The organism is Pseudomonas sp. GW821-FHT09E04, from assembly GCF_059416185.1.
The window spans coordinates 798,693-1,023,887 of sequence record NZ_JBWKOR010000001.1 but is presented as its reverse complement, the minus strand read 5'-3'; the positions used below and the strand labels follow the sequence as shown (position 1 = coordinate 1,023,887).

The following is a 225,195-nucleotide window of genomic DNA, read 5'->3' as shown; positions in this document are numbered from 1 at the left end:
ATCGTCATGGAGAAGTCCCATGTCACAAGTCGACCGTTACAAACCCTACAAGGGCGCCGCTGCAGGATGGGGCGCTGTGATCAGCCTCACCAAGAACTGGCTGGGCAGTGAAAACGCCCTGAAAAACATCCGCGCCATGCTCAAGACCAACCAGAACGGCGGCTTCGACTGCCCCGGTTGCGCCTGGGGTGAAGCACCTGGCGCGAGCATGCTGAAGTTCTGCGAGAACGGCGCCAAAGCGGTGAACTGGGAAGCCACCGGCCGCCTGGTCGATCCGGCGTTCTTCAACAAGTACACGGTGTCGACGCTGGCCGAGCAAAGCGATTACTGGCTTGAATACCAGGGCCGGATCACCCATCCGATGCGCTACGACGCTCGGGTCGATCGCTATGTCGAGACCACCTGGGACGAGGCGTTCGCGCTGATCGCCAAGCACCTCAAAGGCCTGAAATCGCCCCACGAGGCCGAGTTCTACACCTCGGGGCGTGCCAGCAACGAAGCGGCGTTTCTCTATCAGTTGTTCGTCCGCGCCTACGGCACCAACAACTTCCCGGACTGCTCGAACATGTGCCACGAAGCCAGTGCGGTGAGCATGGGCGAGACCCTGGGCGTCGGCAAAGGCACCGTAGTCTATGAAGACCTGCACCATGCCGACGCGATTTTCGTCATCGGCCAGAACCCCGGCACCAACCACCCGCGCATGCTCGAACCGTTGCGTGAAGCGGTGAAGCGTGGCGCTCAGGTGGTGTGCATCAACCCGCTCAAGGAGCGTGGGCTGGAGCGTTTCCAGAATCCGCAAAACCCGATCGAGATGCTCAGCAACGGCTGGGAAGCGACCAACACCGCGTACTTCCGTCCAGCCTTGGGCGGCGACATGGCAATGATTCGCGGCATGGTCAAGTTCCTGCTGCAATGGGAGCGTGAGGCCCAGGCCTCGGGCGGCGAACCGGTGTTCGATCACGCGTTCATTGCCGAGCACACGTCGGGCTTGGACAGCTATCTGGCCGAAGTCGATGCCACGAGCTGGGAGCACATCGTCGAGCAGTCCGGCGTGCCGCTGCATGACATCGAACTGGCCGCGCGCATGTATGCCCGCGCCAAGAGCGTGATCATGTGCTGGGCCATGGGCCTGACCCAACACGTGCACTCGGTGCCGACCCTGCAGGAAGTCATCAATCTGCAACTGCTGCGCGGCAACGTTGGCCGTCCGGGTGCCGGGCTGTCACCGGTGCGTGGCCACAGCAACGTGCAGGGCGACCGCACGATGGGCATCAACGAACTGGCGCCGAAAGAGCTGATGGATGCCCTGGAAAAGCGCTTCAACTTCAAGGTGCCGCGCATGCACGGCCACAACACGGTCATGGCGATTGGTGCCATGGAACGTGGCGAAGCCAAGGTGTTTATCGGTCTGGGCGGCAACTTCGCCCAGGCCACGCCGGACACCCCGCGCACCCACGAGGCGATGCGCAAACTCGACCTGACCGTGCACATCTCGACCAAGCTCAACCGCAGCCATCTGGTGACCGGGCGTGACGCGCTGATCCTGCCGTGCCTGGGCCGTACCGACATCGACGTGCAGGCCGAAGGTCCGCAAGGCGTGACCGTGGAAGACACCTTCAGCATGGTGCACTTGTCGTTCGGTCAGTTGAAGCCGAAGTCGGCGCATCTGAAATCCGAGCCGGCGATCATTGCCGGGATTGCCGCCGCGACCCTGGGCAAACACCCGATCGACTGGGAATGGGCGGTGGGCGACTACGGGCGCATCCGTAACCTGATCGCCGACGTGATTCCGGGCTTCGAGAATTTCAACGAGAAGCTGCTGATCCCGGGTGGTTTCCACCTCGGCAACGACGCCTCCGACCGTGTCTGGAACACCGAATCCGGTAAAGCCCAGTTCACCCCGTGCGTGCTGCCGGAGCATCTGATCAGCGAAGGTGTGCGTAACCTGCCGGTCAAACCGCATCTGATCCTGCAAACCATGCGTTCCCACGATCAGTACAACACCACGCTGTACGGCCTCGACGACCGTTATCGCGGGGTTTACGGCATGCGCGACGTGGTGTTCGCCAACGAGCAGGATATCCGCCGGCTCGGTTTCGAACCGGGGCAGAAGGTTGATCTTGTGGCGCTGTGGGGCGACGAGCGCGAGCGTCGGGTCAGCGGTTTCACTCTGATCGCCTACGACATTCCAGCGGGGCAAGCCGCTGCGTACTACCCGGAAACCAATCCGCTGGTGCCGCTGGAAAGCTACGGCGACCGCACCTACACGCCAACCTCCAAATTCGTGGCGATCCGCCTCGAAGCGGCCGAGGCGAGCAACCTGATCCCGTCGTCGGTGGCCTGACCGACCCACGCGATCCAACCCTTTTGCAATTTGACTGGCTGCAGGCGTTCACGCCTGGCGGTGGCCCGGCCGTGTGCTGCCGCTTTTCAGCCTTGATGAGGACATCATCATGTTCAACCTGGAGGCACTGGACCTGGCGCGAATTCAATTCGCGTTCACGGTTTCGTTCCACATCATTTTTCCGGCGATCACCATTGGTCTTGCGAGTTTCCTGGCGGTGCTCGAAGGCCTGTGGCTGAAAACCGGTAACGACACTTACCGCGATCTCTACCACTTCTGGTCGAAGATCTTCGCCGTCAACTTCGGCATGGGCGTGGTCTCGGGTCTGGTCATGGCGTACCAGTTCGGCACCAACTGGAGCGGGTTTTCCGACTTCGCCGGCAGCGTCACGGGGCCGTTGCTGACCTATGAAGTGCTGACCGCGTTCTTCCTCGAGGCCGGGTTCCTCGGGGTGATGCTGTTCGGCTGGAACCGCGTGGGCCGTGGCTTGCACTTCTTTGCCACGGTGATGGTCGCCATCGGCACGCTGATATCGACCTTCTGGATTCTCGCGTCCAACAGCTGGATGCAGACCCCGCAAGGCTTCGAAATCGTCGACGGTCGGGTAATGCCGCTGGACTGGCTGGCCATCGTGTTCAACCCGTCGTTCCCGTTCCGTCTGGCGCACATGGCGATTGCCGCGTTCGTGGCCACGGCGTTCTTTGTCGGCGCTTCGGCGGCCTGGCATTTGTTGCGCGGCAACGACACCAAACCAGTGCGCAAGATGTTTTCCATGGCGCTGTGGATGGCGCTGATCGTGGCGCCGATTCAAGCAGTGGTCGGTGACGCCCATGGCTTGAACACCCTGGAACATCAACCGGCGAAAATTGCCGCCATCGAAGGTCACTGGGAAGACGCTGACAACGGACCGACCCCGCTGGTGCTGTTCGGCATCCCGGACATGCAGGCGGAGAAGACCAAATACGCGATCGAGATTCCGTACCTCGGCAGCCTGATCCTCACGCACAGCCTCGACAAGCAGATCCCGGCGCTCAAGAGCTTCCCGAAAGAAGACCGGCCGAACTCGACCGTGATCTTCTGGAGCTTCCGTGTAATGGCTGGACTCGGCATGTTGATGATCCTCGTCGGTGTGCTGGGCCTGGCGTTGCGGCGCAATGGCAAGGTCTACCGTCATCGCGGCTTCCAGCGTCTGGTGCTGCTGATGGGGCCGAGCGGTCTGATCGCACTGCTGGCCGGCTGGATCACCACTGAAGTCGGGCGTCAGCCTTGGGTGGTGTATGGCCTGATGCGTACCCATGACGCCGCATCCCATCACTCGGTGGCGCAGATGAGCACCTCGCTGGCGCTGTTCGTGGTGATCTACTGCTCGGTGTTCACCGTGGGCATCGGCTACATGATGAAACTGGTGAGCAAGGGCCCGCAGCCGCACCACGAACACCCGCCTGAAGGCACCCAGATACAGACCCCGCGCCGGCCTCTCTCGGCGGTCACCGACAACCTCGAATCCGCGACCCGGATCCACTGATAAAGGAGCGTTGAGTCATGGGTATTCAAGGTATCGATCTCTCGTTGATCTGGGGCGTGATCATCGCCTTCGGGGTGATGATGTACGTGATCATGGACGGCTTCGATCTGGGCCTCGGGATCCTGTTTCCGCTGATCAGCGACGAGCAGGAACGCGACGTGATGATGAACACCGTCGCACCCGTTTGGGACGGCAACGAAACTTGGCTGGTGCTCGGCGGTGCGGCGCTGTACGGCGCGTTTCCGCTGGCTTACGGGGTGATTCTGGAGGCGCTGTATCTGCCGCTGATCTTCATGCTGGCGGGTTTGATTTTCCGCGGTGTGGCGTTCGAGTTTCGCTTCAAGGCGCCAGCGGAAAAACGCTATCTGTGGGACTGGGCGTTCATCGGCGGTTCGCTGCTGGCGACGTTCTCCCAGGGCGTGGTGATCGGCGCGTATGTGGCCGGGATTCCGGTGGTGGATCGGCAGTTTGCCGGTGGCGGTCTCGACTGGCTGGCACCGTTCCCGCTGGTCTGCGGCGTCGGTCTGGTGGTCGCTTACGCCTTGCTGGGTAGCACCTGGCTGCTGGTGAAGACCGAAGGCATGCTCGAGTCGCGGATGCGTCACTACAGCCGTCCGCTCGCCTGGCTGTTGCTGGCGATGGTGGTGGTGATCGGCGCGTGGACGCTGCAACTGCACCCGGAACTGGCCACTCGCTGGTTCAACCATGCGCACCTGACCGTGTTCGCGGGGCTGGTGGTGTTGGCAGCATTGTCGCTGTTCGGGCTGTTGCGTTCGCTGCGTCAGCGGCACACCCACTGGCCGTTCGTGTTCACCCTGGTGCTGATGTTCCTCGGTTACATCGGGCTGGCGCTGAGCATCTGGCCGAACATCATCCCGCCCTCGGTCAGCCTGTGGGCGGCGGCATCACCGGCCACCAGCCAGTTGTTCGCCCTGATCGGCGCACTGTTCATCCTGCCGGTGATCCTGATGTACACCTTCTGGAACTACTACGTGTTCCGCGGCAAAGTGAGGATTGGCGATGGCTACCATTGAAATGCGTGAAGTGAAAAGCCGCTGGTACAAACGACTGGGCTGGTTGCTGCTGATCTGGTCCGGCAGTGTGGTTTCGCTGGCGGTGGTGGCGAGTCTGCTGAAACTGGCGATGTATGCGGCGGGGATGAGAACTCACTGACCAAAAAAACCGGAGCCTGGCTCCGGTTTTTTATTGCCTGCATTTTGCATCCTCCCCTGATGGGGAGGGTGCCTTGAGGTTTATTCCCCGCCAAACATCGCCGTCCAGTAAATGCCGGCGCTGCTCTTCGGATCGACGACATAGGCCGCGCCCAGCTCACGGTATTGCGGGTTCATCAGGTTGGCGCAATGACCGGGGCTGGCGAGCCAGCCGGCGACGACTTTCTGCACGGTATCCTGCCCGGCGGCGATGTTCTCGCCGACCTGCTGACCGCTGTACCCGGCCAGTTCAGCGCGGTCGCCGGGGGTGCGGCCGTCGCGGTCCTTGTGGTCGAAATAATTGTTGTTGGCCATCTGACGGCTGTGATCCTGCGCCACACCGCCGAGCACGGCGTTCCACGCCAGCGGCGCGGCGGCGGAGAAGGCCTGGCCGCCGCACTGGCGTGGCTGGCTGCGGGCGGCGTTGAGTTGTGTCAGCAATTTCTGGCCTTCGGCTTGCCCATCGCCCAGGCGCGCCGACAGCAGCGGTCGGGCCAACGTGATGCGCCAGTCACGGTCGGCGCGGCTGACGCCGATATCGACGAACTGCGGATCCAGCACCACCTGGCAGAAACTCTCCTGAATCGCCTTCATCGCCGACGCCGCATCCCGAGGACCGTTGAGGGTGATCGCCTGCACATTGACCATCGGGTAGCTGGCGCTGGCCATTGCCTGCTGCAGATCGACGCCGCCGCTGGCCGGCAGAATCAGGCGCGGGTCGGCCGACAGCGGCGGCAACTCACTGGACGCCTGCGTGCCGCAACGCTGCGGCTGGCTGCGGTAGCTGTTGATCGACTCGACCAGTTGCGACTCGTCGGTGGCCATGGCCGAGGTGGCCAACGCCAGTCCCGTGGACAACACGGCGAGTCGCAGAACGGATGGCATGAAGCGCATGGAAATCTCCCTTGGGCTGAGTGCGCCCATGATGCGCGAAAGGCCCCGGGTTCGCGCAATGTCTTTTTCTTCACCGAGCGGTTTTTTCTGCGGAACGATGCCGCCGACTCTGCCGTCTACCCTCTGCGAGGGCCCCGGAATCCGGGCGTCTCAGCCACGTAACACTTTGCCCGCAAGGGGCGCTGCCGGAAGAATCGATCATGAAATTGCACGGGCTGATCTGTTGTCTTGTGTTGACCCTGCTGAGCGGCGCGGCAATGGCCACCGATCAGGCGCCCATCAAGGAAAAGGCCGAAGCGAAAGCCGAGGTACTGGAAGAGAAGGCTGCCGACAAACCCGATGCGCCTCCGGCGCCGAAGTCCGAAGCCATCACCCCCAAAGAGGTGCAAGCCGTCGACCCGGCCGGCACCGCGCCGCTCGACGACCCGATCACCTGCCTGGCGCGCAGCATCTATTGGGAAGCCAAGGGCAAGGACACGGCGGAAATGGAAGCCGTGGCCAACGTGGTGATGAATCGCCTCGGCCACGACGGTTTTCCGGGCACCGTGTGCGAGGTGGTCAAGCAGGGCTCGGAAACCAAGAGTTGCCAGTTTTCCTGGTGGTGCGATGGCAAGTCCGATCAGGTCAAGGAAGACGCCGAATACGCGCTGGCCAAGGAGATCGCCGGCAAGGCGCTGAACCGCCAGCTCACGGATCGCACCCATGGCGCGCTGTACTTTCATGACCACAACGTCGACCCGAGTTGGGCCAAGAAGTACACCAAGACCGCCGAGACCGGGAAATTCCTGTTTTACAAACCCAAGGACGGGGAGGCGCGCTAGGCGCAAACCTCTCGCACACAATTGCGCAACCAGCGATGCGCCGGATCGGCGTCCATGCGTGGATGCCAGAGCATGGACACGCTGATGTCCGGCATCCGTAATGGCAGGGCGAAGCTGTGCAGGCCTGTGCGCAGTTTGCTGGTGTGACGTTCCGGAACGGTGGCGATCAGGTCCGATTCACGGACTAGCGTCAGCGCGGCAGAAAACCCGCCGAACGAGGTAACGATGTCCCGCGTCAGGCCCAAAGCGAGCAACGCCTCGTCCACCGGGCCGCTGCTGCGACCACGGCGTGACACCAGAATGTGCTGGCCCGCAGCGAAACGTTTGGCGCTGACCTTGCCGCTGCTCAACGGATGCCCCTCACGTACCACACCGATCCACTGATCCCGGAACAGGATGCGACTGTGCAGCGTCGGGTCGGTGCTGTCGTCGACCACGCCGGTTTCCAGATCCACCCGGCCTTCGCGCAACAGCGTGCTGTCCTTGTCGGCTTTTTGCACAAAGCGCAGACGTACGCCGGGCGCATCTTCGGCGATGCGGGCGAGCAGGGCGGCGGCAAAGGTTTCGACAAACCCGTCGGTGTTGCGCAGGGTGAAGGTGCGCCGCAACTGGCCAGGATCGAGCACCTCTGCAGGGCGCAGAACCGCTTCGGCTTCCTGCACCAGATAACTGACCCGGTCGCGCAGCTCCAGCGCACGCGGGGTTGGCACCAGTCCGCGACCGGCGCGTACCAGCAGCGGATCCCCGGTGGTTTCCCGCAGACGGGCCAGCGCCCGGCTCATGGCTGACGGGCTCAGGCGCAGACGCTCGGCGGCGCGGGCCACGCTGCCTTCGCTCAGCAGCACGTCGAGGGTGATCAACAGGTTCAGGTCCGGCGCATTCATGACGTGGCGTTCCATGCAGGTATCAAGTGCAAAGCATGCGTCTTGCGCCTTGTATTGTCGAGGCTCAGGCTACGTCCCATGACCTTTGCCCTGTGAGCCCCCCATGCACCGAGAACCCCTGAGCCCTTCAGCCCGCTGGGCGCTGACCAGTCTGGCGCTGTCGATGCTGATGCCGTCGCTGGACACCAGCATTGCCAACGCCGGATTGCCCACGTTGGCGGCGGCGTTCGATGCGACGTTCCAACAAGTGCAGTGGATCGTGCTGGCCTATCTGCTGGCGGTCACCACGTTGATTGTCAGTGTCGGGCGGCTCGGTGACGGCTTCGGTCGTCGGCGCTTGCTGTTGATCGGCATCGGCATTTTTACCGCCGCTTCGCTGGCTTGCGCACTGGCGCCGAGCCTTGCCTGGCTGATCGGTGCGCGAGCGGTGCAAGGCTTGGGCGCGGCGATCATGTTCGCGTTGACGGTGGCGCTGGTAGCCGATGCGGTGCCCAAATCCCGGGCCGGCAGTGCGATGGGGTTGCTGGCCACGATGTCGGCCACCGGCACCACCCTCGGGCCGTCGCTCGGTGGGCTGTTGATGGCGCATGTCGGCTGGCAGTCGATCTTTGTGATCAACGTGCCATTGGGGTTGCTCAATGCATGGCTGGTGTATCGCTATCTGCCGAAGGATCGAACCGTACGCTCGCCTGTTGCGTTTGATTATTTCGGCACCGCCGTGCTGATGCTGACGCTGGCGGCCTATGCGCTGGCGATGACGGTTGAGGGATTCACCCAGACGTTGTTGCTGATCAGTCTGTTGGGATTGGGGCTGTTCATCCTGATCGAGAAGAAGAGTAGGGCGCCGCTGATTCATTTGTCGTTGTTCACCGATTCACGCATCAGCAGCAGTCTCGCCCTGACCTTGCTGGTGACCACGGTGATGATGACCACGCTGGTGGTCGGGCCGTTTTATCTGAGCCGAGGCTTGGGGCTCAGCAGCACTCAAGTCGGACTTGTGTTGTCGGTCGGGCCGTTGCTGGCGGCTTTCAGTGGCGTGCCGGCCGGGCGTCTGGTGGATCGTTTCGGGGCGCGGCGAATGGTGCCGGGCGCGTTGCTCGGACTGGCCTGCGGTTGCGGTTTGCTGGCGCTGTTGCCGGTGAGTCTGGGACTGCTTGCCTATGTGTTGCCGATAACGGTAGTTGCATTGAGTTATGCGCTGTTCCAGGCTGCCAACAACACCGGGTTGATGTCCGGCGTCGCTCAGGATCAGCGCGGGGTGGTCTCGGCCATGCTCGGGCTGTCGCGCAATCTGGGCTTGATCACCGGGGCGGCGGCGATGGGCGCGGTGTTTGCCCTGGCCACGGACGATCCGACTCAGGCGTCAGCGGCGGTTATCGCTGGCGGATTGCACATGACCTTCGGCGTTGCCACGGCGTTGATGCTCGCGGCGCTTGCGCTCGGAGCCCTCACACACCTGCGTCTCGCGTCTCCCGGGCTGGAAAAAACAGCTCAAAGCAGGTGACACCATCAGCGCTGCTGACGCTGTAGCGGCCCTGATGCAATTGCATGATGGTCGCGACGATCGACAGGCCCAGACCGTTGGATTGGGCCGAACGCTCGCGGGACGGGTCGGCGCGATAGAAACGTTCGAACAGCCGCGACAGATGTTCGGCAGGAATCGTCGCGCCCTGATTGCACACCCGCAGATAGCTGCCGTCCGCTTCGGTAATGGCCTCGACCTGCATCGTCGAATCCGCTGCGCCGTACTTGATCGCGTTGGCGCACAGATTGGCCAGGGCCCGACGCAGCAACATCGGTTCGGCCCAGATCACGCCGCTGCCTCGGGCCTCGATGCTGATGCCGACATCCGCCGCCAATCCTTCGAAGTAATCGGCGATGCGCTGCATCTCATCGTAGGCGTCCAGCTCCTGACGCTGGCTCAGGGCACTGGCCGGGTCGGTGCGGGCGAGAAACAGCATGTTGTCGAGCATCCGCGCCAGCCGTTCGAGTTCTTCGACGTTGGAGGCGAGCAGCTGTTGATAGGCGTCGACGCTGCGGTGCTGTTGCAGGGCGACCTGGGTTTCACCGAGCAAATTGTTGATCGGCGTGCGCAGTTCGTGGGCCATGTCGGTGGAGACCTGGCTCAGTTGCGCAACACCTCGGTCGAGCCGGTCCAGCATCGCATTGAAGGCTTCGATCATCGGCTGCAATTCCCGGGGCGTGCCGTGGCGGTCGAGGCGTTCGCCGAGGTTGGCGATGCCGATCCCGTGGGCATGCCGGGCAATCCGCCGCAACGGCAACAGGCCGCGATACACCAGCAGGCAGCCCACCAGCGCCAGGACAATTGCTGCCAATGACGCCAGGCCGTACACGCTGAGTCGGTAGTTGGCGAGCATCGCCGTGCGTTCGCTCATCACCTTGCCGATCAGCACTTGCAGATTGCCCTGGTCGCCGGAGTCGATACTGGCTGCCACCGCCGAGAACGGCACTCCGTTGATGCTCGGCAAATGCTGCACGTCGTTGAGGGCCATTACATGGTCGACCGGCACGGCGGGCACACTCGGCAGTGCCAGGTCGCTGGGGTTGACCACGAACAAGGGCGGTTGCCCCGGCGCGCCGATGGTCAACAGCGCTTCGCGGTTGCCCAGCATGTTCTGAAACAGCGCCGGTTTGTTCTTGATCAACTCCAGGGTGTTGCTGTCGTTGAGGATGGTGCGCAACTGATCGATGCGGCTGACCAACTGGATGTCGTCGCGGCGGGTCAGTTGTTCTTCCAGCTGGTTGTAAAGCGCCGCGCCCAGGCCTGCCAGCGCAGCAAAGGCGAGCACCGCGAACACCAGCGCCAGACGCAAGGTCAGGGAGTAAGTGCCGGTGACTTTCATGGCTGGGTGTCGAAGCGGTAGCCGATGCCGCGCACGCTGTGGATCAGCTTGAGCGGGAACGGGTCGTCTATCTTCGCCCGCAGGCGGCGTACGGCGACATCGACCACATTGGTGTCGCTGTCGAAGTTCATGTCCCACACCCGCGAGGCAATCAGCGAACGCGACAGCACCTGGCCGGTGTGGGTGGCGAACAGTTGCAGCAAGGCGAATTCCTTGTTGGTCAGGGTGATCCGGCTGCCGGCGCGGGTGACCCGGCGTTTGAGCACGTCGATCTGCAAGTCGGCCACCTGCAATTGCTCTTCTTCATGGATCGGCCCGCGCCGGGTCAACGTGCGCAGGCGCGCCACCAGTTCGGCGAAGGAAAACGGCTTGATCAGGTAGTCGTCGGCGCCCAGTTCCAGGCCTTTGACCCGATCCGCGATGTCGTCGCGGGCGGTGAGGAACAGCACCGGCGTGTCGGCTTCCTTGCGCAGCCGGCGCAGAACTTCCCAGCCATCCATTTTCGGCATCATCACATCCAGCACGATCACGTCGAAGTCGTGTTCCAGCGCCAGGTGCAGACCGTCGGCGCCGTCACGGGCCAGGCTTACGTTGTAACCCAGTTCCTGCAAGCCGTTGAGCAGGTAATTGCCAGCCTTGGGTTCGTCTTCGACGACAAGGATATTCATGGGCACTGCGCCTCACTGGTCAGTTGGTGCAACCGCTGCCTTGCACTTGATAGTCCAGCACATGTTCGCGGCCCTGGTGGTCGAGGTAGTTGAGTCGTGCGGGAATGACGCCGCAGGCTTGGGAAATATCGGTGCTGGAGAGGACTTTGTCGACATCCAGGTGCACGTAGAAGCCGTTGGTGTCGTGAATGACCGTGTTGTCCGGCATTTCGGCGGCGAGCACAGTGCCAGTGGCGAGGAGGGCGGTGAAGGCAAGGATCAGGGTTTTCATGATGAGTCACTCGTGTCGGTGAAGTGGATCGGCAGTGGTGCCGGAACAACTTCAGGCTACCGAGCGATCCGCTCGGCAAACCGACAACTCAATGACAAAGCTGTAATGAAACCCTGAAAACACAAATCCCCTGTGAGAACAGGGGATGTTTTTTACAGCGAATATTTTCAGCTGCCGTGGGTGCTGAGAATGCTGGCGATCTGTTGCGGCTGGCAGTTGAGGTACGGCGAGGACTTCAGCCAGTGCTGATCCGGGTACCAGGAAAACATGTACTGGCCGTCCTTCAGGCTGTCGATCACGCGTCTGGCAACCTGCGGGCGTACGGCCGGGCAACCCTGGCTGCGGCCGAGTCGGCCCGTACGTTTGCTCCAGAACAGATTCACGTAGTCGGCGGCATGGATCACAATGGCGCGGTCACGGGCCATGTCGTTGACGCCCGGTTCCAGACCGTCCATGCGCAACGAATAACCGTGGGTGCCTTCGTAACTTTCCTGGGTGCGGAACAGTCCAAGGCTGGACTGGAAACTGCCTTCGCGGTTGGAGAACCGGGTGGCGAAGTTATCACCGGACATCGATCCGTGGGCGACCAGGTCGCGCAGGATCAGTTTTTTCTTGGTCAGGTCGAAGATCCACAGGCGTCGCTCGGTGGACGGTTGCGAATAATCGATGATCGCCAGGTGACGGGACTGCTTCGCGCCGTTGTTGATTGCGCATTGCATGGCGTTCAAGGCACCTTTCAGCGCCTGGGGATTGAGTTCCGGAGCGGCGTGGGCGAGGCTGTTGTAGAGAACCGGCTGCGAGGTGCCGGCGGCAAAAACCTGACTGGTCACCAGCCCGATGGCAGTGGCAGTCAGCAGAAGTCGGCGCAAAAACGTCAACATTTAAAGTGAGTCCTCACTGGTTACATGTTTGGCACTTTGGCTCCTGACGTCCAGTCGTCCCCGGCAGGCCCGCGAATCGGACCTGACTGTATCACCGCACCTGATGTAAGGTTGACCGTCAATCAAGACGGCCATGGATTGGAGTAAAGCAGTTGTTCAAAAAGTACGCATGCTACTTGAGCATTTGTTTGCTCGCTGCGCCGTTTGTCGTTTGTGCCGATGAGCCTCTGCCGGCCCTCCCGACGCTGCCGGCAGAAATGCCTGTCGAGCCGCAAAGCCCGCTGCAGGCCGCGTTGATCAGCCTGCCTCAGGCCTGCCCGGCGATTGCCGCCCGTCTCGGCGGCCCGGCGCTCGAACAGTTGCAGGCGTTCTATCAGCAGCAGGACTGGCTGCCGGTGTGGGCGGCGGCCGGGCAATTGCCGCAATTGCACGCGCAATTGCAGCTGCTGGCCGACGATGGCCTCAATCCGAAACGCTATCCGGTCGCAGAAACAGTTCCGCAGGACGGCGATCTGTGCGCCGACATCGACATCAGTCGCAACTACCTGCAAGCCTTGCAGGACCTGCATTACGGTCGCCTGCTGCAATCGCACTTCGAGCCGCTGTGGCACGCCGACGAAACGCCGCGTGACCGTCAGGCCGAACTGCTCGCCATCGCCGTGCCGGGCATGCATGACATGGCGGCGGCCTTCGATCTGGCGCGGCCGAACCTGGCGCAATATCAGAACCTGCGTCACCTCTATGCCGCGCAACGCCTGCAAGCCTTGCCGCACTGGCAATCAGTGGGCAACGGACCGCTGCTGCGTCCGGACATGGAAGACAAACGCGTACCGGAACTGGCCAAGCGGCTGTACAGCGAAGGTTATCTGAGCAGTGTGGTCGGCACGCCGGACAACGCCTATCACGGTGTCTTGGTGGAAGCCGTGAAAAGCTTCCAGGCCAACCATTCGTTGCAGGCCGACGGTGTGGTCGGGCCGGGGACGATTGCCGAGATGAACATCAGCCCGCTGACGCGCCGCGAGCAGCTGCGGGTCAACCTTGAACGGTTCCGCTGGCTGGCCCAGGACATGGAGCCCGACGGTTTGCTGGTCAACGTCGCCGCTGCCGAACTGACCCTGTACCAGGGCGGCGAGCCGGTGTGGCAGACCCGCACCCAGGTCGGTCGCGCCGAGCGCCAGACGCCGTTGCTCAAATCCCGGGTTACGCGCCTGACGCTGAACCCGACCTGGACCGTGCCGCCGACCATCTGGAAAGAAGACAAACTGCCGGCAATCCGCAAGGATCAGACCTTCCTCAGCCGTCAGAACCTGCAAGTGCTCGACGCCAATGGCCAGCCACTGGCCGCCGCCGACATCGACTGGGACAACCCCGGCAACATCCTTCTGCGTCAGGATGCCGGGCCGCGCAATCCGCTGGGGCAGATGGTCATCCGCTTCCCCAACCCGTTCTCGGTGTACCTGCACGACACGCCGAGCAAGGCGCTGTTCGACAAGGGCCCACGGGCGTTCAGTTCCGGTTGTGTGCGGGTCGAGCATCCGATGAAACTGCGCGACTTCCTGCTCAGCCCGGCGGAAAGGGCCCGTACCGACACGTTGCTCGCCACCGGCGCTACCCATGAATTCCGCCTGAGCAACCCGGTGCCGATCCTGATGACTTACTGGACGGCACAGGTCGACGGGAAGGGCCGCGTGCTCTACGCGCCGGACATCTACAGCCGCGACAGCGCGTTGCTGGCGGGCCTTGACCGGGCGCATTGATCCTCAGCGGCTGGCGCGTTTCCAGAAAAAACGCGCCAGCCACGCATCCACACTCAATTTGCCGGCCCCGGCGAACACCAGCGGCACCAGCGCGGCCAGGTAAATCGCCGGCAGCTTGAAGTTGCCGAAGCCCTTGTTAGTGATCGCGTAACCCTGAGCCAGTTCGCTCAACGACGACCAGTCTGCCGGCCAGTGCACCGCGGCGGTGGCAACGACCGTCACGACGATCAGCGAAATGGCCGAGATCCGCGTGCCGAGTCCGATCAGAATCGCCAGCGCGCAGATCAGCTCGGCCCACATCGACAGCTCCCAGTTCAGCGTCGCCGGCAAGTGATCGAAGGGAAACGGGAAACGGTCCTGAATGTCTTCGAACCAGTTCTGGCCGTTGAATTTCTCCAGGCCCGATTCGAAAAACTCCCAGGCGATGAACAGGCGCAGGGTCAGCGGCGCCAGCCATTGGCCTGCGCGGTCGAGGTTCAGGTGCAGGCCTTTGACGGCCGTCGAGAGAGCAGTGGTCATGGGATGGCTCCGTTCAATCAAGGAAAAACGGGACACCGGCGTGCCCCGTGAAGAGGGTTATTCGCCGGCCCCGCACTTGCCTTCGCCGCATTTGCCTTCCGAGGTTTTTTCCGGGGTGTCGGCCTGGGCCTGGGTCTGGCTGTAGCCGTGATCCAGTTGCTTGACGCTGAACGCTTCAGATGCCGAAACGGCGTTGGACAGGGCCAGGCCACCGGCAAGCAGCAGGCCGAGCGTCAGGGAGGTTTTCGAGAGTTTGGTCATGGTGAATCTCCGATACGAAATGTGAGTTCAAAGGCTTGATCGGGGCTGCCGATCGACAGGTTCATTTGAACGTCGGGCTGTATCGGTGATGTGTCGCGAACGGGGGGATTTGTGCTCGTGGTGTGTCCGTCGCCGCGTCGTATACAGTGCGATACACAAACGCGGTGTGATTCGGCTGGCGGGCGCAGCGTCTAGCCACGGTGTCCCCGCAATCCCATGGGGCGAGACTTCGAGACCCGGCATGCAAGCGCTGTTGAACGAGATCCTTGACGCTGTCCGGCCCCTGATCGGGCAGGGCAAGGTGGCTGACTACATTCCCGCCCTCGGCACCGTGCCGCCCGATCAACTGGGCATCGCGGTGTACGGCAACGACGGCGAGATGTATTGCGCCGGCGATGCCGAGACACTGTTCTCGGTGCAGAGTATTTCCAAGGTGTTCAGCCTGGTGCAGGCCATCGAACACTCCGGCGAGGCGATCTGGGAGCGACTGGGCCACGAGCCGTCCGGCCAGCCGTTCAACTCGCTGGTGCAGCTGGAATTCGAACGCGGCCGTCCGCGCAATCCGTTCATCAACGCCGGGGCACTGGTGATCTGCGATATCAACCAGTCGCGTTTTGCCGCACCGGCCTTGTCGATGCGCGATTTCGTGCGTCGGTTGTCGGGCAATCCGCAGGTGATGGTCGACGGCAAAGTGGCCGAGTCTGAATACCAGCACCGCGCACGCAACGCGGCGATGGCCTACCTGATGCAATCCTTCGGCAACTTCCACAACGACGTCGAAGCGGTGCTGCGCAGCTACTTCAGCCACTGCGCGTTGCGCATGAGCTGCATCGACCTGGCCCGGGCGTTCTGCTTCCTGGCCAACGACGGCTATTGCAAGCACAGCGGCGAACAGATCCTCACCCGTCGCCAGACCCAGCAAGTCAACTCGATCATGGCCACCAGCGGCCTGTACGACGAGGCCGGCAACTTCGCCTACCGTGTCGGTTTGCCGGGCAAGAGCGGTGTCGGTGGCGGCATCGTTGCCGTAGTGCCGGGGCAATTCACGGTGTGCGTGTGGTCGCCTGAACTCAACGCAGCGGGCAACTCGCTGGCGGGCATGGCGGCGCTGGAAATGCTCAGTTCGCGGATTGGCTGGTCGGTGTTCTGAACCTGTGTTGCTTTGAGGGTGGGCAAGCTATACATTTTCCGGCCGCCCTCAATATGGTGAATCCGCTCCATGTCTCTCGCGCTCGAACGTCTCGTCGCTGGCACGCCCATCCCTTTCGCCGGTAACCGCGTCACCGTGATCAGCCCCGAACTGGCCGAGCGTTTCCGACCCGGCGACCACCTGTTGGTGGAGCAGGTGAGTGGCGAGTTGTTGCTGATTCCCGTGGTGGACCAGCAGGCGGCTTCGGTGGCGATCGAGCGTGCAGCGGCGGCGTTTACTGCGTTGTCTGCTGTGTCGGACGAAGCCATCAGCCGTTTCTTCGATCTGTTTGCCCAACGCCTGGAAAACCCGGACGCCTGGGCGCTGATCGAAACCGCCAACCTCGCTGACATCGAACGGGCCAAGGCGCGCGGTCGTTCGACCACCCGTTTGCTCGCCGACGAACGCATGCGCCGCGACATGATCGCCGGTCTGCGCGCCTGGCGTGATGCGCCGGCCACGCGCGGCAAGGTTATCAGCAGCGTCGAACACGACGGCTGGAAGGTCGAGCAAGTGGTGTCGCCGCTGGGTATCGTCGCGTTTGTGTTCGAAGGCCGGCCGAATGTTTTCGCTGACGCCGCTGGCGTACTGCGCACCGGCAACACCGCCGTGCTGCGCATTGGCAGCGATGCATTGGGCACCGCGCAAGCCATCGTCACTCACGCCTTGAACCCGGCGCTGGCCGATGCCGGGCTGCCGGCCGGCGCGGTATCGCTGGTCGAGAGCGTCAACCACGCCGCCGGTTGGGCGATGTTCGCCGACCGGCGTCTGTCGCTGGCGGTGGCCCGTGGTTCGGGCCGTGCGGTCAGCCAGTTGGGCAGCATCGCCCAGCAGGCCGGCACCGCCGTCAGCCTGCACGGCACCGGTGGCGCGTGGCTGATCGCCGATCGCGATGCCGACGCCAAGCGCTTTGCCGCTGTGGTGCGCAACTCGTTGGATCGCAAGGTCTGCAATACGTTGAATGTCTGCCTGATCCAGCGCGAGCGTGCCGCTGAACTGGTGCCGTTGTTTCTCGACGCGTTGCAGCAGGCCGGCACCGCGCGCGCTCAGGGCTGCAAATTGCACATCGTCGAAGGCAGTGAAAGCTACCTGCCGAGCGACTGGCAGAACGCGACGGTCGAGGTCTATCGCGCCGAGGGTTACCAGACCGAAGCCCTGGCCGAGCCATTGCCGGAAGCGCAACTGGGCCGCGAGTGGGAATGGGAAGAAACCCCGGAAACCAGCCTGATGATCGTCGACGATCTGGATCAGGCCATTGCGCTGTTCAACCGCTACAGCCCGCAGTTCACGGTGTCGCTGATCAGCGAGGACGCGGCGGTCCAGGAGCGTTTCTACAGCGCGGTCAATGCGCCGTTCGTGGGCAACGGGATTACCCGTTGGGTCGACGGCCAGTACGCGCTGAACAAGCCGGAACTGGGACTTTCGAACTGGGAGAGCGGACGGTTGTTCGCCCGCAGCGCAATTCTTTCCGGAGACGGTGTGTTCACCGTGCGCAGCCGCATGACCCAGGTCGATCTGGGCGTAAAACGCTGAAACCAAAACGCCGCGCCTGTCGCAATGACAGGCGCGGCGTTGTTGTTTCACTTGGCGGTGGCGGCGGATTCGATCAGGCTGGCCACGGTTTTCGGATTCGACACCATCACCACATGGGACGCGCCTTTGACCACCACGGTCTGTCTGGCGTGCGCCCGTTCGGCCATGAACGCCATCGCTTGCGGCGGGATGTTCTTGTCTTTGTCGCCATACACGAACCACGACGGAATCGTTTTCCAGGCTGGCTCGCTGGCGGCCTCGTTCAGCGCGACCTCGGTGATCGGGCGTTGGGTGGCGGCCATCAGTTTTGCGTCAGCGTTCGGAACATCGGCGGCGAACTGGTCGTGGAACTTGTCCTGCTGGATGTACAGATCCTTGCCGCCATCCTTCAGGGTAACGGGCGGCGCGAGAGTCGGGCCGAGGGTGCTTCCGGGGAATTTGCCGGCTAGTCCGGCCACGGTTTCACCGGCTTCGGGCGCCAGTGCCGCGACATACACCAGCGCCTTGACGTTGGCGTTGCCGTACGCGGCTTCACTGATCACCGGCCCGCCATAGGAGTGGCCGACCAGCACCACAGGCGACTTGATTCCGGCCAGCACGTCGGCGACTGATTGCGCATCGCCCTTGAGCGTACGCAGCGGGTTGGCCGCCGCGATCACCGGATAACCGTCCTTTTCCAGAATCTTCACCACACCGTTCCAGCTGCTGGAGTCGGCGAAGGCACCGTGCACCAGCACCACGGTGGGTTTCTCGGCGGCCATCGCCGAGGTGGCGCCGGCCATGGCGGCGGCGAGGGCCAGTCCTGCAAACAGCTTGTTCATCGAATGTTCCTTGTGTCGGGAGGAGGGATGCAGCGTCAGGGCTTATTCAAGGCGCACGCTGTATCGGTGATGTGTCCGCCTTCCGGTGCGGGTGCATGGAACTGTGTCTGGCAGGGCGCTGGCTACACGCTGATACAAAGCAAACGCCCCGGCAGGTGCGGGGCGTTCGGTTCAGGCGGCATCGACCGTTTGGCCATACACCGCGCACGTCGATGGTTGCTCAGCCAGCGAGACGAAGGTGCGGCGGTCGGCGCTCAAGGCATCGATGGAGCCGGTCTCGATGTCATAGACCCAGCCGTGCAGGTTCAGCAGGCCTTTCTCCTGGGCCAGACGCACGCTCGGGTGGGTCTGAATGTTCGCCAGTTGGGCGATCACGTTCTCGCGCACCATCGAACTCAGCTTGGCCGCGTCATTGGCGTGTGGCCGCGATTCGTTGACCACCTTCGCCGACTCGGCATGTTGCAGCCAGCCGCTGACAGCGGGCAGGTGATCCATGCATTTGCACTGGGCGATGGCGGTCATGGCGCCGCAATCGGAGTGGCCGCAGATCACGATGTCGGTCACGCCAAGCACGGCCACCGCGTATTCCACCGTCGCCGAAACCCCACCCGGGTGCGGGCTGTAGGACGGCACGATATTGCCGGCGTTGCGGATCACGAACAGTTCGCCGGGTTCTTGTTGGGTCAGCAGTTCCGGAATTACACGGCTGTCGGAGCAAGTGATGAACAAGGTGCCCGGGGTCTGGGTAGTCGCCAGGTATTTGAACAGTTCAGTGCGTTGCGGAAAGGCTTCGCTCTGGAACTTCAGGAATCCTTCGATCAGGTTTTTCATGGTGTGTCCTCTCAGTTGGAGCAGCCAGTGCCGAACTCGCTGTATTGAAGAATGTGTTTTGCGCCGTGACTGTCGAGGTAGGTCATCTCGACCGGCACTACGCCGCAGACGTCGGCGACCGGGGTGATGCTCACGACCTGCGCGATGTCCAGTTGCATGCCGTAGCGGTAGGCGACAGCTTCTTCACTGGCCTGGGCTTGAGCGCAAAGGCCGGCGAGCAGGGCCAGGGACAACAGAATTTTTTGCATGGGGCAGCCTCCAGACGGATGTGGTGACGACTTGGCAATTCAGGTTTGGGTGGGCCCGCACGCGGGGTGCGGGCTCGGGGTGGATCAGAACGGACGCAGCGGGAGGAACTTGCCGTCGAGGGTGACCACGGCGCGGGAACCGCCTTCAGGGTCTTCGACTTTCTTGATGTCGAGCTTGAAGTTGATTGCGCTGATGATGCCGTCGCCGAACTGTTCGTGAACCAGTGCCTTCAGGGTGGTGCCGTAGATCTGGATCATTTCGTGGAAGCGGTAGATGGTCGGGTCGGTCGGCACACCATCGAGGCTGCCGCGCAGCGGGATGATTTGCAGGGCGGCGACGTCTTCGGCGCTCAGCTCAAGCTTGTCGCCAACGACTTCCGCGGCGGCTTTTGGCAGCGGGTGTTGGCCGAGGAGGGCGGCGGTGACGTAGGCCAGGCTCAGGCCGGTGCCGTCGGCCAGGTCCTGCCACGACAGGTTTTTCTGTGCCTTGGCATCCAGAGCGCGAGTGGTCAGGGCGATGCGGCTGTCGTTGTAGGCTTGAGATTGCATGGTGTTTCTCCTTTCGGGGTTGGCTTGCTGTGTGGGGTTCATCTTCTGCCGATTGATCCATAGCGTCCAAGACCGATATACAATGCAAGGCATAAGCACTGCCTATAGATGGAGAGCCCCCATGCTGCTGCGACATTTGCGTTACCTGCTGGCCGTGGCCGATCACGGCGGTTTCACCCGGGCGGCCGAGGCGCTGCACGTGTCGCAGCCGACCCTGTCGCAGCAGATCCGCCAGTTGGAGGAAAGCCTCGGTGTGGATCTGTTCGACCGCACCTCGCGTTCGGTCAAACCCACTGACGCCGGCCAGGCCTACATCGAATGCGCACGACGGGTGCTGGTGGAGCTGGAGGCGGGCAAGCGCGCGTTGCATGACGTGAAGGATCTGTCCCGAGGCTCGCTGCGCCTGGCCATGACGCCGACCTTCATGGCGTATCTGGTGGGGCCGTTGGTGCGCGATTACGTGGCGCGGTATCCGGGGATTCACCTGGAGATTTTCGAGTTGTCGATGGATGACATCGAGGCCGGGCTGGCGGATGACTCGCTGGATATCGCGATTGCTTTCACACCGGTGCGCAACCCGGACATTGAATGCATTCCGGCGTTTGTCGAGACGCTGGGCGTGATGGTCGGGCGTGAACATCCGTTGTATGACAGTGCTGCAGTGCTGACGCCGGATGACATTGCGCAGCTGGATTTCGCTCTGTTGGCGCCGGACTTCATCACGCGGCTGTCGATTGACGAGTATTTCCGTCAGCACGGCATCACGCCCAAGGTGCAGATCGAAGTGAACTCGGTAAGTACATTGCTGGAAGTGATCCGGCATGCGCCGATTGCGACCATGCTGCCGGAGGCGATTGCGACGGAGGATCGGGCGTTGCGCCGGTTGCGGGTCGAGAGTGAGGCGCCGCAGCGGGGGGCGGCGTTGTTGCGGCGCAAGAACAATTATCACAGTGCGGCGGCGGTGGCGTTCATGGAGATGGTGTTGGAAAACCGTTCATGAACATTGCGGGTGATCAATAAAAAAGGGCCTGCTCCTTATCGGAAGCAGGCCCTTTTGTTTATTGAAGTTAGAACTCAGTAGAACCGATCAATCACCCGAACTTCGTTCTTGTTCTGCATCGAGTCCCACGCCTGTTTCAGCGTTTGCAGAACATTACCGATGAAGTCCTTGTCGGCCGCAGCTTTCTTGCCGACATAGCCGTGGCCGCGGCGGTACATCTTCAGGCGGGCCAGCAGATTCTGGTTGTTCCGGTCGAACTCGTCTTCACCAGCATGGGGCGACAGGCAGTCGATATGCACCTGACCCGACTTGCTGATCCACAGAATATGGCTGTCGTGGCTGTCTTTTTGCGCAGCGAACATACGAGCCAGTTCTTCGATAGTTGGTTGATTGTTCAGATTCATGATTTTGCCCCTTGACCAGTCTGGTGATCTTTCAAAGTTGATTCGCTAATACAGGTAGCCCATCGGTTAGTTGATCCCTGGCACCGAAACCAGGACGTCAGCGGTCGCCCGTGTGAAGTACGGGGTCATGCATCTGTTGCATGTAGTCGTGTTGAATAACTGCTACGCAATAGCGTCACAACGAGGAGAAGCAGCGAAAACCGGGAGGCTCCTTGACGACGTTTTCAGGGTCGACCACAAGCGTCTTGAGAATTTTCGCCAGCGCTTCTCGTCCTTGTACTGGACGTTCAGGCCAGGTCAGCTTCTTCAATCTGCCTTGTGGGCAGCGTGTATCCGGAAAAAACAGCTCGGCGGTCAGACGAGCTTGCTCAAGCGTGTTGCCAGTGCTCCCGATCGGGGAGACGTCTGCATCATGCAAAAGCCAAACGACGCCGTCAACGGTTTTGTAGTGATTATTTTTGGTCACTACATATTGTCGGACAAAGTCATTCTGGAATGAGAAAAGAGCCGTTCAGGCAGCGTGGGAGGGGCTGCGCAGGCAGTAGAACGTGCAGGGATAACCGTCTACGGTTTTCTGCTGGCGAGTGAAGTCGCCGCCGCTCACCTCGGGGATCACCCTGGCCCAGAACCGCTGCGCAGGCAGGTTGGCGTCGACATGGAAAATCTGCCATTGACCGGGCAAATGGCTCAAGAGGGCAGAGGCGACAAACTGCGCGACGCCTTGGCCACGCCAGCGCCGGCTGACGAAGAAATAGCCGATGTTGTAGTCGGCGCCCTCGATGAGGAGGTGGTCATCGACGGTCACGAACCCCGCCAGTTCGCCGTCGACGTGAATCAGGAACGGACGGGTTGCCGGTTGGCGCCAGTAATCGTCCTTCAACTGGATCGGGAAGAAACCATGCCCGCCCAGCTTCAGCGGCAGCCATTCGCTGAAGTCGTAGGTGTAGAACTGCATCAGGTTTTCGAGGGTGTCCAGTTCGTCGCGCCGGGCGACGCGCAGTTCGATGACAGACATGTCACTGGCTCCTGACAATCACTGCAGAAACAGTAGCGCGCAGAGGGCTATTTGGCTGCCGGTTTCGTCGTACGTTTGCTGGTGCCGGTGGTTTTGCGCCGAGTGGTCTTGCGCTTGTTCTTCCACGGTGCAGCGGCTTTGCCGGCAGGGGGCGGGCCGCTGATGGTCAGGCTCAGGCCGGCACAACGGCTCACTTGCTTGCTCATCCACGCGGCCTGTTTGGTGACGAACTCTTCCAGACTCATCTCGCCGCTCTGCACCATGTCCAGCGCCTGTTCCCAGATCGCCGTGGTGCCGGGGTCGGCAATCGCTCGCGGCACCGCGTCGATCAGGCTGAACGCGGCGGGCGTGGCGGCGAGGGCCTTGCCGTTCTTCACCAGATAACCGCGATCCAGCAGGCCCTGGATGATCGAGGCGCGGGTGGCTTCGGTGCCGATGCCGGTGGTGTCCTTGAGTTTCTGCTTGAGCAGCGGGTCTTCCACCAGTTTGGCGACGTTTTTCATCGCCTTGATCAGATCGCCTTCGGTGTAGGGCTTGGGTGGCTGCGTCCACAGGTCCTTGAGCTTCACATCCGCCACGGCGCACTCGGCGCCCTGTGTCAGCGTCGGCAGGGTTTGCGGGGCAGGGGCTTCACGGCCCTTGGCCGGGGCCAGTGCTTCCGGCAACGCGCGTTTCCAGCCCGGCTCGATGATCTGCTTGCCGACGGCACGCAAGGCTTCACCGGCGCAATCGAAGTCGGCCTGGGTGCGGTCGTATTCATGATTGGGCAGGAACTGCGCCAGATACCGCGCACGAATCAGCGTGTAGACCGCGCGGTGCTTGCCGGTCAGACGCTCCAGATTCTTAGCGGCGGCGGTGGGGATGATGCCGTGGTGGGCACTGACCTTGGCGTCGTTCCAGGCGCGGGAGCGGCGCTGTGGCTCCAGATGTTCGCGCAAGGCGTCGAGGCTCGGGTCGGCTTGGCGCAGCGCCGCGAGAATCCCCGGCGCCTCGCTGTGCTGGCTCACGGGCAGGTAGCCGCAATCGCTGCGCGGGTAGGTGATGACTTTGTAAGTTTCGTAGAGGGCCTGGGCGATGTCGAGGGTTTCCTGGGCGCCGAGGCCGAGCTTCTTCGAGCAGACTTCCTGCAAGGTGCCGAGATCGAAGGGCAGGGGCGCCACTTCGCGCATGCGCTCGGTGCGCAGCTTGACCACCCGGGCGCTGGCGGCGCTGCTGATTGCGGCGGCCGCTTGCTGGGCGAGAGCCTGATTGAGGCAGCGATCCTGATCGTCACAGGCATCGTTCGGCGCACGCCATTGCGCCGTGAACGCCGTGCCGTCCTGCAGCAGTTGCACATCGATGGCCCAATACGCGACAGGCACGAAATCGGCGATGCTACGGTCGCGATCCACCACCAGCCGCAGGGTCGGCGTCTGCACCCGGCCCACCGGCAACACGCCTTGATAGCCGGATTGCCGGCCAAGCAGGGTGAACAGGCGACTCATGTTCATCCCGATCAGCCAGTCTGCTCGTGAACGCCCCAATGCCGAGTGATAGAGGCTGAAGGTTTCTGCGCCCGGCTTCAGAGCCGCCAAAGCCTTGCGGATCGATGCTTCGTCCAGTGCCGACAGCCACAAGCGGCGGATCGGCCCGCGATAGCGGCAATGTTCCACCAGTTCCCGGGCGATCATCTCGCCTTCGCGGTCGGCGTCGGTGGCGATGATCAGTTCGCTGGCCTCGCCGAGCAGGCGTTTGACTGCCTTGTACTGGCCGGCAGTGCGCGGCTTGACGGTCATTTTCCATTTGTCCGGGATGATCGGCAGGTCCGCCAGCACCCAGCGCTTGTAGCGTGCGTCGTAGGCGTCCGGCGGGGCGGTTTCCAGCAAGTGGCCGATGCACCAGGTCACCGTGACGTCCGTTCCCAGCCAGCAGCCGTCGCCTCGGCGCCTGGCGCCCAGCACGGCCGCAATATCCTTGGCCTGGGAAGGTTTTTCACAGAGGTACAGCCGCATAACCACCGTCGTCGATCATTGCCCGAAGAGGCGCACAGAATGGCCTGACTCGGGCGAAGGGGCAACTTTTATCTGTATGGATATACAGATAAAAGGATTGCCGGTCATGACAGCTGTCGCCGGGGCAATCGGGGACGCTATCGAGAAATTGATTAGCGCCCCCCTTGGCGGCTGTGGCAGGTTCAATCTGCCTCAACAGGGCGAGTGACAGGACGATCTCGCCAGAAGATCGCCGTTTTTCTGTCTGACACTGACCATTTAGAAACAAGGACGTACACCATGTCTCAACCTTCCTCTCAGGCCACCAGCGCCTTCACCGCGGTCGACACTTTCAGCCACCTGTATGACCGTGGCACCGGGACCGTCAACGGCAAGCCGTCGTTCACCGCCGACCAGGCCGCCGACGAAATCCTGCGCAAGGGCATGTCGTGGCAAGACAAGAACGCTGACGGCAAGATTGATCTGACCTACACGTTCCTGACCGACAAACCGTCGAACTACAACCCGAAACTTGGCAACTTCAGCGAGTTCAGCGATCAGCAGAAAGACCAGGCCATCCTGTCGATGCAATCGTGGTCGGACGTGGCCAAAGTCACCTTCACCGAGGGCAAGGGTGGCGACGGTCACATGACCTTCGGCAACTACGACGTCAGCACCGGCGGCGCGGCGTTTGCCTACCTGCCGCAGGGCAGCAGCTACGACGGTCAGTCGTGGTATCTGATCAACGATAAGTACCAGGTCAACAAGACCCCGGACACCAACAACTACGGGCGTCAGACCCTGACCCACGAAATCGGCCACACCCTCGGCCTGTCGCACCCGGGCGCCTACAACGCCGGCAATGGCAACCCGACCTACGGCGACGCCAAGTACGCCGAAGACACCCGTGGCTACAGCCTGATGAGCTACTGGAGCGAAGCCAACACCGACCAGAACTTCAGCAAGGACGGCAGCGGCGCCTACGCCTCCGCACCGTTGCTGGACGACATCGTCGCCGTGCAGAAACTCTACGGTGCCAACCTGGAAACCCGTGCCGACGACACCGTGTACGGCTTCAACTCCAACGCCGACCGCGACTACTACAGCGCTACTTCGGACACCTCCAAAGTGGTGTTCTCGGTGTGGGACGGCGGCGGCAATGACACCCTGGACTTCTCCGGCTTCAGCCAGAACCAGAAGATCAACCTCAATGAAGGTTCGTTCTCCGACGTCGGCGGCCTGGTGGGCAACGTCTCCATCGCGTATGGCGTGACCGTTGAAAACGCGGTGGGCGGCTCGGGCAATGACCTGTTGATCGGCAACGCGGCGGCCAACGACCTGATTGGCGGTGCCGGCAACGACATCATCTACGGCGGTGGCGGTGGTGATTCGCTGTGGGGCGGTGAAGGCGCAGACACCTTCGTGTTCGGCGCTGCCAGCGATTCGACCATGACCGCGCCGGACTGGATCATGGATTTCACCAGTGGCCTGGACAAGATCGACTTGTCGGGCATCGCCGGTTTTGCCACGGGGGCGGCCACGCTGAACTTCGTCAGCGGCTTTACCGGGCACGCGGGTGACGCGATCCTCACTTACTTCGAACAGACCAACCAGACCAGCCTGATGATCGACCTGACGGGCCAGGGCTCGGTGGACTTCGCAGTGGGTGTGGTGGGGCAGGCCGTGGCGACCGATATCGTCGCCTGATCTGCAACCGGAAAACCGCAGCCTTCGCCGGCTGCGGTTTTTTTATGAGCGGAAAAAAACCGTTCGGCTGCGAACCCGACGAGATCCGGCCGCATGGGTTATACCTGAAGCGCTCTCTTCGCTGCTGTCAGGAGAAACCGATGAAAACCTCCGGTCCCAGTCCCGTCATCACCATCGCCGAGCAGCCAGGCTGCCTGCTGGTGAAGTTCCATGGCATACAAGTCGCCGCCTCCGCCCGAGCATTGGTGCTGCTCGAGGCCAATTATCCGCCGGTCTACTACATCCCCCGCGAAGACATCGACGAAAAATACTTCGCCCGCACCGACCACACGAGTTATTGCCCGTACAAGGGCGACGCCAATTATTTCAGTCTGCAAGTGCCCGGGCATGAGGGGGCGAACGCGGTGTGGACGTACGAACATCCGAAGATCTCGGTCAGCCAGATCAAGGATTACGTTGCGTTCTATCCCGATCAGGTGAAGTTTGAATTGCTGGAGGCGGAGGTCTGAAATTCAGTGCGGTGGCGAGGGTGTGAACCCCTCGCCACCCTGATCAAGGATCAGTTCTTGTCGAGGTCGATATTCTTCGTCTCACGCAGACAAATCATTCCCACCACCAGGCTCACCCCGGTAATCAGCACCGGGTACCACAGCCCGTAGAAAATATCCCCGGTGTACACCACCAGCGCAAACGACACGGTCGGCAGGAAACCGCCGAACCAGCCGTTGCCGATGTGGTACGGCAAGGACATCGAGGTGTAGCGGATGCGGGTCGGGAACAGTTCGACCATCAGTGCAGCGAGTGGGCCGTAGCACATGGCGGAGATGATGATCAGGGCGACGATCAGGGCCACGATCATCGGCTTGTTGATCTGCTGCAGGTCAGCCTGTTGCGGGTAGCCGGCGAGGGTGATCGCGCCGCGCAGGGCGGCCTCGTCGAAGCCATCGAGTTTGACGTCGCCGACGCTCACTTGCACCGCGCTGCCCGCCGGGGCGGCGATGCTGGAGTAGGGCAGGCCTTGCTTGACCAGGAAGGTCTTGACCTTGTCGCACGGGCTGTCGAATTTGGCTTTGCCCACCGGGTCGAACTGGAAGGTGCAGGTGGCCGGATCCGCCACAACAGTGATCGGCGCCTGTTGGCTGGCATGGTCGATGGCCGGGTTGGCGTAGTGGGCCAGGGATTTGAAGATCGGGAAGTACAGCGCCGTCGCCAGCAGCAGGCCGAGCATCAGCACCGGTTTGCGTCCGACCTTGTCCGACAGCCAGCCGAAAATGATGAAGAACGGCGCGCCGATCACCACGCTGATGATCAGCAGACTGTTGGCCACCGCCGGGTCCATTTTCAGGAACTGGGTGAGGAAGAACAGCACGTAGAACTGTGCGGCGTAGAAGGTCACCGCTTGCCCGGCGTTGATGCTGAACAGGGCGATCAGCACGACTTTGAGGTTTTCCCATTTACCGAAGGATTCGCGGATCGGCGCCTTGCTGGCCTTGCCTTCCTCTTTCATCTTCAGATAGGCCGGCGACTCGTGCAGGCTCAGGCGAATCCAGGTGGAAATCCCCAGCAGTACGATCGACAGCAGGAACGGAATACGCCAGCCCCAGACTTCGAACTGATCACCGGTGAAGTAGCGGCACCCGAGCACCACCAGCAGTGACAACAGCAAGCCGAGGGTCGCGGTGGATTGAATCCAGCTGGTGTGGAAACCGCGTTTGCCGATGGGCGCGTGTTCTGCCACGTAAGTCGCGGCGCCGCCGTACTCGCCGCCGAGGGCCAGGCCCTGAAGCATGCGCAGCCCCACGAGAATGATCGGCGCGGCGATACCGATGCTGGCGTAGGTCGGCAGCAGGCCCACGGCGAACGTCGCCACGCCCATCAGAATGATGGTCGCCAGGAACGTGTATTTGCGCCCGATCATGTCCCCCAACCGACCGAACACCAGCGCCCCGAACGGCCGCACGATGAAGCCTGCGGCAAACGCCATCAACGCGAAGATGAATGCCGTGGTGTCGTTGACCCCGGCAAAGAACTGCTTGCTGATCACCGCCGCCAGGGCGCCGTAGAGAAAGAAGTCATACCACTCGAACACCGTCCCCAGGGACGAGGCGAAGATGACCTTTCGGGTATCGGGGCTGGCGTCCGCGCTGCGCACGGCGTCCAGAGACTGAACGTGTTCTGACATATCGGTATCCCTCACAGTGATTGTTTTTGTTGTTCCACTGTCGGCGCCGACCTCGTGGGCTGGCGCCGCTATTCCTTTGGTCAAGAGAGTGCGGGCAATGCTTTTTCTTCGGCGGGAAAACTCCGGGCGGTTGGGTTGAGGATCAGCTGTGCCGCTTTTTCGGCAATCATCAGCGTAGGCGAACAGGTGTTGCCCGAGGTAATGCGCGGCATGATCGACGCATCGGCAATCCGCAGACCGGGCACACCGTGCACGCGCAATTGCGCATCGACCACCGCGTTCGCGTCATTGCCCATGCGACAGGTGCCGACCGGGTGGAAAATCGTCGTGCCGATTTTCGCCGCCGCTTCGTGCAGTTGTTCTTCGGTTTGCAGGTTGGCGCCAGGCAGGTATTCCACCGGGTTGAAGGCTTGCAGGGCCGGGGCGCTGACGATGCGCCGGGTCAGGCGAATCGCATCGGCGGCCACGCGCAGGTCTTCGGGATGGCTCAGGTAATTGGGCTGGATCAGCGGCGCTTCCTGAGGATCGGCGGAACGGATCTCGATCCGGCCACGGCTCTGTGGCCGTAAATCACACACCGACGCGGTGAACGCGGGGAAGCTGTGCAACGGCTCGCCAAAACGCTCCAGCGACAGCGGCTGCACGTGGTATTCGAGATTGGCCGAGGTCTGTTCCGGCCCTGAGCGGGCAAACGCGCCCAACTGACTCGGCGCCATCGACAACGGCCCGCTGCGGTCATACAGATAGCGCAGGCCCATGCCCATCTTGCCCCACACACTGCCGGCGATCTGGTTGAGGGTGCGGGCATTTTCCAGTTTGTAGATCAGCCGCAGTTGCAGGTGATCCTGCAGATTACCGCCGACGCCCGGCAGTTCATGCACCACGCCGATCCCGAGCTTTTCCAGCAGCGGACGAGGGCCGATTCCGGAGCGTTGCAGAATGCTCGGCGAGCCCACGGAGCCTGCGCACAACACGATCTCCTTGCGCGCCTTGAAGCGCTTTTCCTGACCTTGCCAACGTGCGCTGACCCTTGCGGCGCGACCGTCCTCGAACAGCACGCGATCCACCTCGACGTCGGTCAACACCGTGAGATTGGCCCGATCGCGAATCGGCTTCAGAAACGCCTTCGCCGCATTCCAGCGCACCCCGGCTTTCTGATTGACCTGAAAGTAGCCGCAACCCTCGTTGTCGCCCTGATTGAAGTCATCGATGCTGGCGATGCCGCTCTGTTCGGCAGCGCTGCGAAACGCATCGAGAATCGGCCATGACAGGCGCTGGCGTTCGACTCGCCATTCACCTTGGTCACCATGAAAGTCCGCCGCGCCGGCAAAGTGGTTTTCGCTCTGTTTGAACAGCGGCAGCACGTCATTCCAGGACCAGCCCGGATTGCCCTCGGCGGCCCAGCCGTCGTAGTCGTTGGCCTGGCCGCGCATGTAGATCATGCCGTTGATTGACGAGCAGCCGCCCAGCACTTTGCCACGCGGATAACTCAGTGCGCGGCCGTTGAGGCCCGGTTGTTCTTCGGTCTTGAAGCACCAGTCGGTGCGCGGGTTGCCGATGCAGAACAGGTAACCCACGGGGATGTGAATCCACGGATAGTTGTCGCGCCCGCCTGCCTCCAGCAACAGCACCCGCTGCTGTGGGTCCGCCGACAGCCGATTGGCCAGCAAACACCCGGCCGGCCCGGCGCCGACCACGATGTAATCGAATTCATCGAGGGAAGTCTGCATTCCCTGACCTCGCTTATTGTTTTTGTTGTCAGTCATCCTAGTTGTTAGCTTTCGTCAAAAGAATGTTAGTTTTTGCGCAGCCGCTGTGCGTTTTCAAACAGCGCTTTCTGACGATAGCCGACAAGGACAAGCCATGTTCGACTGGAACGACCTGCGGTTCTTTCTCGAGTTGCAACGCAGCGGCCGCTTGCTCACGGCCGCCCGCCGCTTGAACACCACGCACGCCACCGTCGCCCGGCATATCGAGGCCATCGAAAAAAGCCTCGGCACCGCGCTGTTCGTCCAGCACGCCCAAGGCTACGAAATGACTCCGGCGGGGGAGGCGCTGCTCAAACATGCCGAAGCCATGGAGAACGTCGCGCTGCTGGCGCAGGAGGAAATCACTCAGTCCACCGCACCGCTGGGCAAGATCCGCGTCGGTGTCACCGAAGGCTTGGGCATCATGTTTCTCGCCAGTCGCATGATCGGGTTGTTCGAGCGATATCCGGGGCTGGAAGTGGAATTGGTGGCGGTGCCGCGCTTCGTCAGCATCCTCAATCGTGAGGCGGAAATCAGCATTCACCTGGAGCGGCCGGCGGCAGACATGCTAGTCACTCGCAAACTCACCGATTACCGACTCGCGCTCTATGCCAGCCGTGACTATCTCGACAACGCGCCGCCGCTGCGCAGCCGCGAAGATCTCGGGCGGCACGCATGGATCGGCTATGTCGATGATCTGCTGTTCAGTCAGGAGCTGATGTTTCTCAACAGCTTCTGCCGCAATCCGTGCGTGGTGTTTCACAGCACCAGCGTCATCGCCCAGCAGCAGGCGGCGCGTTCGGGGCTGGGGATTGCGGTGCTGCCTTGCTACATGGCCGCGGCCGATCCGGATCTGGTGGCGCTGTTGCCGGATGAGAGCATCGAGCGCAGTTACTGGATCAGTACGCGGCGCGAGTTGCACAAGTCAGTGCGGTTGCGGGTGGTCTGGGATTATGTCGTGGGGTTGTGTGAGGCGGAGCAGGGGTTGTTGCTCAACCCCTGAGATCGAGAAACGATTCGTCAGAACGTGCCAATGCTTTTGGGTGTAGGGCTCCACACGGTGATCACCTGGTTATTGGCGCCGGTCTGCCACTGTTTCACGTCCGATGGATTCGTCTCACTGCGGATGATGCATTTCCATTCCACGGAGGTCTTTTCAGTTAAAAGGGTGAACTTGGTCTGACCGGTCCATGTCGGGTAGGCAGAGGGGGTCAGTTTCACTGCCTTGGTCACATCCCAATTGCCGATTTCCGGTAGGTTGCCGACGACGTAGGCGCTGTAGCCCGGCGTTGTCACACCGTTGTTGCACTGAAAGTCCACAGGAAGAAAATAGGTAAACGTAACGGCGCTTTGTGCGTGACTGATCAAACTCAGCATCGCCAACAAGAGAATACCCTGTGGCACATAATGACGAATCCGGAACATGTTGAACGCCTCGATTTACTGTCGTTGAGGCCAGCGTAAACCTGGCCAGACGGCAAGTAACCTGACAGAACTGACAGTCCTTTAGAGCACTTGGCGATAGTGTCACCAGGTTCTCGTCAATTCTTCTGCAATGCGCTGCCTTTGGGGCAAGATCACCCCGCCGTTCCATGCAACTTAAATCCCCCGCAAAAGGTCATTTCAATTGCGGAGGTTGAGTCATCTCGCAGAACCTCGACAACGAAGACGTTACCCGTGGCCAATCACCTCGATCGCCGCAATAACCTGTCCCTCGACAGCCTGAATTTCTTCCTCGCCGACGTGCGTGACGGGCTCGGTCCTTATCTCGCGATTTATCTGTTGGCGGTTCACCACTGGGAGCCAGCGAGCATTGGTCTGGTCATGACGATTGCCGGAATCGCTGCGCTCATCACCCAAACCCCGGCAGGTGCGCTGGTCGACAGCACACGCTTCAAACGAGCGCTGATCGCGATTGCCGCGCTGGTGGTGACCGGAAGCTGTCTGCTGCTGCCGTTCGTGACGTCATTCAGTCTGGTGGCGCTGACGCAAGCCATCAGTGCCGTTGCCGCTTCAATCTTCGCCCCCGCCATCTGCGCGATCACCCTCGGCATTACTGGACCTCGCGCCTTCACGCGAAGAACCGGGCGCAACGAAACCTTCAACCACGCCGGCAACGCCTGCGCCGCGCTGCTGGCCGGTTTGTCTGCGTACCTGTTCGGCCCGGTTGCCGTATTTTATTTGATGGCGGTCATGGCGCTGGCCAGCGTGATTGCCGTCTCGTTCGTATCGGCCGATGCCATTGATCACGATCTCGCCCGAGGTCTTTCACCCAGCGAAACGGGGCAGGGCAAGCAGCCTTCGGGGCTTTCCGTGTTGCTCACCAACAGACCGCTGCTGATGTTCGCGATTTGCTGTGCGCTGTTTCATCTGGCGAACGCGGCGATGTTGCCGCTGGTGAGTCAGAAACTGGCGCAAGCCAATCTGCAGATGGCCACGCCGCTCACCTCGGCCTGCATCGTGGCGGCGCAAATGGTGATGGTGCCGGTCGCGTTGCTGGTGGGCGCAAAGGCTGATCTGTGGGGGCGCAAGCCGTTGCTGTTGGCGGGGTTCCTGATCCTGCCCTTGCGTGGCGTGTTGTATGTGCTGTCCAACGATCCATGGTGGCTGGTGTCGGTGCAATTGCTCGATGGCATCGGCGCCGGGATTTTCGGCGCGCTGTTTCCGGTGGTGGTGAAAGACCTGACGCTGGGAACCGGGCATTTCAATGTCAGCCTGGGAGCGATTTCGACGGTGTTCGGTCTGGGCGCGGCGTTGAGCAATAGCCTGGCGGGAATTGTGGTTCAGGAGGCGGGGTACAGCGCTGCGTTTTTGACATTGGCGGCGGTGGCGATGGCGGCGCTGGTGCTGCTTTGGGTGGCGGTGCCGGAGACAGTGCAGCGGTCTGGTGTTGAATCAACCCGGCAGCCGAGTGCCGTCGTACCCTGATCTCTGATCCGGGTTCAATTTCTCAAAAAAGCGGCCGATGGAGTTCGCATACTTTCAACGGACAGACTCCATGAACAAGGCTGTTGCTTTATTGGCTCTGGTGACCCTCGTCGCAGGCTGTAAAACCACCCCGCCAACACCCCAGGAACAGAGCTTGACCGGCATGCGATGCCGGATATTCGCCACGACAAAAGACATCTCCAGAGACTGGGTCGAATACATCCGCGAGGCCAGCGACAACGGCAATCCGCAATGCCAGATTGCGCTTGGCGTACTGTATGAGTTTGGCCGTGGGCTGCCGCAAGACATGGGCAAGGCCAAAGCCCTTTATGAGTCCGTTGCTGCCGACGATGCCGCTGGTTACGAGCAGCTCGCGCGCATGGCGGAAGAGGGCAGCGGTCAAGTGGCAGACGCTAGTGAAGCGCGACGGTTGTATCAGCGAGTGCAACCTGGCAGTGCGTACAGTGATGCCCGGCTGGCGCGCTTGATGGAAGAGGGCAGAGGTGGCCCACAGGATCTGTCCGGTGCAATGACGCATTACCTGAATGCCAGCCGATACGTCGGCGACACCCCATGGGAAGGCGTTCAGCGAGTTCGTGCTCAAGGTCTGGCCATGACGGCCGAGCAGGTCGAGCGCTACAACACAATCTGGTATGAGAGTACCGGCAACAGCCTCTCCGGAACGGTGGGCGACATGGAGTTTGCCCTTAAGAAACAGATCAAACCTGGTTCCGCCAGTAAACCCGTCACGCTGGAAATCAAAGGCAAACCCGGCTCGCTGGTGCCCGAAATCATATTGGTCGAGAGTTCGGGAAACGCCGCTGTCGATCAAGCCGTGCTCGAGGCCTTTGGCAATTACCGCTTCCCCGCCGAGCCGATAATGAAGGCTAGACAAGAGTCCTGGTCATCAAAACTTTCCGTCAGGGCAGGTTTGAACTGAGACAAACGGGTGCACTTGCCGGGCCAGCGTTTGGCGTCCAATCTATCGCTCGACGACAAGGAGCGTTATCCGACACTCCGTCGTGATCTCAGGGAGCTTGCAGCATGAGCGAAGACGCAAAAGTGAAAGGCCCGGCATCCTACTTTCCTTCAATCGAAAAGAAGTACGGCCAGCCCATCGATCACTGGCTGAAGCTTCTCGCCAGTATCACCGACAAAAAACACATGGAACTGGTCACCTGGCTCAAAACCGAGCACGGCATGGGCCACGGGCATGCGAACGCGCTGGTCGCCCATCATCTGGCAAGCGGCAAAAAGTGAGGGCAGGGCAGCCATGAACTTGAACCACAGGCCGGTGAAGGCTGACGACGTCAAAACCATTTGCGGTTTTCCGCAAGGCGTTCAGGAGCTGTATTTCATGTTCCCGAAGGCGGAATTTCCGTTGACGGAAGCGCAGATGAACGCCGCGATCAGTCAGCGCTTCGACTCTACGGTTTTCGAGGTGGATGACGTGGTGGTCGGGTTCGCCAACTTCTATCGCGCCGAGCGCCAGGGTATTTGCTGCATCGGCAATGTGATCGTGGCACCGAGTGCCCGGGGCAAAGGCGTGGCCCGGTTTATCGTCGAGACCATGACTGAACTGGCCTTCGAGCGCTGGGAGGCCAAAGAGGTGCAGTTGTCCTGTTTCAACGAAAACACGGCGGGATTGCTGCTGTATCCGACGCTCGGGTTTGTGCCGTTTGATATCGAGGAACGCGCTTCGCCGGGAGGTGGGCGGACGGCGTTGATTCATATGAGGCGCAGCAGAAGTGCGGCTTGATCCACTATCGGTTTGACCGTCAGGGTTGTGCTAACTACGCTGCTTTTCATGGAAGTGTCATCTCGCACGACAAGGAGTGTCGGTTATGCGCGCAGCCGTTCGTTCGCCTTTTATCCTGAGTCTGTTTTTGCCCCTGGCATTCAGCGCCGTGGCTGCCCAGCCACCCCTGGATCCGCTGGAAACCCTGAACCGCATCAACCGCAACTACAACACCCTCAAGGATGCATGCCAGGAGCCCGACACCGGCGCCGCTCGCGGGCATTACTACTGCAGTGGCGTGACGTTGCGCATGGTCAACGACGGGCCGTTCAACCCTTGGGACTACAGCCCTTACGCGATCAAGATCGGTGCGACGTCCTACTCGTGGATTCGCAAGGATCTGAGCACGCGCATCCTCATTCACCCGGCCGGTTTCATCCTGCGCAATCCCACCGATGCAGCTGCGCTGCAACTGCCGGTCAAGGAGCAAGGCTTCACCTGCATCTACGCGTTCGATGGCGGCACCGGGCCCGAGCGCAAGTGGTATGGCTGTGGCTTCTTCGACAGCCGTGAACCGCCGCGCGCCGCACAGGGAACCATGAACAACAAGAACGCCGCGCTGGCTTATGGCACCTGCGCGGAGGCCGGGGTGAGCACTGCCGAGCAGTGGACCAACAAGTACACCGGGCTGATGAAAGGACCGATCCAGTACGGCCAGTGTTCCTGGAACGCGGAGAAACCCAGCGACTGGAATGCGATGATCCGTGTCCACGAATCGCGGGTGAACACCACCAACAAAGACCCCTTTGCCTTCAGCGCACAGGTCAACGAATTCATGTTGAAGAATGCCTCGGCCACCAACGATGGCAGCGAAAACATGAAGTACATCGACGCCTTCATCTACAACGTCAACAGCACCCAGAACTTCGCCACTCGCGGCGATCAGGCGCCACCCAAACCGGAAGACGGCCTGAACAGTGCGCGCAATTTCCAGAAGAAACTTCAGGCCCAGGGTTACAGCGTGCCGATCCTGCGGCTGGATTTCACCAAGCCGCCGGAGCAGCGCTTCAGTTATGTCGCGGCGGATCAGGCGATTGATCTGACGACCGCCGGCAACGGCCAGCCTGCACCGGTGACATCTCGCTATATTGCTTCAGCCAATTGGGTCGAGCGCCACGACCCCGGCACCGGCAAGAACGAATGGACGCTCAACGTCACGCCCACCGCTCAGGGCAAGGCGATTCAGGCCAGCGACCAGGAGGCGTTGTACAAGGAATTGTTCGCGCTGCGCGGGGCCGACAGTCAGTGGCGCGACAACGAAAAATCACCCGGCAGCATGCGTCAGCAACTCAGTTGTCTGGTGCAGAACTACCCGGGCAAGACCGAGTGGAATCTGGAACCGTTCCGCCCCGTCGTCACCCCTCAGGAAGCCGCCAAGGCCGGTTGCAACCCGCTGCCGGTCAAGGCACCGCAGTACATCGCTTCCGCCGACTGGGTCAAACGCTACGACCCGGGCACCCGTCAGGACGAATGGACCTTGAGTGTCGTGCCAACGGCGGCCGGACGCGCTTTGCCCAACGACCAAATCGATGCTCTGTACCAGCAGTTGTTCGCCCTCAAGGGCGCCGATGGCAACTGGCGCGACAACGAGAAATCCGCCGGCAGCATGCGCCTGCAATTGAACTGCGTACTGGTGAATTACCGCGCCAAGACACCGTGGAATCTTGAGCCGTTCCGGCCTGCGCTTTCGGACAGCGAGACCCGTGCGGCGGGGTGCAATCCGGTTACGCGCTAAGCCCCGCCGGGTACCGGACGTCATTGAACAGGGAAGACGAGAAGAACAATCAGGGAGAAACACGTCATGAAAGAACGCTGGAGCAGGATCGTCCCACTACTTGCGGTTCCGTTGTTTCTGCACGCGACGTCGGCCAATGCCGAGTCCTGCGAAGACACGCTGAAGCGCGTTGAAAGCTTGTACAACAACACCACCGCCAGTTGCGGCAAAGACCCGGCGTCAGACTGTTCGGGATTGCTGATTCGCGGCACTCACCGTGCCGATCCGGCAAAAGGGCAGAAGTGGGATGTCTGGAACCCAAGCCCCAAAGCGGTCGAGCTGGGCACGTTTGCCGCGTCCTACATGCGGGCCGATGGCATCAGCTACGAAGACCCCGGCATGAGCACCCAGAACGGCTACATCATCACCCCGGTCGACATGGTGCGTGACCCGGAAAATCCGGTGCACGTTTACTGCGCATTCCCCAACGATGCCTGGACCGATTTTCGCGACGACCGTGGCTGCGGTAACAACAAGAACACCAGTCAGACCGAGGCAGTCTGCCAGTCCATGGCCCCGCCGATCACCAACGTCAACGCCTGGGTCGCGCACTTCACCAAGTTCAACAACGACCGCAAGCAGGACCAGTTGCAATGCGGCTTCAACATGCGCAACCCGATGAGCAGCCAGGATCGGGTCAACGCGTTCCAGAACTTCATGGGTGCCAGACGCGTCATCAACACCCGTGAATTCCAGACCCAGACCGAGTTGCGCCTGGGCAATCCGAAGACTGATGAGTTGCCGATCCTGGCCTTTTTCTACAGCGATTCACGGGGTTTGAACGACGCCCTGGCCAACCAGCGCGACTATAAGGCCAAGACCGGCAAGGACCGCAACATCGTCAAGATCGACTTCCCAAAAACGCCGACCAGCAAGGCTACGTTCTCGTGCATCCAGACCGCGGCGCCACCGGCCCAACAGTTCTGCGACAAGTACATCGAATCCAGCACCTGGGCCCAACGCGACGACCCGAAACTCGGGCCGAAGACCTGGTCACTGCAAGTCGTGCCGACTGCTTGCGGGCGTGCGATCAAGGATGACCAGACCGACCGGATGTTTGCCGAGCTGTACAACAAACACAAAGACGACGAGCAATGGCGGATGTACAGCGTCAATGGCGGGTCATTGCGCCGCCAGCTGGTCTGTCATCTGGCCGCATCGTTCGATGGCAAGCCTGTGAGGAACAAGCCTGAGTGGAATCTTGAGCCAGCGCGGCCGTATGTGGATCAGGCGACGGCGGTGGCTCAGCGGTGTAATCCTTACTGAGGTTGTTGAGTGGTGGAGCCCTGTCTGCCGATGCCTTGGGTATCGGCAGGCAGGATTGTGAGCAGCTGTCCCTTGCTCATCAGATCAGAGGGCACTCAGCAGCGCTTCTCTTCAGGCATCACTATATTCGACTCGATCTTTTTCCCCATGCTGATGCGCGGTTCGGTCGAGTACCCCAGAGATTCGTAAAAGTTTTTGACGCCTTCATTTGTGCTGACGATTTGCAGGTTGATTTTCATGCAGCCACGCACGGTCAAGGCGACCTCGGCGTGGTGCACAAGTCTCGCGCCCAGGCCATTTCTACGATGTGCCGGGTGCACCGCAACCGAGTAGAGCCAGCCACGATGACCGTCGTATCCCGCGAGAACGGTACCGATAACGTCATGTCCTGCCAACGCTACAAAAAAGAGACCGTCCTCAACAGCCAGTTTCTTGTCGATAGCAAGGCCGGGAGTGTTATGCGCGGTTTCGTAACCGAAAACGGTTTCCCAGAGTTCCACGACACCGCGGCGATGGTGCTCATCTGAGTATTCGGCAATAGCATCCATGGTGTAGCCCTCGAAATGAAGGGACTGACGCTAGCGTCTTGGGGTAGGGAATGTCTACTTTCTCTTTTTGGCCGTCAGGGGACGCTCGCTGAGTATTCATCGTTGATGTCCCCGACTGATATTGATGCCAACACGAAGCTGATCAGTACCGGTCGACAGTTTTCGTCGACCACGGCTAAGATCGGCGTCCATTTTTTCAAGGACGATCACCCGCGATGTACCGTACGATCAACGTTCATGTCGATGAGGCCAGTTGGCCTGGTGCCGGCAAGATTCCAGATTTTCCGTCTGCGTTCACTGCCGGCGCCAGCAGTTTCAATCTGAACATCAACTCGATGTTATTGACGATCGGCTACCTGACAACACCGACTTCTGTCACTGGCGTTTCACTCGCAGAATTCTGGGCGTGGGTAAGGTATCTGGCAGCGATCACCCCCCATGATGCAGACCTGCGTTTGACAAGAAGCTATGCAGATCTTGATGCGCACCAGAAAACCATCCTGAGCGATGACTTCGGAATGGGAGTGCCGATGGTCTGGCTTATGAGGCATTTGCCATTGGCAGAGATTGTTGATGGTCGTTATTTTTTGCAGCGCTATGGTGCGAGTCATGGCGCACACCAACATCGCACCGCAAAGCGAGGGCCGAACAAGACACCTGATTTTGTGGCACGAGACCGCGATGGCAACTGGCACATCATGGAATGCAAGGGTACTCAATCGGGCGAGGCTTTCAGGGATCGTCAAATCAATTCGGGCATATCCCAGAAACTCTCGATCATATTCCCGCCCGGGCACACAGGCCAACGGTTGGTCTCAGGTCTCAGCATCGGAATTGAAGATGGCAATCCGAGTCACCTGATGATCATTGATCCAGTCCCAGACGATCCTGTAACAATTGCCGAAAGTGAAATGGAGTTTGCCAAGGATGCCGCAACCCGTGGCGTAATGGCCAAATTGCTTCGGTCGACAGGCTTCGAGGTTGCCGCAGAGGCGCTAGCGGCACCGTTCGGCAAACCACAGGCCATGCCTCCCTCGAAAGGAAAAGCGGATAAGAAACGCGTCGAGTACCTGATGGATCGAGACCGGCGCGCACGAGAAGAGCTGCTGGAAAGTACCTCAAGGCATCACCTTTTCGATGATCGCTATCGAGGTCGAGAGGTTGCTTTTCAATTGCCGAGACCCATCTATATTCAAGGCGCTGCGATTTCAAAAGTTACCGTAAGACAAGGTATCAATCTGGATGCACTCGATCTGCTCCGAGAGCAACCTACCATCGAGACATTGGTCGACCCATCCCGTAATCATTGGATCGATATGATGGGAACAAACATTATTGACGATGACGACAAAACCGCGACGCTGCAAATCGGGGACATTTTCCGCTCCGAGTTGATTCTTGAATGATGGCTTGATGGCTAGTCCCAATTCATTCCAGATTGTTCTGCTGCACGGTGCCGTAAAGATTCATCTTGCGATACGGCGTGGAGCGCAAAATACCAGCGGATTTTCCAGCGCCGGCGGTGCAACGGCTACAGCAGACAGGCGGAGAAAATAAATCAGGCCCCATTTTTAGGGGGAGCCGCTCTGATCGTCCATCACCCTTATGGACGATCAGAGCATCACGCGGGTCAGAGATTCGGGGTGTAAGAGAAACCTTGCGAAGCTTCGCTATCGGAGAACGGCGTAACCGGAGATTTCTTGTTGAACAGGCCATTGATGACCGAGCCAGGGAACATTTCGATGGAGTTGTTGAACAGCTCGACGTTCCGGTTGTAAATGGTGATGGCCGCGCCGACATTCTCTTGCTGTTCGGCAATTTCACGCATCATGTTGTTCGCCGCTTCCGATGCTTTCAGATCGGGGTAAGCCTCAAACGCGATGTGCAAGCCACCCATCAGCGCCTTCGTGGCGGTTTCAACGGTCGCGAGGGCATTGCCGTCCGCTCCGGCAGGAAGGCTTTTTACGGCGCTGCGAAGGCTGGCTATTTTTTCGAGGAGGCTGGCCTCAAAGACCATGAAGTCTGCGAGCACCTTTTGCAGTTGATCGAGAATCTTCGTCTTCTGGCGTTCGTAAACGAGGACGTCCGCCCAGGCACGTTGTACTCGATTGTGCCCCCCGATAATGCCGTTGTAGATGACGAAGCCCGTCACGATTATGACTGCAGCGATAATGGCGGAGAGGGCGAGTGGGATGTCCATGTCTTACTTCTCTTGGCGGTTTTTTGGGAGAGAGGAGGTAAAGTTGTCGTCGTGCAGCTCACTGAGTGCATGGCTCCATTGGAGCGCAGACATCAGGCGTGGCAGATCGACACCAGCAGAAATTTCTGCGTAAAACTCGTTGGGTGAAGACAGCGAAAATTGAGTACCGAACGCGAGCAGGTCGCTATCCGCGAAGCTCAGGCAGAGCTTTCCACTGTCGGCGAACTCCAGGTTCGGACGATGGAGAATGTTGAACAGCTTCAGCAAGTGGAGCACCGTCGAAGGCTTGATGAATTTCGCACAGAGCATCTCGCTGCCACCCGTCAAACGGAACGCTTTATTAAAATCCGGAGAAGCGGTGTCCATGCGGCACGGATAGTCGTTCTCTGACTGATCATCAGATCTGACCGATACCCCGGTGACCCATGGAAAGTCGATGACCAGACTGTACCTGTCGTAATGGTCATAAATCACTCGAGTCTCCGTTTTTGTTTTTCCCTGGTCGTCGGTAACAGTGGTTTTCTCCGTTCGTTTGTTGATGTAGTGCAGCCGGTGGTACTCGTAAGGGAGGTTGCGGAGCGTGCCGGTAAATACACCCTGCATCGAATCGATCAACTCGCGGCTGTAGTTGCCCCGCCAGTAATCACTAAACTGCGCATCCAGCTTTTTGAGGGTCAAGCTCGAGTCTTCTTGCAGGTGAGTCAATCCGTTGTGGAAGTAGGATGACCGTCGAGCAATTTTGCTACTGAGTGCAGGCAAGCGATCAGATTTGGATTTCATCCATAGCAGACTCCAAATGGCAGACACGATGCCAAGCAAGCCAGAGCCCATGCCGAACAAGACGGGATCAATTTGCAGCCGGTAAAAAAAAGAAGCGACGTTACGGGAATCCAGATACCCATAAAGGGCCACAGTGCTCGCAATCAATAACATGCCAGTGCCAAAAAACCACCATGCGCGTGTGTAATTGAACTTGAGCGGGCCATTGTACATGGCGAACTCACGGATCACCCCCAATAGGTCTTCCTTGGATCTAGCCCTGTCAAGGCTGGCTTCGCTGACGGCCAGCAACTTATTTAATCGCGCGTTCTGCGATGTGTTGGGCATGTAGACATCCATCAACGAGAGCAAGGTAGATGACTCACAGAAACATTGGGATGGCATGTTGGTCCCGCGTCCCCCGTAGGCACAGGACGGTGGTCAATGAAACCGGTAAAACACACGACCGCAATGCTTTCGTTCAAAGGCTTGAAGTCGGCGAGTGTAAGGTTTTCGGATTCAATGGGAAGAGCGGGTGATTCATGGATGCCTGGTGCGGGAGCAATGGCCCAGATTGAGGATTTGACTCTATTCATAATCTCTCAGTAATTTTGAAAAAAAAGTGGACAATATTGGTTCTGGCCGAAAGCGGTCAGTCATGAGCAACTGGTTACGGCCAGTCCCAGGGGGCAAGGGCGAACTTTCTCAATACTGCAACGCCACTCTTGCGCCCGCTGGGTCCCGAAGGGGCGTTCCCCCACCCTTTAGTAGAGGTTTATGAATTCAGACCCCACAGCCGACTCGTCCACAAAATATATTCTTTAGTTTCTTGTATCAAGCCCGCCCATTTGATTCGGGGTACTCCGTGTGATGTGGCCGTCGCTGTAATAAGTATCCTGCCCTCCGTTTATGTTTGAAGTGCTTTGAGATGTACGGCCATCGCTGTAGGTGGTGTTTTGCCCACCCATCTGGTTGGAGCTACTTTGTGACGTGCTGCCATCACTGTAACGAACAGATTGTCCGCCATTAATGTTCGGACTGCTTGTTGAAGTTCGGCCATCGCTATAGAAGGTATTCAGTCCTCCCAAGCTGTTGCTAGTGCTAATAGAGGTTGTACCATCATCATATGTGCAGTTGTAACCGCCGGTCGAGTTGGCGCTGCAAGTTTCAGCAATGGCTTGATATACCGGTGAGGCGAACAAGATCGAACCCAGCAGGACAACTTTCAGATTCATGGCGGTTCCTTGTGAGAGCTATCGAGATAGTAAGTAAAGTAAGTGGTTTTCACGCGGCTGTGTGGAGTTTGAATTTTTGGTATGCAAGAGGAAATGCAGTGGTTTGGTTCCTCGAACTCCTTGAATAAGACTAGAGAGAAAGGCTGTTTTGCACATCACATTGGAGCTAATGGAGGTGGCAAGCTGCCATTATCTATACAGACTTTACGACCCTAATTAAGTTTCCGTCACGTGAGCTTATTTTTTAGCCGACACAACGTGAGCGTTTCGCGAGGTTACGTTTTCGGCCAGGGTGAGGCGCGCTGGTTACGATGCTGTCCGATTTGGCTTGTAAACAACCACTCGCGAACGTCTGCTAATGGCCGATTGTCTTCACGCAGAGGCGGCCGATATTGACTGTGGGTTCAACCGGCAGACGTCTGATCACGTTATTCAACGGCGCTGCGCAGTGGTGTAATCCGTACTGAGGTTTTTCGCGGTGAGATTCGGTCTGCCGATGCCGTGGGTGTCGGCAGACCGGTTTGTTTTCCGTTGGTCAAACAGCGTATTGACATATCGAATAATCTCGATATTATCGCGGCATGGACCTGATCGAAGTATTCAAAGCACTCTCAAACCCGGTACGGCTTGAAATCCTGAAAGGCTTGAAGGACCCCGTAAAGAACTTCCCCCCGCAGGATGAGGGCGACGTTCACACGGTGGGCGTGTGTGTGAGCAGTATTCAAGAGGGCATCGGACTCTCGCAGTCAACGGTGTCCGGTTATCTTGCAACGCTGCAGCGCGTGGGCCTGGTTGAAGTCAGGCGCATCGGTCAGTGGACCTACTACAAGCGCAATGAAGCCAACATCAGCGCTTTGGCCGAGGTCATAGGGAAAGAGCTGTAAAAAAATTTACCGCATTATATCGAGATATCTCGATATCCCTTATTATCGATACGAGGACTTACCATGAAAGCGATGCTGCTTGAATCATTTGGCAACCCGGAATCGTTCACACTCTGCGACGTACCCAAGCCCGTGCCGGAAGCGGGGCAAGTGCTGGTCCGGGTACACGCCACCTCGATCAATCCGCTGGATTACCAGGTCCGACGCGGCGACTATCCCGACCTGGTACAACTGCCGGCCATCACCGGACATGACATCTCCGGCGTAGTCGAAGCGGTTGGCCCGGGCGTGACGGCTTTCGCACCGGGCGACGAAGTCTGGTACACGCCGCAAATCTTCGATGGCCCCGGCAGCTATGCCGAATACCACGTGGCGTCCGCCAGCATCATCGGCAAAAAGCCGCGCTCGCTGAGCCATCTCGAAGCGGCCAGTCTGAGCCTGGTGGGCGGGACGGCATGGGAAGCCCTGATCGTGCGGGCGGCGCTCAGAGTGGGGGAGAGCATTCTGATCCACGGCGGCGCAGGAGGCGTCGGACACGTCGCCATTCAGCTCGCCAAAGCGATGGGCGCCAAAGTGTTCACCACCGCGCGCGAAGCAAACGCCGAGTTCGTCCGCCGCATGGGCGCCGATGTGGTCATCGACTACGAAAAGGAAGACTACGTCGACGCCATCCTGCGAGAAACCAATGGCCTCGGAGTGGACGTGGTGTTCGACACCATCGGCGGCGACACCCTGTCGCGCAGCCCCGACGCCCTCGCACAACTTGGCCGCGTGGTCTCGATCGTCGACATCGCCCGGCCACAAAACCTGGTTCAGGCCTGGGGCAAGAACGCGAGCTATCACTTCGTTTTTACTCGCCAGAATCGCGGCAAGCTCGATGAATTGAGTGCCCTGGTGGAACGCGGTCAACTGCGGCCACATGTTGGCGCGGTGTATTCGCTTGCGGAGATTCCGCTGGCCCATGCTCGGTTGGAAAGTCCCAACAATGGTCTTCAGGGGAAAATTGCGATTGCGGTCGAGCCGGCGCTTCGGGCGGGTTCTGTGGGGGATGCGTCATGATTTATGAGATCGCTTTGTTGCCTGTTCACGCAGAACGTGTTGATGAGTTCCGGCGTGCATTTGGCCAGGTTGCGTCTTTGCTACGCCGGGCAAAGGGGTACGGCGGGCACATGCTTGCGCAGGGTATTGAAACGCCGGAGCGGTTCAACTTGATTGTGCGGTGGGAATCGCTTGAGGCTCATACGGATTTTGAGGCGGGGGAGGATCACAGGGTCTTTATGTTGGGGCTGGAGGGGTATTTTTCGGAGGAGCCGCAGGTTTATCACATTGAGGGGGCGGGTTTTAGTGCTGGTGAAGGTGATGGGGCGCTTTGGCCCGGAAACTGAAACATGCTTTTGTGATGAGGGCGCCGGACTGGGTGACAGTCCGGCTTTTGTCCGGAGTTAAACGCGGTGCGCATTGGTTGTTTAAACCAGTCCTACAGTCACACCCGGATGCCCACAGCGCCTTGCGCCGTCCCCTACACCTAAGACAGAATCCGCCGGCTTGTGCGTCTGGACCCCCGACCGTAACTTGATTCCCGTTACTGCCAATCAGTGATCGGGTCTGCAAGCCCGCCGGAAAACCAGTCGCACAGCCTGCCAAAAGGACGCTCGTTCGCGTCCGCTCAATGGCGGCTTTGTGCGGGAGACCCTCGGGTCTGCCGGGTGCCTGGTTTCCCGGTCTTGCAGACCCGCACATGGCTGCCACCCATCATCTGCAAGTGATGCTGGTAGCTCCTATTGAAGAATCAGGAGTTTCACCATGATCAAACCAACACCGAATCCCCCGGAAACCGATCCGGTTTCCCCCTATAAATTCCCCGACTCCCGAACCTTGAACGAGGCCGCCGAACGCGCGCTCGATCATTACCTCACTCCGCAGCAACGGGTCATGGGGAGTCACCACAAACACGATCCGATGTACCTGGCCAATCCGGCGTACGACATCGAATCACTGCTCGCCAACGCCAGCGAATCTCTCGGTTCGGCCAGCGAAATGCTCAACAACTTTGCGGCCACGCTGGAGCCCGCTCACCGTAAGACTGCGATAGGGATTGCGCAGATTGTGATGCTCGGGGAATTGGCGGTGAATCAGGCGTTGGATAACGTCGAACTGAAGACTTAAGGCTGTCCTTCAGTAAAAAGGGAGCAGATTCACTACCTGAATCTGCTCCCTTTTTTGTTTTGAGCTCAGCCGTTGGCGTTTGCTCTCTTTTCCGCCGTCACGATGCAAGCCTTGTAGAAATTGGAATGGAAATCGCTGATCGCTTTCTGCTGCAAATTCTCGCTTGAGTATTGAGGAATCTCGTACGCCTCGCGGATCAACGACTTGAACACCTCACCCACATACTCGTTCTGCTTACCTGTCGCTTCGGCCAGTTCCAACACCGAAGCCATGGGCACGCCTTGCTGTCTGGTTTTCATGACCTGTTTGGCCGAGTTTTCTATACGTTGGCACTCTTCTAGCTCTTCCTGCGGCACGGGAGAGGCAAGAGCGGAAAAGCTGATGGCGAAGGTTACTGCTGCTGCCAGACATTGTTTGTGCACGAGGTGTCGTCCCTGGTTTTGAGGCTGAACCTTAGCATTCGTGGCTCGGCGCCACCATTGTTGGCAAAGGGAGGGGGTAGTAGTCAAAAATCCGGTGCTTTACCGGGCTCTGAACGCTTGAAAATTCAAAAAAATTAAATCTGTCTCATTATTTCGTGGGGCTTGGGAAATAGGCTCATGCTATCAGGCTAAGAAAGTCGCAAGGACACAAGCTGAAATTGAGCCATTAGTGTCGACCCTCCGGGCAAAAACGAAGGGCGTTATGTTTATAAATGTCAGTGAAACGGCTAAGCGTTATATCGATAGGTTTGGTGTTCTACGTGGTAGTTGTAATCATTGGGACGTGCAAAGGAAATAGTCACCGTTTTTATTTCAGTGATGAATGGAATCTGTGCTCGAAAAAATCGGTTCTGGTCGCCTCCGCCTTTCCAAACTGCTTGTGTTTGTGGCTAAAAGCCATTATTAATTATGAGCTGCGCGTCAATTTTGCTGTGGGGCGCAAATGTAAGGGCTGTGTCAATACAACTTTAGTATCGTGTACTGTTAGGAGGGCGCATGTGGGAAGAACGAATTGAGAATATTGGTAACGATAACTTCGATAGAGACCAGTATGCTCGCGACAGGGCAAGGGTAATTCATTCTGCTTTTTTTCGTCGACTACAAGGTAAAACCCAAGTTCTTGGCCTTGGGGAGAGTGATTTTTATAGAACTCGGCTGACCCATTCCTTAGAAGTTGCGCAACTTGGTAGTGGGCTTGTGGAGTTTTTAAGTTACAAGCATAGAGATGAGGTAGGTAAGACAAAGTTTTTGCCTTCCAAGGAGTTGATAGAGACCATAGGTCTGGCGCATGATATTGGACATCCTCCATTCGGGCATGGAGGCGAAGTTGCATTGAATTATTCAATGAGGGAAAGTGGTGGTTTTGAGGGGAATGCTCAAACTCTCAGAGTATGTACGGAATTGGGTGAGTACTCGGATCAAGCTGGGTTGAATCTCACTAGGAGATCGTTACTAGGCGTCCTAAAGTATCCGGCAACTTACAGTGAAGTGGTGAATTTAAAGGCTTATAGTGCTGGGGGGCGAAAAAACATCGATGGCTATAAGCCTCCAAAATGTGTATTTGACTCTGGTGTCTCATCGCTTGATTGGATTTTAAAGGGCCTAGGTTTAAGTGAGCGGCAGTTGTTTTCGTCACTTGATAGTTTTGAAGGTAAGCATAGTAAAACAAAGTATAAGTCTCTCGACTGCAGTATTATGGAGATTGCTGATGATATTGCCTATGGAGTCCATGACTTAGAAGATGCAATAGCATTGGGGTTGGTAACGATAGGCTCGTGGGGTTTGGAAGTTGTAGAGCCGATAAAAAGTTCTTTGGGGAAGTATAGTTTAGAAAGTAAAATTGATGATTTAACGTTGGATCTGTTTTCAGGTGTTAATAGGCGTCGAAAAAAGGCCATCGGTGAATTGGTTAATCACTTCATAACGGCTTCAACTGTCTCCGGATCTGGGTTGTTCTCTGATTCGATATACGATTACTCAGCGGCAATTGATGCTGAGGCTAGAGCCAGTTTAGATCTCCTTCAAGGGTTTATACGTAAAAATGTAATATCAATTCCAGAGGTTCAAACGCTGGAATATAAGGGGCAGCAGATGATAATGGATTTGTTTGAAGCTATTGCTAATAATCCAGATCGCCTTTTGCCATTGAAATATAGGGAGCGTTTTAGAGAGTCTGGGTTCAACTTGCGAGTGGTTTGTGATTATCTGTCTGGTACCACTGATGATTATGCTACACGGCTTTATCATAAAATTTTTACTCCGTCCTCTGGTTCTATATTTGATCGCCTATGAAAAGTATTAGAGCTGTTACAGATAACCAGGTTTGTAGGTCTTTATTGCAGAAGGCTGTGCGGCGAGGGGCTGTATCAGTCGTAGAAAAAGTTGTGGTTCACCTTTTACAGAAAGGAGAAGCAACTTGGCTTAGAAACAGACTTGGGGTCATCGCTTGTGAAGAATCGTGGATGTATTTGGGTGAGCTCACGTTTACGACTAATGAAGAAGTGCTAATAAAACAATATATGGATTTGGCGAGCTGCTCGAAAAACAAAAACGCAGCAGGCTTGGGTAGCTTGGCTTATGAGTTATCAAAAGGAGTCGAGAGTGTAATTGTAGGAGATGACATAAATAGTAAGCATATTAAAATTGTGGCGGAAGCAATAAGGCGACCTGATGATTTTTGGTCCTGGGTGAAAAAAAATCAGATGGATAGTAAAGATTTAAAGTTTTTAGCTAATGCAGAAAGTGGTTTTAAAATGGCGGGGTGGCCATGGGATAAAGCTTTTACGCTGGCGAGTGCATATTTATCTATTATTGGAGATGTTCCGCAAATAGTGATGAATGAGTCGTCAAATTCTGCGTTCTTTCCTTATTGGGTTGCTATAGATAAACATACTTCTTTAGGCAAAAGATCGCTATTGAAATGCGCCGAAAAATTCAGCTTGGATAAAGGAGGGCTAGGATGGGTTCAGTTTTATTTAGAAAGTGCAAAGTGCGAAAATCTCCAATTTTCTTGGTGGTGGGAAAAAGAAAAAAAGTGGAGGTTCGAGAGTGAGGGGTTGGGAGAGGGGAGGGCTGAGGCTATCTGGTCTGATGCGTGCGTTTTTTTACATGAGCTATTATTTTCTAAAGGTTTAGCTATTGCTGAGGAGTTGGATGGTTCTTTTGATAGATACAACAAAATAATGAAAAATCAAGGCAGCCTAATTTAGCAAGGAGTGAGCTATGGCAATTACAGATGCGAATGAAGTAGAGAAGATTGTTAGGGTTTTGGAAGCGCGGGGCGCTAATTTGTTTCATGCTTGTCAGCTTAAGGATTTTAGATCTTATGTAAAGTTGGGAGGTGTTCCATCTCGCAATAAGCTGCTTAATAGTGGTCTCGATTTCACGGTTTTTGATACGGACGCGATTGATAAAGAGAACAAGGTTTGGGATAAGGTATTTGGTAATTTTTCGGATTTTGGTCGGCAATTTGCTAAGCCGGAAACAAGATCGCAACCTAATCCTTATGGACCAATTCAAATTGTAATGAAACCTAACATTTTGAGGTCGGTTACTGATTTGTCAATCACACTGAGATCTGCCGGTGCTCGTGATTTCGATAGAGATAATGAATGCTTAAAAGACTCCCAAGATTTTGAAAAGATATTTCAGTTTGCTGATGCAAATCAAACGCAAAATGTTAACCAAAGAAGGAATATAGCGTTTGAGCGTGAATTAAATATTAGGTTTGGTCGGAATAATTCTAAATCTCCAGAGTTTAATTGTGCGGTGGATAGTGAGATTCTCAGTTTTTCTGACGCGATTTACATACTCGTGGATGCCTGTGTGTATAGGGGGGAGGAACTTTCGGTTGAGGTTCAGCGACTGACGGGTAAAAGAGTAATAAAAAGAAGTTACCAATGTCCGGATAAAGAAAAGATAATTAAGGAGCTGTCTGAGTTGTCGGTTGTTAATGATTGTACGCGTGAGTCATTACTTGCGGGAAATTTTGCAAGTGAGCGTCTAAGGCAGTGGGTGGGTGAGTGTGATGGTTTTTACTATGATAGATTTATTTCTTATCTGACTAATGGTACAGTTCGCGCTTGATGGTAGAAATTAATTAGTGGGTTTGAGAAGAGGCTAAATGATATCCGTTGGGGCGGTATATATTTCAATAGATACGCCCCTTACGTGTTGGTTTGGTTTATGGGTTTTCATTGTTTTTTGTTTAGTCTTTGTGTTGTTGTGAAATTTCACGTAGGCCTGATTCCTGCAGGTTGTTGCGATCGTAACATTCCTTTTTTATGATGATATTTTCTCTTTTGTATTGATTTAATAAGGTTCTGTTATTTGTGAGCTGGAGTTTTTATATTCGGAATGGGTCATGCTCAAAGGTTGAGTTTCTATATTTTTTGTTTTCTGGCTATTGATTTTTGGGCTGGTCAGTTTTGGTCGCTGATCGGAGAAGACTTTTAAGTTGAAGTTCGCGTCTGGCATGATTTTAAGTGTTATTCAATAACTACATTGAATGCGGTACTTGTTATTCCCTTTCCATTAACCATCACATGCACCACATGCCCCCCCGCATAATGCTTCCTCGTAGTGAAATCCTTAATCACCTGCCGCCGCACCACAACCTCACTCCCAAATCCCGTCAACACCAACGTCTTCAGCTTGAAAACCTTGGTCGAAGTCCCGCCATTCGCCTTCACATAGTCAATCGCATAATCAATCACCAACCGCTGTTCCACCGGCACCAACGACCGCACAGTAAACGACAAAGTAATCGTCTCCCCAAGCCGCACAACCGCCGGTTCAACCTTCACATCCAGCAACTCAACCTCAGCCTTCGCCCCCGCACCAATAACAGTGAGCGCCCGCAAATCCCCCTGCTTGATCAAGCTCCGCAACGCATGCTTGGCAATCCACGCCGTGTGCTTGCTCTCCAGCGACCACCCCTCAACCGTATCCAGCACCCACTCCGGATGTTCCTTGGTCACGTCATTCAAATGATTCGCCACGGACTTGCGCACGTACAAACTCTCGTCCGCCTTCAACCGATCAAGTATCCCGGCGGCCAGGCGCGGATCAGCCTGTACCGGTTCCAGGCGAAACGACCATGGCAGGCGAGGGCGGCTGCCTTCGCTGGCGAGTCTTCGGACGTGGTGGTTTTTGTCTCGTGCCCAATCGTGCATCAGTTCCAGCGAGCGCTCCAGGTCGTGGCGCAGGAAGTGGCGGATGGCGAATTCGGAGGAGCCGAAGGTGGTGAAGTACTTCAGGGCCTCCATCGAGGTGTCGAACGCGTGCGCGCCGTAGCTTGCGACGTAGTGCGGCAGGCTCATGCTGACGAAGCCGCTGTTCAGGCGCGGGGCGAGTTCACGTAGTACGGCGAGGGAATCTTCGTAGTCCAGTGGCAGCACGGCGTGCAGGCTTTCGCTGACGCGGGCCATGCGTTGCATGACGGAGAGGTCGGCGAGGCCGTCGTTGGCGTGCTTCAGAAACGCCTTGGCCTTGAACGCCGGGTACACGGCGCTCATTTCTGTGGCGATGTGTTGCAGGCGTTCGGCGTTGAAGATTTCTTTCAGGGCCGGGGCGGCGGTTTCGGTTGTGCTCATGATCAGGTCATCGGAGTGCTGATGAACGCTTGGAGGCCTTCGGCGTACGCGGTGTATTGGGCGATGCGCGGGAAGCGTTGGGCGTCGATCTGGTCGGGGACGACGAGACCGGTGAAGCTCCAGGCGACGGCGAGGGTGATGCCGTCCTGTTGGATGTTGCCATCGGTGGGCAGTGGGTGTTTTCCGAGTTCGTGTTCCAGTGCTGTGAAAGCGGCGGCGAGTTGGCCTTCGACGCGTTCGACCCACGGCTGGTATTGAATGTCGGCCGGGCGCAGGTTGCGTTCGTAGTAGAGCTGCACGGCTTTTTCGCAGGCGGCGAGGCCTAGACCGATCAGGCGCAGGGCTTTTACCCGTTGGGTGAGGTCTTCGGGCAGCAGGGTTTTGCCGGACAGGGCTTCGAGGTAATCGAGGATCAGCGTCGAGTCGATCAGCACTTCACCGTCGTCGAGGACCAGGGTCGGCGCCTTGACCACCGGGTTGATCTGCTGGAAACGCTCGAAATGGCGGAACACCGACACCGGGTCGTGTTCTAGTTCGATCCCCAGGCACTTGGCGGAAATCGCCACGCGGCGCACGTAGGGTGAGTCGAGCATTCCGATCAGTTTCATGTGCAGCTCCCTGGGATAGACAACATGTTGTATCGATGGATGACGAATTTAGCGGCAAAGCCTGTGGACTGACTACTTGCCTGTATCTCATTTTTGCATGAGGTGAGCGACACAGAATTCAAACAGAGGTGCTGCGTCGGGAAATATCGATCTTGCGCGTGGTTTTGGCGCAGGAATAGTGCAAAGTGCCAGCATCGACCATGGATGGAAAGTTCGAACGAGTTCAGGTCTTCTGATTCCGCACTCGTCTCTCTGGCTTCTCTCTAATCCATGTTCCCGAAATCGTTGAGGTGCAGACCCGTGCGCAAGCGATGCGCCGGGTCAGGCTTTTTGAAACTGCAGGAGTGGTATCGCATGAAGCGTTCCAGACATTGGATTGTTTGCCTGGTAGGGGTGGCATTGACCGGTTGTGGCAGTTCGAAGCCCGCGCCAGGTGTAGTGGCGCAAAACTGGACGGCGAACACTGAGCAGTTAGGGATTCGCGCGATTTATCCGCCTCGCTCTCAGTTTGAGGTGGGCGATGTCTTCATTGCCCGCGCCGTCGCCAAAGGACAGAAGTTTGATCCAGCCGATTATGTGTTGGGGTCGGTACGTATCGATCACATTGATCTGAGCGAGGAGTTATACCGGTCGGCGCCGACGATCATGTTCCAATCCTCCGACAATGAAGAAAGTGGCTCGGGCACTGACAAGGTCAAGACCGCCAAAGTGTTGCCATTGAAGATTCGTGACAGGGTGATCAACAGCCAGGTGGCGTTTCCCGGTTTTACCTTTGCCTCATTGGCTGAAAACGAGGTGGGCGCTAACGCCACCGGTAGTGCTTTTGCGGCATTGTTCGGCGGCGGGCGCCGCTCGCAATACAGCGTGTCTTACTCGGTTCCAGCGGCGGAGACCTACGGCGTCACTTATCTGGAGGCCAGGCGCAAGTTCGATGTGGAGGCACCGAAACGCTACAGCGATGCCGATCGCAAGATGATGCGAGAGGCCGCCGAGTCGTTACAGGCCGGCAACAAAAGCACCGACGATCTGTCCGCGGCTCTGGTGCTCGTGACCGATGTTTATCTTGCGAGATCCATTGATGTGACCGTTTCCTCGGGGGAGGGGAAGGGCGCAACGTTTTCCGCCTTGACCCTGGCCATGTCCGACCTGAGTGATCGGAAAAAGAGTCTGGAAGCGCAACTGACCCAACTTCGAGCAAGCGCTGGGAAAAAGGCCGATCAGCCGAAAACGGAAGGTAATACCGCCGCGGTGAGCGCGCCCGAACAAGCCGAAGTCGATAAAGTGGAAGCCCAGCTGGCGCAGGTGAACACGCAGTTGCGTCAGCAGGTTACTCAAGTTGCACCGGACTTGCCCGGAGTGACTGGCGCCGTGGTCAAATCCTCCGCGATGGGCGTGACTTTTCGTCAGTCGTTTGCCCAGCCGGTAGCGATTGGATACCGCGGAATCAACTACAGCATTGAGTCGTTGGGTGCCCTTAAGAGCCCCGCCCTCATGCTGAGATCGGTGGAAATCGTTCCGACTTCAGCGGTCGTTGACACTCGGAAGAAGGGCAAGCAGCAATCGTCTGAACAGTCTTCGCAGTCGCTCTCGACGACTCAAGATCAACGTTGATTTTCAACCATTCGCGAAGCCTGTCGCCAAGTACAAGACCAATCGACAGGCTCAGTTTTCGAATCCCGTTTGTTCGTGAGTCTCCTGAGTCTTTAATCTTGACCTTGCGGCGTGAGCGATGCTCCGCACAGCGCTTCAAGGCTGAAAAATGCGACAAACCGCCGCGGCCATCCGCCGTTTGTCTTCTATATACATCCGTTCGACTGAATTTCTTGCTATAAACGCACTCCGATGACCGCCGTGAAGCCTGTGTCAGAGCACTTTCCGGGCTTTGTCGGACAAATTCCCTGTATTTACAGTTGCTGAGGCCTCAAACGGGCCTTAGACTGCCGCCCCTTCGTAAATTGAGTGCCGGGTGGCGTTTGCAATAAACGATGCCTTTCCGATGACCGCAGGCGGTTCGCCGGAACGCTCCCTAATTCGCCTTAATGCACGTTTTTTTATAGAGATATCAATGACAAAGGACAAGTTGCTGGCCATGCCGGCAGATGACTACATGAATGCCGAGCAACACGCTTTCTTCAGCGAGCTGTTGCAGAACATGAAAGTCGAAACCCATGAGCGCATTGAGCAGAACCGTATTGCCATCGAGAGCCTGGACACCCCGGCTGATCCGGCGGACGCCGCCTCGGTGGAGGAAGAGCGCACCTGGCTGGTAAACGCGATCGATCGCGACCAGCGCATGCTGCCGCAACTGGAACAAGCCCTTGAGCGTATCAAGGAAGACAGCTTTGGCTGGTGCGACGACAGCGGCGAGCCTATCGGCCTGAAACGCCTGCTGATCAGCCCGACCACCAAGTACTGCATCGAAGCTCAAGAGCGTCACGAGCAGATCGACAAGCACCAGCGTCAGGCCTGATTCCTGAGGCGACCCCTTCAGTGTGGGTCGTCGCGAAAAGATCGCAGCCTTCTGCAGCTCTTATTTAAAGCGGCAGAAGGCTGCGATCTTTGCTTTTTCTCGTCTGCCGGAAATCCCCGCACCGTTCCATTGACCTGCCACAGACCCACGACTAACGGACCATGGATAATGGCCTTGTAGTGGCGTTTAATGCAGCCACAACAATGAGAACAAGCGTGGGGTAACGAAATGACGAGAGATGGATCTCTGGTTGCGGCTCTGCCTGCACCAGTTGTTTTGCCGAAGAATCGCTGGTTGACGCCGACCCTGCAAAGCATCGCCCTGATGCTGTTGCTGGCCGGGATGACTCTGGGCGAATGGCCGTTATACGTGGGCATGCCGCTGGCGGTACTGATCGTCTGGCTGCCGCGCCTGCGCTCCCGAGCGGTCCCCGATGCGCAACCGGTCGATAGCAGCAATGCGATGTCCGAGCTGACTCGCGACCTTTCCTACACCACCAGTCATAACGCGCTGTCAGCCGCCGGCGTGGCGTTTTCCGTCAAGGAACTGGCCGGCAAGCTGCAATCGCAACTCGACGCCGCCGCGCAGATCGTCAACAACGCCGAAGTCATGATCGCCACCGAACAAGCCACTTCCCAACTCAGTCGCGAAGCGCTGGGCGCTGCCAGTGAAGCTCATCACAGCAGCGCGGCGGGGCGGACCGAACTGGTCGATTCTATTTCGCGCATGCATCAACTCAGTCAGCGCGCCAATGCCAGTCGTGAACTTATCGAAGCCTTGAGTCAGCGCAGCGACGACATCCAGCGTGTGACGCTGGTTATTCAGTCCATTGCCAGTCAGACCAACTTACTGGCATTGAACGCCGCCATCGAAGCGGCCCGGGCCGGCGAGCATGGGCGCGGCTTTGCGGTGGTGGCGGATGAGGTGCGCGGTCTGGCGGCTCGTACGGCGACGGCCACCGGTGAAGTGGGTGAGATGGTCGCCGACATCCAGCAACGCACGGCGCAGGTGGTGGAGCAGATCCGCCAGCTCTCCGACGATTTGCACACCGGTGTCGAGCAGGTCGAACACACCGGCCAGCACCTGGAAAACATCGCGCGACTGGCTGCCGGGGTTGAAACTCAGGTCGGCGAAATCGCCCGCGGTGCCGAGACCAATCGCGAGCAACTCGACAGCCTGTTCACCGCCATCGAGCAGATGCGCAGCGACCTGGCGATCAGCGATCAGCAGACCCGGCGCCTGGCCGAGGCGGCGGTGCAGATGGAGGGGCAGGCGGAAACCATCAGCGAGCGCCTCGCCGAAGTCGGTCTGGATGACTATCACCAGCGCATCTACGACCTGGCCCGTGAAGGTGCGGGGCAGATTGCCGCGCGTTTCGAGGCCGATGTCGAACAGGGTCGGATCAGCCTTGATGACTTGTTCGACCGCCAGTACCAGCCGATCCCGAACACTCAGCCTGCCAAGTTCCAGACTCGTTTCGACCGCTACACCGATCAGGTACTGCCGGCGATTCAGGAGCCACTGTTGCCGCGTCATGAAGGTCTGGTGTTCGCCATCGCCTGCACGCAGCAAGGTTATGTACCGACCCACAACCAGGCGTTCAGCCAACCGCTGACCGGCGATGTGCAGACCGATACCGTGCACAACCGCACCAAGCGCAAGTTCGCCGACCGCACCGGTATTCGCTGTGGCAGCCATCAGCAACCGGTGCTGTTGCAGACATACACTCGCGATACCGGCGAGCTGATGCACGACTTGTCGGTGCCGATCATGGTCAAGGGGCGGCACTGGGGCGGGTTGCGACTTGGGTACAAACCAGAGAACCCGCGGTGAGGCATTGTTGCCGGAACTGCAATTAAGCTGTGCACGAGCGTTGCTTTTTCCTCTTGATTGAAATCATTAACATGCCTGCATAGTTAGGTTGCTAATGAATTCGGGAGGTCAGCATGCAATGCAGAGTCGATGTCGCGGTGATGATCGGCAGCGGTGTTCCGGCCGGGCTGCGTGCGATGGGGCAAAGCGTCTGCTGGGTGGTACTGCTCAATGGCGAGCGCCGGGGCACGGCGTTCGCCAGTCGTGGCGAGGCGGAGGAGTGCAGGGCTGCGTGGCTTGCGCAGTTGGGAGCCGAATCCGCTGACAGCCTGCACTGATTGCGCTTAATGGCCGTGTGCTGCCCGTGACTCCAGCGAGCGGGCGAGAGCACAGGCTGCGTTGTGATCCTCACGGAAACCTCTGACGCGACCTGTCGACTTTTCCCTGATATGGAAAAAGGCGTTGCCGGCCGGGACCACCTGAAACAGTGGCTCCCGGCCACATCGTTCCGGTGCGTAGTCAGTCCCCAGGCTTGGGCCATTCAAGACAAAGGGTGGTTCGTGGGCCACGGCAAAGTGGGTCAAAGTGCACATATGAAGTCCTTTTCATGGATTGACCCGCATTTACAGACGGTTGCGGGTAGTCGCGAGCAGCGTCGCTGCTCTAGAATCGCCAACACCTGTTGACGGCATGACGTTATCTAAAGCAATTTTTTGCGTGCGATATGTCGGAAAAGTGCTTTTCTTGGTGAGTTTTTTCCCTAAAGTTCGTAGTCAGTTTTCTCTGGCCGACCGTGAGGCGTTTTCCTTCAACATTTGGAGAACGTCTTTGCAGGTTTCGCGAGTGGCATTCCAGTAGTCTTGTGAACCTCGCGTTGAATGAGCACTTGGCTCGTTCAGGCTTTTATTCGAGTCATTGCGCAACACCATCGGCCTGGCCGTTTTTACTGTCGTGCGCGTTTTTCGCGTGCGGCACTCTTTCAAGTGTGGGGATGTTTCTTTGGCAGTCAGTAACCTCGATATGCATGCTTTGTTCGTGCTGGGTGATTTGCGGGCAAAGCTGGTCAAGCAGTTTCAATCGCGTTTTGTTTACATCACCGAGCAAAACGCCGAAGGCATTTACGTTGCCGAAATCGACACCGAAAGCGCATTGGTGGTCGACGACAAGCCCGGCCTCAAGCTTAAGGTCGGCGACCATTTCAGCGCTTCGGTATTGCCCAGCCGTGAAGGCGGCAAGATGGACATCCGTTTTCGCGAGATCAAAATGACCGTGTACGGCCTGGGCGACTATGCCTTCGTCACCACGGCCGATGGCCATGCCATTGTGTTCAAGGAAGGCCATAGCGCGGTCACCGTGTTCGCCGCCAATGAGCAGCTGCAGGAAGGCCTGACCAAGACCCTCAAGGCTGTCACCGCCAAGGCTGCCAAGTGGCGCAAGGGCGAGCTGGTGACCTTCAAGGCCAGCGAGTGACGGGCGTGAGTCGCGCCGATTTCCATTTGCAGAACCTCGACAGCGCCCGCGATGAAGCCCGGCGCCTGTTCGATGTAAAGGCCGAATTGAAGGGCGCCTGGCTCGGTTGGGTCGCCTCGCAGATCTACGCTTTGCAGCCTGCTGAATACGCCAGCATGGTCAGACGCGAGCTTCAACGCTTGAAGGAAATGTCTGAAAAGTAGCCTCGTCCGTGTCATGCCCCTGAAAAAGCAGGAACCTCGTCTACAGTCAGTTGACTGAGTATTCAGAGGCCCCAGGCCTTCCTGCTATTGCTGTGAACAGCACGAGGTGCAAAAGCATGAACGGATTTCGACGGTTGCTGGCCGCTTTCATGGCCACATTCGGCTTGATGGCTGCGGTGCCGGCGGTCAGTGCGGCGCAGACCCCGATTCACTTCGCCGACCTGAACTGGGAAAGCGGCAGCCTGATCACCGATGTCCTGCGGATCATCGTCGAGAAGGGTTATGGCCTGCCGACGGATACGTTGCCAGGCACCACCATTACCCTGGAAACCGCGCTGGCCAACAATGACATTCAGGTCATCGGCGAGGAGTGGGCCGGGCGCAGTCCGGTGTGGGTCAAGGCCGAGGCCGAAGGCAAGGTCGCCAGCCTTGGCGATACGGTCAAGGGTGCCACCGAAGGCTGGTGGGTGCCTGAGTACGTGATCAAGGGCGACACCGCCAAAGGCATCAAGCCGCTGGCGCCGGACCTGCGCAGTGTCAGTGATCTGAAGAAGTACAAGGACGTGTTCAAGGACCCGGAAACCCCGAGCAAGGGGCGGTTCCTCAACAGCCCGATCGGCTGGACGTCGGAAGTGGTGAACAAGCAGAAGCTCACGGCTTATGGGCTGCAGGATGACTTCACCAATTTCCGCAGCGGCTCCGGTGCGGCGCTGGATGCCGAAATCAGTTCGTCGATCCGCCGGGGCAAACCGGTACTGTTCTATTACTGGTCGCCAACGCCGTTGCTCGGCAAGTTCAAACTGGTGCAACTGGAAGAGCCACCGTTCGACGCCGAGGCCTGGAAGACCCTGACCGACGCCGACAATCCCAACCCGAAACCGACCCGTTCATTGGCCTCGAAACTGTCGATCGGGGTGTCTGCACCGTTTCAGAAGCAATATCCGCAGATCGCGGCGTTTTTCAGCAAGGTCGATTTTCCGATCGATGATTTGAACAAGGCACTGGCCGATATGAGCGAGAAACACACCCCGCCACGGGAAGCGGCGGAGGCGTTCATGAAGGCCCATCCGGATGTGTGGCAGGCGTGGTTGCCTAAGGATGTGGCGGAGAAGGTTCAGGCAGGATTGTAGTGAGGTGGCGAGGGGGCTTGCCCCTCGCCAGGTTGAGTCAGAACCGGGTCTGCACTGCCAGTTCAAAGGTGCGCGGTGTGCCCAGGTAGTAAGCCGGCGACACATGGGCGAATTCGGCATACACCTCGTTCGTCAGGTTACGCACGCGGCCGGTGATAGTGGTGTGCGTATCGACCTTGTAACTGAGGAAGCTCCCGAACAACGTGTACGACGGTACGGTCATGGTGTTGGCATTATCCGCATACACCGAGGCCACATACCGCGCATCAACCCCGCCTTGCCACTGTGGCGAAAAGTCATAGGTCAGCCACAGATTGCCGACCCGATCCGGCACATTGGTCGGCGTGTTGCCCTTGCGTGATACCACCACGCCGGCGGCGTTCTTCTCGTTGAACTCATCGTATTGCGCATCGACCCAGGCAAAATTGCCCTCGGCTAGCAGCTTGTCAGTGATCCGCAGTGAGCTGGCAATCTCGATGCCTTTGGATGTCTGCTGGCCGACCGGAATGCTGTTGGTCGGGTCCAGTGGATCGGTGACGGCAAAGTCTTTGCGCTCGATGGTGTAAGCCGCGACTGTCGCGGAACCGCGACCGTTCAGATAGTCGAACTTGCTGCCGATTTCCCATTGCTTGCCCGTTGAAACATCGAAGTCCTGAGTACCACCGGGTTGCTCGGCGGCGGTGCTGTATTGCACATAAACGTTGGCTGATGGAATGAACTGGTAGGTCAGGCCGACGCGCCCTGTGACCGGTTCCCAACTGCGCTTGAGGTGGCGCGGGTTGCTCGCCGTCACCGTGCGATGGTTGGTCACGTCCAGGTCGATGTCGTCATAGCGCAGGCCGGTGAGCAACGAGAGTTTGTCAGTCAGTGCCAGGCGGTTTTCGGCGAACAACGCCTTGGTGGTGACCTCGTTGGTCTTGTCGCTGACAAAACCCGGCTTCGTGCCCGGAATGTCATAGAAGTGCCCCGGGCGATAATTGTTCGGGTCCACGGTGCTCGCGCCTTTGACGTTGAGCGGCGAGTTGGTGGTCTGGTTGACCTTGTACTCGAAGCCGCCGGACCAGGTGGTGTCGAGGCCGAACAGCGTGTTGTCGTGGCGCAGTTCGAACTGATTGCCGTCCTGCTCACCCTGATGCCGCACCTGATACGCCGTGGAGCGGTTCACGGCGCTGTTGTCGGCGTTGTACTGGTAGGTTTCGAGGTTGCGGTAATCACGCTGGCTGTCGAGGTGATAGAGCGTGTTGCGCAGGGTGGTGCTGTCATTGATCCGGTAATCGATGATCGAGCGCACCCAGATCGTCCGCTGCTCGTAGCGACCGTCCTCGACGTTGTAGTTGTTGAAGCGGTTGTGCCGGTCGATTTTCAACTCGCCAGCCTTGGGGTTGAGCACCGGGGTGCCCCAGTACGGGCTGTCTTCGTGTTCGTCTTGGTATTCCAGGGCCAGGGTGTGCGACAGGTTTGGCGTCAGGTCGCTGAGCAGAGAGAACGCCATGCTCCAGGCATCGCGTTCCTGACGGTCGATGTAGCCGTTGCTGGTGTTGTGGCTGACGTCGAGGCGGGCGTAATGCTGCACGTCGGCGCCGGGCTGGCTCAGGGCGTGGTTGAGGCCGAACGCGGTTTCGGTGGTGTCGTAGGTGCCATAGCTGACCCGGCCTTCGGCGGCTTGCTCGTCGCGAGTGGCCAGTTTGGTCACGTAGTTCAGCGAGCCGCCCACCGAACCGGCGCCGTTGATCAGCGACGACGGGCCGCCGACCAGCTCCACCCGATCATAGATCCACGAGTCCACCGGCCGCGCCAAACCACCAGAGACATTGACGCCGTTGAACATCTGGGTGATCTGGCTGCTGGTAAAACCGCGATAGGACACGAATCCGCCAAACCCCGGCGGTGCACTGGCGTTGACGCCGGGCAGGGTGTTGGCGGCGTCCTGGAAGTTCTGCGCACCGTGGCGCTCGATGTCGTTGCGGTTGGCGATGGCTACCGAGGCCGGGGTGTCGCGTACGCTCAAGCCGAGGCGCGAGGCCATGCCGCTGGACTGGTCGAGGCTCAGCCCCGGTTCGGCGGCGGACTCGCCGTCAATGGTGATCGGCGCCAGATCCACGGTGGATTGTGCCCAGGCGTTGACGGACAGGCAGCCGCACAGGCTCGCCAGCAAGGTAAGTTGTTTCATCGATTGAATCCTGAATGCTTGTCTAGGAGTCAGCGCACAGACGAACGCCGCGCGTTGGCGCAGTGGGCTGACAAATCAAAAAGGCAAAGACACTCAGGCGAGCGGCGGGGCGCGGGGGTTGGCCGAAGGCCAGATGAAGCGGGCAGGGAGGTCGGCGCTGACGATGACCGGCAGCGGTGGGCTGTGTTGTTCCGGCAGGATCGCCAGGGTCAGGCTGGAGTTGAACGCCGGGCCCATGCCGCCGGTGGAGCACAGCGGACAGCCAAAGGCTTTGGCCAGAGTCGGCAGTTTTTCTTCGGAAGGATTGGACGCAAGTGGCGCCTGGGTGCTCGGGTCGACGGCGCAGAACTGGCCACCGATTCCGTTGAGCTGCATCCCGACCATTTGTCCGTGACCGATGCTGCAGGCGAACACGTTGAACAGGACGCAGCAATAGAGCATCCAGGCCAGCAGTGAGCGATCGGAACGGGTGAATTTCATGGGGCGGCACTTTACCGCACCGCTGACCGGTCGTGCACATGTAAAAATGCCGACTAGGATGTTTTGTTCAAGTCCCTTGAAAGGATTCTCGACCATGACCTTTGTGTTGGCTCAATGGCTGGTGACGATATTTGCGGCGATCAGCCTGATGCATGTGTATTGGGCGATGGGTGGAGAGTGGGCGGCTGTGGCGGCGGTGCCGCAGGTTCCGGTGGATAACGGCGGGCTGACGCTCAGACCGGCGTTCAAGCCGTCAGGCTGGATCACGTTGGCGGTGGCGGCAGCCCTGCTACTGATTGCCGCACTGGTGTGCATGAGGGTGGGCTGGTGGTTTTCGCCGGTGCATCACTGGGCGTTGCAGTGGGTGATCAGCGCAATTGCGCTGCTGATGTTTGCAAGGGCGATTGGTGATTCGGAACTGGTGGGTTTTTTCAAGGAAGTGAAGGGGTCGCGGTTTGCCCGGCTCGACACTTGGGTTTACTCGCCGCTGTGTCTGATTCTGGGAGCCGGGCTGTTGGCTGTTGCCTGGATCTAGCTGCCGCTCTCGGTGCGTCGGCTGCTCACCTCGGCCGGCACATCGTCCCCGGCCATACGTTTGCGGAACAACGCCGCACGCGCCAGCAGCAGGGTGGTCACCGGCACGGTGATCGACAGCAAGATCGGGATCAGCCACGCGTGCAGCACCGGCCCGGACTTGAGCGCGGAAAAGCAGATGATCGACGCCAGTGCCACGCACCACGCGCCGAGGGTCGAGGCCAGCGCCGGCGGGTGCATGCGCTGGAAGTAATCCTTCATCCGCAACAGCCCGGCTGCGCCGATCAGGGCAAACACGCCGCTGAGCACCAGCAGGATCGCCACCGGGATTTCCACCCACAGAGACAATTCAGCGTTCATTCGATCACCTCGCCACGCAACAGGAATTTCGCCAGGGCAAACGAGCCGACGAAACCGAACAGCGCGATCAGCAGCGCCGCTTCGAAATAGGTGTCGCTGGAATAACGAATCCCCAGCGTCAGCATCATCAACATGGCGACGATGTACAGGTAGTCCAGCGCCAGTACCCGGTCCTGTGCCGACGGCCCTTTGAACAGGCGAATCAGCGTCAGCACCATCGCCAGCGAGAACAGGAACAGCGTCAGCAGAATGGCATTCGACAGCAGCGGGCTCATTCGAAAATCTCCATCAACGGCCGCTCGTAAGTGACCTTGAAGTGCTGGATGAATTGCGCCTCGTCATCCAGGTCCCAGACGTGCAGCAACAGAATGCTGCGATCCAGCGCCAGCTCCGACCACACCGTGCCGGGCACGACCGTACAGATCATCGACAGCGCCGCCAGACCGTTGGCATCGCGCAGATCCAGTGGCACCTTGATGAAGCGTGAGCGAGGCGGGCGGCGACCGGCGTTGAGCACGCCCCAGGCCACCGCCAGATTGGAGATGATCACGTCACGCCCGACCAGCAGGAACAGGCGCAGAATTGCACCGGGCCGGCGAATGTGGATCTGTTGCGGGCGTAGTTTGCGCATCATCAGTGGCGCGCAGAAGCCCAGTACGGCACCGAGAAGGAGATTGCCGGGGCTGATCGACAGGTTCAGCACCAGCCACAACAGCCACAGCGCAAGCGACAGCCACGGAGCAGGAAACAGACGCTTCATGGTTGTACCTCCAACAGCGCAGCCTTGGCTTCCGGGCTTGGCACGGCGCGCGTACCAAGCACCGCCATCACGTATTGCTGCGGGTTGTTCAACGCGTCTGCGGCGGCCTGGGTGTAACGCAGCAGCGGCTCAGCCTTGAAGGTCAGGGCGATGCTCAGACCGAGCAGCAGGAAAATCGGCACGCATTCGAGTTTGCGCAGCACCGGCGACGGGCGCTCTTCCGGCGACCAGAAACGCTGGATACCCAATCGCGAGAAAGCCATCAACGAGCCGAGGCCAGTGAGGATCAGCAATGCCAGCAACGTCCAGGCAGCAGTTGAGATCGGTTCGCCAGTGCCGAGCCCCAGCGGGTTGAGCAGGGCGCCGATCAGGCTCAGCTTGCCAATGAACCCCGACAGCGGCGGCATGCCGATGATCAGCAGCGCACACGCAATGAAACTCAAGCCGAGGAAGGCCATGGTCCACGGAATCACCTGGCCGACCACGGCTTTCTGGTCATCGTCGAGGTTGATGCCCTTGACCGGTCGTTGCCATTCCTGCGGACGCGGCAGCAACTCGTTTTCGTCTTCGAGCGGTATTTCGATGGCGGTGCGCGAACGTTCGATCAGTTCTGCCAGCAGGAACAGTGCGCTGAGTGCCAGAGTCGAGCTGACCAGATAGAACAGCGCCGCGCCGATCAGATTCGGCTGGGCGAAACCGACCGCCGACAGGAGAATCCCCGCCGACACCAGAATGCTCAGGCTGGCCATACGCTCCAGGCGTTGCGCGGCGATGATCGCCACGCCCGCGCAGAGCATGGTCGCCATGCCGCCGTAGATCAGCCAGTCGCCGCCGAAGTAGGCCGAGGCGCCGGCCTGCCCGGAGAACAGCAGCGTCCACAGGCGCAGCAAGGTATAGACGCCGACCTTGGTCATGATCGCGAACATCGCCGCCACCGGCGCACTGGCCGAGGAATAGGCCGGGACCAGCCAGAAGTTCAGCGGCCACATCCCGGCCTTGGCCAGGAACGCCACCGCCAGAATCGCCGCGCCGGCATGCAGCAAGCCACGATCGGCCTCCGGCACCAGCGGAATCTTCATTGCGAGGTCGGCCATGTTCAGCGTGCCGGTGACGCCGTAGATCAATGCTGCGCCAATCAGAAACAGCGACGAGGCCAGCAGGTTGATCGAAATGTAATGCAGCCCCGACGACACCCGTGCCCGGCCCGAGCCGTGGAGCAGCAAACCGTAGGACGCCGCGAGCAGCACTTCGAAGAACACGAACAGGTTGAACAGGTCAGCCGTCAGGAACGCGCCGTACAGGCCCATCAACTGAATCTGGAACAGCGCGTGGAAGCTTGAGCCTGCGCCATCCCAGCGCGCCATGGCGAACAGCAGGGCGCTGACGCCGATGATGCCGGTCAGCACCAGCATCAAGGCCGACAGCCGATCCACAACCAGCACGATGCCGAATGGCACCTGCCAGTTACCCGGCAGGTAGACGCCGATGGAGCTGGGTACGCCGGTGGTCTGGGTCCATTGCAGCAACAGCACGGAAATGCCCAGGCCCAGCAGGCTGGAGAACAGGTTGATCTTGGCCTTCAGCGGCCGGTGTTTCTCGCCGAGCATCAGCATGATGGCGGCGGTCAGCAGCGGCAGCAGAATCGGCGCAGCGATCAGGTGAGTCATCGCCGTCATTCCTTGGGCTCCCGACCGTCCACATGGTCGGTGCCGGTCAGGCCCCGTGAAGCGAGCAGCACCACCAGAAACAGCGCGGTCATGGCGAAGCTGATGACGATCGCCGTCAGCACCAGCGCCTGAGGCAGCGGGTCGGTGTAATTGAGCAGATCCTGCGGCACGCCATCCTTGATGTTCGGTTCCTTGCCGATGAACAGGCTACCCATGCTGAAGATGAACAGGTTGACGCCGTAGGACAGCAGGCACAGGCCCATGACCACCTGGAACGTCCGCGGGCGCAGGATCAGCCAGACGCCGGAGGCAGCGAGCACTCCGATGGCGATTGCGATGACTTCTTCCATCAGACGGCTCCTTTGATGGCAGCGGTTTTGTGACCCCGGACCGATTGGTGGGCGAGGGCGGTGAGGATCAACAACGTCGAACCCACCACTACCGCATACACGCCGATGTCGAAGAACAGGGCGCTGGCGATATGGATGTCACCCAGCACCGGCACGCTGAAATGCCAGGTGTGCGTGGTGAGGAACGGATAACCCGCCAGCATCGCGCCAAGACCGGTGACCGTGGCGAACAGCAACCCGGTGCCCATCCAGCGCAGCGGTCGCAGGCTCATTTGCGCCTCGACCCACTGGGTGCCGGCGACCATGTATTGCAGGATGAACGCCACCGACATCACCAGGCCGGCGACGAACCCGCCGCCCGGTTGGTTGTGGCCGCGCAGGAACAGGTAGAACGACACCACCAATGCAATCGGCAGCAACAGGCGAACCAGCACCGCTGGCACCATCATGAAGCCGAGTGCGGTGTCGCTGGCCGAACGCGGGTTGACCAGATCGGTGACCACGTCCGGCGCCAGCAGGCGTTGCTGGGCTGGCAGTTGCAGGCTTTCTTTCGGTGGGCGGAAGCGTCGCAGCAGGGCGAATACGGTCAGCGCCACGGCCACCAGTACGGTGATTTCCCCGAGGGTGTCGAAGCCACGGAAGTCCACCAGCATCACGTTGACCACGTTGCTGCCGCCGCCTTCAGGCAGGGCGCGGCTCAGGTAGAACGAGGAAATGTCGTTCGGGGTCTGGCGGGTCAGCATCGCGTAGGACAGCAGCGCCATGCCGCCGCCGACGGCAATCGACAGCAGCAAGTCGCGCAGACGCCGCACACGGGCCTTGCGCAGGCTGCTCGGCAGCGGCGAAACCTCTTCGATCCGTCGTGGCAGCCAGCGCAGGCCCAGCAGGATCAGCACCGTGGTCACCACTTCGACCACCAGTTGTGTCAGGGCCAGATCCGGTGCCGAGAACCAGACGAAGGTCACGCAAGTCATCAGGCCGCAGACGCTGACCATGGTCAGGGCGGCGAGACGGTGATACTTGGCCTGCCACGCGGCGCCGAGGGCGCAGGCGATTGCCAGCAGCCACAGGGTCACGAACACGATGGAGCCGGGGATCTTCGGCCGGTCACCCCAGCTCAGGCTGCTGTGCAGCATCGGGATCAGCCCGGCGAGCACTGCCGCCAATACCATCAGGAACAACTGCGTTTGCAGGCGTTTGGTGCCGATTCGCCGCTCCAGACGTCGGGCCAGGCGCATCATCGCCACCAGGCTGCGCTCGAACAGACGCTTGCCGTTGAAACGGCCCACCAGCGGCGGGAACTTGAAACGGCCACGCTTGAGCTGATTACGCAGCAGCAGGTAGACCACGATGCCGCCGGACATGGCGATCAGACTCATGATCATCGGTGCATTGAGACCGTGCCAGATCGCCAGACTGTATTCCGGCAGCACGCCACCGACCACCGGCAACGCCGCGGCGGCCAGCAACGGACCGACCACTTGAGCCGGGAAAATCCCTACCAGCAAACAGGTGAACACCAGCAACTCAACCGGTGCACGCATCCAGCGCGGCGGCTCGTGCGGGGTGTGCGGCAGATCGGTGGCGGTCGGGCCGAAGAACACGTCGACGGTAAAGCGCAGCGAGTACGCAACGCTGAACGTACCGGCGATGGTCGCCACGATGGGCAGCGCGGCTTCAACCCACGCTGTGGCATTGATGAACACGGTTTCGGCGAAGAACATTTCTTTCGACAGGAAACCGTTGAGCAACGGCACGCCGGCCATGGACGCACTGGCGACCATCGCCAGAGTGGCGGTGAACGGAATCAGTTTGAACAGGCCGTTGAGCTTGCGGATGTCGCGGGTGCCACTTTCGTGGTCGATGATCCCGGCGGCCATGAACAGCGAAGCCTTGAAAGTCGCGTGGTTGAGAATGTGGAACACCGCCGCGACCGCTGCCAGCGGACTGTTCAGGCCCAGCAGTAATGTGATCAGGCCGAGATGGCTGATGGTCGAGTAGGCCAGCAGCCCCTTGAGGTCGTTCTGGAACATCGCGCAGTACGCGCCGAGCAACAGCGTGGCGGCGCCGGCACCGCTGACGATGTAGAACCATTCTTCGCTGCCGGACAGCGACGGCCATAACCGCGCGAGCAAGAAGACCCCGGCCTTGACCATGGTCGCCGAGTGCAGATAGGCCGAAACCGGTGTCGGCGCCGCCATGGCGTGGGGCAGCCAGAAGTGGAAGGGGAACTGGGCGCTTTTGCTGAGGGCGCCGATGAGAATGAGGGGAAGCAGGATGGGGTAGAGGGCATGTGCGCGAATCTGATCGCCGGCGGCCAGGACCTTGTCCAGGTCATAGCTGCCGACCACATGGCCGAGGATCATGACCCCCGCCAGCAGGCACAATCCGCCGGCACCGGTAACCATCAACGCCATATAGGCGCCGCGCCGGGCGTCGTGGCGGTGGTGCCAGTAGCCGATCAACAGGAACGAGAAGAGGCTGGTCAGCTCCCAGAAAAACACGATCTGGATCAGGTTGCCCGAGATCACCAGCCCGAGCATGGCGCCCATGAACGCCAGAAAGAACGCGAAGAAACGCGGCACCGGGTCATCCGGCGACATGTAATAACGGGCATACAAGGAAACGAGGGTGCCGATGCCCAGCACCAGCATCGAGAACAGCCAGGCGAAGCCGTCCATGCGCAGGACGAAGTTCAGGCCCAGGCTGGGCAGCCACATGAACTCTTCACGGATCACGCCGCCATGGGCGATTTGCGGGAACAGCAAGGCGACCTGGACAGTACCGATCAAAGCGACCAGGCCTGCCAACAGGGATTCGGCGTTACGTGCGTTGTGCGGCAGCACGGCTGCCAGACAGCTGCCCACAAAAGGCAGAAGCAGTAGAACTATCAGGGACATAGGCTTCTAATCTGCGGAAGTTTGTGAAGCATCATACGTGCCAGCTCCCGGATCACCAAACGCGAGGATGTCTCTGAATCCTACAAAGTAGCCGCAAATTGTTTGGTTCACATTGTTTCAGGGAGGGGAAATGCGCGAACCCACGCTTTAGCGTGGGTTCGATCAGTGCTCGGTTTCGCGGCTCAGCTCTTCTTCGAGGTCCGACGTGGTTTTGCCCTTGGTCTTCAACTCACTGACGATCACCGCCGCCACAATCAACCCGGCGCCCACCAATGCAATCGCCGGCAGACGTTCACCGGCAATCCGACCGGCGATCCCTGCCCAGACCGGCTCACCCGCGTAGATCAGGGTCGCACGAGTCGGCGAAACGCTTTTCTGCGCCCAGTTCATCGCCACCTGAATCGCTGCGCTCATCGCACCTAATCCCAGGGCGGTGCTCAGCAGTAACCACGAGAAGTCCGGAAGCGCTTCACCGGTCGGCACCACCATCAAAAACGCCAGTGCCGAGGTCACCGCCAGTTGCACCACCGTTACCCGGCGCACATCGACCTGGCCCGCATAAGTGCTGATCAGGATGATCTCCGCCGCTATGGCGATGGCGCTGATCAGTGTGGCGATTTCACCGGGACTGAAATTCAACGAAGCGCCGGACGGCCCCGACAGCAGCATCAACCCGGTAAACGCCAGCATGATCCCGATGCTCGGCATCAAACCGGGACGACGACCGAGTACCAACCATTGCAGCAGCGGCACAAACGGCACGTACAACGCGGTGATGAACGCCGATTGACTGCTGGGGATGGTCTGCAAGCCAACGGTCTGCAAGCCATAGCCGAGCATGATCGCGACGCCGATGAACGCGCCGGCCTTGAGTTCGAACAAGGTCAGCTCACGCAGGTGTTTCCACGAAAACAGCGCGACGATGCTCGCCGCTGCGGCAAAGCGCAGGCCAACGAAAAACATCGGCCCGCTGACGGTCATCGCGTGCTGCACCAGCAAAAAGGTGCCACCCCAAAGCATGGTGATCAGCACCAGCACGCATTCGGCTTTGCTGAACCGGGAAAACCGCAGGGGAGTTTGGGGGGAGTTGGCTGACGTCATGACCTTGCGCACTTTTGAAGAGGCGATGCACAATGCGCCAAATGTTGCGCAGTATACTGCCCAACCCCAGCCAGTGAGCAATATAGTGCACAAAGATTCTGTACAACGGGCTTCGGTCCTGCAACACGTCAGCCAGAACGTCCGACGCCTGCGCCACGCCGCCGACATGAGCCAGACAGCGCTGGCGGAAAAATCCGGGGTCAGCCGGCGCATGCTGGTCGCGATCGAGGCCGGCGAAAAAAACGTCAGCCTGACCACCCTCGATCGTGTCGCCGAAGCCCTCGAAGTGGCGTTCAGCGATCTTATCCAGGCCCCGGACAACCGCGATCCGGGCCGTATCAACGAACTCGCCTGGGCCGGCAGCATTCCCGGCAGCAAAGCCGTTTTACTGTCCAAGGCCAACGCCACCCGCGCGGTGGAACAGTGGGAATGGTGCCTGCAACCGGGTGAGGTCTATCCCTCGCAACCGGACGCCGAGGGCTGGAGCGAGCAGATTTTCGTCTTTGAAGGCTGCTTGACCCTGATGCTCGGCGACCAGCCGCAGCACATCGCCGCCGGCGAGTTTTTCATGTTCGCCAGCAATCAGCCGCACACCTATCGCAATGACGGGGAAGTCGCGGCGCGCTTCGTGCGTAATGTGGTGATCTGACTGTTGCAGGGCCGACAGCTGATAAACAGTTTGCTCTATTCTTCGTGCAGACTGCTTTAGGTTGTTCTCTCAATCTATTGATAAATAACGAAATTATATTCAGGCATGACTCCTGCTAAGGGTTCTGGATCCTCATCCGGAAACCACGGAGTCGCCTCACATGACCACCTCAAATCACACCTCCAAATGCCTCCTGAAAATCGGGAGTGCCGTCTGATGCCCCGTGAAATCCGCCTCAACGCCTTCGACATGAACTGCGTCGGCCACCAGTCGCCGGGCCTGTGGGCTCACCCTCGGGATCGTTCCTGGCAGTACAAGGATCTGGAGTACTGGACCGATCTGGCGAAAATCCTTGAGCGCGGCAAATTCGACGGCTTGTTCATCGCCGACGTGCTGGGCATCTACGACGTGTACAACGGCAATGGCGAGGCGGCCATCCGGCAGGCGGCGCAGGTGCCGGTCAACGATCCGTTGCAACTGATCCCGCCGATGGCGCTGGTGACCGAGCACCTGGGTTTCGGCCTGACTGCTTCGTTGTCCTTCGAACATCCATATCCATTCGCCCGACGCCTCTCGACCCTCGATCACCTGACCAAGGGCCGCGCCGGCTGGAATATCGTCACGTCCTATCTGGAGAGCGGTGCGAAGAACATCGGTCAGCAAGCCCAGACTGAACACGACGCGCGCTATGACTTCGCCGAGGAATACCTGGAGGTCTGCTACAAACTCTGGGAAGGCAGTTGGGAAGAGGGCGCGATTCTGCGGGATCGCGAACGGCGGATTTTCAGTGACCCGAGCAAAATCCACGAGATCCGCCACCACGGAAAACACTTCCAGGTGCCGGGCATTCACCTCTGCGAACCGTCGCCGCAGCGCACGCCGGTTCTCTATCAGGCGGGCGCTTCCAGCCGGGGCAAGCAGTTTGCTGCCGAGCATGCCGAGTGCGTTTTCGTCGCTGCGCCGTCGAAAGTGCTGCTCAAGAAAACCGTGGCCGACATTCGCCGCCGCGCTGCGGAGGCAGGGCGCGATCCGTCGAAGATCCTGATCTTCAACCTGCAAACCGTGATCCTCGGCGAAACCGATGCCAAGGCCAAAGCCAAGTTTGAGGAGTACAAATCCTGGGTCAGCTACGAGGGCGCGATGGCGCTGATTTCGGGCTGGACCGGAATCGACTTCAGCCGTTTCAAACCGGACGAACCGCTCAAGCATGTGCACACCAACGCGATTCAGTCGGCGGTCGAGGCGTTTTCCACGGCGGATCCGAACAAGGTCTGGACCCCGAACGAACTGGCCGACTGGGTCGGGATCGGCGGTTTCGGCCCGTTGTTCGTCGGCAGCCCGGAAACGGTGGCGGACCTGTTGCAGGAATGGGTCGACGAAACCGATGTCGACGGCTTCAACCTGGCCTACGCGCTGACCCACGAAACCTTCATCGACGCCGTGGAATTGCTGGTGCCGGAGTTGCAGAAGCGCGGTGTCTACAAGACCGAATACACGCCGGGGACCTTGCGCGAGAAGCTGTTTGGCGAAGGACCGAAATTGCCGCAGATCCATCCGGGCAGCGGCTATCGAAACCTGGGCGAGCTGCATCGGCAGGAGAAAAAGGTCGCGTCTGTCTAGACTCGCTCGCAGCGTCTGCACGACACTGACTTGAGCAAACCCTTTGCAGCGAGAACGGCATGACTCAAACCGATACGGCCGACATCCTGATTGTCGGCGGTGGCCTCAGCGGCGCGATGCTGGCGGTGCAATTGCTGCGTCTGCCGGGCCGGCGGCGGATTCTGGTGATCGAGCCCCGGGCCGAACTGGGCCGGGGCGAAGCGTACAGTGCGGTGGAGCTGGGCCACACGCTCAACGGCAATGCCGCGCGGATGAGCGTCGACCCGGACAATGCCGATGATTTGACTCAATGGCTGACCAATCATATTGCCAGCGGCGGCTGGCCTGAATCCGATCAGCAACATGTACCGGTCAGCGAACTGTTTCCACCCCGGGGCCTGTTCGGCGTCTATGTGCAGCAGCGTCTGGCCGAAGCGCAGCAGGTGGGCGCGCAGCATGGTTCGACGGTCGAGCACGTGCGCGCAGAGGTGATTGATGTACAGGCTTCAGTTGATTCGGTGCAGCTCACCTTGAGCGACGGCCAGCGACTGCAAGGCGCTTTTGCGGTGCTCGCCACCGGCATGTTCCCCGCCGCCCGTACGCCGCAAAAGCAGTCCAGCGGCCTCAATGCCGCCGCGCTCGACCCTTGGGATGTGGGCGCCATGCGCCAGCTCGATCCGCAATCCACGGTGTTGATCATCGGCTCCGGCCTGACCATGGTCGATGCCGTGGTCTCGCTGGAGCAGGCCGGGCATCGCGGGCCGATCGAAGTGTTTTCCCGGCACGGACTGTTGCCCCATGTGCGTCGACAGCCGCCGGCGTGGGTGGACTTTCTCGCCGAGGATCACAGCCTCCGCACGCCACGCCAGTTGCTGCGCGAATTGCGCCGGCATTGCCAGGTCGCCATCGCCCAAGGCATCGACTGGCAGGCGCCGCTGGATACGGTGCGCGCGCATATCGGTCGGCTGTGGAGCCAGGCGAGCGATGCGCAGCGCCGGCAATTCGTGCGGCATGTGCGGCCGTGGTGGGAGAGCCATCACCATCGTTCGCCGCCGCTGAGTGCGGAGCTGGTCGAGCGTCTGCATCGCGAAGGGCGCCTGCGGATTCACGCCGCGTCCTATAAAGGTCTTGAGCCGGTGTCGGGCGGAGGTGTTGGCATTCGCGTCCGTCGTCGGGGCGAGAGTGAGACACGCATGGTGCAAGGCGCGGCGCTGATCAATTCCAGTGGTATCGAGTATGACTGGCGCCGGGTCGACCGGCCCTTGCCTCAGCAGTTGCTGGCCCGTGGGCTGGTGCAACCGGGGCCATTGGCGCTGGGGATTGCGGCGGCGGTGGACGGCGCGGTGCTGGATGCTCAGGGGAAAGTGTCACAAAGACTGTTCGCGATGGGCCCGCCACTCAGAGGGATGTGGTGGGAAAGTACCGCAGTGACCGATGTCGCGTCACAGGCCAAGGCGTTGGCGGCGCGGCTGGTGGCTCAATAGTCGTAACCGTACTCGGAGGCGTTCTGCGCAACGTAGAGCGTCTGCTCCAGGCTGCCCGTGGCTTCGCTGCCAAGGCCGACGGTGTCAACGTTCAATGTGCCGGACTGACCGACACTGGTCATGGCTACGACGTGCCCGTTGCCGTGGGCGTTGGCAATCGCTGAGGTGGCGCCGATCAGCGCGACGATGAACCCGAGGGCAATGAAGTCTTTCATGGGTGCACCAGAAAGTGGGAAGAAGATGACCGCCACTTTATGGCCACGGGCGCCAGAAGAAAAAACACCTTTTCAGATAGTTGTTATCAAAGGCGTTGATGCGTGATCAGCGCGGCAGGGTGTTGCTCAGCCAGCGCTGGCGCATTTTCTCCAGGCGGCCGTCGGCGCGCAGCGTATCCAGTGCCTGTTGCCAGCGTGCGACCTGTTTGGGGTCGGTCTGTCGGGAGAACGCGATGTAGGTGTCCTGCTTCATCAACGGCAACTGGTACTGCAAACGCCCCGGTTCCATGCCCTGCTCGCGGGCGAGGGCGGCGCTGGACAAGGTGTCGGACACCACAAAGTCGGTCCGCCCGAGACTGAACAGACGCATCATCTGTTCCGGGGTTTCCACGCCGTAAAGGTTGGTCAGGTCCTGTTCCTGCAAATAGCTGTAGACCAGCCATTTGCGTGGCACGGTGATCCGGCCCAGGTGATCGGCTTCACGCAGGCTGCGTACCGGTGGGTGAAAATTGTCGTGGGCATACAGCGCGGTTTCGACTTCGATCAACGGCCCGACCCATTGGTAGCTGTCGTCGCGTGCGTCGGTGCGCAGGACAGTAAATACGCCGGTGTCCGGGGTATCGCTGGCCATGCGCAGGGCGCGCAGCAGCGGCACTTGCTGCAAGTGAATGCGATCGCCGGTCTGCGCGGCCAGGGCCTGCACCACATCCACGCCGAAGCCCACCAGTTGATCGCCCTGAAGGAAATGCAGCGGAGGATGATTGTCGGTGAGCAGTTGCAGATCTGCCGCATTGGCCGTCAGGGCCAGAAAAGACAGCAGGCAGGCGGCAAAACGTTTCATGGATCGTCCCTGAACAAATCAATCGCCCAGCTTAGTACGCCCACATGACGGCTGTCGTGGGGAATCAGCGGGGCTTTTGTGTCAGAGAGCAGGGCGGATCGGTAGTGTCGATGAGCCATGAGGGAGCGAGCTCACTCCCTCATGGTCAAACTGCATCGATTGCGGTCAGGAAACCACGCGATAGCACGGCACGTACGCCGCGCCGCCCGGCAGTTTCATCCGGTGCTGGGCGACGAAGGCTTTGAGCAGCAGGTCCAGCGGCTGCATGATCGCGGCGTCGCCACGGATCTGATACGGCCCGTGTTCCTCGATCAGGCGAATGCCCTTGTCCTTGACGTTGCCGGCGACGATTCCGGAGAACGCGCGGCGCAGGTTGGCTGCCAGTTCATGCGGAGGCTGGTCGCGGTGCAGCTTGAGGTTGGCCATGTTTTCGTGGGTCGGGTCGAACGGACGCTGGAAGCCTTCGTCGATCTTCAGCAGCCAGTTGAAGTGGAATGCGTCGTTGCGTTCGCGGCGGAACTGCTTCACGGCTTTGAGGCCCGCGGTCATCTGGCGCGCCACTTCGGCCGGGTCGTCGATGATGATTTCGTAGTGCTGTTTCGCCGCTTCGCCAAGGGTGGCGGTGACGAAAGCGTCCAGTTGCTCCAGGTACGGCGCGGCATGTTTCGGCCCGGTCAGGATCACCGGGAACGGCAGGCCGGCGTTGTCCGGGTGCATCAGGATGCCCAGCAGGTACAGAAACTCTTCGGCGGTGCCGGCGCCGCCCGGGAAGATGATGATGCCGTGGCCGACGCGGACGAAGGCTTCGAGGCGCTTTTCGATGTCCGGCAGGATCACCAGCTCATTGACGATCGGGTTCGGCGCCTCGGCGGCGATGATGCCCGGTTCGGTCAGGCCCAGATAGCGGCCACCGTGGATGCGTTGTTTGGCATGGGCGATGGTCGCACCTTTCATCGGGCCTTTCATCACGCCGGGGCCGCAGCCGGTGCAGATATCGAGGCTGCGCAGGCCCAGTTCGTGGCCGACTTTCTTGGTGTATTTGTATTCTTCGGTGTTGATCGAGTGGCCGCCCCAGCACACGACGATCTTCGGCTCGACGCCCGGACGCAGGGTGCGCGCGTTGCGCAGCAGGTGGAAGACGTAGTCGCTGATGCCCTGTGAGGTGCTCAGGTCGATGCTCAGGGCATCGAGTTCGTTCTCGGTGTAGACGATGTCGCGCAGGGCGCTGAACAGCATTTCCCGGGTGCTGGCGATCATTTCGCCGTCGACGAAGGCGTCGGCCGGGGCGTTCAGCAGTTCCAGGCGCACGCCGCGATCCTGCTGGTGGATGCGGATTTCGAAGTCTTTGTAGGCTTCCAGAATGGTTTTCGCGTTGTCGACATGGGCGCCAGTATTGAGGATTGCCAGGGCGCACTGGCGGAAGAGGGTGTAGGTGCTGCCGGTTCCGGCCTGGCTCAGTTGCTGAACTTCACGTTGGGAAAGGGTTTCCAGGCTGCCTTTTGGGCTGACGGAGGCATTGATTACGTGTCGTTGGGTCATGCAGTGATCCTTAAAACGATGTCATTGCCGGCCTGGCCAATGGCATCCGAATAGTGTGTATCCATGAATGAAGATGGCACGATCTGCGTGGTATCGCCATGTCCCCGTTGGACGCTGAAAAGATGAAAAGGAGCTCCAGCATAGCTAAATCCGCCTCAGAGGCGATAATGCGCCGGCCTCTTTTTATTTCAAGCCATGGAAGCCTGTCACGATGTTCGAGATTCAACCGATCGATGCCATCACTTATCGCCAGCAGACCCGACGCAGCACGCTGATCATCGCGCTGCTGTTCCTGGTGCTGGCGATGGCGTTTTCGACCGTGGCGGTGGCGCTGTTCGGCGAGCCGGGCGGGGATAATCTGCGGTTCAATGTCGGCGGGGTGTTCGGCGCATTTCTGTTGACGGCGGCGTTGTTGCGCGGGCGTTTCTGGAATCAGACCTGGATGGCCCCGGCGGTCTATGGCTGGCGGCTCAAGCGCAGCCTGATGAGCGTGACCAACGTCATGCATCAGGTGACGGCGGCGGTCGAGAAGGGGGATCCGACGGCGATGAAAGTACTGCGTTTCTATCACCTTGGCCTGACCCAGATGCACGAACTGGACGGCAACTCCAGCGATCATGCGCAATTGCATCGGGAAGTCGAGGCGCACAAGGCTCGGATGGAGGCGCTCGGTCTGGACACCGATCAGACGCGCCTCGATCCGGCCTGGCTGGAAGCCTTGAAGTCGCGTTAAAACGGAATGCGGGCGGCGCGACGCAGTTTCCACTGACGGATCAGACGCCCGTATACCAGCAGGTTGATCGCCAGCACCACGCTGCCCAGCGCTAGTTGAATCTGCGGGGTCAGCCCCGCCGGGTAGATGATCGGCCAGACGTAATGCTCGATGAAACCACCGGCATACTCGGTTTGCCCGGCGGCGTGGCGCATCAGGTTTTCCCAGTAGGTCAGCGGGCAGGTCAGGTGCAACACCTCGACCATCACGCCCCAGGTTGCGGCCGGCAGATGCAGCCACGCCACTCGGTGCCACTTGAGCACCAATAGCCCGCCAAACAGCACGAACAGAATGAACGATAGGTGAAACAGCACCAGCCCGTCGGCGGCAATTCGATACAGCATGTCGTCTCCCTGACGAAGATGTGAGTGGCTGCAATGGTACGCCGGTCGGCGGCTCGCGGCTGAGAGATTTCTGGCAACTGCGCAAGATTGTTCAAGCCATGAAAAGGCGTTTACTGGCAGAGTCCGGGGTCTTGTCTCACGGTTGAAGAGTGTTATGTCTGACTCATTAATGCCGCGCAGTGCCTTTCTTCGCGGAGCCGCGGCGATCATGCCGTTATCCCTGGCGACCGCGCCGTGGGGGCTGCTGGCCGGCTCCATGGCGATCGAAGCCAACCTCACGCCGCTGCAAGGGCAGGGCTTGTCGAGCATCGTGTTCGCTGGCGCTGCGCAACTGGTGGCGATCGGCATGCTCAAGGGCGGTGCCGGGATTTTCTCGATATTGCTGACCACGCTGCTGCTGACGTCGCAGCATTTGCTTTACGGCATGAGCATGCGCCATGTGATTTCGCCGTTGCCGGGTCGCTGGCGCATCGGCCTGGGCTTTTTGCTCACCGATGAACTGTTTGCCCTGACCAGCCAGCACGACCGTCAGCAGTTCAACCGCTGGTATGCCCTCGGCGTCGGCCTGATGTTCTATATCGCCTGGAACCTCTTCACCCTGGCCGGCATCGTGCTCGGCAGCAGCATTCCGGGGCTTGAGCATCTGGGGCTGGACTTCTCGATTGCCGCGACCTTCATCGCCCTGATCACCCCGGTGGTGCGCAACGTGCCGACCGTGGTTTGCGTGGCGGTGTCGCTGTTCTGCTCGGTGCTGTTCAGCTATTGGCAGTGGGGCTCGGCGCTGGTGCTGTCGGGACTGGCGGGAATGACCGCAGGGTTTATCTGCAACAAGCTGTATCGGGAGCGCACATGATCGTCTGGGCAGTGATTTTCGGCATGGGGATTCTGGTGTTCCTCAACCGCTACGTATTTCTCGAACCGCGCTTGCCGGTGCGTTTGAGCAGTAACGCACGGCAATTTCTGGGTTTCGCCGTACCGGGGATGTTGACCGCGATTTGCGGCCCGATCGTGTTCATGCCGGATAAACAGCTGAATCTGCAGTGGGATAATCCCTATTTGCTGAGTTCTTTAGTCGCCATCGGACTAGTGATCTACACCCGTAATACGTTGCTTAGCATGCTATTGAGTATGGCGTTCTTCTTTCTGTTGCGCTGGTGGTTGTAAGTTGCCTGTCTGAATCTGTTCTACGCTGTAAGGATGACTGACGACTTATGGCAGCGAGGTGAACATGGCAACCGAGCAGAAACGTCCCGAAGAAGATGAAGAACCGAGCGAAGAAGAGATCGAGCGGGAGAAACACAAGGAGCAGACCTGGAAACATGACGACAGCCGCGAGTTGTCCGATCGCGACCAGGAACGCCCGCTCAAACCTTGAGCGCTACTACGAAAAAGCCCCGCGATTGCGGGGCTTTTTCGTTTCATCAAAGATCGTCCAGCTGTGTGAAATCGGGGTGTGAAGCCCGATAGCCCAAGGTCTTGTCGATCCAGGCATTCAGCTCGTTGACCATCACCGGCGGGTGGCAGGGATAGTGTTGGAGAGTGGTGCGCAGAATGCGGTCGATCTCGGGTACGTCACGCAGGTTTCGAGTCTTTATGTAGTGGGCGATAAAACAGTCGAGTTGAAAGCGTTCTGTCATGGACAGATAAATACACTCCAGGCCGTTGGCCTGTTTGATTGCAAAATCGTCGCGCAACTTAGTTCTCTGCAAGGCTTGTAAGTTTGTAGGGTATTCCCGGTTTGTTGACTCTTTGGTCAACTGGTATGCCAATAGGAAATGCGGCGCGCATGCTATCTGTAGTGTTACTAAATGTATGTATGACGATTGAAATGTCAGACAGGCGGTTGGTTTTAATCAAACGATTGATTCAATGATTGTTTCGAGATTGAAACACTGACTGTAACGAACGGTTTTCACTTGCACTGTGGCATCAATCTGATTCGCACCTTCCGACTATTTGATAGACGTGTCACCCCGGACAATATTTAGGCCACCACTTCAATCAATTCCGCGCCCTGATTGCGTGAGTTGCCGACAGCTTTGCCGACTTTGTGCCATTCGAAGGCCTCGCTGCCCAACCCTTCGAACAGCAACATTTGCTCGGCGCGCTCCACGGGCGTGGCGGGATCGAGCCATTCCCGCGCCCCCTCGGCAGACAACACGATGGGCCGGCGATCATGCAGATCGAGCAGGCCGCCTTCGCTGTCGGCGGTGATGATCACGAAACCGTCGTCTTCCCTCGATTGCGCATCGGGTGTCGGAAACTGGCCGATGGCGGCGCAGAAAACCGGTTGATGATCGACCCGATGGATCAGCCAGGGTTGACGGCTCTTGTCCGGCCCGTCGACCCACTCGAACCAGTTGTCGACCGGCACGATCAGGCGGTGACGCCAGATCGCCCGAAAGAACGGGCCGTGGACGACTTTTTCGACCCGCGCATTGATCGGCGCAGCGCGATCCCTGGCCCAGTGCGGGCGCCAGCCCCAGCGCAGGTTATCGGCGTACAAGCGTTGTTCGTGTTGATGAAGAATGGCCAGCGCAGTGGTGGGCGCCGCGTTGTAGTGTGCCAGCGGTGCATCGCCGACGTGATTGATCAGCGCATCGGGAATGCTCAGCACCGCAACGAAATCGTGGATGCCGCGGTACTGCGAAAGTCTTCCGCACATCGGCCGAGCCTCCGGCGAACACTGCCTGAAGGTTCAGCTTAGTTGTGCGGATCAGTCCTTGCCGCCCTGACCGGTGAAGGTGTCGCGCCAGGCCAGCCAGCGGCGTTCGAGGGCGGCGAGCAAGCCATCGCTGAGTTTGCCCAGCAGCGCCAAAACGATGATCGCCGCCAGCACGATGTCCGGGCGCGAGGTTTCACGCCCGTCGCTTAACAGGTAACCGAGGCCCTTGGTCGCCGCGATCAGTTCGGCCGCCACCAGAAACATCCACGCCAGGCTCATGCCACTGCGCAGCCCGGTGAACAGGCCGGGCAGGGCGGCGGGCAGCAGAATCCGGCGCACCAGTTGCAGGCGACTGAAACCATAGATATGGCCGACTTCCACCAGTTTGCGGTCGATGTTGCGGATCGCCGCGACCACGTTGACGTACACCGGAAAGAACGCACCGATGGCGATCAGGACGATTTTCGAGGTCTCGTCGATGCCCAGCCACAACAGCAACAGCGGGACCCAGGCCAGACTGGGAATTGAACGCAAGGCGGCGAAGGTCGGCTCAAGGTACGCCTCGGCCTCACGGCTCAGACCAACCCACGCGGCAAACACCAGCGCCAGACTTGCGCCGATGGTAAACCCGATCAGCACGCGGATCAGGCTGGCACCGATGTGTTTCCACAGTGCGCCTTCGGCCAGATCGGTGAGGGTCAGGGCGACTTCGCTCGGCGCAGGCATCTGATAGGACGGCAGCCAGCCGACGCGCACGATGATCTCCAGGGCGATCACGATCAGCAGCGGCAGGGCCAGCCCTTTGAGGCGCCGCCGCCAAAGCGGATTCAACGGCAGGGTTTGTCGGCGCGGCAGCGGCGCGGCCAGGCGGGCGGGCAGGTCATTGCTCATGGGCGGTTCTCCGCTCACGACAAATCCGCGACGGGCGCGGACTTGTTGTGAGCCCGATTGGTTACTGGGCGGCGACTTGCTGGAAACCGGTGTCGATCAGTTGATCGATCACCTGATCGACATTTACCCCACGGCGCACCAGTTCTTCGGAGACCAGAATCGGCGCGGCAGCTTTCGAGGCGAGCACGTCCTTGGCGGTGAGTTGCGGGCTGCTCAGGTCGGTGCGCGACAGTTGCAGCTTGGCCACATCCAGCGGCAGGCCGGATTCGCTGGCGAGCAGTCGGGCCAGTTCGTCCGGGTTTTTCACCGACCACTCGCGAGCCTGTTCGTAGGCCTTGATCACCGTTTCGATGGTTTGCGGGTGTTCCTTGGCGTATTGCTCGGTGACGCTGACCACGCCGTAGCTGTTGAAGTCGCGATTGCGGTACAGCAGGCGTGAACCGGCCTGTACCTGACTGGCGGCCATGTGCGGATCGAGGCCGGCCCAGGCGTCGACGTCGCCTTTCTCCAAGGCGGTGCGGCCGTCCGGGTGTTGCAGGTGCACCAGTTCGACGTCGTCCTTTTTCAGACCAGCCTGTTGCAGGCTGCGCAGGGTGAACAGGTACGGATCGGTGCCTTTGGTGGCGGCGATTTTCTTGCCCTTGAGGTCGGCGACGGTCTGGTACGGCGAATCCTTGCGCACCACCAGCGCGGTCCACTCCGCGCGGCTGTAGACGTACACCGATTTGATCGGGCTGCCGTTGGCACGGCTCAGCACCGCCGCGAGGCTGGCCGACGAGGCGAAGTCCACGCCACCGCTGTTGAGGTATTCCAGCGAGCGGTTGCTGCCCTGGCTCAGCACCCAACTGACTTTGCTCTGGGGCAGGGCTTTTTCCAGATAACCCAAATGTTTCAGCGCCAGGCTGACAGGGGAGTAATAGGCATAGTCCAGATGCACTTCAGCGGGTGGCGTTTCGGCGGCGTGGACGAGAGGTTGCAGACTCAGGGCTACTGCGCAGGCCGCGAGCAGCGTTTTGACTCGGGAAAACGGTAATAGGGATTTCATGGGCACGCTCCGGCAAGGCAACAGATTCTTATGTCAAAAAAGATATTTTTATCGAATGCTTCCTGCATGAATGGAATATTGCAGGCTCTGTGCCATATGCCCTGAACCCCGTGTTTATGGGATTCTGAGAGGGTTTGTGTGTTTTGAACTGTTGCAGGGAAAACACTGTGCCGCGCCACTGTTGCCAGACAAACAGCGCTCATCGACAGTGCTGAGCTTATGCGCTAATCGAATTTCAAATCCGATTTGTAAGAGCGTTATGGTCTATAAAAATCCCCTTTGCAGGACTCGCCATGAAGCTCTCCCGTTTCCTACGTGCTGCGTTGACCAGCGCCATGATTGCATCGCCTCTGGCCTACGCGGCCGAACCTGTGGTCCTGCACGTTGGTGACCAGAATTACTACAACATCCGCGCCTCGGTAGAAGCGTCCGGCGTCTTGAAGGACGCGCCTTACACCGTCGACTGGAAACACTTCCAGGCTGCCGCCCCGCTGGCTGAAGCGTTGCAGACCGGCTCGCTGGACCTGGGCTTTCTCGGCGACTCGGGTTTTCTGTTCCTCGCCGCGAAACAGGCGCCGGTGAAACTGATCGGCGTGTCGCGGCAGAACCCGGACACCATCGCGCTGCTGGTGCCCAAGGATTCGCCGGTGAAATCCATCGAGGATCTGAAAGGCAAGAAAGTCGCCTACTGGCCGGGTGCCTGGAGCCAGCAGTTGACCCTGCGAGCGTTGGAGCAGGGCGGCCTGCCGGAGAACTACGTCGACTTCGTCAAACTGATGCCGATCGATGCCGCCGCCGCGTTGCCTCAGGGCAGCATCGATGCCTTTCCGGTGTGGGAACCGTACATTTCCCAGCAGATCGTGTTTTCCGGTGCGCGACCGATTCTGACCGCGAAAAACCTGATGCCAGGCTTGAGCGCCATCGCCGCTTCCGCGCCGGCCATCGACAGCAAGCGCGAGGCGATCGCCGATTTTCTCGGGCGCCTGAAACTGGCCCGGGCCTGGGTCGACAGCCATACCGACGAATACGCGGATCTATGGGCGAAGAAGGCCAATCTCGATCAAGAAGTGTCGCGGCACTGGTTGCGCCAGGCGCACATGACCGTCGGTCCGGTGGATCAGCAAGCGGCTGCCGACCTGCAAGGCACCGCGGATTTCCTGTTCAAGGTCAAGGCGCTGCCGGCTCCCCTGGCCACGGCAGGCATCATCGATACCTCGTTCCAGCAGGCACTGGCGCGCTGAGCGAGCGCCGGAACCAAACCCTGTTATCTTTATCCAACCTCGGCCCATTTCGGTGGGCCGCAGGGAGGCAGTAGCGGCGAGGGAGTTTTGCCAATCGACAACGTGACCGCGACGGTCGGGCTCAAGGCAAAACATGAAACACTGGTTCAAGCTTTTCTGCGCTGTGACCCTCATCACCGGGCTGGCCGGTTGCATTGCTGCTCCCATCGAAATGACCGCGCAAACCCGATCACGGCTGGATGCGCAGGCACCGGTCAGGTTTCTGCTGACCTTTGATGACGGCCCCAGTGCTTCGAGTTTCTACAACCCCACCGAAACCGTGCTCGACAGCCTGAAAGACAACCCGTTGCAGCCCAACATCAAAGCCGTGTTTTTCGTCCAGACCCGTGCGCCGAGGGCCGGCAACAGCGAGATCGGCCGGCGGATCATGCATCGCGAACACGATGAAGGGCACATTCTGGGTTTTCACACCGCCACCCACTGGCACACCAACCACCGATCGCTCGATCCACAGGAACTCGAAACGTCACTGACCAACGGCACGGCGGACATCGCCGCGATCACCGGCGCGCCACCGGTACTGTTGCGCCCGCCATTCTGGAATTACGACAAGCGTACGTTTGCGGCCTATCAGTTACACGGCCTGCATGTATTGCTTACGGATCTGAGCGCCAACGACGGCAAGATCTGGGGCTTCAATGGCAGCCCCAGACGCCGCGCCAACATGCTGCGTCAGCTGTCGGAAGTGCGTGAGCGGATTGCCCTCGGCGAGCTGCCGACGGTGGACGGGGTGATCCCGGTGGTGGTGACGTTCCATGACCTCAACCGCTACACAGCGCGGCATGCCCGCGAGTATCTGCAGATTCTGCTCGACAGCGCAGCGGCCACCGGCGTGCGCCTGGCCGATAAACCGTTCTACGACGATCACGCGCAACTGGAGAAAGCAGCGCTGGCGCGAACGGTTCAGAAAAGCTCGGATCCGGTGCGCCTGCCGGGGGTCTGGAACTGGATCTGGGGCCGCGACGCCAACTGATCGGCATCGCGCAAAGATGTGAAGCGGTTGGCATTTTCTGCGGCCGGACGCTCGCGCAAGGTCGAAAAAGCTCATCTATGCTCAATCGATCGACCGATCCATCGCCTGCGAGGCGTCCGCCCATGCTTGCCATTGCCGACATTTGCCGCATCGTCGAATCCGGCTTTTCGCCCCTTTACTGTGACTGCACGGAAACGGGGCAGGGCTTGTTGCAGATCAAGGTTTACGAACCGGACAGCGGGCGTGTCGATTTGCTGCTCAACGGCGTGTCGCCGGAGCATCTGGTCACCATTCGTGACATCTCCAACTTCATCGGTGAGTTGCGCACTGAAATGAGTGCCGGGCGCCGGGCGTTCGCCGGTTGACTCAGAGCCGCCGCTGAAAGGCGCGGACGATTTGCAGGGTCGCCTCACTGATACTCAGGTTCTGCACCGCGTCCAGCGGATGCCAGATGCAATCGACGATCTCGTTCTGTGGCCGAACTTCATCAATATTCAGCACCGACGCCTCGTAGACGTGGTGGCGCGTGCTGCCAGCCTCGAGCTCCATCAGATACAGCATGCCATCGGCGAGCAGGCCGGTTTCTTCCTCAAGTTCACGCGTCGCGGCGTCGGCCCTGGTCTCCCCGGGTTCGACTTTGCCCCCCGGCAAATTCCAGCGGCATCGGGGTTTGCGCACCAGGAGAATGTGTCGATCCTGCTCGCAGATGATGGTTGCACGTACTTTCATTTGTTACCCGATTGCCGGTTGTCATAAATCGGTCATGAAAATGCAATATTCAAGCCGTGCCGTGGTTTAGACGCGCTCGTAATGTCTGAGTGGTCGAAAGGCGCAAAAGTGCCAGACACTTGACGCCGACATGGGGCGACGTCTGGTCGGCACACGGCGTTGTACCCGGTGTAAGGTAAAAACGTGCAGTTGGACTATCGATAGTCGACAGGAGGTGCCTATGAGCATGGCGATACTGAACAGAATGCACATGAACGGCTACGACGTACTCAGTGTGAACAACGGCCCGTGGCGGGTCTGCACGCAGGGTGATCGACTGGCGTCTTTCGCCAGCCGGGAGGAGGCACTGGCGTATGCTGCTGCACTTCCGGGTTACAAGAGCCGCACGCACGGCCGCAAGACAGGCTGAAGGCCTGCAATGAAAAAGCCCCGGATTGTCCGGGGCTTTTCGTTGTGGGGTGTCAGTGGACTTTCGTTCGGCTGATGGCGCGGGCCTTCACTTCCCTGGCATAGAGTTGCAAACGTTCTTCATCGCTTTGCAGCACCTCGCAGGACCTGAGCACGGTTTGCGCATCCGCTTCGTTGCCGGATTTGCGCAACTGCTCGGCAATGCGCTTGAGGTCGACGGCCGACCATCTCAGGTCCGACGCCACGCTTTGCAGGTCACGTTGAAGTTCGTGTTCGTATTCATTGAGCCGCATGATCACCTCCGGAACATTCTCGGTAGAAAATAGTAGCCGCATTTTCCGGGAGCAGGGCAAGTGGTTCTGGTCAGTGAGCTGAACGGGCGTGAACAAGTCGCCGTTGGTCGGAGTAATAGTCTGCTGCGGCGCCGCAGAACCCGGTTTTCGGGGTCAAAGCATTGCGCCACGATGGATGTTCGAACAGTTAAAAGGTAAATTCGCCTTTTTTAAAATGAAGGATTCAATATGCGGATGTTGATCGGGGGCCTGCTGATGGCAGCGTTGGCCGGTTGTTCACTGCCGGCATCACTGGTGCCGGGCGAACCGAACTTCAGCAAGGTCAGTGGCAAGGCTCCCAAGGACTACGCCGCATGTGTGTTGCCGCTGTGGCAGCAGGACATTCCCAAGACCTCGCAGGTCGCGATTTCCAACGGTTACAGGATCAAGGCGCCGAGTATCGTCACTGCCGACGAGATTCTCGATATCGTCAAATACAAGGACGGCAGCCGCGTTTCGCTGTACCAGGGGCCGCCGTGGGCCAAGTCTGGCTCGTTGCGCAAATCGGTGCGTGATTGCCTCTGAGGGCAGAACGGCTGAAATGAAAAAAGCAGAAACCGTGTGACCGGTTTCTGCTTTTTTTTCGCCTGCCTGCCGGAATGGCTCAGTCGGTGATGTCGGTGAGCGGGATGCCCGAGCCGCCGGTCTTCTTGTCACGACGATCCTGCATCCAGTTTTCCACCTGGCTGTTGAACTCTGCCGGTGCCTTGCGCCCGACCTTTCTGGCGATATCGAGAATGGTCTGCTGGGCGAGGGCCTCTTCCATGCGCTTTTGCGCAACCATCATCGCCCCATGAATCGAGCACGTTCCGTCCAAGGCCCATTCCGGGGGCGAGCCGTCGAACAGCGCGCAGCGCCCACGGATGTCGCGGCATTCGAAAATGTTCTTCGGGCCGTCGATGGCGTTGACGATATCGAGCAGGGTGATCTCATCCGCCGGGCGCGCCAACGTAAAGCCGCCGCGTACGCCGCCGGTCGCCACCACCAGTTTGCCCTTGGCCAGTTTAGTGAAGATCTTCGCCAGGTAATCCAGCGGCACCCCTTGCAAGTCCGCCAGGTCGCGCACGCTCGCTTCGCGACTGTCACCGCCGCTGCCCACCAGAAACGCCAGGCAATGGATGCCGTACTCGACGCCCGCACTGTAAAGCGACATAGCTATCTCCGACTGTAATTGTCGCAGATGTTAGCAGGGTAATTCGTGGCGGACAAATCTGATGAGCGCGTGAATCTTTGCCTTAAAGCCCTTTTAATCTCGGTGTCTTGCGATTTTTATGGTTTGTGTGTCGTCAGAAGAGGCCCTATTAGTTATCGATAATTTCGATTCGAATGATCGGATAATCTGACTTGTTGGATGTAACGGCGACCAATACAGTCGCCGTTATCCGGTGAGCAACGTTCGGCGCTTGCAGAAGCCACAAGCGTGCCGACTCCCGATAAGCGTGAATTCTTGACCTCTTTCTACGACTTGGCTTCGGGCCTGGAGACAACAATGAAACAGCACATTCTGGTAATCGGCGCAGGTTTCGGTGGCATGTGGACGGCATTGAGCGCCACGCGTCTGGTGGACATTCACAATCGAGACAACATCGATGTAACCGTACTGGCGCCGCAGGCGGAACTGCGTGTGCGTCCGCGTTTCTACGAGCCGAATGCCCACACACTGGCCGCGCCGCTGGGCGATCTGTTCGATGCGGTGGGTGTCAACTTCATCAAGGGCGCCGCGAACACCATCGACGTGAACGCCAAGACCGTGGGCTACACCGATGCCAACGGCACTGCTCAGGTTTTTCACTACGACAAACTGGTGCTGGCTTCCGGCAGTGGTCTGGCCTTGCCGGACACCCCGGGCGTGGCGCAATACGCGTTCGACGTTGACCAGATCGAAGCCGCGATTCGCCTGGAAAACCATCTGAAGTCCCTGGCCGATCAGCCTGTCAGCCCGGCGCGCAACACCGTAGTGGTCGCCGGCGGCGGTTTCACCGGGATCGAAACCGCGACCGAAATGCCGGCACGTCTGCGGGAAGTGTTGGGCGAGCAGGCAGACGTTCAAGTGATCATCGTCGACCGTGGGCAGAAAGTCGGCGCGGCCATGGGCGAAGCCATCAGTGTGTCGATTGCCGAAGCGAGCACAGAGCTAGGCGTCGAATGGCGACTGGGTGTGTCGGTGCTGTCGGTCGATGAAAACGGCGTGACCCTGTCGGACGGCCAGCGCATCGAGGCAAAAACCGTGGTCTGGACCACCGGTGTGCGCGCCAGCTCCCTGACCGAGCAGATTCCAGCCGAGCGTGATCGTCAGGGTCGCCTGCATGTTGATGCGCACCTGAAAGTCATCGGCCAGGACGACATCTTCGCCACCGGCGACGTGGCATACGCGGCCACCGACGATATCGGCAACTTCGCCTTGATGACCTGCCAGCATGCGATTTCTCTCGGCCGCCATGCCGGCAACAACGTCGCGGCGCAGATTCTGGGTGTCGAGCCAACGCCTTACAGCCAGCCGAAATACGTGACGTGTCTCGACCTCGGCGCCTGGGGCGCGGTGTACACCGAGGGCTGGGATCGTCAGGTGAAACTGGTCAAGGAGGAGGGCAAGTCGCTCAAGACCCAGATCAACACCCAGTGGATCTACCCGCCGGCGGCTGACCGTGCCATCGCGCTGGCCGCTGCGGATCCGATGATTCCTGTCGTCGCGTAATCCGCACAGTCCGAAAAATCCCGCTCCCGAGCGGGATTTTTTTCGCCATCACAAAAGGCTATGACTAAAAGTCATTGCCCCATGATTTTTAATGGTTACGGGTGCCCCGATACCCGGTGTTAAAAAATCGCAAACACAGCTCATCAATAACAACCAGAGAGCGTTTGCAGCCATGTCCCGATTCTTCCTTCGCCTCTCCCCACGTCCGTTATTGATCCCGTTGGCCATTCGGTCCGCGTGAGCTGTCGATCACCCCAAAAAATCCCTCTGCATCGCAAAGAGTAATGACAGATGAAAGAACTCGACCTGTACATCGGTGAAGGTTTCGAAGGCCCGGGCGTGAACGCCGCGCACATCAACATCCTGATCGGCCCGCGCAACGGCCCGGCGGGGCAGGCGTTTGCCAACAGCCTGGCGTCGCCGAGCCAGGGTCATTGCCCGTTCATGGTGATCGCCCAGCCGAACATTCCGGTCAAGCCGATGACCCTGTACGTCAACAAGGCTGCCATCAGCAGCGACCTGCACGGCAACGCAACCTGGGGCGCTTCCCAGGCCGGCATCGCCAAGGCTGTGCTCGAAGCGCTGCTCGACGGCACGCTGCCGCCGGAAGCCGAAGACGAGTGGGCGATCGTCACCGCCAACTGGGTCAACCCGGCCTGCGATGACCTCGATGCGGTCTACCTGAACAACTACAACGCCTGCCGCACCGCGATCCGCGCCGCCCTGACCGGCAAGCCGGAAACCGCGCAGCTCAAAGATGTGGTCAACCACATCAGCAACCCTTTCTACACGCCAAAAGCCTGAGGTCCGCGCCATGCAATACATCCGTTTGGGCAACTCCGGCCTGCAAGTCTCCCGCCTGTGCCTGGGCACCATGAACATGGGCACCCCGGACTGGAAACCGTGGATCTTCAATGAAAAACAAAGCGAGCCGATCGTCGCCCACGCCCTGAACAACGGCGTGAACTTCATCGACCTGGCGGACTTCTATTCTGCTGGTGTCGGCGAGGAAGTGGTGGGGCGCATCGTCAAGCGTCTGGCCCGTCGCGAAGACCTGGTGATCACCACCAAGGTCGGCTACGGCACCCGCAACGCGATCAACGCCAGCGGCCATTCGCGCAAGCACATCATGGACAGCATCGATGCCTCGCTGAAGCGTCTGGACATGGATTACGTCGACGTGTTCATGCTGCATTACTTCGATGTGAACACCCCGGTCGAAGAAACCATGGGCGCACTGAACGACATCGTGCGTTCCGGCAAGGCGCGTTACATCGGCGTCTCGACCATGCTCACCGGTCAACTGGCGAAAATCCTCATGGCCTGCGAGCGCAACGGTTGGGTCAAGCCGATCAACATGCAGCTGCAGCTGAACTGCGCCTACCGAGAAGAAGAGCGCGAGATGATTCCGTTCTGCCGCGATCAGGGCATCGGTGTGTCGGTGTTCAGTCCGCTGGCCCGTGGCCTGTTGACCGGTGATGTGCAATCGACCCGCAACCAGACCGACTTCTTCACTCAGCAGATGTACAGCGACGAAGCCTCGTTCGAGATCGCCCATTCGGTGCAGCGTGTGGCCCGTGCCCGTGGCGTGTCGAACGCGCAGATCGCCCAGGCCTGGGTCGCCAATCATCCGGGCGTGGACTGCATGCTGGTCGGCGCCGACACCACCGCACAGTTCGACAGCGCACTCGCCGCACTGGAAACCAAACTCGACGCCGAAGAACTGCACGAGCTGGAGCGCAACTACACCCCGTGCGACGTGATCAATGACTACACCGCCGGCAAACGCATCCTGCGCACGGCGCGTCCAGGGCATGAACGCTTCACGTTGCAGGGGGCGGTGGCATGAGCGGGTTGATTCGTCACGGCAACTTCATCGACGGCCAGTGGGGTTCGGGCGGCGCCACTTATCCGGTGCGCAATCCGGCCAATGGCGAGTTGATCACCGAGGTGCAGAAGGCCGGTGCCGAGGAAACCAACCTCGCCATCGAGGCGGCCAATCGTGCCCTGCCGGCGTGGCGCAAACTCACTGCCAAGGAACGCAGCCAGCGCCTGAAACGCTGGAGCGATCTGATGCTCGCCAACCAGCAGGAACTGGCGACCTTGCTCAGCCGCGAGCAGGGCAAACCGCTGGCTGAAGCGAAGGGCGAAGTGGTCTACGCCGCCAGTTTTCTCGAGTGGTTCGGTGAGGAAGCCAAGCGTGCCTACGGTGATGTGATCCCGAGCCACAAGGCCGATGCGCGGATCATCGTGACCAAGGAAGCCATCGGTGTGGTCGCGGCGATTACCCCGTGGAACTTCCCGCTGGCGATGGTCACCCGCAAGGTCGGCCCGGCGCTGGCGGCGGGTTGCACGATGATTCTCAAACCGTCGGAAGAAACCCCGCTGTCGGCATTCGCTTTGGCGGTACTGGCCGAGCAGGCCGGGATTCCGGCCGGCGTGTTCAACATCGTCTCCGGCGATGCGGTGGCCATCGGCGGTGCGCTGCAAGCTTCAAGCGTGGTGCGCAAGCTGTCGTTCACCGGCTCGACCCGCACCGGCAAACTGCTGATGCGCCAGGCCGCCGACACCCTGAAAAAGGTCTCGCTGGAACTGGGCGGCAACGCGCCGTTCATTGTCTTCGACGACGCCGACATCGATGCGGCCGTCAAAGGCGCGATGGCCTCGAAATTCCGCAACACCGGGCAGACCTGCGTGTGCGTCAACCGCTTCTTCATTCAGGACGGCGTCTACGAAGCCTTCACCGGCAAACTCGCCGAAGCCGTGGCGGCGATGCGCGTGGGCAGTGCGCTGGACGGTGAGACCGAGCAAGGCCCGCTGATCAACGCCGCTGCGTTGGCCAAGGTCGAAGCCCACGTCAGTGATGCGTTGGAGAAGGGCGCCACGCTGTTGTGCGGCGGTCGTCGTCATGCCCTCGGCGGCACGTTCTACGAACCGACCATCCTCACCGAAGCCAGTGGCGACATGCTCATCGCTCAGGACGAGACCTTCGGCCCGGTGGCCGCATGTTTCCGCTTCAAGGACGAAACCGAAGTGCTGACGCGGGCCAACGACACACCGTTCGGTCTGTCGGCTTACTTCTACAGCCGTGACATCGGCCGTGTCTGGCGCATGGCCGAAGGGCTGGAAGCCGGGATGGTCGGCATCAACGAAGGAATCATCTCCACGGAGGTGGCGCCGTTCGGTGGTATCAAGGAATCGGGCCTTGGGCGTGAAGGTTCGAAGTACGGTCTGGATGACTATCTGGAGATCAAATACCTGTTGATGGGCGGTCTCTAGACCCCCCCGAATCCTGTGGGAGTTCGCTCCCGCAGGTTTCTCCCAGAGCTTTCCGTTTCTCCGTCAATAACAACAATTGGAGACGAACATGTCCGCTCAACCCGTAAAGATCGATGACCTGCCCATCGGGCGCTTCCACCTCAAGATCGCCGGCCTGACCTTCGGCGCGCACTTCACCGACGGCTACATCCTTGGCCTGATTGGCATCGCGTTCACTTTGCTCAGCCCGCAGATGCACCTTGATGCGTTCTGGCAGGGCCTGATCGGTGCGTCGGCGCTGATCGGGCTGTTTCTCGGCAGTCTGTTTTTCGGCTGGATCTCGGACAAGGTCGGCCGGCAGAAAATCTTCCTGGTCAGTTTCGTGCTGATTACTATCGCGTCGGTGATGCAGTTCTACGTTGAAACCGCCATGAGCCTGTTCCTGTGTCGGGTGCTGATCGGCATCGGTCTGGGCGGGGATTTCAGCGTCGGCCACGCAATGCTCGCCGAATTCGCGCCGAAGAAACATCGCGGCGTGTTGCTGGGTTCGTTCAGCGTGATCTGGACCTTCGGCTACGTCGCGGCGACCTTCGTTGGCACGGCCATGCTCAGCCTCGGTGATGACGCTTGGCGCTGGATGCTGGCGTCGTCGGCGATCCCCGCCGCGTTGATTCTGATCGCGCGGATCGGCACGCCGGAATCACCGCGCTGGCTGGTCAATCAGGGGCGCATCGCCGAGGCGCGGGCGATCGTCAAAAAACACCTGGGCGACAACGTCGAGCTGGACGAGAGCCAATCCACGGAAACCCGCTCGGGCTACGCGGTGCTGTTCAGCCCCGAGTACCGCAAGCGCACGGCGTTCAACTGCCTGTTCTTCGTCTGCATCGTCATGCCGTACTTCGCCATCTACACCTTCCTGCCGTCGATCCTGCAGAAGATGGGCCTGGCCGAAGGCTTCGGTACCGAGCTGATGCTCAACATGCTGCTGATCCTCGGCGCGTTGATCGGCATCTGGTGCACGATCAAATTCACTCGACGCGGATTCCTGATCAACTCGTTCATCATTCTGGCGGTGGCGTTGTTTCTGTTGGCGGTGTTGCCGGGCAGTGCAGCGTGGCTGATGGTGCTGGTGTTCGGTTTGTTCACGTTAGTGTTGTCGGCGGTCAGCAACCTGGTGGGCGTGTTCCCGGCGGAGAGCTTCCCGACGGAAGTGCGGGCCAGCGGAATTGGTCTGGCGACGGCGGTGAGTCGTTTGGGTTCGGCGATCAGTACGTTCCTGCTGCCGGTGAGTGTGGCGGGGATCGGCTTGAGCCCGACCATGGGCATTCTTGCGGCGATTCTGGGGATTGGCGCGTTGCTGTCTTGGGCGTGGGCGCCGGAGACCAAGTCGTTGACGTTGAGTCAGGCGTGCAAGGCGCAGAGTCCGGTGGAAGTCGCGGTAGGGACGGTCGGGAAAGTCGCTACCCCCGTCTGATGAGTGCAGGTCAGGGGTTGCTGACAACCCCTAGCCACTCGGTAAACAGCTTCACCTTCGACAACCCCTGCTTGTCATTCGCCACATCCAGCCAATACCCATAAGGGCCGATCACCTCAATCGGGGTGATCGGCAGCAGGCTGCCGTTGGCCAGTTCCTTTTCGATCATCTGCCGGTCGATCACCGCCAGGCCGCCGCCGGCCAGCGCGGTGTGGATCACCTGGTCCAGGGTGCTGAATTCCAGCCCTTGCCCGGCATCAATGTCATCCCGTCCCATGGCCGCCAGCCAGTTCTCCCAGACCTTCAAGCGCTTGCCGTCGTGCAGGATGTGCAGCAATGGATATTCCCGCAGATCCGGCGGCTGATCGCCGTTGAACAGTTCCGGGCTGGCCACTGCGATGTGCCGTTCCATCACCAGCAATTGGCTGGAGCAATGGGGCGCTGCCGCGAGGCCGAAGCGGATGTGGCAATCGACTTCCGTGAGGCTGTCGTGGCCGATCTGGTTGGTCACGCTGAGGTTGATGTCCGGGTAGCGCTGACAGAACGCGCGCAGGTGTGGCGACAGCCAGCGCGTGGCCCAGGTCGGCGGTGCGAGCACTTTCAAGCGTTGGCGCAGATTCGGCACACGCACCGCTTGCAAGGCGCGTTCGATGTGGTCGAAGGCCTCGGCCAGATGCGGGGAAAGATTGCTGCCGGCTTCGGTCAGCGACAGCCCTTGAGGCGTGCGCACGAACAGCGCCACGCCGAGGTAGTCTTCAAGCTGTTTGATCTGGCGACTGACCGCGCCCTGGGTGACGTTCAGCCCGATAGCGGCCTGGCTGAAACTGCGATGACGGGCGACTTCTTCGAACACACGCAGGGTGTTGAGCGAGGGCAGTTGACGCATGGAGGCGGGACTCCGGATCGGGCGGTTTATTGTTGTTTTGGGGTGAGGGCTATCTGACTATCGAGGCGGTGCGGATGCAAGGTGAATTCGCAACGGGCAGGCAAAAAAAATCGCAGCCCGGGCTGCGATTTTTTCGAACGTCAGAAGTAATACCCGACGTTCACATATAACTGGTTCTCCCACTGATCCAGCCCGCCCGCGCCAAGGCTCTGGGTGTAGCTGCTGCCTCCTATGTACGGATCGTTTTTGCCGAACAGCCATTCCGTGGCCACCCACAATTTACTCACGGAAAACGAGGTGCCGAGGATCATCCGCTCGGAGGTTTTGAAGCCGCTGGCGGATTTGTCGAAGGCGCTGTAGTTGGCGTAGAGCTTGATCCCGCTGATCTGGTCAAACAGGTATTTGCCGCCCACGTCGTAACTCAGGTCGGCCACGTACAAATTGCCGCGACTGGCGACGTTGTAAGTGCCGTCGTAACCACCAAGGGTCACCACTTCATCGCTGCCGGGGTTGCGCGGCGACATCTGCTGCCGCGCCGCCTGCAGCTGCACACCCCACGGGCCGTTCTTGCCCATGTAGTGCACGGCCACGGCGTTGCGTCGGCCGTCATTGTTGGTGTCCTTGTTCTCGATGCTCGAGGTCAGGCCGGAGATCCCGACCTCGGATTTCCACGGCCCCAGATCCAGCGACCTGGCCACTCGCAGCACCACGGTGTTGCGTTCCTGGTTGTTGCTGCCGTCGGCCACGTAGCTGTCGGCTTCGGACACCACGCTCGAGTACGTCACGCCTTTGCTGGTGCCTTTGCCTTGCCAGGCCGGACGCAAGTAGTAACCGGCCTGGAGGTTCCAGTCGCCGCTTTGCTGGATGTATTTGGTACCGATCTGTTGCACGTCTTCCAGGCCGATGACGTTGCCCAGGGTTTCGTAGAAGGTGCTGCCGAAGTAAGGCTGCAAGCCGAACGGCACGGTGTTCAGGCCCACTTGCACCTGCTGGTCGGGATTGAACTTGTAGCCGACCCACGCGAACTTGGCGAAGCGGATATCGCCGTAGTTCTTGGTGTACTGGTACGGGTAGGAGCGACCGTAGAAGCGGTACTGCGCCTCACCGATCCACGAATCGGAGTTGTACTTGGCGCTGAGGAACACCGTGTCGAGGCCGAACTTCTGGATGTCGCGATCCGGGTCCACGTCCCAGCGGGCACGAATGGCGCCGCCAAGGTCGAGATTGTCGGTGACTTGGACCGCCATGGCCGGGGCGGCAAAGCTGCAGAACAGAGCGATTGAGGTTGTGCGCAGGCGCAAAGAGGCTGGGAAGGGCATGGAGCGGCTCTCGATTGTTTTTATTAGAGATGCCGCGCAGTTTTGCCATCTGCGGGTTGTTGAACAAACGATAAAAACGGTGGGGAAACCTGCATCGAATGCATGTTACTCAGAAAATCCTGTAGGACAATTCGCCAATGTCGTGGGATGCTTTGCGCCTTGTCAGTGGTTTTCGAGTGCCTTGTATGAAACGCAAAATGCCCGGCCTGAATGCACTCAAAGCATTCGAAGTGGCCGGCAGCACCGGCAGCTTCACCCGCGCCGCCGAGTTGCTCAACGTCACCCAGAGCGCGGTCAGCCGTCAGGTGCGGCAACTGGAAGAGCAGCTCGGCGAGAGTCTGCTGGAACGCCGCCATCACCATCTCGAATTGACCGGTGCCGGCAAGATTCTGCTGCGGGCGCTACATCAGTCGTTCGACAAGATCGAACTGACCGTACGCAGCATCCAGCAGAAAACCCACGCCAATCGCCTGCACATCAACGCGCCGCCCACTTTCACCAGCCGCTGGTTGATGCCGCGCCTGGGGCGTTTGCGCGAGCAGCATCCGGAACTGGAACTGAGCATCACCACCCGCTTGCAGGACAGCCTCGCGGAAACCAGCACCCTCGATTGCGCGATCCGTTTTGGCGACGGCGAGTGGGACGGGCTCGACAGTTCGCTGCTCATTCAGGAGCGGCACATCGCGGTGTGCGCGCCGACCCTGTATGCGCGGGAGGGCGGCGATCAGGGCATCGACCTCAATCGCCTGACGCTGCTGCATGTGCTGGCCCGGGAGGATCAGCGTTACCTGACCTGGAAGCACTGGCTCGACGCGGCGCGCATCACGGGTGTCGATACCCAGGGCGGTTATGAATTCGACCTGCTGGATCTGGCGATTCAAGCGGCGGTCGATGGTCTGGGGATCACCATTGCCGACTGGCACATGGTCGCCTCGGAACTGGCCAGCGGGCAGTTGACCCAGGTGCACAACGTGCATGTGGAAGGCCACCAGTCCTACTGGCTGGTGACCCGCCCGGAACAGACGCAGATGCCGCAATTGCAGGCGTTCAGTCAGTGGTTGCAGGAAGAGATCTGGCTGGCGCAGCGCCAGCTTGAGCCTTCGAAGGCAATTTTCTGAGTAACGTGCCTTTTTCGAATGTTTGATCGCCGGATAAATCGTTTGTTGAACCCGCTGTCGATGACAAGACTGGCGGCATCGATAAAAACAAACGATGGGCGATGCACATGCGAGTCGAGCGAAATTTTGTTAACGGCCACTTCATCGAGCCGGCCAGCGCGGCGCTGATCGCGGTCTACAACCCGGCCACCGAAGCGTTGGTGGGTCATGTTTCGGCTGCCACCGCCGAAGAAGCCACGGCGGCAGTCGACGCCGCCGCCAAGGCGCAAAAGACCTGGGGCAAACTCACCAGCATCGAACGCGCCGAGCACCTGCGAGCGTTTGCGGCTGCCCTTGAAGATCGCGCCGAAGCCATCGGCGCCGCTCTGGCCGCCGAATCCGGCAAAAGCCTGAGCGATGCCAGCAACGAAGCCCGTTATGCCGCGCAGATCACCCGTTACCACGCTGAGTGGGCGCGCCGCATCGAAGGCGAGATCATTCCCAGCGACAGCCCCGACGAAAACCTGTTTCTGCACCGCGAGCCGATTGGCGTCGTCGCGTGCCTGATTCCGTTCAACTACCCGGTCTACACCCTGCTGCGCAAAATCGCTCCGGCGCTGATTGCCGGCAACACTGTGGTGGTGCGCCCGAGCAACAACACCCCGACCTCGGCATTCGAAATCGCTAAAGCCGTGGAGCAATCGGGCATGCCGGCCGGGGTGATCAACATCCTGACCATGGATCACGCCACCGCTGCAGCCGTTTGCACGCATAAAGCCGTGGGCCTGATCACTCTGACCGGCAGCGTCAACGCCGGGCGCATTGTCCTCGACTACTGCAAGACCAACATCGCCAAGCCGTCGCTGGAACTGGGCGGCAAGACCCCGGCAATCATCGAAGCCGACGCCGATCTTGAAGCGGCCGCGAGCGCAATCATCGCCTCCAAGACCACCCATTGCGGCCAGTTGTGCACGGCGGTGGAACGGGTCTACGTGCAGGAAAGCGTTCACGACCGCTTCCTCGCGCTGCTCAAAGCGAAGATCGCCGCCGTGAAGTTCGGCGACCGCGCCACGGACGCGAGCCTGATGGGCCCGCTGGTCAACGCCAGTTCGCAGAAGAACATCCACGCCATGGTCGAGCGCGCAATTGCCGACGGCGCCGTCCTCGAAAGCGGCGGTGTGCTGCCGGAAGGCCCGGGGCATTTCTACCCGCCAACGCTGCTCAGCGGCTGCCGTCAGGACATGGAAATCGTCCAGGAAGAAATCTTCGGCCCGGTGCTGCCCGTGCTCAAGTACCGCGACATCGACGAAGCGCTGGCCATGGCCAACGATCACCAGTTCGGCCTGTCGTCGGTGCTGTACACCGAGAACTACCGCACCGCGCAGAAAGTCGCCAACGCCATCGAAGCCGGCGAGTTGTACGTCAACCGCACCCCGGCCGATCCGTACCAGGGCTACCACGCCGGCTGGAAACGTTCGGGCCTGGGCGGCGATGACGGCAAGCACGGCATGCTCGAATTCACCCAGACCCGACTCGTGGTCATGAAGTACTGATCCACCGCATCACGCCTCACGCTACACCTATAAAAACAATTATCAGGGGCGCCCGGAGCACGGGTTGCCCGAGGTCACTTCAATGTCCAAGCATGCATCCTCTGCTGCCGCTGTTCAGGGTTCCAACTCGGCTTCGAAAAGCCAGAGCGACAAGGGAAGTCGCTATTTCCAACTGATGTTGCTGGTGCTCGCCGCCGGTGCGATCTACCCGATTCTGTACCTGCGCCAGGTCTACCAGACCACCATGCTCGAGGTGTTCCAGATCAACCACAGCGAGCTGGGTTATCTGTACTCGATGCTTGGCACGATCTTTCTCCTCAGCTACTTGCCGAGCGGTTGGCTGGCCGACCGTATCGCGCCGCGTTTCCTGATTTTCTTCTCGCTGGTGGCAACCGGCGTGCTGGGGCTGTGGTACTCGACGGCACCGTCGATGACCGGGCTGATGATCATCTTCGGTTGCTGGGGTCTGACCACCGGCCTGACGTTCTGGGCCTCGGTGCTCAAGCGCGTGAAGATGATTGCCCATCACACCGAACAGGGTCGTTTCTTCGGCATTCTTGATGGCGGTCGCGGACTGGTCGAAGCATTGCTGGCGACGGTTGCGCTGGGGCTGTTCGCCTACGCCACCGAAACCCGTGGCGAGTCCACCGCCGAAGGTTTCAAGCACGTGGTTTACCTCTACGCCTTCACCTGTATTGCCATCGGCTGTGTGCTGGTGCTGATCAAGGACCCGAAGTCGATGGAGGACACGCCACCAGTGGAGAAGGGCAAGTTCAACCTGCTCACTGACCTGGCAACTTTGGTGAAGATCCCTGAACTGTGGCTGGTCACCGCGATCGTGTTCTGCGGTTATCACATCTTCTGGGCCACCTACAGCTTCTCGGACTACCTGCAAGGCAGCGGCCTGACCGCCGTGATGGCCGGCACTATCACCACCATCAAACTGTGGATGCGCCCGATCGGCGGCATCGGTGGCGGCTGGCTGGGAGACAAGTTTTCGAACATCTCGGTGCTGATCGTTGCGCTGTTGCTGGCGAGTCTGGCGATTGTCGGGTTGATCGTGTTCCCGGCGCTCAACAGCATGGGGCTGCTGATCGCGACAGTGATTTTCATCGGCCTGATGACCTACGCGATTCGCGGTCTGTACTGGGCGATCCTCGACAGCTGCAACATTCCGCTGCGCATCACCGGACTGGCCATCGGCATCGTCTCGGTGGTCGGTTACATGCCGGATGCCTTTATCCCGTTGATCAACGGCTACCTCACTGAGCATTTCCCCGGCGCCCTCGGCTACAAGCTGTATTTCGGCTACATCGCCGCTATCGGTCTGATCGGCACCCTGGCTGCCGTGACCCTGCGTGCCCGGATCAATCGCAAATCCTTGAACAAGACCTCTTTGAACAAGACAGGTGCCTGAGATGAAAATCGTCGCCCTTGAAACCCATATCGTCGCCGTACCGCCACCGCACATCGGCGGCATGTACTGGCTGTTCGTCAAGCTCAAGACTGACTGCGGCATCGAAGGCGTCGGTGAGATCTACGCCGCAACTTTCGGCCCCAAAGCCATGCTGCCGATCATCGAAGACGTGTTCGAACGCTACCTGCTGAATCAGGATCCGCACCACATCGAACGCTTCTTCCGTCAGGCTTATTCGAGCGGTTTCACCCAGCGTCCCGACCTGACCATGATGGGCGTGGTCAGCGGTCTGGAAATGGCTTGCTGGGACATCATCGGCAAGGCCGCGAACAAACCGGTCTACGAACTGCTCGGCGGCAAGGTTCACGAACGCCTGCGTTCCTATACCTACCTGTACCCGGTCAACAGCCGTGGCGAGTACGACTACGACGACCCGGACCTGGCGGCAGAGTGCGCCATCGACAACATGAATAAGGGCTTCACCGCTGTGAAGTTCGACCCGGCCGGGCCGTACACCGCGTACTCCGGGCACCAGATCTCGCTGGAAGTGCTGGAGCGCTGCGAAACCTTTTGCCGCAAGATCCGCGAAGCGGTGGGTAACAAGTGCGATTTGCTGTTCGGCACTCACGGGCAAATGGTGCCGTCTTCGGCGATTCGTCTGGCCAAGCGCCTGGAGAAATACGACCCGCTGTGGTTCGAAGAGCCAGTGCCGCCGGGCCAGGAAGAGGCCATGGCGCAAGTCGCGGCCAAGACCAGCATTCCGATTGCCACCGGTGAGCGCCTGACCACCAAGTACGAGTTCTTCAAGCTGTTGCAGGCCGGCGGTGCGTCGATTCTGCAGATGAACGTGGCGCGCTGCGGCGGCCTGCTCGAAGGCAAGAAGATCGCCAGCATGGCCGAGGCCTATTACGCGCAAATCGCCCCGCACCTGTACAACGGGCCGATTGGCGCGGCGGCGAGTTTCCAGCTCGCGGCCTGCACGCCGAATTTCCTGATCCAGGAAAGCATCGAGACCTGGGGAGGCTTCCACGCCGAGGTCCTGAAAAAACCGTTGCAGTGGGAGGACGGCTACATCATTCCGTCCACCGAGCCGGGCCTGGGCGTGGAGCTGAACATGGACGTGGTGCGCAAGCATTCGCCGTACACCGGCGAACGCCTGCACCTGCAAATGGCCCCGACCCCGGCCGACGTCAAAGACACATCGCCGGCCAAGGGCTGACGGGATTTCCCCGCCCGGCAACGGGCGGGTTCGATAAAAAGACTTACGCGGTAACCGTGCATGACATACGACTACATCATCGCTGGCGCAGGCGCCGCTGGCTGCGTCCTGGCCAATCGGCTCTCGGCCTCGGGCCAACACACGGTGCTGCTGCTGGAGGCGGGCGGCAAGGACAGTTCCCTGTGGTTCAAGATCCCGGTCGGCTTCGCCAAAATGTATTACAACCCGACCTTCAACTGGATGTACTACAGCCAGCCGCAGAAGCAGTTGGGCAATCGCGAAATCTACGCCCCGCGCGGCAAGGTCCAGGGCGGTTCGGGCTCGATCAACGCGATGATCTACGTGCGTGGTCAGGCCCATGATTTCAACGACTGGGCAGCCAACGGCAACGATGGCTGGGGCTTCAAGGATGTGCTGCCGTACTTCCGCAAACTGGAAAACCATCCGCTGGGCGACAGCGAATACCACGGCGGCAGCGGCCCGATCAGCATCACCCCGATGGCCGGTCAGACTCACCCGATCTGCGATGTATTCCTCAAGGGCTGCGATGAACTCGGCTACCCGCGCAGCGACGATTTCAACGGGCCGAAATTCGAAGGCGCGGGCATCTACGACGTCAACACCCGCAACGGTCAGCGCAGCTCCAGCAGCTTCGCCCATTTGCACCCGGCGCTGAGCCGGCCGAACCTGACGGTCGAGCATTACGCGTTGGTCGATCGTGTCCTGTTCGATGAAAGCCAGCAGCGCGCCACCGGCATTTCCATCACCCAGCATAGCGTGGTGAGGACCTTCACGGCGCGCAAGGAAGTGATCCTGTGCGCCGGCGCGGTCGACACGCCGAAGATCCTGCAACTGTCCGGCGTGGCGGATCGCGCCTTGCTGGCCAAACATCAGATTCCGGTGGTGAAACACCTGCCGGCGGTAGGGCAGAACCTGCAGGATCACCTGTGCGTCAGCTACTACTACAAGGCCAATATCCCGACCCTGAACGATGAGCTGAGCTCGCTGTTCGGCCAGTTCAAACTCGGCGTGAAGTACCTGTTGACCCGCAAGGGCGCGCTGGCGATGAGCGTCAATCAGGCTGGCGGATTCTTCCGGGGTAACTCGGAGCAGAGCCATCCGAACCTGCAGCTGTATTTCAACCCGCTGTCGTACCAGATTCCAAAAAACAACAAGGCCAGCCTCAAGCCCGAGCCGTATTCAGGTTTCCTGTTGTGCTTCAACCCGTGCCGCCCGACCAGTCGCGGGCACATCACGATTGCCTCGAAGAATCCCCGTGATGCGGCATTGATCGACCCGAACTACCTGAGCACGCAAAAGGACATCGACGAGGTGATCCAGGGCAGTCGCCTGATGCGCAAGATCATGGGCGCTCCGTCATTGAAGGGCATCACGGTCGATGAAGTTTTGCCGGGGCCGGCGGTGGAAACCGACGAGCAGATGCTGCAGTACTTCCGCGACAACTGCGGCTCGATCTATCACCTGTGTGGCTCCTGCGCGATGGGCGCGGACGAGCAGAGTTCGGTGGTCGACAAGCGCCTCAAAGTGCACGGTATCGAGGGGTTGCGGATTGTCGATGCGTCGATCTTCCCCAACGTGACATCGGGCAACACCCATGCGGCGGTGCTGATGGTGGCGGAGAAGGGCGCGGATCTGATTCTGCAGGATGCGTGACGCACGGTGACAGTTGATCGCAAGCCTCTTTCCAGCATGCACTAGGCTTTGAATGCCGGCCCATTACGGGCCGGCATCATCTCAAAGCGTCTGCACCAGCCAATCCCGAAACGCCTTCAACGACGCCAATGATTCATTACGCGCCGGGTACACCAGGTAATAGCTGCGCCGGCTGCTGATCGGTTCGCCCAGTTGCAGCAACTCACCGTTGTGCAATTCATCCTCCACCAGAATCCTCGGCACCAGTCCGATGCCGATATTGGCGCGCACGGCCTGGATCAAGTGCGAGGTCATCTCGAAGCTCGGCCCGATGCGCATGCTGCGATGGGGCAGGGCGTGATGGCTGAACCACTCGGACCACGCCTGAGCGTTGCTGCTGACATTGAGAAGAAGCTGCCCGGCGATATCCTTGTTGGCCGCGAGACGTTCGGCGTCGGACAATTGCGCACTGGCGATCACCACCAGTTCTTCGGTGTGCAGGCGGTGGGCGGTCAGCCCCGGCCAGTCACCGCCGCCGACACAAATCGCCGCGTCGATTTCGCTGGTGTCGAAGTCGATGGCCTCGATCCGCGAGTGCAGGTGCACGGTCATGCCCGGGTGCGCCGTGTAGAAATCCTTCAGGCGCGGCAGCAGCCATTTCGAGCCGAAAGTCGGCAAGGTCGCCAGGCGCAGGCTGTGAATCCCCGAGCCAAACGCCATGGCCTGCAACGTCGCGCTGCGGATCTGCCCGAGGGCTTCGGACAGTTCGCGCTGATACATGCGCCCGGCGTCGGTAAGGATCACCCGCCGGCCTTCACGGCTGAACAGGCGCATGCCGAGCATCTTTTCCAGAATCTGCACCTGACGGCTGACCGCGCTCTGGGTCAGCGACAGTTCGTGGGCGGCGCGGGTGTAGCTTTCATGGCGTGCGGCGGCTTCAAACGCCAGCAGCAACGACATCGAGGGGGTGAGGGTTCGTGGATTCATTCGTTTTAGTCATGGATTGCGGGTCGAATTTACGGTTGTCCCGGCTTCGCTCTGCAATGAACATAAGGCCTATGAGATGGCGGGAGCGTGACGCAATCATTCATTGCGCACAACTGTTCACCGCCACATGGCCCGTTTTTGACCGAGATTGCACGCCCGATGATTGCCCAGCTGTCGCCTTCCACCGCGTTGAACACCGATTACCAGCAGTTTCTCAAAGCCCTTGAAACCAGCGGTTTTCGTGGCGAAATCAGTGCCGATTATGCCAGCCGCGTGGTGCTGGCCACCGACAACTCGATCTATCAGCGCTTGCCGCAAGCGGCAGTATTCCCGCGCGACGCCGATGACGTGGCGCTGCTGGCGCGTCTGATCGCCGAACCGGATTACCAGAAAGTGGTGATCACGCCTCGCGGCGGCGGCACCGGCACCAACGGGCAATCGTTGACCGATGGCATCGTCGTCGACCTGTCGCGCCACATGAACCGCATTCTCGAAATCAACGTTGAACAGCGTTGGGTGCGGGTGCAGGCCGGCGTGGTGAAAGATCAGCTCAACGCCGCCCTGAAATCCGCCGGGCTGTTTTTCGCCCCGGAACTGTCGACGTCGAACCGCGCCACCGTCGGCGGCATGATCAACACCGACGCCAGCGGCCAGGGCAGTTGCACCTACGGCAAGACCCGTGACCATGTTCTGGAATTGCACATGGTCCTGCGCGGTGGCGAGCGATTGCACGGCCGCCCGCTGGAAGAAAGTGAGCTGGCAGCGGAATGCGCCCGTGAGGGGCGGGCCGGCGAGGTGTACCGTTGTGCGCGGCAGATCATCGATGAGCAGGGCGAACTGATCCGACAAACCTTCCCCGACCTCAACCGCTGCCTGACCGGCTACGACCTGGCGCACCTGCGCGAGGCCGACAACCGTTTCAACCTCAACAGCGTGCTGTGCGGTGCCGAAGGTTCGCTGGGGTTTGTGGTCGAGGCCAAGCTCAACGTGTTGCCGATCCCCAAGCACACGATGCTGGTGAACATCCGCTACGCCGGCTTCATGGATGCCTTGCGCGATGCGCGGGCGTTGATGGCGCTCAAGCCGCTGTCGATTGAAACCGTCGACTCCAAAGTGCTGTTGCTGGCGATGCAGGACATCGTCTGGCATGGCGTCGCCGAGTATTTCCCGGAAAGCGCCGAGCGGCCGACGCTGGGGATCAACCTGGTGGAGTTCTGCGGCGACGATCCCGAGGAGCTGCAAGGTCGGGTCGAGGCCTTTGTCCAGCACTTGGGCAACGACGCCACGGTCGAACGGCTGGGCCATACGTTGGCCGTCGGTCATGCAGCGGTGAACCGCGTCTACGGCATGCGCAAGCGTGCGGTGGGTTTGCTCGGCAACGTCGCCGGTGAAGCGCGGCCGCAGCCGTTTGTCGAAGACACGGCCGTGCCGCCGCAACACCTGGCCGAATACATCGCCGAACTGCGCGAGCTGCTCGACAGCCACCAGTTGCAGTACGGCATGTTCGGCCACGTCGATGCCGGTGTGCTGCACGTGCGGCCGATTCTCGACATGAAAGATCCACAACAAGCCGCACTGGTGCGACCGGTGTCCGATGGCGTCGCCGCGCTGACCCAGCGTTATGGCGGCCTGCTGTGGGGCGAGCACGGCAAGGGCCTGCGCTCGGAATACGCCCCGGCCTTTTTCGGTGAGCTGTACCCGGCGTTGCAAGCCTTGAAGGCGGCGTTCGACCCGTTCAACCAGTTCAACCCCGGCAAGATCGCCACGCCGAATATTCCCGGCGCGGCATTGCTGAAGATCGACGAAGTGACCCTGCGCGGCGAACTGGACCGGCAGATCGACGAGAAAGTCTGGCAGGACTACGGCGCGGCCATGCACTGCAATGGCAACGGCGCCTGCTACAACTTCGATCCTGACGATGCGATGTGCCCGTCGTGGAAAGCCACCCGCCAGCGTGCGCAATCGCCCAAGGGCCGCGCCTCGCTGATTCGCGAATGGCTGCGGTTGCAGGGCGAGGCGGGGGTGGATGTGTTGTCCGATGCCAGTCGTCGTCCGCCGTTTTTCAGCACATTGCTGCAGCGCTGGCGCAACAGCCGTGCGCAGGAAAAAGACTTCTCCCACGAGGTGTACGACGCCATGGCCGGCTGCCTGGCGTGCAAGTCCTGCGCGGGACAGTGCCCGGTGAAGGTCAACGTGCCGGATTTCCGTTCGCGGTTTCTCGAGCTGTACCACACCCGTTACCTGCGGCCGGCGCGGGATTATCTGATTGCCTCGCTGGAATACACGATTCCGTATATGGCGCGGATTCCGTTTCTCTACAACGGTTTGATGGGGGCTTCGTTCAGTCGTCGCTTGATCGAGCGCCTTGGTGGCATGGTCGATGTGCCGTTGCTCAGCCGTTTCGATTTCCACGCGGCCATGCGTCGCTGGCAGGTGCAGCCGGCGTCGGTCGAGGTGCTTTCGGCGCTGACTCAGGCGCAACGTGAACGCAGTGTGGTGCTGGTGCAGGACGCGTTCACCCGGTATTTCGAGGCGCCATTGCTGGCGGATCTGATCGAGCTGATTTCGCGACTGGGGTATCAGGTTTATCTGGCACCGTTCAGTGCCAACGGCAAGCCGCTGCATGTGCAGGGTTTCCTGTCGGCGTTCAACCGCGCGGCGCTGCGCAATGCCGGGCAACTGCGCGCACTGGCCGAGGTTGGCGTGCCGCTGGTGGGGCTGGACCCGGCGATGACTCTGGTTTATCGCCAGGAATACCTCAAGGTGCCGGGGATGGAGCAATGCCCCGAAGTGGCGCTGGTGCAGGAGTGGCTGCTGAAAGTCATGCCGCAACGGACGGATTCACAGAATGGCGAAAGCTTCCGCCTGCTCGCGCACTGCACCGAAAAAACCAACGCGCCCGCCGCAACCCGGCAATGGGAGCAAGTGTTCGAACGTGTCGGTTTGAAACTGACGACCCAGGCCACCGGATGCTGCGGGATGTCCGGCACCTACGGGCACGAAGCGCGCAATCGCGACACCTCGGCGGTGATTTACGAGCAGTCCTGGGCGAAGCAGATCGAGGCACCGGCAGAGCGGGGCGAAGCACTGGCGACCGGCTATTCGTGCCGCAGCCAGGTCAAGCGTCAGGCCGACCGAGTGGTGCGTCATCCGTTGCAGGTGCTGCTTGAGCAACTGCGCACGGCTTGAGAACCGTTAGCAATTGAAGCGGCTTTTCATGTTATAAGGTAACGCAAATAGTCGGGCCGTTTGCACGCGGCCCGATCGAACTCTTCACTCGATTGCGAACCTTTCATGACCGTTGCTGCTCCTCGAAACGTCCCGCCGGCGACTGGCCGGCTGCTGTCCATTGATGCGCTGCGCGGCCTGGTCATTCTGTTCATGTTGCTGGATCACGTGCGCGAAACCTTTCTGCTGCATCGTCAGGTCTCCGATCCGATGGACATCGCCAGTACCGAGCCGGCGCTGTTTTTCAGCCGCACTCTGGCGCATCTGTGCGCGCCGGTATTCGTGCTGCTGACCGGGTTGTCGGCCTGGCTGTTCGGGGAAAAGTACGACGGCAAGGCTGATGTCAGTGCCTTTCTGTTCAAGCGTGGTCTGTTCCTGGTGGTGCTCGAATTCACGCTGGTGAATTTCGCCTGGACGTTCCAGCTGCCGCCGAGCGTGATCTACCTGCAAGTGATCTGGGCGATCGGCCTGAGCATGATCGCGCTGTCGCTGTTGGTCTGGCTGCCACGCTGGCTGTTGTTGACGTTGAGCCTGGTGATCATCGCCGGGCACAACCTGCTCGACGGTCTGCACTTTGCCGTGGATTCGGCGCTGCACGTGCCTTGGGCAATCCTGCATGACCGGGGCTGGATCGAAGTCAGCGAGAGCTTGCGCTTGCGCACGTCGTACCCGCTGCTGCCGTGGATCGGTGTGATCGGTCTGGGTTACGCGCTGGGGCCATGGTTTGCCCGAATGGCCGATGCGGGTGTGCGCCAGCGACGTTTGCTGATCGTTGGCATCGCCGGGCTGCTGGGTTTCGTGGCGTTGCGGCTGGTCAACGGTTACGGCGAGAAACCGTGGTCGCTCAATGACAGCAGCCTGCAAACCCTGATGAGTTTTTTCAACATCACCAAATACCCGCCGTCGCTGTTGTTCATCACGCTGACGGTGAGCGTCGGGCTGCTGCTGTTGCTGGTGTTCGAGCGTGCACAGGATCGACGCTGGATTCGCTGGCTGACGGTGTTCGGTTCGGCGCCGATGTTTTTCTATCTGCTGCACCTGTATGCGCTGAAGGTGCTGTACCTGATTGGCGTGGCATTGGTCGGGCTCAATCAGGGCAGTCATTTCGGTTTCTCGACGGTGGCGGCGGTGTGGCTGGCGGCGATGGTGCTGGCGGTCGCGTTGTTTCCGGCCGTGCGCTGGTTCTCGGCATTGAAGGCCCGGCGACGGGACATCGCCTGGTTGAAATATCTGTAGCTAACTCGTTTTGCCGTCGCGAACGTTGCGGGCAAAGTCGATTAAAGCCTTGAGCGGCGCCGGTACATGGCGCCGGCTCGGGTAATACAGATGCAGGCCGGGATAGTACGGGCACCAGTCCGCCAACACCTGCACCAGACGCCCGGCCGCGAGGTGCTCGCTGACCATGTCTTCGAACACATAGGCCAGCCCCAAACCTTGCAGCGCCGGGCCGACCATCAGGCTGACATCGCCCAGGGTCAGCGGACCGTTGACTTCGATTTCCTGTTCAATGCCACCACGTTCGAATTCCCAGCGGTACATCGAACCGCTCGGGAACCGATGGCGGATGCAGGGCAGGGCATGCAGATCTTCAGGTTTCTGCGGCGCGGGATGCCGCTGGAAAAACGCCGGCGAGCCGACCACCACTGACCGCAGATTCGGCCCGATGGGCAGCGACACCATGTCCGCCTCCAACCGGTTGCCGAAACGTACACCGGCATCGAATCCCGCAGCGACGATATCCAGCAGCGCATCGCTTTCGACCACCTCCAGACGTATGTCCGGGTAGGCCTGCAGGAACTCGCTGGCAATCGGCAGCAGCACCAGTTCACAGGCCTGGCGCCCGGAGGTAATGCGCAGGTTGCCCGAGGGCTTGTCGCGAAAATGGTTGAGGTCTTCAAGCGCATCTTCGATATCGCGAAACGCCGGTTTCAACCGGGCATAAAGCCGTTCGCCGGCTTCGGTCAGGGCCACGCTGCGGGTGGTGCGATTGAACAGACGCACGCCGAGGCGGTTTTCCAGAGCGCGCAACGAGTGACTCAGCGCCGACGGTGTCAGGCCCAGATCCACCGCTGCACGACTGAAATTCAGATGCTGCGCGATGCTCAGAAAGATCGACAGATCCGCCGTGGACGGGTTTTTCATTAATGAACGCCTTTCACAAAGTCATGTAATTTTGTTGGGATTATCACATCAGTAGCACGGCTTTAAAGTCGCATCAACTCATCGAGAAGGCCCGGCAACAACGCCAGGGTCACTGACAGGAGGAGTTGCTATGCGTACCTGGCTGATTACCGGAGCTTCCCGTGGTTTTGGCACCCTCATCGCAGAACATGCCCTGCGTGCCGGCGACGCCGTGATTGCCACCGCCCGCAAACCGCAAGACATTACCGACCGCCTCGGCGAGCACCCGAACCTGCTGGCGGTGCGCCTGGACGTCACCCGCGAAGAAGAGGCCCACCAAGCGGTGGCGGAAGGCATCAAGCGTTTCGGCCGCATCGATGTGCTGATCAACAATGCCGGCTTCGGCGTACTGGGCGCGGTGGAAGAAACCAGCGCCAGCGAAACCGAGCGCCTGTTCGCCACCAACGTCTTCGGCCTGCTCAACGTGACTCGCGCCGTGCTGCCGCACATGCGCGCCCAGCGTAGCGGGCGGGTCATCAACATCTCATCGATTGGCGGCTATCAGGCCTACATGGGCTGGGGTGTCTACGGCTCCACCAAGTTCGCGGTGGAAGGCATCAGCGAAGCGCTACGTCAGGAACTGGCGCCGCTGGGCATTCATGCCACGGTGGTCGAGCCGGGCTTCTTCCGCACTGACTTCCTCGATGAACAATCGCTGGTCAAGACCGCGCTGGTGCTGCCGGACTACGACGAAACCGTCGGCAAGATGCGCACCTTCGCCGAAGCCGCCAACCATGCGCAGCCGGGTGATCCGGTGAAGTTTGCCGAAGCCATGCTGGCGCTGGTCAATGCGCCGAACCCGCCGCAACGGCTGGCATTGGGCAGCGACACCGTCGCGCGGATCGAAGCGAAAAATCGATTGGTGGCGCAGGAACTGGCCGAGTGGAATGCGCTGGCGCTGTCCACGGATTTCAAGGACTGACACGCCGCCCGACTCAGCAATCGCAGGCTGCGCTCTGTTGATCGCAGCCTTATTTTTCTTTTCATTGGACGAAATCATGACAACCATCTCCCAGCACCATGGCGCGCGCGACAAACTGCTGATCCTCGCAGCCATTTGCCTGTCGGCACTGGTCCTTCCGTTGAGTTTTACCGGTGGCGCGGTGGCGACGCCGGCCATTGGCCGCGACCTGGGCGGCAGCCCGGTGGCGCTGACCTGGATCACCAATGCGTTCATGTTGTCGTTCGGCAGTCTGCTGATGGCGGCGGGGGCGTTGGCCGATGTCTATGGGCGCAAGCGCCTGTTCACGGGCGGCATGCTGCTATTTACCGCTGCGTCGATTGCCCAGAGCCTGGCGCCTTCGGTGTTCTGGCTGGATGTGTTGCGGGCGATACAGGGCGTGGCCGGGGCTGCGGCGCTGGCCAGTGGTTCGGCAGCGCTGGCACAGGAGTTCGAAGGCCATGCGCGCACCCGTGCCTACAGCATGCTGGGCACCACGTTTGGCATCGGCCTGGCGTTCGGCCCATTGGTGGCCGGGGCGCTGATCGAGGCGTTCAACTGGCGTGCGATCTTTGTCTTCACCGCGCTGATCGGTGTGATCGCGATGGTCTTCGGTCTGCCGCGCATGCGTGAGACCCGCTACCCAGACGCCAGCGGTCTCGACTGGCCGGGCAGTGTGACGTTCAGTTCGATGCTGGCGCTGTTCACGTTCGGTGTGATCCAGGCCCCCGAAAGCGGTTGGGGCAGTCCGTTGGTAGTGGGGCTGTTGGGTGCTTCGGCGTTGTTGCTGGCGCTGTTCGTCCTTATCGAAATGCGCGTCAAGCGCCCGATGCTTGATCTGACCCTGTTCCGTTTTCCGCGCTTCATCGGTGTGCAGATGCTGCCGATTGGCACCTGCTTTTGCTACATCGTGCTGGTGGTCATGCTGCCGCTGCGATTTATCGGCGTCGAAGGCTTGAGTGAAATCGATGCCGGCCTGCTGTTGCTGGCGTTGTCGGCGCCGATGCTGGTGGTGCCGATGCTCGCGGCGTCCATGACCCGTTTTGTCTCGGCCGGTATTTTGTCAGGCGTGGGTTTCCTGATTGCTGCTGTAGGTCTGCATTGGCTGAGCCTGTACAACGTCGGCGAGCCAAAATTTGCGCTGGTGGTACCGATGGTGTTGATCGGGATTGGTGCGGGGTTGCCGTGGGGCTTGATGGACGGGTTGTCGGTCAGCGTGGTGCCGAAAGAACGCGCCGGCATGGCGGCCGGGATTTTCAACACGGTGCGGGTGGCGGGCGAGGGAATTGCACTGGCCAGCGTGGCGGCGATTCTTGCCTCGCTGCTGCATACCGATCTGCAAACGGTAGCTGCTGGTGCCGATGCAGCGCTGATTGCCGAGACCGCGCACCGGGTGACCACTGGCGACATGGCTCACGCGATCAACACGATTCCAGGGTTGGCCAATGAACGTCTGGTGCAAGGTTACGCTTCGGCGTTCCAGTATCTGCTGCACATCCTGACGATCATCACGCTGGCGTCGGCGGCTGTGGTGCTGGGGCTGTTGAGCAAGGAACGGACGGTATCGGAGCCACAACAGGCGGCGGCTTGAAATGAAAAAGCCCGGAAGCGCAAAACGCTTCCGGGCTTTGTTCATTGGATCAGTGGCGGTCCAGCCAAACGGTTTGCGCATTGCAGAACTCGCGTACACCGAAGTGCGACAGCTCGCGGCCGAAACCGCTTTTCTTCACGCCGCCGAAGGTCACGCGCGGGTCGCTGGCGGAGTAACCGTTGATGAACACGCCACCGGTTTCCAGTTCGCTGGTCAGCTGCTGGGCCAGGGCGACATTGGCGGTGTAGATCGTGGCGGTCAGGCCGAACTCGCTGTCGTTGGCCAGGGCCACGGCGTGAGCGCAGTCGCGTGCGGTGATGATCGAGGCTACCGGGCCGAACAATTCCTGTTTGAACGAGGTCATGCGGTCGGTGACGTTGGCCAATACGGTCGGCTCGTAGTAGTTGCCCGGCCCTTGGGCCTTGCCGCCACCGAGCAGCAGGGTGGCGCCTTCTTCCAGGGTGTCGCGCACTTGCTGATCCAGTTCGTCACGCAAATCGAAGCGGGCCATCGGGCCGATGTAGTTGTCGGCGGACAACGGATCGCCCATCTTCAACTGGCGAGTGGCTTCGACGAATTTGCGGGTGAACTCTTCGACCACGCCTTCTTCGATGATCAGGCGTTTGGCAGCGGCGCAGACCTGGCCGGAGTTCTGGTAACGACCGATCACTGCTGCTTGCACGGCTTCGTCGATATCGGCGTCGTTGAGCACGATGAATGGATCGGAACCACCCAGTTCCAGCACGCATTTCTTCAACGCGGCCCCAGCCTGTGCGCCGATGGCCATGCCGGCGCGGACGCTGCCGGTCAGGGTCACGGCGGCGATGCGCGGGTCGGCGATGGCGGTGGACACGCCTTCCGGGGTGACGTTGATCACTTCAAACACGCCATCGGCAAAACCGGCGCGAGTGAAGGCATCACGCAACAGATAGGCGCTGCCCATCACGTTCGGCGCATGCTTGAGCACGTAGGTGTTGCCGGCGATCAACGCCGGGACGGCGCCGCGCAGCACTTGCCAGATCGGGAAGTTCCACGGCATTACGGCGAGGATCGGCCCCAGCGGACGGTATTCGATGCGCGCCTTGCCGCCTTCGACCAGTGTTGCTTCGGCGTTGAGCATGGCCGGGCCGTGTTCGGCGTACCACTCGCAAAGCTTGGCGCATTTCTCGATTTCGCCACGGGCCTGGGCGATCGGCTTGCCCATTTCCTGGGTGATCATGGTCGCCATGGCTTCGCTGCTGTCACGCAGGGCGCCGGCCAGCGCGGTCAGGGCGCGGGAGCGATCCTGCAGCGGTTTGCGTTTCCACTTGCCGAAACCGAACGCGGCACGGGTCAGCGCGGCATCGAGGGCCTCGGCGGATTCGAAGGCGTAGTGACCGATCTGCTCGCCAGTGGCGGGATTGATCGAGATGGCGTGGGTCTGGCTGGAAATCGGGCTCATGGCATCGTCCTGCGAGGTCAGTGGATGCGCTCAGAGTAGGGTGGCGTTTGATTTCTGGAAACTGAATAATAAAGAGCGTTTCTTTCACGATTGGAGAATGACTGTGGATCTGGTGCAACTGGAAATCTTCAAGGCCGTTGCCGAGCACGGCAGCATCAGCGCGGCGGCGGCGCAGATCCATCGCGTGCCGTCGAACCTGACGACGCGCATCAAGCAGTTGGAGGAGGATCTGGGCGTCGACTTGTTCATCCGCGAGAAAAGCCGCCTGCGTCTGTCGCCCGCCGGTTGGAGTTTTCTGGAGTACGCACGGCGGATTCTCGACCTGGTGCAAGAAGCGCGAGCCACGGTGGCTGGCGAGGAACCGCAAGGCGCGTTCCCGCTGGGCTCGCTGGAAAGTACGGCGGCGGTACGGATTCCCGGTTTGCTGGCGACGTATAACCAGCAACACCCCAAGGTCGATCTGGACCTGTCGACCGGGCCGTCGGGGACGATGATCGACGGTGTCCTCTCCGGGCGCCTGGCGGCTGCATTTGTCGACGGCCCGGTCTTGCACCCGGCGCTGGAAGGCATCCCGGCGTTCGAAGAGGAAATGGTCATCATCTCGCCGCTCCACCACGGCCCGATCCAGCGCGCTGCGGACGTGAATGGCGAAAACATCTATGCGTTCCGCTCGAACTGCTCCTATCGCCATCACTTCGAAAAATGGTTCAGCACCGACGCTGCCGTACCCGGCAAGATCTTCGAAATGGAGTCCTATCACGGCATGCTCGCCTGCGTCAGTGCGGGCGCCGGTCTGGCCCTGATGCCGCGCAGCATGTTGCAGAGCATGCCCGGTTGCGCGACGGTGAGTGTGTGGCCGCTGGCGGCGGATTTTCGCTTTCTGACGACGTGGCTGGTGTGGCGCCGGGGCACGGTGTCGCGCAGTCTGAGCATGTTCGTGCGCTTGCTCGAGGAGCGCGGCGTGGTGCGTGCAGAAGAGAATTGACACTTTGTGTCATGGTTGTATCTTAGGCGTCCTGTTTCGCAATATAAAAAACTATACAGCGCAAGCGATGCGCGATTAGCCAGAAGGAATCAGCGATGACCACAGCCCTGAGCGGTAAAGAAGCGGTAGGTGAACGTTTTGTGCTGGAAACCATGCGCCACGCCCAGCAGTTGACCTGGAAGGCCGTGGACGAGATCGCCAAGGTGATCAAGCCCGGCATGCGCGAATCGCAAGCTCATGCACGGGGCAAGGAAATTCTCGTCGAACTGGGCATGGACCGGATCTGGCATCCGCTGTTGATCCGCTTCGGCGCCAACACGCTGAAGACCTTCAAGGAGCGCTCCGACGGCGATCCGGTCCTGGGCGAGGAAGACATTTTCTTCATCGACATGGGCGTGGTCTGGGAAGGCCATGAAGGCGATGCCGGGGCGACGTTCGTCACCGGTTCCGATCCGCAAATGATCGCTTGCGCGGCGGCCTCCAAAGCACTTTTCGACAAGGTCGAGGCCTTTTGGCGTCAAGGCGTAACCGGTGTCGAACTGTATCGCTACGCCACCGATCAGGCTGAGGCGATGGGTTGGAAACTGAATCTGGACATCAAGGGCCACCGGGTCAGTGATTTTCCCCATGCGATCTATCGGGGCGGTAATCTGGGGGATTTCGATCAGGCTCCGAATGCCGGTGTGTGGATTCTGGAAATCCAGATCGAGCACCCTGAGCTTCCGTACGGCGCCTTCTATGAAGACCTGTTGATCTGATTCACTTTGGCGGTGCTAGAGTCAGGAGTCGATGTTCATTCAGGTGCAGCGCTGTAGTTGTAACTACATAGCGCTTGCTCAGATGATGCAGGCCGTTTCCTAACTCCAAAGTCAAAAAAAGGACGTCCATCATGAAAGTCAGTGCCCGCAATGTTTTCAAAGGTCAGGTCAGCCAGGTTCAGGAAGGCTCGGTCAATGCGGAAGTCGTCCTGACCCTGCCGGGCGGCGAGAAGCTGGTTGCTGTCGTGACCCTGGCCAGCCTCAAGAGCCTGGGCATCGCGGTGGGCAAAGAAGCCGTTGCGCTGGTCAAGGCGCCTTGGGTGATGCTGATGACCGAATCCGACGGCATTCGCCTGTCGGCCCGCAACTGCCTGCAAGGCAAGGTGCTGAGCGTGACCGATGGCGCGGTCAACGCCGAAGTGGTGATCGAGCTGGCCGGCGGTTCGAAGGTCTATTCGATCGTGACCCGCGACGCGGTGAACGAACTGGGCCTCGCTGCTGGCGTTAGCGCGACGGCGGTGATCAAGGCTTCGCACATCATTCTGGGTGTGCCGGCCTGATTAAACGCGCGACTCGATAAAAATGCCCGGTTCGGTGATTTGCCGAACCGGGCATTTTTTATTGGCCATCGATACTGCGGGGTAGGTCGAGTAGATTTCCGTCGCGCAACACCTCCGGCAGCAACGCATCCGGAAAGCCCTGATAAGCCACCGGCCGCAAAAAGCGCTCGATCGAGGTCATGCCAACCGAGGTGAAGCGACTGTCCGAAGTGGCCGGGAACGGCCCGCCGTGCACGGTGGCGAAAGTCACTTCCTGAGGATGGGCGAAGGCGTTGACCACGATGCGTCCGGTGCGACGTTCGAGGATCGGCAGCAGGCGCCGAGCCAGGTCCAGATCGCGGTCTTCGAGGTGAATGGCCGCGCTCAGTTGGCCTTTGAACGACCGCGCGACCGCCAGCAATTCTTCCTCATCGTTGACCGTTACCAGCAACGCGGCCGGACCGAACACTTCATGGGCCAGCGCCGGTTCGCCGAGCAGGCGTTGACCGTCAACTTCCAGCAGCGCCGAGCGGCCTTCAAATTGGCCATCCGCTGGTGCGCCGACTGCCACCAGATTCGCACCAACGCTTTCCATCGCCACCAGCCCTTTGACGTATGAACCGTGAATCCCCGGGGTCAGCATCGTGCGTGCCGGTGCATTACTGATCCGTTTGATCATGGCGCTGCGCAATGCTTGCAGGCCATCGCCCTTGACCGCGATCAGGATCGACGGACACAGGCAGGCTTGCCCGACATTGACCAGCATCCGCTCGGCGAAACCGTCACCGATTTCCGCGCCGCGTGCCGCCATTGCTGCGGGCAGGATGAAGGTCGGGTTGACGCTGGTCATCTCGGTGAACACCGGGATCGGGTCGGGACGCAACTGCGCGCGGCGATAGAGCGCCATGCCGCCCAGTTCCGAACCGGTGAAGGTCACTGCCTTGATCAGCGGGTGATCGACCAGCGCCTCACCGATGGCATTGCCGCCGCCGCGCACCATCGAAAACACACCCTCGTGCAAGCCATGCGCCTGTACGGCCTTGCGGATGGCGCGGGCCTGGATTTCCGAGGCGCCGGGGTGGGCGTTGTGTGCCTTGAGAATCACCGTCGCACCGGCCGCAAGCGCCGAAGCGGTGTCGCCGCCGGCCACCGAATAGGAAATCGGAAAGTTGCTGGCGCCGAAGATCGCCACCGGGCCTATCGCGATCTTTTGCAGCCGGTGATCCATCCGTGGCCGGGGCTGACGCTCAGGTTGCGCCGGGTCGATGGCCAGTTGCAGGAAGCGTCCCTTGCGCACCACATCGGCGAACTGGCGGAACTGGGTCGCGGCCTTGGCGGCTTCGCCTTCGAGCTGTGCCTGAGGCAAACCGGTTTCCAGTGCGGCGCGGGCGGCCAGTTCCTCACGAACGGCGTCGAGGTTGTCGGCGATGCTCTCCAGAAACGCCGAGCGTTCGGCCAGCGAGGTATGGCTGTAGCTGTCGAATGCCGCGTCGGCAAGGGTTGCAGCCTGATCGACCTGGGCCGCGCCGCCAAAGGCGAACTCTGGTTCGATCAGTTGATGGGTTGCCGGATTCAGCGCTTTCATCGTGCCCTCGGTGGCGGGGATGTCAGAGGCGCCGATCAGCAGGTGGCCAGTCAGACTCATTTCGACTCACCCTGTGTGTTGAGGCTGGCGATCAACTCGTCGGTGGTCGTGACGACATGGGCAAAGGTCGGGCCGTTCAGCTCATGGGCGGAATGCATCATCTCCGGTTTGAACGCCGCCGTTGCGTCGCGCACCAGCGTGACGTGGTATCCCAGTTCGCTGGCGTAGCGGGCGGTGGCTTCGATGCAGGTGTTGGCCAGCAAGCCGACGATGATCACGTGGGTGATGCTCTTCTGCTTGAGGCGAAAATCGAGGTCGGTGTTGGCAAAACCGCTGGAGCCCCAATGTTCCTGAGCGACGATGTCACCGTCCTTCGGCGCGAAATCCGGGTGCCATTCACCGCCCCATTCGCCACGGGCAAAGTGGTGCATGTGCATGATCTTTTGTTGGGTGGGGCTTGGGTGATCCCAGTTCTCGTAGTCGCCTTTGACCCAGCGGTGATGCGGTACGATGACCACCGGAATCTGCAGGCCACGCACGGCGCGGTCGAGTTTGCGCAGGTTGTCGAGCAGACCGTTCTGGTCGGCGATCGGTTTGATCAGCGGAAAGATCTTGCCGCCATCCGATAAAAAATCGTTGTACGGATCGACCAGCAGGTAGGCGGTTCTGTCGAGTGGATAGAGAGGTTTCGACATGACGATGTACTCCGGCAATGAGAGTGATCGATGCTCAGGGCTTGTTCCCGCATCGTGTTGATATGATAATCATAGTAACTGTGAAAGAGGCAAGCCCTGATGGCTGTAAACGATAGTCTTCCCGATACGCTGTGCCCGATTTCCCGGGCCGAGGCGATCGTCGGCGACCGCTGGACGGTGCTGGTTTTGCGCGAGTTGTTCATGGGCAGCCATCGCTACGACGAGATTCAGGCCCAGACCGGCGGTACGCCGCAGATGGTCGCCGCTCGTCTGAAAAGCCTGGAGGCAGACGGACTGGTCGAGCGTCGCTTGTATAACGAGCGGCCGAAACGTTACGAGTACCACCTCACCGCCAAGGGCGAGGCGTTCTACCCGGTGGTGATTGCGTTGCGCGCCTGGGGAGAGACCTGGTGCAAGTCGCCGGAGGAGGGGCTGGCCGTGAACATGATCCACAAGCACTGCAATCACAGCGCCGGCCTCGGACCGCTGTGCGATCACTGCGGCGAACTGTTGCGACGCGAGGATCTGATCAGCCAGCCGCAAGAGGCTTATGTCGCCGAGCGGCAAGCGCGGCGCGAGGCGTTCAAGGCGAAATAGGCGGTTCCAGCCAAAGCAAAAGGCCCTCGCTTCGAGGGCCTTCGTGTGTCAGTGAAGAAAGGAAGGCTTACAGACTGCCCGCCAGTTTCCCGGTCATCAGTCGCCGACGATAAGCACTGTCACGACTGGCCAGCCAGAAATACAGCGGCGACGTCACCAGCAACCCCACCAGCCAGGAAAGGTCCGCGCCGTTGATGTGCGCCGATACCGGCCCGACGTACAGCGGCGTGTTCATGAACGGAATCTGCACCGCGATCCCGATCGCATACGCCAGCAAGGCCTGCGGGTTGTAGCGGCCGTAGATGCCGCCATCGACCTGGAAGATCGAGGCGATGTCGTACTGGCCTTTGTGGATGGCGTAGAAGTCGATCAGGTTGATCGCTGTCCACGGTACCAGCACGACCAGCAGCACCAGCACCATGTCGACGAAGTGGCCGATGAAGTCTGACGACGCGCCGACGGCAGCGAAACAGCAGGCGAGCAGCACGATCAGCGAAATCACCGCGCGGCTCTTGGCGGTCGGAATCCAGCGATAGGCGAAAGTCTGTACCAACGTGATCAGCGACAGCACCGCGCCGTACAGGTTGAGCGCGTTATGGCTGATCACGCTGAGCAGGAACAGCACCAGCATCAGCGGGCCGATCGAGCCGGTGGCGAGTTTCACCGCATCCATGGTGTCCATGCCCACCGGGGTTGCCAGCACGGCAACCGCACCGAAGATGAACGACAGGCTGGAGCCCAGTGCGGAACCGAGGTAAGTGGTCCAGAACGTCGCGGCCACCGGCACATTCGCCGGCAGATAGCGCGAGTAGTCCGACACGTACGGCGCAAACGCAATCTGCCACAACGCCGCCAGCGACACGGTGGCGAGCCAGCCCGAAAGGTTGAAACCGCCACGGGTGAGGAAGTCAGCCGTCTGCACGTGAGTCAGGATGTAGCCGAAGCCGACAACGATGCCGATCCCCAACACCCAGGTGCCGATGCGGTTGAGCACGTGGATGAAGCGGTAACCGATGATCCCGATGATTCCCGAGCCCAGCGCGCCGATCACGATGCCGACCGGTACCGGAACGCTGTCGACCACGCCATGCAGGGACTTGCCGGCGAGCACGATGTTGGAGGCGAAGAAACCGATGTACATGACGCCGGCAATCAACACCACCAGCAGCGCGCCGAGGGAACCGAATTGCGCACGACTCTGGATCATCTGCGGAATGCCCATCTGCGGGCCTTGCGCCGAGTGCAGCGCCATCAGCACACCGCCGACCAGATGGCCGACCAGAATGGCGACGATGCCCCACACCAGATTCAGGTGAAACAGCTGCACGCCGAGGGCGCCGGTAACGATGGGCAGCGGCGCGATGTTGCCGCCGAACCAGAGGGTGAACAGATCCCGAACCTTTCCGTGGCGATCTTCGGGCGGCACATAGCCGATCGTGTGTTTTTCAATGAGCGGTGCGGACGTTGTTGCAGAGGTGGCCATGACGAACTCCAAGGCAAGGACGAGTACGTGGACGTACTTCAGTGAGCGCCGGCACGGACGGCGCATTTCTTGTTGGGGTCGATCATGGGCAAGGAAAGGGGAGAGATAAATTAGTAGTTTTGTTGCTTCAGGCGTTAAAAAAACGAGGCTCTCCGGTCAGATGAAAGCGCTCTGTTTCGGGCGTTTCAGCACCATGAACGACAACGCAGCTGACCTCCATCGGAGCAGCTGTCTGTCGATGAACCTGCGGCTTGGTTGCGGACTTGAATCCTGCAGCCAGACCGTTTTTTCAAAGGTGAATCGAAGCCAGCATCCGTTGCAGCATCTCATCGCAGGCCTTGAGCTGATCGCGGCTGACGAACTCGTCCGGCTTGTGACCCTGGTCCATGCTGCCGGGCCCGCACACCACCGTGGGAATCCCCACCGCGTCGAACAAGCCGCCTTCGGTCCCAAACGCCACGGTGCCGAAATCGTCCGAGCCACAGAACGTGGCGATCAATTCCGCCGCCTGGCTCCGGGCATCCGTCGCCAGCCCCGGATACGCTGACAGTTCGCTGAAACGGATATCACTCTGCCCGCTGACGGCCCGCATGCGCGGCAGCATTTGCTGTTCGGCATAGGTCTTGAGTTGCTGCGCGACGACCGTCGGATCCTGCGAGGGCAGGGCGCGGATTTCGAAGTCGAAACGGCAATCGGCAGGGACGATGTTCAACGCCTTGCCGCCGCTGATCACGCCGGTTTGCACCGTTGAATACGGCGGGTCAAAGCGCGGGTCGAGGTATTCATCCTTGAGCTGCCGACCGATGCGCCCCAGCTCGCCGATCAGCTCGGCGGCGCATTCGATGGCATTGACCCCGAGTGGCGCGTAGGCCGAATGACAGGCGTGTCCCTGGACATCGCAGCGCATCGCCAGTTTGCCTTTGTGCCCGAGCACCGGTTTGAGTTCGGTCGGTTCGCCGATGATGCACAGCAACGGTTTGACCGGACGTTGCTCCAGCACCTTGAGCAGCGAACGTACGCCGAGGCAGCCGACCTCTTCGTCGTAGGACAGCGCAATGTGTACCGGCATGCGCAGCGGTACTTTGACCAACGACGGCACCAACGCCAGCACGCAGGCGATGTAGCCCTTCATGTCCGCCGTGCCACGGCCGTACAACTTGCCGTCGCGCTCGCTGAGTTCAAACGGTGGCAGCGTCCATGGCTGGCCGTCGGCCGGCACCACGTCGGTGTGCCCTGACAACACGATCCCCGGCTGATCGGCCGGGCCAATCGTGGCGAACAGGTTGGCCTTGCTGCGGTCTTCGTTGTAGATCAGCTCGCATGGCACATCGAAACCTTCGAGGTAGTCACGCACGAAGTCGATCAATTGCAGGTTGGACTCGCGGCTGGTGGTGTCGAACCCCACCAGCGTTTTGAGCAACGCGACGCTGTCGCTCATCGGTCGTCTCCGGCAACCCCGTAGCCCGGCGCCTTGGCCGGATCGAGGGCGCGGTCGATGTAGTCCTGAAGCTGCGGGCGATAGGCGTCCCAGAGCTTTTGCAATTGACCGATCGGGTCTTCATCGGCCCAGTCCACCCGCAGGTTGACGATGGGCCAGGTCAGTTCACCGACCACGACCACGGCTGCCGAATGCACCGGTCCCGCTTCGCCGCCCAAGGTCTGGGCGGCGTGCAAGGCCTTGATCAGGCGGTCGGCCAATTGGCCTTCGCCTTCTTCGAACGCGCTGACCATGGCTTCGATCACCGAGCGCCCGGCGAGCATGTTGCCCGCCGCCACGCATTGCTCGCCCGACACGGCGTTGTGCACGCCCAGGGTTTGCGCGCCGCTGAAATGCGCGGTCTGCCCTAGGTGGTTGATCGCGGTGATCTGCCGGTACTGACTGTAGCCGTTGCGGGTGAGCACCTTGTCCAGCGCTGCCTCGGGCGCCAGGCCTTGCTCCATCAAGGCGAGCACTTCCGGGCCGAGGGACGGCAGGGTGATGTTCTGGCTCGACACTGCGCCGACACCCGGCAACAGCCACGGACAACGGGCGCCGACGGCAATGCTGGAGGAACTGATGGCGATGCCGAACTGGCCGGTTTCGGGGCAGCGGGCGGCGATGGAAAATGTCATGTGTGGCCTCCTTTCGCTAAGGTCGAATTACTCGGGAATCACCGCAACCACATCAATCTCCATCAGCCACTGCGGCTGGCCCAGCGCCGACACCACCAGCCCGGTGGAGATCGGGAAAACACCCTTCAGCCATTTGCCGACTTCCTGATACACCGGCTCGCGGTAGCGCGGGTCGATCAGGTAAGTGGTGGTCTTGACGATATGGCTCAGGTCGCTGCCGGCCTCTTCTAGCAGTTGCTTGACGTTGCGCATTGCCTGTTCGGTCTGTGCGCGCGGGTCGCCGAGGCCGACCAGTTCACCATCGAAATTGGTGCCGACCTGACCACGGACATACACGGTATTGCCGGCGCGGACGGCCTGGCACAAGTCATTGTCCAGGGTCTGGTTCGGGTAAGTGTCCTTGGTGTTGAACATGCGAATGCGGGTGTGGGTTGGCTGACTCATGTGAGGCTCCTGACGAAATCGAACCCGGCGCAACCGGCGCCGGTATTGATGAGGGGAATCAAGCGTCGACGGTGTCGGCGGCGTTGTTGTGCAGCACGGCTTCGCGTTGTTCGGCATCGCGATAGGCCAGGTATTTGCGCTGGGTAGCGATGTGATCGGCCACGTGCTTGGCGTCGTGCCACACGCCCCAGATGAACGATGAACCGCGCCGTGACTGCCACGGCAAACCGAGGAAATACACACCCGATTCGCTGGACACACCGCGCTGATGTTGCGGCTTGCCGTTGTCGTCGAACGCCGCGACTTTCAGCCAGGAATAGTCCACGGCAAACCCGGTGGCCCAGATGATCGACGTGATGCCGGCGGCGGCCAGATCGAGATCGGCCAGCGGGTTCTTCACGCATTCAGGGTCTGGGTACGTCTCGCGGGCTTCCGGTTCCAGCGGCAGATCGAGGCCGTTGCGTTCGATGTAGGCATCGGCGGCATCCAGCAGTGCGAGGTAGTTCTCGTCGCCACGCTTGAGGTTGTCGCGCAGATCCTGTTTGAAGGTCACCACGCCGTCGCTGAACGATTCAGTGACGCCGACCAGAGTCATTCCGCGATGGGCCAGGCCACGGAAGTCGATCGTGCGGCCACCGTGGGCGCCGCTGACGGCGATGGTCACGTGCTCGCGGCCAGGTTTCATGGCGGCCTGATCCCATTCGCCGAGCACGCCGAGCCACCAGCAGAAATCGCGGTTGCGGTAAGCACGAGGAGGGCGGTCATGGGCACCGACCGAGAGAAACACCTGCTTGCCCGAGCGCTGCAATTCATCGGCGATCTGCACGCCCGACGAACCGGCACCGACCACCAGTACTGCGCCGGCCGGCAGTTGTTGCGGGTTGCGATAGTCGGCCGAGTGAATCTGCAGCAGATGCTCATCCTTCGGCGCAATGGCCGGGATTACTGGACGCTGAAACGGGCCGGTGGCGGCGACGACGCGGGCGGCTTCGATCACGCCCTCGGAGGTCTCGACGGTGAAGCCCGGGCGACCGACATTGCGCACCACGCTTTTCACGTCCACGCCGGTGCGGATCGGCGCGTTGAATTTCTTCGCATAGGCTTCGAAGTAGTCGGCGACGCGCTCCTTGTGGGCGAAACCATCCGGATCGACATCATCGAATTCCATCCCCGGAAACCGGTCGTGCCACGCCGGACCGTTGGCTACCAGCGAGTCCCAGCGCCCGGTGCGCCAGCGCTCGGCAACGCGGTTGCGCTCCAGCACCAGGTGCGGAACACCGAGTTTGCTCAGGTGTTCACTCATGGCCACACCCGCTTGACCGGCGCCGACAACAAGCGTGTCTGTTTTTATTATTTCAGTGGTCATCTCTGATCCCTTCTCACGAGGCCGTTGGATTCAGGCCGCTGTCGACCTGTTCTCTGTGCTTGGGATCAGACTAGGGAGGGGGTGGTTATCGGTAAAATATTATTAAGCTGGGATGTGAAGATAAAAACGTGATGCAGAGGCCTGAAAGTCCTGTAAACACGGGGCTTCGCCATGACACCGGAATCCGGGACAACGAAAAAAAAGGGCCGCCGACAGGGTAGTCGACGGCCCTTTGCAAGGCTTCAGTTGACTGCGGACTCAGCGGTCGAGAAACGCCAGCAGGTCTTCATTCAATTGCTGCGCATGGGTGACCGCAAAGCCGTGTGGCGCGCCTGCGTAGACTTTCAGCTCAGCGCCCTTGATCTGTGCAGCGGCCCGTTTGCCGGTGGTTTCGAATGGCACGATCTGATCACCGTCGCCGTGAATCACCAGCGTCGGCACATCGATTTTCGCCATGTCCGGGCGGAAGTCGGTTTCCGAGAACGCCGTGACGCAATCCACGGTGCCTTTGAGCGAGGCGAGCAGGGCGATGTTCAGGGTTTGCGTCAGCACGCCCTCGGAGACTTTCTGGCCCTGATTGGTGCCATAGAACGGGGCGTTGAAGTCTGCGATGAACTGCGCGCGGTCCTTCAGCAGGCCGGCCTTGATCCCGTCGAACACCGACGTGTCGACACCTTCGGCGAAGTCCGGTTTCTTGCCGAACAGCGGCGTCACCGCGCCCAGCAGCACCAGCCCGGCGACGCGCTCGCTGCCATGGCGCGCAATGTAGCGGCTGACATCGCCGCCGCCCATGGAGAACCCGACCAGGGTCACGTCACGCAGATCGAGGTGTTCGATCAACTGCGCGATGTCGTCGGCGAAAGTGTCGTAGTCGTAGCCGGTCCATGGCTGCTCGGAACGGCCGAAACCACGACGGTCGAACGCGATGGTGCGGTAGCCGCGGCTGCTCAGGTATTCCATCTGGTATTCCCACATGTCGGCGTCCAGCGGCCAACCGTGGCTGAACAGTACGGGGCGGCCGCTGCCCCAGTCCTTGTAATAGATTTCGGTGCCGTCTTGAGTCGTGAACGTGCTCATGGAAACTCCTTGGGTGTGGGCCTGCGTGGATGCCGTGATGGCAACGTTCACTATCGCGGCAAAGTGCATTGGCCACTTGTACGCAGGTGCTAAGTTCGAGGCGCACGGCGTTATCGGTTTTGCAGCGCGGGTTGTAAGATGCAACCGCATCGAACCTGCCGATTTGCTGGAGACACCCGAAATGAAGCGCAAAAGCCTTGCCGGCAATGCCTGCCCGATCGCCCGGACACTGGACCTGATCGGCGACTGGTGGTCGTTGCTGATCATCCGCGATGCGCTGGAAGGCATTTGTCGTTTCGGCGATTTCGAGAAGAGCCTGGAGATCGCCAAGAACATGTTGAGTGTCCGGCTCAAAGGGCTGGTGGAGCGCGACATCCTGCGCATGGTGCCGGCGTCCGATGGCAGCGCCTACAAGGAGTACGTGCTGACGGAAAAGGGCCGTGCCCTGCAAACCGTGATCGTTGCGCTGTCGCAGTGGGGCGGGGAACACCTGTACGCGCCTGGCGAACCGGGGTCGGTGATGGTCGATGCGCAGAAAGGGCAGCCGATCCGCAAGCTTGAGTTGCTGTCAGCCGATGGTCGGGTGCTGTCGCCGGAGGATGTGGCGACGAAACTGGCTGTTGAGCACTGAGGTGAAGTGAGCGGGGTCTGTCGGACGTTTCGTTTTTCGGAACGTTCTCTGATGCGGCGACCGGTTTTCCTTGGTTGATCTGCGAAACATCCTGCATCCCTGTCGGAGTCGGACGATTTCACCGATGCCGTTCGTCGGCAACAATGGTTGGGTGAATCCATAAATTGACGCAGCACATTGCTGAACCAGCAGGGTGCGATCCTTGCCAATGGCAGCCACGCAGAACTCGCGCTGGGCACCGGTAACCTGCAGAACCAGGGTGGCACGCTGCAGGCCGACACCCTGAACATCACCAGCACCAACCTCGACAACAGCGCGGTCAACGGCAAGGCCGGTTTGATCTCCAGTCTGTTGGGCGATTTGCAGCTGACGGTGACACGTCTGACCAACCATGCCGGCAAGCTCTTCGGCAAGGATCAGGTCATTTTCAAGGGCGCCAACCTGGATAACGCAGGCGGCGAGATCAGCGGCAATCGCCTGGGGCTCGAAGCGGTCACTCAGATTCTCAATCAGGGCGGGCTGATCGAGTCGGCGACGGATCTGCAGCTGATCGGCGGCCAACTGGACAACAGCGCCGGCGGGCAGATTCGTGCATTGGGCGGAGCCACCAGCACGATCAAGCTGAACGGCAACCTGAATAACCAGAACGGCGTCATCGAGATCGGCAGCGAGGATCTGGAACTGGCCGGTGCCCAGCTCAACAACCTCAGCGGCTGCGTTCGTCACGCTGCAAAAGGGCTGTTCGATCTGGACCTGAGCAACCTGACCGGCTCTCAAGGCAGCCTCACCGGTCTGGGCAAAGGCGTTTGGGATATCGCGTCGGTCAATGGCGTCGGCACCTGGCAACTGAACGATGGCCTGACCTACACCAGCACGCAGGGCCGTAATCTTTACAGGAAACCATCAAACCTTATCCATATTCCTGAAGTGGAAAAGGGGACAGTGAAAAGGGAAAAGTGATTAATAAATCTGTCCCCTTTTTTCTGTGATTTTGCAGAGTCTCTGTTGGAAATAGGTATTAATCGGGTCAGTGGCGCTGTTGCCAAAGTTTGCCTTGTTGCCTGTGGGGAACGTAAGGTTCTGCAAGATCATAGGCGGCATTTGGCGGGTAGTTCTATAAGTGGTATTCCTGTTTTTGACATTGCAGGCTGGCCGGATAGTCGGTACAAGGATGAAGTGGGCTATTTGGAAGTTGCAGAGAACGAAGCGGTGCTTGTAATGTTTTTTTCTTCCGAGAAGGTCGTTGAATTAGTGTATGAGCTTTCGGATGTAAGATTTGGTGTTGCTTTGGGGGGGAGATGATTTGGATTGCTGTAGATAAGTTAAAGTGAAAGTCGCCATTTGAAAAAGGGGGCAGATTTATTTTGAAAAAGGGGACTGAAAAATGAAAAAGGGGACAGATTTATTTGATTTAATAATTCTGTCCCTTTTTTTGCAATAAGGTTAAATGTAAACTCAACTCTGAGGGGGTATCAGGCGGTTCTTGAAAAAAAGACAGCATTTTATAATTCATCTGGTCAAAGGTTGGTTTGTAAGAACGACATATGGGTCTTGAAATGATTAAAGTGAACTGGTTTGCCCCCATCGTCCCAGGTGTAGAACTAGCTGGTATTGAGTTGGGGGCAACGCGTGAGGAGTTTGAATCCATGCTCCTTGAGTGTTGTGTAGATCCGAAAGCGAGGGTGTATAAGTTTTCTGATACTCCATTGTTGGTTTTGGATGTTACAGAAAGTTCAGGTAAGACATTTTTTCGGTTTGATATTTTTGATTTGAATCTTACGGGCTGGAATTTGCAGTTTCCAGGTTCGGAGAAAGTGTTATCCGAGACTAGGGCACTTGTGGTCGGGTTTTTGAATGGTAGGGTTTCCAATATCTCCGTATGGATGTTCGATTATTTCGGCTCGCTGGGAGACAAAAGACTAACTTACTCCTATCAGGGGAAAGTGGAGGGTAGGGGGCTTGGTTCGCGAGTTGATTGTGCAGCTACTTGTTTTGAGCTGGTTTATGATGAGGCTGAAGAATGGTTTTACGCTCGTACCGATAGAATAATTTTTGGTGGTGGAGGGGGAGGCAGTCTGGAAGATTCTGAAGATCAATTGATTCATATGATTATGATTTTTTAGAAAGTGATTTGGAGTGGGCGTCGGTTGTTTTGAAATGAAAAGCGGGCTGGGCGGAAGGGGCGACGGAAACGACAGATTTATTTAATTAAATAAATCTGTCCCCTTTTAAGTTCTAAGTTGCTGTCAGCCGATGGTCAGCTGCTGGCGCCGGAGGACGTGGCGACGAAATTGGCTGTTGAGCACTGAGTGAGCTGCCGATTTGTTCGACGCTGTGCATGAGTATCGTCAGGGAGCCGAATCGATTGATTGACGCCAAAATAGTGGCCATCTAATATCGCGCCGATGTTTGATATCACCTCCGTCTCGCTGCGCTCATTAGGGAAGATTCACACGTGAACAAACCTGCACTCGTCACTTTGACCTTGGCGTTCGCGCTTTCAGGTTGCCATTCCAACGTTCGGGATTCTTCTCCCAATCTGCTGAAAGACGGTGTCCAGCTGCATCAGAATACGGTGGCGGTCGATGCGCAGCACGCCAAGGTTGTGATGAAAGCTTCGGGCTCGACGATCCCTGTAGAGTTTTCGATCCGTCGTGCAGACGATCCCGACCGCCGCATGGAAGAGCTGGGAACCGTTGTGGATTCGGGGCGAGGCAAGGTGTTCGGCTGGATTGCCAAGCTCAATGAAGTGGGCAACAGCGCGGTGGCCAAACGCTTCCCGCAACTGGAAACCCAGGCCGATGCCGATAAGACAATTGAAGTGTCGGGCTATGCGAATGGCCCTCGCACCGGAGTTCTCCATACCTGCGGGCCAGTTAGCAATTCGTTTACGCCAGAGCGTGGCAAAGCCTATCTGGTGGAGTTCGAGTTTGTTGGCGGCAGTTGCGAGCAGCACGTCTACGACGTTACTCAGCCCGAGCAGCGCATTCCTGTAAAGAGCTGACCTGCTGAATTCAAAGATCCCATCAATGCGTGAGGAAGAATTTGCCTGTGAGTGATGTGAATTATCCGCGTTTGAAGGTTTTCCTGGCTTTTCTTCTTTGCCCGTTGGCGCCGGGTTTTATCGCCGGCTTCTTCAAGACGATTGCGACCGTCGCCCATCTGGCCATGAACCCACGGTTGATGGGGGAGGTCGCAGGGGCGGAATTGATGTTGATGCCATTCCTTGGACCTGTTCTGGCTCAAGTGGTATTTCTCGTGCCATTTCTGCTGTTTTCATTGGTGATCGCATCGATGAAAGTCAAAAGGACAAGTCGAGCCTGTTCCGTGATAGCGCTGTCGGGCGCGGTGCTGGCCACTTTATGGGTTACTCCGTTTATCGTCGCCGTTGTACGGGATGTAGAGAGTGCGAAGTTTTCCGATGAGATTTTCGGAATGGTCGTACTCTTTGTCACTTCAATGGCGACATGCTGGTTGACTGCCCGTTTCTTCCTGCCTGATCCGACAGAGCTGGAGACTGATATCCGCCAGGGCGGTTAGTGCTTCTTAAAGGAGTCCAAGGAATGAAGGTCAATCAAACAATTTTTGATGAGCTCTGGAACGGTGATAAAAACATTTGCTTCTTTGTTTGTTCAGGCAAGAGCTTTTGGGTCGTAGACGAAAAATGCAACTTCACCCTTGATGCGGAAAAGGACTACCGTGCTTACCTGGACGCCGGGAGTATAAGCCGGGAGCAATATGAACTCGCTTGCAAGGCGTTCAGAGGGGGTGTCCTCAAAATGACTGCGGATAATTTCCCCAAGTACCTCCACGACTCAAGCGAAAAAATTCTGTCTTCCCACGATCTGCAGGATTTTATCGGGGCAGATGCAGAGGTTTTTCAAAGGGTTGAGCATTACTACCAGACAGGCGAGGGCTTGACGCCTGATGTGTACAAGCGTGCCAATGTTATTAGTTCGCGCTTCCCAAGTTTTTATATCAATTTTGATCGGAAAATATTCATGCACATGGATGATGTGCGTGTTCACGAGGATCTGGTCGAGCCGGACTGGACTGCGGAGAATGCTGATTTCAGCTTTTTGATTCCGTCGAGTGAGCGGTACTGGGTCGTGGCAGGGTACGATTATTGGAAACTCAGATTTGTATAAAAGGGTTCCTGTCGCGTCCTCGTTGATATGTACATTGCTTGCCAGCGGCAAAATTGATCGCCGGGAAAAAGAATGGGTTTTGGAAGCGTGGGCACAAAAACGCCCTGGATTATCAGGGCGTTTTTATTGGGCAGATACAATCAGCACAGTCGTTAACGAAACGCCGGCACCACATGCTTGATAAACAGCTCCAGCGACTTCTTCTTCTCCGCATGCGGCAAGCTGTTGTCACACCAGAAACTGAACTCATCCACCCCCAATTCCTGGTAGTACTTGATTCGCGGAATGATTTCCTCTGGCGTACCGATCATCGCCGTCTTGTGCAGGCTCTCAAGTTCAAACTCCGGACGCCCGGCGAACTTCTCTTCCGGGCTCGGGGCGAGGAAGCCGTTCACCGGCACTTCCTTGTTGCCGAACCACGCATCGAAGGTGCGGTAGAAACGTGAAATAGCCTTCGCGCCGACTTTCCAGCCTTCCGGGTCATCCACTGCATGCACGTGGGTATGACGCAGCACCATCAATTGCGGACGCGGCACATCAGGGTTGTTGTCCAGCGCCGTCTGAAACTTGTTCTTCAGGTCGAGGACTTCTTCGTCGCCCTTCATCAACGGCGTGACCATCACGTTGCAGCCGTTGGCCACGGCAAAGTTGTGCGAGTCCGGGTCGCGGGCGGCGATCCACATTGGCGGGTTGGGCTTCTGGATCGGTTTCGGCACGCTGGTGGAGGTGGGGAATTTCCAGATCTCGCCATTGTGGGCGTAGTCGCCTTGCCACAGGGCGCGGACCACCGGGACCATTTCCCGTAGCGCCTGGCCGCCGGATGAGGCGGGCATGCCGCCGGCCATACGATCGAACTCCACCTGATAAGCACCACGGGCCAGACCGACTTCCATCCGGCCGTTGCTGATCACGTCGAGCAACGCGCATTCCCCGGCGACCCGCAGCGGGTGCCAGAACGGCGCGATGATGGTACCGGCGCCCAGGTGAATCGTGGTGGTCTTGGCAGCGAGGTAGGCCAGCAGCGGCATCGGGCTCGGCGAGATGGTGTATTCCATGGCGTGGTGTTCGCCGATCCACACGGTGCTGAAACCGCCGGCCTCGGCCATCAACGTCAGTTCGGTCAGGTCTTCGAACAGTTGACGGTGGCTGACGCTTTCGTCCCAGCGCTCCATGTGTACGAACAGGGAAAATTTCATGACGCTACCTCGAATCTCTTGTGGTCGGCCGGTCGCTTGCAGGCCTGTTTAAGTGCAATCGTGCGGATCAGGCGAAGGCGGGCAGAGCGCCCATCTTGCCGTGGCAATACACCAGCGGGCTGGCGTCCTGCTGGGGCACGATGAGGTTTTTCACCGCGCCGACCATGATCGCGTGGTCGCCGCCTTCGTATTCGCGCCACAACTCACATTCGATGATAGCTGTCGCGTTGGCCAAAATCGGGTTGCCCAGTTCGCTCAGCGTCCACTCGATGCCCTGGGCCTTGTCCTTGCCTTTGCGGGCGAACGCATAGGCTTCGCTCTGCTGGCCGCCGGACAACACGTGAATGGCAAAGCGTTTGTTCTTGATCAGGACGGGGTAGGAATCGGAACTGTAGTTGGGGCAGAACAGCACCAGGGCCGGGTCCATCGACAGCGAACTGAAGGCGCTGGCGGTCAGGCCGACGATCTGGCCGTCGTCATCAAGCGTGGTGATGACGGTGACGCCGGACGGGAACGAGCCCATGACTTGTTTGTAGACGGCAGCATCGATCATTGGTCAATCCTCGAGTGCGGTGAAGCGTGTTTTTATGTGTTTATGGGTCTGATGGTATACCGTAATACATCGATTGCAAGTGCTTTTTTGGTGAAACGATAAACGTGGTTCATCCGTCGGGAAGTCAGCATTTACGGGCCTTTTGTCTAGCTGTAAAGCCTGGTGATCAGGGAGGATGCCGGATCAGATGCCGTCGCAAACAGCGGATCAGTCTTGTGAAAATGTTGGAATACCATAATATGGTCTGCATCTGAGGGGCGACCACGAAGCGCCCCCGGTTTGGCTTCATACAACGATAAGAACAGACCCAATCGAGTTCATGTATATGTCCCAGATGTCCCGGCAAGATCCGTTGATCGAGAATCACACGGTCGACTACGTCCCACTCGCGGAACGCCACGGGAAGGCCCGCGACCTTTTTACTCTTTGGTTCAGCACCAACATTGCGCCACTGCCCATCGTCACCGGCGCCATGGTGGTTCAGGTGTTTCATCTCGACCTGTTCTGGGGGCTGCTGGCGATTGTGTTGGGGCACATGATTGGCGGGGTGGTGATCGCCCTGGCCTCGGCGCAGGGCCCGCGCATGGGCATTCCGCAGATGGTGCAGAGTCGTGGTCAGTTCGGGCGTTACGGTGCGCTGCTGATCGTGTTCTTCGCGGCGATCATCTACATCGGTTTTTTCATTTCCAACATCGTGCTGGCCGGTAAGTCCATCGTCGGCATTGCGCCGTCGGTGCCGGCGCCGTTGAGCATCCTGATCGGCGCCCTGAGCGCCACGGCCATCGGCGTGATCGGCTACAACTTCATCCATACGCTCAATCGCATCGGCACCTGGGTGATGGGCAGCGCGCTGCTGGCCGGATTCATCTACATCTTTGCCCATGACTTGCCGGCAGACTTCTTCACCCGCGGCAGCTTCAACCTGTCCGGGTGGCTGGCGACGGTGTCTCTGGGGATCATCTGGCAGATCAGCTTCTCGCCGTACGTTTCTGACTATTCGCGTTACCTGCCGGCGGACATCGGCATCGCCAAGCCATTTATCGCAACTTATCTGGGCGCCACGCTGGGCACGATTCTGTCGTTCACATTCGGCGCGGTGGCAGTGTTGGCGACGCCGGAAGGCACCGAGGCGATGGCCGCGGTCAAGCAGTCCACCGGTTGGCTGGGGCCGATTCTGATGGTGTTGTTCTTGCTCAACATCATCAGCCACAACGCACTGAATCTGTACGGCGCGGTATTGTCGATCATCACCTCGATCCAGACATTCGCCAGTCAGTGGACGCCGAGCATCAAAGTGCGGGTAATGTTGTCGAGCGTGGTGCTGGCGGGTTGCTGCGTGGTGGCGCTGGGGGCGTCGGCGGATTTCATTTCCGAGTTCATCGGGCTGATTCTGGCGTTGCTGCTGGTGCTGGTGCCGTGGGCGTCGATCAACCTGATCGACTTCTACCTGATCAAGCGCGGGAGCTACGACATCGCCTCGATCTTCCGCGCCGATGGCGGGATCTACGGGCGTTTCAATCTGCACGCGATCATTGCCTATTTCATCGGCATCATCGTGCAGTTGCCGTTTGCCAATACCTCACTTTATGTCGGCCCTTACGCCAATCTGGTGGACGGCGCAGACCTGTCATGGCTGGTCGGCCTGATCGTGACCTGCCCGTTGTATTACTGCCTGGCGACGCGTGGGCAGGCGCAGGAGAGCAGGGCGACGCGGTTGGGCTTTACCGACTGATCCTGCGTACGCTACTCAAACAATGCCCGGCCAATCGCCGGGCATTGTCGTTTCAGTATTCTGGCGGTCACTCAAATTGGCCATATCGATCCCCTTTTGGCCAACCGGCCACTGTGCTCCGACTACGCTGTCGGCAAGAATCGAAGCCATAACTAAACGCTGCACCTTCCTTGCCCTTGGCTGATCTGACAGCCGCTGCCGTGTACAGAACATAAAAACCATCGACTCACGCTGCATTCGGGGAAACACAATATGGTCACGATGAAACGCATTCTGGGCGCCACTGTGTGCGGGCTGACGCTGCTGGCCAGCGCCGTGCAAGCCGAACAGCGCGAACTGCGGGTGTACAACTGGGCGGATTACATCCTGCCAGCGGTGCCCAAGGACTTCGCCGCCAAAAGCAACATCAAAGTGACCTGGGACACCTTTGACACCAACGAATCCCTCGAAGCCAAACTGCTGACCGGTAACTCCGGCTATGACCTGGTGGTGCCGTCGAACCAGTTCCTCGATACTCAGATCAAGGCCGGCGTGTTCCAGAAACTCGACAAGTCCAAGCTGCCGAACTGGAGTCACCAGGACCCGGCGCTGCTCAAGTTGCTCGACTCCAACGATCCCGGCAATCAGTACGGCGTGCCGTACATGGTCGGCACGGTGCTGATCGGTTTCAACCCGGCCAAGGTCAAGGCCGCGCTCGGCGAGAATGCCCCGGTGGACAGTTGGGACCTGGTGTTCAAACCCGAGAACATGAAAAAACTCAAATCCTGCGGCGTGGCGATGCTTGATTCACCGTCGGAAATTCTCCCGCTGGCCCTGCATTACCTGGGCCTGGACCCGAACAGCCAGAACCCGGCCGACTATGAGAAAGCCAAGGACCTGATGCTCAAGGTTCGCCCTTACGTCACCTACTTCAACTCGGCCAAGTACATGACCGACATCGCCAACGGCGACATCTGCGTGGCCATCGGTTACTCCGGCAGTTTCTACCAGTTCGGCAACCGAGCCAAAGAGGCGGGTAACGGTGTGGTGGTCGACTGGCGCTTGCCGAAGGAGGGCGCGCCGATCTGGTTCGACACCTTCGCCATTCCGAAGAGCGCGAAGAACGTTGAAGAGGCCCACGAGTTCCTCAACACTTTGCTTGAACCGAAAGTCATCGCGTCGATCAGTGACTTCCTCGGCTATCCGAATGCCAACAAGGATTCGCTGCCGCTGATCAACAAGGAAATCACCGGCAACCCGAACCTGACGCCGACCAGCGAAGCGCTGAAGACGCTGTACGTGGTGCAGCCACTGCCGCAGAAACTGGAGCGGGTGCGGACGCGGGTCTGGACCAGCATCAAGTCCGATAAGTAAATTCAAAGCTGAGGGAGCGAATCCTGTTCGCTCCCTCGGCTTTTATTTTGCCCGACTTTCTTCAGGCGACTTGTCCTTCGTCAGGATCAGACTCAGCAACACCGACGCCAGAATCAGTCCGCCGACAATCGCCAGCGACCACTCCACCGGCATGTGAAACCACGGCATCGCCGTCATCTTCCCGCCGATGAACACCAGCACCAGCGCCAGTCCGTATTTGAGCAGATGAAAGCGGTCGGCCATGTCCGCCAGCAGAAAGTACAGCGCCCGCAGCCCCATGATCGCGAAGATGTTCGACGTGAAAATGATGAACGGATCGGTCGTCACCGCGAAAATCGCCGGGATGCTGTCGACCGCAAACATCAAGTCGCTGGCCTCGATCAGCACCAGCACCAGAAACATCGGCGTGGCCCAGCGCACGCCGTTCTGCAACACGAAAAAACGTTCGCCGTGAAAGCCATTGGTGATCCGCAGATGCCCGCGCACCCAGCGTAGAAGCGGATTGTTATCGAGGTCCGGTTGCTGTTCGGCGAACACCAGCATCTTGATCCCGGTGATGATCAGGAACACGCCGAACACATACAGCAGCCACGTGAACTGCGAGACCAGCCACACCCCGGCAAAGATCATCGCCGCCCGCATCACGATCGCGCCGAGCACGCCGTACAACAGCACCCGCCGCTGCAACTCCGGCGGCACGGCGAAGTAGCCGAAGATCATCACGAAGACGAACATGTTATCGATCGACAGCGACTGCTCGATCAGATAGCCGGTGAGGAATTCCAGGGTCTTGCGCTGGGCGATTTCGGGGCCGAATTCGCCGTTCAGATACCACCAGAGCAGCCCGGCGAAGGCCAGCGCCAACATGCACCAGACAATCACCCAGGACGACGCTTCGCGCACCGAGACCCGATGCGCCTTGCGCCCGCCGAAGACAAACAGGTCAACGGCCAGCATGGCGAGGACAAAAACGATGAAGGCGACCCACATCCAGGGTTCGCCGATGTTGATGGGGTGCATGTCGTTCTCCCTGTCTTTATGTTTTTCGGGGTAGACGGGGCCATGCTAGTAGGAGAATTCTGACGAAGAAAAATCGTTTATTTCGTGGGTATTGTTCGTTAAAAGCGAAGTGTCGGGCGCTACGGGCAGCGCACGGGTAATACTTCATTCAACACTTCTTTGGTAACCTCGCTGTCGAGTCAGTCCATCACGCCAGGAGCGACGATCATCGACACGCCAGATCCTCAAGCCGTCTGCAGCCCGATCACCAGTGCTGCGATATTCATCGTGGCGACCCTCAACGCCGAAGCCGAGGCGGCCGAAAAAGTCCGCGGCTGGTGCGCCGATATCGCAGGTTTGACGCGCTCGGTCGGTAAACGGGTCCCCTCGGGCAGCCTGTCCTGCGTCTGCGGGTTTTCTTCCAGCGCCTGGGATCGTCTGTTCGGCAGTCCTCGACCGGCGTCCCTGCATGACTTTCGCGAGTTTGGTGTAGAAGGGCGGCGCGCCGTCTCCACGCCAGGCGACCTGCTTTTGCACATCCGTGCTGATCAGATGGATTTGTGTTTTGAGCTGGCGACGCAGTTGATGTCGGCGCTGGACGGCGCCGTGACGGTTACTGACGAAGTGCAGGGTTTCCGCTATTTCGACATGCGCAGCATCATCGGATTTGTCGACGGCACGGAAAATCCGGTCGGGCGCAAGGCCGAGCATTTCACCCTTGTAGGCGATGAAGATCAGGCGTTCAGCGGCGGCAGTTATGTGCTGGTGCAGAAGTATCTGCACAACATGAAGGCATGGAACGAATTGCCGGTCGAGGCGCAGGAACGGGTGATCGGGCGAACCAAACTGTCTGATATCGAACTGGATGACGCGGTCAAACCGAGCAACTCCCACAGCGCTTTGACGACCATCACCAAGGACGGCGAGGAAGTCAAAATCCTGCGCGACAACATGCCGTTCGGCCGGCCCGGCGCGGGGGAGTTCGGCACTTATTTCATTGGCTACGCACGCTCGCCGGAGCCGCTGGAGCAGATGCTGGAGAACATGTTTGTCGGCAAGCCGCCGGGCAACTATGACCGGTTGCTGGACTTCAGCACGGCGGTGACCGGCAGTCTGTTCTTCGTGCCTTCGGCAGATTTACTGGAAGAACTGGCAGAGCGATAAAAAAACGGCGGGATCAATTGATCCCGCCGTTTTGCATTTACTTGCCTGCCGCCAGTGCCGGCGTACGTGGCGGCACCAAACGTTTCGACCCGGTCGCTTCGAACGCTGCTGCCAGTCGCAACAGTGTCGAATCGTCATAGGCCCGCCCGGCAAACGTCAGACCGACCGGCATGCCGATATCGGCCATCACGCCCATCGGCACGGTGACGGTCGGTACGCCGAGGTGACGAATTGCGAGGTTGCCGTTGGCGACCCAGATGCCGTTGCTCCAGGCGATATCCGCCGAGGCTGGGTTGACGTCGGCGTCGGCCGGGCCCACGTCAGCGTTGGTCGGGAACAGCACGGCGTCGAGGCCGAGGCGATCCATCCAGTCTTCTAGATCGAGCTTGCGGGTCTTCTCCAGGCCGCGCAGGCCGTCCGGCAGTGTCGGGATCTGATCCCACGGCGTGATGCCGCGCTCGGCCATGCGCACGTATTCGTCCATACCGGCGGCGAGGTCGCCTTCACGGTTGGGCAGGGTACCCGGGTCGTGCGGGAAGATTTTCGGCCCGTCGACGTCCGCCAGTCGATTGAGTTTCGGATCACCGTTGGCACGCAGGAAGTCATCGAACGCCCAGGCCGACAGGTCCCACAGTTCGTGGTGCATGAACTCTTTGGAGACGATGCCGCGATTGAACACGGTTGGCGCGCCCGGACGATCGCCTTCGCAGTTGGAGACCAGCGGGAAATCCACTTCGATCACTTCGGCGCCGGCCGCTTCGAGGGCCTGGCGTGCCTGTTTCCACAGATCGATCACCGAGGCGCGAGTGTTGATGCGTTGCCCGGTCGGGCCGCCGATGCCCGGTTCTTCGCTGGTGCCAGCTTCGGGATCGGCGTTGATGTACATGCGCGGCACGCCCAGGCGTTTGCCGGCCAGCGCATCACTTTTCACTGCCAATTCCAGATAGGAAGCCGGGCGCACCGAGGCGACGCTCGGGATCGGCACCCAGGGTTGCAGACGCCACAGGTCGCCGCGGGTGTCGGTGTCTTCGGCGACAACTACGTCGAGGACTTCCAGCAGATCGGCCATGGTGCGGGCGTACGGCACCACCACGTCCATGGTCGGCGTCAGCGGCCAGTTACCGCGTACCGAAATCACGCCGCGCGACGGCGTGTAGGCGCACAGACCGTTGTTCGACGCCGGGCCGCGACCGCTCGACCAGGTTTCTTCCGCCAGACCGAATGCCGAGAAGCTTGCAGCAGTGGCGGTGCCTGCACCGTTGGACGAGCCGGAAGCAAACGGCGCGGTCAGATACGCGGCGTTGTACGGGCTTTCGGCGCGGCCATAGACGCCGCGCTGCATCCCGCCATTGGCCATCGGCGGCATGTTGGTCTTGCCCAGGCAGATCGCGCCGCCGGCGCACAGGCGCTCGATGGTGAACGCATCGCGCTGGGCCACCAGATCGGCGAACGCCGGGCTGCCGGACGCAGCGGTCAGGCCTTTGACCAGATAGCTGTCCTTGGCGGTGTAGGGGATGCCGTCCAGCGGACCAAGGGTTTCGCCCTTGGCGCGACGGGCATCGGAGGCCTGCGCCTCTTTCAAGGCCTCGGGGTTACGCACAATCACTGCGTTCAAGGCAGTGGCGGTGTCCGGGCCGTCAAAGGCGTCGATGCGCGCCAGATACGCCTGCACCAGTTCAACTGCGGTGGTCTGACCGGATTCGAGCGCCGCGCGCAGTTGGGCAATGGAGACTTCAGTGACTTCGATCATGCTGTTACCGCCGACAGGTTCGCTAAAGGGTTGTTGATCATTGTTATCGTCGAAAGATGTCAAAGATTCTTGATGGGCGAAACTCTACCCTGAAGTTAGCCGAATGGCATGTCTTAATTCGATAAATATCGACAAAAATCATCGAAAAAATTCTCCGGGCGTTTCGCCAAACTGCTGGCGAAAGGCTGCGATAAAGGCCGACGTCGAATCATAACCGCAGGCTAGAGCCACTTCCGTGACACGTTCGCCACGTTCCAGCGGCGTCAGCGCACCCAGCAGACGCAAGCGCTGGCGCCAGGCGCGAAAAGTCAGGCCGGTATCGCGCAGGAACAGCCGGCTCAGGGTTTTCTCGGTCACGCCGAACTTTTCGCTCCAATGACTGAGTGTGGTCTGCTGTTCCGGATGTTGCTCGAGACTTTGATAGATCTGCCGCAAACGAAGGTCCTGGGGCAGTGGCAGCATCAGGTCGATTTGCGGGGCTTCGGCCAGTTGATCGAGGATCACCTGCGCCAAGCGTCCGTGAGGACCGCTCTGGTCATACTCGACAGGAATCTGACTGAAGGCCCGAATCAGCTCGCGCAAGAGATCACTGACGCCGAGTACATGGCAACGCTCCAGCGCCCAACTCGCCACGCTGCAATCGATGTACAGACTGCGCATTTCCGTGTGCGGGGAACTGAATACCCGATGCGGCACACCCGCCGGAATCCACACGGCCCGCTCCGGCGGCGCAACGAAACGACCGGCGGCGGTCTGCACTTCGAGTACGCCCTGGATCGCGTAAGACAATTGCACCCACGGATGACTGTGGCGGCGGGTCAGGGCGCGATTGGGCAGCGATTCGGTGCGCCCATACAACGGACGCGGCAGGCTCGGCAACCCGGGAATACTGCGTCTGACGCTCTTGTCGTGTCCTTTTGGCGGCATCTTGAGGCTCTTAGGCGTTAGTCGGTAATTTCCAGTCACGTTAGAGTCGCTTCCACGTACTGGCAACCCCCGGATGAGCAAACCATGACGCGCCCAAGATTCTTGCCCGACAACTTCACCCTGACCCTGATCGGCGTGGTGCTGCTCGCCAGCTTCCTGCCCGCCAGTGGTCAGGTCGCGGTCGGCTTCGGCTGGCTGACCAACATCGCGATTGCGGTGCTGTTTTTCCTGCACGGCGCCAAGCTTTCGCGCGAATCGATCATCGCTGGCGCCGGCCACTGGCGCCTGCATCTGTTGGTGTTCGGTCTGACCTTTGTCCTGTTTCCGCTGTTGGGGCTGGCGCTCAAACCGCTGCTGTCGCCGCTGGTGGGCGACAACCTGTACATGGGCATGCTCTACCTCTGCGCTCTGCCGGCCACGGTGCAGTCGGCGATTGCCTTCACGTCGCTGGCCCGGGGGAATATTCCGGCGGCGATCTGCAGTGCGGCGGCGTCCAGTCTGTTCGGGATCTTTCTTACGCCGTTGCTGGTGACGCTGTTGCTGAATGTGCATGGTGACGGCGGTTCGACCGTCGACGCGATCCTGAAAATCAGCGTGCAATTGCTGCTGCCGTTCATCGCCGGTCAGATCGCCCGCCGCTGGATCGGCGCCTGGGTCGGTCGCAACAAGAACTGGCTGAAATTCGTCGATCAGGGTTCGATTCTGCTGGTGGTCTACGGCGCGTTCAGCGAGGCGGTGAACGAAGGCATCTGGCATCAGATTCCAGTGATCGATCTGTTCGGTCTCGTGGTGGCCTGCTGCATTCTGCTGGGGCTGGTACTGCTGGCGTCGACGGTGTTGGGCAAGGCATTCGGCTTCAGCCAGGAAGATCGCATCACCATTTTGTTCTGCGGCTCGAAAAAGAGCCTGGCCACTGGAGTGCCGATGGCGCAGGTGCTGTTTGCCGGCAGCACGATCGGTGTGCTGATTCTGCCGCTGATGTTGTTTCACCAGATTCAATTGATGGTCTGCGCGGTGCTGGCGCAGCGTTATGCGAAACGGCAGGAATCGGTGCCTGAGCTGATGGCGCAGGTTGATCCTTGATGTTCATTTGCAAACCATCGGGTATGCGCCGGGCGAAACGTCAAACGCTCTGAGCGTGATAACCTTCTCCGTTTTTGCACGCAGATAACGTGCTACTTGAATTCTAGGGAGGGAGTTGGATGCAAAATGAATCGGGTGTGATATCGGCATTTGTCGATAATTTGCTTACTGCCGCGCGAGAATGTTCGGCGACGTTCAAACAGTTTCCAACCGGTGGGCAGGACGAAAAGCTTTTGGCCGATACCATCTTTACCAATCTGGCTAATTACAGCCTGATTGAATTCAAGGATACGGTATTAAAAAGCAAAACGGAGAATAGTAAAGTTGACCGTGTTTATGCGGTTTGTTCTGCTGTCTTTTCAGACCCGCAACTCCGGGAACTGCACGACAGCTGCCATCTGTTTGCTGGAGATGATAACGACGGGAAGCAGGTTCTCTATATTTACAGGAATGCGGTGTGCAACGTAGAAGTGCTTAGGAATGTCCCATCTGGTAAGGCAGGGTGCCTTGCTGAACGTTGTGAAGATAAAGACAAGATTAAGTTGCACATATATGCGAAAGATCTGTTTTCTGGTAACGCGAAGTACGCGTTGCCGGTAGAAGAGTTTGCAAAGTATATCGATCTGCTCGTGGCGACGACTTCGCAAGGGACGAAAGGAAGCGAAGTGTGTCTAGTGGTTGGTTACAAGGATGGAAGCGGTGAGTTTTGTTCCGAGCGATTTGAAAGCATTACAGCGCTGCATGTATGGTTCAAGGCTGAACAATCCAAACAGCACGCTAATGCAAATGTTAAAGCCGGGCCGGCGCAAGGTTCGGACTCCAGTGCCAGTCCCGGTTCCGGGAGAAAGCGCCGTGGCGGTGGCGATGGCGGAATGAGTGGCCCGAAATGATGCGCGCGCAAACATTGATTCAATTGCGCGTCGTAGACTCTTCACGAGTCCATTAGTCTGTCATGCGGGCTTCCTGACGTTGCAAGCCGATCGAAAGCATAAATGTGCAAATACGGCGCAACCAGTCGTTGGCTGGTTGCGCCGGCAAGCATCACTGAGGACTATTGAACTGATCCGAATAGCTGCCGTTCATGAGGGCGGAAGCGACCTGGTCAGAGCCTACGCCAACGCGAGTGGACGCGAATCGACTGGCCCCCACTTTATCGCCGCCATCGGAGGCGAGGGCGCCCGCGCGGACGTGGTCGGAACCGTCAGAAGCTACAGCGCCAGCGCCAACGTGATCGGAACCATCAGAAGCTACGGCTCCGGCGCCAACGTGATCGGAACCATCCGAAGCCACCGCTCCGGCACCAACGTGATCGGAACCATCCGAAGCCACCGCTCCGGCGCCAACGTGATCGGAACCATCAGAAGCTACGGCTCCGGCGCCAACGTGATCGGAACCATCAGAAGCTACGGCTCCGGCGCCAACGTGATCGGAACCGTCAGAAGCCACCGCGCCAGCACCGACGTGATCGGAACCGTCAGAGGCCACAGCCCCAGCGCCCACATGATCTGAACCATCAGAAGCCACAGCCCCTGCGCCGACATGATCTGAACCATCCGAAGCAACCGCCCCGGCCTTGACATGATCCGCCCCATCAGACGCCAGCGCCTGAGCCTGCGCAGCCCAGACACTGGGCATCACCACAACCGATGCAGCGACCGCCAGGACAACGCCTGACCAAAGCTTGTGTTTCATGATTTTCTCCACGACCCATCAGCCACAAAGCATCCGAGCATTGCCCGTCATTGGATCCTCGACGGAAGGCTCGTTGGCCCGGGGTTAACCAGATTGGCGATTGGCACGGGCGCACCCCAAGGCGCACAGGTGTCGACGGTTTACATGAAATCCGGACAGCGAACTGAAAAGTATAGTTCGCCCTCGGCGGGTGGCAGGCTTAAGGGCCTTGCAGGCGATAGTCGGTTAACTTCCTTGCAGGCAGGCGCTAGAAGAAAATCAATCTAAAAACCACGCAGCGGATTGCAGTGCCTTTGCTAGGCTCAAGAATGTAGGCGAAGACGCAGACTGATGCGCAAGCGGATAGCGAGGAAGCGTTGGGCGCGTTCCGAAGGGTACACGGTTAGAAAGAACCCCGCGCTGGGTTCCAGCCCTTATGCCGTGTGAAGCAGCAGAGCACATTGCCTGTACTGTGAGAGTCCTGATAAACCTCGTAAGCCAGAGACCAGCACTGGCCGCCTACTCAAACACCAAAGCCCGCATCGTGCGGGCTTTGACGTTTTTGCGAGTTAGATACTGGCCAGCGCCTGCGCCAGATCCGCCCGCAGGTCGTCGATGTCCTCGACGCCCACCGACAGACGCACCAGGCTGTCACCGATGCCGAGCTTGGCACGGGTTTCGGCCGGGATGGTCGCGTGGGTCATGATCGCCGGGTGCTCGATCAGGCTTTCCACACCGCCGAGGCTTTCGGCCAGGGCGAAGATCTGCACGTTCTCCAGGAAGCGGCGTGCGCCTGCCAGATCACTGTTCAGATCCAGGGAAATCATCCCGCCGAAACTACGCATCTGACGCTTGGCCAGTTCGTGTTGTGGATGGGATTCCAGGCCCGGGTAGTAGACGCGTTTGACCTGCGGCTGTTGCTCCAGCCAGCGCGCCAGCTCCAGTGCGTTGCTGCAATGACGCTCCATGCGCAGTGCCAGCGTCTTCACGCCGCGCAGGGTGAGGAAGGCGTCGAACGGGCCGGAGATGGCACCGACGGCGTTCTGCAGAAAGCCCAGGCGCTCGGCCAGTGCTGGGTTGTCGCCCACCACCGCGATGCCGCCGATCACGTCTGAGTGACCGTTCAGGTATTTGGTGGTCGAGTGCAGCACGATGTCGAAACCCAGTTCCAGCGGACGCTGGATCCATGGGCTGGCGAAGGTGTTGTCGGCCACACAGATGATCCCGCGCGCCTTGCAGATGCGCGCGATGGCGGCGAGGTCGGACAGGCTCAGCAGCGGGTTGGTTGGCGTCTCCACCATGACCATGCGCGTGTCGTCCTGCAGCGACGCTTCGAACGCCGACAGGTCGGCCAGGTCAACGTAGCTGAAACGATGCCCGGCACTGCGCTGGCGCACCTTGTCGAACAGACGGAACGTCCCGCCGTACAGGTCATTGCCGGACACGATGTGCGAGCCGGCGTCGATCAGTTCGAGCACGGTGGAAATCGTCGCCAGCCCGGAAGCGAAGGCGAAGGCCTGGGTGCCGCCTTCCAGGTCCGCCACGCAACGCTCCAGCGCAAAACGCGTCGGGTTGTGCGAGCGGCCGTAGTCGAAACCCTTGTGTACGCCAGGACTGTCTTGCAGGTACGTGGAGTTGGCGTAGATCGGCGGCATCAGCGCGCCGGTGGTCGGGTCCGGCGTTTGCCCTGCGTGGATCACGCGGGTGGCGAAGCCCTGAGGGCGGGCGTTCTTGTCGTGCTGACTCATGCGAGGGATCTCCGTAACTGATTGAGCATGTCGACGCGGGTGATCAGGCCGTGGAAGCCGGAAGCGTCGGCAATGATCGCCACCAGGCCGCTGCTGAGGACTGCTTCCAGTTCAGCCAGCGTGGCGCCGGGGGCGAGGGTTTGCAACTTGTCTGTCATCGCATGGGCGACGGGTTTGCTGAAGAGCGAGGCGTCTTCGTGTACGCGCACCAGAATGTCCGATTCGTCGATCACGCCGACCAATTTTTTGCCATCCACCAGCACCGGTAACTGCGAGACATCGGCCAGGCGCATGCGCTGGAACGCGGTCATCAGCGTGTCGTCCGGGCCGACGCTGACGACTTTGCCGTCTTCGAAACGTCGGGCAATCAGGTCGCGCAGATCGCCGTAGCGTTTGCGCTGCAACAGGCCCTGATCGGTCATCCATTGGTCGTTGTAGACCTTCGACAGGTAGCGAGTGCCGGTGTCGCAGACGAAGCTGACCACACGTTTCGGCACGGTCTGCTCACGGCAGTAACGCAGCGCGGCGGCGAGCAGGGTGCCGGTGGACGAACCGCCGAGAATACCTTCGGCTTTCAGCAACTGGCGGGCGTGATCGAAGCTTTCTTCGTCGCTGATCGAGTAGGCGCTGCGCACGCTCGACAGGTCGGTGATCGACGGAATGAAGTCTTCGCCGATGCCTTCCACCGCCCACGAACCGGCGGTGCCGAGATGTTTGCTGCGGCTGTATTCAGCCATCACCGAACCGACCGGGTCGGCCAGGACCATTTCAAGATCCGGCTGCACGCGCTTGAAGAAGCGGGTCAGGCCGGTCAGCGTGCCGGCCGAGCCGACGCCGACCACGATGGCGTCCAGGTCATGCTCGGTCTGCGCCCAGATTTCCGGTGCAGTGCTGCATTCGTGGGCCAGCGGGTTGGCAGGGTTGTTGAACTGGTCGGCGAAAAAGGCGCCGGGAATGTCTTTCGCCAGACGGGCGGCGACGTCCTGGTAGTACTCGGGGTGACCCTTGCCGACATCGGAGCGGGTGATGTGCACTTCGGCGCCCATGGCCTTGAGGTGCAGGACTTTCTCCGTGGACATCTTGTCCGGCACGACCAGCACGACGCGGTAGCCCTTGGCGCGGCCAACCAGTGCCAGGCCCAGGCCGGTGTTGCCGGCGGTGGCTTCAACGATCGTGCCACCGGGTTGCAGGCGACCGTCGCGTTCGGCGGCGTCAATCATCGCCAGGCCGATACGATCCTTGATCGATCCGCCGGGGTTCTGGGATTCAAGTTTGAGAAACAGGGTGCACAGGCCGGTATCGAAGCGGGTGACTTGTACCAGCGGAGTATTGCCGATCAGCCCAAGTACGGCAGGGCGTGATTCCTTTGACATTTCTTCACCTCTTTGTGGTGTTGATCGCGTTCCATTCGCGGGGGAAAAGCTCGCGTGCAACATAGGCGCAGACATCAACTGTCGCAACCTTTAGTCAGCGTGCAATTCAGCCATTTCGATCTAACGATAGAACGAAATCAGAGAGGGGAAGGGAGCGATTTACAGAGGTTTACACAGAGGCGTCATTGAGTATTCAAAGGGCGTCTTCAGCGTCACGGATGGCTTGATTCGGCAGTGAAAATCCTGCAGCGAAAATCGCTCAGTGATTGCTCATCAGGCCGTGCAGAACCCCCAGTCGCAATCCAGGTTCGGACGGCACCATTTGCGCGATCCCGAACACCTTGAATGCCGCCAGCATGACGACCAGGCCGCCGGGCAGAATGCTCTGGCGATGGGGTTGCAGGCCGGCCAGTTTCAGCTGTTGAACATTGCTGACTTCCAGCAGGCGCAACGACAGCCGCAGCAGGCCACCGTAGGTGATACCGCTTTGGCCGTAATCGTTCAGGCGATTGGCCTTGAGCACTTTGGCGAGCATCCGCGCGGTGCCCGAAGAGCCGATCGTCTGCTGCCAGCCCTGGGCACGATAGCGACGGGCGACTTTTTCGAATTGCAGGATGGCCACCCGTTCGGCTTCTTGCAGGGCGCCGGCGGAAATCTCGCCATTGCGAAAGTAGCGCGCGCTCAAGGTGCCGCTGCCGATGGCAATGCTTTCGGTCAGCAGCGGCTGCGAGCCCTGGCCGAGAATCAGTTCGGTGGAGCCGCCGCCAATGTCGACCACCAGTCGCATGTCATCGGCGACCGGCAGGGTGTGGGCCACACCGGCATAGACCAGACGCGCTTCTTCATGCCCGGAAATCACATCGATGCGAAATCCCAGATGCCGTTCCGCGCTGGCCAGGAACAACTGCGCGTTGTCTGCCTCGCGCACGGCGCTCGTAGCGACTGCTCGCACACGACCGGGCTCGAAACCGCGCAGCTTCTTGCCGAACCGCGCCAAGGCCTGCCAACCACGATCCAGCGCCATTTCGTCCAATGCCCGGCCGTCGAAACCTTCGGCCAGCCGCACTGGCTCGCGCAAGGTTTTGACCTCCTGAATCATGAAGCCCTTTCTGCTGCGTACCGACTGGCCAATCATCATGCGAAACGCATTCGAGCCCAGGTCGATGGCAGCAAACAGCGAGGTGTCTTCTTTCATGGGAGTCCTTGCAAATCTTCCGTCGGGAGGCTCGGGACGGTTTGCGAGGATTCTGCCGTGGGTTCGATGACAACCTGATGACGCGGGCGGGGCGGTTCAATGAATTCATCGCTGTCATGACACTGTCATTATCGGCCGCCTATTCTTGCCCCCAATACATCGCGTGCTTTTCATGATTTTGGCTGCCAACTTTGGCAGCTTTTTTTTGCCTGCGATTTACTGGGCCAGCAAAGTTTGCAATCCGTGGCGGCGTACGATTAGTATACGAACCATATACACTTCGTATCGGAAATTGCCATGGGCATTGTGAAGATTTCAGAGGACATGCACGAGAATCTGCGCATCTCCAGCAACGCACTCAGCCGCTCGATCAACGCGCAGGCCGAGCACTGGATGCGCATCGGCATGCTCGCCGAGCTCTATCCCGACCTTGATCACCACGCCATCTGCCGGTTGCTGATTCGCGCCGAGCAGGCGGGCGGTCTGGATCTGCAACAAATCTGTGCCCTGGCCGATGCCGCGCAGAACATCCCGGTTCAAGAGGCAGCCAAGGCATGAGAAACCCGATCAAGATCAACACCCAAGCTGAAATCGCCCAGTCCCGCGTGGCCGGCCAACTGGCCGCCGAGGTGCTGGCGATGCTGGTGCCGCACGTCAAGGCTGGCGTTACCACGGATCAGCTCGACCGCTTGTGCAACGATTACATCGTCAACGTGCAGAAAGCGATTCCGGCCAATGTCGGTTATCACGGCTTCCCGAAAACCGTCTGCGCGTCGGTCAACGAAGTGGTCTGCCATGGCATTCCATCGGGTCGGGTGCTGAAGGATGGCGATATCGTCAACCTCGACATCGCCGTCATCAAGGATGGCTGGTTCGGCGACACCAGCCGCATGTACGTGGTCGGCGAACCAACACCCGAGGCGCGGCACCTGATCAAGACCACTTACGACGCCATGTGCGCCGGCATCCGCATGGTGCGGCCGGGCGCGACGCTGGGCGACATCGGCCATGCGATTCAAAGCCTGGCGGAAAAGGAAGGGTTCAGCGTGGTGCGCGAGTATTGCGGGCACGGGATCGGCAAGGTCTATCACGATGAGCCGCAAGTGCTGCATTACGGTTATCCCGAGCAGGGCCTGAAGCTGAAGGCGGGCATGATCTTCACCATCGAGCCGATGCTCAATGCCGGCAAGCGCCATGTGAAGAGCCTGGCTGATGGCTGGACTGTCGTGACCAAGGATCAATCGTTGTCGGCACAGTGGGAGCACATGATTGCGGTGACGGAAGACGGGTTTGAAGTGTTGACGGCTTGGCCTGATCAGATTGAGGGGTTTGCGGCTATCAAATGAGAGCGCGTCGGCCGCTGGCCCTCACCCCAGCCCTCTCCCGGAGGGAGAGGGAGCCGATTGGGGAATATTGGAGAATTACGCCGACCTGAAAGCTCCGCAGTGAATCCATAACCGCCGCCGACCAGAATGCTGTGCCGAATCCATAATCAACTCGGTTTTTCAGGTCGATGTACAGCGCAAGACACCTCGGTCGGCTCCCTCTCCCTCCGGGAGAGGGCTGGGGTGAGGGCGGGCAGGTGACGCGTTCTTAATGAGCGCCAGCAGCTTTGTTCAAATCACTCTCCGCCCACTCGGTATAGACGCATGCATCAGCAGTCGCCCAGCGCACCTGCACCGGATCCCCGGCCTTCAACGGCATCCCAGCCGCCGACAATGCTTTCACGGTCATGGACGTGCCACCCGACGTGACCACACTGCACGTCTGACTTTCACCCAGAAACAGCACCTCGACCACCTTCGCCGAAACCTCATTCCAGCCCGCCATCAGCGGCTCACTCGCTGCCTGCTGCACACTCAACGCCAAAGCCTTTTCCGGGCGCACCATCAGCAGCACATCCTGCCCGGTCTGCAATCCAGCGGTGAGGCGAATCGACAGTGACTGACTTTCAAAACTCGCCGCCCCGTTGCCCTGAGCCTTGAGCTTGAGGAAGTTCGAGTTGCCAAGGAACGACGCCACAAACGCATTCGGCGGACTCTGGTACAGGTCATAACCGCTGCCGAGCCCGACAATCTTGCCGTGACTGAAAATCGCGATGCGCTGTGACAGGCGCATGGCTTCTTCCTGGTCGTGGGTCACGTAGACGATGGTGATGCCGAGACGACGGTGCAACTGGCGCAGTTCATCCTGCAAGTCTTCGCGCAGTTTCTTGTCCAGCGCACCAAGAGGTTCGTCCATCAGCAGGATGCGTGGCTCGTAAACCAACGCTCGTGCAATGGCGACCCGTTGCTGTTGGCCGCCAGACAATTGTGAAGGGCGGCGATGGGCGAATTGTTCGAGCTGCACCAGTTTCAGCATCGCATCGACACGTTTGTCGCGCTCGGCAGCCGCGAGTTTGCGGATCGCCAGCGGGAACGCGATGTTGTCGCGCACCGACAGATGCGGGAACAGCGAATAACGCTGGAACACCATGCCGATGTCGCGCTTGTGCGGCGGCACGTTGACCAGCGACTGGCCGTTGACCAGGATCTCGCCGCTGCTCGGGGTTTCGAAGCCGGCGAGCATCGACAGCGTGGTGCTTTTGCCCGAGCCACTGGAGCCGAGGAAGGTCAGGAATTCGCCGTCCTTGATGTCCAGCGAGATGTTGTCCACGGCCGCGAAATCGCCGTAGTGCTTGTTCAGGTTGCGCAGGCTGACCAAGGGTTTGTCGTTCTGCTGGGATGCGTCTTTGATCACGGCACTCATGTCGTACTCCTGGCGCTCAGGCGCTGATTTCGTTGCGCCGACGCAGGGCGGCGGCGATCACCATGACCAATACCGACAGGCCGATCAGCAGCGTCGAGGCGACGGCGATCACGGGCGTCAGGTCCTGGCGCAGGGTGGTCCACATTTTCACGGGAAGGGTTTGCAGGGTCGGGCTGGCCATCATCACGCTGAGCACCACTTCGTCCCACGAAACCAGAAAGGCGAAGAGGGCACCGGCCACCATCCCCGGACGAATCGCCGGAAAGGTCACCTTGAACACCGCTTGCAGGCGTGACGCACCGCAGATCACTGCTGCGTCCTCAATCGACTGATCGAACAGCTTCAGCGAGTTGATGATCGAGATAATGGTGAACGGCAGTGCGACGATCACATGGCTGACGACGAAGGCGAACATCGTCCCGGTGTAGCCGAGCTTGAGGAACAGCGCGTACACCGCCACGGCGATGATCACCAGCGGCACAATCATCGGCAGGGTGAACAGGCCGTAGAGCATTTCCCGGCCGGGGAAGCGTCCGCGCACCAGCGCGAAGGCAGTCGGCAAACCGAGGGCGACGGCGCAGATCGTGGTCAGTACCGCGACCTTGAGGCTGGCCAGCGCTGCGCTCATCCAGTCGGCATTGGAGAAGAACTGGCCGTACCATTTCAGCGTCCAGCCCGGCGGCGGGAACACCAGCCATTGGGACGAGCCGAACGACAGCAGGATGATGAAAACGATCGGCAGCAGCAGAAACAGCGCTATCAGCCCGGTGGTGGCGTACAGGCCGAAGCGCATCCGGCGGCTCATGGCGTTGGGAGTCAGGAGCATGTCGGCTTACCTCGCGTTACTGGCGCCAACCGGGGATTCCGGTTGAAGCTTCAGGTAGAAGTAGAACAGCACCAGGGTGATGACGATCAGCAACGCGGCGCCGGCGCTGGCCAGACCCCAGTTGAGGAACGACTGCACCTGCTGAATGATGAACTCCGGCAGCATCATGTTCTGCGCCCCGCCCAGCAGTGCCGGGGTGACGTAGTAACCGAGCGACATCACGAACACCATCAACCCGCCGGACGCCAGCCCCGGCCGGCACAGCGGCAGGAACACCCGGAAGAAGTTGGTCCACGGGCTGGCGCCACAGATCGAACCGGCCTGCAGAATCATCGGGTCGATGGCCTGCATGGTCGCCTGCAATGGCAGCACGATGAACGGGATCATGATGTAGCTCATGCCGATCACCACGCCGGTCAGGTTGTGCACCATTTCCAGTGGCTGATCGATGATGCCCACGGCCATCAACGCTTTATTGATGACGCCCGAAGCCTGCAACAGCACCAGCCACGAATAGGTGCGGGCGAGGAGGCTGGTCCACATCGACAGCAGCACGATGTTGAGGATCCAGCGGCCCCAGCCCCGTGGCACCAGGGTGATTGCCCAGGCCAGCGGAAAACCCAGCAGCAGGCTGAACACGGTCACCAGTCCCGCTACCGAGAAGGTGTTGAACAGCACCCGGGCGTACGCAGAGTTGGCGAACAGTTGTTCATAGTTGCTAAGGCCCGGCACCGGTTCCAGCACGCCGCGCAACAGAAGGCCAATCAACGGCGCAAGAAAGAACAGACCGAGGAACAGCAGTGCCGGCAGCAGATTGCCGGCGCCGCGCCAGCGTTGTTTCAGGGACGGGGCTTGCGCCATTGCACTCGCCTTTTTTCCGGCGGCCGACCCGGCAGCGCTGGCGGCGCTCCCGGTGGCAGTGGAGGGACGGGACGCGGTGGCCGCCATTTTCATTTGACCAGCCATTCGTTCCACCGTGTCGCGATGGCCTGGCCGTTCTTGGCCCAGTACGCGAAATCAAGAGTGATCTGATCCTTAGCGTAGGCAGTCGGCAGGTTCGGGGCCAGCGTCGAGTCCAGACGCGCCACACTGTCGACGTTGACCGGGGCGTAGGCGGTCAGGTTGGAGAAGTCGGCCTGGCCTTTGGCACTGCTGGCGCTGGCCAGGAACTTCATCGCCGCGTCCTTGTTTTTCGAACCCTTTGGCACCACCAGAATGTCGGCCATGACCAGGTTTTGCTTCCAGCTCACGCCGACCGGTGCGCCGTCTTCTTGCAAGGCGTGAATCCGGCCGTTCCAGAACTGGCCCATGCTCGCTTCACCGGAGGCCAGCAGTTGCTGCGACTGCGCGCCGCCGCCCCACCAGACGATGTCTTTCTTGATGGTGTCGAGTTTCTTGAAGGCGCGATCGAGGTCCAGCGGGTAGAGCTTGTCTGCTGGAACGCCGTCGGCGAGCAACGCCAGTTCAAGCACGCCGGGGCTCGGCCATTTGTACAGGGCGCGTTTGCCGGGGAAGGTTTTGGTGTCGAACAGCGCGCTCCAGTCTTGTGGTTTGTTGGCGCCGAGTTTGCCCTCGTTGTAGCCGAGGACGAAGGAGAAGAAGAACGAACCGACGCCGTAGTCGCTGACGAAACGCGGGTCGATCTTGTCGCGCTGGATCTGTTTGAAATCGAGGGGTTCGAGCAGGCCTTCGGAGGCGGCGCGCAGGGCGAAATCGGCTTCGACGTCGACCACGTCCCATTGCACGTTGCCGCTTTCGACCATGGCTTTGAGTTTGCCGTAGTCGGTCGGGCCGTCCTGCACAACGGTGATGCCGCTGGCCTTGCTGAACGGATCGGCCCAGGCCTGTTTCTGCGCATCCTGGGTGCTACCGCCCCAACTGACAAAGTTCACACTCTCGGCGGCCATCGCGGCCTGACCGGTCACGCTCAGCAGTCCCGCAAGAAAGATCGCGGTTGCAGCTTTGTTCAACACCATTTTTACGCCCTCATTGTTGTGTTTTTGAGCGGGCTTGCGTTGTTGCCCGCCTGTCGGGAGCAGTAGCTGGACGGTTTTTCAGGTCGTCCGGTCTATGGAATATCATATTATGGTATTCCAAACATTGTGCAAGCACTTTGCCTTACCGGCTATCTGGCAAACGGGGTTATTCGGTGAACGGAATGCTCTCGACTACCTCAAGATCGTAGCCGGTCAAACCGGCGTATTTGAGCGGCGGGCCCAGGTGACGCAGCTTACCGACGCCCAGGTTCTGCAGAATCTGCGCCCCGGTTCCCACCTCGGAATAGATCCGCGATTGCGAACGACTGAACTGTCGTGGCGGCTGAGTCAGCTGCGGCACTCGCTCCAGCAACGCCTGCGACGACTCATGATTGGCCAGCACCACGACCACGCCATGTCCTTCGGCCGCGACCCGCTGCAGCGCTGCCCATAGCGTCCAGTTCGTCGGCCCGCTGTACTCGGCGCCGACCAGATCACGCAGCGGATCGATCACATGCACGCGCACCAGCGTCGGTTCTTCGCGACGCAATTCGCCCATGACCATCGCCATGTGCACGCCACCCTCGATGCGATCTTCGAAAGTGATCAAACGGAAGGTGCCATGCACCGTCGGCAATTCCCGCTCGCCGATGCGCTCGATGGTGTGTTCGGTGCTCAGGCGATAGTGGATCAGGTCGGCAATGGTGCCGATCTTGATCCCGTGCTTGCGCGCAAAGACTTCCAGATCCGGGCGGCGGGCCATGGTGCCGTCGTCGTTCATCACTTCGACGATTACCGACGCTGGCGTGAAACCGGCGAGGCGCGCCAGATCACAACCGGCCTCGGTGTGACCGGCACGGGTCAGCACGCCACCTTCCTTGGCGCGCAGCGGGAAGATGTGGCCGGGCTGCACCAGGTCTTCTGCGCGAGCATTGGGCGCCACCGCAGCGGCCACCGTACAAGCGCGGTCGGCGGCGGAAATGCCGGTAGTCACGCCGACCGCCGCTTCGATGGAAACCGTGAACGCGGTGCTGAATACGCTGCCATTGCTCGGCACCATTTGCTCAAGTCCCAGGCGCTGGCAATGATCGTCAGTCAACGTCAGGCAGATCAGCCCCCGAGCCTCTCGGGCCATGAAACTGATCGCCTCGGGCGTGCAACGGTCGGCGGCCAACAGCAGGTCGCCTTCGTTTTCCCGGTCTTCGTCATCGACCAGCAACACCATTTTGCCGAGGCGATAATCTTCGATGATTTCTTCGATGCTGTTGAAGGCCATGCTGGACTCTCGATGTGGATGAAATTCGTGGTATACCATAATACAAATTCAACTGAGAGGTCACTATGAAGGCGTACTGGATTGCACACGTGGACATCACCGATCCCGATCACTACAGCCAATACACCCAGCGCGCGCCAAAAGCGTTCGCCGAGTTCGGCGCGAAGTTTTTAGCCAGAGGCGGGCGCAGCGAAGCGATGGAAGGGCGGACGACGCCTCAGCGCAGCGTGGTGATCGAGTTCGACAGCTACGAGCAGGCGGTGGCGTGCTATCGCTCGGCGGCGTATCAGGAAGCGAAAGGTTATCGCGAGGAATGGGCGAAGGCGGAGATCATCATTGTGGAAGGAATGGCGCCGTAAGCAGCACGATCAGCGCATGAAATGAATCTTGCCGCTGTCGTCATTGCCCATGTACATGCCATACACCCCGGCCTGGCGTTCCTCGATGTAGCGTTCGAGGATCTGCCGGATCGCCGGGTAGTAGATCTGGTCCCACGGAATGTCTTCGGGGGCGAAGAATTTATAGTCGAGGGTTTCCGGGCCGTACTGGCCGGTGATCTCCAGCGCGAGGGCGCGGAAGATGATGTAGACCTCGCTGATTTTCGGCACGCTGAAGATCGAGTACGGCGAGACGATTTCCGCACGTACGCCGCTTTCTTCCCAGACTTCGCGCAGGGCTGCCTGTTCGGTGGTTTCGCCGCTTTCCATGAAACCGGCGGGCAAAGTCCAGGTGCCGGCGCGCGGGGGGATCGCCCGTTGGCACAAGAGGTATTTGCCGTCCTGCTCGATGATGCAGCCGGCGATGATCTTCGGGTTCACATAGTGGATGTAGCCGCAGCCGCGGCACATCAGGCGCTCGTGCGTATCGCCCGGCGGCACCTGCTGACCGAGGTCAGCGCCACCGCATTTCGGGCAAAAGCTCGGGCTGAACATGTCAGTGACCTATGCGCGGTTCTTTCAGCGGAATGGGCAGGGTGATCGGCGGCGTGCCTTTGAGTACGGTGCCGGTTTCTTCCTGTTTGCGCTTGAGATAATCGAGGGCCACCGCAGCGGCGGCGCGAACGTGATCGACGCACGCCTGATGCGCCGCCAGCGGATCGCCGCTCTTGATCGCCTCGACCATTTTTTCCATTTCCTGGTTACTCGCACCACGACGGTTTTCCTGGGACACCGACGTCGCCCGCAGGTAGCTGATGCGTGCCTGCAACTGGCGCAGTTGAGTGGCCGCGACATGGTTGCCGGAGCCTTCCAGCAGCACGTCGTAAAAACCCTGCACCGAGTCGATTACCTGTTGCAGTTCGCCGTCCTTGAGCGCCTTGCGGTTCTCGTCGAGGGCTTTTTCCAGGGCCTTGATGTCCTTGGCCTTGGCGCGCAGGGTGAACAGCTGGACGATCAGGCCTTCGAGCACGCAGCGCAGTTCATAGATGTCGACCGCATCGGCGAGGGTGATGATTGCCACGCGCGGGCCCTTGGCGTCGGCAAACTCCACCAGGCCTTCGGATTCCAGGTGACGCAAGGCTTCACGCACCGACGTACGGCTGACACCCAGGCGATCGCACAGATCGCGCTCCACCAGGCGATCGCCCGGCAGCAGCTGGAAGTTCATGATGGCGCTTCGCAGTTTATCCAGCACGATTTCGCGCAGGGTGACGGGGTTGCGATTGACCTTGAAGCTGTCGTCGAGTGGCAGGCGTTTCATGGGGTCCGCTCTTTAGTGTGGCTGTCCATGCCAGACGGGCATTCAAACAGCCGAGGGGTTAACTGGAGGCCTCGGCGTCGGCTTCGGCGAAGGCTTCACGGGCGAGCCGGAAACTGTCCACGGCTGCCGGGACGCCGCAATAAATACCGACCTGAAGCAGAATTTCGCGTATTTGCTCACGACTCAGGCCGTTACGCAAGGCGCCGCGCACATGCAGTTTCAGTTCATGCGGGCGGTTCAGCGCGGAGATCATCGCCAGGTTGATCATGCTGCGCTCCTTGAGCGACAGGCCCTCGCGCCCCCAGACATGACCCCAGCAGTATTCGGTGACCATTTCCTGCAGCGGGCGGGTGAAGTCGTCGGCGTTCTCGATCGAGCGCTGCACATAGGCTTCGCCGAGCACCTGGGTGCGGATCTTCAAGCCCTGCTCATATTTTTCGTGGCTCATGTGTCCTCCTCTCAACCCAGTGTCGGCAGGGCGCCGAGCTTGCCCTTGTGATAGATCATCGGCGTCACCGGTTGCGCCGGCAGGATCAGGTTCTTCACTGCGCCGACGATGATCGCGTGGTCGCCACCGTCGTATTCGCGCCACAGTTCGCACTCGATGATCGCCGTGGCCTTGGCGAGGATCGGGTTACCGAGCTCGCTCAAATGCCAGTCGATGCCGTTGGCCTTGTCCTTGCCTTTGCCGGCGAAGGCGTAGGCCTCGGCGGTCTGGTCGGCGGACAGCAAATGGATCGCGAAACGCTTGCTGTCGCGCAGCACCGGGTAGGTGTCGGAAGCATAGTTGGGGCAGAACAGCACCAGCGCCGGGTCAATCGACAGCGCACTGAAGGCGCTGGCGGTGATGCCGACGATGCCGCCATCCGGGTCGAGGGTGGTGACCACCGTGACCCCGGACGGAAACGAGCTCATGACGTCTTTGTAAATGCCGGGTTCGATCATGTCGCAGGACTCCTAGCGCATCACAAACGGATCAGGCATCGGCGCCTGAGAGAGGTTGATCCACACCGTTTTCAGTTCGGTGTAGGCCAGCACCGAATCGATGCCGCTTTCGCGTCCATAGCCACTGTTCTTGAAGCCGCCAATCGGCGCCATCGCCGACACGGCGCGGTAGGTGTTGACCCAGATGATCCCCGAGCGCACGTCCCGGGCCAGTCGATGGGCGCGGCCCAGATCGCGAGTCCAGATACCGGCGGCGAGGCCGAACTGAGAGTCGTTGGCAATCGCCAGCGCTTCGGCTTCATCCTTGAAGCGGATGACCGAGGCCACCGGGCCGAACACTTCTTCCTGCATGATCTTCATCGAATTGCGTTCGCACTCGAACAGCGTCGGTTCGTAGAACCAGCCGTCGCCCACACCGCTCGGCCGCTTGCCGCCCAGACGCAGGCGTGCACCTTCGGCAATGGCGTCGGCCACTAGACCTTCCACCACGGCCAGTTGCTGCGCGGTGGCCATCGGGCCCATTTCGCTGCTGTCGTCCTGCGGGTTGCCGATTCGGATGCGCTGGGCGCGTTCCACCAGTCGGCTGACGAACTCGTCGTAGATCTCGTCCTGCACCAGCAGTCGCGAACCGGATACACAGCTCTGCCCGGACGCCGCGTAGATCCCGGCAATCGCACCATTGATCGCACTGTCCAGATCAGCGTCGGCGAAGATGATGTTCGGTGACTTGCCGCCCAGTTCCAGCGACAGCTTGGCGAAGTTCTCGGCGCTGCTGCGCACCACATGCCGGGCCGTGGCTGCGCCGCCGGTGAAGGCGATCTTGCGGATCAGCGGATGGCGGGTGAGGGCAGCGCCGGTGCTCGGGCCGTAACCGGTGACAACGTTGACCACGCCCGGTGGAATCCCGGCTTCGAGGGCCAGGCGCGCCAGTTCCAGAATGGTCGCCGAGGCATGCTCGGACGGTTTGATCACGATGGTGTTGCCCGCCGCCAGCGCCGGCGCCAGTTTGATCGCGGTCAGATAGAGCGGGCTGTTCCACGGAATGATCGCGGCGACCACACCCATGGCTTCGTGCACGGTATAGGCAAACAGGTCGGGCTTATCCAGCGGCAGGGTGCCGCCTTCAAGCTTGTCGGCAAGGCCCGCGGTGTAGTGGAAGAACTCCGGCAGATAACCGACCTGACCCCGGGTTTCGCGGATCAGTTTGCCGTTGTCGCGGCTTTCCAGCTGCGCCAGTTGTTCCTTGTTTTCAGCGATCAGGTCACCGAGACGACGCAACAGTTTGCCGCGCGCGGTGGCGGTCAGACCGCGCCACGCCGGGCTGTCGAAGGCGGTTTGCGCAGCTTGCACGGCGCGTTCGACGTCGGCTTCATCCGCGTCGGGCAGTTCGGCCCAAGGCTCGGCCAGAGCCGGGTTGAGGCTTTCGAAGGTCTTGCCGGAGAGGGCGTCGACCCATTCTCCGCCGATGCACATCTGGAAGCGTGCGAGTGTCATGCAACGATCCCCTTTATAGGGTTTTGTCGGGCGTGTGCGGTTTCGAGAAATTCCAGCAGCAGCTGATTGACCAGTCGCGGTGACTCTACCGGCATCATATGCCGTTGCTCGGGCAGCACGGCAACCTTCGCGCCGGGAATGCGCGCGGCCAGTTGCTCGGCCATTTCCGGGGTCGATCCGGGGTCCAGCTCGCCGGTGGCGATCAGCGTCGGCGCCTGGATGCTGCCCAGGTCGTCGGCGCGGTACATGTCCTGGGTGGCGAACAATTCGTAGGTGGTCAGGTAGCCCTGCGGGTCATTGCCGGCGAGGGTCTGGCGGATCGCGGCGATCTGCGCCGGATTGGCCGCCTGGTATTCACGGCTGAACCAGCGCGACAGCGCCGCTTCGGCATTCGCGTCCGGTCCATGTTCGGCGGCCTGCGCGGTGCGGGCGATGACCCCGGCGCGCTGTTCTTCGCTGCGGTTGAACACGCTATTGAGCACCACCAGACTTTTCAGGCGCTGCGGGTAATGCAGGGCGAAGGCCCGCGCCACCAGACCGCCCATGGAAAAACCGATCACCGATGCCAGCGGCAATTGCAGGTGGTCGAGCAGCTCCAGCAACTGATCGGCATAACCGAGCAGGGCGGTACCGCTGGCCGGTCGCGGGCTGGCGCCGTGTCCGAGCATGTCGTAGGCGATCACCCGGTATTGCGTGGCCAGGCCAACGATCTGGCCGCCCCACATTTCTTTGTTCAGGCCCACGCCGTGGATCAACACCACGGGGTGGCCCTGGCCGGTCGCCAGATAACTGGTGCCGGCCGGGGTGAGTTCAGCGGTATGCCGAATCATGGAGCGCTCCTGCAATGCCTTTTTATTGTGATTACTGGGCTTTTTCGGCGGCCAGTTCTTCCAGATCGATGTAGCGGTTGCCGATGCGCGGGTGCAGACGGCCACCGTCGGCGCAACCGAGTACCACGACGATTTCGTCGGCGCGCGGGGCATCTTCGATCTGCATTTCCAGGGTGATGTAGTGCGAGCGCAGGCCTTCGTCGTCCTTGTGCATCATCGGGATCTGGATCGAGGTGCCCGGACCGCCGCGCTTGTTGGTGAAGCTCAGGTAACTCTTGGCCTTGACCGCTTCGCGGTAGTGATTGCCAAAGCGCAGGGTGTGGATCACCGCCGAGGCGTGTTCGATCTCGCCGTCCGCACCGACGACTGCCGCTTTGCCGTAAGCCTCGATTTTCTCGGCGCCGCCGATGATGCCCACCAGACGCTCGACCATCATCGCGCCGAGGTCGGAGCAGTTGGCGCGGATCTGCGGCTTGAGGTCTTCGACAAAGCCATTGCCGACCCACGGGTTCTTCATCACGACGGCCAGGCCCACCATGGTCACCGGGGTGTCGGAAGCCTTGCCGCCTTCGATGAAGGTCTCTTCGACATAGCTGACGATCTTGCGAATTTCGAAACTCATGAGCTGCTCCGTAGGGGATAAAGAGTGTCTGTGCGTCTGATGGTATACCATAATACCGATCGTGCAAGTCCCCCACGCAAGATTCCCGCCCATCAGTCGGACGAATGCCCGTGCATTCAGCCGCGGCTGTAATCCCTTTCGGTTAACAAAAGATAACGTTGCGCCGATTGTCAGACGTTTCGAATGCCCGATAGGATGAGCCAGCTTCCGAAGTGGCTCTGGATTGCGGGTTTCAGGACTATGCTTCTGACCAACCGTCGCTGGAGCACACTTGCGGCGCCCTTGAAGGCCGAATGGCCTAACAATAATAAATAGGGGAAGGTCTATGAGTCGTTGCCGCCCGCCGGCGTTTCGCAACACCGCGTTGCTGGCCACAGCACTCTCTCTGCTGGGCTTTGCCACCTTGTCGGCGCCCGTACTGGCCGCCGAAGCGCCAGCCGACGTGGTCTACGCCATCGAATCGGCCAAGGCCCCGAAAAGCCTGATGCTCGATGTCGTTCACGCCGGTTCACGGCTGGTGGCGGTCGGTGATCGCGGGCACATTCTCTACTCCGACGACCAGGGCAAGACCTGGACCCAGGCCAAGGTGCCAAGCCGCCAGTTGCTGACGGCCGTGTATTTCGTCGACGACAAACACGGCTGGGCCGTCGGCCATGACGCACAGATCCTCGCCAGCGAAGACGGCGGCCTGACCTGGACCAAACAGTTCGAAGACCTCAAGCGCGAATCGCCGCTGCTCGACCTCTGGTTCAAGGACGTCAACAACGGCCTGGCCGTGGGTGCCTACGGCGCATTGCTCGAGACCACCGACGGCGGCAAGAACTGGCAAGACGTCAGCGACCGCCTCGACAACCAGGATCAGTTTCACCTCAACGCCATCGCCGCCGTGAAAGACGCCGGGCTGTTCATCGTGGGTGAACAGGGCGCGATGTTCCGCTCCGCCGACTGGGGCCAGACCTGGGAAAAAATCGAAGGCCCGTATCAGGGCTCGCTGTTCGGTGTGATCGGCACCGCCCAGCCTTCCACGCTGCTGGCCTACGGGCTGCGCGGCAACCTCTACCGCTCCACTGATTTCGGCGGCACCTGGCAGCAAGTCGAACTCAAGGCGGCGCGCGGTGCGCTGGAATTCGGCCTGTCCGGCGCCACGCTCCTCGAAGACGGCTCGATCGTCATCGTCGGCAACGGCGGCACGGTGATCAGCAGCAGCGACAACGGTGAAACCTTCAGCGTGTTCAACCGCCCGGATCGCATCTCGCTGTCGTCGGTCACCGCCGCCGGCAACGGCAATCTGATCCTGAGCGGGCAGGGTGGCGTCCACACCACCACGCCCAACGGCACCGAGCTGGGCAAATGAGCCGAATCAATAATAAGAAGGCGGGGCTATGACTTCCTTGAGCACTCATCATCAGGACAAGGCGACGTTTCTCGAACGCCTGATCTTCAACAACCGCCCGGCAGTGATCGTGATCTGCCTGCTGGTCAGTATTTTCCTGTTCTGGCAGGCGACGCTGATCCGGCCGTCCACCAGCTTCGAAAAAATGATCCCGCTCAAGCATCCGTTCATCGAGAAGATGATGGAGCACCGCAACGATCTGACGAACCTGGGCAACACCGTGCGCATTTCGGTCGAAGCCAAGGACGGCGACATCTTCTCCAAGGAGTACATGGAGACCCTGCGCCAGATCAACGACGAGGTGTTCTACATCTCCGGCGTCGACCGTTCCGGCCTGAAGTCGCTGTGGAGCCCGAGCGTGCGCTGGACCGAAGTGACCGAGGAGGGTTTCGCCGGCGGCGAAGTGATCCCGCAGAGCTACGACGGTTCCCAGGACAGCCTCGACATGCTGCGCAACAACGTGCTCAAGTCGGGTCAGGTCGGGCGTCTGGTGGCCAACGACTTCAAGTCGAGCATCGTCGACATCCCACTGCTGGAGTCCTACCCGGACCCGCAGGACCAGGGCAAGTTGCTGGCGTTGGACTACCGCCAGTTCTCCCATGAACTGGAAGACAAGATCCGCAACAAGTTCGAAGCGCAGAACCCCAACGTCAAGATCCACATCGTCGGTTTCGCCAAGAAGGTCGGTGACCTGATCGACGGTCTGGTGATGGTGGTGATGTTCTTCGGCGTCGCCTTCGTCATCACCCTGATTCTGCTGCTGTGGTTCACCAACTGCCTGCGCAGCACCGTGGCGGTGTTGAGCACCACGCTGGTGGCGGTGGTCTGGCAGTTGGGGTTGATGCACTTCTTCGGTTTCGGCCTCGATCCGTATTCGATGCTGGTGCCGTTCCTGATTTTCGCCATCGGGATTTCCCACGGCGTGCAGAAGATCAACGGTATCGCCCTGCAATCGAGCGAGGCGGATAACGCGCTGACTGCGGCGCGGCGCACGTTCCGGCAATTGTTCCTGCCTGGGATGATCGCGATTCTGGCGGATGCGGTGGGCTTCATCACGCTGCTGATCATCGACATCGGCGTGATCCGTGAACTGGCCATCGGCGCGTCCATCGGCGTGGCGGTGATCGTGTTCACCAACCTGATTCTGCTGCCGGTGGCGATTTCCTATGTCGGCATCAGCAAGCGTGCGGTGGCCAAGAGCAAGAAGGACGCCAACCGCGAACACCCGTTCTGGCGCCTGCTGTCGAACTTTGCCAGCCCGAAAGTCGCCCCGGTGTCCATTGCGCTCGCTCTGATCGCCTTCGGTGGCGGCCTCTGGTACAGCCAGAACCTGAAGATCGGCGACCTCGACCAGGGCGCGCCGGAACTGCGTCCGGACTCGCGCTACAACAAGGACAACAACTTCATCATCAACAACTACTCCACCAGTTCCGACGTACTGGTGGTGATGGTCAAGACCAAGTCCGAAGGCTGCTCGCGCTATGAGGCCATGGCGCCGATCGATGAGCTGATGTGGAAGATGCAGAACACCGAGGGCGTGCAGTCGGCGATCTCGTTGGTGACCGTGTCCAAGCAGATGATCAAGGGCATGAACGAGGGCAACCTGAAATGGGAAACCCTGTCGCGCAACCCGGACGTGCTGAACAACTCCATCGCCCGTGCCGACGGCCTGTACAACAACAGTTGCTCGCTGGCGCCGGTGCTGGTGTTCCTCAACGATCACAAGGCTGAAACCCTGGATCGTGCGGTGCATGCGGTGCAGGAATTCGCCAAGGACAACAACAAAGAGGGTCTGGAATTCATCCTGGCGGCCGGTAACGCCGGGATCGAGGCTGCGACCAACGAAGTCATCAAACAGGCCGAACTGACCATCCTGGTGCTGGTGTACATCTGCGTGGCGGTGATGTGCATGATCACCTTCCGTTCCTGGGCGGCGACCCTGTGCATCGTGCTGCCGCTGGTACTGACCTCGGTACTTGGCAACGCACTGATGGCGTTCATGGGCATCGGCGTGAAGGTTGCGACGTTGCCGGTGGTGGCGCTGGGTGTGGGGATCGGCGTGGACTACGGCATCTACATCTACAGCCGTCTGGAAAGTTTCCTGCGTGCCGGCCTGCCGTTGCAGGAAGCCTATTACCAGACCCTGAAATCCACCGGTAAAGCGGTGCTGTTCACTGGTCTGTGCCTGGCCATCGGTGTGTGCACCTGGATCTTCTCGGCGATCAAGTTCCAGGCCGACATGGGCCTGATGCTGACCTTCATGCTGCTGTGGAACATGTTCGGTGCGCTGTGGCTGCTGCCGGCACTGGCCAAGTTCCTGATCAAGCCGGAGAAACTGGCGGGGCAGAAGGGGAATTCTCTGTTTGCTCACTGATCCGGGCTTCTGAAACGACAAAGCCGCAACCTTAGGGTTGCGGCTTTTTTGTGAGTCAAGATCAAAAGCCCCTCACCCTAGCCCTCTCCCGGAGGGAGAGGGAACTGACCGCAATGTCTCGCGTGATACATCGACCTGAAAAACCGAGTCGATTATGGATTCAAAGAGGATCGTTCAAGTCGGTGTATCTCTCCAATATCCCCCGATCGGTTCCCTCTCCCTCCGGGAGAGGGCTAGGGTGAGGGCAAGCGGTCTCAAGTCTTACGAAAGTTCAGTACCAAGCACCACACTCAAAGCACTCCGCGCATCATCCAGCTGCACCAACGTCGCATGCCGAGCCCCCAGCGCATCACGATTTTCGATCGCGGTGAGAATCGCCTTGTGCCGAGGTAACGCCAGTTCATGCAGATTCGGTCGCTGATTCGAATGCTTCAACGCCTCGGCAATCGCGACCGACAGCATGTTGCACAGATTCGCCAACAAGTCGTTATGGGTCGCATCGGCGATGCGGCTGTGGAAATCCAGATCCGGTTGCAGCAACGCCTCCGGGGTCGGTGCGGCTTCCATGCGTTGGTAGGCTTCGCCGATGGCGGCGATGTCGGCATCGGTGGCGTGTTGGGCGGCGAGGGCGGCAGCGGCGGGTTCGATGATGCTGCGCACGCTGGTCAGCACATTGAAGAATTCATTTTGCGGGCTGCTTTGCATCAGCCAGTGCAATACGTCCGGGTCGAGCATGTGCCATTCGCGGCGCGGCTTGACCACGGTACCGACGCGCGGTTTCGAGTACACCAGCCCCTTGGCCACCAACACCCGCGTGGCTTCGCGCAACACCGGCCGACTGACCGCGTACTCCTCGCAGAGCAAGGCTTCGGCGGGCAGTTTGTCGCAAGGCAAAAAGCGTCCGGAAACAATCTGCATGCCCAGTTCCTGGACGATGCGCGAGTGCATGCTTTTGCGGTCGGAAGGTTTGCGGTAATCCATGGGGAGTGGCGCGATCCTGAGCGATGGAGATGCCGCGCATCATAGCAGGCACGACGGAATCTGGAGCTACGCAATGATCGTTCCCACGCTCTGCGTGGGAACGCATCCCGGGATGCTCTGCGTCCCATTCGAGAGCTGGAACGCGGAGCGTCCCTTGAGGCATTCCCACGAAGAGCGTGGGAACGATCAGGGTGGCGGTGTCAGTGGGAATGGCGGGGCACTTCCGCACCTCGGCAACCCACCAGAAAATCAAAATCACACCCCTGATCCGCCTGCAACACATGGTCGATGTACAACTGACGATACCCCCCCACCAACAACGGCTGCGGCGGTTGCAGATCTGCCATGCGTGCCGCCAGTTCAGCGTCCGGAATGTCCAGGTGCAAACGCCCGCTGGCGCAGTCCAGCTCGATCCAGTCGCCTTCTTTCACTGCCGCCAAAGGCCCGCCGGCCGCCGCTTCCGGGGCAACGTGCAACACGACGGTGCCGTACGCTGTGCCGCTCATGCGCGCGTCGGAGATGCGCACCATATCCGTCACACCCTGTGCCAGCAGCTTGGCCGGCAAACCCATGTTGCCGACTTCGGCCATGCCCGGATAACCCTTCGGCCCGCAGTTTTTCATCACCAGAATCGAGTTCGCATCGACGTCCAGCTCCGGATCGTTGATCCGTGCCTTGTACATGTCGAAGTTCTCGAATACGACCGCGCGGCCACGGTGTTGCATCAGTTCCGGTGTGGCGGCGGATGGCTTGAGCACTGCGCCCAGTGGCGCGAGATTGCCGCGCAACACACAGATGCCGCCGTCGGCGCGGATCGGATTGTCGAGGGTGCGGATCACTTCGTCTTCACCGTAGATCGGCGCGTCCTTGGTGTTCTCGCCGATGGATTTACCGTTGACGGTCAGCGCGTTCGGATTCGGAATCAGATTGGCCTCGCCGAGGCGGCGCAACACGGCCGGCAAGCCCCCGGCGTAGTAGAACTCTTCCATCAGAAAACGCCCGGACGGTTGCAAGTCGACGATGGTCGGCATGCCGCGACCGATGCGAGTCCAGTCGTCCAGATCCAGCTCGACGCCAATGCGCCCGGCGATGGCTTTGAGGTGAATCACCGCGTTGGTCGAACCGCCAATCGCCGCGTTGACCCGGATCGCGTTTTCGAAGGCCTCCTTGGTCAGGATCTTCGACAGCTTCAAGTCTTCACGAACCATCTCGACCGCACGCATGCCGGACATGTGCGCCAGCACATAACGCCGCGCATCCACGGCCGGAATCGCCGCGTTGTGCGGCAGGGAGGTGCCCAGTGCTTCGGCCATGCAGGCCATGGTCGAGGCGGTGCCCATGGTGTTGCAGGTGCCGGCCGAGCGGGACATGCCGCCCTCGGCGGCGAGGAAATCGTCGATGGTGATGGTGCCGGCCTTGACCTGTTCACTGAGCTGCCAGACCACCGTGCCGGAGCCAATGTCCTTGCCCTTGTGCTTGCCGTTGAGCATCGGCCCGCCGGTGACGACGATGGCCGGCACGTCGCAACTGGCCGCGCCCATCAGCAGCGCCGGGGTGGTTTTGTCGCAACCGGTCAGCAGCACCACGCCGTCAATCGGGTTGCCGCGAATCGCTTCCTCGACATCCATGCTCGCCAGGTTGCGGGTGAGCATGGCAGTCGGGCGCAGGTTCGATTCGCCATTGGAGAACACCGGGAACTCCACCGGAAACCCGCCAGCCTCGATCACCCCGCGTTTGACGTGCTCGGCGATCTGGCGGAAATGCGCGTTGCACGGCGTCAGTTCCGACCAGGTGTTGCAGATACCGATGATCGGTTTGCCATGGAACTGATGGTCGGCGATGCCCTGATTCTTCATCCAGCTGCGGTACATGAAGCCGTTCTTGTCGGCCGTGCCAAACCATTGGGCGGAGCGCAGGGTGGGTTGCTTATCAGACATGATCGATTCTCTTATTGTAAGACTATTGTTTGCGAGCTTCGGCTAAACATAAGCGCAAAATCGGCGCTTTGGAAGTGTTGTTGGGTAATTAGTATTACTATATAGTCGTTTTCGACGGAGGGATGGCCCTGGCGGTTTTCCGCGAGAGGCGTCCCCCGAGGTTCCATAAAAACAACAATCGGAGACCGATCTCATGAGCCAGGAACTGCGGCTTGTCCGGCGCATCACGCTGAAACTGATTCCCTTCCTGATCCTGCTGTACCTGATCGCCTATGTGGATCGCTCCGCCGTCGGCTTCGCCAAGCTGCACATGGGCGCCGACATCGGTATCGGCGATGCCGCCTACGGCCTCGGCGCCGGGCTGTTTTTCATTGGCTACTTTCTGCTGGAGATCCCCAGCAACCTGATGCTCGAACGCTTCGGTGCGCGGCGCTGGTTCGCGCGGATCATGATCACCTGGGGCGCGATCACCATCGGCATGGCGTTCGTTCAGGGCCCGCACAGTTTCTACGTGATGCGCTTTCTGCTCGGCGCGGCGGAGGCGGGGTTCTTTCCCGGCGTTCTGTACTACATCACCCAATGGTTCCCGGTGCGCCATCGCGGCAAGATCCTCGGGCTGTTCATCCTTTCCCAACCCATCGCGATGATGATCACCGGCCCTGTGTCCGGCGGCCTGCTGGGCATGGATGGCATTCTCGGTCTGCATGGCTGGCAGTGGCTGTTCATCGTCATCGGCACCCCGGCGATCCTGCTGACCTGGCCGGTGCTGCGCTGGCTGCCGGACGGCCCGCAGCAAGTGAAATGGATGGATCAGGCCGAGAAGGACTGGCTGACCGGCGAGCTGAAAAAGGATCTGCAGGAATACGGCCAGACCCGCCACGGCAATCCGCTGCATGCGCTCAAGGACAAACGCGTGTTGCTGCTGGCGCTGTTCTATCTGCCGGTGACCCTGAGCATTTATGGCCTTGGCCTGTGGCTGCCGACCCTGATCAAACAGTTCGGCGGCAGCGATCTGGTGACCGGTTTCGTGTCGTCGGTGCCATACATCTTCGGCATTGTCGGGCTGCTGATCGTGCCGCGCAGTTCCGACCGCATGAACGATCGCTACGGGCATCTGGCGGTGCTCTATGTGCTGGGCGCCATCGGCCTGTTCCTCAGTGCCTGGTTGTCCTTGCCGGTGGCGCAACTGGCGGCGTTGTGTCTGGTGGCGTTCGCGCTGTTTTCCTGCACGGCGGTGTTCTGGACCTTGCCGGGGCGGTTCTTTGCCGGCGCCAGTGCGGCGGCGGGGATTGCCTTGATCAACTCGGTGGGCAACCTCGGCGGCTATATCGGACCGTTCGTGATCGGCGCCTTGAAGGAATACACCGGCAACCTCGCTTCGGGCCTGTACTTCCTTTCCGGGGTGATGGTGTTCGGGCTGGTTCTGACGGGCGTCGTCTATCGCTTGCTGGAGCGCAAACACGTATTGCCGGTTGATCAGTTCGCCGCCAGTGCTCGCGGTGCGACCCGCACCTGATATCGATCCAGGATTTGTCTTAACAGGAGAACATCATGCATCTGGTTCAATTCGAATTGAGTAACGGCGAGCGCCGCGTCGGGGTAGTCGAGGGCGGTCTGGTGCGTGAAGTGCAGGATGCGCGCACGGTGCGCGATCTGGCACTGGCGGCGATCGAGGCTGGCGGCACGCTGGCGCAACAGGTGCAGACCCTCGGTCTCGGCATCAGCCACGATTACGCCGAACTGTTGGCCAAGCTGCGCATCCTGCCGCCGCTGGATCACCCGGACCCGGCGCACCTGCTGGTCAGCGGCACCGGCCTCACGCACCTCGGTAGCGCGTCGGCCCGAGACAAGATGCACCAACAGGCCGGCGACGAAGCGGCGATGACCGACACCATGCGCATCTTCAAGTGGGGCGTGGAGGGTGGCAAACCGGCAGCGGGGCAGGCCGGGGTGCAACCGGAATGGTTCTACAAGGGTGACGGCAGCATCGTTGTGCGCCCCGGTCAGCCGTTCCCGCTACCGCCATTTGCCGAAGACGCCGGCGAGGAGCCTGAGATGGCCGGCCTCTACATCATCGGTCACGACGGCAAGCCGTATCGCCTCGGTTTCGCGGTGGGCAACGAGTTCTCCGATCACGTCATGGAGCGCAAGAACTACCTGTACCTGGCCCACTCGAAATTGCGCAGTTGCAGCTACGGCCCGGAGCTGCGCGTGGGTGAATTGCCGCAGCACCTGGCCGGTACCAGCCGCATCCTGCGCGACGGCGGAGTGCTGTGGCAGAACGAGTTCCTCAGCGGCGAGGCCAACATGTGCCACAGCCTGGCGAACCTCGAATACCACCACTTCAAGTACAGCCAGTTCCTGCGCCCCGGCGACGTGCACATTCACTTCTTTGGCACGGCGACCCTGTCGTTCGCCGATGGCATCCGCACTCAGCCGGGCGACGTGTTCGAGATCAGCCAGGCCGAATTCGGTGCGCCGCTGGTCAATGGCATCGCCCCGGTTGAAGCCGTTTTCCAACCGGACAGCATCGGCACCCTTTAAGGAGATCCCATGACTCAGATTCTCGGTCACAACTACATCGGCGGGCGTCGCAGCGCGGCGGGTAGTGTCAAACTGCACAGCATCGATGCCACGACGGGCGAGGCATTGCCTCACGATTTCATCCAGGCGACGCAAGAGGAAGTGGACGCCGCTGCCAAAGCGGCGGCTGCTGCGTATCCCACCTATCGCAGCCTGAGCGCCGAGCGCCGTGCGCAGTTTCTCGATGCGATTGCCGATGAGCTGGATGCGCTGGGCGACGATTTCGTCGCAGTGGTCTGTCGCGAAACAGCGTTGCCTGCCGGGCGGATTCAGGGTGAACGCGGACGCACCAGTGGCCAGATGCGGCTGTTCGCCAAAGTGCTGCGGCGCGGTGACTTCTACGGTGCGCGGATAGACCTGCCGTTGCCGGATCGTCAGCCGCTGCCGCGTCCGGATCTGCGCCAGTACCGCATCGGCCTCGGCCCGGTGGCGGTGTTCGGTGCGAGCAACTTTCCACTGGCATTCTCCACCGCTGGCGGCGACACCGCGTCGGCGCTGGCCGCCGGGTGCCCGGTGGTGTTCAAGGCCCACAGCGGCCATATGGCCACGGCCGAATTCGTGGCTGACGCGGTGATTCGGGCGGCGGAGAAAACCGCGATGCCGGCCGGTGTGTTCAACATGATCTACGGCGGCGGAGTCGGCGAGTGGCTGGTCAAGCATCCGGCGATTCAGGCCGTGGGCTTCACTGGTTCGCTGCGAGGTGGACGGGCACTGTGTGACATGGCCGCCGCGCGTCCACAGCCGATCCCGGTGTTCGCCGAGATGTCGAGCATCAACCCGGTAATCGTTCTGCCCCAGGCCCTGACAGTTCGTTCGGAAACTGTTGCCCGTGATCTGACCGCGTCGGTGGTGCAGGGCTGCGGTCAGTTCTGTACCAATCCGGGCCTGGTGATCGGCATTCGCTCACCGCAGTTCACGGCATTCATTGAGCAGGTCGCGGCGTTGATCGGCGACCAACCGGCGCAAACGATGCTCAATGCCGGCACCCTCGGCAGCTATGGCAAGGGCCTGGAAAAACTGTTGGCGCATGCCGGCATCGAGCATCTGGCCGGTAATCCGCAGCAGGGCAATCAGGCGCAGCCGCAGCTGTTCAAGGCTGATGCCAGCCTGTTGATCGACGGCGATGAAGTGCTTCAGGAAGAAGTGTTCGGCCCGACCACAGTGATCGTTGAAGTGGCGGATCAGGCGCAACTGAACGCGGCGTTGAAGGGGCTTCATGGGCAACTCACCACGACGATCATCGGCGAGCCGGCGGACTTCGTGCAGTTCCCGGAACTGACGCCGTTGCTGGAACAGAAGGTCGGGCGGATCCTGCTCAACGGTTACCCGACCGGTGTCGAAGTGTGCGATTCGATGGTCCACGGCGGACCGTATCCGGCGACGTCCGATGCTCGCGGCACCTCGGTCGGCACCCTGGCGATCGATCGTTTCCTGCGCCCGGTGTGCTTCCAGAACTATCCCGACAGCCTGCTGCCGGAACCGCTGAAAAATGCCAACCCGCTGCGCATTCAGCGGCTGGTGGATGGCAAGCCCTCGCGCGAGGCTCTCTAAGCCGAACTGGATCGATCGTTCCCACGTCGAGGCGTCGAACCGTCTGCGTGGGAATGCAGCCCGGGACGCTCTGCGTCCCATTCGAGAGCTGGAACGCGGAGCGTCCCTTGAGGCATTCCCACGCGGAGCGTGGGAACGATCAAGAGCGGGGCTTTGAGCTATCATTGCCACTTTCCCCCTGAAAGACATGATTGCCATGACTGCCGTAACCGACACCCTTCTCAACGCCCTCGAACATTGCGGTATGGTCGAAATCGACGGCCTGCACGCCTTCGAATTCGCCCTCGATGAAGACGACAATCTGCACATCGAGTGCATCGATGGCCGAACGGCCAGGCATTGGGAGTTCACGCCGGCTCAGGTTGAAGCGGCGACGTTTGACCAGGACCTGCAGAGCTGGTTGATCGTCGGTTTTGCCAGCGACACCAAAACCGTCGGCGAACACCGTCTGGTCTGCCTCGGCGATGTACTCAGCAGCGCCGACGACGAGGATGAAGCCGAATGAACATGCGTAAATTCTGGCCATTGTTGATGGCCGGCAGCGTCGGTGCGATGGGCCTTTCCAGCGCGTCAGCCGAGAGCTTCCAGTTGCTGGTCGGCTCCTACACCGCCGGCACCAGCCAGGGCCTCTACCGGATGAACTTCGACAGCGCCACCGGCCAGATCGATGCCAAGCCGCTGCAAGTGATCAAGAGCGAAAACCCGTCGTGGCTGACCCTGTCCAAGGATCAGCACCGGGTGTTCGTGGTCAATGAAAACGGCCCTGGCCAGAAAGACCCGGTCGGTCGCGTCAGCAGCTATTCCATCGATCCGAAAACTCATGCGCTGACCCTGATCAATCAGGTCCAGAGCCTGGGCAACGAGCCGACCCATTCGAGCCTCAGCGGCGACGCCAGCCATCTGTTCGTCAGCAACTATTCGGTAGTCGAAGATCCGGGCGGCACCCTCGCGGTGTTGCCGGTCGGCAGCGACGGCAAACTCAAACCGGTGGTGCAGATGAGTGCTCACCCGGCGAGCCGGGTCAACCCTGAACGTCAGGCCTCGAACCATGTGCACTCGACGATTTCCTCGCCGGACGGTCGTTATGTGTTCTCCAACGACCTGGGCGCAGACAAAGTCTTTGTCTACCAATTCGACCCGAAAGCCAATCCGGACCTGCCGCTGACCCCGGCGAAAACCGCTTCGGTGCAATTGCCAGCGGGCAGCGGGCCGCGTCATCTGTTGTTCAGCGCTGACGGCAAGCATGCCTGGCTGACCATGGAAATGAGCGCGCAGGTTGCGGTGTTCGACTACAACGACGGCGTGCTGACCCAGACGCAAATGGTCGACCTGGCAGCCGGCCAGCCGACCTCGGACAAAGCCGCTGCGGCGCTGCACGCGTCTGCCGATGGCAAATTCCTCTACGTCAGCAACCGTGGCACTGCCAATCAGCTGATGGTGTTCGCCATCGACCCGGCTACCGGCCAGCTCAAGGAGCTGCAACGGCGTTCGGTGGAAGGCGATCACCCGCGCGAGTTCAGCCTCGATCCGAGCGGTAAATTCCTGCTGATCGCCAACCAGAAAAGCAACCAGATTGTCGTGGTTGAACGCGACGGCAAGACCGGACTGCTCGGTAAAACCGTGCAAAAACTGCCGATGGACGCCCCGAGCGACCTCAAGTTTCTGCTGCGTCAATAAGCCGCAGGCCCCGGTCTACGGGGCCTGAAGCTTTGTATTAATCCTGCTGATAACAGGTAATGGTGCAAAGCATTTCAAGCGAGCGACCCTCGAGCGTTAAGTTTGCTTCACGGCCCAACCGGGCAAGCAAGCCAACCGAACACGAGGGTTACCGCCATGAACTTCAATCTCTTCTCGATCATCGCCGCTTCCGCCATCTCCGCCACCGTTGCTCTGCCAGCCAGCGCCAACGTTGAAATCAGCGACAAAAAATCCCACACCCAGAGCTACACCCAGAAATACCTGCAACAGAGCGCCAACTTCTACGCCGCGCTGGATCACAAAGCTCAACACTGAAATTTCCGTCACGTCCTGGAACTGCCCAAGGCTGCGATCCTTTGATCTTGTTTATCAAAAGCAAAATCAAAAGATCGCAGCCTTGGGCAGTTTTTTGCGTGCGCACCGACAGGTAATAGGTATTTTCAAACGGCGGGATAGACCGGCTAAATAATCAACGAAGCTGATGGTTACTATGCCAAACCCTGAGTGGTTACCCCGGCTTTTTTGATTGATTCTGTGGGCGTCGAAACATTGTCCACGGAGCACACATCATGGCCAGTTCAATCATCACTTCCGCCAAACGCGGCGCCTACCTGGCCATCGGTCTGTACCTGGTCATGGTGCTGTTCGTCAGCCTCTCGTCCCAATCGCAACACAGCTTCGATGCACCGATCCAGATCGCGCATCCCGGCGTCCAGTTCGAACTCCGCTCGCAAAGCGCAGCGGTGGATTCAGTTGAACTCGCGGGAGCCGTCGGAGCATGAAAGGCTACAGATTCTGGATCATCGCCGGTCTGGCGATCATGACCAACGGCACGTCTCTTCTGGGATTCGGTCAGGGCTCGGTCGGCGGTCTGGCCCGGGCCATAGAGGCCAACCACACCATCGCCCACAACATCGAACGCGCCAATGCGTTGGGGCTGCTGGCCGGCAATCCACCCGTGAAAACCTCGGCTGAGTTCTTCGGGCCGTTCGAGGTGGATTGCTCGGCGATAGGGATGTGCGAAGTGTTGGCGTAAGCGCTTACTTTTTCATGATGGCGGTGAACAGATCTGATTCCAGGAACCGCTGCAACCAACCCTGCAACCGCACGTAAGGTGTCTGAGCAAACCATTCGCGATCGACATGGGCGAACTGGCGAACGAAGGGCAGCAGCGCGATATCGGCCAGGCAAGGATGATCGGTCAACAAGTAGTCGTAGCCTTCGAGCAACTCATCCAGCTTCTGCAGGAACAACGCACCTTCGGCGCGATAAACCTCCATCGGTTGTTCCGGATAACGCTCGGCGTACTTGTAGCGATTCAGGTGCACCTTGAACACTTGATCGTTGGTTTCGATCAACTCGGCAATCCGTGAGTCCCCACCCAGCAACCAGCCCTGCGGATCGTTCTGCGCCAGTGCCCAGCGCATGATCTCCAGACTCTCATCGATTACCTGACCCTCCGCATCCAGCACCGGCACCGTACCTTTGGGCGAGATCGCCAGCATCTCGGCCGGTTTGGCCTTGAGGCTGACTTCGACGATCTCCACCGGCACGCCCGAATAACGCAGGGCCATCCGCGCGCGCATCGCATACGGGCAGCGGCGGAACGAATACAGCGTGTTCATTTCACCTCCAGTGTGCTCAAACCATTGCCCTGGCGCTGCACCTGAATCTGCACCGGAATCCGCTCGTGCATTTCCTGCACGTGGGAAATCACCGCGACCTTGCGACCCTGAGCCTGCAAGCCGTCGAGGGCGTCCATCGCCAGTTGCAGGGATTCCGGATCAAGGCTGCCGAAGCCTTCGTCGATAAACAGCGATTCGATTTTCAGCGTGCTCGACGCCATCGAGGCCAGGCCCAGTGCAAGCGCCAGCGACACCAGGAAGGTTTCACCGCCGGACAGCGAATGCACCGAGCGCAGCTCGTCGCCCATTTCGGTGTCCATCACCAGCAGGCCGAGCATGCTGCCACCACGTTTCAGGCGGTAGCGCTTGACCAGTTGCCGCAGCTGCACGTTGGCGTGATGCACCAGCAGGTCGAGGTTGTAGGCCTGTGCGATCTTGCGGAAGGTGTCGCCGGTGGCCGAGCCGATCAAGGCATTGAGTCGCGCCCAGCGCTGATACTCGGCATAGGCGTCGGCGATCTGCTGCGCCAGCGCGGAATTGGCGTTTTGCCGGCGCTGATCTTCGACTTGCTCGGCACGCAGCTCGGCGCAGAGCTGTTCGCTCGCGCTGCACTGGTTCTGTACGTCGGCGAGGGCGACAGTGAGTTGTTCGGCTTCGAGGTTGCCGTTGTGCTGCGCCTGATGTTCGAGCAACTGGCGATCACGTTCCTGCAACAGCACCTTGGCGTGTTCCAGGGCTTTTTCGTTGCGCTGCAAACGCTCGCGCAACTCGCCGACCTGCGCGTCATCGACCCGCAACAGATCTTCGAGGCCGCCGTCATCCAGTTCCGGATGGCGAGCACGCCAGTCGGCAATCTTGCCGGCCAGATCGCGGTCTTCGGTTTCCAGCGCGAGCAGCCGTTCCTGCTGCGCTTTGAGTTCGGCGGCGATTTGCACGAGTTGCGTGTGCACGCCTTGCAGTGCCTGAGTCGTGGTGGATTCGGCGTTGCGTGCCTGTTCTACCGCCAGTTCAAGCTGCTGTTGCCAGTGCTCGGCGCAGTTGTGATCGCCCAGCAATTGCGTCAGTTTCTCTTGGCTGGCCTGTTGCTGAGCGGTCAGCGCGTTGAGTTGCTGTTCAGCGTTTTGCAGTTGCTGCACGCGGCTTTGCTGACGATCCTGTTCCTTCTCAAGCGTCTGCTGGCGTTGTTGTTGCTCAGCCAGTTCTTCCTTTTGCTGATCGACTTGCGCCAGTCGCTCGGCGATCTGCCGGTCAAGCTGCATGAAGGTCGCGGCCGGCTCGGCGCGCAGGGCTTCGTGAGTCTCGGAGGGCAGCAGCGTGGCGAAGGCTGCGAGCTCTTCGTCCAGACGCTGCCGGTCAGCGCTCAGCTCGCGCTGCTGATTGCTCAGGTGCTGCGCCGCTTGCTGGTGTGCGGTTTCGGCGTGACGCAATTGCTGGGTCAGGCGCGCCGCGTCCTTTTGCAGCGTGAGCAGGGCCGTCTGACGCTGTTCGTCCTGCGTGATGCTCTGGTTCAGTTGATCGTTCTGGCGAGTGAGCCAGGCAGCGCGTTTGTCGCTGTCCTGATTCAGCAACTGAGCTGCCAGCGGATGAGCCTCGATGCTCGGCGTCAGCGTTTGCTGTTGTGTCGCCAGTTGTTCCTGTTGTTGCAGCAACTCTTTCTGTTGGGCAATCACACCACCGACGCTGGTTCGCAGCTCGGTGAGTTTTTCCTTCAGTTGATCGACCGCTTGCTGCGCGCTGGCCTGCTCGCTTTCATCGTGACGGCCGAGGCTTTGCAGCAAAGCTTCCGGCTGGTGATACGGATGCTCGTTGCTGCCGCAGACCGGGCACGGCTGGTCGTCCTGCAATTGCGCACGCAGTTCTTCGACACTGGCACTGCGAGCCAGACGCTGGCGTTCGAGCAGTTCGCGGGTGACGTTGAAGGTCTGCTCGGCGACGGTCAGTTCAGACTTGGTTTTCACCCCGTCCTGGGTCAGGCGCTCGCGCTCCTGTTGCGCATCGAGCTGACGCTGTTGCAGCTCGGCACTGCGCTTGTCCAGGTCCTGCTGACTGGCCCAAAGTCGCGTCAGGTCTTCGACGGCGCGCAGTTGCTTGCGGTTGTCCTGCAACAGAGTGCCGAGGATGCCGATCTGCTCGGCGACGGCATCAGGCTCGGCGCCGGCCTCCTTGAACAGCACTTCAAGCTGCTGCTTTTGCGTGGCCAGTTCTTCGGTGGCGCGGGCGGCGTTCTGTTCGAGATTCGCCAGTTCGCTCTCGCCCTTGTTCAACCGGTTGCCGATCAGCATCAGTTGCTGCAAGCGGTCGCGGTAGGCATTCCACGCTTCGCTCAACGGTGCCAGGTGAGCACTTTGCTCAAGATCGGTGGCAATACGTTGCAAGCGTTCGGCGACCATTTTCTGTTGGTCGAGCAGGGTCTGGATTGCGCTCTGGCCCTGGGTGCAGGCCTGTTCGGCGTTTTGCTTCGCTTCGGCGCCGGACGCGACTTCCTTGGCGAGGCGGCCGAGGGTGTTTTGTTCATCGAAGGCCTGACGCAACAGCGGCGCGCTTTCGCTTTGTTGCGTCTGTGCCTGGGTCAGGGCGATTTGTGCGGCACTGAGGTCTTGCTCAAGTTGAGTCTGGCGTTCAGTCAGCTCGCCTTGTTGCTGGGTGTGCGCGCTGATTTGCGCCGCCAATGGCGTCAGTAGTGAATCGATCTCAGCCTTGCGGGCGAACTGATGCCGTTGCGGGGCGAGTTGTTCCAGACGCGTCAATCGCAGGCGTTCGCCGGCCAGCGTTTCGCGCTCGTGTTCGGCGCTCTGCAGTTGCTCGGCGGCCGCCTGCTGCGCGTCCTGCAACAGGTGCAGATCCTTGAGCCAGGTGTGTTGTTGCTCAAGCTGTTTGAGCTGGGCCTGCTGCAACTTCAGTTGCTGTTGGGCAGCGTTGAAGCGCTCGTCGAGTTCGGCGCGAGCCTCGGGCGGGAGCGGAGTCACGCCGGTGGCTTGATCCTGCAACTGCTTGTGGGCTTCGCGCGCCTCTTTGGTCTTGTCGAACGCGCGTCGGCCGAGGCGGGTGTAGAGCGCCGTATCGGTGAGTTTTTCCAGCAGTTCGCTGCGGTCGTTGTCATCGGCCTTGAGGAACGCACTGAACTCGCTCTGGGCCAGCAGCACGGCGCGGGTGAACTGTTCGAAATTCAGGCCCAGCGCCGCTTCGAGCTGAACCTTGTATTCGCCTTTCTGGCTGGCGAGCAGTTGATCCTGATCGATGTCACGCAGGCTCTGGCGGCTGGCCTGCAACTTGCCGCCGGCCTTTTCCCGGGCGCGGTTGGCTTCCCAGCGAGCGCGATAACGGCGGCCATCGACGCCGACAAAATCCACTTCGGCAAAACCTTCACCCGTGCCGCGCCGCAGCAGTGTGCGTGGGTCGCCAGTGGCGATTTCGCCGTCGGCGTCCGGCACCTTGGCGTCACGGCTGGTGTTGTTCAAACGCGGCACAGAGCCAAACAACGCCAGGCACAGGGCATCGAGCAAGGTACTTTTGCCGGCGCCCGTCGGGCCGGTGATGGCGAACAGACCGGCGCTGGCCAGCGGCTCGGCGGTGAAGTCGATCTCGAACGGGCCGGCCAGCGAAGCAAGGTTCTTCAAACGAATGGCGAGAATCTTCATGGCTGCTCGCCCTCCATTTGTACGTCTTGCAGCAGTTCGGCGAAGTCCTTGAGGGTTTGCTCATCGACCTCGTTGCCGTAATTGTCGAGCCAGGCGCGGCTGAACAATTCCTGCGGGGTGAGTTGGTCCAGTTCGATCAGCGCGCTGCTGTCTTCTGTGCCGTCAGCGCCACGGTTGCCCGCGTACTCCGCCGCGATCCGCACCAGTCGCACGGCTTTGCCTTGCAGGGCGCTTTCGACTTGATGGCGCAAGTCTGGCTGTGGCTCATCGAGACGAACACGGACCTCCAGCCACGGCTGGCGCTGGGTTTCGGCCAGCAGGTCGATGTTTGGCAGGTCGGCCAGTTGCAGCAGGATTTCCGCCAGCGGCGCAGGGCCGAGACGTTGCAGGTTGACGGAGCGGGGAATCAGCATTGGCTCGACGCTGACCAGGGTTTCGCCGTCCAGAACGACGTCGAGCACCTGATGCTGATAACTGATTTCCGAAAACGACAACGGAATCGGCGAGCCGCTGTAGCGAATCCGTTCTTCACCGTTGACCTTCTGCGGCTTGTGCAAATGGCCGAGGGCGACATAGCTGATGCTCGGCCCGAACAGGCTGGCCGGCAGGGCTTCGGCGTTGCCGATGATCAGGCTGCGTTCGGAGTCTTCCGACACCGACCCACCGGCCATGTGCGCATGACTGATGGCGACCAGTGCCTGGCCCGGCTGGCGCTTGGCGTTGGCCGCTTCGATCAGCCATTCATGCACCTGGCCAATACCGCGCAGATAGTTGTCACCCAGATGCGCGCCGGTCACTTCGGCAGGCCGCAGGAACGGCAGCGCGAGGCACCACGCGGCGATCTCGCCGGACGCATTCGGCAGCGGCAGCAACAAGCGTTCCGCATCGAGCTGGCCGTCATCCAGCCACAACACCCGACCCAGCGCATGAGTGCGCAAACGCCGCATCAGCGGCGCGGGCAACTCTATCCGCGAGCCGGAATCGTGGTTGCCAGCGATCATCACGATGGTCAGCAACGGCTGCTGCTCGTGGGCGCTGACGATGAAATCGTAAAGGCGTTCCTGGGCTTTGACCGGCGGGTTCACCGTGTCGAAGATGTCGCCGGCGATCAGCAGCACGTCCGGCTGCGCCAGCTTCAATTGGCGCAGCAGCCACTCGAGGAAGCATGCATGCTCGAAATCGCGCTCCTGGCCGTGCAGGTTTTGCCCAAGGTGCCAGTCGGAGGTGTGAAACAGACGCAAGGCTGACTCCGCAATATAAAGAGGTGATGGCCGCCTGGAAGGAGAGGGCGGCGAAAGAGGGGAGAGTTTACAGATTATTGCGACGGGCAGGCTTGTCCGGGAGGTGGGGTGGGACGATCTCGGCGAATCCTTTAATTGACGGCCATATACCGGGTATCGACCGTCTGGCCACTATATTGATATCATTTTTTTGATCGAGCGGTCCGCCGGGCTTCAACCTCCGCAATCAGTGCCAACCCGACCATAAATTTGTCCATTTTTTTTGATTGTTCCTTTTTTGATGATGGAGAGGTTTATATGATCTGCCCAAGATGTCAGCAGGATAATGTTGTCAAGGCGATGATTAAGGCGAATAAGACGATTATTTTTATTTGCCCAGAGTGCGATGCGACGTGGTTCTCGATCGAAAATATTGGGTTTCCCGGTTTTGTAGATTACGGGACTTATATGAAAGGCATTGGACTTTCCATGCTGTGGGATGAATTGGAAGTTGTTTCGGAAGATTTGTAGGGGGGCGCGAATAGCAAAAAAAAGGAGGGGTTGTTTTATTGAATAAATCTGTCCCCTATTTGTGCACTTTGGGAGCCGAGATAGAGGAGTTTGGTGCGCCCTATATTGAAATTTCTGAATCGGGGACGCTGGCCATTGTTGCGAAAGATCGCGGTGAAGAATGTTTCAGGAAAGAATCAACATCACCGGAAATATTGGCTAAATGGGTGTATGAGCTTTTCAACAAGTAAGATCAATGAAAGTGAGCTGAGATGAATGGTCTTGAGTCGGTGAAAAACCTGATCATCCAGACAGTGAAGGAGAAGACAGGTGATTTCGATGGTGATGGTCTGGAGGCTGATTACAAGCTGAACTGGAAGGACGAACTGTCGGAAATGCTGGAGCTCGTCCTCTTCAATATGTCTAAAGCAGCATCCGCCAGAGAGAGAGGAGATGACGTCATGTTGCAAGCGGCGTTGATGCACTCATGTATACATCTCATGAATTTATCGGGGTTTTTCCGGGATATCCGTGACGATCTGGAGGCCCTGCTTTTAGGTCCAGGCTGGCCAGAGATTCCAGATGGTTTCAGTTATGGAAACACTAAAAGGGGACTCCTAAAAGGGGACGGATTTATTTGATTTAATAAATCTGTCCCCTTTTAGTGTGCTTTTAGTGAGTAATCGATCAATAACTCGAAAGGCTTTAATGAATGACCATTGATTTTGACTTGCTTGGCCCAGGAGACCTTGGACTGATTCGCGCAGGTATGACCCGTGAAGATTCGAGGTCGGCCCTCGAAAGCCCCTTTGACGAGTTTTTGAAAAGTCCGGATTCCGCTATCCCAACCGATGCATATGATGATTTGGGACTTCATGTCTACTTCGATAATGCCTTGATGGTCGTCGGCGTTGAGTTTTTGAAATGGGCTCAATTCGCCTGGCGCGGTCAGCGGTTGGCAGGCGAAGAAGTGCTTGTCGTTCAACAGTTTCTGATAGAGCAAGGCGAGTTTCTGGTTTTCAATAACTCAGGCTTCAATGTGGCCCGTCTGGGCCTGCGGTTCTACGCACCTGAAACGGGTGAAGAGGACGCTATCGTCGAGGCTGTTTATGTGGACTTTACTGGTGTCGACTGAGCGTAGCCGGAGATGACCTATGAGTATGTATTCCAGGTTTGATGTTTGTATAAGCCGATACGCTGATGATGAGATTCCGACCGATTACTGGTCGGATGTCAAAGTTGTGAACGCGTCCGGGATACTTGAAGAGTTTTCCGACACCGACTGGTCGGAACTGCTGGCGGCCGTCAATGGCAAGAGTGAATTCTGGATTTTGCGCATGTGCGAATCCATGGGGAGTGTTGCTGATGAGCGCGCCCTGGCTGTATTGCTGGATCTCATGTTTCACGAAAGCGAAACCGTCAGGTATGCGGCGCTGGACGCTATCAGGTCGATGACAAGCTCAGGTGTGGAAGCGGGAAAGTGCTTCGCTCTGATTGCGTCGGCCATCGAGCGAGCAAAGCAGGAAAACAACCAGGCAGGGCGGGTGTCGGTGTTGAATCTCGAGCATCTGCTTACAAGCAAATGAAGGAGGAGGGCAGACCACGTCGAGTGGTCTGCTGATCTTGCCAGAAACGAATTCGAGCGCGACGTGCGGCATCGTTTGATGTCGTTTGCTGGTGTTCTTTCGCTTACTTCGGATAAAGCGGCGGTAACCCACTGTCCCCAACCGGATCCTGCACCCGCTCCGCCGTCGGAATCGTCCGGATCGCCCGCCACAGATCCTCACCCTGCCAATGCTGCCCGGTCTCGCTATACAACGCACCGTTGAGACCATCGAGCGCATCCGACAGCGGCACAAACCGCGCCGCCATATCCGCCAGGGTTTCCGGCTGCTGACGGGCCCAGGCGTCGAGGGCCTGGCGGGTGGCGTGGGGGTCGTTGGCCTGGCTGGCGCGTTTGATGTCGTCGAGCAGGGTGCGCGGGCTCGGGCCGGTTTGCGCGGCGCGCAGGATTGCCGGTTGCCAGCGGGCGCGCCACCACAGGCCGAAGCCGAGCAGGGTGGTGCAGGCCAGAATCAGCGTGCTGAGTTTCCACCACCACAGCGCTTCACTGTCGGCGCCGCTGAGCGGTTGTGCGCTGCCGGCCGGGGTGTCGACTTGCAGGCTCGGGTTGTTCACCACTTGCAGAGTGCGCGCCGGCAGGCTGGTGTGTTCCAGGTGATCTTCGAAGGTGTTCCACCACACCACGTCCACGGTCGGCAGTTCGATCGAACCGCTGCGGCTCGGTACCAGTGCTTCGCGTTCTTCACGGCTGCCGATCAGACCGCGTTCGCTGCTCTGGTTGTTGAGCACGGGTTGGTCCGGGTAGCGACGCAAACCATTGGCTTCGGTGGCGGGCAGGGCGGGCAGTTGTGAGCTGGCGAGGCCTTCGACCTTGAGGGTCAGGCTGCGGGTCAGGGAGTCGCCGACCTGCGTGTGATCAGGCTCCGGGTTCCAGCTCTCGCTCAGGCTCAGGCTGCGGGCCGGCAACCACGGCGCATCGCTCGGATAAGTGATCGGTTTGGGTTTGACGGTCAGCGGGATTTCCGAGGACGCGACGCGCAGCAATTTGCCGGTTTTCGGCCCTTGGGCGGTGGGATCTTTTGCCGGCTGAGTGTCGACCAACGTGGCGCTGAAGGTCTGCGGGGTGATGGTCAGCAAACCACTGTGCTGCGGATAGATCGCATAGCGCATCTCGATCACGCCATGCCGAACACCGTTGATGTCTTTTTCGTAGGTGCGCGTGTCGCCCAGTTGCTCGATGCGCGCGTCGGTGATCTGCAACGGAGTCACGCTGCTGTCGTCGTACAGCGAAACCGAATGGTAGATGCGCAGGGTCAGGACGGCCTGGGCCTGCACGTAGACGCTGGACTGGTCGAGGCTGGACTCGATGAACACCGGGTCGAGCGCATTCTTTTCTTCGTGAACGTCGCTTTCGACCACCTGCACGGTGATCGGCTGGCTCTCGGTTTCGCCGAGTTTCAACGGCGGAATTTCCACGCTGCCGTTCTGTTTCGGCAACAGAGTGATGATCCAGCGGGTGGTGGCGCGGTTCTCGTTGTTGAGGGTGTTCAGCTGGTTGACCTGGCGTGTGCCGCGCACTTCGAACAACGGTTCCAGCGGGGTCAGATCAGGTTTGCCGAACTGCGTGACATCGTTGGATTCGAGAGTGAGTTCGACCGTCTCGCCGGAGTTCAGGCGACTGCGATCCACACTGGCCGTCAGCCCGGCCGCCTGGGCGGTGGCCGTGCAGATCAGCAGGGGCAGCAAGAGAGCGGTGAAACGGGTCATCGAGTGTTTTCCTGATCCTGATGTTGTTGCTGTTCGTACCAGAATTTGCGTCGCAGCAGTTCGCCCGGATCATCCGGGATCTTGCCCAGCCACTGTTCCAGTGCCTGGCGTTGCTCGCCTTCGACGTTGTCTTCGCTGGGGCGCAGCGTCGGGCTGGTGTTCTGTTCTTCGTCCGGCGCGCTGTTGGGCACTTCGTTGGGGCCTGGCTGCGGCGGGGTGGTCGGCGGTGGTTCACTGGCCGACTCCGCGGGCTGGGCTTCGCTTGGCGCATCATTCTTGACCGCCGGTGGCGGTGCAGTGGCGGGCGGTGGTTCGTCGCCCGGCACGTTCTGCTGCGTCGGTTGCTTCTCGGGCTCGGTCGGCGGCGGAGTGTTTTTCTGCTTGAGCAGGTTTTCCACCAGCGCCTTGTTGGTCAGCGCCGGGCGCAAATCCGGCTGCAACTCCAGAGCCTGTTCGTAGGCATCGATCGCCGCTTCCAGCTCACCGCTTTTCGCCAATGCGTTGCCACGATTGTAGTGGGCGCGGGCATCGCTGCCTTCGGCGAAACGCTGGGCGGCGCCACTGTAGTCGCCGGCCTCGTACAACGCCAGCCCTTGCCACTGATGATCTTCGAAGTGTTTCGCCGCTTCGGCAGGACGCTTCTGCTTGAGCAGGTGCAAACCCTGTTGATCGGGGCGCAGCCACAGGTCTTCGAAATCAAAAGCGTAGCTCGGCTGTGGCAGGCAAAACAGCAGCGGCAGGCAGAACAACCAGCCACGGCGCCCGGCACACGCGGCAAGCAGCAACAGCGGCAACAGCAGCCAGTAACCCTGATCGGCCCAGGTATCGAGGCGCAGGGTCTGGCCGTCGTTGCGCAGGCTGCGCGGGCCATTGAGCAGACCAAGGCTGCCCAGATCCGACTCATCCAGCCGTGCGCTGTGGTACTCGCCGCCCACCGAATTGAGGAAGGCGCCGAGGCCGGGACTGTCGAGTTGCGGCACGCGGATAGCACCCTGGGCGTCCTTGAGGAAACTGCCGTCCTCCTGAGCAATCGGCGCGCCCTCGGCAGTGCCGATGCCAAGCATCAGCAACTGCGCCGATTGCCCGCTCAACGCATGGCGAATGCCTTGGCGTTCCTCATCGGACAGCGAAGAGCCGATCAGCAGGATGCGTCCCTGACCCAGTGCGCCTTGCTCCAGCAAGGCCAGCGCCTTGCTCACAGCAAGATCGGCGCGATGACCGCTCTCTGGCATCAGCGACGGCTTGAGGGCGTCGAGCAGATTGCGGCTGGTCGCCAGGTCATCCGACAGCGGCACCAATGTATGAGCGCTGCCCGCGTAAACCACAATGGCGGTCTGCGCATCGCTGCGCGCCTTCAACAGATCGAACAGCTTGCGCCGGGCTTGCTCCAGACGCGTGGGCGGCGAGTCGGTGGCGAGCATTTCCGGGGTCAGCTCCAGCACAACTACTAGCGGATCCGCCGGTTTCTGGCTGGTCTGTTCGACGCGCTCCCAGCTCGGCCCGAGCAGCGCCAGGATCGTCAGCAACCACGCAACGCCCAACGCAACCCACGGCAGTTTGCTGTCGCGACCGCTGCCGCCACTGAGCAATGCGGCATGGAACGCTGGCGGCAGAATCATCTGCCAGCGCCCGGCGCGTTTCTGCCGATGCCAGAGCTGCCAGATCAACCAGCCGAGCAGCGGCAACAACAGTAACCACCACGGACGGAACCAGTGCGGCCAGAGGGCGATCATCGGCGCCTCCGCAGACGCAAACGCTTGAGGCGCGCGCGCCAGTCAGGCAGGGGGCTTTGCAGATACAGCTCCTTGGTGAACAGCCGTTGCAACGGGTTGTCCGGCCACAACTCGCGGGTGACCAGCAACATGCTCAACAGCAACGCCAGCGCCAGAGGCCATTGATACAACGCCTGGGCCGGGCGTGCCTGGGTCGGTTGCTGAGCCACGGGTTCCAGTTGGTCGAGGGTGTCCTTGATCGCTTGCAGTTCTTTGCCGTCACGGGCGCGGAAGTAGCGGCCGCCGGTAGCGTCGGCAATCGCCTTGAGTGCCGGCTCGTCGAGGTCGAGGGTCGGATTGCCGCCGAGCAGTGCCGTGGCGCCGCTTTCTTCGGGGTCGGCACCGATACCGATCGGATAGATTTTCACGCCTTCGTTGGCGGCCAGTTTTGCGGCGGTCAGCGGATCGATTTCGCCGCCGTTGTTGGCGCCGTCGGTGACCAGAATCAACACACGGCTCTGTGCCGGGCGCATGCGCAGACGTTTCAGCGCCAGACCGATGGCGTCGCCAATGGCGGTGTTCTTGCCGGCGATGCCGATCCGCGCTTCGTCGAGCCACACCCGCACGGTGCGTCGGTCAAACGTCAGCGGTGCTTGCAGATAAGCCTGGCTGCCGAACAGGATCAAACCGACCCGGTCGCCATCGCGGCTTTCCAGAAAGTCACCGAGCAAATGCTGAACCAGTGACAGACGACTGACGTCCTCGTCGTTCCATTGCATGTCGGGGAAGTCCATCGAGCCGGACACGTCCACCGCCACCAGCAGATCACGACCGCTCGCAGCAATCGGCAGCGGTTCGCCGAGCCATTGCGGGCGGGCGGCAGCGATCAGCAGAAACAGCCACAACAGCATGAAGGGTGCCTGCTGGCGCCAGGCGGGCAGATTGGCGCGGGCACGGCGGCGTGCGAGGCCTTCCAGGTCACCGAGGAAACTCACCTTCAACGCCGGCTCGCCACTGTCGGCGACAGGCAGCGCGAGGCGCATCAGCCACGGCAGTGGCAACAGCACAAAGATCCACGGCCAGGCGAACTCAAACATGCTTGCGGATCCAGGTGTCGACGGCTTGCGTCAGGCCGGCGATGGCCTTGTCGTCGAGTTTGCACTCGGGTTTGTAGGCGCCCTCGACCAACACCATCCAGCGGGTCAGGCCGGCCGCGGGGCAGCGGTTGTCGAGAAACGCCAGCCATTTGCGCCCGTTGAGGGTGTGGCTCTGGCTGTACGGGTAATGGTTGCGGCACAGGCGTTTGAGCAGGCCGTTGAGTTGTTGCAGCCACGCGCCGGCCGGGGCGCCGTCGTAAGGCTTGACCATTTGCGCCAGCTCGGCGAGTGCGGCGATGCGCACCGGATCGAGCGGCAGTTCAGCGCGCACGATGGGTTTCTTCTTGATCGGAATGAAACGGCGCAGACGCCACAGCACGATGCCGATCAGCGGCAGCAACAGAAGCAGCAGCCACCAGCCCGGCGCCGGTGGCCAGAAGGCAATCGGTGGAGGGGAAATCAGCGGTTGCAGTTGTTCGAGGCCGTTCATCGAACTTTCCCCGGGCGCTGCGGATTGAGGAACTCGCGCATCTGCTCAACCATTTCGCTTTGGGTGCTCAACGGCATCAGCAACACCCGCAGTTTCTGCGCGAGCAGTTCCCAGCGGGCGATGCGTGCTTCGGCCTGGGCGCGATAGGTCTGGCGCAGGTCGAAGTTGAGGGTGTCGAGTTCCAGTTGTGCGCCGCGTTCAGCGAATCTCAGCAGCCCGGCAGCGGGCAGGGCGTGATCCAGCGGATCGGACAGCGGCAGCATCAGCAGGTCGCAATGACGCGACAGCAGGCTCAATTGCTGCTCGGCACTGTCGGTCAGTGCGCGCTCGTCACAGATCACGATCACCAGACTGCCAGGGCGCAGCACTTCACGAGCCCGGCGCAACGCCACGCCAAACGCATCGCGATCCGGCTCCCGCTCGCTGTGCAGCGACTGGTTGACCTTCACCAGACGGTTGAGCAGTTGCAGCAGGCTCTGCTTGCTGCGGCGCGGCTTGATTTCGTAATGCTCGTTGTCGCCGAACACCAGTCCACCGACCCGGTCGTTGTGACCTAGCGCGGCCCAGCCGATCAGCGCTGCAGCCTGCGCCGCGAGCACCGATTTGAACATCAGTCCGGAGCCAAAAAACAGCCGCGTGCTTTGCTCGACCATGATGAAAATCGGCCGCTCGCGCTCTTCATGGAACAGCTTGGTGTGCGGCTCCTGAGTCCGCGCGGTCACGCGCCAGTCGATGGTGCGCACGTCGTCGCCGGCCTGATAGACCCGCACCTGATCGAAGTCCACGCCACGGCCACGAAATTTCGAGTGGTGCAGGCCGATCAGCGGGCTGCGCTGGCTCGGCGTGGAAAACAGCTGCACTTCGCGCACGCGGTGACGCATCTCGATCAGCTCGGCGAGGCTGACGCGAATACCCGGTTCGGACGGCAGAGAGGCGTTCATCGGGGTCAAGCGACGGCTACGACGTCGAGAATCCGTTGCACCACCCGATCCTGGTCGATGCCAGCGGCTTCGGCCTCGAACGACAGGATGATGCGGTGACGCAACACGTCGAACAGCACAGCCTGGATGTCTTCCGGGCTGACGAAGTCGCGACCGGCCAGCCAGGCGTGAGCGCGGGCACAGCGGTCGAGGGCGATCGAGCCACGCGGACTGGCGCCGTAGGCAATCCATTCGGCCATTTCCGGGTCGAACTTGGCCGGGTTGCGCGTGGCCATGACCAGTTGCACGAGGTATTCCTCCACGGCGTCCGCCATGTACAGACCAAGGATTTCCTTGCGTGCGGCGAAGATCGCCTGCTGGCTGACCCGACGTTCTGGCTTGGTTTCGCCGTTCAGGGCTTCGCCCCGGGCCTGTTGCAGGATTCGGCGTTCGACGGCCGCGTCCGGAAAACCGATTTTTACGTGCATCAGGAACCGGTCGAGCTGCGCTTCGGGCAGCGGATAGGTGCCTTCCTGCTCGATCGGGTTCTGCGTGGCCATCACCAGGAACAGCGGCGACAGCTCATAGGTGCTGCGCCCGACACTGACCTGACGTTCGGCCATCGCTTCGAGCAAGGCTGATTGCACCTTGGCCGGGGCACGGTTGATTTCGTCCGCCAGCACCAGGTTGTGGAAAATCGGGCCTTGCTGGAACACGAAACTGCCGGTTTCCGGGCGATAGATCTCGGTGCCGGTGATGTCGGCGGGCAGCAGGTCCGGGGTGAACTGAATGCGATGGAACTGGGCTTCGATGCCCTCGGCGAGCTCTTTGATCGCTTTGGTCTTGGCCAGACCCGGAGCGCCCTCGACCAGCATGTGGCCGTCGGCGAGCAGGGCGATGAGCAAGCGCTCGATGAGTTTTTCCTGGCCGAGAATCTGCGTTGAAAGAAAGGTTCGCAGCGCCAGCAGCGCTTCACGATGTTCCATCGATGACTGTTCCTGGAAAGGGTGGCCACAGGCGTTCGGATAACGCCAGGGCTGGGGGCGTTACTTTAATCCATCGCAGGGGGTGGCGACTAACGGCATTTTGCGCAAAGTGCGGGAAATGACCGGGGCAATTGTTGGAATTTTGTAGGGCGGGGGAGATGCGGTGTTCTTTGAGGCCCTTTCGCAGGCGAAAGGGCCGGCCCAGACGCCATCAAATCTGGCTGATAAAGGTGCCAGTACCGTCAAGAATGTTCTTCAGGGTTTCCTCAACTTCGGCCAGATCCACCATGTCCGGGTTGTAGGTGATTTCCAGCACGTCATCACCATTCAGCGCATCGGCATCCGCCGCCGCGATTTCGATTTTCAGCAGGGTCTTGGTCAAGGTGACTTTCACGCCATCGAGGGTGGACGGCTCGCCATCCAGCGTGATCTCCAGCTCATCCTCGTCCGGATAGCGGCTCATCAGAAACATGTCGCCCTTGTCGCTGTGGCAGCAGAGCATGGCCATGTTGTCTTCTTCGTCGTCGCACGGGTTGACGATCAAAAGGGCGGTGGTCATTTGCATGGGAAATTCCTGCCTCGGCGGGCTCGGTGGTCGCAATAAAGCGCGATTCTGCCAGCCCTCGGGAATTTCTGCTCGCCTGAGTGTCAGAGGATGTGTCGTGAACGCGACGCAGGTCAATGGTCATTTCTGGCACGCATGTACCGTAAAACCGGGGATTCAGACCGGCGTTCTGCCCCATGAATGCTAGTGTTTACCGATGCACTTGCCTCGGTTTACGTGCCAATGACCGAATATGTCGCAGCACCGCAAGCAGACACATTGTCGCACCCATTAAGCTGCGCAACGGATGAGCACCCGTAAAGACATTGTCGGCAGCCCGGACAGTCGTTTTTGCAGATGCCCATTCATGGAAGGTGAATGTGACCTGAGTGTCTCGTCCAGCTTCACCCACCTGTCACCCTGTTTCCTCTGCCCGAGATTCAGGAACAGGGCGACGGAACGCCCCGAAAGGGGTTTTGTACGCGACGCTTTCCATCAATAACAAGCCCAAGCGGAGTACCACAGATGGCGTTCTTCACCGCAGCCAGCAAAGCCGACTTCCAGCACCAACTGCAAGCGGCACTGGCGCAGCACATCAGTGAACAGGCACTGCCACAAGTGGCGCTGTTCTCTGAACAATTCTTCGGCATCATTTCCCTGGACGAGCTGACTCAACGTCGCCTCTCCGACCTCGCTGGCTGTACTCTTTCTGCGTGGCGCCTGCTTGAGCGCTTCGATCACGCGCAACCGCAAGTGCGCGTCTACAACCCCGATTACGAACGTCACGGCTGGCAGTCGACCCACACCGCGGTCGAAGTGCTGCACCACGACCTGCCATTCCTGGTGGACTCGGTGCGTACCGAGCTGAACCGCCGCGGCTACAGCATCCACACCCTGCAGACCACCGTGCTCAGCGTGCGTCGTGGCAGCAAGGGCGAATTGCTGGAAATCCTGCCTAAAGGTTCGACCGGCGAAGGCGTACAACACGAATCGCTGATGTACCTGGAAATCGACCGCTGCGCCAACGCGGCCGAACTGAATGTGCTGACCAAGGAACTGGAACAGGTCCTGGGTGAAGTCCGCGTTGCGGTCGCCGATTTCGAGCCGATGAAGGCCAAGGTGCAGGAAATCCTCACCAAGCTCGATAACAGCGCATTCGCCGTCGAAGCCGACGAGAAGACCGAAATCAAGAGCTTCCTGGAATGGCTGGTGGGTAACCACTTCACCTTCCTCGGCTATGAAGAGTTCACCGTTGTCGATCAGGCCGATGGCGGCCACATCGAATACGACCAGAACTCCTTCCTCGGCCTGACCCGGATGCTGCGCACCGGTCTGACCAACGAAGACCGTCACATCGAAGACTACGCCGTGAACTACCTGCGCGAACCGACGCTGCTGTCGTTTGCCAAGGCTGCGCACCCGAGCCGCGTCCACCGTCCGGCTTACCCGGACTACGTGTCGATCCGCGAAATCGATGCCGACGGCAAAGTCATCAAGGAACACCGCTTCATGGGCCTGTACACCTCGTCGGTGTATGGCGAAAGCGTACGTGTCATCCCGTACATCCGCCGCAAGGTCGAAGAGATCGAGCGCCGTTCCGGCTTCCAGTCCAAGGCTCACCTGGGCAAGGAACTGGCACAGGTTCTGGAAGTGCTGCCGCGTGACGACCTGTTCCAGACCCCGGTCGACGAACTGTTCAGCACCGTGATGTCGATCGTGCAGATCCAGGAACGCAACAAGATCCGCGTGTTCCTGCGCAAAGACCCGTACGGTCGTTTCTGCTACTGCCTGGCCTACGTGCCGCGCGACATCTACTCCACCGAAGTCCGTCAGAAAATCCAGCAAGTGCTGATGGAGCGCCTGAAGGCGACCGACTGCGAGTTCTGGACCTTCTTCTCCGAGTCCGTGCTGGCCCGCGTGCAGCTGATCCTGCGCGTAGACCCGAAAAACCGCATCGACATCGACCCGCTGCAACTGGAAAACGAAGTGATCCAGGCCTGCCGCAGCTGGCAGGACGACTACGCCGCCCTGACCGTTGAGACCTTCGGCGAAGCCAACGGCACCAACGTGCTGGCCGACTTCCCGAAAGGCTTCCCGGCCGGTTACCGCGAGCGTTTCGCTGCGCACTCGGCCGTGGTCGACATGCAGCACCTGCTCAACCTGAGCGAGAAGAAGCCGCTGGCCATGAGCTTCTACCAGCCGCTGGCTTCCGGCCCACGCGAGCTGCACTGCAAGCTGTATCACGCCGATACCCCGCTGGCCCTGTCCGACGTGCTGCCGATCCTGGAAAACCTCGGCCTGCGCGTGCTGGGCGAGTTCCCGTATCGCCTGCGTCACAACAACGGCCGCGAGTTCTGGATCCACGACTTCGCGTTCACTGCCGCTGAAGGCATGGACCTGGACATCCAGCAGCTCAATGACACCCTGCAGGACGCGTTCGTCCACATCGTTCGCGGCGATGCCGAAAACGATGCGTTCAACCGTCTGGTGCTGACCGCCGGCCTGCCATGGCGCGACGTCGCGCTGCTGCGTGCCTACGCTCGCTACCTGAAGCAGATCCGTCTGGGCTTCGACCTCGGCTACATCGCCAGCACCCTGAACAACCACACTGACATCGCTCGCGAACTGACCCGGTTGTTCAAAACCCGTTTCTACCTGGCACGCAAGCTGGGCAGCGATGATCTGGACGACAAGCAACTGCGTCTGGAACAAGCGATCCTGACCGCGCTGGACGACGTTCAAGTCCTCAACGAAGACCGCATCCTGCGTCGTTACCTGGACCTGATCAAAGCGACCCTGCGTACCAACTTCTACCAGACCGACGCCAACGGTCAGAACAAGTCGTACTTCAGCTTCAAGTTCAACCCGCACTTGATCCCTGAACTGCCGAAGCCTGTTCCGAAATTCGAAATCTTCGTTTACTCGCCACGCGTCGAAGGCGTGCACCTGCGCTTCGGCAACGTCGCTCGTGGCGGCCTGCGCTGGTCCGACCGTGAAGAAGACTTCCGTACCGAAGTCCTCGGCCTGGTAAAAGCCCAGCAAGTGAAGAACTCGGTCATCGTGCCGGTGGGTGCGAAGGGCGGCTTCCTGCCGCGTCGCCTGCCACTGGGCGGCAGCCGTGACGAGATCGCGGCCGAGGGCATCGCCTGCTACCGCATCTTCATCTCGGGTCTGTTGGACATCACCGACAACCTGAAGGACGGCAAACTGGTACCGCCGGCCAACGTCGTGCGTCATGACGACGATGACCCGTACCTGGTGGTCGCGGCGGACAAGGGCACTGCAACCTTCTCCGACATCGCCAACGGCATCGCCATCGACTACGGCTTCTGGCTGGGTGACGCGTTCGCGTCCGGTGGTTCGGCCGGTTACGACCACAAGAAAATGGGCATCACCGCCAAGGGCGCGTGGGTTGGCGTACAGCGCCACTTCCGCGAGCGCGGCATCAATGTCCAGGAAGACAGCATCACCGTGGTCGGCGTGGGCGACATGGCCGGTGACGTGTTCGGCAACGGCTTGCTGATGTCCGACAAGCTGCAACTGGTTGCTGCGTTCAACCACATGCACATCTTCATCGACCCGAACCCGAACCCGGCCACCAGCTTCGTCGAGCGTCAGCGCATGTTCGACCTGCCGCGTTCGGCATGGTCCGACTACGACACCAGCATCATGTCCGAAGGCGGCGGTATCTTCTCGCGCAGCGCGAAGAGCATTGCCATCTCCCCGCAGATGCAGGAACGCTTCGACATCAAGGCCGACAAACTGACCCCGACCGAACTGCTGAACGCCTTGCTCAAGGCGCCGGTGGATCTGCTGTGGAACGGCGGTATCGGTACTTACGTGAAAGCCAGCACCGAAAGCCACGCCGATGTCGGCGACAAGGCCAACGATGCGCTGCGCGTGAACGGCAACGAACTGCGCTGCAAAGTCGTGGGCGAGGGCGGTAACCTCGGCATGACCCAACTGGGTCGTGTGGAGTTCGGTCTCAATGGCGGCGGTTCCAACACCGACTTCATCGACAACGCCGGTGGCGTGGACTGCTCCGACCACGAAGTGAACATCAAGATCCTGCTGAACGAAGTGGTTCAGGCTGGCGACATGACCGGCAAGCAACGCGACCAGTTGCTGGCGAGCATGACCGACGAAGTCGGTGGTCTGGTGCTGGGCAACAACTACAAGCAGACTCAGGCCCTGTCCCTGGCGGCCCGCCGCGCTTATGCGCGCATCGCCGAGTACAAGCGTCTGATGAGCGACCTGGAAGGCCGTGGCAAGCTGGATCGTGCCATCGAGTTCCTGCCGACCGAAGAGCAACTGGCTGAACGCGTTGCCGAAGGCCACGGTCTGACCCGTCCTGAACTGTCGGTGCTGATCTCGTACAGCAAGATCGACCTCAAGGAGCAGTTGCTGGGCTCCCTGGTGCCGGACGACGATTACCTGACCCGTGACATGGAAACCGCGTTCCCGCCGACCCTGGTCAGCAAGTTCGCCGAAGCCATGCGCCGTCACCGTCTGAAGCGCGAAATCGTCAGCACCCAGATCGCCAACGATCTGGTCAACCACATGGGCATCACCTTCGTTCAGCGACTCAAAGAGTCCACCGGCATGACCCCGGCGAACGTGGCTGGCGCTTACGTGATCGTGCGTGACATCTTCCACCTCCCGCACTGGTTCCGTCAGATCGAAGCCCTGGACTATCAGGTCTCCGCTGACGTGCAACTGGAGCTGATGGACGAGCTGATGCGTCTGGGCCGTCGCGCTACGCGCTGGTTCCTGCGTGCCCGTCGCAACGAGCAGAACGCTGCCCGTGACGTCGCGCATTTCGGTCCGCACCTGAAGGAGCTGGGTCTGAAGCTGGACGAACTGCTGAGCGGCGAAATCCGCGAAAACTGGCAGGCGCGTTATCAGGCTTACGTCGCAGCCGGTGTACCGGAACTGCTGGCGCGTATGGTGGCAGGGACTACCCACCTCTACACGCTGCTGCCGATCATCGAGGCTGCCGACGTGACCGGTCAGGACCCAGCCGAAGTGGCCAAGGCGTACTTCGCCGTGGGCAGCGCGCTGGACATCACCTGGTACATTTCGCAGATCAGCGCCTTGCCGGTTGAAAACAACTGGCAGGCCCTGGCCCGTGAAGCGTTCCGCGACGACGTCGACTGGCAGCAACGTGCGATCACCATCGCCGTTCTGCAAGCGGGCGGCGGTGATCTGGACGTGGAAGCGCGTCTGGCACTGTGGATGGCGCAACACGACGCGATGATCCAGCGCTGGCGCGCCATGCTGGTGGAAATCCGTGCCGCCAGCGGCACCGACTACGCCATGTACGCGGTGGCCAACCGCGAGCTGAACGACGTGGCGCTGAGCGGTCAGGCCGTTGTGCCTGCTGCGGCGACTGCGGAGCTTGAGCTTGCTTGAGTAGCTGTTGAATGAAAAAGCCCCTGCATTGTGAGATGCGGGGGCTTTTTTTTGCCTGTGCTTGGCGGTATTGCGGTGGTGTAGCTTAAACCGTTCCCCCTCACCCCAGCCCTCTCCCCCAGGGGGGGCGAGGGGGAAAGGGAGCCGATTTGTGTGTTTTTTGAAACTTGAGTTCGACTCGGTATTTCACGTCGGCGTAACTCTAACAAACACCTCGATCAGTTCCCTCTCCCTCCGGGAGAGGGCTAGGGTGAGGGCAGCGGCCTGACAGTCACTGCAACTTATGTAGTTGTTTACTCTCAAGCATCGACACTTTACCTGCCGGCCCAGTCAACAAATTACTGAGCGACTGATCAAACTTCTGCAACGCCCGAACCTGAACTTCCTGCTGCTGATTTATATCCGCAACAATCTCCTCCGAACGCTTGAAGTCCGCCCAGACCGGCGTCAACTCTTTCGCCTCGGAGCCCTTGGCCGTCCCGATGTAGTTCAACTTCCCGTCATAAAAGTCCGCACTCACATCCGCCTTGATGTCCGAACTGCGCGAGGTAATCAACTGGCTGTGAGTGTCGACGATCGCCACCACATCCGGGTTGGCCGCACGCAGGCTCTGCATGTCCGGGTACACCGTGACCGAGCCGAACTGGCGTTGCAGCGAGGCTTTCACCCAATCCACCGCCATGTCCGGTTTCGAAGTGGCGACGTAGGCGTCATGGATCGGCTGTACCAATAAACTCTGGCCGAAACCGGTGCCGGCGTTGGCCTGATAGTCGCGCAGGTATTCGCGGTTGGTCTGGGTGCTCGGGCTGTAGACGACGCCCAGCGAGACACCGGGACCGCTTTTGACCTGAGCGACGCTGCTGCGGCCGACCGGTTGGGTGAACAGCGTGTCGAGGGAAGAAACCGCTTTTGGAGCGGTGGGAACGGAACAGGCGGACAACGCTAAAACTGATATCGCCAAGGTACTGGCAAAGGCAAGTTTCATGGTGAGTCTCCCGTGAAGCAACTTCAGTCGGAAAGTCAGAGGTGTCGGGGTTGATTAAATGGAACCGGCGACAGTTGCCTCAGACTACTCCCGCGAAACTGAAAACAACCTGACAATTTGCTGAATGACTGTCATGCAATAGTTTTATTGGCTGTAAGCGTTTTTGATTAATTGCCGCGGGAAATAAAAAAGGCGCCAATCAACGATTTGCGCCTTTTATTTATGGCTGGTTAAACAACCATCAGTTTTTCAATGGGATCAGCACTTGCTCGTCCGGCGACAGCACCATGAACACCAGCAACTTGGCTGGCTTGGTTTTGCTGGCGTTTTTCGACACCAGATGTTCGGAGCCGGCGGGTTCGTACCAGAACTGGCCCTTCTTGTAGGTGATCGCTTGTTCGCCCTTGACCTGGGAAGTCACTTCGCCTTCGAGCACATACGCCATGGCCGTGCCGTCGTGTTTGTGGGCGATGGAAGACTGGCCGGGTTTGTAGTCGACTTCGATCATCATGGCTTTTTTGCCGGGGGCGTTTTTCAGCATCTGGTCCTGCAAGACCGAGATTTTCTCGGAGGCATCGTGGGCCAGAACTGGAACGGAGATGCTCAGGGCAAGCGCGGCGGCGAAGCAGTGCAGGAGTTTCATGGCGGGTCACCTGTGAAGTGGGGGAGTCGGTCTTCACAGTAGTCCGCGTGCCGGTCTAATCAAACGGCCAATATTCGGGAAGATCGGGTGACCAATCCTGATTCCCCGCAAACCAGAAAAACCATAGCCTTCGGCAGCCCCGCGGGTTTCCCCGAGGCTGCCGAAGGCTGCAATTTTCTGGAGTTTCAAACGATAGGAAACGAGTTGAAATCGACGCTGTTGGCCAGCCGACTGTCGATCAGATCGATAAACCCCTGAGCCTCAGGCCGGTTGAAATGCGCCTGCATCGCCGCTTCCGACTGCCAATGGGCACTGACCGTCCAGCGGTGGCTGTCGTCGGGGCAGCGGTCGACCATATAGGAATCGCAGCCCGGTGTTTCGCGCAGGGTTTCGACGATCTTCTGCAACTGCTTGCCCAGCTCCTCGGAGCGGCCGGCCGCAGCCTGCACCTGTACGGTGTTGATCACTTCGTTGGACATTGCTCACACTCCTGAATCAGGCCGGACGAATCCTGCTCATTGAGGGATAACGCCTGTGCAGAATAGGCCTGCACCCCCGGATCACCAATAACCAATCGGCGGGTAATCCGTTAGACCAATCTATCAGGCGACCTGTTGCAGAATGTCGCGCAGGCGATCCAGCGCGATATCGATGTCCAGCGTCTCGATGGCGCCGAAGCCGAAGTACATTCCGCTTCTGGCCGGCTGCTGGTAATAGAAGCCGTCGATGGCGTACAGCCCGACTTCGACCTTTTTCGCCAGTTCGATCACCAGCGGCAAGTCGATCGGCACCCGGCAGAACACCGCCATATGAAAGCCCGCGCTCGCCGGCACAGCCTCCAGCCACGGCGCGAGGTCGGTGGCCATGCGCGCCAGGATCCGCTCGCGGCGCTGGGCGTAAATGGTGTGGCAGCGGCGAATGTGCTTGAGCAGGCAGCCCTCGGCGATGAACTTGGCCAGCGCCCATTGCGGCAGGGTGGAAGCGTGCAGATCGGTGAGCTGCTTGGCACGGATCACCGCTTCGAGGATCGCTGGCGGCAGAATCGCGTAACCGAGCCGCAGCTCCGGCAGCAGGGTCTTGGAGAAGGTGCCGACGTAAGCCACGATGCCGCGCTGATCGAGGTTGTGCAGCGAATCCGTCGGCCGGCCCTCGTAGCGGAACTCGCTGTCATAGTCGTCCTCGATGATGATCGCGCCGAGCTCGTAGGCCCGGGCCAGCAAGGCCTCGCGCCGCGCCTGACTCATCGACATGCCCAGCGGGAACTGGTGCGACGGCGTCACGTAGATCAACCGGGTGCCGTCGGGAATGTGCTGCACCTGAATCCCTTCCGCATCCACCGGCACCCCGACCACGGTGGCGCCGTGAGTACCGAACAGCAGCCGTGCCGGCGGATAACCCGGATCTTCCATCGCCACCAGACTGCCGGGGCGCAGCAGCACCCGGGCGATCAGGTCCAGCGCCTGCTGCGCGCCGTTGCACACCACAATGTCTTCGTCCTGGCAGTTCACGCCACGGGAAAACGCGATGTGCCGGGCAATCGCATTGCGCAGCGCCGGCAAGCCTTCCGCAACGCTGTAAAAACCTTTGGAACCCGCCATTTGCCGCATCGCATGGGATACACAGCGGCGCCAGTCATCGTGGGGGAACTGGCCCTTGCTGGTGGCGCCGCCGATGAAGTCGTAACGCAGCGAGCCTTCCAGCGTCGGGTGGCGCAGGAACACCGGCAGGTTGCACCAGCTCTCGATCACCTCGGAACTGGCCAGTTCGGAATGACTTTGCTTGCGCTGCATCGGCGTGGCGCGAGCGTTGACGTAAGTGCCTTTGCCGATCACCCCGGTGAGGAAGTTTTCGTAAGTCAGCTGCGCGTAAGTGTCGGAAATGGTCTTGCGCGAAATCCCCAGTTGCTCGGCGAGCAAGCGGCTGGGCGGCAGTTGCGTGCCGGCGGCCAGACGCCCGGATTCAATGGCGCCCCGCAGTTGCTGATACAACTGACCGGCCAGATCCTTGCGGCCGTTGATCACGACATGAAGTTCCATACCGACGGGGCTCCTGGGGGCGAATGAGGCGGATTGTGCGCCCGCCAGATTACTCCCGAATGCACGCGGGGCAGAAGTTGCGTAGTGCAAATATCCGGAATTGGCGCAAAACCCTGTGGGAGCTGGCTTGCCAGCGATGAGGGCATCACATTCAACATGGATGTTCACTGACACACCGCTATCGCTGGCAAGCCAGCTCCCACAGGTATCGTGTTCGACTCGGATTCAGTGGTCTGCCGGTTTTCCGTGGAATTGGGGCTGTAACCCTGGCCTGTCAGCGCATACCGTGAAATCACTCTTCTGCTGCCCGAGACCCGCCCATGTCCCCGCGTCTGGATTACTACAGCGCTTCACCCAAAGCCATGAAAGCGATGATTGCCCTGGAAGCGCTGACCAGCAGCCTGAGCATCGAGGCGCCGTTGCTGCACCTGATCAAGATCCGCGCCTCGCAACTCAACGGCTGCGCATTCTGCACCGACATGCACTCGGTGGAAGCGCGGCGGGCAGGGGAGACGGATCGGCGGCTGTACGCCATCGCGGTCTGGCGCGACAGCGGCTTCTTCAACCTGCGCGAGCGGGCGGCGCTGGCCTGGACCGAGGCGGTGACGCTGCTGGCGGATAGCCGGGTGCCTGACGATGTTTATCAGCAGGCGCGGGAACAGTTCAGCGAAACCGAACTGGTGGACCTGACCATGGCTGTCAGCACCATCAACAGCTGGAATCGCCTGGCGGTGAGTTTTCGGCAGATTCCCAGTGACTGATCACTAGCCGTTGATCGCTCCCACGCCCCCACACGTTGATCGTTCCCACGTCGAGGCGTCGAACCGTCCGCGTGGGAATGCCTCTGGGGACGCTCCGCGTCCAGTGACGCAGAGCGTCACGGGCTGCATTCCCACGCAGGAGCGTGGGAACGATCAGTTAGTTCGGCGGCCGCTGCGGTTTCACCGACGTGCCAAACGTATTGCCCATCCGCGTACTGGTAGCCGCCGGCGTCGCCAGCCCCACCTGATTCGGCGGGCGCTTGTTGACCGGCACATTCATCGCTTCCTGATTCTTCTGCGCAGCCGCCGCGCCGTCGGGGTTGTTGCCCATCTGCTGGCTCAGGCAGTCGTAATTCGGCGCCTTGTAACCGCCCACGGTCACCTCGACGCAACCCACTGCCTGCTCGGCATGCACGCCGCCCGACAGCGTCAACAACAGCCCGCTCAGCGCCAATGTCCACAGTGATTTCATGCTGGCCTCCTGGCCGGCCCGAAGGGGCCGCTCTAGCTCAAGAGTCTAGTGCAACGGCGGCGCCGATCCCGTGATGGTTTTTTTGCAGTGGCCGTCACACCAGATTCATAAACAGCCCTCAGGATGACGGTTTTCAGGGATACATCAGCCGTGCAGCGAGGCCGTGCCAGGGAGGATGTTGTGCGCTCAGCGCTCGTGCGCCAGCTCTGTCTGGGGCTGCTGCTTGGCTTGTTTCTGAGCCGCGCCAGCGCCGACCCGGTGCCAGCGTCGATGCGCATGACGCTACACATCCCGGCCCAGGAGCTGGCCCGCGCCCTCGATCAGTTCAGCCGCGCCACCGGCATGGCGGTACTTGTCGACAGCCAGTTGAGTCGCGGTCGACGCTCGTTGGCGGTGGATGGCGAATTCACCGCCGCCGAAGCGTTGCGGCGGATGCTCGGTGGCAGCGGGTTGATGGCCAAGTACAGCCGCGACGACGCGTTCACCTTGCAGGTGGCGCAAGTCGAGGAAGTGCCATTGCCGGCGGAGAAACCAACCCCCGCCAGCGTCGCGGTCAACCGCAGTTACGCCACGGCGGTGCAGGCAGCGATTGAACGCAACCTGTGCCGTTCGCCACTGACCCGGCCCGGCAGTTTTCGCGCGGTGTTGCAGCTGTGGATCGGCCGCGACGGCGTGGTGCAGCACAACCGGTTGGTCACCTCGACCGGCGATGTTCGGCGCGATGCCGCGCTGGTAGACAGTTTTCACACGCTCAGGATCGACCGGCCGACACCCGGCGCATTGCGCCAGCCAGTCACCTTGCTGTTGTTACCCGAATCGTCAGGAAAGCGCATGGAATGCACACAATGGGAAGGAGTTTCCGGGGGATGAAAGACGCCGGACAAAGTTCGATGGTCCAGCTGTTCCTGACGTCCTACGAGGACTTTCGGGTGCGCCTGCGACGCCGCCTCGGCTCGGAGGACCTGGCCAACGACGTGCTGCACGAAACCTACCTGCGGGTCGACCGCATGGAAGCGCCGCCAAACCTGCTGCGGCCCAACGCCTACCTCTATCGCATGGCCCTGAACATCGCCGCCGACCGCCGCCAGGCCGATGCGCGGCTGCTCACCGGCAGCGAAGTCGAAGAACTGCTGCAAGTCAGCGACGAAGCGCTGGACCCGATGCGCGTGGTCGGCGGCCAGAAGGAAATCCAGTCCCTGCTCAGCGCCCTCTACGAGCTGCCGGCCCGGCGCCGCCGGATCTTCATCGCCGCACGCCTGGAAGAAGCGCCGCACCTGGAAATCTCCCAGCGTTTCGGCATCTCCACGCGCATGGTCGAGAAGGAAATCAAGGCTGCCCTCGGACACTGCGCGGCCAAACTGGAAAGAAAAGTGTTTCAGCGGTTCGGTCGCGGGGCCGGAAAACCGTCTAGTGAATGAAGCTCCCGATCAACCCGTCGAGTACCTGTGCGTTTGAACATCTTCCGTCTGACACCTGCCGAGCCCACGCCTGCCGAGCGTCTGCAAAGCGAAGCCCGCGACTGGCTGATCCTGCTGACCTCCGGCCGCGCCACGGTCGCCGACGCCCGAGCGTTGCGCCAGTGGTGCGCCCAAAGCCCCGAACACGCCCGCGCCTTCGAAGAGTGCAAAGCCTTGTGGCACCTGCTGCAACCGGCGGCCGAAGCGACGCAGGCGCCACGTCGGTTTGGACGCCGGGCCTTTCTCGGTGGCGCGATTGCCGCATCGGCGGCGTTCCTGCTGGTACGCGGCACGATTCCGGGCGGGTTCTCCGGGCTCGGCGCCGATTACATCACTGAAGTCGGCCAGCAACGTCGGGTCGAACCGGCCGATGGCCTGAGCCTGGAATTGAACACCCAGACCCGCATCAACCAGCGCTCGGTGGATGAGGGCGTGCAAGGCTTTGAACTGGTCAGCGGCGAAGTCGAAGTGCAAACCGCACGGCTGCCGATGGCGATGCAGGCGGGTAGTGGTTGGCTACGGGCGAGCAGGGCGCGATTCAACTTGCGAAACCTCGATCAACAGGTCTGTGTGACTTGCCTGGATGGCGCAGTAGAAGTGGAAGTTGAAGGCCGCAGCCTGCGACTGGAACCGGGCCAGCAATTGACCTATGACGCGCAACAGGTTGGCACGGTGCAAAGCGTCGACACGGCGGCGGTGATGAACTGGCGTCAGCAAGTGCTGGTGTTCAACGGTGCGACCCTGAGTCAGATGATTGATGAGATCAACCGCTATCGCCCGGGGATGTTGTTGCTGCTGAATCGCGATCTCGGCCAGCGCCGGGTGCAGGCGCGGTTCTCCCTCGATCAACTGGCCGGCGTAGGTGCACTGATCCGTGATGCCTACGGCGTCAAATGCACCGAGTTGCCGGGCGGCGTAGTCGTTCTCAGCTAATCACTGCAAGGGCCCCATGACCTGCCGGTACTTCTCTGGCCCTTGCGGTGTTTGCCGAGTCAACCGCACCTCCAACCCCAACGGATCCTCCCGCCGGTTCCCGCTCAACTGCCGCCACCCCTTGTCCGCCTCCCAAACCCGCACCTGCAAATCACTCACTTCACCCAAAACCGCCACCCCCGCAGTCGGCGCCGGCAACGGATACCGACTCCGCGCCGGCGCCACCGCGCGATACAACGTGTCCCCCTTGAGCCACCACCGAACCCGCTGCAACGCCCCCGGCTGATCCGCCGCACTACGAATGATGTCCAGTCGAAACCCCTTGCTGTCACTGCTGCGCACCGTAACGGCGGGCGGCGCCGTCGCTGGTTCATCCTCCGTGCCGACCTTCTTCGGCTCCGTCAGCTCGATCCCGGCGCGCATCTCCACATCCCGCTGCATCTGATTCAACGCCCGCAACAGGCTGTCGCTCTGCTCACCACTGGCCTGCAAATGGCTGTCGGCGCGCGTGACACTGTCCAGCCCCTTCCAGGCAATCAGACTGACCACCGCCATCAACAGAATCGCGACCATCACCTCGATCAGCGTAAAACCTTGTTGTCTGTTCATTGCACGCTAATCCGGCCCGAAGCATCCCGCAGCACACTCAACCGATTGAGCCCGTCAGACAGCGTCAACTGCAACGGCGGATTGATCCACTCCGCGTTGAGCACCACTTTCTGCTTCGGCTCCACCCGCACCTCCAGCTTCGGACTCTGCCAGGGACGCGGCCGCAACTGCGGGTCCCGATCGAAATGATCAAAACCCTTGCCACTGTCACTGCGCCGACTGAACCGAAACCCCTTGCCATCGCTCAACCACGCAATCGGCCGGCCATCGGCGCGGGCCTCAGCCTGGGCAATCTGCAGCAACTGCGCCACACGCTCGGCGTCCTTGCGCAGCAACTGCAACGGATCGGGCTTGATACTCAGACTGATCGCCGCACTGGCGATGCCGATGATCACCAGCACCACCATCAACTCGATCAGCGTAAAACCCTGCTGCCTGCACCGGTTCATCGATTGCGCACTCCCTTGCGTCCAGCCCCGTCCAAAAAACCATCCTGCACGGCCAACATGTAAGGCGTGTGAAATAAAACCGTGAGAATTGCCGCGTAGTCTGGTCACCGGGACTAAAAGGAGATTCAGCCCATGAGATACACCGCACGCTTTTCACCCCCCCAAATCATCCAGGCCGCCGCACTGCTGGCCGCCCTGGTCGGCATCGCCACCTGGTCATCCCTGCTCCTGACCACCGCCGAATCCCACACACCGGCGGCTACTCCGCAACTGCTCGCTGCGCGCAGCGATAACCCGGCGTTGCAGTGGTTTTCCAACCGCACGGCGCCGGTGGAGATCAAGGTCAGCGGCGTGATGGCGGGGAGTCGCGGGGCGGTGGCGATTTTGAGTTTGAACGACGGACCGCCGAGGAGTTTTTTGCAGGGGGAGCGGGTGAGTCCAGGAGTGAAGTTGGTGGCGGTGGAGGGGGATGGGGTGGTGATTGAGCAGGGGGGGGAGCGGGTGCGGTTGGGGGTTGAGAGGTTGGGGGAGGAGGTGGAGATGCCTAGGTTGGTGAGGCCGTGATTTTTTAGGGAGGGAGGTAGTTATTTTGGCGTTTCAGTCGGGTGGTTGGTACTGAATCGCCGGGGATGTACTTGATTGCTTTAGACTAACCAGAGGAGGCATGTTGTAAATGTTCGCGTTCAGCCATTAGCAGGCGCACAAAAAATGAAGATATCGACCCTAATCCGTTATTCAAGACCCACGGTCTGCGACGCCCAGACACCGTGCACCTCCGCCAACCGACGCTACACTTGCTTCTGAGGCTATTGATCGGTCGGAAAAATCCGATAGCCCTAGACACTCTGCGAAAAGCAATACCGTCCAGCGACGGACCATGCACTACAACCGCTTGCTACCAAATAACAATGACAAGAAATCCAAGTTAAAGCTTCGCTCAAGCTGATTAATAAAGGATAACGGAATGCGTGGATCAATGTGGACAAAATGGGATTTGCACCTGCATAGCCCGCTGACAAACTTAAACAACCAATTTAAAACATCTATCGAAGACTTTGCGAAGAAAATTGTTGAACACAATATCGCGCTGGCGGGTATAACCAATTATTTTTTCTTTCAACAAGATGAGCTCGAGAAAATTAGAGGTGCGCTATCCCAGATTAATTCCGATACAACCATTCTAGGAAACTTAGAATTTCGACTAGCACAACCAAACAAAGATGGCGAGTGGATTAACGTCCATCTAATTTTTTCTGAGCGGTTCACAACAAAACAAATAAACTCAGTGCTTGAAAAATTTAAAGTAGTGAATACCAGCGACCAAGGAATGACAATTTGGTGCTCGGAAGAATCATTCAAAGAGCATTCTGTAAAAATATCAGACATTGTCGTTGATCTAAAATCTCTACTTGAGCATATTCAAGGTTCGATGCAACTGGGTAGCGATTTTCTGCTGGCTATATGCCCCTGTGGATACGGTGGATTTCAGCCTAAGGCGACTGAAGGACGTTCAGTGGCCGTTGCGAAAGAAATTGATAAACATGGACAGTTAGTTTTTGGTAGAGAGCGAGATCGAGCTTTTTTTCTTGATAGCACACGCTATGAAGGTGCCGTCGCTAAGCCTGTTTATGTTTGCTCAGATGCGCACAGTATTGAATTGGTTGGCTCTAAATACACGTGGGTTAAAGCCTCCCCAAACTTTCAGGGTTTAAGGCAGACTATCTTCGAGCCCTCAGATAGGGTGCAGCAATCGGACAGTTTTACTGAAAAAACCTTTATTAAGCCGTATTTTAGTGAAATATCTATATCCGGTAGAATATTCAAAGACAGCGAGCTGAGCTTTAAAAAACAAGTAATACCGTTGAATCCAAATTTGGTCGCCATCATCGGGGGGCGGGGTACAGGGAAAAGCATTTTTTTGGATTCAATGCTTTCTAGGCTTAGCAAGCAGTCACCTTCACAAAGAGCTGGCGAAATTAGCGTTGAAAAAATTACGATCACATTGAATCAAGGGGGTGATTCTGGTAGGCGCCTAACTTTTGATGAGCTTACGAGTGATGCCTACTCGTATTTACATGTTTCGCAAGGCGATATACATAGTTTTAGCAAAAATCCTAGCTCACTAAGCGCAGAAATAAAACGCATGTTGAGCATCAGGGATGAAGAATTTGACCAAGTAACCACTCAGGAAATTAGTGAAAATCTAAGTGCCTACCGAGACTTTATAGAATTTTGGCAAACCAAAGATAACGCTGGGGAGTTAATAAATACACCGCAATATCAAGAAGGTGTGATCGAGAAAAACTCAAGACTAATAATAACTTTAACTAGCGATCAAAATAAGGGGCTGATTGAGAAGTATCAAGAGAACTCTAGTGCTTTAAATGCATATGCAAAGACCATGGCAAGTTCAAATGAGCTAAAAGCCTTAATTGAGCGCACTCTGAAGTCTTTAAATGAGCGGATCACTGAGTACAATAATCAGAATGCATCGGCGAAGAGCGTTGAGTCCATTAATGCTGAACGGTCTCTGCTTGCTTTGGCGGAGAATATTGAAAACGCACATCAAGAATCGCTAAAGGTTTCAAGCGCAAATGAGTCCATTAAAGCGGAATTTACAAAGCAAGGCATAAATCAAGATATCTCTTCGTTACTTAATAAAGTAAAGGAGTATCAGTCCGCCATAGATCACGCCAATCAAAAGCTTGTCGAAATAAAAGAGAGAACCGAGCGTTACCATAAGTTGGTAGCGCGTCGAGGAGAGCTTGCGACAAGTTATAATGTTTTTGTTGAAGGAAACAGGCTTTCTGTAGATGTTGCATTTGGAGCTTTGCAGCAAGTCAATAATGAGTGGAATGACGAGCAAAATAGGATTGTGCAAGATATTCTTAAAAATATTCATATTTCCGGTATGGCTACTTTTGATACGGATAAGTTCTACAATGGCTTAGAAAGCTGTCTTAATCGTGGAAAATTTCGATCCTCCGGTGATAGAACTACAAGGCAAAAGCTGGAGGAGACGTTTAATGTGACGGATAGCGCTTCGTTTCTCCAGCTCATTAGTGGGCAAAAAATTGTTTTTATAGGGCAGAAAATAGTTAGTATTGAGGAGTTTTTCTGGGAATCGGAGTATTTTAATCAAGGAGGGCGATATGAGTTGATGAATTTTCTTTTCAATCCGAGATCCATGCAGGTTTACTACTATGTTAATGCTCAATTCACGTATAAGGGAAAGCCAGTAAGTAAGCTCTCAGTTGGGCAGCGAGGAACATTTTATGTTTGTTTGAAACTTGCAACCGATCCATTTGGTAGTCCATTCGTTTTTGATCAGCCGGAAGATGATCTTGATAATGAGTTTATTGTCTCGGATCTTGTGCCTTTGTTTAAAGCAATTAAAAAATATAGACAAGTTATAATTGTTACGCATAATGCAAACCTTGTTGTTAATTCTGACGCCGAGCAAGTTGTAGTCGCCAGTAACGATGGTGATATAATTTCCTACACGGGCGGTGCGCTTGAGGACGGAAACGTTAGGGACGAACAGGGAATAAAAGCAATGGTTTGCCGCATATTAGAGGGTGGACATGCCGCTTTCGAAAATCGTGAAAGGAAATATGGTATAGCGTAGAAGCTTGGTGGTAGAGGGAATAAATCAGTCCCCTTTGTTACGTTTGTTACACGGGCCATCGCCGCAATACAAAAAAATTAAATTATTAAAGAGTCCACGCCAAATGTATTCAGACGACACAAAAAGTCTTATTCAGTCGCATTTGGAGCAATTACAAGGCAGCCGCAGCGCGGTTGCGGATATTGCCACCCTCGAGCGTCTACTTAAAAAGCTAAAAAATAACAAATTTACTGAAGAGGGAGAGGATGAAGACGAGGAAGATGAAGATCCTCTAGAATTAATAATTCAAATAAATGATCAAGAACATCAATGGGAAGTCGAAACTTGGCGTTCTTCGGTTGAGGCTAGCCAAAGTGTGCTCAAAGCGAGCTTAGTCATCACTGGCGGATCTGCAGTAGCGTTGCTAGCTTTTGCTGGCTCGGCATGGAACTCGTTAAAGCCTGAAGGGATAGAGTCGCTAGGCATTACCCTAAAAATTCTAGGCTTTGCGATTTTTTTAACAGCACTGGCTGGATGCTCGAAATACTTAGCCCAGCACTTCTACTTGTTACGAAAGCCCCAGCACAAAAAGATCGGAGATCGATTTCAGAATCTATTTTTAATACTTATTATCAGTTCGTATGGCCTGATACTGGCTGCATACTTTGAGGCGGGAAACATGCTATCAATGTTTAATATTGTACGACCAATAATGATCAATTAATCACTCAGCAACCGTGGCTCTTGATTTTTATGACATGCGTTCAAAATCCTGCCCAGGGTCGTACTGAATTGCCCCTGATTTCGTAGGCGCTAACCGACTACTCTGGCCGAAATCAGACCTTGCCGAGCGGCCAGAAGCGAAAATTCAAGACCTCTATCAAATTGGGGTATATTCAGCCCCGGGGGAGTGACAAACAGAGTGAAAATGGAGCTTTATATATGGAAGTGAAAGACTTAATGACGTTGGCCTTCTCAGGTGGGGCATTACTCGTTTCATTCGCAGCACTATATTTTTCACAACTACATAAACCTTCCAGCGCGATGTTAATTCTTCTCGAAAGAACATTTACACCTGAATCTGTTTTGTTGCAATTTGGAGACAATATTTACGATATACCTAAGGATCGTACCGTTAGCCCTGCAATACGACATCTCAGATACACCTTAAGCAATAATGGCAAACAGGCGCTATATGTAAAATCTGTAGAGATCCTTAGGGGGCCTGACAAGCTCGGTCATATGCGTTCAACTCATCCATTCACAGTTTTATACGATGCAGAGATGACTTCCTGCCTACTCGATCCGGGGCAAATCCTGCCAATTTATATAAATCACCCCCTTGAGCTTAAGCTCCCCAGTGATTTCGACTATGTCTTTAATGCTTATGAGCTAGTTAGCGTTGAGTTGATTTCAGCTGACGGTGCTCGATATCAAATTTGCCATGATATTTCAAATCTTGGGGCCAGCGGGCCTGAGTTTCATCACCCTCTATGGGACGGTGTTTCTCTCGGGGCTCCAATAAGAGGCTCCGGTTTTATCTAAAAAGCGATCATTCTGCCCATTCACAAGATGGAAATTTTGTTTGAATTAAAAGGGGGGTGATTTATTTCTAGAAATAAATCACCCCCCCCTTTTTAGTGGTTCCCTAGGCGCACAAATCGGCGGATTCTGGCGTAGTCGTAGGCATTGCGCGCTCTGTTCAACAACGTCTTCAGCCGAGCCAGCGCTGGCCAATTCTGGCTTAAATTAAACACCTGTATCCCCACCTTCAAGAAAGGGGAAACTAAATAGATCAATCCTCTGAGTACTTTTTGTAAGAGGATTTTAATCTATAATTAATGATGTATTTTCGATATCTATATCAATCGCGACCAGGGATGTCAATTTACCAGTCTCCATGATTCGCATGAACTCAACCAGGTTTACGCAACTGAAGTCGGAAATTCTTTTTTCAACAGGTGACGGAGCAAGAATTACCATTATTTTATAGACTTTTCTAATATTTTGAATCGCAATGCCTCGCTGTTTTAACTCGTCAATCACAGTTGGCAGGTTTTTCACAACCCAATGGCACTTTGATATGAACTTGCTAGCGTAGGATTTCTTTCCCGTGATGAACTTGCTAAAATCATCACGGAAGAGTTTTGGTTCGGTGTTGAATCGAACGTTTTTTGCCTCAATTACGAACAGTGCATTTTGTTTTTCAAAGTAACCGATAAAGTCGATTTCGCCCACATTTTCTGGCGGGGTAACTACTTTTCCTTGCGTTCGATAGCGCTCTACCGAAGATATTGCGTAAATGCCAACTTGCGCAAGGCTCTTAGATACCACATTTTCAAACCATTTTCCCGCCTTGTTAGATAGAAGGGTTAGATGGGTTTCTATGTCTGGAGTCTTCCATTCTTCTGGTAGTTTTTGGTAGCATGTGTTGTTGATTAATATATTTAACGCATCGAGCGCCATCGATCTAGAAAAAAATAGTACAGGAATGCCATTGTGAATAAACTCAAAAAAGCCGCGATGATACGCTCGATGCTCCTGTTTTGGGCTAAATAGTGTTCGATTTTCCAAATTCTTGGCGCGTACGCTGAAACCATGAACGGCTTGTTCGGCTTGTTCAGCGCTAATATTAAATTCTTTCCTTAGGTCCCTGATAATTGTAGCTTTAGGAACTACTCCAGTAGGATTAGCCTCCGACTCGATATAGACTCTCAAGAAATTAACTAGCTGCGCGTAATTCAAACCAAGGTGTTCATGAAATGGTGGGTTAAGAACGCGGCTGTGATCTTCTATGTCAACGCTATAAGGGAGGCCTTTGATTCTAGATGTTATTTCTTGCCTCTCACTTCGAATATCTAAAATATAGCGGGGGTCTGAGTCTTGTGGGACATTAAAATAAATATCTTCTCGCTCATTTAAGATGAGTTCGACACGTTCGTGAAGAAATTTGTAACCGTCGATCCGTAAATAGGTTGAGCACATTTCCTCAATTGAAATAAATATTCTAGATAATGCCGCTATTTTTTCTCGATCAGTTAGGTTGTCTTCCTTCGTTCCTAGCAAAATTGTGCTATGTCTGCAAAGGTGTTCCAGTAGATACTTCATTCCTCGCCTGGAGTGACTGGAGTAACTTTGCCAATATTTATCATCGGCGGTGGACAAGGAGAACTGGTGATGTGCTGCGTTCTTCTTTGCATATTCCTCGTATTGGTCGAGTACAAACATGACCAGTGATAGTGCGTCAAGAATTTGAATGTTTTCTTTTAGTACTAGCTCGTGCTCGCTATACTTAACCATGCAGACGGAAATAATTTCTTCCAGCTCAGTTATTCGCCCTGACGGGAATGTGGAAAATATTTTCATCTTGATTCGCTGATACTGTTCTTTTTCATACTCTTGAATAGGGCGAAAATAATTATCGGTCACAAGTATGTCCTTATCGTTGCGATTTGTGGTGCTGTATCTATGAAAGGGGACTGATTTATTTCAATCGTAGAATATAAATCAGTCATTTTTTCAAATGATATCAGCTTCAGGGGGATGTGTTCGCCGGACGCTTACGTTTGTTGGGGCATGGGGACGGATCTGTCGTGGGATCCGAGACGCAATGAGAATTCCGATAAACACGAACGTTTAAAAAGACATCTCCAGACACTCTCTCAGGCTACATATCCTTGCGCCGTTGCCTACAGCTACGCCAGAATCCGCCGGCTTGTGCGCTTTGTACCTGGTCTTTATCGTCTACGTGTCGCTGGCAACCCAGCGACCGGGTTTAGCGACCCGACCAGGTATAAGTTCAACGACGCTCCCGTTTGTCGCAGACATTTGCGATGACGATATGGTGGCTGTGCGTGGGAGACCTTCGGGTCTGCCGGGTCTTATACCTCTCGGTTCGCTAACCCGCGCACAGCTGCCACCCTTACTTGTTTAGCGACAGGTGTTGGTGGTTCCACCAGGTATAAAAATGGAGCTTCACCATGATCAAACCAACACCCAACCCGCCCGAAACCGAATCGGTTTCCCCCTACGAATCCATCGATTCCAGAAAACTCCACGAAGCCGCCGACCGCGCGCTCGACCATTACCTCTGTCCCCCCGGCTCCACGCCGCCTCCACGCAGAACCCGCGGGATGTATGCCGTGACTGCGGACAATAAAAACGAAGAACTGCTGATTGATGCCAGTGAAACACTCGCCTCGGCCCAAACCATTGCCCAGAACATCGCCAGTCTGGTGCCGGCTTCGCAGCGTCGGGCGTTGGTAGGGATTGCGCAGTTGATCATGCTCGGGGAGCTGGCGGTGAATCGGGCGTTGGATAATTTGCAATTGCCGGTGAGGCAGACCTCGGGATCACCTGCTGATTAAGCTGGTGTCTCTGGCGCCTTCGCGAGCACGTCGAATCGTCGCAGCGTCGCTCCCACAGGGATTTATGTTGATCACAGATATTGTGTAGGACGCTGAAATCTGGGGGAGCTGGCTGGCAGCAAAAAATGGGGGCTGATTTACTTTCTGGCATTCAATCAGTCTCCTTTCATGCTAGAACCCTTCAGCCTCTACCACCGGCACCAATGGAATGAAAAAGCTTTTAATCGCAGCAATCCTCGCCGTAGTAACCGTGCTGTATGTCGGCTACTACGAAGCCCTTGAGGACGGGGATATCGAGACCATTGTCTTCATCAAGAAGCACCCGACGTTTCAGATGAAGTTCTACAACATCCACGCTAACGATGGAGAGATCAGGAAGGTAGAGCGCCTGACAGCAGAGGAGAGGGGGTGGATTATTGATTACTGCAGGTATCGCTTGGGAATCGACACAGACCTGAAGACTCAGGATGACGTCGAGATGTGCCGCAAAAAATAGAACTGCTTATTTGGCCGAGATCGTCAGTCACACCTGACAACCTCGGCCATTTTCTTTCCGGCTGTTGAGCGACAGCGCTCAGCCGCTTACGTCTTCACCTCAACATGATCCAACGCCTGATTCACAGCCAACCCCGCAACCATAACCACCTGCGCAATCCCCAGCGCTGTCTTGCGGTGGGCGGGTTCCAGGATCGCGGCGAAGTTGCTGAGCATTTCGCTGGCGGAGCCGAGGGACTCGCTGGCGTTGGCCAGGAGGGATTCGCTGTTGTAGGCGGGGTTGGCCAGGAACATGGGGTCGTGTTTGGTGTGGCTGCCCATGATGCGTTGCTGTGGGGTGAGGTAGTGGTCGAGGGCGCGTTCGGCGGCTTCGTTGAGGGTTCGGGAGTCGGGGAATTGGTAGGGGGAAACTGGGTCGGTTTCTGGTGGGTTTGGTGTTGGTTTGATCATTGATGTAACTCCTCATGCTTCAAAAAGGGAGGCCATCCAATTTCGCTACCAAACGAAGGTGGCGGCCATGCTCAGGTTGGTAGACCGGCACATGAGGAACCCGGCGCACCCGAAGGTGCCCTGTGCATGACCACCATAAAGCCGAGACGAAACGACGCCGCGAATGGTGATGCTGTGCAACTCTCATGTGCGGGCTACCAAACCCGATCACTGTTTTTCAGTGACCCGGAAACGATAAGACCCGCACCCCAGACGCACAAGCCGGCGGATTCTGGCGTAGTCGTAGGTAATGACGCAAGGTTGTGTAGCCTTGGGGAAGTAACGGTTGGTGTCTTTTAAACGGGGTTTTTGGGGTGGGTAAACGGGTGATTCAACAAGCGGCCCTCACCCCAGCCCTCTCCCGGAGGGAGAGGGGGCCGACCGAGGTGTCTGGCGTTGTACATCGACCTGAGCGACCGAGTTGATTATGTATTTGGAGGCAAGCGTTCACGTCGATTTTGGGTTCAACGCGGTTGGTGCGAGTTGGTGAAGATATTCAGGTTGGTATCGGAAATTTCCCACGGTCGATTCGCTTGCATACAAGCGGTCCAACGCTTCCGGCGGGCTAGGGATTCTCGGGGCGGCTGAGTAACGTCTCCAGCCGAGCTAGCGGCGGCGCATCTTGGTTGCGGTCAAACACCTGAACTCCAACCTTGAGCAACCGTCCATTCTCTGCCGCTGCGATCGCCTGCTCACACCGCAACAACAACCTCCCTTGATCACACTCCACCGCCTTAACCCCCATCGGCAATCGCCCCTCCAACCGCAATTCCGCCATCCGACTCTGCGCCGCAATCATCGCAATCGAGCGATCCCGCAGTATCCCGCTGCTCTGCGTCATCAACCCCGCCACACGAACAGCGGCGGACATGGCGACGGCGATGATCGCCAGCGCCACGAGCACTTCAATCAGGGTGAATCCGGCTTGCGAGGAGGGGGTGCGCATCGGGGTCTCGGGCGGTCGGGCAGCCCTTGACGCTAACGCCCGTGCTTGACGGCTTGACGACGAAAACACCCGAGGATTTTCAACATCCCTGACATATCTTCTTGCAACACTGCGCGTCGAATCGAATCAAGCCAGGGAATGACGAGATGGATATCGCGCAATTCAAACAGCCCAGTCGACCGAGCCGGATGCCCCGTGGGCAGCAGGGTTTCACGCTGATCGAGATCATGGTGGTCGTGGTGATTCTCGGGATTCTGGCGGCGATGGTGGTGCCCAAGGTGCTCGACCGGCCGGATCAGGCGCGGGCCACGGCGGCGAAGCAGGACATTGGCGGGTTGATGCAGGCGCTGAAGCTGTATCGCCTCGATCACGGTACTTACCCGAGTCAGAGCCAGGGCCTGAAGGTGCTGGTGGAGCGGCCGGCCGATGCGAAGAACACCAACTGGCGTTCGTACCTGGAGCGCCTGCCGAATGACCCGTGGGGTCGTCCTTATCAGTACCTCAATCCCGGTGCCAACGGCGAGATCGACATCTTTTCCCTCGGCGCCGACGGCCAGCCTGACGGCGACGGTGTGAATGCCGACATCGGTTCCTGGCAGTTGTAAGGCCGGTCATGAACAGCCAATCGAACCAGCAGGGGATGGCGATCATCAGTGCGCTGCTGATTGCGGCGGTGGTTGCGGTGATCGCCGCCGGCATGCTGACCCGCCAGAGTGTTTCGACCCGGGCGCTGGAAGCCGAACAACTGCGTGTGCAGGGCCGCTGGGTGTTGCACGGCGGGTTGGAGATCAGCCGGCAATTGTTGTGGGATGCGCGGCAGCGCGATCCGCTGACCCGCCTCGATCAGCCTTGGGCGCAGCGGTTGAACACCCAGGGTTTCGAAGGGCGGCTGGAGGACGAGCAGGGCAAGTTCAACCTGCGCAATCTGGTGGCCAACGAGCGGATCGATGACGCGCAGGTGCAGGCGTTCGAGCGCTTGTGCGAGTTGATCGGTGTCAGCAGCGGCTTGAGCCGGCGCATTAGTCAGCGGGTGATCGGCTCGTATCCGCACCTGCTGAATGCCCAAGTGGTGGACAAGCCTGTGGCGAAAAACACCTTCGACAGTGGGCGCGCCACGTCGCCGTCCGCTTCGCGCCAACCGCAATCGCCGACCTTGCCGATGCTGCGCACGCTTGACGATCTGCGCAGTGTCGACGGGGTCAACGATGCGGTGTTGGCGAAACTCGCGCCGTACCTGACGGTGATTCCGGCGACCACCTGGCTCAACGGCAACACCGCCACGGCACCAGTGCTGGCGGCTTATGTGCCGGGGCTGTCGCTGGAGCGGGCGCAGGCGTTGATCAATGAGCGCGACGCCGGGCGCTGGTTTATCAATCGCGGGGATTTCGTCAATCGCCTGCGACTGCCGCAATTGGAGATCACCAGCGTCAAGGTCGGCATCACCAGCGACTGGTTCCGACTGCGCGGGCAGGCGCGGCGCGATCAGCGGCGGGTCAACCTCGATGCGTTGCTGCATCGCAGTCAGGATCGGTTGCCGCAAGTGATCTGGTCGCGGGTGGGCGTATGAGCCAGTTGCGCGTGAGTTTGCCGCCGCTGGCGGAGCTGAGTCTCGACAGTGAAGTGGATTGTGCGTGGCTGGATCGTCAGGGGCAGGTCGTTCGCCAGGAACGCGTGCGGCTTGGCGCGCTGCCGAAGCAGCCGCTGGTGTGTTTTTTGCACCCGTCGGACAGCTTGTTGGCGAGTATCGATCTGCCGCCGTTGCCCGCGAACAAAACCGCTGCGGCTGTGCAGTGTGCGGCGCAGGCCTTGATGCTCGGTGACAGCGCCGAGATGCACATCGCCCACAGCACTCGCAATGAAAGCGGCCAGGTGCAGATTGCCTGGGTAGCACGCAAGGATTTGCAGCACCTCGGACAGTTCGGTTTGAACCTCAAAGGTCTGTACCCGGCGGCCTACAGTTTGCCGGTGATGAGCGGCGGCGTCGGCTGTCTGCACGATGATCATCTGTTGCTGCGCCACGGCCCGAATGCGGCACAGGTGCAGCCAATGATCGACGAAGCGTGGCTGCTGGAAACCGGTCTGCCCGCGCACTGGATCGGTGACGGCGCGCCACAAACGGTGCAGTCGATATTGGCCGACACGCAACGCTGCTCCGGCCCGTTGCCGAACTGGGGCCTGCATGGCGGCCTCCAGCAACCGGGCACCGAACATCGCGGTTGGGGCAGGGCGATCGGTTGCTGTGCGCTGGCGCTGGCGGTGTGGGTGATCGGTTTGAACCTCTACGCCGCCCACGAGGCCGGGCAGGGTCAGCAGCTCAAGGCGCAGATGGCGCAGCGGGTGAAGCAGGCGTTTCCCGAGCTGCCGGTGATCCTCAATCCGCTGCAACAGGCCCGTCAGCAAATTGCTGCGCGCCAGCAAGGCGCGGTGGATGCGCCGGGGCAGGATTTCACCCGACTGGTGTTGCAGGCCGGCAGCGGCATGCCGTCCATGGCGGGCACGGTGCAGCGGCTGGAGTTTGTCGACGGCGCGTTGCAATTGAGCCTGCTGCCCGAGGCCCGGCGTTCGGGCAACGACAAGGATTGGCAAGGCACGCTGGCCCAGGCCGGCATCAGCATCAGCCCGAATGACGACGGCTGGGTCTTGCGCCCGGCCGGCGAGGCGACCGCCGCCGACAACAACGACGACAGCAGCGGAGCCGAAGATGAATAGCCCATCGCTTGCGAAATACCGCACCGGTTGGCAGCGCTTCAATGCTCAGTTGCAGGCCCGTTGGCAGCCGTTGGCGCTGCGGGAAAAACGCATGGTGGGTGGTATGGCGGCGTTGTTGCTGGGGCTGTTTGTGTGGGTGGCGTTGATTCAGCCGCCGCTGAAGAAGATCGCCGCCTCTCAAGTCGAAACGCCAAAACTGCGCGCCCAGGCTGAAGCGCTGGAAGTGCTGTTGCGCGACGTCAGCGTGCGCCCCGACGGGCAAAACCTGGAGCAGTCGCTGCAACAGACCTTGCAGGCCAGCGGACTGGGCGGCCGTTACCAATTGGCGGCCGCGTCCGCTGGCTGGCAGTTGACCTTCGACGCGGCACCGGCCGACGCCGTGCTCGACTGGCTGCTGAGCCAACCCCGGAATTTTTCACTGCAAGTGGTCGAGGCCCGTCTGCAACGCGCAGACGACGCCGCGACCGATGACACGGCCGGCACTCTGTCGGGCACCGTACGCATGGATCAGGCGCTGGGCGCTAAGGAAGCTTCATGAAGGGGTCAGGGTCCAAACGCATGGCGTTGCCGATGCTGTTGATGGCATTGAGCGCGTGCAGCAACACCACACCACCGAATCAACCGCCGCTGCTGGTGGACAGCGAACTCGGCCGGCCGCTGGCCAACACCCAGCGCAGTGGCGACGCAGTGCTCGACCGCGAACGGGCGCAGGCTCAGGCAAGACCTGCGCCGAAGCAATTGCACAACATCACCGAACGCGCCCGCAGCGGCGGTTCGGCCCGGGGCACGACGTTGCCGGCCAATCCGCTGGGCGATCAACCGGTGACGCTGAATTTTGTCGACGCGGATATTCAAGCGGTGGTGCGGGCGTTGTCGCGTTCAACCGGTCAGCAGTTTCTGGTGGATCCTCGGGTCAAGGGCAACCTGACGCTGGTCTCCGAAGGTCAGGTGCCGGCGCATCAGGCCTACGACATGCTGCTGGCGGCACTGCGCATGCAGGGTTTCAGCGTGGTGGACGTCGGCGGCGTGGCGCAAGTGGTGCCAGAGGCCGATGCCAAGTTGCTCGGCGGGCCGATCTACAGCGCCGACAAACCGGCCGGCAACGGCATGCTCACCCGCACGTTCCGCCTGCAATACGAGAACGCGGTGAACCTGATCCCGGTGCTGCGCCCGATCGTGTCGCCGAACAACCCGATCAACGCCTATCCGGGCAACAACACCATCGTCGTCACCGATTACGCCGAGAACCTCACGCGGGTCGCGCAACTGATTCAGGGCATCGACACCCCGAGCGCCATCGACACCGACGTGGTGCAGATCCAGAACGGTATCGCCGCCGACATCGCGCCGATGGTCGCCGACCTGCTCGACGCGCCGGGCAATGACCTGACGCAGAAAATCGCAGTGATCGGCGACCCGCGCTCCAACACCATCATCATCCGCGCCGGCAGCCCCGAGCGCACGGAGCTGGCGCGCAACCTGATCTACAAACTCGACAACGCCCAGAGCAACCCGAGCAATCTGCATGTGGTTTATCTGCGTAACGCCCAGGCCGGCAAACTGGCGCAGGCCTTGCGCGGTTTGTTGACCGGCGAAAGCGACAGCGGCACCAGCGACAGTGCGCGCTCGGTGCTCAGCGCCATGGGCAGTTCCACTAATTCGAACGGTGGGCAGAACGGCCAGAGCGGCACGCAAACCAACGGCAGCACCTCGACCACCAACAGCGGCAGCACCAGCGGCAGCTACGCCCAGGGCAGCAGCGCCACCAGCGGCAGCAGCAATGCGCAAAGCAGTGAACAGAACGTTGCCTTCAGCGCCGGCGGCGTGACCATTCAGGCGGACGCGACCACCAACACCTTGCTGATTTCCGCGCCGGAACCGCTGTACCGCAACCTGCGTGAAGTCATCGATTTGCTCGACCAGCGCCGCGCGCAAGTGGTGATCGAGAGCCTGATCGTTGAAGTCGGCGAGGACGATGCCAGCGAATTCGGCGTGCAATGGCAGACCGGCAATCTGGCCGGCAACGGCGTGATCGGCGGCGCCAACCTTGGCGGATCGGGGATCAACGTCAATGGCAAGACCAGTGTCGACGTGTTGCCCAAAGGTCTGAACCTCGGCTACGTCAACGGCACCGTCGATATCCCCGGCATCGGCAAGATCCTCGACCTGAAAGTGCTGGCCCGGGCGCTGAAGAGCAAGGGCGGCACCAACGTGTTGTCGACGCCGAACCTGCTGACCCTGGACAACGAAGCGGCGAGCATTTTTGTCGGTCAGACCATTCCGTTTGTCAGCGGCAGCTACGTCACCGGCGGCGGGGGCACCAGCAACAACCCGTTCCAGACCGTGACCCGCGAAGAAGTCGGTTTGAAGCTCAACGTGCGGCCGCAGATTTCCGAGGGCGGCACGGTGAAGCTCGACATCTATCAGGAAGTCAGCAGCATCGACGAGCGCGCTTCGGCGGCTTCGACTTCGGCGGGGATTGTCACCAGCAAACGCGCGATCGACACCAGTATCTTGCTCGACGACGGCCAGATCATGGTGCTCGGCGGTCTGCTGCAGGACGGCTACAGCCAGAGCAACGACGCAGTGCCTTGGTTGTCGACGATTCCGGGGATCGGCGCGCTGTTTCGCAACGAGCGCCGCTCGATCACCAAGACCAACCTGATGGTGTTCCTGCGCCCGTACATCATTCGCGACAGCGCGGCGGGGCGCAGCATCACGCTTAACCGCTACGATTTCATGCGCCGCGCTCAGGGTGGTCTGCAACCGGAACGCAGCTGGGCGATGCCGGACATGCAGGCGCCGCAGTTGCCGACCGCTGCGCAAGGCGTGCCGGCGACGCTGCCGGGGACAGGCCCGCGCGCGACCATCAAAGCGGTGCCGCTGCAATGAGCGCATTGCCTTACGCCTGGGCCAAGGCGCAGCGGATTCTGCTGCGCGACGGCGTGCTGACGGTGTGCCCGTCGACGCCGGGCTGGTCGATCAGCGAGGTGCGGCGGCAGTTCGGCGCGGCGAAGCTTGAGCGGGTGCGCGATGACGAACTCGACGGCTTGCTCGCCACAGCCTACGCCGACACTGGCAGCGCGGCGGCGGTGGTTGGCGCGGCGGAAAACGAAGTCGACCTCGACCGCCTGATGCAGGACATGCCGGAAATCACCGACCTGCTTGACACCCAGGACGGCGCGCCGGTGATCCGCATGATCAACGCCTTGCTCACGCAAGCGGCGCGGGATGAGGCCAGCGACATTCACATCGAACCGTTTGAAACCCATTCGGTGGTGCGCTACCGGGTCGACGGTACGCTGCGCGACGTGGTCTCGCCGCGCAAGGCGTTGCACGGTGCGCTGGTGTCGCGGATCAAGATCATGGCGCAGCTCGACATCGCCGAAAAACGCCTGCCGCAGGACGGGCGCATTGCGTTGCGCGTGGCCGGGCGGCCGATTGATATTCGCGTCTCCACTGTGCCCACCGGTCATGGTGAGCGGGTGGTGATGCGTCTGCTGGACAAACAGGCCGGGCGTTTGCATCTGGAAACGTTGGGCATGGATGCGCAGGTGCTGGCGAAACTCGATCACCTGATCCGCCAGCCCCACGGCATCGTGCTGGTCACCGGCCCGACCGGTAGCGGCAAAACGACGAGTTTGTATGCGGCACTGGCACGGCTCGATGCGAGCACCAGCAACATCCTCACCGTGGAAGACCCGGTGGAATACGACCTGCCGGGCATCAGCCAGATTCAGGTCAACGCCAAGATCGACATGACCTTCGCCCTCGCGCTACGCGCCATTTTGCGGCAGGACCCGGACATCATCATGATCGGTGAGATCCGCGACCTCGAAACCGCGCAGATTGCAGTGCAGGCTTCGCTGACCGGTCACCTGGTGCTCGCGACCCTGCACACCAACGACGCGGTGTCGGCGGTCAACCGCTTGGTCGACATGGGCGTCGAGCCGTTTCTGCTGGCCTCGTCGATGCTCGGGGTGTTGGCCCAGCGGCTGGTGCGGCGGCTGTGCAATCAGTGCAAACAGGAAGACCCGGCGACGCCCGGCACCTGGCGTCCGGTCGGTTGTGCGGCGTGCAATCACACCGGTTACAGCGGCCGAACCGGCATTCACGAATTGTTCTGCATCGACGACGACATCCGCACCCTGATTCACCAAGGGGCAGGGGAGCAGGCCTTGCGCGCAGCGGCGAGCAAGGCCGGGATGTTCAGCCTGCGCGAGGACGGCGAGCGCTGGATTCGCAGCGGTGCCACGGCGCCGGAAGAAATCCTTCGTGTGACACGGGACGCCTGATGAATCGCTATCGTTTTGAGGCCGCCGATGCCAGCGGCAAGATCGAATCCGGGCATCTGGAAGCGGAGAGTCAGGGCGCCGCGTTTGGCGTGCTGCGCGGTCGTGGCTTGACGGCGTTGTCGGTGGAGAAGGAAAGCAACGTCTCCCAGCATGGCGGCGGTGGCTTGTTCAGCGCCAAACTCTCGGACAACGATCTGGCGTGGGCCACGCGGCAACTGTCGAGCCTGCTCGGCGCCAGCCTGCCATTGGAAGCGGCCTTGAGCGCCACCGTCGAACAGGCCGAGAAAAAGCACATCGCTCACACCCTCAGCGCCGTGCGCGCAGACGTGCGCAGCGGCATGCGCTTGGCCGAAGCACTGGCGGCGCGGCCACGGGATTTTCCGGAGATTTACCGGGCGCTGATTGCGGCGGGCGAGGAGTCTGGTGATCTGGCGCAGGTGATGGAGCGGCTGGCGGATTACATCGAGGAGCGCAACAACCTGCGCGGCAAGATTCTTACCGCGTTCATCTATCCGGGCGTGGTCGGGCTGGTGTCGATCGGCATTGTGATTTTCCTGCTCAGCTACGTGGTGCCGCAGGTGGTCAGTGCGTTTTCCCAGGCGCGGCAGGATTTGCCGGGACTGACGCTGGCGATGCTCAATGCCAGTGATTTCATCCGTGCGTGGGGCTGGCTGTGCGCCGGCGTCATGGCCGGCGCGTTCTGGAGCTGGCGCCTGTATCTGCGCAATCCGGCGGCGCGCTTGAGTTGGCATCATCGGGTGCTGAAGTTGCCGCTGATCGGGCGGTTTGTGCTGGGGCTGAACACCGCACGGTTCGCCTCGACCCTGGCGATTCTCGGTGGCGCCGGGGTGCCGTTGTTGCGCGCGTTGGAAGCGGCGCGGCAGACGCTGTCGAATGATCGTCTGAGCCTGAGCGTCAATGAGGCCACCGCCAAGGTGCGCGAGGGCGTCAACCTGGCGGCAGCGCTGAAAGTGGAGAACGTGTTCCCACCGGTGCTGATTCACCTGATCGCCAGCGGCGAAAAAACCGGCGCGCTGCCACCGATGCTGGAACGTGCGGCGCAAACCCTGTCCCGTGATATCGAGCGCCGGGCGATGGGCATGACTGCGTTGCTGGAGCCGTTGATGATCGTGGTGATGGGCGGGGTGGTTTTGGTGATTGTGATGGCGGTGTTGCTGCCGATCATCGAGATCAACCAACTCGTGCAGTAGTTTTCTCAACTTTTTTTACCGGTGCCGGATCTCACCCGAGCGCCAAAAACAGCATCCTCGGGTTCTCCTTTCTGTCATCTGCAACGGCCCTTCAAGGGCTGTGGCCGATTCCCTCGAAAAGCTTGTCTTAGACACGCCGGATAACCAGCAGAACACCCGAGTAAATCCCTCGAAAATCAGCCTGCACCTCCCGAGGTTTTTTCCTTTATCTGTCACCGGAAACTGCGAATTTCTCAGTGCGACTTAACCACGGACCCCGCTTGCGAAGGTCAGCGGTGAGTCCTCCCAGTGTCATGCAAGCAATCCGAAAACCTGTGTTCCCAACCTAGTTGAAAAGGAGATTCTTCATGTTCAAGCGCACTCTGATCGCAGCTTCCCTGACCGTCGCTGCCCTGGCTTCCGCCCAGGCCATGGCCGCCAACGTAACCGGTGGTGGCGCGACTCTGCCTGCCGCTCTGTACAAAGGTTCTGCCAACAGCATCCTGCCAGCCAACTTCAGCTACCTGGGCACAGGCAGCGGCGTGGGTAAAGTGGCTTTCCTGACCAACGATTCGACGCAGTTCAAAACCACCGGTACGGTTCACTTCGCTGGCAGCGACTCGGTGCTCAGCGCTACCGAAATCGGTAACTACAACACCGCTTACAGCACCACTTACGGCCCGCTGATCCAACTGCCTTCGGTCGCCACTTCGGTTGCCATTCCTTACAAAAAGACCGGCCAGACCGCTCTGAACCTGACCAGCGCTCAGCTGTGCGACGTGTTCTCGGGCACTGCCACCAAGTGGGGCGACCTGCTGAACAACTCTGACGCCACCCCGATTCGCGTTGTGTATCGCTCCACTTCCAGCGGCACTTCGGAAATCCTCACTCGCCACCTGAACGCGGTTTGCCCAACCAAGTTCGCCGTCACCACCACGTTCGCCAACACCCTGAAGCCAGCCGGCACTCCACTGCCAACCACTTTCGTAGGCGTGGTTAACACCTCTGACGTCGCTGCTGCCGTGAACGCTGTTGACGGTTCCATCGGCTACGTGGGTCCGGATGGCGTGAATGCCAACAGCAATGCCGTCGTTTCGCGCGTCAACGGTGTTCAGCCGACCACCGCAAACGTCACTACCGCATTGTCTTCGGCCACACTGCCAGTCAACCCGGCTGATCCAGCTCAGTGGGCTCCGGTTGTTGCCAACCCAGCCACCGGTTACCCAATTGCTGCCTACACCAACTTCATCTTCGGCCAGTGCTACAAGGATGCATCCGTGGCTGCTGACGTGAAGGCCTTCCTGACCACTCACTACAGCGTTCCAGGCAACACCGTTGCGACCGTAGCTCACGGCTTCAGCGTGGTTCCGACCAACTGGAAAAACGCTGTGACCGCCAACTTCATCACCAACTCCACCGGCAACAACCTGGACATCAACAACGCCAGCGTCTGCAACACTGTTGGCCGTCCTCTGTAAGGTTTCACTTCAAGTCAGCGGTTTGAATGGCAGCCCCTTTTGGGGCTGCCATTTTTTTTGCCGGAACCGCGCGCAATTACTCCCCCAACATGAAGTTTGTGTGACATCCGTTCGGTCGTGCCCCTTGCCAACCGCCTATGTCCTAACAGCAGGTGGTTGCCGACCTGCAGCTCTTAAAAGGATCTCGTAGTGATGCTCGCTCGCCCATCCCGTCGTCGTACCAACGTCCAGTCTTTCAAGCGTGATGCCATGGACCCGGCATTGTGGCTGCTCAAGCCGCTGGCTCAGGCGGTGGCGTTGTGTCTGGTGGCAGGCAGTGCGCACGCGCAAACGGCGTTCAGCTCGGGCTGGTTTGCCGCCAAGGGCGCCGCCCAGCAAGCCGCCGCTGCAAGGCCCGGCACCGGTGGGTTACCGGGAATGACGCCGCCATTGGCGCAGCAACAGAAAGCCAATCAGCAATTGCAACGTTCGATTCAGACGTTGAACAACACCGTGGCCGCGATTGCCGCGCAGCAAGCGGCTCAGGCTGCCGGGCGCTCGGCGGCGTTGGGTACGGTGCAGTTTGTGCCGGATGGTCTGGGCGAGGGCGGGTTGAAGGTCGATAACAGCCTTGCCCAGGGTTGGCAGAATGCCAAAGGCCCGCAGCAGTCCCAGGCCGATGGCAAGACTACGGTGAAGATCGAACAGACCGCCGACAAGGCGATTCTCAACTGGGAAACCTTCAACGTCGGCCGCAACACCACGGTCGAGTTTGCCCAGCAATCGAATTGGGCAGTGCTCAACCGGGTCAATGATCCGAGCGCACGCGCCAGTCAGATTCAGGGGCAGATAAAGGGCGACGGCACGGTGATGCTGATCAACCGCAACGGCATCGTGTTCAGCGGCAGCAGCCAGGTCAACGTGCGTAACCTGGTGGCCGCTGCCGCCAATATCACCGACATCCAGTTCCGTGACCGCGGCTTGTACTTCGACAGCAACGCCAGTCAGCCGACCTTTACCGACGCTGCCGGCAAGGTACTGGTAGAGCGCGGCGCGGCGATTGCAACCCACGCGCCCGCGACGTCCACCGATGCCGGCGGCTATGCCTTGCTGCTGGGCAACGAGGTGCAGAACGACGGCAGCATCAACACCGCCAAAGGCCAGACCGTGCTCGGCGCCGGCGATCGTTTCTATATCCGCAAAGGCTCGGGTACCGAAGGCAACGGCTTCTCCACGACGTTCGGCAGTGAAGTCGTTCCGGGCTTCAAGGCTGGCAGCAGTGCCGGCAAGGTCAGCAACAGCGGTTTGATTCAGGCCGCCACGGGCGACATCACCCTGACCGGCCATGAGGTGCAGCAAAACGGTGTGCTGCTGGCCAGCACTTCGGTGGCAACGCGCGGCACCATCCACTTGCTCAACCCGGCCACCGACACCAACGGCAGCGTCACCCTGGGGCAGGGCAGCGCCACGGCGATCTTGCTCGACAGCAGCGATCTGACGGCACTCGACAGTCAGCACAAAGCCGCGCTGACCGGTGTCAACGCCAACAACAAGGTGCGCGGCGACCAGTCGCGTATCGAGGTGCAGAGCGGCGGCAGCGTCGAGTTCCAGAACGGCTCGATCACGCTTGCCACAGGCGGTCAGGTCGCCGTGACGGCAGGGCGTCGCAGCCTGGTGCGTGACGGCGCGATGATCGATGTGTCCGGCGCCATCGGCGTAAAAGTCGCGATGGAATCCAACAACATCAAAATCAACGTACAGGGCAACGAGCAGCGTGATGCGTCGGTCAACCGCGAGAGCGGTGCGCTGAACAGCAATGACGTGTGGGTCGATGTGCGCGAACTGGTGTATGTCCCCGCCGGCACCAACGGCTATGCCACGGACCGCTGGTACACCGCCGGCGGCTTGCTCGAAGTCGGCGGCTATCTGGGCACGCAGAACCACAGCATCGGTGAGTGGATGGCGCAAGGCGGCCGGGTCAGTTTCGCCGGCAATGATGTGGTCACCGAGCAAGGTTCGTTGATCAATCTGTCCGGCGGTACGCTGGATGTACAGAGCGGCGAGATTCGCCAGAGCTGGCTGCGCGGTGCCGACGGGCGTCTGTATGAAATCTCTCGAGCGCCGGGAGATATTCTTTACAGCGGTTTGTACAAAGGCTACGAGGACAGCAGCAAGCGCTGGGGCCAGACGAATTATTACTACAGCCCGCTGATCGCGCCGACCAAACGTGTCGAGTCGGGCTACACCGTGGGCCGCGATGCCGGGCAACTGGTGATTGCGACCAGCAGCGCCGTGCTCAACGGGCAAATGCTCGGCGAGGTGTATCAGGGTGAGCGCCAGACCCAGTCACCGCGTGCTGTACTGGACGGTTATGAACAGTCTCAGACAGCCGTGGCGCGGCGTGCGCAACTGATCGTCGGCAGTTATGACCCGGCCTATGTCGCCTCCGCTGGCGGCCTGTTGTACGGCCTCAATCCAACGTTCGACCAGGTACGTATTGGCGGTGAGAAACCGGCCGATGGCAATGACCAGAATCTGCTCGCTTCAGTGTCCGAGGCGCGCAAAGGCAAACTGTTTCTCGATGCCGATCAACTCAACGGTTTCAGGCTGGGCGCTCTGAAAGTGTCTGCCAAAGACCTGATCGACGTTAACGATGCGCTCAAGGTCGATGCCGGCGGCGACATCACGCTATACGCGCCGGATGTGCAGATCGATGCCGATCTCACGGCCCGCGGTGGCAGTGTGCGTTTGGGTAACGTGCTCAATCAGCTGCAGCTCAACAAGGTCGCTGACACGAAGATTTCTGCCGCGACAGGGCACGCAACCCGCGTCACTGTGGCTGACGGTGTGCAACTGGATACGCGCGGTCTGTGGAGCAATCTGGGCACCAACCCGGATGACGGCAGCCACCTTGCGTATTTGAACGGTGGCCTGATTTCGATCCGCAGCAGTGGCGATATCGACGTCCAGGCCGGGAGCTTGCTGGATGTTTCGTCTGGCGCCGCTGTGCTGGCGAACGGCAAGACTCGCGGCGGGAAGGGCGGCAGTGTGACGCTGGAGTCCAGCGCCAACGCCGCGCCAGGTAACACACAGCTCATCCTTGATGGTGATGTGCGCGGATACGGTGTCACCGGGGGCGGCACGCTGCTGGTACAGGCCAATAAGGTCATGATCGGGCAGACCGACCAGACGCTGGCCGAACGCACCTTGCAACTGGCACCGAACCTGTTCGGCAAGGGCTTCTCGGCGTACAGCATTATTGGTTTGAACGGCCTGGAGGTCGCCGACAACAGCGTGCTCGACGTCACGATGCCGGTCTATCGTTTCGCTGAAGCGGCGTCGAAACAGGTCAGCGGCGTCGATCCGCAGACGGCACTGGAGTTGTGGACGCCGACGCTGTTCCAGGAAAACCCGACCAAGGCTGTGTTGACTCAACGAGGTGGCGCCAGCCTGTCGTTGCAGGCTGGATCGAGCGAGGCCGGCCTGATCGATCCGCTCAAGTCCGCGTTGACGCTTGGCGCGGGTTCACGCATCAGCGTCGATCCCGGGCAACGGATCGGTCTGCGCGGGCCGGGGCAGATCACGGTGAATGGCGAACTGAACGCGTGGGGCGGCACCCTTGATATTCGCCAGCAGCAGTTCGGCTTGAGCGATCCGGCCGAGAATGCCCTGGAAGCCGCCAATCAAGCCCATAACCGTTCGATCTGGATTGGCGAACGCGCCGTGCTGGATGTGGCCGGTCGCGCGACCACGGCAGTCGATGCACTGGGACGCGTCTATGGCCAGGTCGGCAAGGGTGGCAGCATCATCATCGGTGGTGAAATCGATGCGAAGAAGGCCACCGCCACGTCGGCCGACGCTTATGTCATCGTGCGCAACGGTGCACGTCTTGACGCTTCTGGCACTCAGGCGGTGCTGGACATCGCCGGTCAGGGGTCGACCACGGTTGCCACGGATGGCGGCAAGATTTCCCTGAGTTCCTACAACGGCCTGTTTATCGACGGCGATCTGCGGGCGGCGGCGGGCGGTGCAGGTGCTGCCGGTGGTCGACTGGACATCGCACTGGAAACGCCGATCTACAATCCCAACCTGGCCACCAACGAGGTACGCCTGCCAAGGGAACTGATCATTGGCCAGGGTAAGGGCGAGCCGCTGTTGCCGGCGGATCTTGAGCCCGGTGAGGCAGACCGGCAGTTGGTCTACGGTCGCACGCGGCTGAGTGCCGATGCATTGATGACAGGCGGTTTCGATCATCTTGGCCTGTTGAGCAACGGCTTGATTTCCTTCGACGGCGATGTCGACCTGCATCTGAATCAGAGCTTGAGCCTGTATGCCGGCGCCGTGTCGCTGGCCGAAAACTCGAAAGGCACCGCGCGAATCAATCTGTCTGCGCCTTACCTGCGAATGCTGGGCACGGGCGTCTATTACAGCTCCAACGCCGTCATCCGCCCAAGGGTCATGAATGCGCCGACACCGAACCTGTCGGCGGCGCAGTTCGTCGCCACGTCGAACCTGCTGGACATCGGCAACAGTCTGTCATTCGGTACGTCGGGTTCGATTGCGCAACTCAATGGCCCGGCCCGGCAGGTTGGTCGCCGTGGCTTCGCCCAGGTTTCTCTCGCCAGTTCGGGTGATATGCGGTTTCTTGCCTCCACCACTGGAACACAGTCCGAACTCTGGGCGGCGGGTGACTTGAGCCTCAGCGCGGCTCAGATCTACCCGGTGACTGGGGCGAGTGCCAGGGTGCGTGCCGGTTTTCAGCAGGAGACGTCACCCTCTGAAGGTACTCTGCGCATTCTCTCCAACGGCGCGGCGCCGACTGCGCTGCCTTACTCGGTGTTCGGCAATCTGACGCTCGCTGCCAGCCGCATCGAGCAAGGTGGTGTGCTACGGGCGCCGCTCGGTTCGATCATGCTGGGCGAGAACACCAAGTCAGTGCTGACCCGTGAAGTCCAGCTATTGCCCGGCAGTCTCACGTCCGTCAGCGCTGCCGGGTTGGTCATGCCTTACGGCGGTACAACCGATGGCATCGACTATCGCTACAACGGCAGCCCTGTAGCGCTCAAAGGGATTGTCGGCGCTTCGACGGGAGTGACCCTGCTGTCGCAATACATCGACGTCGCGTCAGGTGCCGTGATTGATCTTTCGGGAGGCGGCGACTTGCGTGGCGCAGGCTTTGTCTCCGGTCGTGGCGGTTCGACCGATGCGCGTTTCAACCCGTTGGTACGCAATGCCAATGACGGCACCTTCAGCCTGCCGGGGCTGGCGAGCAATCCGGTTTATGCCATCGTGCCGGGTAATCAGAGTGTTTATGCGCCGGTGCTCGCCGAGGCGGGGGCGGTCGATCCGCGTATCGGCCAGCAAATTACCATCGCCGCCGGTGTGCCGGGGCTGGCGGCCGGCACTTATACCTTGCTGCCGTCGACATTCGCCTTGTTGCCCGGTGCATTTCGCGTCGAGGTCAACGGTCAGGTCATGGGCGGGCAGACCGGTGCTGCGTTGCAGATGCGCAACGGTTCATGGACCAGCAACGGGCAGATGTCGATCGCCAACAGCGGTGTACGCGACAGTCTCTCCAGCGCGCTGATTCTGACCTCGGCCGATGTACTGCGGCGTTATTCGCAATACAACGAAACCGGCTTCACCCAGTTCATCAAAAACGATGCGGCGCGCCTGGGCGTGTCACGGGCGCTGGCGCCGATGGATGGCAAGTTGCTGGAGCTGCGTTTCAACAGTGGCGGGGA

Annotated in this window: 218 protein-coding genes (1 of these 218 cut by a window edge); 116 read left to right on the top strand and 102 right to left on the bottom strand. The window is 59.7% G+C overall.

The genetic code is table 11. The annotated features are described in order from the left end of the window. Positions 1-19: 19 nt before the first annotated feature. The 4 genes from AC07N4_RS04640 (at position 20) to AC07N4_RS04625 (ending at position 5,042) form a co-directional block, all read left to right on the top strand. Positions 20-2,344, top strand: a complete 2,325-nt coding sequence (locus AC07N4_RS04640; RefSeq protein WP_493065063.1) for an FdhF/YdeP family oxidoreductase — start codon at positions 20-22, stop codon at positions 2,342-2,344. 109 nt (positions 2,345-2,453) lie between these two features. After that, positions 2,454-3,869: a cytochrome ubiquinol oxidase subunit I gene (locus AC07N4_RS04635; protein WP_493065062.1), complete on the top strand. Its 1,416-nt coding sequence runs from the start codon at positions 2,454-2,456 to the stop codon at positions 3,867-3,869. 17 nt (positions 3,870-3,886) lie between these two features. After that, entirely contained in the window at positions 3,887-4,903 is a 1,017-nt protein-coding gene (gene cydB / locus AC07N4_RS04630) for a cytochrome d ubiquinol oxidase subunit II (RefSeq protein WP_096820195.1), read from the top strand. Continuing rightward, on the top strand, positions 4,890-5,042 hold the full coding sequence (locus tag AC07N4_RS04625) for a DUF2474 domain-containing protein (RefSeq protein ID WP_074688757.1): 153 nt from the start codon (positions 4,890-4,892) through the stop codon (positions 5,040-5,042). Before cydB ends, AC07N4_RS04625 begins: the two co-directional genes overlap by 14 nt. An 80-nt stretch (positions 5,043-5,122) precedes the next feature. On the opposite strand, the gene AC07N4_RS04620 is transcribed toward AC07N4_RS04625, so the two are convergent. Next, complete coding sequence (locus AC07N4_RS04620; RefSeq protein WP_493065061.1) at positions 5,123-5,974, bottom strand: CAP domain-containing protein; 852 nt, start codon at positions 5,972-5,974, stop codon at positions 5,123-5,125. 200 nt (positions 5,975-6,174) lie between these two features. On the opposite strand from AC07N4_RS04620, the gene AC07N4_RS04615 reads away from it, so the two are divergent. Continuing rightward, the gene (locus AC07N4_RS04615; protein ID WP_096820193.1) at positions 6,175-6,795 is read left to right on the top strand and encodes a cell wall hydrolase; all 621 of its coding nucleotides are present in this window, start codon (positions 6,175-6,177) and stop codon (positions 6,793-6,795) included. On the opposite strand, the gene AC07N4_RS04610 is transcribed toward AC07N4_RS04615, so the two are convergent. Then, positions 6,792-7,679 carry a LysR family transcriptional regulator gene (locus AC07N4_RS04610; RefSeq protein WP_493065204.1) on the bottom strand — a complete coding sequence of 296 codons (888 nt, stop codon included), beginning with the start codon at positions 7,677-7,679 and terminating at the stop codon, positions 6,792-6,794. The two genes, AC07N4_RS04615 and AC07N4_RS04610, sit on opposite strands and share 4 nt — an antisense overlap. Before the next feature lie 103 nt (positions 7,680-7,782). Here AC07N4_RS04610 and AC07N4_RS04605 point away from each other — a divergent pair, with 103 nt between their 5' ends. Further along, a complete protein-coding gene (locus AC07N4_RS04605) occupies positions 7,783-9,183 on the top strand; it encodes an MFS transporter (protein ID WP_493065060.1) in 1,401 nt (466 codons plus the stop codon). Here the strand turns inward: AC07N4_RS04605 and AC07N4_RS04600 are convergent. From AC07N4_RS04600 to AC07N4_RS04585, 4 genes are all read right to left on the bottom strand, one after another. Continuing rightward, a complete protein-coding gene (locus tag AC07N4_RS04600; protein ID WP_493065059.1) occupies positions 9,128-10,543 on the bottom strand; it encodes a heavy metal sensor histidine kinase in 1,416 nt (471 codons plus the stop codon). The genes AC07N4_RS04605 and AC07N4_RS04600 overlap by 56 nt on opposite strands. Then, positions 10,540-11,211, bottom strand: coding sequence for a heavy metal response regulator transcription factor (locus AC07N4_RS04595; protein WP_085732003.1), 672 nt, complete (start codon positions 11,209-11,211; stop codon positions 10,540-10,542). Before AC07N4_RS04595 ends, AC07N4_RS04600 begins: the two co-directional genes overlap by 4 nt. A gap of 19 nt (positions 11,212-11,230) precedes the next feature. Continuing rightward, positions 11,231-11,482: a DUF2790 domain-containing protein gene (locus tag AC07N4_RS04590; RefSeq protein WP_493065058.1), complete on the bottom strand. Its 252-nt coding sequence runs from the start codon at positions 11,480-11,482 to the stop codon at positions 11,231-11,233. Between the two features lie 167 nt (positions 11,483-11,649). Beyond that, entirely contained in the window at positions 11,650-12,363 is a 714-nt protein-coding gene (locus tag AC07N4_RS04585) for a murein L,D-transpeptidase catalytic domain family protein (RefSeq protein WP_096820189.1), read from the bottom strand. Positions 12,364-12,515: 152 nt separating this feature from the next. On the opposite strand from AC07N4_RS04585, the gene AC07N4_RS04580 reads away from it, so the two are divergent. Beyond that, positions 12,516-14,120, top strand: a complete 1,605-nt coding sequence (locus AC07N4_RS04580) for a L,D-transpeptidase family protein (protein ID WP_102622068.1) — start codon at positions 12,516-12,518, stop codon at positions 14,118-14,120. Between the two features lie 3 nt (positions 14,121-14,123). Here AC07N4_RS04580 and AC07N4_RS04575 read toward each other — a convergent pair whose 3' ends face one another. Next, positions 14,124-14,639: an HvfX family Cu-binding RiPP maturation protein gene (locus tag AC07N4_RS04575; protein WP_096820187.1), complete on the bottom strand. Its 516-nt coding sequence runs from the start codon at positions 14,637-14,639 to the stop codon at positions 14,124-14,126. A gap of 57 nt (positions 14,640-14,696) precedes the next feature. Then, a complete protein-coding gene (locus AC07N4_RS04570; RefSeq protein WP_493065057.1) occupies positions 14,697-14,900 on the bottom strand; it encodes an HvfA family oxazolone/thioamide-modified RiPP metallophore in 204 nt (67 codons plus the stop codon). A gap of 241 nt (positions 14,901-15,141) precedes the next feature. On the opposite strand from AC07N4_RS04570, the gene glsB reads away from it, so the two are divergent. Both glsB and AC07N4_RS04560 read left to right on the top strand, forming a co-directional pair. Then, complete coding sequence (gene glsB, locus AC07N4_RS04565; RefSeq protein WP_096820185.1) at positions 15,142-16,050, top strand: glutaminase B; 909 nt, start codon at positions 15,142-15,144, stop codon at positions 16,048-16,050. A gap of 69 nt (positions 16,051-16,119) precedes the next feature. Next, positions 16,120-17,622: an aldehyde dehydrogenase family protein gene (locus AC07N4_RS04560; RefSeq protein WP_493065056.1), complete on the top strand. Its 1,503-nt coding sequence runs from the start codon at positions 16,120-16,122 to the stop codon at positions 17,620-17,622. Between the two features lie 47 nt (positions 17,623-17,669). On the opposite strand, the gene AC07N4_RS04555 is transcribed toward AC07N4_RS04560, so the two are convergent. From AC07N4_RS04555 to cynS, 4 genes are all read right to left on the bottom strand, one after another. Continuing rightward, complete coding sequence (locus tag AC07N4_RS04555; protein WP_493065055.1) at positions 17,670-18,443, bottom strand: alpha/beta fold hydrolase; 774 nt, start codon at positions 18,441-18,443, stop codon at positions 17,670-17,672. A gap of 171 nt (positions 18,444-18,614) precedes the next feature. Then, entirely contained in the window at positions 18,615-19,274 is a 660-nt protein-coding gene (locus AC07N4_RS04550; RefSeq protein WP_096820182.1) for a carbonic anhydrase, read from the bottom strand. 11 nt (positions 19,275-19,285) lie between these two features. Continuing rightward, on the bottom strand, positions 19,286-19,522 hold the full coding sequence (locus tag AC07N4_RS04545) for a DUF2790 domain-containing protein (protein WP_096820181.1): 237 nt from the start codon (positions 19,520-19,522) through the stop codon (positions 19,286-19,288). An 84-nt stretch (positions 19,523-19,606) separates the two neighbouring features. Then, entirely contained in the window at positions 19,607-20,071 is a 465-nt protein-coding gene (gene cynS / locus AC07N4_RS04540) for a cyanase (RefSeq protein WP_011334741.1), read from the bottom strand. A gap of 121 nt (positions 20,072-20,192) precedes the next feature. Between cynS and cynR the strand changes: the two genes are divergently transcribed. Next, on the top strand, positions 20,193-21,071 hold the full coding sequence (gene cynR / locus AC07N4_RS04535; protein ID WP_273538974.1) for a transcriptional regulator CynR: 879 nt from the start codon (positions 20,193-20,195) through the stop codon (positions 21,069-21,071). A gap of 74 nt (positions 21,072-21,145) precedes the next feature. Here cynR and AC07N4_RS04530 read toward each other — a convergent pair whose 3' ends face one another. The 4 genes from AC07N4_RS04530 to AC07N4_RS04515 all read right to left on the bottom strand — a co-directional run bounded on the left by AC07N4_RS04530 (position 21,146) and on the right by AC07N4_RS04515 (position 24,481). Next, positions 21,146-21,475, bottom strand: a complete 330-nt coding sequence (locus AC07N4_RS04530; protein ID WP_102622063.1) for a hypothetical protein — start codon at positions 21,473-21,475, stop codon at positions 21,146-21,148. A gap of 175 nt (positions 21,476-21,650) precedes the next feature. Beyond that, the gene (locus AC07N4_RS04525) at positions 21,651-21,941 is read right to left on the bottom strand and encodes a hypothetical protein (protein WP_493065054.1); all 291 of its coding nucleotides are present in this window, start codon (positions 21,939-21,941) and stop codon (positions 21,651-21,653) included. Between the two features lie 45 nt (positions 21,942-21,986). After that, complete coding sequence (locus AC07N4_RS04520; protein WP_096820177.1) at positions 21,987-22,490, bottom strand: GNAT family N-acetyltransferase; 504 nt, start codon at positions 22,488-22,490, stop codon at positions 21,987-21,989. Between the two features lie 47 nt (positions 22,491-22,537). Next, the gene (locus AC07N4_RS04515; RefSeq protein ID WP_493065053.1) at positions 22,538-24,481 is read right to left on the bottom strand and encodes a DNA topoisomerase III; all 1,944 of its coding nucleotides are present in this window, start codon (positions 24,479-24,481) and stop codon (positions 22,538-22,540) included. 279 nt (positions 24,482-24,760) lie between these two features. On the opposite strand from AC07N4_RS04515, the gene AC07N4_RS04510 reads away from it, so the two are divergent. Next, a complete protein-coding gene (locus tag AC07N4_RS04510) occupies positions 24,761-26,167 on the top strand; it encodes a serralysin family metalloprotease (RefSeq protein WP_493065052.1) in 1,407 nt (468 codons plus the stop codon). Positions 26,168-26,307: 140 nt separating this feature from the next. Beyond that, entirely contained in the window at positions 26,308-26,676 is a 369-nt protein-coding gene (locus tag AC07N4_RS04505) for a DUF427 domain-containing protein (protein WP_096820174.1), read from the top strand. A gap of 50 nt (positions 26,677-26,726) precedes the next feature. Here AC07N4_RS04505 and AC07N4_RS04500 read toward each other — a convergent pair whose 3' ends face one another. Next, complete coding sequence (locus AC07N4_RS04500; protein ID WP_493065051.1) at positions 26,727-28,349, bottom strand: MFS transporter; 1,623 nt, start codon at positions 28,347-28,349, stop codon at positions 26,727-26,729. Positions 28,350-28,429: 80 nt separating this feature from the next. Continuing rightward, a complete protein-coding gene (locus AC07N4_RS04495; RefSeq protein ID WP_493065050.1) occupies positions 28,430-30,079 on the bottom strand; it encodes a GMC family oxidoreductase in 1,650 nt (549 codons plus the stop codon). Positions 30,080-30,212: 133 nt separating this feature from the next. Here AC07N4_RS04495 and AC07N4_RS04490 point away from each other — a divergent pair, with 133 nt between their 5' ends. After that, positions 30,213-31,100 (top strand): LysR family transcriptional regulator, encoded by an 888-nt coding sequence (locus AC07N4_RS04490; protein ID WP_493065049.1) that lies wholly within the window; start codon positions 30,213-30,215, stop codon positions 31,098-31,100. A 17-nt stretch (positions 31,101-31,117) separates the two neighbouring features. Here AC07N4_RS04490 and AC07N4_RS04485 read toward each other — a convergent pair whose 3' ends face one another. Next, positions 31,118-31,522: a carbohydrate-binding module family 20 domain-containing protein gene (locus AC07N4_RS04485; RefSeq protein ID WP_493065048.1), complete on the bottom strand. Its 405-nt coding sequence runs from the start codon at positions 31,520-31,522 to the stop codon at positions 31,118-31,120. Positions 31,523-31,774: 252 nt separating this feature from the next. On the opposite strand from AC07N4_RS04485, the gene AC07N4_RS04480 reads away from it, so the two are divergent. From AC07N4_RS04480 to AC07N4_RS04455, 6 genes are all read left to right on the top strand, one after another. Then, a complete protein-coding gene (locus AC07N4_RS04480; protein WP_493065047.1) occupies positions 31,775-33,025 on the top strand; it encodes an MFS transporter in 1,251 nt (416 codons plus the stop codon). A 70-nt stretch (positions 33,026-33,095) separates the two neighbouring features. After that, positions 33,096-33,965: a tetratricopeptide repeat protein gene (locus tag AC07N4_RS04475; RefSeq protein WP_493065046.1), complete on the top strand. Its 870-nt coding sequence runs from the start codon at positions 33,096-33,098 to the stop codon at positions 33,963-33,965. Between the two features lie 104 nt (positions 33,966-34,069). Beyond that, positions 34,070-34,285, top strand: a complete 216-nt coding sequence (locus AC07N4_RS04470; RefSeq protein ID WP_102622053.1) for a DUF4287 domain-containing protein — start codon at positions 34,070-34,072, stop codon at positions 34,283-34,285. Between the two features lie 13 nt (positions 34,286-34,298). Further along, positions 34,299-34,784 (top strand): GNAT family N-acetyltransferase, encoded by a 486-nt coding sequence (locus AC07N4_RS04465; protein ID WP_493065045.1) that lies wholly within the window; start codon positions 34,299-34,301, stop codon positions 34,782-34,784. An 85-nt stretch (positions 34,785-34,869) separates the two neighbouring features. Next, positions 34,870-36,558, top strand: coding sequence for a DUF2599 domain-containing protein (locus AC07N4_RS04460; protein WP_493065044.1), 1,689 nt, complete (start codon positions 34,870-34,872; stop codon positions 36,556-36,558). 66 nt (positions 36,559-36,624) lie between these two features. Next, positions 36,625-37,863: a DUF2599 domain-containing protein gene (locus AC07N4_RS04455; RefSeq protein WP_096820164.1), complete on the top strand. Its 1,239-nt coding sequence runs from the start codon at positions 36,625-36,627 to the stop codon at positions 37,861-37,863. Between the two features lie 95 nt (positions 37,864-37,958). Here the strand turns inward: AC07N4_RS04455 and AC07N4_RS04450 are convergent, their stop codons facing one another. Further along, positions 37,959-38,411, bottom strand: a complete 453-nt coding sequence (locus AC07N4_RS04450) for a GNAT family acetyltransferase (RefSeq protein ID WP_102622050.1) — start codon at positions 38,409-38,411, stop codon at positions 37,959-37,961. A 335-nt stretch (positions 38,412-38,746) separates the two neighbouring features. On the opposite strand from AC07N4_RS04450, the gene AC07N4_RS04445 reads away from it, so the two are divergent. Further along, positions 38,747-39,817 (top strand): hypothetical protein, encoded by a 1,071-nt coding sequence (locus AC07N4_RS04445; protein WP_102622093.1) that lies wholly within the window; start codon positions 38,747-38,749, stop codon positions 39,815-39,817. Positions 39,818-40,041: 224 nt separating this feature from the next. Here AC07N4_RS04445 and AC07N4_RS04440 read toward each other — a convergent pair whose 3' ends face one another. The 3 genes from AC07N4_RS04440 to AC07N4_RS04430 all read right to left on the bottom strand — a co-directional run bounded on the left by AC07N4_RS04440 (position 40,042) and on the right by AC07N4_RS04430 (position 42,605). Further along, complete coding sequence (locus AC07N4_RS04440) at positions 40,042-40,611, bottom strand: LemA family protein (protein WP_493065043.1); 570 nt, start codon at positions 40,609-40,611, stop codon at positions 40,042-40,044. Between the two features lie 3 nt (positions 40,612-40,614). Beyond that, positions 40,615-41,718, bottom strand: a complete 1,104-nt coding sequence (locus tag AC07N4_RS04435; RefSeq protein ID WP_493065042.1) for a hypothetical protein — start codon at positions 41,716-41,718, stop codon at positions 40,615-40,617. A 473-nt stretch (positions 41,719-42,191) separates the two neighbouring features. Continuing rightward, positions 42,192-42,605, bottom strand: a complete 414-nt coding sequence (locus AC07N4_RS04430) for a hypothetical protein (protein ID WP_102622047.1) — start codon at positions 42,603-42,605, stop codon at positions 42,192-42,194. 581 nt (positions 42,606-43,186) lie between these two features. On the opposite strand from AC07N4_RS04430, the gene AC07N4_RS04425 reads away from it, so the two are divergent. The 4 genes from AC07N4_RS04425 (at position 43,187) to AC07N4_RS04410 (ending at position 45,655) form a co-directional block, all read left to right on the top strand. Continuing rightward, a complete protein-coding gene (locus tag AC07N4_RS04425; RefSeq protein ID WP_007950555.1) occupies positions 43,187-43,489 on the top strand; it encodes an ArsR/SmtB family transcription factor in 303 nt (100 codons plus the stop codon). A 63-nt stretch (positions 43,490-43,552) separates the two neighbouring features. Beyond that, the gene (locus AC07N4_RS04420) at positions 43,553-44,548 is read left to right on the top strand and encodes a zinc-dependent alcohol dehydrogenase family protein (protein ID WP_493065041.1); all 996 of its coding nucleotides are present in this window, start codon (positions 43,553-43,555) and stop codon (positions 44,546-44,548) included. Beyond that, entirely contained in the window at positions 44,545-44,874 is a 330-nt protein-coding gene (locus AC07N4_RS04415; RefSeq protein WP_102622045.1) for an antibiotic biosynthesis monooxygenase family protein, read from the top strand. Before AC07N4_RS04420 ends, AC07N4_RS04415 begins: the two co-directional genes overlap by 4 nt. 418 nt (positions 44,875-45,292) lie before the next feature. After that, positions 45,293-45,655: a DUF6124 family protein gene (locus AC07N4_RS04410; protein WP_102622044.1), complete on the top strand. Its 363-nt coding sequence runs from the start codon at positions 45,293-45,295 to the stop codon at positions 45,653-45,655. Positions 45,656-45,720: 65 nt separating this feature from the next. Here the strand turns inward: AC07N4_RS04410 and AC07N4_RS04405 are convergent, their stop codons facing one another. Then, positions 45,721-46,077, bottom strand: coding sequence for a hypothetical protein (locus AC07N4_RS04405; RefSeq protein WP_102622043.1), 357 nt, complete (start codon positions 46,075-46,077; stop codon positions 45,721-45,723). 555 nt (positions 46,078-46,632) lie between these two features. Here AC07N4_RS04405 and AC07N4_RS04400 point away from each other — a divergent pair. Genes AC07N4_RS04400 through AC07N4_RS04390 form a run of 3 tightly spaced genes read left to right on the top strand, consistent with a single transcriptional unit; the run spans position 46,633 to position 49,722 of the window. After that, on the top strand, positions 46,633-47,928 hold the full coding sequence (locus tag AC07N4_RS04400; protein WP_102622042.1) for an anti-phage deoxyguanosine triphosphatase: 1,296 nt from the start codon (positions 46,633-46,635) through the stop codon (positions 47,926-47,928). Beyond that, on the top strand, positions 47,925-48,845 hold the full coding sequence (locus AC07N4_RS04395) for a hypothetical protein (protein ID WP_146013088.1): 921 nt from the start codon (positions 47,925-47,927) through the stop codon (positions 48,843-48,845). Before AC07N4_RS04400 ends, AC07N4_RS04395 begins: the two co-directional genes overlap by 4 nt. A gap of 13 nt (positions 48,846-48,858) precedes the next feature. Then, positions 48,859-49,722, top strand: coding sequence for a hypothetical protein (locus tag AC07N4_RS04390; RefSeq protein ID WP_102650852.1), 864 nt, complete (start codon positions 48,859-48,861; stop codon positions 49,720-49,722). 401 nt (positions 49,723-50,123) lie between these two features. Here the strand turns inward: AC07N4_RS04390 and AC07N4_RS04385 are convergent, their stop codons facing one another. Together AC07N4_RS04385 and AC07N4_RS04380 are read right to left on the bottom strand one after the other, a co-directional pair. Beyond that, the gene (locus AC07N4_RS04385; protein WP_493065040.1) at positions 50,124-51,230 is read right to left on the bottom strand and encodes a DNA alkylation repair protein; all 1,107 of its coding nucleotides are present in this window, start codon (positions 51,228-51,230) and stop codon (positions 50,124-50,126) included. Positions 51,231-51,232: 2 nt separating this feature from the next. Beyond that, complete coding sequence (locus AC07N4_RS04380) at positions 51,233-51,838, bottom strand: glutathione S-transferase (RefSeq protein WP_493065039.1); 606 nt, start codon at positions 51,836-51,838, stop codon at positions 51,233-51,235. Between the two features lie 354 nt (positions 51,839-52,192). On the opposite strand from AC07N4_RS04380, the gene AC07N4_RS04375 reads away from it, so the two are divergent. From AC07N4_RS04375 to AC07N4_RS04360, 4 genes are all read left to right on the top strand, one after another. Continuing rightward, positions 52,193-53,449 (top strand): hypothetical protein, encoded by a 1,257-nt coding sequence (locus AC07N4_RS04375; protein ID WP_493065038.1) that lies wholly within the window; start codon positions 52,193-52,195, stop codon positions 53,447-53,449. Between the two features lie 454 nt (positions 53,450-53,903). Further along, on the top strand, positions 53,904-54,308 hold the full coding sequence (locus tag AC07N4_RS04370) for a TraR/DksA family transcriptional regulator (RefSeq protein WP_007935965.1): 405 nt from the start codon (positions 53,904-53,906) through the stop codon (positions 54,306-54,308). A gap of 228 nt (positions 54,309-54,536) precedes the next feature. Continuing rightward, positions 54,537-56,141, top strand: a complete 1,605-nt coding sequence (locus AC07N4_RS04365; protein ID WP_493065037.1) for a methyl-accepting chemotaxis protein — start codon at positions 54,537-54,539, stop codon at positions 56,139-56,141. Between the two features lie 113 nt (positions 56,142-56,254). Further along, on the top strand, positions 56,255-56,458 hold the full coding sequence (locus AC07N4_RS04360; protein ID WP_096820153.1) for a hypothetical protein: 204 nt from the start codon (positions 56,255-56,257) through the stop codon (positions 56,456-56,458). A gap of 6 nt (positions 56,459-56,464) precedes the next feature. Here the strand turns inward: AC07N4_RS04360 and AC07N4_RS04355 are convergent, their stop codons facing one another. Beyond that, the gene (locus tag AC07N4_RS04355; RefSeq protein ID WP_102620897.1) at positions 56,465-56,713 is read right to left on the bottom strand and encodes a hypothetical protein; all 249 of its coding nucleotides are present in this window, start codon (positions 56,711-56,713) and stop codon (positions 56,465-56,467) included. 406 nt (positions 56,714-57,119) lie between these two features. Between AC07N4_RS04355 and AC07N4_RS04350 the strand changes: the two genes are divergently transcribed. The 3 genes from AC07N4_RS04350 to AC07N4_RS04340 all read left to right on the top strand — a co-directional run bounded on the left by AC07N4_RS04350 (position 57,120) and on the right by AC07N4_RS04340 (position 58,923). Continuing rightward, the gene (locus AC07N4_RS04350) at positions 57,120-57,590 is read left to right on the top strand and encodes a hypothetical protein (protein ID WP_007950541.1); all 471 of its coding nucleotides are present in this window, start codon (positions 57,120-57,122) and stop codon (positions 57,588-57,590) included. Between the two features lie 5 nt (positions 57,591-57,595). Continuing rightward, positions 57,596-57,793 carry a hypothetical protein gene (locus tag AC07N4_RS04345; protein WP_493065036.1) on the top strand — a complete coding sequence of 66 codons (198 nt, stop codon included), beginning with the start codon at positions 57,596-57,598 and terminating at the stop codon, positions 57,791-57,793. A gap of 116 nt (positions 57,794-57,909) precedes the next feature. Next, positions 57,910-58,923: an ABC transporter substrate-binding protein gene (locus AC07N4_RS04340; protein WP_493065035.1), complete on the top strand. Its 1,014-nt coding sequence runs from the start codon at positions 57,910-57,912 to the stop codon at positions 58,921-58,923. Between the two features lie 37 nt (positions 58,924-58,960). On the opposite strand, the gene AC07N4_RS04335 is transcribed toward AC07N4_RS04340, so the two are convergent. Further along, the gene (locus AC07N4_RS04335) at positions 58,961-61,093 is read right to left on the bottom strand and encodes a TonB-dependent receptor (RefSeq protein ID WP_493065034.1); all 2,133 of its coding nucleotides are present in this window, start codon (positions 61,091-61,093) and stop codon (positions 58,961-58,963) included. A gap of 93 nt (positions 61,094-61,186) precedes the next feature. Continuing rightward, on the bottom strand, positions 61,187-61,573 hold the full coding sequence (locus AC07N4_RS04330) for a DUF2946 domain-containing protein (protein ID WP_457381218.1): 387 nt from the start codon (positions 61,571-61,573) through the stop codon (positions 61,187-61,189). A 94-nt stretch (positions 61,574-61,667) separates the two neighbouring features. Here AC07N4_RS04330 and AC07N4_RS04325 point away from each other — a divergent pair, with 94 nt between their 5' ends. Then, complete coding sequence (locus tag AC07N4_RS04325; protein WP_493065033.1) at positions 61,668-62,108, top strand: DUF3995 domain-containing protein; 441 nt, start codon at positions 61,668-61,670, stop codon at positions 62,106-62,108. Here AC07N4_RS04325 and AC07N4_RS04320 read toward each other — a convergent pair. The 7 genes from AC07N4_RS04320 to AC07N4_RS04290 form a co-directional block, all read right to left on the bottom strand. Further along, positions 62,105-62,467 carry a Na+/H+ antiporter subunit G gene (locus AC07N4_RS04320; RefSeq protein WP_096820147.1) on the bottom strand — a complete coding sequence of 121 codons (363 nt, stop codon included), beginning with the start codon at positions 62,465-62,467 and terminating at the stop codon, positions 62,105-62,107. The two genes, AC07N4_RS04325 and AC07N4_RS04320, sit on opposite strands and share 4 nt — an antisense overlap. Then, entirely contained in the window at positions 62,464-62,742 is a 279-nt protein-coding gene (locus AC07N4_RS04315) for a K+/H+ antiporter subunit F (protein ID WP_003225959.1), read from the bottom strand. Before AC07N4_RS04315 ends, AC07N4_RS04320 begins: the two co-directional genes overlap by 4 nt. Continuing rightward, positions 62,739-63,227, bottom strand: a complete 489-nt coding sequence (locus tag AC07N4_RS04310) for a Na+/H+ antiporter subunit E (protein WP_096820146.1) — start codon at positions 63,225-63,227, stop codon at positions 62,739-62,741. Before AC07N4_RS04310 ends, AC07N4_RS04315 begins: the two co-directional genes overlap by 4 nt. Next, positions 63,224-64,903, bottom strand: a complete 1,680-nt coding sequence (locus tag AC07N4_RS04305; protein ID WP_493065032.1) for a monovalent cation/H+ antiporter subunit D — start codon at positions 64,901-64,903, stop codon at positions 63,224-63,226. The genes AC07N4_RS04310 and AC07N4_RS04305 overlap by 4 nt, the downstream gene beginning before the upstream one ends. After that, positions 64,900-65,244, bottom strand: a complete 345-nt coding sequence (locus AC07N4_RS04300; protein WP_096820144.1) for a Na+/H+ antiporter subunit C — start codon at positions 65,242-65,244, stop codon at positions 64,900-64,902. Before AC07N4_RS04300 ends, AC07N4_RS04305 begins: the two co-directional genes overlap by 4 nt. Then, positions 65,244-68,144 carry a monovalent cation/H+ antiporter subunit A gene (locus tag AC07N4_RS04295; protein ID WP_102620904.1) on the bottom strand — a complete coding sequence of 967 codons (2,901 nt, stop codon included), beginning with the start codon at positions 68,142-68,144 and terminating at the stop codon, positions 65,244-65,246. Before AC07N4_RS04295 ends, AC07N4_RS04300 begins: the two co-directional genes overlap by 1 nt. Positions 68,145-68,306: 162 nt before the next feature. Continuing rightward, positions 68,307-69,245: a DMT family transporter gene (locus tag AC07N4_RS04290; RefSeq protein WP_102620905.1), complete on the bottom strand. Its 939-nt coding sequence runs from the start codon at positions 69,243-69,245 to the stop codon at positions 68,307-68,309. Positions 69,246-69,330: 85 nt separating this feature from the next. Between AC07N4_RS04290 and AC07N4_RS04285 the strand changes: the two genes are divergently transcribed. The 3 genes from AC07N4_RS04285 (at position 69,331) to AC07N4_RS04275 (ending at position 72,977) form a co-directional block, all read left to right on the top strand. After that, complete coding sequence (locus tag AC07N4_RS04285) at positions 69,331-69,894, top strand: helix-turn-helix domain-containing protein (RefSeq protein WP_096820141.1); 564 nt, start codon at positions 69,331-69,333, stop codon at positions 69,892-69,894. A gap of 216 nt (positions 69,895-70,110) precedes the next feature. Further along, positions 70,111-71,514, top strand: a complete 1,404-nt coding sequence (locus AC07N4_RS04280; protein WP_493065031.1) for an LLM class flavin-dependent oxidoreductase — start codon at positions 70,111-70,113, stop codon at positions 71,512-71,514. A gap of 59 nt (positions 71,515-71,573) precedes the next feature. After that, on the top strand, positions 71,574-72,977 hold the full coding sequence (locus tag AC07N4_RS04275; protein ID WP_493065030.1) for an FAD/NAD(P)-binding protein: 1,404 nt from the start codon (positions 71,574-71,576) through the stop codon (positions 72,975-72,977). Here AC07N4_RS04275 and AC07N4_RS04270 read toward each other — a convergent pair. From AC07N4_RS04270 to ppnN, 3 genes are all read right to left on the bottom strand, one after another. Beyond that, a complete protein-coding gene (locus tag AC07N4_RS04270; protein ID WP_096820138.1) occupies positions 72,971-73,192 on the bottom strand; it encodes a hypothetical protein in 222 nt (73 codons plus the stop codon). The genes AC07N4_RS04275 and AC07N4_RS04270 overlap by 7 nt on opposite strands. A 106-nt stretch (positions 73,193-73,298) precedes the next feature. Continuing rightward, a complete protein-coding gene (locus tag AC07N4_RS04265; RefSeq protein ID WP_096820137.1) occupies positions 73,299-74,033 on the bottom strand; it encodes a substrate-binding periplasmic protein in 735 nt (244 codons plus the stop codon). A gap of 165 nt (positions 74,034-74,198) precedes the next feature. Further along, positions 74,199-75,572, bottom strand: a complete 1,374-nt coding sequence (gene ppnN, locus AC07N4_RS04260) for a nucleotide 5'-monophosphate nucleosidase PpnN (protein ID WP_064597381.1) — start codon at positions 75,570-75,572, stop codon at positions 74,199-74,201. A gap of 211 nt (positions 75,573-75,783) precedes the next feature. On the opposite strand from ppnN, the gene AC07N4_RS04255 reads away from it, so the two are divergent. Next, positions 75,784-76,305 carry a DUF3087 domain-containing protein gene (locus AC07N4_RS04255; RefSeq protein WP_493065029.1) on the top strand — a complete coding sequence of 174 codons (522 nt, stop codon included), beginning with the start codon at positions 75,784-75,786 and terminating at the stop codon, positions 76,303-76,305. On the opposite strand, the gene AC07N4_RS04250 is transcribed toward AC07N4_RS04255, so the two are convergent. Continuing rightward, on the bottom strand, positions 76,302-76,688 hold the full coding sequence (locus tag AC07N4_RS04250) for a DUF2784 domain-containing protein (protein WP_096820132.1): 387 nt from the start codon (positions 76,686-76,688) through the stop codon (positions 76,302-76,304). The genes AC07N4_RS04255 and AC07N4_RS04250 overlap by 4 nt on opposite strands. A gap of 154 nt (positions 76,689-76,842) precedes the next feature. Between AC07N4_RS04250 and AC07N4_RS04245 the strand changes: the two genes are divergently transcribed. The 3 genes from AC07N4_RS04245 (at position 76,843) to AC07N4_RS04235 (ending at position 78,063) form a co-directional block, all read left to right on the top strand. Continuing rightward, positions 76,843-77,541 (top strand): AzlC family ABC transporter permease, encoded by a 699-nt coding sequence (locus tag AC07N4_RS04245; RefSeq protein WP_493065028.1) that lies wholly within the window; start codon positions 76,843-76,845, stop codon positions 77,539-77,541. Further along, a complete protein-coding gene (locus AC07N4_RS04240; RefSeq protein ID WP_164872179.1) occupies positions 77,541-77,852 on the top strand; it encodes an AzlD domain-containing protein in 312 nt (103 codons plus the stop codon). Before AC07N4_RS04245 ends, AC07N4_RS04240 begins: the two co-directional genes overlap by 1 nt. 64 nt (positions 77,853-77,916) lie before the next feature. Continuing rightward, positions 77,917-78,063: a hypothetical protein gene (locus AC07N4_RS04235; RefSeq protein WP_169430743.1), complete on the top strand. Its 147-nt coding sequence runs from the start codon at positions 77,917-77,919 to the stop codon at positions 78,061-78,063. Positions 78,064-78,109: 46 nt separating this feature from the next. Here AC07N4_RS04235 and AC07N4_RS04230 read toward each other — a convergent pair whose 3' ends face one another. The 4 genes from AC07N4_RS04230 to AC07N4_RS04215 all read right to left on the bottom strand — a co-directional run bounded on the left by AC07N4_RS04230 (position 78,110) and on the right by AC07N4_RS04215 (position 81,289). Beyond that, complete coding sequence (locus AC07N4_RS04230; protein WP_096820129.1) at positions 78,110-78,382, bottom strand: hypothetical protein; 273 nt, start codon at positions 78,380-78,382, stop codon at positions 78,110-78,112. Positions 78,383-78,672: 290 nt separating this feature from the next. Next, positions 78,673-79,353 (bottom strand): SOS response-associated peptidase family protein, encoded by a 681-nt coding sequence (locus tag AC07N4_RS04225; protein ID WP_493065027.1) that lies wholly within the window; start codon positions 79,351-79,353, stop codon positions 78,673-78,675. 51 nt (positions 79,354-79,404) lie between these two features. Beyond that, a complete protein-coding gene (locus AC07N4_RS04220) occupies positions 79,405-80,244 on the bottom strand; it encodes an ABC transporter permease (protein WP_493065026.1) in 840 nt (279 codons plus the stop codon). Between the two features lie 61 nt (positions 80,245-80,305). Next, entirely contained in the window at positions 80,306-81,289 is a 984-nt protein-coding gene (locus tag AC07N4_RS04215; RefSeq protein WP_493065025.1) for an aliphatic sulfonate ABC transporter substrate-binding protein, read from the bottom strand. Positions 81,290-81,582: 293 nt separating this feature from the next. Here AC07N4_RS04215 and AC07N4_RS04210 point away from each other — a divergent pair, with 293 nt between their 5' ends. From AC07N4_RS04210 to AC07N4_RS04200, 3 genes are all read left to right on the top strand, one after another. After that, positions 81,583-82,530, top strand: a complete 948-nt coding sequence (locus AC07N4_RS04210; RefSeq protein WP_493065024.1) for an ABC transporter substrate-binding protein — start codon at positions 81,583-81,585, stop codon at positions 82,528-82,530. A gap of 133 nt (positions 82,531-82,663) precedes the next feature. After that, complete coding sequence (locus AC07N4_RS04205) at positions 82,664-83,563, top strand: polysaccharide deacetylase family protein (protein ID WP_096820124.1); 900 nt, start codon at positions 82,664-82,666, stop codon at positions 83,561-83,563. A 122-nt stretch (positions 83,564-83,685) separates the two neighbouring features. Further along, positions 83,686-83,928 carry a DUF1652 domain-containing protein gene (locus AC07N4_RS04200; protein WP_096820123.1) on the top strand — a complete coding sequence of 81 codons (243 nt, stop codon included), beginning with the start codon at positions 83,686-83,688 and terminating at the stop codon, positions 83,926-83,928. Between the two features lies 1 nt (position 83,929). Here AC07N4_RS04200 and AC07N4_RS04195 read toward each other — a convergent pair whose 3' ends face one another. Beyond that, positions 83,930-84,292 carry an NUDIX hydrolase gene (locus AC07N4_RS04195; RefSeq protein ID WP_273539002.1) on the bottom strand — a complete coding sequence of 121 codons (363 nt, stop codon included), beginning with the start codon at positions 84,290-84,292 and terminating at the stop codon, positions 83,930-83,932. A gap of 220 nt (positions 84,293-84,512) precedes the next feature. On the opposite strand from AC07N4_RS04195, the gene AC07N4_RS04190 reads away from it, so the two are divergent. Then, positions 84,513-84,701 (top strand): DUF2188 domain-containing protein, encoded by a 189-nt coding sequence (locus tag AC07N4_RS04190; protein ID WP_096820121.1) that lies wholly within the window; start codon positions 84,513-84,515, stop codon positions 84,699-84,701. Between the two features lie 52 nt (positions 84,702-84,753). Here AC07N4_RS04190 and AC07N4_RS04185 read toward each other — a convergent pair whose 3' ends face one another. Further along, positions 84,754-84,993 carry a hypothetical protein gene (locus AC07N4_RS04185; protein WP_065259780.1) on the bottom strand — a complete coding sequence of 80 codons (240 nt, stop codon included), beginning with the start codon at positions 84,991-84,993 and terminating at the stop codon, positions 84,754-84,756. Positions 84,994-85,221: 228 nt separating this feature from the next. On the opposite strand from AC07N4_RS04185, the gene AC07N4_RS04180 reads away from it, so the two are divergent. Beyond that, positions 85,222-85,557: a hypothetical protein gene (locus AC07N4_RS04180; RefSeq protein ID WP_096820120.1), complete on the top strand. Its 336-nt coding sequence runs from the start codon at positions 85,222-85,224 to the stop codon at positions 85,555-85,557. Positions 85,558-85,636: 79 nt separating this feature from the next. Here the strand turns inward: AC07N4_RS04180 and AC07N4_RS04175 are convergent, their stop codons facing one another. Further along, positions 85,637-86,185 (bottom strand): RrF2 family transcriptional regulator, encoded by a 549-nt coding sequence (locus AC07N4_RS04175; protein WP_096820119.1) that lies wholly within the window; start codon positions 86,183-86,185, stop codon positions 85,637-85,639. A 336-nt stretch (positions 86,186-86,521) separates the two neighbouring features. Between AC07N4_RS04175 and AC07N4_RS04170 the strand changes: the two genes are divergently transcribed. The 5 genes from AC07N4_RS04170 to AC07N4_RS04150 all read left to right on the top strand — a co-directional run bounded on the left by AC07N4_RS04170 (position 86,522) and on the right by AC07N4_RS04150 (position 92,459). Next, on the top strand, positions 86,522-87,727 hold the full coding sequence (locus AC07N4_RS04170) for an NAD(P)/FAD-dependent oxidoreductase (RefSeq protein ID WP_493065023.1): 1,206 nt from the start codon (positions 86,522-86,524) through the stop codon (positions 87,725-87,727). A 291-nt stretch (positions 87,728-88,018) separates the two neighbouring features. Then, positions 88,019-88,531, top strand: coding sequence for a formaldehyde-activating enzyme (gene fae / locus AC07N4_RS04165; protein WP_007950493.1), 513 nt, complete (start codon positions 88,019-88,021; stop codon positions 88,529-88,531). Between the two features lie 10 nt (positions 88,532-88,541). Continuing rightward, on the top strand, positions 88,542-89,576 hold the full coding sequence (locus AC07N4_RS04160) for an aldo/keto reductase (protein ID WP_085731936.1): 1,035 nt from the start codon (positions 88,542-88,544) through the stop codon (positions 89,574-89,576). Beyond that, positions 89,573-91,006, top strand: coding sequence for an NAD-dependent succinate-semialdehyde dehydrogenase (locus AC07N4_RS04155; RefSeq protein WP_493065022.1), 1,434 nt, complete (start codon positions 89,573-89,575; stop codon positions 91,004-91,006). Before AC07N4_RS04160 ends, AC07N4_RS04155 begins: the two co-directional genes overlap by 4 nt. A gap of 88 nt (positions 91,007-91,094) precedes the next feature. Continuing rightward, entirely contained in the window at positions 91,095-92,459 is a 1,365-nt protein-coding gene (locus AC07N4_RS04150; protein WP_273537683.1) for an MFS transporter, read from the top strand. A 10-nt stretch (positions 92,460-92,469) separates the two neighbouring features. On the opposite strand, the gene AC07N4_RS04145 is transcribed toward AC07N4_RS04150, so the two are convergent. Together AC07N4_RS04145 and AC07N4_RS04140 are read right to left on the bottom strand one after the other, a co-directional pair. After that, positions 92,470-93,345, bottom strand: a complete 876-nt coding sequence (locus tag AC07N4_RS04145; protein WP_102620921.1) for a LysR substrate-binding domain-containing protein — start codon at positions 93,343-93,345, stop codon at positions 92,470-92,472. Between the two features lie 140 nt (positions 93,346-93,485). Then, a complete protein-coding gene (locus tag AC07N4_RS04140; RefSeq protein WP_493065021.1) occupies positions 93,486-94,664 on the bottom strand; it encodes a hypothetical protein in 1,179 nt (392 codons plus the stop codon). 185 nt (positions 94,665-94,849) lie between these two features. Here AC07N4_RS04140 and AC07N4_RS04135 point away from each other — a divergent pair, with 185 nt between their 5' ends. From AC07N4_RS04135 to AC07N4_RS04115, 5 genes are all read left to right on the top strand, one after another. Continuing rightward, complete coding sequence (locus tag AC07N4_RS04135) at positions 94,850-95,782, top strand: LysR substrate-binding domain-containing protein (RefSeq protein WP_096820112.1); 933 nt, start codon at positions 94,850-94,852, stop codon at positions 95,780-95,782. 107 nt (positions 95,783-95,889) lie between these two features. Continuing rightward, a complete protein-coding gene (gene aldA / locus AC07N4_RS04130) occupies positions 95,890-97,314 on the top strand; it encodes an aldehyde dehydrogenase (protein ID WP_493065203.1) in 1,425 nt (474 codons plus the stop codon). Between the two features lie 82 nt (positions 97,315-97,396). After that, positions 97,397-98,731: an MFS transporter gene (locus tag AC07N4_RS04125; RefSeq protein ID WP_493065020.1), complete on the top strand. Its 1,335-nt coding sequence runs from the start codon at positions 97,397-97,399 to the stop codon at positions 98,729-98,731. Position 98,732: 1 nt separating this feature from the next. Then, complete coding sequence (locus AC07N4_RS04120; protein ID WP_085731929.1) at positions 98,733-99,950, top strand: mandelate racemase/muconate lactonizing enzyme family protein; 1,218 nt, start codon at positions 98,733-98,735, stop codon at positions 99,948-99,950. A gap of 60 nt (positions 99,951-100,010) precedes the next feature. Then, on the top strand, positions 100,011-101,624 hold the full coding sequence (locus AC07N4_RS04115) for a GMC family oxidoreductase (protein ID WP_493065019.1): 1,614 nt from the start codon (positions 100,011-100,013) through the stop codon (positions 101,622-101,624). A gap of 81 nt (positions 101,625-101,705) precedes the next feature. Here AC07N4_RS04115 and AC07N4_RS04110 read toward each other — a convergent pair whose 3' ends face one another. Beyond that, positions 101,706-102,590: a LysR substrate-binding domain-containing protein gene (locus tag AC07N4_RS04110; protein WP_493065018.1), complete on the bottom strand. Its 885-nt coding sequence runs from the start codon at positions 102,588-102,590 to the stop codon at positions 101,706-101,708. A 159-nt stretch (positions 102,591-102,749) separates the two neighbouring features. Here AC07N4_RS04110 and ydiJ point away from each other — a divergent pair, with 159 nt between their 5' ends. Together ydiJ and AC07N4_RS04100 are read left to right on the top strand one after the other, a co-directional pair. Further along, positions 102,750-105,779: a D-2-hydroxyglutarate dehydrogenase YdiJ gene (gene ydiJ / locus AC07N4_RS04105; protein WP_493065202.1), complete on the top strand. Its 3,030-nt coding sequence runs from the start codon at positions 102,750-102,752 to the stop codon at positions 105,777-105,779. 105 nt (positions 105,780-105,884) lie between these two features. After that, entirely contained in the window at positions 105,885-107,054 is a 1,170-nt protein-coding gene (locus AC07N4_RS04100; protein ID WP_493065017.1) for an acetyltransferase domain-containing protein, read from the top strand. On the opposite strand, the gene AC07N4_RS04095 is transcribed toward AC07N4_RS04100, so the two are convergent. Then, complete coding sequence (locus tag AC07N4_RS04095; protein WP_493065016.1) at positions 107,055-107,960, bottom strand: LysR family transcriptional regulator; 906 nt, start codon at positions 107,958-107,960, stop codon at positions 107,055-107,057. It lies immediately after the preceding gene. 130 nt (positions 107,961-108,090) lie between these two features. On the opposite strand from AC07N4_RS04095, the gene AC07N4_RS04090 reads away from it, so the two are divergent. Together AC07N4_RS04090 and AC07N4_RS04085 are read left to right on the top strand one after the other, a co-directional pair. Beyond that, on the top strand, positions 108,091-108,921 hold the full coding sequence (locus AC07N4_RS04090; protein WP_493065015.1) for an oxidoreductase: 831 nt from the start codon (positions 108,091-108,093) through the stop codon (positions 108,919-108,921). A 76-nt stretch (positions 108,922-108,997) separates the two neighbouring features. After that, positions 108,998-110,530, top strand: a complete 1,533-nt coding sequence (locus tag AC07N4_RS04085; protein WP_493065014.1) for an MFS transporter — start codon at positions 108,998-109,000, stop codon at positions 110,528-110,530. 49 nt (positions 110,531-110,579) lie between these two features. Here the strand turns inward: AC07N4_RS04085 and AC07N4_RS04080 are convergent, their stop codons facing one another. Continuing rightward, complete coding sequence (locus AC07N4_RS04080; RefSeq protein ID WP_493065013.1) at positions 110,580-111,971, bottom strand: aldehyde dehydrogenase family protein; 1,392 nt, start codon at positions 111,969-111,971, stop codon at positions 110,580-110,582. A 103-nt stretch (positions 111,972-112,074) separates the two neighbouring features. Between AC07N4_RS04080 and ptrR the strand changes: the two genes are divergently transcribed. From ptrR to AC07N4_RS04065, 3 genes are all read left to right on the top strand, one after another. Next, positions 112,075-112,956 carry a putrescine utilization regulator PtrR gene (gene ptrR / locus AC07N4_RS04075; RefSeq protein ID WP_064600875.1) on the top strand — a complete coding sequence of 294 codons (882 nt, stop codon included), beginning with the start codon at positions 112,075-112,077 and terminating at the stop codon, positions 112,954-112,956. Positions 112,957-113,051: 95 nt separating this feature from the next. Then, entirely contained in the window at positions 113,052-113,714 is a 663-nt protein-coding gene (locus AC07N4_RS04070; RefSeq protein WP_493065012.1) for a M24 family metallopeptidase, read from the top strand. 131 nt (positions 113,715-113,845) lie between these two features. Further along, the gene (locus AC07N4_RS04065; protein ID WP_102620931.1) at positions 113,846-114,274 is read left to right on the top strand and encodes a TOBE domain-containing protein; all 429 of its coding nucleotides are present in this window, start codon (positions 113,846-113,848) and stop codon (positions 114,272-114,274) included. Between the two features lie 58 nt (positions 114,275-114,332). On the opposite strand, the gene AC07N4_RS04060 is transcribed toward AC07N4_RS04065, so the two are convergent. Together AC07N4_RS04060 and AC07N4_RS04055 are read right to left on the bottom strand one after the other, a co-directional pair. Further along, a complete protein-coding gene (locus AC07N4_RS04060) occupies positions 114,333-115,898 on the bottom strand; it encodes an aldehyde dehydrogenase (NADP(+)) (RefSeq protein WP_493065011.1) in 1,566 nt (521 codons plus the stop codon). Then, positions 115,895-116,533, bottom strand: a complete 639-nt coding sequence (locus tag AC07N4_RS04055) for a cysteine hydrolase family protein (protein WP_096820099.1) — start codon at positions 116,531-116,533, stop codon at positions 115,895-115,897. The genes AC07N4_RS04060 and AC07N4_RS04055 overlap by 4 nt, the downstream gene beginning before the upstream one ends. Before the next feature lie 99 nt (positions 116,534-116,632). Between AC07N4_RS04055 and AC07N4_RS04050 the strand changes: the two genes are divergently transcribed. Beyond that, a complete protein-coding gene (locus AC07N4_RS04050; protein ID WP_096820098.1) occupies positions 116,633-117,130 on the top strand; it encodes a winged helix-turn-helix transcriptional regulator in 498 nt (165 codons plus the stop codon). 67 nt (positions 117,131-117,197) lie between these two features. Here the strand turns inward: AC07N4_RS04050 and AC07N4_RS04045 are convergent, their stop codons facing one another. The 6 genes from AC07N4_RS04045 to AC07N4_RS04020 all read right to left on the bottom strand — a co-directional run bounded on the left by AC07N4_RS04045 (position 117,198) and on the right by AC07N4_RS04020 (position 123,612). Beyond that, positions 117,198-118,613 (bottom strand): purine-cytosine permease family protein, encoded by a 1,416-nt coding sequence (locus AC07N4_RS04045; RefSeq protein WP_102620933.1) that lies wholly within the window; start codon positions 118,611-118,613, stop codon positions 117,198-117,200. Between the two features lie 289 nt (positions 118,614-118,902). Then, positions 118,903-120,051 carry an acetylornithine deacetylase gene (gene argE / locus AC07N4_RS04040; RefSeq protein ID WP_493065010.1) on the bottom strand — a complete coding sequence of 383 codons (1,149 nt, stop codon included), beginning with the start codon at positions 120,049-120,051 and terminating at the stop codon, positions 118,903-118,905. Continuing rightward, positions 120,048-120,725 (bottom strand): DUF1028 domain-containing protein, encoded by a 678-nt coding sequence (locus AC07N4_RS04035; protein WP_493065009.1) that lies wholly within the window; start codon positions 120,723-120,725, stop codon positions 120,048-120,050. Before AC07N4_RS04035 ends, argE begins: the two co-directional genes overlap by 4 nt. Positions 120,726-120,752: 27 nt before the next feature. Further along, a complete protein-coding gene (locus AC07N4_RS04030) occupies positions 120,753-121,169 on the bottom strand; it encodes a RidA family protein (RefSeq protein ID WP_007950460.1) in 417 nt (138 codons plus the stop codon). Positions 121,170-121,227: 58 nt separating this feature from the next. Beyond that, positions 121,228-122,535, bottom strand: a complete 1,308-nt coding sequence (locus AC07N4_RS04025; RefSeq protein ID WP_493065008.1) for a flavin-containing monooxygenase — start codon at positions 122,533-122,535, stop codon at positions 121,228-121,230. A gap of 258 nt (positions 122,536-122,793) precedes the next feature. After that, positions 122,794-123,612, bottom strand: a complete 819-nt coding sequence (locus AC07N4_RS04020) for an alpha/beta fold hydrolase (RefSeq protein WP_493065007.1) — start codon at positions 123,610-123,612, stop codon at positions 122,794-122,796. A 181-nt stretch (positions 123,613-123,793) separates the two neighbouring features. On the opposite strand from AC07N4_RS04020, the gene AC07N4_RS04015 reads away from it, so the two are divergent. The 7 genes from AC07N4_RS04015 to AC07N4_RS03985 all read left to right on the top strand — a co-directional run bounded on the left by AC07N4_RS04015 (position 123,794) and on the right by AC07N4_RS03985 (position 128,391). After that, positions 123,794-124,243 carry a winged helix-turn-helix transcriptional regulator gene (locus AC07N4_RS04015; protein WP_493065006.1) on the top strand — a complete coding sequence of 150 codons (450 nt, stop codon included), beginning with the start codon at positions 123,794-123,796 and terminating at the stop codon, positions 124,241-124,243. Between the two features lie 177 nt (positions 124,244-124,420). Next, complete coding sequence (locus AC07N4_RS04010) at positions 124,421-125,203, top strand: hypothetical protein (protein WP_493065005.1); 783 nt, start codon at positions 124,421-124,423, stop codon at positions 125,201-125,203. 45 nt (positions 125,204-125,248) lie between these two features. Next, on the top strand, positions 125,249-125,545 hold the full coding sequence (locus tag AC07N4_RS04005; protein WP_493065004.1) for a hypothetical protein: 297 nt from the start codon (positions 125,249-125,251) through the stop codon (positions 125,543-125,545). Between the two features lie 242 nt (positions 125,546-125,787). Then, positions 125,788-126,366: a hypothetical protein gene (locus AC07N4_RS04000; RefSeq protein WP_493065003.1), complete on the top strand. Its 579-nt coding sequence runs from the start codon at positions 125,788-125,790 to the stop codon at positions 126,364-126,366. Positions 126,367-126,698: 332 nt separating this feature from the next. Then, a complete protein-coding gene (locus AC07N4_RS03995) occupies positions 126,699-127,247 on the top strand; it encodes a hypothetical protein (RefSeq protein WP_192558239.1) in 549 nt (182 codons plus the stop codon). A gap of 47 nt (positions 127,248-127,294) precedes the next feature. After that, positions 127,295-127,783, top strand: coding sequence for a hypothetical protein (locus tag AC07N4_RS03990; RefSeq protein ID WP_493065002.1), 489 nt, complete (start codon positions 127,295-127,297; stop codon positions 127,781-127,783). Between the two features lie 23 nt (positions 127,784-127,806). Further along, complete coding sequence (locus AC07N4_RS03985; RefSeq protein WP_493065001.1) at positions 127,807-128,391, top strand: hypothetical protein; 585 nt, start codon at positions 127,807-127,809, stop codon at positions 128,389-128,391. 152 nt (positions 128,392-128,543) lie between these two features. On the opposite strand, the gene AC07N4_RS03980 is transcribed toward AC07N4_RS03985, so the two are convergent. Together AC07N4_RS03980 and AC07N4_RS03975 are read right to left on the bottom strand one after the other, a co-directional pair. Next, on the bottom strand, positions 128,544-129,587 hold the full coding sequence (locus AC07N4_RS03980) for an LLM class flavin-dependent oxidoreductase (protein WP_493065000.1): 1,044 nt from the start codon (positions 129,585-129,587) through the stop codon (positions 128,544-128,546). A gap of 67 nt (positions 129,588-129,654) precedes the next feature. Beyond that, on the bottom strand, positions 129,655-130,140 hold the full coding sequence (locus AC07N4_RS03975; RefSeq protein ID WP_493064999.1) for a flavin reductase family protein: 486 nt from the start codon (positions 130,138-130,140) through the stop codon (positions 129,655-129,657). A gap of 325 nt (positions 130,141-130,465) precedes the next feature. Here AC07N4_RS03975 and AC07N4_RS03970 point away from each other — a divergent pair, with 325 nt between their 5' ends. Further along, positions 130,466-131,872 carry a purine-cytosine permease family protein gene (locus AC07N4_RS03970; protein ID WP_493064998.1) on the top strand — a complete coding sequence of 469 codons (1,407 nt, stop codon included), beginning with the start codon at positions 130,466-130,468 and terminating at the stop codon, positions 131,870-131,872. A gap of 252 nt (positions 131,873-132,124) precedes the next feature. Next, positions 132,125-133,225 (top strand): polyamine ABC transporter substrate-binding protein, encoded by a 1,101-nt coding sequence (locus AC07N4_RS03965; protein ID WP_493064997.1) that lies wholly within the window; start codon positions 132,125-132,127, stop codon positions 133,223-133,225. A gap of 42 nt (positions 133,226-133,267) precedes the next feature. On the opposite strand, the gene AC07N4_RS03960 is transcribed toward AC07N4_RS03965, so the two are convergent. Further along, positions 133,268-134,245 carry a TerC family protein gene (locus AC07N4_RS03960; RefSeq protein WP_493064996.1) on the bottom strand — a complete coding sequence of 326 codons (978 nt, stop codon included), beginning with the start codon at positions 134,243-134,245 and terminating at the stop codon, positions 133,268-133,270. A gap of 204 nt (positions 134,246-134,449) precedes the next feature. Between AC07N4_RS03960 and AC07N4_RS03955 the strand changes: the two genes are divergently transcribed. Next, complete coding sequence (locus AC07N4_RS03955; protein WP_493065201.1) at positions 134,450-135,388, top strand: Dyp-type peroxidase; 939 nt, start codon at positions 134,450-134,452, stop codon at positions 135,386-135,388. Positions 135,389-135,425: 37 nt separating this feature from the next. Here the strand turns inward: AC07N4_RS03955 and AC07N4_RS03950 are convergent, their stop codons facing one another. Continuing rightward, positions 135,426-137,138, bottom strand: a complete 1,713-nt coding sequence (locus AC07N4_RS03950) for an amidase (protein ID WP_493064995.1) — start codon at positions 137,136-137,138, stop codon at positions 135,426-135,428. Between the two features lie 138 nt (positions 137,139-137,276). Beyond that, positions 137,277-138,065, bottom strand: coding sequence for an AraC family transcriptional regulator (locus tag AC07N4_RS03945; protein ID WP_096820079.1), 789 nt, complete (start codon positions 138,063-138,065; stop codon positions 137,277-137,279). 84 nt (positions 138,066-138,149) lie between these two features. Here AC07N4_RS03945 and AC07N4_RS03940 point away from each other — a divergent pair, with 84 nt between their 5' ends. The 3 genes from AC07N4_RS03940 to AC07N4_RS03930 all read left to right on the top strand — a co-directional run bounded on the left by AC07N4_RS03940 (position 138,150) and on the right by AC07N4_RS03930 (position 140,657). Then, on the top strand, positions 138,150-139,148 hold the full coding sequence (locus AC07N4_RS03940; RefSeq protein ID WP_493064994.1) for a bile acid:sodium symporter family protein: 999 nt from the start codon (positions 138,150-138,152) through the stop codon (positions 139,146-139,148). 119 nt (positions 139,149-139,267) lie between these two features. Further along, positions 139,268-140,038 (top strand): hypothetical protein, encoded by a 771-nt coding sequence (locus AC07N4_RS03935; protein ID WP_102620949.1) that lies wholly within the window; start codon positions 139,268-139,270, stop codon positions 140,036-140,038. Positions 140,039-140,336: 298 nt separating this feature from the next. Next, a complete protein-coding gene (locus AC07N4_RS03930) occupies positions 140,337-140,657 on the top strand; it encodes a hypothetical protein (RefSeq protein ID WP_493064993.1) in 321 nt (106 codons plus the stop codon). Between the two features lie 731 nt (positions 140,658-141,388). On the opposite strand, the gene AC07N4_RS03925 is transcribed toward AC07N4_RS03930, so the two are convergent. The 3 genes from AC07N4_RS03925 to AC07N4_RS03915 all read right to left on the bottom strand — a co-directional run bounded on the left by AC07N4_RS03925 (position 141,389) and on the right by AC07N4_RS03915 (position 145,135). Then, positions 141,389-142,567 carry a cystathionine gamma-synthase gene (locus AC07N4_RS03925; RefSeq protein WP_493064992.1) on the bottom strand — a complete coding sequence of 393 codons (1,179 nt, stop codon included), beginning with the start codon at positions 142,565-142,567 and terminating at the stop codon, positions 141,389-141,391. After that, a complete protein-coding gene (locus AC07N4_RS03920) occupies positions 142,564-143,940 on the bottom strand; it encodes a pyridoxal-phosphate dependent enzyme (protein WP_493064991.1) in 1,377 nt (458 codons plus the stop codon). The genes AC07N4_RS03925 and AC07N4_RS03920 overlap by 4 nt, the downstream gene beginning before the upstream one ends. A gap of 259 nt (positions 143,941-144,199) precedes the next feature. Then, positions 144,200-145,135: a Ppx/GppA family phosphatase gene (locus AC07N4_RS03915; RefSeq protein ID WP_096820075.1), complete on the bottom strand. Its 936-nt coding sequence runs from the start codon at positions 145,133-145,135 to the stop codon at positions 144,200-144,202. Between the two features lie 297 nt (positions 145,136-145,432). On the opposite strand from AC07N4_RS03915, the gene AC07N4_RS03910 reads away from it, so the two are divergent. Further along, the gene (locus tag AC07N4_RS03910; protein WP_085711344.1) at positions 145,433-145,693 is read left to right on the top strand and encodes a ParD-like family protein; all 261 of its coding nucleotides are present in this window, start codon (positions 145,433-145,435) and stop codon (positions 145,691-145,693) included. Further along, a complete protein-coding gene (gene map, locus AC07N4_RS03905; RefSeq protein WP_493064990.1) occupies positions 145,690-146,481 on the top strand; it encodes a type I methionyl aminopeptidase in 792 nt (263 codons plus the stop codon). Before AC07N4_RS03910 ends, map begins: the two co-directional genes overlap by 4 nt. Before the next feature lie 247 nt (positions 146,482-146,728). Here the strand turns inward: map and AC07N4_RS03900 are convergent, their stop codons facing one another. The 5 genes from AC07N4_RS03900 to ribBA all read right to left on the bottom strand — a co-directional run bounded on the left by AC07N4_RS03900 (position 146,729) and on the right by ribBA (position 151,961). Then, positions 146,729-147,883 (bottom strand): ABC transporter ATP-binding protein, encoded by a 1,155-nt coding sequence (locus tag AC07N4_RS03900; protein ID WP_493064989.1) that lies wholly within the window; start codon positions 147,881-147,883, stop codon positions 146,729-146,731. A 16-nt stretch (positions 147,884-147,899) separates the two neighbouring features. Beyond that, on the bottom strand, positions 147,900-148,709 hold the full coding sequence (locus AC07N4_RS03895) for an ABC transporter permease (RefSeq protein WP_493064988.1): 810 nt from the start codon (positions 148,707-148,709) through the stop codon (positions 147,900-147,902). 6 nt (positions 148,710-148,715) lie between these two features. Beyond that, the gene (locus AC07N4_RS03890) at positions 148,716-149,663 is read right to left on the bottom strand and encodes an ABC transporter permease (protein WP_493065200.1); all 948 of its coding nucleotides are present in this window, start codon (positions 149,661-149,663) and stop codon (positions 148,716-148,718) included. Continuing rightward, positions 149,660-150,685 carry an ABC transporter substrate-binding protein gene (locus AC07N4_RS03885; protein WP_096820069.1) on the bottom strand — a complete coding sequence of 342 codons (1,026 nt, stop codon included), beginning with the start codon at positions 150,683-150,685 and terminating at the stop codon, positions 149,660-149,662. The genes AC07N4_RS03890 and AC07N4_RS03885 overlap by 4 nt, the downstream gene beginning before the upstream one ends. A gap of 166 nt (positions 150,686-150,851) precedes the next feature. Beyond that, entirely contained in the window at positions 150,852-151,961 is a 1,110-nt protein-coding gene (gene ribBA, locus AC07N4_RS03880) for a bifunctional 3,4-dihydroxy-2-butanone-4-phosphate synthase/GTP cyclohydrolase II (RefSeq protein ID WP_085711338.1), read from the bottom strand. A 65-nt stretch (positions 151,962-152,026) separates the two neighbouring features. On the opposite strand from ribBA, the gene AC07N4_RS03875 reads away from it, so the two are divergent. Then, on the top strand, positions 152,027-152,320 hold the full coding sequence (locus tag AC07N4_RS03875) for a DUF1330 domain-containing protein (RefSeq protein ID WP_493064987.1): 294 nt from the start codon (positions 152,027-152,029) through the stop codon (positions 152,318-152,320). A 9-nt stretch (positions 152,321-152,329) separates the two neighbouring features. Here the strand turns inward: AC07N4_RS03875 and AC07N4_RS03870 are convergent, their stop codons facing one another. Genes AC07N4_RS03870 through AC07N4_RS03840 form a run of 7 tightly spaced genes read right to left on the bottom strand, consistent with a single transcriptional unit; the run spans position 152,330 to position 157,550 of the window. Further along, entirely contained in the window at positions 152,330-152,893 is a 564-nt protein-coding gene (locus AC07N4_RS03870; protein WP_096820067.1) for an NUDIX hydrolase, read from the bottom strand. A gap of 1 nt (position 152,894) precedes the next feature. Further along, entirely contained in the window at positions 152,895-153,659 is a 765-nt protein-coding gene (locus AC07N4_RS03865; RefSeq protein ID WP_096820066.1) for a GntR family transcriptional regulator, read from the bottom strand. A 58-nt stretch (positions 153,660-153,717) separates the two neighbouring features. Next, the gene (locus tag AC07N4_RS03860) at positions 153,718-154,107 is read right to left on the bottom strand and encodes a carboxymuconolactone decarboxylase family protein (RefSeq protein ID WP_096820065.1); all 390 of its coding nucleotides are present in this window, start codon (positions 154,105-154,107) and stop codon (positions 153,718-153,720) included. Between the two features lie 11 nt (positions 154,108-154,118). Then, positions 154,119-154,604 (bottom strand): flavin reductase family protein, encoded by a 486-nt coding sequence (locus AC07N4_RS03855; RefSeq protein ID WP_085711335.1) that lies wholly within the window; start codon positions 154,602-154,604, stop codon positions 154,119-154,121. A 12-nt stretch (positions 154,605-154,616) separates the two neighbouring features. Further along, complete coding sequence (locus AC07N4_RS03850; protein WP_493064986.1) at positions 154,617-156,098, bottom strand: aldehyde dehydrogenase; 1,482 nt, start codon at positions 156,096-156,098, stop codon at positions 154,617-154,619. Next, positions 156,095-156,928 carry an alpha/beta fold hydrolase gene (locus AC07N4_RS03845; RefSeq protein ID WP_096820062.1) on the bottom strand — a complete coding sequence of 278 codons (834 nt, stop codon included), beginning with the start codon at positions 156,926-156,928 and terminating at the stop codon, positions 156,095-156,097. Before AC07N4_RS03845 ends, AC07N4_RS03850 begins: the two co-directional genes overlap by 4 nt. Before the next feature lie 31 nt (positions 156,929-156,959). Next, positions 156,960-157,550 carry an amino acid synthesis family protein gene (locus AC07N4_RS03840; protein WP_007957412.1) on the bottom strand — a complete coding sequence of 197 codons (591 nt, stop codon included), beginning with the start codon at positions 157,548-157,550 and terminating at the stop codon, positions 156,960-156,962. A gap of 325 nt (positions 157,551-157,875) precedes the next feature. Between AC07N4_RS03840 and AC07N4_RS03835 the strand changes: the two genes are divergently transcribed. Together AC07N4_RS03835 and AC07N4_RS03830 are read left to right on the top strand one after the other, a co-directional pair. Continuing rightward, positions 157,876-158,904, top strand: a complete 1,029-nt coding sequence (locus tag AC07N4_RS03835; protein ID WP_493064985.1) for a WD40/YVTN/BNR-like repeat-containing protein — start codon at positions 157,876-157,878, stop codon at positions 158,902-158,904. Positions 158,905-158,932: 28 nt separating this feature from the next. Further along, on the top strand, positions 158,933-161,317 hold the full coding sequence (locus tag AC07N4_RS03830) for an efflux RND transporter permease subunit (RefSeq protein WP_096820060.1): 2,385 nt from the start codon (positions 158,933-158,935) through the stop codon (positions 161,315-161,317). 261 nt (positions 161,318-161,578) lie between these two features. Here the strand turns inward: AC07N4_RS03830 and AC07N4_RS03825 are convergent, their stop codons facing one another. Next, complete coding sequence (locus AC07N4_RS03825; RefSeq protein ID WP_169430692.1) at positions 161,579-162,298, bottom strand: FadR/GntR family transcriptional regulator; 720 nt, start codon at positions 162,296-162,298, stop codon at positions 161,579-161,581. Between the two features lie 200 nt (positions 162,299-162,498). Then, positions 162,499-164,235 (bottom strand): IlvD/Edd family dehydratase, encoded by a 1,737-nt coding sequence (locus tag AC07N4_RS03820; protein WP_493064984.1) that lies wholly within the window; start codon positions 164,233-164,235, stop codon positions 162,499-162,501. 193 nt (positions 164,236-164,428) lie between these two features. Between AC07N4_RS03820 and AC07N4_RS03815 the strand changes: the two genes are divergently transcribed. The 8 genes from AC07N4_RS03815 to AC07N4_RS03780 all read left to right on the top strand — a co-directional run bounded on the left by AC07N4_RS03815 (position 164,429) and on the right by AC07N4_RS03780 (position 171,103). Continuing rightward, positions 164,429-165,751: an MFS transporter gene (locus tag AC07N4_RS03815; RefSeq protein ID WP_273536457.1), complete on the top strand. Its 1,323-nt coding sequence runs from the start codon at positions 164,429-164,431 to the stop codon at positions 165,749-165,751. 35 nt (positions 165,752-165,786) lie between these two features. Continuing rightward, on the top strand, positions 165,787-166,779 hold the full coding sequence (gene araD1 / locus AC07N4_RS03810; protein ID WP_493064983.1) for an AraD1 family protein: 993 nt from the start codon (positions 165,787-165,789) through the stop codon (positions 166,777-166,779). 9 nt (positions 166,780-166,788) lie between these two features. After that, on the top strand, positions 166,789-168,369 hold the full coding sequence (locus tag AC07N4_RS03805; protein ID WP_493064982.1) for an aldehyde dehydrogenase (NADP(+)): 1,581 nt from the start codon (positions 166,789-166,791) through the stop codon (positions 168,367-168,369). A 196-nt stretch (positions 168,370-168,565) separates the two neighbouring features. Next, positions 168,566-168,874 (top strand): DUF5629 family protein, encoded by a 309-nt coding sequence (locus AC07N4_RS03800; RefSeq protein ID WP_102620986.1) that lies wholly within the window; start codon positions 168,566-168,568, stop codon positions 168,872-168,874. Continuing rightward, positions 168,871-170,046, top strand: coding sequence for a lactonase family protein (locus AC07N4_RS03795; RefSeq protein ID WP_493064981.1), 1,176 nt, complete (start codon positions 168,871-168,873; stop codon positions 170,044-170,046). Before AC07N4_RS03800 ends, AC07N4_RS03795 begins: the two co-directional genes overlap by 4 nt. Before the next feature lie 156 nt (positions 170,047-170,202). Then, positions 170,203-170,382, top strand: a complete 180-nt coding sequence (locus AC07N4_RS03790; RefSeq protein ID WP_011334602.1) for a hypothetical protein — start codon at positions 170,203-170,205, stop codon at positions 170,380-170,382. Positions 170,383-170,636: 254 nt separating this feature from the next. Continuing rightward, positions 170,637-170,849 carry a hypothetical protein gene (locus AC07N4_RS03785; protein WP_102620963.1) on the top strand — a complete coding sequence of 71 codons (213 nt, stop codon included), beginning with the start codon at positions 170,637-170,639 and terminating at the stop codon, positions 170,847-170,849. Continuing rightward, positions 170,846-171,103: a hypothetical protein gene (locus tag AC07N4_RS03780; protein WP_096820052.1), complete on the top strand. Its 258-nt coding sequence runs from the start codon at positions 170,846-170,848 to the stop codon at positions 171,101-171,103. Before AC07N4_RS03785 ends, AC07N4_RS03780 begins: the two co-directional genes overlap by 4 nt. Before the next feature lie 4 nt (positions 171,104-171,107). Here the strand turns inward: AC07N4_RS03780 and AC07N4_RS03775 are convergent, their stop codons facing one another. Genes AC07N4_RS03775 through AC07N4_RS03765 form a run of 3 tightly spaced genes read right to left on the bottom strand, consistent with a single transcriptional unit; the run spans position 171,108 to position 176,571 of the window. Continuing rightward, positions 171,108-171,692 carry a glutathione S-transferase gene (locus tag AC07N4_RS03775; RefSeq protein ID WP_102620964.1) on the bottom strand — a complete coding sequence of 195 codons (585 nt, stop codon included), beginning with the start codon at positions 171,690-171,692 and terminating at the stop codon, positions 171,108-171,110. Beyond that, the gene (locus AC07N4_RS03770; protein ID WP_493064980.1) at positions 171,689-175,330 is read right to left on the bottom strand and encodes an AAA family ATPase; all 3,642 of its coding nucleotides are present in this window, start codon (positions 175,328-175,330) and stop codon (positions 171,689-171,691) included. Before AC07N4_RS03770 ends, AC07N4_RS03775 begins: the two co-directional genes overlap by 4 nt. Next, complete coding sequence (locus tag AC07N4_RS03765; RefSeq protein ID WP_102620966.1) at positions 175,327-176,571, bottom strand: exonuclease SbcCD subunit D C-terminal domain-containing protein; 1,245 nt, start codon at positions 176,569-176,571, stop codon at positions 175,327-175,329. The genes AC07N4_RS03770 and AC07N4_RS03765 overlap by 4 nt, the downstream gene beginning before the upstream one ends. Positions 176,572-176,868: 297 nt before the next feature. Here AC07N4_RS03765 and AC07N4_RS03760 point away from each other — a divergent pair, with 297 nt between their 5' ends. The 5 genes from AC07N4_RS03760 (at position 176,869) to AC07N4_RS03740 (ending at position 178,646) form a co-directional block, all read left to right on the top strand. Continuing rightward, positions 176,869-177,081 (top strand): zf-TFIIB domain-containing protein, encoded by a 213-nt coding sequence (locus AC07N4_RS03760; protein ID WP_273536439.1) that lies wholly within the window; start codon positions 176,869-176,871, stop codon positions 177,079-177,081. Positions 177,082-177,119: 38 nt separating this feature from the next. Then, positions 177,120-177,311 (top strand): hypothetical protein, encoded by a 192-nt coding sequence (locus AC07N4_RS03755; protein WP_493064979.1) that lies wholly within the window; start codon positions 177,120-177,122, stop codon positions 177,309-177,311. A gap of 21 nt (positions 177,312-177,332) precedes the next feature. Further along, the gene (locus AC07N4_RS03750; protein ID WP_493064978.1) at positions 177,333-177,701 is read left to right on the top strand and encodes a hypothetical protein; all 369 of its coding nucleotides are present in this window, start codon (positions 177,333-177,335) and stop codon (positions 177,699-177,701) included. A 71-nt stretch (positions 177,702-177,772) separates the two neighbouring features. Then, the gene (locus tag AC07N4_RS03745) at positions 177,773-178,195 is read left to right on the top strand and encodes a hypothetical protein (protein WP_493064977.1); all 423 of its coding nucleotides are present in this window, start codon (positions 177,773-177,775) and stop codon (positions 178,193-178,195) included. Positions 178,196-178,214: 19 nt separating this feature from the next. Further along, positions 178,215-178,646 carry a HEAT repeat domain-containing protein gene (locus tag AC07N4_RS03740; RefSeq protein WP_493064976.1) on the top strand — a complete coding sequence of 144 codons (432 nt, stop codon included), beginning with the start codon at positions 178,215-178,217 and terminating at the stop codon, positions 178,644-178,646. Positions 178,647-178,749: 103 nt separating this feature from the next. Here the strand turns inward: AC07N4_RS03740 and AC07N4_RS03735 are convergent, their stop codons facing one another. The 7 genes from AC07N4_RS03735 to AC07N4_RS03705 form a co-directional block, all read right to left on the bottom strand. Further along, positions 178,750-180,390, bottom strand: a complete 1,641-nt coding sequence (locus AC07N4_RS03735) for a BatD family protein (RefSeq protein WP_493064975.1) — start codon at positions 180,388-180,390, stop codon at positions 178,750-178,752. Then, positions 180,387-182,123 (bottom strand): tetratricopeptide repeat protein, encoded by a 1,737-nt coding sequence (locus tag AC07N4_RS03730; RefSeq protein ID WP_102620973.1) that lies wholly within the window; start codon positions 182,121-182,123, stop codon positions 180,387-180,389. The genes AC07N4_RS03735 and AC07N4_RS03730 overlap by 4 nt, the downstream gene beginning before the upstream one ends. Further along, positions 182,120-183,199, bottom strand: coding sequence for a vWA domain-containing protein (locus tag AC07N4_RS03725; protein WP_493064974.1), 1,080 nt, complete (start codon positions 183,197-183,199; stop codon positions 182,120-182,122). Before AC07N4_RS03725 ends, AC07N4_RS03730 begins: the two co-directional genes overlap by 4 nt. After that, positions 183,192-183,689, bottom strand: a complete 498-nt coding sequence (locus AC07N4_RS03720; RefSeq protein WP_102620975.1) for a DUF4381 domain-containing protein — start codon at positions 183,687-183,689, stop codon at positions 183,192-183,194. The genes AC07N4_RS03725 and AC07N4_RS03720 overlap by 8 nt, the downstream gene beginning before the upstream one ends. Continuing rightward, positions 183,686-184,630, bottom strand: coding sequence for a DUF58 domain-containing protein (locus AC07N4_RS03715; RefSeq protein ID WP_096820033.1), 945 nt, complete (start codon positions 184,628-184,630; stop codon positions 183,686-183,688). Before AC07N4_RS03715 ends, AC07N4_RS03720 begins: the two co-directional genes overlap by 4 nt. A 5-nt stretch (positions 184,631-184,635) precedes the next feature. Continuing rightward, the gene (locus tag AC07N4_RS03710; protein ID WP_007913915.1) at positions 184,636-185,595 is read right to left on the bottom strand and encodes an AAA family ATPase; all 960 of its coding nucleotides are present in this window, start codon (positions 185,593-185,595) and stop codon (positions 184,636-184,638) included. Positions 185,596-185,806: 211 nt separating this feature from the next. Continuing rightward, positions 185,807-186,160, bottom strand: a complete 354-nt coding sequence (locus AC07N4_RS03705; protein WP_096820032.1) for a hypothetical protein — start codon at positions 186,158-186,160, stop codon at positions 185,807-185,809. Positions 186,161-186,664: 504 nt separating this feature from the next. Between AC07N4_RS03705 and AC07N4_RS03700 the strand changes: the two genes are divergently transcribed. Next, entirely contained in the window at positions 186,665-191,551 is a 4,887-nt protein-coding gene (locus AC07N4_RS03700; RefSeq protein ID WP_096820031.1) for an NAD-glutamate dehydrogenase, read from the top strand. A 271-nt stretch (positions 191,552-191,822) separates the two neighbouring features. On the opposite strand, the gene AC07N4_RS03695 is transcribed toward AC07N4_RS03700, so the two are convergent. From AC07N4_RS03695 to pdxR, 4 genes are all read right to left on the bottom strand, one after another. Beyond that, positions 191,823-192,536 carry an ATPase gene (locus tag AC07N4_RS03695; RefSeq protein ID WP_493064973.1) on the bottom strand — a complete coding sequence of 238 codons (714 nt, stop codon included), beginning with the start codon at positions 192,534-192,536 and terminating at the stop codon, positions 191,823-191,825. Between the two features lie 241 nt (positions 192,537-192,777). Then, a complete protein-coding gene (locus tag AC07N4_RS03690; RefSeq protein ID WP_493064972.1) occupies positions 192,778-193,179 on the bottom strand; it encodes a cupin domain-containing protein in 402 nt (133 codons plus the stop codon). 185 nt (positions 193,180-193,364) lie between these two features. Beyond that, entirely contained in the window at positions 193,365-193,658 is a 294-nt protein-coding gene (locus AC07N4_RS03685; RefSeq protein WP_096820028.1) for a putative quinol monooxygenase, read from the bottom strand. Between the two features lie 123 nt (positions 193,659-193,781). After that, entirely contained in the window at positions 193,782-195,215 is a 1,434-nt protein-coding gene (gene pdxR / locus AC07N4_RS03680) for a MocR-like pyridoxine biosynthesis transcription factor PdxR (protein WP_493064971.1), read from the bottom strand. 320 nt (positions 195,216-195,535) lie between these two features. On the opposite strand from pdxR, the gene AC07N4_RS03675 reads away from it, so the two are divergent. After that, positions 195,536-195,976, top strand: a complete 441-nt coding sequence (locus AC07N4_RS03675) for a carboxymuconolactone decarboxylase family protein (RefSeq protein WP_273539867.1) — start codon at positions 195,536-195,538, stop codon at positions 195,974-195,976. Between the two features lie 157 nt (positions 195,977-196,133). On the opposite strand, the gene AC07N4_RS03670 is transcribed toward AC07N4_RS03675, so the two are convergent. Then, entirely contained in the window at positions 196,134-196,448 is a 315-nt protein-coding gene (locus AC07N4_RS03670) for a hypothetical protein (protein ID WP_025109823.1), read from the bottom strand. A gap of 123 nt (positions 196,449-196,571) precedes the next feature. Between AC07N4_RS03670 and AC07N4_RS03665 the strand changes: the two genes are divergently transcribed. From AC07N4_RS03665 to AC07N4_RS03655, 3 genes are read left to right on the top strand one after another with little or no spacing between them, the layout of a single operon-like run. Then, positions 196,572-197,318: an STN domain-containing protein gene (locus AC07N4_RS03665; protein WP_493064970.1), complete on the top strand. Its 747-nt coding sequence runs from the start codon at positions 196,572-196,574 to the stop codon at positions 197,316-197,318. Next, complete coding sequence (locus AC07N4_RS03660; protein WP_011334580.1) at positions 197,315-197,866, top strand: RNA polymerase sigma factor; 552 nt, start codon at positions 197,315-197,317, stop codon at positions 197,864-197,866. The genes AC07N4_RS03665 and AC07N4_RS03660 overlap by 4 nt, the downstream gene beginning before the upstream one ends. Positions 197,867-197,899: 33 nt before the next feature. After that, the gene (locus tag AC07N4_RS03655; protein WP_493065199.1) at positions 197,900-198,838 is read left to right on the top strand and encodes a FecR family protein; all 939 of its coding nucleotides are present in this window, start codon (positions 197,900-197,902) and stop codon (positions 198,836-198,838) included. On the opposite strand, the gene AC07N4_RS03650 is transcribed toward AC07N4_RS03655, so the two are convergent. Further along, entirely contained in the window at positions 198,839-199,447 is a 609-nt protein-coding gene (locus AC07N4_RS03650; RefSeq protein ID WP_207982988.1) for a type II secretion system protein GspJ, read from the bottom strand. Further along, the gene (gspH, locus tag AC07N4_RS03645) at positions 199,444-199,896 is read right to left on the bottom strand and encodes a type II secretion system minor pseudopilin GspH (RefSeq protein ID WP_011334577.1); all 453 of its coding nucleotides are present in this window, start codon (positions 199,894-199,896) and stop codon (positions 199,444-199,446) included. The genes AC07N4_RS03650 and gspH overlap by 4 nt, the downstream gene beginning before the upstream one ends. Before the next feature lie 132 nt (positions 199,897-200,028). Between gspH and AC07N4_RS03640 the strand changes: the two genes are divergently transcribed. From AC07N4_RS03640 to AC07N4_RS03625, 4 genes are all read left to right on the top strand, one after another. After that, positions 200,029-200,460: a type II secretion system protein N gene (locus AC07N4_RS03640; protein WP_493064969.1), complete on the top strand. Its 432-nt coding sequence runs from the start codon at positions 200,029-200,031 to the stop codon at positions 200,458-200,460. A 400-nt stretch (positions 200,461-200,860) separates the two neighbouring features. Further along, the gene (locus tag AC07N4_RS03635) at positions 200,861-203,524 is read left to right on the top strand and encodes a TrlF family AAA-like ATPase (protein ID WP_493064968.1); all 2,664 of its coding nucleotides are present in this window, start codon (positions 200,861-200,863) and stop codon (positions 203,522-203,524) included. 103 nt (positions 203,525-203,627) lie between these two features. Then, positions 203,628-204,227 carry a hypothetical protein gene (locus AC07N4_RS03630; protein WP_493064967.1) on the top strand — a complete coding sequence of 200 codons (600 nt, stop codon included), beginning with the start codon at positions 203,628-203,630 and terminating at the stop codon, positions 204,225-204,227. 218 nt (positions 204,228-204,445) lie between these two features. Next, positions 204,446-205,048, top strand: coding sequence for a hypothetical protein (locus AC07N4_RS03625; protein WP_493064966.1), 603 nt, complete (start codon positions 204,446-204,448; stop codon positions 205,046-205,048). Positions 205,049-205,330: 282 nt separating this feature from the next. Here AC07N4_RS03625 and AC07N4_RS03620 read toward each other — a convergent pair whose 3' ends face one another. Beyond that, positions 205,331-206,932, bottom strand: a complete 1,602-nt coding sequence (locus AC07N4_RS03620; protein ID WP_493064965.1) for a hypothetical protein — start codon at positions 206,930-206,932, stop codon at positions 205,331-205,333. A gap of 551 nt (positions 206,933-207,483) precedes the next feature. Between AC07N4_RS03620 and AC07N4_RS03615 the strand changes: the two genes are divergently transcribed. Together AC07N4_RS03615 and AC07N4_RS03610 are read left to right on the top strand one after the other, a co-directional pair. Then, a complete protein-coding gene (locus tag AC07N4_RS03615; RefSeq protein ID WP_166223025.1) occupies positions 207,484-207,870 on the top strand; it encodes a DUF6124 family protein in 387 nt (128 codons plus the stop codon). Positions 207,871-208,078: 208 nt separating this feature from the next. Continuing rightward, positions 208,079-208,366, top strand: a complete 288-nt coding sequence (locus AC07N4_RS03610) for a hypothetical protein (RefSeq protein WP_011334569.1) — start codon at positions 208,079-208,081, stop codon at positions 208,364-208,366. Positions 208,367-208,452: 86 nt separating this feature from the next. Here AC07N4_RS03610 and AC07N4_RS03605 read toward each other — a convergent pair whose 3' ends face one another. Continuing rightward, a complete protein-coding gene (locus AC07N4_RS03605) occupies positions 208,453-208,815 on the bottom strand; it encodes a DUF6124 family protein (protein WP_114883563.1) in 363 nt (120 codons plus the stop codon). 604 nt (positions 208,816-209,419) lie between these two features. After that, positions 209,420-209,800 (bottom strand): type II secretion system minor pseudopilin GspI, encoded by a 381-nt coding sequence (gene gspI, locus AC07N4_RS03600; RefSeq protein ID WP_493064964.1) that lies wholly within the window; start codon positions 209,798-209,800, stop codon positions 209,420-209,422. A 146-nt stretch (positions 209,801-209,946) separates the two neighbouring features. Here gspI and gspG point away from each other — a divergent pair, with 146 nt between their 5' ends. The 9 genes from gspG to AC07N4_RS03555 all read left to right on the top strand — a co-directional run. After that, positions 209,947-210,405 (top strand): type II secretion system major pseudopilin GspG, encoded by a 459-nt coding sequence (gspG, locus tag AC07N4_RS03595; RefSeq protein WP_085610505.1) that lies wholly within the window; start codon positions 209,947-209,949, stop codon positions 210,403-210,405. An 8-nt stretch (positions 210,406-210,413) separates the two neighbouring features. Then, positions 210,414-211,367, top strand: a complete 954-nt coding sequence (gspK, locus tag AC07N4_RS03590; protein WP_493064963.1) for a type II secretion system minor pseudopilin GspK — start codon at positions 210,414-210,416, stop codon at positions 211,365-211,367. After that, positions 211,364-212,509 (top strand): type II secretion system protein GspL, encoded by a 1,146-nt coding sequence (gspL, locus tag AC07N4_RS03585; RefSeq protein WP_493064962.1) that lies wholly within the window; start codon positions 211,364-211,366, stop codon positions 212,507-212,509. Before gspK ends, gspL begins: the two co-directional genes overlap by 4 nt. Further along, positions 212,502-213,047 carry a type II secretion system protein M gene (locus AC07N4_RS03580; protein ID WP_493064961.1) on the top strand — a complete coding sequence of 182 codons (546 nt, stop codon included), beginning with the start codon at positions 212,502-212,504 and terminating at the stop codon, positions 213,045-213,047. Before gspL ends, AC07N4_RS03580 begins: the two co-directional genes overlap by 8 nt. Further along, a complete protein-coding gene (gene gspD, locus AC07N4_RS03575; protein ID WP_493064960.1) occupies positions 213,044-215,401 on the top strand; it encodes a type II secretion system secretin GspD in 2,358 nt (785 codons plus the stop codon). Before AC07N4_RS03580 ends, gspD begins: the two co-directional genes overlap by 4 nt. Further along, a complete protein-coding gene (gene gspE / locus AC07N4_RS03570) occupies positions 215,398-216,804 on the top strand; it encodes a type II secretion system ATPase GspE (RefSeq protein ID WP_039768906.1) in 1,407 nt (468 codons plus the stop codon). Before gspD ends, gspE begins: the two co-directional genes overlap by 4 nt. Then, the gene (gspF, locus tag AC07N4_RS03565; RefSeq protein WP_102621804.1) at positions 216,804-218,015 is read left to right on the top strand and encodes a type II secretion system inner membrane protein GspF; all 1,212 of its coding nucleotides are present in this window, start codon (positions 216,804-216,806) and stop codon (positions 218,013-218,015) included. The genes gspE and gspF overlap by 1 nt, the downstream gene beginning before the upstream one ends. A gap of 347 nt (positions 218,016-218,362) precedes the next feature. After that, positions 218,363-219,472 (top strand): substrate-binding domain-containing protein, encoded by a 1,110-nt coding sequence (locus AC07N4_RS03560; RefSeq protein WP_102621803.1) that lies wholly within the window; start codon positions 218,363-218,365, stop codon positions 219,470-219,472. Between the two features lie 192 nt (positions 219,473-219,664). Further along, positions 219,665-225,195 carry the beginning of a filamentous hemagglutinin family protein gene (locus AC07N4_RS03555; protein WP_493064959.1) on the top strand. 6,964 nt of this gene lie beyond the right edge of the window, so only the first 5,531 of its 12,495 coding nucleotides appear in the window; the start codon lies at positions 219,665-219,667; its stop codon lies beyond the right edge, outside the window.

Excerpts from the sequence above, each read along its gene's own strand:
- AC07N4_RS04640 (WP_493065063.1), top strand. The coding sequence starts at position 20 with ATGTCACAAGTCGACCGTTACAAACCCTACAAGGGCGCCGCTGCAGGA.
- AC07N4_RS04635 (WP_493065062.1), top strand. The coding sequence starts at position 2,454 with ATGTTCAACCTGGAGGCACTGGACCTGGCGCGAATTCAATTCGCGTTC.
- cydB (WP_096820195.1), top strand. The coding sequence starts at position 3,887 with ATGGGTATTCAAGGTATCGATCTCTCGTTGATCTGGGGCGTGATCATC.
- AC07N4_RS04625 (WP_074688757.1), top strand. The coding sequence starts at position 4,890 with ATGGCTACCATTGAAATGCGTGAAGTGAAAAGCCGCTGGTACAAACGA.
- AC07N4_RS04620 (WP_493065061.1), bottom strand. The coding sequence starts at position 5,974 with ATGCGCTTCATGCCATCCGTTCTGCGACTCGCCGTGTTGTCCACGGGA.
- AC07N4_RS04615 (WP_096820193.1), top strand. The coding sequence starts at position 6,175 with ATGAAATTGCACGGGCTGATCTGTTGTCTTGTGTTGACCCTGCTGAGC.
- AC07N4_RS04610 (WP_493065204.1), bottom strand. The coding sequence starts at position 7,679 with ATGAATGCGCCGGACCTGAACCTGTTGATCACCCTCGACGTGCTGCTG.
- AC07N4_RS04605 (WP_493065060.1), top strand. The coding sequence starts at position 7,783 with ATGCACCGAGAACCCCTGAGCCCTTCAGCCCGCTGGGCGCTGACCAGT.
- AC07N4_RS04600 (WP_493065059.1), bottom strand. The coding sequence starts at position 10,543 with ATGAAAGTCACCGGCACTTACTCCCTGACCTTGCGTCTGGCGCTGGTG.
- AC07N4_RS04595 (WP_085732003.1), bottom strand. The coding sequence starts at position 11,211 with ATGAATATCCTTGTCGTCGAAGACGAACCCAAGGCTGGCAATTACCTG.
- AC07N4_RS04590 (WP_493065058.1), bottom strand. The coding sequence starts at position 11,482 with ATGAAAACCCTGATCCTTGCCTTCACCGCCCTCCTCGCCACTGGCACT.
- AC07N4_RS04585 (WP_096820189.1), bottom strand. The coding sequence starts at position 12,363 with ATGTTGACGTTTTTGCGCCGACTTCTGCTGACTGCCACTGCCATCGGG.
- AC07N4_RS04575 (WP_096820187.1), bottom strand. The coding sequence starts at position 14,639 with ATGACCACTGCTCTCTCGACGGCCGTCAAAGGCCTGCACCTGAACCTC.
- AC07N4_RS04570 (WP_493065057.1), bottom strand. The coding sequence starts at position 14,900 with ATGACCAAACTCTCGAAAACCTCCCTGACGCTCGGCCTGCTGCTTGCC.
- glsB (WP_096820185.1), top strand. The coding sequence starts at position 15,142 with ATGCAAGCGCTGTTGAACGAGATCCTTGACGCTGTCCGGCCCCTGATC.
- AC07N4_RS04560 (WP_493065056.1), top strand. The coding sequence starts at position 16,120 with ATGTCTCTCGCGCTCGAACGTCTCGTCGCTGGCACGCCCATCCCTTTC.
- AC07N4_RS04555 (WP_493065055.1), bottom strand. The coding sequence starts at position 18,443 with ATGAACAAGCTGTTTGCAGGACTGGCCCTCGCCGCCGCCATGGCCGGC.
- AC07N4_RS04550 (WP_096820182.1), bottom strand. The coding sequence starts at position 19,274 with ATGAAAAACCTGATCGAAGGATTCCTGAAGTTCCAGAGCGAAGCCTTT.
- AC07N4_RS04545 (WP_096820181.1), bottom strand. The coding sequence starts at position 19,522 with ATGCAAAAAATTCTGTTGTCCCTGGCCCTGCTCGCCGGCCTTTGCGCT.
- cynS (WP_011334741.1), bottom strand. The coding sequence starts at position 20,071 with ATGCAATCTCAAGCCTACAACGACAGCCGCATCGCCCTGACCACTCGC.
- cynR (WP_273538974.1), top strand. The coding sequence starts at position 20,193 with ATGCTGCTGCGACATTTGCGTTACCTGCTGGCCGTGGCCGATCACGGC.
- AC07N4_RS04530 (WP_102622063.1), bottom strand. The coding sequence starts at position 21,475 with ATGAATCTGAACAATCAACCAACTATCGAAGAACTGGCTCGTATGTTC.
- AC07N4_RS04520 (WP_096820177.1), bottom strand. The coding sequence starts at position 22,490 with ATGTCTGTCATCGAACTGCGCGTCGCCCGGCGCGACGAACTGGACACC.
- AC07N4_RS04515 (WP_493065053.1), bottom strand. The coding sequence starts at position 24,481 with ATGCGGCTGTACCTCTGTGAAAAACCTTCCCAGGCCAAGGATATTGCG.
- AC07N4_RS04510 (WP_493065052.1), top strand. The coding sequence starts at position 24,761 with ATGTCTCAACCTTCCTCTCAGGCCACCAGCGCCTTCACCGCGGTCGAC.
- AC07N4_RS04505 (WP_096820174.1), top strand. The coding sequence starts at position 26,308 with ATGAAAACCTCCGGTCCCAGTCCCGTCATCACCATCGCCGAGCAGCCA.
- AC07N4_RS04500 (WP_493065051.1), bottom strand. The coding sequence starts at position 28,349 with ATGTCAGAACACGTTCAGTCTCTGGACGCCGTGCGCAGCGCGGACGCC.
- AC07N4_RS04495 (WP_493065050.1), bottom strand. The coding sequence starts at position 30,079 with ATGCAGACTTCCCTCGATGAATTCGATTACATCGTGGTCGGCGCCGGG.
- AC07N4_RS04490 (WP_493065049.1), top strand. The coding sequence starts at position 30,213 with ATGTTCGACTGGAACGACCTGCGGTTCTTTCTCGAGTTGCAACGCAGC.
- AC07N4_RS04485 (WP_493065048.1), bottom strand. The coding sequence starts at position 31,522 with ATGTTCCGGATTCGTCATTATGTGCCACAGGGTATTCTCTTGTTGGCG.
- AC07N4_RS04475 (WP_493065046.1), top strand. The coding sequence starts at position 33,096 with ATGAACAAGGCTGTTGCTTTATTGGCTCTGGTGACCCTCGTCGCAGGC.
- AC07N4_RS04470 (WP_102622053.1), top strand. The coding sequence starts at position 34,070 with ATGAGCGAAGACGCAAAAGTGAAAGGCCCGGCATCCTACTTTCCTTCA.
- AC07N4_RS04465 (WP_493065045.1), top strand. The coding sequence starts at position 34,299 with ATGAACTTGAACCACAGGCCGGTGAAGGCTGACGACGTCAAAACCATT.
- AC07N4_RS04460 (WP_493065044.1), top strand. The coding sequence starts at position 34,870 with ATGCGCGCAGCCGTTCGTTCGCCTTTTATCCTGAGTCTGTTTTTGCCC.
- AC07N4_RS04455 (WP_096820164.1), top strand. The coding sequence starts at position 36,625 with ATGAAAGAACGCTGGAGCAGGATCGTCCCACTACTTGCGGTTCCGTTG.
- AC07N4_RS04450 (WP_102622050.1), bottom strand. The coding sequence starts at position 38,411 with ATGGATGCTATTGCCGAATACTCAGATGAGCACCATCGCCGCGGTGTC.
- AC07N4_RS04445 (WP_102622093.1), top strand. The coding sequence starts at position 38,747 with ATGTTATTGACGATCGGCTACCTGACAACACCGACTTCTGTCACTGGC.
- AC07N4_RS04440 (WP_493065043.1), bottom strand. The coding sequence starts at position 40,611 with ATGGACATCCCACTCGCCCTCTCCGCCATTATCGCTGCAGTCATAATC.
- AC07N4_RS04435 (WP_493065042.1), bottom strand. The coding sequence starts at position 41,718 with ATGCCCAACACATCGCAGAACGCGCGATTAAATAAGTTGCTGGCCGTC.
- AC07N4_RS04430 (WP_102622047.1), bottom strand. The coding sequence starts at position 42,605 with ATGAATCTGAAAGTTGTCCTGCTGGGTTCGATCTTGTTCGCCTCACCG.
- AC07N4_RS04425 (WP_007950555.1), top strand. The coding sequence starts at position 43,187 with ATGGACCTGATCGAAGTATTCAAAGCACTCTCAAACCCGGTACGGCTT.
- AC07N4_RS04420 (WP_493065041.1), top strand. The coding sequence starts at position 43,553 with ATGAAAGCGATGCTGCTTGAATCATTTGGCAACCCGGAATCGTTCACA.
- AC07N4_RS04415 (WP_102622045.1), top strand. The coding sequence starts at position 44,545 with ATGATTTATGAGATCGCTTTGTTGCCTGTTCACGCAGAACGTGTTGAT.
- AC07N4_RS04410 (WP_102622044.1), top strand. The coding sequence starts at position 45,293 with ATGATCAAACCAACACCGAATCCCCCGGAAACCGATCCGGTTTCCCCC.
- AC07N4_RS04400 (WP_102622042.1), top strand. The coding sequence starts at position 46,633 with ATGTGGGAAGAACGAATTGAGAATATTGGTAACGATAACTTCGATAGA.
- AC07N4_RS04395 (WP_146013088.1), top strand. The coding sequence starts at position 47,925 with ATGAAAAGTATTAGAGCTGTTACAGATAACCAGGTTTGTAGGTCTTTA.
- AC07N4_RS04390 (WP_102650852.1), top strand. The coding sequence starts at position 48,859 with ATGGCAATTACAGATGCGAATGAAGTAGAGAAGATTGTTAGGGTTTTG.
- AC07N4_RS04385 (WP_493065040.1), bottom strand. The coding sequence starts at position 51,230 with ATGAGCACAACCGAAACCGCCGCCCCGGCCCTGAAAGAAATCTTCAAC.
- AC07N4_RS04380 (WP_493065039.1), bottom strand. The coding sequence starts at position 51,838 with ATGAAACTGATCGGAATGCTCGACTCACCCTACGTGCGCCGCGTGGCG.
- AC07N4_RS04375 (WP_493065038.1), top strand. The coding sequence starts at position 52,193 with ATGAAGCGTTCCAGACATTGGATTGTTTGCCTGGTAGGGGTGGCATTG.
- AC07N4_RS04370 (WP_007935965.1), top strand. The coding sequence starts at position 53,904 with ATGACAAAGGACAAGTTGCTGGCCATGCCGGCAGATGACTACATGAAT.
- AC07N4_RS04365 (WP_493065037.1), top strand. The coding sequence starts at position 54,537 with ATGACGAGAGATGGATCTCTGGTTGCGGCTCTGCCTGCACCAGTTGTT.
- AC07N4_RS04360 (WP_096820153.1), top strand. The coding sequence starts at position 56,255 with ATGCAATGCAGAGTCGATGTCGCGGTGATGATCGGCAGCGGTGTTCCG.
- AC07N4_RS04355 (WP_102620897.1), bottom strand. The coding sequence starts at position 56,713 with ATGTGCACTTTGACCCACTTTGCCGTGGCCCACGAACCACCCTTTGTC.
- AC07N4_RS04340 (WP_493065035.1), top strand. The coding sequence starts at position 57,910 with ATGAACGGATTTCGACGGTTGCTGGCCGCTTTCATGGCCACATTCGGC.
- AC07N4_RS04335 (WP_493065034.1), bottom strand. The coding sequence starts at position 61,093 with ATGAAACAACTTACCTTGCTGGCGAGCCTGTGCGGCTGCCTGTCCGTC.
- AC07N4_RS04330 (WP_457381218.1), bottom strand. The coding sequence starts at position 61,573 with ATGAAATTCACCCGTTCCGATCGCTCACTGCTGGCCTGGATGCTCTAT.
- AC07N4_RS04325 (WP_493065033.1), top strand. The coding sequence starts at position 61,668 with ATGACCTTTGTGTTGGCTCAATGGCTGGTGACGATATTTGCGGCGATC.
- AC07N4_RS04320 (WP_096820147.1), bottom strand. The coding sequence starts at position 62,467 with ATGAACGCTGAATTGTCTCTGTGGGTGGAAATCCCGGTGGCGATCCTG.
- AC07N4_RS04315 (WP_003225959.1), bottom strand. The coding sequence starts at position 62,742 with ATGAGCCCGCTGCTGTCGAATGCCATTCTGCTGACGCTGTTCCTGTTC.
- AC07N4_RS04310 (WP_096820146.1), bottom strand. The coding sequence starts at position 63,227 with ATGAAGCGTCTGTTTCCTGCTCCGTGGCTGTCGCTTGCGCTGTGGCTG.
- AC07N4_RS04305 (WP_493065032.1), bottom strand. The coding sequence starts at position 64,903 with ATGACGGCGATGACTCACCTGATCGCTGCGCCGATTCTGCTGCCGCTG.
- AC07N4_RS04300 (WP_096820144.1), bottom strand. The coding sequence starts at position 65,244 with ATGGAAGAAGTCATCGCAATCGCCATCGGAGTGCTCGCTGCCTCCGGC.
- AC07N4_RS04295 (WP_102620904.1), bottom strand. The coding sequence starts at position 68,144 with ATGTCCCTGATAGTTCTACTGCTTCTGCCTTTTGTGGGCAGCTGTCTG.
- AC07N4_RS04290 (WP_102620905.1), bottom strand. The coding sequence starts at position 69,245 with ATGACGTCAGCCAACTCCCCCCAAACTCCCCTGCGGTTTTCCCGGTTC.
- AC07N4_RS04280 (WP_493065031.1), top strand. The coding sequence starts at position 70,111 with ATGCCCCGTGAAATCCGCCTCAACGCCTTCGACATGAACTGCGTCGGC.
- AC07N4_RS04275 (WP_493065030.1), top strand. The coding sequence starts at position 71,574 with ATGACTCAAACCGATACGGCCGACATCCTGATTGTCGGCGGTGGCCTC.
- AC07N4_RS04270 (WP_096820138.1), bottom strand. The coding sequence starts at position 73,192 with ATGAAAGACTTCATTGCCCTCGGGTTCATCGTCGCGCTGATCGGCGCC.
- AC07N4_RS04265 (WP_096820137.1), bottom strand. The coding sequence starts at position 74,033 with ATGAAACGTTTTGCCGCCTGCCTGCTGTCTTTTCTGGCCCTGACGGCC.
- ppnN (WP_064597381.1), bottom strand. The coding sequence starts at position 75,572 with ATGACCCAACGACACGTAATCAATGCCTCCGTCAGCCCAAAAGGCAGC.
- AC07N4_RS04255 (WP_493065029.1), top strand. The coding sequence starts at position 75,784 with ATGTTCGAGATTCAACCGATCGATGCCATCACTTATCGCCAGCAGACC.
- AC07N4_RS04250 (WP_096820132.1), bottom strand. The coding sequence starts at position 76,688 with ATGCTGTATCGAATTGCCGCCGACGGGCTGGTGCTGTTTCACCTATCG.
- AC07N4_RS04245 (WP_493065028.1), top strand. The coding sequence starts at position 76,843 with ATGTCTGACTCATTAATGCCGCGCAGTGCCTTTCTTCGCGGAGCCGCG.
- AC07N4_RS04235 (WP_169430743.1), top strand. The coding sequence starts at position 77,917 with ATGGCAACCGAGCAGAAACGTCCCGAAGAAGATGAAGAACCGAGCGAA.
- AC07N4_RS04225 (WP_493065027.1), bottom strand. The coding sequence starts at position 79,353 with ATGTGCGGAAGACTTTCGCAGTACCGCGGCATCCACGATTTCGTTGCG.
- AC07N4_RS04220 (WP_493065026.1), bottom strand. The coding sequence starts at position 80,244 with ATGAGCAATGACCTGCCCGCCCGCCTGGCCGCGCCGCTGCCGCGCCGA.
- AC07N4_RS04215 (WP_493065025.1), bottom strand. The coding sequence starts at position 81,289 with ATGAAATCCCTATTACCGTTTTCCCGAGTCAAAACGCTGCTCGCGGCC.
- AC07N4_RS04210 (WP_493065024.1), top strand. The coding sequence starts at position 81,583 with ATGAAGCTCTCCCGTTTCCTACGTGCTGCGTTGACCAGCGCCATGATT.
- AC07N4_RS04205 (WP_096820124.1), top strand. The coding sequence starts at position 82,664 with ATGAAACACTGGTTCAAGCTTTTCTGCGCTGTGACCCTCATCACCGGG.
- AC07N4_RS04200 (WP_096820123.1), top strand. The coding sequence starts at position 83,686 with ATGCTTGCCATTGCCGACATTTGCCGCATCGTCGAATCCGGCTTTTCG.
- AC07N4_RS04195 (WP_273539002.1), bottom strand. The coding sequence starts at position 84,292 with ATGAAAGTACGTGCAACCATCATCTGCGAGCAGGATCGACACATTCTC.
- AC07N4_RS04190 (WP_096820121.1), top strand. The coding sequence starts at position 84,513 with ATGAGCATGGCGATACTGAACAGAATGCACATGAACGGCTACGACGTA.
- AC07N4_RS04185 (WP_065259780.1), bottom strand. The coding sequence starts at position 84,993 with ATGCGGCTCAATGAATACGAACACGAACTTCAACGTGACCTGCAAAGC.
- AC07N4_RS04180 (WP_096820120.1), top strand. The coding sequence starts at position 85,222 with ATGCGGATGTTGATCGGGGGCCTGCTGATGGCAGCGTTGGCCGGTTGT.
- AC07N4_RS04175 (WP_096820119.1), bottom strand. The coding sequence starts at position 86,185 with ATGTCGCTTTACAGTGCGGGCGTCGAGTACGGCATCCATTGCCTGGCG.
- AC07N4_RS04170 (WP_493065023.1), top strand. The coding sequence starts at position 86,522 with ATGAAACAGCACATTCTGGTAATCGGCGCAGGTTTCGGTGGCATGTGG.
- fae (WP_007950493.1), top strand. The coding sequence starts at position 88,019 with ATGAAAGAACTCGACCTGTACATCGGTGAAGGTTTCGAAGGCCCGGGC.
- AC07N4_RS04160 (WP_085731936.1), top strand. The coding sequence starts at position 88,542 with ATGCAATACATCCGTTTGGGCAACTCCGGCCTGCAAGTCTCCCGCCTG.
- AC07N4_RS04155 (WP_493065022.1), top strand. The coding sequence starts at position 89,573 with ATGAGCGGGTTGATTCGTCACGGCAACTTCATCGACGGCCAGTGGGGT.
- AC07N4_RS04150 (WP_273537683.1), top strand. The coding sequence starts at position 91,095 with ATGTCCGCTCAACCCGTAAAGATCGATGACCTGCCCATCGGGCGCTTC.
- AC07N4_RS04145 (WP_102620921.1), bottom strand. The coding sequence starts at position 93,345 with ATGCGTCAACTGCCCTCGCTCAACACCCTGCGTGTGTTCGAAGAAGTC.
- AC07N4_RS04140 (WP_493065021.1), bottom strand. The coding sequence starts at position 94,664 with ATGCCCTTCCCAGCCTCTTTGCGCCTGCGCACAACCTCAATCGCTCTG.
- AC07N4_RS04135 (WP_096820112.1), top strand. The coding sequence starts at position 94,850 with ATGAAACGCAAAATGCCCGGCCTGAATGCACTCAAAGCATTCGAAGTG.
- aldA (WP_493065203.1), top strand. The coding sequence starts at position 95,890 with ATGCGAGTCGAGCGAAATTTTGTTAACGGCCACTTCATCGAGCCGGCC.
- AC07N4_RS04125 (WP_493065020.1), top strand. The coding sequence starts at position 97,397 with ATGTCCAAGCATGCATCCTCTGCTGCCGCTGTTCAGGGTTCCAACTCG.
- AC07N4_RS04120 (WP_085731929.1), top strand. The coding sequence starts at position 98,733 with ATGAAAATCGTCGCCCTTGAAACCCATATCGTCGCCGTACCGCCACCG.
- AC07N4_RS04115 (WP_493065019.1), top strand. The coding sequence starts at position 100,011 with ATGACATACGACTACATCATCGCTGGCGCAGGCGCCGCTGGCTGCGTC.
- AC07N4_RS04110 (WP_493065018.1), bottom strand. The coding sequence starts at position 102,590 with ATGAATCCACGAACCCTCACCCCCTCGATGTCGTTGCTGCTGGCGTTT.
- ydiJ (WP_493065202.1), top strand. The coding sequence starts at position 102,750 with ATGATTGCCCAGCTGTCGCCTTCCACCGCGTTGAACACCGATTACCAG.
- AC07N4_RS04100 (WP_493065017.1), top strand. The coding sequence starts at position 105,885 with ATGACCGTTGCTGCTCCTCGAAACGTCCCGCCGGCGACTGGCCGGCTG.
- AC07N4_RS04095 (WP_493065016.1), bottom strand. The coding sequence starts at position 107,960 with ATGAAAAACCCGTCCACGGCGGATCTGTCGATCTTTCTGAGCATCGCG.
- AC07N4_RS04090 (WP_493065015.1), top strand. The coding sequence starts at position 108,091 with ATGCGTACCTGGCTGATTACCGGAGCTTCCCGTGGTTTTGGCACCCTC.
- AC07N4_RS04085 (WP_493065014.1), top strand. The coding sequence starts at position 108,998 with ATGACAACCATCTCCCAGCACCATGGCGCGCGCGACAAACTGCTGATC.
- AC07N4_RS04080 (WP_493065013.1), bottom strand. The coding sequence starts at position 111,971 with ATGAGCCCGATTTCCAGCCAGACCCACGCCATCTCGATCAATCCCGCC.
- AC07N4_RS04070 (WP_493065012.1), top strand. The coding sequence starts at position 113,052 with ATGACCACAGCCCTGAGCGGTAAAGAAGCGGTAGGTGAACGTTTTGTG.
- AC07N4_RS04065 (WP_102620931.1), top strand. The coding sequence starts at position 113,846 with ATGAAAGTCAGTGCCCGCAATGTTTTCAAAGGTCAGGTCAGCCAGGTT.
- AC07N4_RS04060 (WP_493065011.1), bottom strand. The coding sequence starts at position 115,898 with ATGAGTCTGACTGGCCACCTGCTGATCGGCGCCTCTGACATCCCCGCC.
- AC07N4_RS04055 (WP_096820099.1), bottom strand. The coding sequence starts at position 116,533 with ATGTCGAAACCTCTCTATCCACTCGACAGAACCGCCTACCTGCTGGTC.
- AC07N4_RS04050 (WP_096820098.1), top strand. The coding sequence starts at position 116,633 with ATGGCTGTAAACGATAGTCTTCCCGATACGCTGTGCCCGATTTCCCGG.
- AC07N4_RS04045 (WP_102620933.1), bottom strand. The coding sequence starts at position 118,613 with ATGGCCACCTCTGCAACAACGTCCGCACCGCTCATTGAAAAACACACG.
- argE (WP_493065010.1), bottom strand. The coding sequence starts at position 120,051 with ATGAGCGACAGCGTCGCGTTGCTCAAAACGCTGGTGGGGTTCGACACC.
- AC07N4_RS04035 (WP_493065009.1), bottom strand. The coding sequence starts at position 120,725 with ATGACATTTTCCATCGCCGCCCGCTGCCCCGAAACCGGCCAGTTCGGC.
- AC07N4_RS04030 (WP_007950460.1), bottom strand. The coding sequence starts at position 121,169 with ATGAGTCAGCCAACCCACACCCGCATTCGCATGTTCAACACCAAGGAC.
- AC07N4_RS04025 (WP_493065008.1), bottom strand. The coding sequence starts at position 122,535 with ATGACCACTGAAATAATAAAAACAGACACGCTTGTTGTCGGCGCCGGT.
- AC07N4_RS04020 (WP_493065007.1), bottom strand. The coding sequence starts at position 123,612 with ATGAGCACGTTCACGACTCAAGACGGCACCGAAATCTATTACAAGGAC.
- AC07N4_RS04015 (WP_493065006.1), top strand. The coding sequence starts at position 123,794 with ATGAAGCGCAAAAGCCTTGCCGGCAATGCCTGCCCGATCGCCCGGACA.
- AC07N4_RS04000 (WP_493065003.1), top strand. The coding sequence starts at position 125,788 with ATGGGTCTTGAAATGATTAAAGTGAACTGGTTTGCCCCCATCGTCCCA.
- AC07N4_RS03985 (WP_493065001.1), top strand. The coding sequence starts at position 127,807 with ATGAAGGTCAATCAAACAATTTTTGATGAGCTCTGGAACGGTGATAAA.
- AC07N4_RS03980 (WP_493065000.1), bottom strand. The coding sequence starts at position 129,587 with ATGAAATTTTCCCTGTTCGTACACATGGAGCGCTGGGACGAAAGCGTC.
- AC07N4_RS03975 (WP_493064999.1), bottom strand. The coding sequence starts at position 130,140 with ATGATCGATGCTGCCGTCTACAAACAAGTCATGGGCTCGTTCCCGTCC.
- AC07N4_RS03970 (WP_493064998.1), top strand. The coding sequence starts at position 130,466 with ATGTCCCAGATGTCCCGGCAAGATCCGTTGATCGAGAATCACACGGTC.
- AC07N4_RS03965 (WP_493064997.1), top strand. The coding sequence starts at position 132,125 with ATGGTCACGATGAAACGCATTCTGGGCGCCACTGTGTGCGGGCTGACG.
- AC07N4_RS03960 (WP_493064996.1), bottom strand. The coding sequence starts at position 134,245 with ATGCACCCCATCAACATCGGCGAACCCTGGATGTGGGTCGCCTTCATC.
- AC07N4_RS03950 (WP_493064995.1), bottom strand. The coding sequence starts at position 137,138 with ATGATCGAAGTCACTGAAGTCTCCATTGCCCAACTGCGCGCGGCGCTC.
- AC07N4_RS03945 (WP_096820079.1), bottom strand. The coding sequence starts at position 138,065 with ATGCCGCCAAAAGGACACGACAAGAGCGTCAGACGCAGTATTCCCGGG.
- AC07N4_RS03940 (WP_493064994.1), top strand. The coding sequence starts at position 138,150 with ATGACGCGCCCAAGATTCTTGCCCGACAACTTCACCCTGACCCTGATC.
- AC07N4_RS03935 (WP_102620949.1), top strand. The coding sequence starts at position 139,268 with ATGCAAAATGAATCGGGTGTGATATCGGCATTTGTCGATAATTTGCTT.
- AC07N4_RS03925 (WP_493064992.1), bottom strand. The coding sequence starts at position 142,567 with ATGAGTCAGCACGACAAGAACGCCCGCCCTCAGGGCTTCGCCACCCGC.
- AC07N4_RS03920 (WP_493064991.1), bottom strand. The coding sequence starts at position 143,940 with ATGTCAAAGGAATCACGCCCTGCCGTACTTGGGCTGATCGGCAATACT.
- AC07N4_RS03915 (WP_096820075.1), bottom strand. The coding sequence starts at position 145,135 with ATGAAAGAAGACACCTCGCTGTTTGCTGCCATCGACCTGGGCTCGAAT.
- AC07N4_RS03910 (WP_085711344.1), top strand. The coding sequence starts at position 145,433 with ATGGGCATTGTGAAGATTTCAGAGGACATGCACGAGAATCTGCGCATC.
- map (WP_493064990.1), top strand. The coding sequence starts at position 145,690 with ATGAGAAACCCGATCAAGATCAACACCCAAGCTGAAATCGCCCAGTCC.
- AC07N4_RS03900 (WP_493064989.1), bottom strand. The coding sequence starts at position 147,883 with ATGAGTGCCGTGATCAAAGACGCATCCCAGCAGAACGACAAACCCTTG.
- AC07N4_RS03895 (WP_493064988.1), bottom strand. The coding sequence starts at position 148,709 with ATGCTCCTGACTCCCAACGCCATGAGCCGCCGGATGCGCTTCGGCCTG.
- AC07N4_RS03890 (WP_493065200.1), bottom strand. The coding sequence starts at position 149,663 with ATGAAAATGGCGGCCACCGCGTCCCGTCCCTCCACTGCCACCGGGAGC.
- AC07N4_RS03885 (WP_096820069.1), bottom strand. The coding sequence starts at position 150,685 with ATGGTGTTGAACAAAGCTGCAACCGCGATCTTTCTTGCGGGACTGCTG.
- ribBA (WP_085711338.1), bottom strand. The coding sequence starts at position 151,961 with ATGGCCTTCAACAGCATCGAAGAAATCATCGAAGATTATCGCCTCGGC.
- AC07N4_RS03875 (WP_493064987.1), top strand. The coding sequence starts at position 152,027 with ATGAAGGCGTACTGGATTGCACACGTGGACATCACCGATCCCGATCAC.
- AC07N4_RS03870 (WP_096820067.1), bottom strand. The coding sequence starts at position 152,893 with ATGTTCAGCCCGAGCTTTTGCCCGAAATGCGGTGGCGCTGACCTCGGT.
- AC07N4_RS03865 (WP_096820066.1), bottom strand. The coding sequence starts at position 153,659 with ATGAAACGCCTGCCACTCGACGACAGCTTCAAGGTCAATCGCAACCCC.
- AC07N4_RS03860 (WP_096820065.1), bottom strand. The coding sequence starts at position 154,107 with ATGAGCCACGAAAAATATGAGCAGGGCTTGAAGATCCGCACCCAGGTG.
- AC07N4_RS03855 (WP_085711335.1), bottom strand. The coding sequence starts at position 154,604 with ATGATCGAACCCGGCATTTACAAAGACGTCATGAGCTCGTTTCCGTCC.
- AC07N4_RS03850 (WP_493064986.1), bottom strand. The coding sequence starts at position 156,098 with ATGACACTCGCACGCTTCCAGATGTGCATCGGCGGAGAATGGGTCGAC.
- AC07N4_RS03845 (WP_096820062.1), bottom strand. The coding sequence starts at position 156,928 with ATGATTCGGCATACCGCTGAACTCACCCCGGCCGGCACCAGTTATCTG.
- AC07N4_RS03840 (WP_007957412.1), bottom strand. The coding sequence starts at position 157,550 with ATGAGTTTCGAAATTCGCAAGATCGTCAGCTATGTCGAAGAGACCTTC.
- AC07N4_RS03835 (WP_493064985.1), top strand. The coding sequence starts at position 157,876 with ATGAGTCGTTGCCGCCCGCCGGCGTTTCGCAACACCGCGTTGCTGGCC.
- AC07N4_RS03830 (WP_096820060.1), top strand. The coding sequence starts at position 158,933 with ATGACTTCCTTGAGCACTCATCATCAGGACAAGGCGACGTTTCTCGAA.
- AC07N4_RS03825 (WP_169430692.1), bottom strand. The coding sequence starts at position 162,298 with ATGGATTACCGCAAACCTTCCGACCGCAAAAGCATGCACTCGCGCATC.
- AC07N4_RS03820 (WP_493064984.1), bottom strand. The coding sequence starts at position 164,235 with ATGTCTGATAAGCAACCCACCCTGCGCTCCGCCCAATGGTTTGGCACG.
- AC07N4_RS03815 (WP_273536457.1), top strand. The coding sequence starts at position 164,429 with ATGAGCCAGGAACTGCGGCTTGTCCGGCGCATCACGCTGAAACTGATT.
- araD1 (WP_493064983.1), top strand. The coding sequence starts at position 165,787 with ATGCATCTGGTTCAATTCGAATTGAGTAACGGCGAGCGCCGCGTCGGG.
- AC07N4_RS03805 (WP_493064982.1), top strand. The coding sequence starts at position 166,789 with ATGACTCAGATTCTCGGTCACAACTACATCGGCGGGCGTCGCAGCGCG.
- AC07N4_RS03800 (WP_102620986.1), top strand. The coding sequence starts at position 168,566 with ATGACTGCCGTAACCGACACCCTTCTCAACGCCCTCGAACATTGCGGT.
- AC07N4_RS03795 (WP_493064981.1), top strand. The coding sequence starts at position 168,871 with ATGAACATGCGTAAATTCTGGCCATTGTTGATGGCCGGCAGCGTCGGT.
- AC07N4_RS03790 (WP_011334602.1), top strand. The coding sequence starts at position 170,203 with ATGAACTTCAATCTCTTCTCGATCATCGCCGCTTCCGCCATCTCCGCC.
- AC07N4_RS03785 (WP_102620963.1), top strand. The coding sequence starts at position 170,637 with ATGGCCAGTTCAATCATCACTTCCGCCAAACGCGGCGCCTACCTGGCC.
- AC07N4_RS03780 (WP_096820052.1), top strand. The coding sequence starts at position 170,846 with ATGAAAGGCTACAGATTCTGGATCATCGCCGGTCTGGCGATCATGACC.
- AC07N4_RS03775 (WP_102620964.1), bottom strand. The coding sequence starts at position 171,692 with ATGAACACGCTGTATTCGTTCCGCCGCTGCCCGTATGCGATGCGCGCG.
- AC07N4_RS03770 (WP_493064980.1), bottom strand. The coding sequence starts at position 175,330 with ATGAAGATTCTCGCCATTCGTTTGAAGAACCTTGCTTCGCTGGCCGGC.
- AC07N4_RS03760 (WP_273536439.1), top strand. The coding sequence starts at position 176,869 with ATGATCTGCCCAAGATGTCAGCAGGATAATGTTGTCAAGGCGATGATT.
- AC07N4_RS03750 (WP_493064978.1), top strand. The coding sequence starts at position 177,333 with ATGAATGGTCTTGAGTCGGTGAAAAACCTGATCATCCAGACAGTGAAG.
- AC07N4_RS03745 (WP_493064977.1), top strand. The coding sequence starts at position 177,773 with ATGACCATTGATTTTGACTTGCTTGGCCCAGGAGACCTTGGACTGATT.
- AC07N4_RS03740 (WP_493064976.1), top strand. The coding sequence starts at position 178,215 with ATGAGTATGTATTCCAGGTTTGATGTTTGTATAAGCCGATACGCTGAT.
- AC07N4_RS03735 (WP_493064975.1), bottom strand. The coding sequence starts at position 180,390 with ATGACCCGTTTCACCGCTCTCTTGCTGCCCCTGCTGATCTGCACGGCC.
- AC07N4_RS03730 (WP_102620973.1), bottom strand. The coding sequence starts at position 182,123 with ATGATCGCCCTCTGGCCGCACTGGTTCCGTCCGTGGTGGTTACTGTTG.
- AC07N4_RS03725 (WP_493064974.1), bottom strand. The coding sequence starts at position 183,199 with ATGTTTGAGTTCGCCTGGCCGTGGATCTTTGTGCTGTTGCCACTGCCG.
- AC07N4_RS03720 (WP_102620975.1), bottom strand. The coding sequence starts at position 183,689 with ATGAACGGCCTCGAACAACTGCAACCGCTGATTTCCCCTCCACCGATT.
- AC07N4_RS03715 (WP_096820033.1), bottom strand. The coding sequence starts at position 184,630 with ATGAACGCCTCTCTGCCGTCCGAACCGGGTATTCGCGTCAGCCTCGCC.
- AC07N4_RS03710 (WP_007913915.1), bottom strand. The coding sequence starts at position 185,595 with ATGGAACATCGTGAAGCGCTGCTGGCGCTGCGAACCTTTCTTTCAACG.
- AC07N4_RS03705 (WP_096820032.1), bottom strand. The coding sequence starts at position 186,160 with ATGCAAATGACCACCGCCCTTTTGATCGTCAACCCGTGCGACGACGAA.
- AC07N4_RS03700 (WP_096820031.1), top strand. The coding sequence starts at position 186,665 with ATGGCGTTCTTCACCGCAGCCAGCAAAGCCGACTTCCAGCACCAACTG.
- AC07N4_RS03695 (WP_493064973.1), bottom strand. The coding sequence starts at position 192,536 with ATGAAACTTGCCTTTGCCAGTACCTTGGCGATATCAGTTTTAGCGTTG.
- AC07N4_RS03690 (WP_493064972.1), bottom strand. The coding sequence starts at position 193,179 with ATGAAACTCCTGCACTGCTTCGCCGCCGCGCTTGCCCTGAGCATCTCC.
- AC07N4_RS03685 (WP_096820028.1), bottom strand. The coding sequence starts at position 193,658 with ATGTCCAACGAAGTGATCAACACCGTACAGGTGCAGGCTGCGGCCGGC.
- pdxR (WP_493064971.1), bottom strand. The coding sequence starts at position 195,215 with ATGGAACTTCATGTCGTGATCAACGGCCGCAAGGATCTGGCCGGTCAG.
- AC07N4_RS03675 (WP_273539867.1), top strand. The coding sequence starts at position 195,536 with ATGTCCCCGCGTCTGGATTACTACAGCGCTTCACCCAAAGCCATGAAA.
- AC07N4_RS03670 (WP_025109823.1), bottom strand. The coding sequence starts at position 196,448 with ATGAAATCACTGTGGACATTGGCGCTGAGCGGGCTGTTGTTGACGCTG.
- AC07N4_RS03665 (WP_493064970.1), top strand. The coding sequence starts at position 196,572 with ATGACGGTTTTCAGGGATACATCAGCCGTGCAGCGAGGCCGTGCCAGG.
- AC07N4_RS03660 (WP_011334580.1), top strand. The coding sequence starts at position 197,315 with ATGAAAGACGCCGGACAAAGTTCGATGGTCCAGCTGTTCCTGACGTCC.
- AC07N4_RS03650 (WP_207982988.1), bottom strand. The coding sequence starts at position 199,447 with ATGAACAGACAACAAGGTTTTACGCTGATCGAGGTGATGGTCGCGATT.
- gspH (WP_011334577.1), bottom strand. The coding sequence starts at position 199,896 with ATGAACCGGTGCAGGCAGCAGGGTTTTACGCTGATCGAGTTGATGGTG.
- AC07N4_RS03640 (WP_493064969.1), top strand. The coding sequence starts at position 200,029 with ATGAGATACACCGCACGCTTTTCACCCCCCCAAATCATCCAGGCCGCC.
- AC07N4_RS03635 (WP_493064968.1), top strand. The coding sequence starts at position 200,861 with ATGCGTGGATCAATGTGGACAAAATGGGATTTGCACCTGCATAGCCCG.
- AC07N4_RS03630 (WP_493064967.1), top strand. The coding sequence starts at position 203,628 with ATGTATTCAGACGACACAAAAAGTCTTATTCAGTCGCATTTGGAGCAA.
- AC07N4_RS03625 (WP_493064966.1), top strand. The coding sequence starts at position 204,446 with ATGGAAGTGAAAGACTTAATGACGTTGGCCTTCTCAGGTGGGGCATTA.
- AC07N4_RS03615 (WP_166223025.1), top strand. The coding sequence starts at position 207,484 with ATGATCAAACCAACACCCAACCCGCCCGAAACCGAATCGGTTTCCCCC.
- AC07N4_RS03610 (WP_011334569.1), top strand. The coding sequence starts at position 208,079 with ATGAAAAAGCTTTTAATCGCAGCAATCCTCGCCGTAGTAACCGTGCTG.
- AC07N4_RS03605 (WP_114883563.1), bottom strand. The coding sequence starts at position 208,815 with ATGATCAAACCAACACCAAACCCACCAGAAACCGACCCAGTTTCCCCC.
- gspI (WP_493064964.1), bottom strand. The coding sequence starts at position 209,800 with ATGCGCACCCCCTCCTCGCAAGCCGGATTCACCCTGATTGAAGTGCTC.
- gspG (WP_085610505.1), top strand. The coding sequence starts at position 209,947 with ATGGATATCGCGCAATTCAAACAGCCCAGTCGACCGAGCCGGATGCCC.
- gspK (WP_493064963.1), top strand. The coding sequence starts at position 210,414 with ATGAACAGCCAATCGAACCAGCAGGGGATGGCGATCATCAGTGCGCTG.
- gspL (WP_493064962.1), top strand. The coding sequence starts at position 211,364 with ATGAGCCAGTTGCGCGTGAGTTTGCCGCCGCTGGCGGAGCTGAGTCTC.
- AC07N4_RS03580 (WP_493064961.1), top strand. The coding sequence starts at position 212,502 with ATGAATAGCCCATCGCTTGCGAAATACCGCACCGGTTGGCAGCGCTTC.
- gspD (WP_493064960.1), top strand. The coding sequence starts at position 213,044 with ATGAAGGGGTCAGGGTCCAAACGCATGGCGTTGCCGATGCTGTTGATG.
- gspE (WP_039768906.1), top strand. The coding sequence starts at position 215,398 with ATGAGCGCATTGCCTTACGCCTGGGCCAAGGCGCAGCGGATTCTGCTG.
- gspF (WP_102621804.1), top strand. The coding sequence starts at position 216,804 with ATGAATCGCTATCGTTTTGAGGCCGCCGATGCCAGCGGCAAGATCGAA.
- AC07N4_RS03560 (WP_102621803.1), top strand. The coding sequence starts at position 218,363 with ATGTTCAAGCGCACTCTGATCGCAGCTTCCCTGACCGTCGCTGCCCTG.